The organism is Caldovatus sediminis, from assembly GCF_014644455.1.
In the GTDB taxonomy this organism is placed as follows: Bacteria; Pseudomonadota; Alphaproteobacteria; order Acetobacterales; family Acetobacteraceae; genus Caldovatus; species Caldovatus sediminis.
The window spans coordinates 54,701-279,969 of the sequence record NZ_BMKS01000004.1 but is presented as its reverse complement, the minus strand read 5'-3'; the positions used below and the strand labels follow the sequence as shown (position 1 = coordinate 279,969).

The window sequence follows — 225,269 nt, the reverse complement described above, 5'->3', positions numbered from 1 at the left end:
GCGATCGGCGGCCTCGGCGCCGCGCCGGCCCTGGCGGCCCCCGGCGCGAGGGCCGGCGGGCCGAAGCTCTCCGCTCCGGACGCGGGCGCCGCGAATGCCGAAGCGTCCGCCGCCCTCCCCGAGCCCGACGAGGCCATGGTGCAGCTCGCCAATGTCGAGGGGCGGATGCGCGCCTCCTCGCTCGCCCGGATCGCCGAGCTGGCGGGCAGGCACCCGGACGAGACCCTCACCGTCCTGCGGCGCTGGCTGAGCCCCCAGGAGGACCGCTGAGACGGCCATGCGGCTCACCGGACAGCAGAAGGCCGCGGCGCTGATGCTCGCCCTCGGCGAGGAGAGGGCGGCGGACATCCTCTCGCGGATGCACGAGGACGAGATCCGCGACATCTCGGGCGCGATGGCCAACCTCGGCACCATCCCCGCGGCCGTGGTCGAGGACCTGTGCCGCGAGTTCGCCGAGAGCATCGGCCAGACCGGGGCCCTCACCGGCTCCTGGGAGAGCACGGAGCGCCTGCTGATGCGCTCGCTGCCGCGGGAGCGCGTACTTCAGATCATGGAGGAGATCCGCGGTCCCGCCGGCCGCACCATGTGGGACAAGCTGGGCAACGTGAACGAGGCGGTGCTCGCCACCTACCTGAAGAACGAGTATCCGCAGACGGTCGCGGTGGTGCTCTCCAAGGTGAAGCCGGATCACGCCGCGCGCGTGCTCGCCCTGCTGCCCGAGGCCTTCGCGATGGAGGTGGTGATGCGCATGCTGCGCATGGACACCATCCAGAAGGACGCGCTGGAAGGGCTCGAGCGCACGCTGCGGACCGAATTCATGTCCAACCTCGCGCGCGGGCACCGCCGCGATGCGCACGAGATGCTGGCCGAGATCTTCAACAACCTCGATCGCCAGGCCGAGGCACGCATCCTCGGCGCGCTCGAGGAGCGCAACCGCGAGGCGGCCGAGCGCATCCGGTCCCTGATGTTCACCTTCGAGGACCTCCAGCGCCTCGACGGCCCCGCGCTGCAGGCGCTGCTTCGGGAGGTGGAGAAGGACCAGCTCGTGCTCGCCCTCAAGGGCGCGAGCGAGGCGCTGCGCGACCTGTTCCTGCGGAACATGACGGAGCGCGCCGGGAAGCTGCTCCGCGACGACCTCGCCATGCTCGGCCCCGTCCGCCTGCGCGACGTGGACGAGGCGCAGGCGGCGATCGTCGCCACCGCCAAGGAGCTCGCGGCGCGCGGCGAGATCACGCTGCGCGACGGGCGCGACGAAGTCATGGTGTACTGACCGGTGGCCGCGCCCTTCGAGCCGATCCATGCGCCCCGCGACCGGCAGGCCGGCGCCTTCGCCGCCACGGCCCTGCTCCCGCCCGTCGGGCGGAATTGCGGGCCAGGGCACGGGGATCACGGGCGGCCGGGTGGATGGCTGGCGGCGGCGGCGGCGGAGAGCGCCGCCCTGCGAGAGGCCGAGGCCGCCGCGGCCGAGCGGGCCGCCGCCGCGCACGCGGCGGGGCGGGCGGAGGGCTTCGCGGCGGGCCGTGCCGCCGGCCTGGCCGAGGCGGCGGAGCGTGACGCCGCCCGGCTCGCCGCGGCGGCCGAGGCCACCGCAGCCGCGTTGCGCGACGCCTCGGCTGCCGCCCGCGCCGCGGCGGAGGCGCATGCCGAGGAGGTGGCGGAGGCGCTGGCGCGGCTGCTGCTCGCGGCGCTCGATGCCGCGCTGCCGGGGGCGGCCGCCGACGGTGCCGCGGCGCCGTCCCGCCTCGCGGCCCTGATCGCGGCGCTGCGCCCCGCCCTCGCGGAGGAGCCGCGCGTCCTCGTGCGTGTTGCGCCCGATCTCGCCGCCGCGCTCGCGGCGCATCTCGCCCCGCTCGACGCGCGCTTCGAGGTAATGGCGGACGAGGCGCTCGCCCCCGGCGACGCGCGGCTGGAGTGGCGCGGCGGGTCTGCGGAAGCGGTTCTGGAAAGACGGCGGCGTGCGGTGCGTGCGGCGCTCGCCGCGATGGGCCTGGAGGGTTAGGGGATGACGACGGTCGGCGGGGTCGGTGGACCGGGCGGCGAGTTCGAGGCGGCGGGGACCGCCGTGGCGCCGGACGCGGCGGAGCAGCCGCCGGCCCCGCCACGGGCGGCCGCGGGCGCCACGCCGGCGCGCGAGCTCGGCGCGGTCTACGACATCCCGGTCCAGGTTAGCGCGGTGCTCGGCCGCGCGACCATCCAGGTCTCGCAGCTCCTCAAGCTCGGCCGCGGCGCCGTCGTCGAGCTCGACCGCAAGCTCGGCGAGGCGGTGGACATCTACGTCAACAATCGCCTGGTCGCGCGCGGCGAAGTGGTGCTGGTGGAGGACAACCGCCTCGGCGTCACCATGACCGAGATCGTCAAGGCCGACCGGGGCGGGTGATCCGATGCCGCGGCTGCTGATCGTCGGCTCGCTCGAGGGCGAGCTTGGGCAGGCGGCGCGGATCGCTGCGGCGCGCGGCGCGACGCTCGCCCAGGTGGAAGGCGCGGCGGCCGCGCTCGAGCGGCTGCGCGCGGACGGCGCCGACCTGGTGCTGTGCGACGTGCGGCACGACGTCGCCTGGCTGATCGGCGCCATGGCGGGCGAGCGCATCGCCTGTCCGGTCGTCGCCTGCGGCCGCAACAGCGACGCCGCGGCGGCGGTGCGTGCGATCCAGGCCGGCGCCAAGGAGTTCCTGCCCCTGCCGCCGGAGCCCGACCTGATCGCGGCGATGCTGCAATCCGTCGCCGGCGAGCCGGACCGACCGGTGCACCAGGACCCGGCGAGCGCGGCGCTGCTCGCGCGCGCCGCCCAGATCGCGCGCGCCGAGGCAAGCGTGCTGATCACCGGGGAGAGCGGCACCGGCAAGGAGGTCCTGGCGCGCCACATCCACGCCGCCTCGCGCCGCGCCCGCGGGCCGTTCGTCGCCCTCAACTGCGCGGCGCTGCCCGAGAGCCTGCTCGAAAGCGAGCTGTTCGGCCACGAGAAGGGCGCCTTCAGCGGCGCCGTCGCGGCGCGCAAGGGCAAGTTCGAGCAGGCGCAGGGCGGCACCCTGCTGCTCGACGAGATCGGCGAGATGGACCCGCGGCTGCAGGCCAAGCTCCTGCGCGCGATCCAGGAGCGCGAGATAGACCGCCTCGGCGGCACGCAGCCGGTGAAGGTGGACGTGCGCATCCTCGCCGCCACCAACCGCGACCTGGCGCAGGAGGTGGCGCGCGGCCGCTTCCGCGAGGACCTCTACTTCCGCCTCAACGTGGTGCGGCTGCGCATCCCGCCGCTGCGCGAGCGCCCCGCCGACATCCTGCCGCTCGCCGAGCACTTCGCGCGCCGCTACGCCGACGCCAACGGGCTGCCGCGGCGCGGCTTCTCGCCGGCGGCGCGCGCGGCGCTGCTCGCCCACCCCTGGCCCGGCAACGTGCGGGAGCTGGAGAACGCGGTGCACCGCGCGGTGCTGCTCGCCGAGGGCGAGGAGATCGGCGCGGCGGCGATCGAGCTCGGCGAGGGCGCGGCCCCGGCCGCGCCGGCCGCAGCCATTCCCGTCGCCGCCGCACCCACCGCCCCCGCCACGCCTGTCGCCGCCCTGGTCGGGCACCGCGTCGAGGAGGTCGAGCGCGCGCTGATCCTCGAGACCCTGTCGCACTGTCTCGGCAACCGCACCCGCGCGGCGGAGATGCTGGGCATCTCGATCCGCACCCTGCGCAACAAGCTCAACGAGTACCGCGGCCTCGGCCTCGCCGTGCCGCCGGCGCCGGGCCATCTCGTGCCGCCGGCGCCGGGCCATCTCGTGCCGCCGGCGGCGCCGGCGGGGGTGGCGAGCGGGCACGGGACGGGCTGACCGGCGATGCCCGCGCTCGCCTTCCCCGCCTGGCTCTCGGCCGCGCGCCCGGGAACGGATGTCGGGCTCGCCCTCGGCGTCGCGGCGCTGCTCGCGGTGCTGGTGGTGCCGCTGCCGCCCCTGCTGCTCGACGCGGGGCTGGCGCTGTCGATCACGCTCGCCGTGCTGGTGCTGATGACGGCGCTGTTCCTGCACCGCCCCCTCGACTTCACCTCCTTCCCCCAGCTCCTGCTGCTGACGACGCTGCTGCGCCTCGCGCTCAACGTCGCCACCACCCGGGCCATCCTGACCCAGGGGCACGAGGGGCCGGCGGGGGTGGGCCATGTCGTCTCGGCCTTCGGCCGCTTCCTCATGGGCGGCGACCTGGTGGTGGGGATGATCGTCTTCGCCATCCTGCTGGTGGTGAACTTCATGGTCGTCACCAAGGGCTCCGGCCGCATCGCCGAGGTGGCGGCGCGGTTCAGCCTGGACGCCCTGCCCGGCAAGCAGATGGCGATCGATTCCGACCTCTCCGCCGGCCTCGTGGACGAGGCGGAGGCGAAGCGCCGCCGCAAGGAGCTGGAAGAGGAGACGGGCTTCTACGGCGCGATGGACGGCGCCGCGAAATTCGTGCGCGGCGACGCGATCGCGGGCCTCGTCATTACCTTAATCAACCTGATCGGCGGCCTCGCGATCGGGGTGATGCGCCACGGCATGGCCCTTGCCGACGCCGCGGGAACCTTCGCCCTGCTCACCGTCGGCGACGGTCTGGTCACCCAGATCCCGGCGCTGCTGGTCTCGGTCGCAGCCGGCATCGTCGTCACCAAGGGCGGCGTCGAGGGCAGCGCGGACAAGGCGCTGGTCGGCCAGCTCGGCGGCGGTTCGAAGCCGCTCGCCATCGCCGCCGGCGCGGCCGGGGTGATGGCGCTGCTGCCGGGGATGCCGCTGCTGCCCTTCCTCGCCCTCTCCGGCGCCGCCGGCACCGCCGCCTGGTTCCGGCGCGAGGCCGAGCGCCGCGCCGCCGCGCAGCCCGACCCCGCGCCGCTTCCCGCCACGGCGCAGGAACTGCCGATCGGCGAGACGCTGCGGATCGACCTGCTGCGGCTCGAGCTCGGCTACGGCCTCCTCTCGCTCGCCGCCGGCGAGGCGCCGCGCCTGACCGAGCAGATCCGCGGCCTGCGCCGCTCCATCGCGCAGGAGATGGGGTTCGTCCTGCCCGCCGTGCGCATCCAGGACAACCTCCAGCTCGACCCCGACACCTACGTCATCCGCATCAAGGAGATCGAGGCCGGGCGCGGCCGGCTGCGTCCGCCGCTCCACCTCGCCATCGATCCCGCGGGCGGCGTGCCGCCGCTCCCCGGCGAGCGGGTGAACGAGCCGACCTTCGGCCTGCCCGCGCTCTGGATCGAGGAGTCGCGGCGCGACGAGGCGCTGGCGCGCGGCTGCACCGTGGTGGACGCCGCCGGCGTGCTCGCCACCCACCTGACCGAGGTGGTGCGCGAGAACATGGCCGAGCTCCTCTCCTACGCCGAGACGCAGAAGCTGCTCGACGAGCTCCCGCGCGAGCAGCAGAAGCTGGTCGCCGACCTGATCCCGGCGCAGATCACCGTCGGCGGCGTGCAGCGCGTGCTGCAGGCGCTGCTCGCCGAGCGGGTCTCGATCCGCGACCTGCCGACCATCCTCGAGGGCATCCAGGAGGCCACCACCGCCGGGCTGCGCGCCCTGCCCGCGATCCTCGCCGTGGTGCGCCAGCGCCTGGCGCGCCAGATCTCGGAGGCGGCGCGCGGCCCGCAGGGCTACATCGCGATGGTCACCCTCTCGCCCGAATGGGAGCAGGCCTTCGCCGAGGCGCTGATCGGCCCGCCGGAGGAGCGCCAGCTCGCCATGGCGCCCTCGCAGCTCTCCGCCTTCATGCAGCGCCTGCGCGAGGTCTTCGACGCCGCCACCGCCGCCGGCGAGGCGCCGGTGCTGGTCTGCTCCGGCGGCCTGCGCGCGCACCTCCGCGCGATCGCCGAGCGCTTCCGCCCCGCGACCCAGGTCCTGGCCCAGGGCGAGATCCACCCCCGCGCGCGCATCCGCACCGTGGGGAGCATCTGACCCGACGGCCGGATGGTCAGTGGAGGATGTCGCCGCCGTTCGGCGAGAGGCAGGCGCCGACGTAGAACGCGCCGCCCGGCCCGGCGAGCAGCAATGCGGTCTCCGCGATCTCCTCCGGGCGGCCGAGCCGGCCGGCGGGCAGCGCCGCCTCGATCGCGCGCCGCCATTCCGCGCCGCGCGCGCGCGTGAGGTCGGTGTCCACGGGGCCGGGCGCGATGGCGTTCACGCGGATGCCCTTCGGCGCCGCCTCCAGCGCCAGCGCGCGGGTGAAGCCGAGGACCGCCGCCTTCGCCGTGACATAGGGCGCGACCCCGGCCCCGCCCTTCAGCGCGAGCTGCGAGGAGAGGGTGATGATCCGCCCCCGCCCGCGCGCCGCCATGCCCGGATAGACCGCCCGGCAGGCGGCGATCGTGCCCTTGAGGTGCACGGCGAGCAGGCGGTCGAACACGGAATCGTCCAGCGTCTCGAAGGCGCCGCGGATGTTGATCCCGGCGTTGCAGACGAGGATGTCGGTCGGGCCGAGCGTCGCCTCCGCCTCGGCGATCGTGGCGCGCAGCGCGGCGGCGTCGGCCACGTCGCAGGCGCGCGCGAAGCCGCGGCGGCCGGCGGCGGCGATGGCGCGCGCCGTCTCCGCCGCGCCCTCCGCGTCGTCGAGGTGGCAGAAGCCGACGTCGGCGCCGGCGCGGGCGAAGGCGCGCGCGATCGCGCCGCCGATGCCGCGGCTGCCGCCGGTGATGAACGCGACCTGTCCCTGCAGCGTGTTGCTCATGCCCACAGCCTCCGCATCGCCCGGGCGAACGCCTCGCCGATCTCGAGCCGCGCGACGTGCCGCCCCGCCTCCACCACCGCGCGTCCGCCGCAGACCACGGTGCGCACGGGATTCCCCTGGCCGGCGAACACCCAGGCGTCGAGCAGCGCATCGCCCTCCCGCCCGACCAGCGCCGGGTGCTCGGGATCGAGCTCCACCAGGTCGCAGCGCAGCCCCGGCGCGATGGCGCCGAGCCCGCGCCCGCTCGCCTGCGCCCCGCCCGCCAGCGCCGCCTCCAGCAGCGCGCGGCCGGGATGCGGCCGCGCCGCGTCGGCGGCGACGGCGCGCGCCTGCAGGGCGAGGCGCTGGCTCGTCTCCAGCTGCCGCAGCTCGTCGCGCGGCGCGACGCCGACATGGCTGTCGGTGCCGACGCCGAACCGCCCGCCGGCGGCGCGCCAGGCCGGCAGCGGGAAGATCCCGTCGCCGAGATTGGCCTCGGTCGTCGGGCAGAGCCCCGCCACGGCGCCGGTGGCGGCGAGATCGCGCGTCTCCGCCGCGTCCATGTGCGTGGCGTGGACCACGCACCAGCGCGCGTCCACCGGCGCGTGGTCGAGCAGCCAGCGCACCGGCCGCGCGCCGGTCGCGGCGAGGCACTCCTCCACCTCGCGCGCCTGTTCGGCCGCGTGGATGTGGATCGGCCCCTCGGCGCCGGCGACGGCGCCGAGCATCTCCGGCGTCACCGCGCGCAGCGAATGCGGCGCGAGGCCCGCGGCGGCCTGCGGATCGCCGGCCACCGCCGCGCGCACCCCCTCGACGATGCGCGCGAAGCCGTCGAGGTCGTTGAGGAAGCGCCGCTGCCCCGGCGCCGGCTCGCGGCCGAAGATCCCGCCGTGGCGGTAGAGGCTCGGCAGCAGCGTGATGCCGATCCCGGCGGCGCGCGCCGCGGCGAGGTGCCGCTTCGCCATCTCCGCCGGATCGTCGTAGGGCGTGCCGTCCGGCCGGTGGTGCAGGTAGTGGAACTCGCAGACGGCGGTGAAGCCCCCCTCCAGCAGCTCGGCATAGAGCTGCGCCGCCACCGCCTCCGCGTCCTCCGGCGTCAGGCGCGCGACGAAGCGGTACATCGTCTCGCGCCAGGTCCAGAAGCTGTCGCGCCCCTCGGGCGAGCGCCGCTCCGCGCCGCCCGCCATGGCGCGCTGGAAGGCGTGCGAGTGCAGGTTCGGCACGCCCGGGATCACGGCCCCGCGCAGCCGCCGCGCCCCGCCGGGCGGGGCGCCGGGGAGGACCGCCGTGATCCAGCCCGCCGCGTCGGCCTCGATCCGCACGTCGGCCGCCCAGCCGGCGGGCAGCAGGGCGGCCCGGGCGAAGAACGCCGTCGTCATGCGACTGTGCTTTGCCCTCCCGCCGGCCGTGGCTAGGCTGCCACGCATGGCCGATCCCGCGCGCTTCCGCAACGCCCCCGCCATCCGCGCCCCGCGCGGCCCGGAGATCACCTGCCGCTCCTGGCAGACCGAGGCCGCGCTGCGCATGCTGATGAACAACCTGGACGACGAGGTGGCGGAACGCCCCGGCGAGCTGGTCGTCTATGGCGGCATCGGCCGCGCCGCGCGCGACTGGCGGAGCTACGAGACGATCGTCTCGGTCCTGCGCCGGCTGCGCGAGGACCAGACGCTGCTCGTCCAGTCCGGCAAGCCGGTCGGCGTGTTCGGGACGCACCCGGACGCGCCGCGGGTGCTGATCGCCAACTCCAACCTGGTGCCGCGCTGGGCCACCTGGGAGCACTTCCACGAGCTCGACCGCAAGGGCCTGATGATGTACGGGCAGATGACGGCCGGCTCGTGGATCTACATCGGCAGCCAGGGGATCATCCAGGGCACCTACGAGACCTTCGCCGAGGCCGGGCGCCGGCACTACGGCGGCGACCTCTCCGGCCGCTGGATCCTGACCGCGGGGCTCGGCGGCATGGGCGGGGCGCAGCCGCTCGCCGGCGTGTTCGCCGGCGCCTCCGTCCTCGCCGTGGAGTGCCAGCCGAGCCGCATCGAGCGGCGGCTGGAGACGGGATACCTCGACCACCGCGCCGACGCCCTCGACACGGCGCTGGCGATGATCCGCCGGGCCTGCGCGGAGAGGCGCGCGATCGGCGTCGGCCTGCTCGGCAACGCGGCCGAGGTCCTGCCGGAGCTGGTGCGCCGCGGCGTCAGGCCCGACATCGTCACCGACCAGACCAGCGCCCACGATCCGGCGAACGGCTACCTCCCCGCCGGCTGGACGCTGGCGCAGTGGGAGGAGATGCGCGCGCGCGATCCCGCCGCCGTCGCCGCCGCGGCGCGGAAATCCATGGTGCGGCACGTGCGGGCGATGCTCGACTTCCAGCGCATGGGCGCGGCGGTGTTCGACTACGGCAACAACATCCGCCAGATGGCGAAGGACGAGGGGCTCGCCGACGCCTTCGCCTTCCCGGGCTTCGTCCCCGCCTACATCCGCCCGCTGTTCTGCCGCGGCGTCGGCCCCTTCCGCTGGGTCGCCCTCTCCGGCGATCCCGAGGACATCCGCCGCACCGACGAGGCGGTGCGCGAGCTGATCCCCGACGATCCGCACCTGCACCGCTGGCTCGACATGGCCCGCGCGCGCATCGCCTTCCAGGGCCTGCCCGCGCGCATCTGCTGGGTCGGCCTCGGCCAGCGCGACCGGCTCGGCCTCGCCTTCAACGAGATGGTCGCGCGCGGCGCGCTGAAGGCGCCCATCGTGATCGGCCGCGACCACCTCGATTCCGGCTCCGTCGCCTCGCCGAACCGCGAGACGGAGGGGATGCTGGACGGCTCCGACGCGGTCTCCGACTGGCCGTTCCTCAACGCGCTGCTCAACACCGCCTCCGGCGCCACCTGGGTGAGCATCCACCACGGCGGCGGCGTCGGCCTCGGCTATTCGCAGCACGCCGGCATGGTGATCGTCTGCGACGGCACCGAGGCGGCGGCGCGGCGCCTCCGGCGCGTGCTGTGGAACGACCCGGCCAGCGGCGTGATGCGCCACGCCGACGCCGGCTACGAGGCCGCCATCGCCTGCGCCCGCGCGCACGGGCTCGACCTGCCGATGCTCGGCGCATGATCGCCCCCGGCGCCGCCACCCTCGCGCAGTTGCGCACGGTGATGGAGGGGGCGCGGCTCGACCTCGCCCCCGGCTGGCGCGCGGCGACCGAGGCCGGCGCCGCCGCCGTCGCCGCGCACCTGACCACCGGCGAGACGCTCTACGGGATCAACACCGGCTTCGGGAAGCTCGCCTCCACGCGCATCCCGCCGGATCACCTGGCGCAGCTCCAGCTCAACCTGCTGCGCAGCCACGCCGCCGGCACCGGGGCGCTGCTGCCGCCGCCCGTGGTGCGCCTCGTCCTCGCGCTGAAGGCGCTCTCGCTCGCCCGCGGCGCCTCCGGCGTGCGGCCGGAGGTCGTGGAGGCGCTGCTCGCCCTGCTGAACAACGACGTGCTGCCGGCGATCCCCTCCAAGGGTTCGGTCGGCGCCTCCGGCGACCTCGCCCCGCTCGCGCATCTCGCCCTCGTGCTCGTCGGCGAGGGCGAGGCCTTCGCCGACGATTCCGTGCTCGGCGGCGCCGAGGCGATGGCGCGCGCGGGCGTCGCCCCGCTCACGCTCGGCCCGAAGGAGGGGCTCGCGCTGCTCAACGGCACGCAGGTCTCGACCGCGCTCGCGCTCGCCGCGCTGTTCGCGGCGGAGACCCTGCTGCGCACCGCCCTCGTCGCCGGCGCGATGAGCCTCGAGGGCGCGAGGGGCAGCGACACCCCCTTCGATCCGCGCATCCACGCGCTGCGCGGCCATCCGGGCCAGGTCCGCGCCGCCGCCGCGCTGCGCGCGCTGCTCGCCGGCAGCGCCATCCGCGAGAGCCACCGGGCCGGCGATGCGCGCGTGCAGGACCCCTATTCGCTGCGCTGCCAGCCCCAGGTCGCCGGCGCCTGCGCCGACCTCCTCGCCCACGCCGCGCAGGTGCTGGAGCGCGAGGCGAACGCCGTCACCGACAACCCGCTGGTCGTCGAGGGCGGCGCGATCCTCGCGGGCGGCAATTTCCACGCCGAGCCCGTGGCCTTCGCCGCCGACGCGATCGCCCTCGCCCTCGCCGAGCTCGGCGCGATCAGCGAACGGCGCACCGCCCTGCTCATGGACCCCGCGCTCTCCGGCCTGCCCGCCTTCCTGGTGCGGGAGGGCGGACTCAATTCCGGCTTCATGCTCGCGCAGATCACCGCGGCCGCGCTGGTCGCCGAGAACCGCGCCCTCGCCGTGCCGCGCAGCACCGACAGCCTGCCCACCAGCGCCAACCAGGAGGACCACGTCAGCATGGCGACCGGCGCCGCGCTGCGCCTCGCCGAGATGGCCGACAACCTCGCCGGCATCCTCGCCATCGAGCTGCTCGCCGCGGCGCAGGCGATCGAGTTCCATCGCCCGCTGCGCTCCTCCGCCCCCCTCGAGTCGGCGCACGCGCTGGTCCGCGGCGCCGCCCTGCCCTGGGTCGAGGACCGCGTGCTCGCCCCCGACATCGCCGCGGTGAAGGCGCTGGTCGAGCGCGGCGAATTCGCCGCCCTCGCGGAGTGGCCCTGACCGTGCCCGGCGCGCGCTTCGACCGCGTCTGGCTGAACGCCCGCCTCGCCACGATGGACGGGCCGCCCGGCGACCCGCTCGGCGCGATCGAGGACGGCGCCCTCGCCGCCAGGGACGGCCGCATCGCCTGGCTCGGCCGCCGCGCCGACCTGCCCGGCCCGGCCGCGCAGACGACGGATTGCCGCGGCGCCTGGATCCTGCCCGGCCTGATAGACTGCCACACCCACCTCGTCTTCGCCGGCGACCGCGCGGCGGAGTTCGAGCGGCGCCTCGCGGGCGCGAGCTACGAGGAGATCGCCAAAGCCGGCGGCGGCATCCTCGCCACGGTGCGCGCGACGCGCGAGGCGGAGGAGGACCGGCTGCTGCGCGCCGCGGAACCCCGCCTGCGCGCCCTGATGGCCGAGGGCGTCACCACCGTCGAGATCAAGTCCGGCTACGGCCTCGACCTCGCCACCGAGCTGCGCCAGCTCCGCGTCGCCCGCCGGCTCGCGGCGGAGGAGCCGGTCTCGGTCGCCACCACGCTGCTCGCCGCCCACGCGACGCCGCCCGAATACGCCGGCCGCCGCGCCGACTACGCCGCGCACGTCGCGCGCGAGATCGTCCCCGCCGCCGCCGCCTCCGGCCTCGCCGACGCCGTGGACGCCTTCCTCGACTCCGCGATCGCCTTCACCGCGGAGGAGACGGCGCAGGTGCTCGACGCCGCCCGCGCGCACGGGCTGCCGGTGAAGCTGCACGCCGACCAGCTCCGCGACGACGGCGGCGCGGCGCTCGCCGCGCGCCACGGGGCCCTCTCCGCCGATCACCTCGAATACGCGAGCCCCGAGGGCCTCGCCGCGATGGCCCGCGCCGGCACGGTCGGCGTGCTGCTGCCCGGCGCCTTCCACTTCCTCGGCGAACGGCGCCGCCCCGACATCGCGGCGATGCGCGCCGCCGGCTTGCGCCTCGCGGTCGCGACCGACATGAATCCCGGCTCCTCCCCGGCATTGTCGCTGCTGCTGATGCTCAACCTCGCCTGCACCCTGTTCCGCCTCACCGTCGCCGAGGCCCTGCTCGGCGTCACGCGCCATGCCGCGGCGGCGCTCGGCCTCGACGACCGCGGCCGGCTCGCGCCCGGGCTGCGCTGCGACCTGGCGCTCTACCGGATCGGCCGTCCGGCCGAACTCTGCTACTGGATCGGCGGCAATCCCTGCGTCGGCCGCGTGGTCGGCGGGCGATGAGCGGTCCCGACGCCGCCGAGATCCGGCGCATCCTCCACGCCGGCGTCCCGTTGGCCGAGGCCTGGGGCGTCGAGGTGCTGGAGGCGGCGGAGGGACGCGCCCTGCTGCGCCTGCCCCCCTCCCCCGTGCTGCTGCGCCCGGGCGGCACCGTCTCCGGCCCGGCGATGATGGGGCTCGCGGACATGGCCGTGTGGTGCGCCCTGCTTTCCCTCACCGGCGGGCGGGACGAGAGCCTGACCGCGAACCTCGCGATCAACTTCCTCCGCCGCCCCGGCGCGGCGGCGCTGCTCGCCGAGGCGCGCGTGCTGCGCCGCGGCCGCCTGCCCTTCGCCGAGGCCTGGCTGCGCGCCGAGGACGCGGCGGAGCCCTGCGCCCACGTTACCACCACCTGGGCGGCGGTGACGCGGCCACCGCGCTGAGGCCGTCCGGACGCGGACGGTCCGGCGCGGCCCTCCCCGCGGCGGTCGCGGTTGCGCCGGGTCAAGGCGGCCCGCTATCACGCCCGCCAAGACGACGCTACGCCACCCAGCCGGAGGACGCCGCCCATGCGCGCCCGCGACCTGATGACCACCTCGCTCGTCACCATCCCGCCGGACGCGCCCGTCGAGGCCGTGGCGCGCGTGCTCTCGGACCGCGGCATCTCCGGCGCGCCGGTGGTGGACTCCTCGGGCAGGCTGCTCGGCATGGTCACGGAGGGCGACCTCATACGCCGGCTCGCCGCGGTGGAGGACCGGCCGAAGAGCTGGTTCGTCGGCCTGTTCCAGTCCGCCGAGGCGCAGGCCGCGCGCTACGCCCGCACCCGTGGCCGAAAGGCGCGCGACGTGATGACGACCGACCTCGTCACCGTCACCGAGGACACGCCGGTCGAGCACATCGCCCATCTCATCGAGGAGAAGAACATCCGCCGCGTTCCGGTGGTGCGCGACGGCAAGCTCGTGGGCGTGGTCTCGCGCGCCGACCTGCTGCGCGCCCTCGTCGCCCCGCCCCAGTCGATCTCCGCCGAGGCGCCGGACTCGCGCATCCGCGTCCAGCTCGTGCAGGCGATGCGCGAGCAGCCATGGGTGGACACCTACTTCATCTTCCCCGAGGTCAAGGACGGCATCGTCACCTTCTACGGCTTCTGCCGCTCGGAGACGGTCAAGCAGGGCCTGCGCGTGCTCGCCGAGGGCGTGCCGGGCGTGAAGGAGGTGCGGTTCGAGACGGAGGCGGCGCCCGCCTACATCGTCGGCGCGCCCTGACCGGCCGCCGCGGCGGCGGCACCTCCGCCCCCACCCCACGCGACGAAGGGGCCGTTGCGGAACCCCGCGGCGTGCTTGCCGTAGAGGAATGCCGCCCCGTCCGGCGTCGCGACCCGCCCCCCGGCGGCGACGAGCACGGCGTGGCCGGCGGCGGTGTCCCACTCCATGGTCGGGCCGAAGCGCGGATAGACGTCGGCCTCGCCTTCGGCGACGAGGCAGAACTTCAGCGACGAGCCGATCGAGCGGCAGCTGGCGATCGGCAGCCGCGCGAGGAAGGCGTCGGTTTCGGCGTCGCGGTGGGAACGGCTGGCGACCGCGACGAGGCCCTCGGCCGGAACCGGGCGGACGCGGATCGGCGTGCCCCGCGCGGCGCCGGCCTCGCGCCGCTCCGCCTGCCCGGCGACGACGTCGCCGAGCCAAAGCCGCCCCTGCAGCGCCGGCGCGAGCACCACGCCCAGCACGGGCCGGGCGTCCTCGATGAGCGCGATGTTGACCGTGAACTCGTCGGTCCGGCCGAGGAATTCGCGCGTGCCGTCCAAGGGATCCACCAGGATGAAGCGACGGCCCGGCGGCGGCGCGCCAGCGCCGGCGCCCTCCTCCGAGAGCACCGGGATGTCCGGGCAGAGCGCCGCCAGCCCGGCGGTGATCGCCTCCTCGGCCGCGAGGTCCGCCTCGGTCAGCGGGGTGCCGTCGGCCTTGGCGGCGGCCCCGACCGGCGCGGCGCCGGAATAGATCGCCATGATCCGATCGCCTGCGCGGCGCGCGATCCGCGCGAAGCCTTCCAGGAGCCGGGAACGGTCCGGCGCGTTCGCTCCTCTCATCCGGCCTGGACCCTTTCCTTGTTTCCTTGGCGAGACTTGCGGTCGTGCCGCGGGCGTGAGATACGCGCCCTGCGCTAGTTGAACAATGCCCTGCACTATTCAGCGTCGAGGATCGCCCGGCGACACGGTCGCCGGCCCGGGGGGACCGGATGACCGTCAACGCAGACACCACCGAGACCGCTCCCGCGCGCGCCGCCGGCGCGCCGCGCCGCCTCACGCCCCATCTCGCGCGGCTCGAGGCCGAGTCCATCCACATCATCCGCGAGGTCGCGGCCAGCTTCCGCCGGCCGGTGATGCTCTACTCCATCGGCAAGGACTCGAGCGTGATGCTGCACCTCGCGCTCAAGGCCTTCCATCCCGGCAAGCCGCCCTTCCCGCTGCTGCACGTGGACACGACCTGGAAGTTCCGCGAGATGATCGCGTTCCGCGACGCCACCGCGCGGCGCCTCGGCCTGGAGCTGATCGTCCACGTCAACGAGGAGGGGCTCGCGCGCGGCATCAGCCCCGTCGCCTCCGGCTCCGCGCTGCACACCCAGGTGATGAAGACCGAGGCGCTGAAGCAGGCGCTGACGCGGCACGGCTTCGACGCCGCCTTCGGCGGCGCCCGGCGCGACGAGGAGAAGAGCCGCGCCAAGGAGCGCATCTTCTCCTTCCGCGACGCCGCCCACGGCTGGGACCCGCGCAACCAGCGGCCGGAGCTGTGGACCCTCTTCAACACCCGCATCCGCGAGGGCGAGTCGATCCGCGTCTTCCCGCTCTCGAACTGGACCGAGTTCGACGTGTGGGACTACATCCTCGCCGAGGACATCCCCGTCGTGCCGCTCTACTTCGCCAGGCCGCGCCCGGTGGTGCGGCGCAGCGGCACCTGGATCATGGTGGACGACGAGCGCCTGCCGCTCGGGCCCGGCGAGACGCCGGAGATGCGGATGGTGCGCTTCCGCACCCTCGGCTGCTACCCGCTGACCGGCGCCATCGAGTCCGAGGCCGACACGCTGGAGAAGATCATCGCCGAGATGCGCGCCGCGCGCACCTCCGAGCGCCAGGGCCGGCTGATCGACACCGACGAGGAAGCCTCGATGGAGCGCAAGAAGCGCGAGGGCTACTTCTGATGACGCATCACCGCCCCGCCTCCGCCGGCCAGCGCGAGCTGCTGCGCTTCCTCACCTGCGGCTCGGTGGACGACGGCAAGTCCACGCTGATCGGCCGCCTGCTCCACGACACCCGGCTGATCCTCGACGACCAGCTCGCGGCGCTGGCCAGGGATTCGCGCAGGCACGGCACGACCGGGGAGGAGATCGACCTCGCCCTGCTGGTGGACGGGCTGGAGGCCGAGCGCCAGCAGGGCATCACCATCGACGTCGCCTGGCGCTACTTCTCGACGCCGCGGCGCGGCTTCATCGTCGCCGACACGCCGGGGCACGAGCAGTACACGCGCAACATGGCGACCGGCGCGTCGCATTCCTCGCTCGCCGTCCTGCTCGTGGACGCGCGCAAGGGCGTGCTCACGCAGACGCGGCGGCACTCCATCATCTGCGCCCTGCTCGGCATCCGCGACATCGTGCTCGCGGTCAACAAGATGGACCTCGCGGGGTTCGACCAGGACCACTTCGACCGCATCGTCGGCGACTACGTCACCTTCGCCTCGACGCTCGGCTTCCGCTCGATCGTGCCGATCCCGCTCAGCGCGCGCCACGGCGACAACGTGACCCGGCGCTCCGGCAACACGCCCTGGTACCACGGGCCGACCCTGCTCGAGCACCTGGAGACGGTGGAGGTCGAGCAGGACCTCGCCGACAAGCCCTTCCGCTTCCCGGTCCAGTGGGTGAACCGGCCGAGCCAGGAGTTCCGCGGCTTTTCCGGCACCGTCGCCTCGGGCCGCGTCGCGGTGGGCGACCAGGTGGTGGTCGCCGCCTCCGGCCGGTCGTCGCGCATCGCGCGCATCGTCACCGCCGACGGCGACCTGCCGAGCGCGGAGGCCGGCCAGGCGGTGACGCTCACCCTCGCCGACGAGATCGACATCGCGCGCGGCGACCTCCTCGTCCCCGCCGCGGCGCGGCCGGAGATGGCCGACCAGTTCGCCGCCCACCTCCTCTGGATGGACGAGGAGCCGCTGCTCCCCGGGCGCACCTACCTGATGCGCATCGGCACCCTCTGGACCCAGGCCTCGGTCACCGCGGTCAAGCACCGGCTCGACGTCAACACGCGGGAGGAGCACGCGGCGCGGACGCTCTCGCTGAACGAGATCGGCTTCTGCAACCTCGCCGCCGCGCAGCGCGTGCCCTGCGACGCCTACGCGGAGAACCGCGCGACCGGCGCCTTCATCCTGGTGGACCGCTACACCAACCGCACCGCCGGCGCCGGCATGATCGCCTTCCCGCTGCGCCGCGCCTCCAACATCCACCACGCGGACTTCGTGGTGGACAAGCTGGCGCGCGCCGCGCTCGACCACCAGAAGCCGGCGGTGCTGTGGTTCACCGGGCTCTCCGGCTCGGGCAAGTCCACCGTCGCCAACCTGGTCGAGCTGGCGCTGCACCAGGCCGGCCGCCACACCTACACGCTGGACGGCGACAACCTCCGCCACGGGCTGAACAAGGACCTCGGCTTCACCGCCGCCGACCGGGTGGAGAACATCCGCCGCGTCGGCGAGGTGGCGAAGCTGTTCGTGGACGCCGGCCTCATCGTGCTCTGCAGCTTCATCTCGCCCTTCCGCGCCGAGCGCCGGATGGTGCGCGACCTGCTGGAGGAGGGCGAGTTCGTCGAGATCTTCGTGGACACGCCGCTCGAGGAGTGCATGCGGCGCGACCCGAAGGGCCTCTACGCCAAGGCCAGGGCCGGCGCGATCCGCAACTTCACCGGCCTCGACAGCCCCTACGAGCCGCCGGAGGCGCCGGAGCTGCACCTGCGCACCCTCGGCCGCACGCCGCAGGACTGCGCGGAGGAGGTGCTGGCGCGGCTGCGTGCGCTCGGGCTGATGGCGTAGGCGCGCGCCTACCCGACGGCCCGCGCCGCCGCGCCGGCCGCCCCGAAGATCGAGCCGGCCGGCACCCGCGACATCACCGCCGGCAGGTCGGACTCCGCCGCCAGCGCGGCGAGGCTGCGGGTCGCGGCCGCGCGCGCCCGATGCAGCGCCACCTGCCAGGCGGCGAGCCGCGGCACATCTCCGCCCGGCACATCTCCGACTGCCCCGACGCCGCGCGGCGCGCCGAGCCAGCGCCGGAACGGCCCGATCAGGTCGCGGAGCAGGGCGGCCAGCGCCACCCGGTCGAACGCGCTCGCCAGCCCGTCCAGACCATCGAGCGCCAGGCCGTCGTCGCCCGGTGCCGCCACCACCACGCCCGCGACCGGAAGCGCAAGGCCCGGATTGTCCGCCGCGCGCCAGTCCGCGACCAGGCCGGCCTCGCCGTCGCCGCCGAGGCGGAGCCGCCACGCCAGCCGCGGCAGCGACAGCGCCGCGAGACGCAGCGCGGTGGCGGTCACCTCCAGCGCCTCGCCGTCCTCCGCCGGGGTGAAGGCGAAGCCTGAGGCCTCCACGGCGAGGTGCCGCGCCATCCACCGCCGGCCGATCAGCAGCGGCAGCGCGTCCTCGGCGTCGGTCGCGCCCTCCGGCACGCGGCCCTCCGCCGCGCCCGGCTCCAGCACCACGCAGGAGACGGCGACGCCGAGCCGGCGCCCCCCGGGCGCGTCCGGGCTCGGCATCCCCTCCGCCCGGGTTTCCGGCACCGCGATCCAGAGCTCCGCCACGTCCTGCCCTGCCATCGCGGCCGCCGGCCAGGCGAAGCCGAGCACCTCCATCGCCCCCTCGGACCGCGGCTCGATCGTCATGGGATGACCGTTGAGGAACACCTCCACCCCCCCCGGCACCGGCTCGACCAGGTGGATCTCCCCCCTTCCCGCCCCCCCGCAGCGGAACGGGATGCGGAGCGAGGCGAGCCGCCCCGGGCCGGACCAGCGGAAGCCGATGCCGTCGCGCAGCTCCGGCGGATACCAGCCGAAGCCGTCGATGCGGAACATCAGGTCGTGCACCTGGCGCGGCCGCCAGAGCAGGGCGTCTCCGGTCATGCGGCGAGCCCTTCCGCCGGCGCGTCCTGCCCTGCCGCGACGAGGCGGTGCGCGTGCCGCTCCACCAGGCGCACGATGGCGAGGCCGAGCAGCGTCCCGACGCCGTGGTTGATCTGCGCGCCCATGTAGCCCGCGCGGGCGTCGAACCGGATCGCGCCGACCAGCGTGTCCATCACGGTCGCCGTCAGCATGTCCGCCCCGTCCTCGCGCAACAGGCGCGCGCGCTCCGCCTCCAGCCGCGCGCGTGCGGCGCCGATCCGGCGCACCACCAGGCCGATGGCGCGCTCCCAGTTGCGCGTGCTCCAGGCCTGCGCGTGCGCGAGGTGGCGCGCGGAGGGGTTCTGCACCAGCACCACCGGTACCCCCCTGAGCAGCGCGTCCAGCGCCATCCAGTAGTCCCACCACGGCACGCCGAGGGCGAAGCCGCGCATGTCGAGCCGGCGCATCACCGCGCGCGGCATGACGAACAGGTCGTACCCGTAGCGGTAAAGCGGCCCGATCCGCTGGCCGGGGTGGCGAAGCTCGGTCCGGTTGTAGATCACCAGCGCGCCGTCGCGCGCGCGGGCGGCGACGGCCGCCCGCTCCGCCGGCGACATGGCGAGCTCGATGTCGGAGTTCACCAGGCCGACCAGCTCCCCCTCCGCCTCGCGCTCCAGCGCGGCGAACAGGTCGTCGATCCAGACGAAGGGGCGGCCGTACTCGGCCTCGGCCGAGCGGCCCACGGCGCGGATCTCGAGCCCGGGATGCGCGGCCGCGAGGGCCGCGGCCTCCGCCTCCGGGTTGACCGAGATCGCCCGCCAGCCCGTGCCGCCCCAGCTCGCCACGCAGCGCCGTTGCCAGAGCGCCCCGAGGTCGCCTGCGGGCGCCACCTCGCGCTTCAGCGCGGGCGGCACGGAGGTGGCGAGGCAGACGGCGGGAGGGACCAGAGGGCGCATGGCGGACAGGCTCGGATCACGCGCTTCTAAATCGCCCGAGGGTTGAGGTCCATCGCGCGGGACCGCGGCGCCCCGTCTCGCGTCCGGCGCCGCGCTCTGGCACGCTCGCATCGCGGCGGTCCCGTACCAATCGCCGCCGCTCGCCCTGCGGCACCCCACCACCGGAGGCCCGTCCTTGCCGAAGCCCCCCGCTGCCGCCGATGCGCCGCCACCTCCCGAGGGAGGCGGCAAGACCTACGTCCTGCTCCACGGCGCCTGGCATGGCGGCTGGTGCTGGGCCAGGGTCGCCGACGCCCTGCGCGCTGCCGGCCACCGGGTGTCGACGCCGACCCAGACCGGGCTGGGGGAGCGTCGGCACCTGATGTCGGGCGCCATCACCCTCGAGACCTTCGTCCTCGACCTCGTCAACCACCTCGAGGCGGAGGAGCTGCGCGACGTCATCCTGGTCGGCCACAGCTTCGGCGGATCCGCCATCTCCGGCGCGGCCGACCGCATGCCGGAGCGCGTCCGCCATCTCGTCTACCTCGATGCCGTGATCCTCGAGGACGGGCAGACGCCGTTCGACATGCTGCCCGCCGACCTCGTCGCCGCGCGCCGCCGCCTCGCGCAGGAACAGGGCGGGGGCATCGCCATCCCGGCCCCGCCACCTCCGGCCTTCGGCGTCCCGGCGGACCACCCCGAGGCCGCCTGGGTCGCCCGCCGCCTGACGCCGCACCCGCTCGGCACCTACGAGACGCCGCTGCGGCTCCGGAATCCGGTCGGCAACGGCCGGCCGCGCACCTACGTCGCCTGCACCGATCCGCTCTACGGCCCGCTCGAGGGGGCGCGCCGCTGGGTGCGCCGGCGGCGGGGCTGGAACTGGCGCGAGATCGCGACGGGCCATGACGCGATGGTGACGGCGCCGGCCGCGCTGGCGCGGATGCTGGCCGAGATCGAATAGGCCGGCGCGGCGCACGGACTGCGCCGCCGGCGCGCCCTGCGGTTGCGCCGGCGGCGCGCTCGCCTATGGTTGCCGCGAGGGAGATCCGCCGACCATGCCCGCCCCCGCCGCGACGCCGCGCGTCGTCGAGTGCTTCTACACCCTGTCCTCGCCCTGGATGTATCTCGGCGGGCCGCAGCTCACGCGGATCGTGCGGCGCCATCGCGTCCGCCTGGTGCTGCGGCCCTACGATTTCGCGGCCGTGGTGCCGGGCAACGGCGGCATCCCGCTGCGCAGCCGCCCGGAGGCGCGGCAGCGCTACCATGCGCTCGAGCTCGACCGCTGGCGGCGGCATCTCGGCCTGCCGCTCAACCTCCGCCCGCGCCACTACCCGCCGCGCGACCAGCGCCCCGCCGGCCGCATGGTGATGGCGGCGCAGGCGCACGGATTCGACGCGATGCTGCTGTCGCACGCGCTGCTGCGCGCCCTCTGGGCCGAGGAGCGCGACATCGCCGACCCCGCCGAGCGGGCGCGCATCGCCGACGAGGCCGGCCTGCCCGGCCGCGACCTGGTCGCCGAGGAGGAGAGCCCCGCGATCCTCGCCGAATGGGCGCGCAACAACGAGGACGCCGCGGCGCGCGGCGTGTTCGGCTCGCCGACCATCTTCTTCGGCGATCTCTGGCTCTGGGGCCAGGACCGGCTCTTCTTCCTCGAACGCGCGCTCGCCGGCGAGGCCGTGCACGACGACTTCCCGGACGGCGCGCCCTGAGATGGGTCCGCCCCGCCACGTCGTCGTCATCGGCGCCGGCATCGTCGGCGCCGCCTCCGCGATCGAGCTGCTGCGCGACGGCCATCGCGTCACCATCCTCGAGCCCGGCGAGCCGGGCGGCGAGCAGAGCGCGAGCTACGGCAACGGCTGCTGGCTCTCGCCGATGTCGGTGATCCCGCCCGCCGTGCCGGGGCTGTGGCGCAAGGTGCCGGGCTTCGTCGCCGATCCCCTCGGCCCGCTCGCCATCCGCTGGACCTACCTGCCGCGCGCGCTGCCCTGGCTCGCCCGCTACCTGCTCTCCGGCTGGACCGAGGCGCGGGTGGAGCGCGCCGCGCACGCGCTGCGCCCGCTGCTCGTGGATGCCCCGGCGCTGCACAAGGCGCTCGCCGAGGAGGCCGGCGTCGGCCACCTGATCGAGCGCCGTGGGCTGCTCTACGTCTTCCCCTCGCGCGCCGAGTTCGAGGCCGATGCCATGGCCTGGCGCATCCGCGCCAGGACCGGCGTGCGCTGGATCGAGCTCGACGAGGACGAGCTGCGCCAGCGCGAGCCGGCGCTCGACCGCCGCTACCGCTTCGCCCTGCTGGCGGAGGAGGGCGGCCACTGCCGCGATCCCGGGGCCTACGTCGCCGCGCTCGTCTCGCACGCGCGCGAGCGCGGGGCGGACCTGCGCCGCGCGCGGGCACGCGGCTTCCGGATCGAGGCCGGCCGCCTGCGCGCGGTCACCACCGAGGGCGGCGAGGAGATCGCCTGCGACGGCGCGGTCATCGCCGCCGGCGCGCGCTCGAAGGCGCTCGCCGCGGCTGCCGGCGACCGCGTGCCGCTCGAGACCGAACGCGGCTACCACGCGGTGATCGCCGACGCGGAGGCCGGCCCGCGCACGCCGCTGATGCCCTCGGACGGCAGGATGTCCGTCGCCTGGACCGACCGCGGCTTGCGGGTCGCCGGCCAGGTGGAGATCGCCGGCCTCGACGCGGCGCCGAACTGGAAGCGGGCGGAGATCCTGCGCGACCATCTGCTGCGCCTGTTCCCGGCCCTGCCGCGCGACCTGCCGCCGGAGCGGGTGCGCTTCTGGATGGGCCACCGCCCGAGCATGCCGGACGGCCTTCCCTGCCTCGGCCCGGCGAGCGCCACGACGGACGTCGTGCACGCCTTCGGGCACGGCCATGTGGGGCTGGTGGCGGGGGCGCGCACGGGCCGGATCGTGGCGCAGCTCCTCGGGGCCAGGCCGCCCGAGATCCCGGTCGCGCCCTACGATCCGCGGCGCTTCCGCCGAGCGTTTTTTCCCCCTCGCTTTCCGCAGGCCGGGGTGCCATGCTTGGGATAGCGGCCCCGCACCCCGTCGGGCCGCAAAAACAATTGCGGATCCATTAAGACGTGTCTCCCGAGAACGAAGAAAACCAGAACGGCGCCACCAACGGCGGCGATGCCGCGCCGTTCGAGGCCGAAGTGAAGTGGTACAATGCCCGGAAGGGCTTCGGCTTCGTGCTGGGGCCGGACGGCAACGACGTGTTCTTCCACGCCTCAGCCCTGACCGAGGCCGGAATTGAACCGCCGGCGACCGGCGACAAGCTCGTCGTCGAGATCGGCACCGACCGACAGGGTCGGCGCCTCGTCACGCGCATCCTGGAGCACAAGCCGGGCGAGGGCGGTGCCGGTGCCACCGGCGGGGGCGCGGGCTTCGGCGGTCCGCGGCGCTCCTTCGGCGGACCGGGCGGCGGCTGGGGCGACCGCCCGCCGCGGCGCGAATTCGGCGACCGGCCCCCGCGGCGGGATTTCGGTGCCGGCGGAGGCGGGGGCTTCGGCGCCGGCGCGGGCGGCTGGAGCGACCGGCCCCCGCGGCGGGATTTCGGTGCCGGCGGAGGCGGAGGCTTCGGCACTGGCGGCGGCCGCTTCGGCGGCGGCAGCGGCCCCGGCGGCGGCCGCTTCGGCAGCGGCTGGGGCGAGCGGCCGCCGCCGCGGCGCGACTTCGCGCGCGACGAGGGCGGTCCCACCTACAGCCTCAGCGGCACGGTGAAGTGGTTCGACCAGGTGCGGGGCTTCGGCTTCGTCACCCCGGACGACGGCGGGCAGGACGTGTTCCTGCACTCCTCGGTGCTGCACCGCGCTGGCAAGCACGACATCCAGCAGGGCCAGAAGGTCTCGCTCGAGGTCCGCGACGGCCAGCGCGGCCGCCAGGCGGTGACGATCAAGGAGTAGGCGGGGCGCGACGCCGCCCGGCGCGCGGGGGAGGCGGCGCTCGCCCGTCCCTCCCCCGTCGGCGCCCTGGCCGAGGCGCCTCAGCGCGGGAAGCGCCGCGGCCGCAGTCCGATGTGGAACCAGCGGATCATCGAGTGGATGTCGTACACCGGCAGGCCCAGCGCCTCGCGCAGGACCGCGGCGTAGGGCGGCATGTTGGTGCACTCCAGCACCAGCGCGCCGACCTCCGGATGCCGCGCGAGCAGCGTCCGCGCCGCGTCGAGGATGTCCTGCTCGGCCGCGGCGACGTCCAGATCCTCCTTCTCGGCCTTGATCAGCACGCGGAAGAATTCGCGCCCGTCCTCGGTGCCCGCGACCGGCGTGTCCGGCGGCGCGCCGGCCGCGGCGAGGTGGGCCGGCGTCAGCGTCGCCGCGCAGACCGTGAGGACGCCGACGCGCCGGCCCGGCGGCAGCGTCGCCTGCACCCAGGGTACCTGCATCAGCGCGGAGGTCGCGACCGGCACCTTCGCGCGCTCCGCCAGCTCGCGCTGGAACAGCGACAGGAAGCCGCAGTTGGTGGTGATAGCCTCGGCGCCGAGCGCGACCAGCTCCTCCGCCGCCTCCAGGAAATCCGGCAGCAGGCCGTTCGCGCCCCCCAGCACCACGCGCTCCGGCGTCGCGCCCCGGACCACGCGGTAGAGCACCGGAAAGGGCCAGGTCTCCGCATTGCCCATGTCGCCCGGGATGCGCGGGAAGCGCGCCTCCAGCATCAGGATGCCGAGCGGCGCGCCGTAGATCGCCTTGCCGCCGCGGGCGATGCCGGGCCGGACCAGGGGGGCAGGCGGCGAAGGGGCCGTGTTCATGCGACAAGCCTAGCGCACTACACTGTCGCCCCGAACGCCGAAGGAGAGACCCGATGCGCCACGCTCGCCTCCGCCGCCGCGCCTTGGCCGGGGCCCTCGCGGCCTTGCCCCTGCTGCCCGCCGTCGCACGCGCCCAGGGGGGCAACGAGTCCTGGCCCAGCCGCCCGATCGTCATCATGGGCGGGTTCCCGAACGGCTCGGGCGTGGACATCTACGCCCGCCGCCTGGCCGACCGCCTCTCCCGCACGCTCGGCGCGCCGGTCGTGGTGGACAACCGCTCCGGCGCCGGCGGCAACATCGCCTCCGACCTGGTCGCGAAGGCGCGGCCCGACGGCTACCTGTTCCTGCTCGGCACCGCCGGCACCCATGCGATCAACGCCTCGCTCTACCGCTCCCTGCCCTTCGACCCGCTGCGCGACGTCACCCACATCGCGCTGCTCGGCGACGTGCCGAACGTGCTGCTGGTCAATCCGGAGAAGCGGCCCCAGTTCCGCACCTGCCAGGACGTGATCGCGGCGGCGAGGGCGCAGCCGGGGGCGCTGAACTACTCCTCCACCGGCAACGGCGCCTCGACGCACCTGGCGGGGGCGCAATTCTCCACCGCCGCCGGGGTCGAGCTCACGCACGTGCCCTATCGCGGCCAGCCGGGAGCGATGCAGGCGCTGCTGCGCGGCGACGCGGACTTGTTCTTCAACCAGACCGGACCCTCGATCGGGCCGATCCGCCAGGGCCAGCTCCGCGGCCTGGCGGTGACGACGCGGACCCGCGTCGCCGCGCTGCCCGACATCCCGACCGTCGAGGAGGCCTGCGGCCTGAGGGGCTTCGAGAGCACCACCTGGTACGGCCTGTTCGCCCCGCCGGGCCTGCCGGAGCCGATCCAGCGGCGGATGAACGCCGAGGTCGTGGGCATCATCAACGCGCCGGAATTCCAGCGCTGGCTGATCGAGGAGCAGGGCATCACCCCGCCCACCGAGAACACGCCGGAGCATTTCCGCGCCGTCCACGAGCGCGACATCGCGCGGTGGCGCGAGGTGGTCCGCCGCTCCGGCGCGACGCTGGACTAGCGCCGGAACGGCGCGCACGCGGCGGCAGCGGCCGCCCGACCGATCCGGCGGCGCCACGGTCCGGAGCCAGGGCCGGGTCGGCCCGGGCGCCGGCCGACCTACGCCGACTGGCCGTGCGCCGTCGCCTGCCCGGACCTGGGCGCCCCGGCGTCCATCATCCAGGCCGGCGGCACCGCCCCCCGCTCGATCGCGGCGATGCGGTCGCGCACCGCGAGCTTCTCGCGCTTGATTCGCCTGACCGTCGCCTCATCCGGCCGAGGACGTTCCATCTCCTCCGCGAGCGCGCGCTCGAGTTCGGCGTGGCGCTCGGTGAGGCGATCCAGCAGCCAGGAACGGGCCGGAGAATCCAGGCTCATGCGCAGTCCTCCATCATGCGCGGGGCCCACGGGGGCGCCGCGTCGCCGTGCTGGTCGTCGAAGGATGGGAAGGCAGGGCCGGTGACTGCCCCGGCGCCGCCCGGGGCAGGGCGGCGCCGGAGGAGGTCCGTCGGGACGCAGGCTCCGTCCTCGGGAACATCCGAGCCCATGCGTGGACCTTGGGCGCGCCGGGGGCCCGGTTCAAGTCCGCGATGCCGAGTCGGCCGGCGGACGTGCGGTGCAGCACACCCCCGGCCCGCCCCGTCAGGCCGCCGCGAGCGGCGCCAGACCGGCCCAGTCGAGTGCCACCCCGTGGCCGGGTCGCTCCGGCGCCACCGCGCGGCCTTCCTCGAGCCGGAGCGGGTGCTCCAGGAAGCGGTCCAGCCCGAAGCCGTGCACCTCCAGGTAGGAGGCGTTCGGGCAGGCGGCGAGCAGGTGCACCGTCACGTCGTGCGCGCCGTGCGAGGTGACGGGCAGGTGGTGCGCCTCGGCGAGCCGCGCGATCTTCATGAAGGCGGTGACGCCGCCGCAATTGGTCGCGTCCGGCTCCGGATAGCTGACGCCCCCCGCCGCGATCAGCGCCTGGAATTCCCAGAGCGAGCGCAGGTTCTCCCCCGCCGCGACCGGCAGCCCGCCCTCGCGGACCACGCGCGCATGGCCGGCGACGTCCTCCGGCGCCACCGGCTCCTCCAGCCAGAGCGGGGCGTAGGGCGCGAAGGCGCGCGCCGCGCGGATCGCCACATCCGCCGTCCAGGCCATGTTGGCGTCCACCATCAGCGGGAAGTCCGCGCCGAGATGCGCGCGCATGGCGGCGAGCCTCTCGACGTCCTCGCCGAGCCGGGCACGCCCGACCTTCATCTTGATGGCGCGGAAGCCGCGCGCGAGGGTGCGCCCGGCCTGCGCGACCAGCTCCGCCGCGGAGAGGTGCAGGTCTATCCCGCCCGCGTAGCAGGCGACGCGCGGCTCGTGCCCGCCGAGCAGCAGCCAGAGCGGCAGCCCGGCCCGCTTCGCCTTCAGGTCCCACAGCGCGATGTCGAAGGCCGAGAGCGCGAGCACGCTCGGCCCGCCGCGCCCGCCGTAGTGCAGCGCCCACCACAGGCGCTGCCACAGCGCCTCGATGCGCTCCGCCTCCGCGCCCGTTGCGAGCTCGGCGATCTCGCGTGCGGCGACGGCGTGGATCGCGGCGCCGTTGCGGCCCGTGGTGTAGGTGTAGCCCAGGCCCTCCGCGCCGTCGGCGTCGCGCACGCGCAGCGTCACCAGCTCGAAGGCCGCGATCGTGCCGTGGGTAGAATCCGACAGCGCCTCCGGCAGGGGAATGCGGTAATACCCTGCCTCCACCCGTTCGATCCGTGCCATCGCCCCGCTCCTCGCCGACCGGGCGAAGCGTAGGGCGAAAGCCCCGCCGGATCACCCGTCGGGGCCGCGACCGGGGCCGACGGCACGCGCGGCGGCGATGGGGCGCATCCGAGGCAAAGAAAAGGGCCGGCCGGAGCGATCCGGCCGGCCCAGCGGCGTGCCCAAGGGGCCGCCAGTCGTGCGGCGGCCTGCCGGGAAAAGAGCCGCCGCCGAACTCCGCCGCCCCCGGACGTCCGGGGCACGGCACGGCGAAGAGTGCGCAAAACCGGCTGACCGCGGCGTGGTGCCGGGCTTAACTCTGTGCAATCCATGTGGAGCGAGGCGAGGGGAGGACGATCGGGATGCCCGCAGCAGCCACGCACGGCCCGGCTGGCCGCCGGCGCAATCGCCTGGCGCGCGCGTTTGCCCTCGTCCTTGCCGCGCTGGTCCTGTCCGTTCCCGCGGCCGTGGCCTGGGCCCAGCAGGGGCGGGTCGCGCTCGTCCTCGGCAACGGCGCCTACCGCAGCGTGCCGCGCCTCGCCAATCCCGGCCAGGACGCGCAGGGCATGGCGCAGACGCTGCGCGGCATCGGCTTCCAGGTGGAGCTGGTCCGCGACGCCACGCGCGCGCAGATCGAGGAGGCGCTGCGCCGCTTCGGCCGCGCCGCGGACGGCGCCGAGATCGCCCTGTTCTTCTACGCCGGCCACGGCATGCAGGTCGGTGGCGAGAACTACCTGATGCCGGTGGACGCCCGCGTCGCCGACGCGCGCGACATCGACTACGAGCTGATCGCGCTGCCCCTCGTCACGCGGGCGATGGAGCGCGCGCGGGTGCGCATCCTCATCCTCGACGCCTGCCGCGACAATCCCCTGGCGGCGCAGATCCGAGGGCTCTCGGGCACGCGCTCGGTCGGGCGCGGGCTGGCCCGGATCGAGCAGGTGGACCTTGGCACCCTGGTCGCCTTCGCGACCAGCCCGGGCGCCGTCGCTCTCGACGGCGCCGGGCGCAACAGCCCCTTCACCGCCGCCCTGCTGCAGCACCTGCCGACGCCGGGGCTCGAGATCCGGCAGGTGATGACCCGGGTGCGGGCGAGCGTGGTGCAGGAGACCGGCGGCCAGCAGATCCCGTGGGACAATTCCTCGCTGATCACGGAGGTCGTGCTGCGCCCGGGCGCCGGCGGGGCGGTCGCCGCCGCACCGCCGCCCGCGCCCCGACCCGCGCCGGAACCCGCCCAGCCCCAGCGCCTGGCCGCGCCGGGCGGCCAGCCGGCCCCGCCGCCGGCCGCCACGCCGGCGGCGCCCGCCGCCCTGCCCTCCGCCGCCGCGGGCTTCGCCGGCGCCCGCGCCGTCGCGGCGGAACGGCAGATCCCGCTGCCTGCCGCGCTGCCCGCGCCGACCCAGCCGCGCTCGACCTCCGGCCTCGGCCGGTTCCTCGGCGCCTGGGGTGGCCGGACGATGTGGAACCAGCTCGGCCGCGAGGTGCTGCTGATCGTGCTCGCCGTGGACGAGAACGCGGGCACCGCGGAGGTCCTGCTCGCCGGCAACCTCGGCAATCCGGGCACCTTCAGCGACGGGCTGAGCCCGGGCTTCGAGCGCGCCAGGGCGCGCTACCAGTTCGGCAAGCTCGTCTGGACCGACAGCGCCGGCGAGCGCTACGAGGTCTCACCCCTGCTCGCCGGGGACGGGCTGGAACTGGTGCAGACGCGGTCCCTCGCCAGCCCCCGGCAGAGCGGCGCCCAGGCGCGAACCCACCTCCCGCGGATCGAGTAGCGGGCGCGCGCCGGTTCCGTTCCGGCACCGCCTCAGATCAGGCAGAGCTCCGCCAGCTCGCGCCGCAGCCGCGGCGGCAGGCGTTCCAGGCCGCGCGCGGGCGGCGCTTCCGCGCGCCGCGCCGCGACGTCCGGCGGCGCATCCTCCGGCGCGAGGTAGCGCCAGCCCTGGAAGGCCTTCACCGGCCGCGCCTCCACCGGCACCAGCGCCGGATCGAGCACGATCGCCGCGCAGGCGCTGCCGTCCTTCATCCGGTCCTCCCGGATGTCGATGACGCGCTGGCGCACGCGGACGAAGCCGGCCACCACCCAGTAGATCGAGCCGCCGCCGACGATCTCCGCCGCCCGGCGCGGGAACATGCGGGTCCGGTGGCGCAGCGGCGGGTCGGCGCGCCGCCGCTCCGCCTGGAGGGCGCGCAGTTCGGCCACGTCGCGCGGCCCGACCGAGAGCTTGATGAGGTGCAGCACGGCCGAATCGGTGGACCGGCGGGCCGAGTCCGCGCAAGCCCCGGGCAGGCCCGAGCGCGGCGGCCGCGAGCGGTCCCGCGCCGTCGAGCGCGAGCCGCCGCGTCACCCCGGCCTTGCCGGCGGCGTGGCGCTGGCGGGCCCCGGCCGCGGCAGCGGCCGGCTTGCGCACGCGCTCGGCGGCTCGATGCGCCCCGGCTCCTGCCCGGGATCGGCGCGGTGCGGGCCATGCTCGACCGCAGCCGTCTCGCGCGAGCGCTGAGCCGCGGGACGCGCCACGGGCGCCACGGCGGCCGGCGCGTCACCGCGCCGCGCCGTGGCGCAGCGCGCCGCGCCGCATCAGCCACTTCTCCGCCTCGATCGCGACCAACACGAGGGCGGACACCGCCACGCAGAACGCCAGCTCGCCGGCCGTCAGCGGCTGCGTCCGCATCGCCTCGTTCAGCCACGGCACGTAGATCACGGCGAGCTGCAGCGCCGCCCCGCCCAGCACCGCGCCCAGCATCGCCCGGTTGGAGCCCGGTCCCGCCCGGAACAGCGACTCCCGCTCGGTGCGGATCGCCATCGCCTGGAACAGCTGGCAGAACACCAGGGCGGTGAACACCATCGTCTGCCAGCGCGGCGAGTCGCTCGCCAGCCCGCAGGCCTGGACGGCGAGCGACAGGGCGCCGATCAGCAGGCCGATCCAGACGATCCGCGCCGCCAGCCCGCGGGCGAAGACGCTCTCGGCCGGCGGGCGCGGCGGACGGCGCATCACGTCCCGCTCCTCCGGCTCGGCGGCGAGCGCGAGGCCCGGCAGGCCGTCGGTGACGAGGTTCACCCAGAGGATGTGGACCGGCAGCAGCGGGATCGGCAGGCCGAGGAAGGGCGCGACGAGCAGCACCAGGAACTCGCCGAGGTTCCCGGCCAGCACGAACTGCACGAACTTGCGGATGTTGTCGAAGATCCGCCGCCCCTCCCGCACCGCCGCGACGATCGAGGCGAAGTTGTCGTCGAGCAGCACCATGTCGGCCGCCTCGCGCGCGACATCGGTGCCGATCCGCCCCATCGCCACGCCGATGTCGGCGCGCTTCAGCGCCGGGGCGTCGTTCACCCCGTCGCCGGTCATCGCCACCACCTCGCCGCGGCGCTGCAGCGCCTCGACGATGGCGATCTTCTGCGCCGGGTCCACACGGGCATAGACGCGTAGATGCGCCGCCCGCTCGGCCAGCGCCTCCGGCCCGATGGCGGCCAGTTCCTGCCCGGTGAGCACGCGGTGCCGCCGCTCGCCGTCCGCCGGCGCGTCGAGGATCCCGAGGCGCCCGGCGATGGCGAGCGCCGTCAGCGGATGGTCGCCCGTCACCATCACCGGCGTGATCCCCGCCGCGCGGCACTCGGCGACCGCCTGCGCCGCCTCCGGCCGCGGCGGATCCATCAGTCCGACCAGGCCGAGCAGGACGAGATCCCGCTCCGCCGTCTCGGGCGCGAGGGGCTCCGGCGGCGCCGGCCAGTCGCGCCGCGCGAAGGCGAGCACGCGCAATCCCTCCGCGGCCATGCGCTCCGCCTGCGCGAGCAGGCGCGGCGTGTCGAGCGGCGCCGGGCCCGCCTCCGCCAGCCGGGCGGAGCAGAGCGCGATCACCGACTCCGGCGCACCCTTGGTGAAGGCGACCACCCGGCCCCCGCCCTCGGGCGCGCGGTGCAGCGTGGTCATCCTCTTGCGCTCCGCGTCGAAGGGCAGCTCGGCGAGGCGGGGCGCGTCGCGCTCGAGGACCGACCGGCCGAATCCGGCCTCGCGCGCCGCCACGGCGAGCGCGACCTCGGTCGGGTCGCCGACCAGGCGGCCGTCCGCCTCCGCGCTCGCGTCGTTGCAGAGCGCCATCGCCCGGAGCAGGGACCGCCACGGCTCCCGCTGCGCCGCCCCCGGCGGCACGACCGGGCCGTGCCGCGCACCGCTTTCCTCCAGCACGAAGGCCTCGGCGCGCATGCGGTTCTGGGTCAGCGTGCCGGTCTTGTCGGAGCAGATGACCGTCACCGAGCCCAGCGTCTCCACCGCCGGCAGGCGGCGGATCAGCGCGTTGCGCCGGACCATGCGCTGCGCGCCGAGCGCGAGCCCGACCGTGACCACCGCCGGCAGCGCCTCCGGCACCGCGGCGACGGCGAGGCTCACCGCGGTGAGGAACATCAGCGCCGGCGGCTCGCCGCGCAGCATGCCAAGCGCGAACACCACCATGCAGGCAACGATCGCGGCGAGGGCGAGCTGCCTGCCGAGCCGCGCGAGCCGCCGCTGCAGCGGCGTGCGCGTGTCCCCGGTGGCGGACAGGAGGTCCGCGATGCGGCCGAACTCGGTCGCCATGCCGGTGGCGACGACCACGCCGCGGCCGCGACCTCGCGTCACCATCGTGCCGCCATAGGCCATGTTGACGCGGTCGCCGAGCGCCAGGCCGGGCGTGGCCAGCGCTTCGGTCCCCTTCTCCAACGCCTGGGATTCGCCCGTGAGCGCCGCCTCCTGCACGTGGAGCCGCACCGCCTCGACCAGGCGTAGGTCGGCCGGCACGACGGCGCCGGCCTCGAGCAGCACCACATCCCCCGGCACCAGATCCGCCGCCGGCAAGGGGACGACGCGGCCGTCGCGCACCGCCGTCGCGCGCGGCGCGGCCATGGACCTCAGCGCCAGCAGGGCCCGCTCGGCGCGGTACTCCTGGACGAAACCGACCACGGCGTTGAGCGCGACGATCGCGAGGATCGCCGCCGCGTCCACGGCCTCGCCGATCGCGCCGGCGACGACGGCGGCGGCGACCAGCAGCCCGACCATCACGTCCGCGAACTGGCGCGCCAGGATCGCGAGCGGCCCGCGCGGGGGCTGCGTGCGCAGCCGGTTCGGTCCGTGCTCGGCGAGGCGGCGCCTCGCCTCCGCGGCGGTCAGGCCGGTCCGGAGGCAGGTGCCGAACCGCGCCGCCACCGCCTCCGGCTCAAGCGTGTGCCAGGGCGGCGCCGCCTCGCCCGGGATCGCGGCGGCCGCGGCGGGCCGGTCCCCGCCGGTCAAGCCGCCGAAGCCCCGAGGGCGAGCACGCCGCGCGCGGACGCCGGCAGCAGGGCGGCCGACGGGTCGGCGGCCGAGACCCGCGTCCCCTCGCCCGCGAAGGGCACCGGAACGGCCGGTAACGCCATGTCCTCGATCCTGCACTCGGCTCGCTTCGCCATGTCCCCACCGCCGCCGATCGCGTCGCCGCCCCCGCTCCGTCCGCGGCCGAGCACGCACCATCGCGGTGCGCCGCGGAGGGGGAGCGCCGGCGCCGCCCCCGCGGCTCTACAGCCCGCAAGGGCATGGCGCCGGGCGCCCGGCCCGCCCCCGGCAAGGCGGCCCGCATCGCGCGACGCCGCGCGCGGCGCTGCCGGCCGCCCCGAACGAGGATGGAACGCACCCAGGCACTGCCGCGCGGGAGGGCCCCGCGCGTCGCCCCGCGCCCATGCCGCCGCCCGCCACCGCGCCACGGCCGGCCGGCGACGGCGTGCGGCCGGCAGCGGCTCGGGACCGTCGCCGGGCAGCCCGCGCATCCTGCGGCGGCGGCCGGCGCGAGCGCAATCTCCGGAGCGTCCCGGATCGTCCCGGGCGCCGCACCATCCCTTTCGGCCACCATCGGAACACGACATCCGGGGCGGTGATCGCGCGCATCGCGGCGCCCGGCGAGGGGCCCGATGCGCGGCCCGCCGCATCGGTCGCGCTTTTCGGCCGAAGTCCCGCCGCAGCGGCGAGCCCCCCTGCGTGCCGGCCCCGGCGCGGCTGCGCGCCATGGCCGCGGCCCGGCGCGGCCACAGCGACGGCATCGGCGATGCCGGCCGGGGGGACGCCCAGCCATCGGACGGTGGTCGCCGCAGCGGGCGGGCCGCGGGCGCTTCATCAGCGGTTAAGCGCGACCGGTTCTCCTCCCCGCCGATCGAGCGTCGTCCGAGGGAGTTCCCCCGTCATGCGTTTCTTCCGCGACCTGTCCGTCGGCCGGAAGCTGGCCGCTTCCGCCCTGTTCGCCCTGCTGCTGATCCTCGGTCTGGTGACGCTGGTGCGGCTGCAGGCGGCGACGGTGGCGGAGCAGCAGGCCGCCCAGGGCCGCGCGATCGAGGCCCGCCTGAGACTGGCGGAGGCGCTCGCCAACCGCGCCGCCGGCCGCGCCGCGGTGAGCGCCGCGGCCGGCGCGCAGACCGGCGCCGAGCTGGACCGCCTGGCGGCGGAGGCCGGAGAGCTCGCGGCCACCCTTCGCCGGCTGGTCGAGTCCGCCGCCGCGGTCGCCGCCAGCCCGGCGACGCGCGAGGCGGTTCTCGCGGCCCTGCCGCCGGTCGAGGAGTGGCACCGCGCCTTCGGCACGCTGGTCGGCCACCGCCGCACCCTGATCGAGCGGCGCGACAGCCGCTTCTTCCCGCTCTCGCGGGACTACGATTCGGCGCTGGAGGCGGTGCAGGGCGCCCTCGAGTACGACATTCCGCCGGAGGCACGGACCGACGCCCGGGATCGCTTCCAGACCTTCCACGCCGCCGTCTCCGAGATGCGCATCGCGTTGCAGGCGTTCCTCGCCACGGACAGTGCGGACCAGGCGCAGCGCGCACGGCGCGGCCTGACCCTGACGCGCGTGCACCTGCGCGGCGTCCAGTCTGCGGTCGGCGACGGACCGGCGGCCGCGCCCTTCCGCCGGCTCGGCGAGACCGCGCTCGGCCTCGCCAGCGCGGCCGAGGAGATGCTCGCCGCCGCGCAGGCGGTGCTCGCGGCGCAGTCCGAGGGAACGCGGCCCGCCGGCGAGCGCCTCGAGCGCGCGCTCGGGGAGGCAAGCGCGGCGCTGCAGGCGGAAGGCGAGGCGAGCCGCGCCGCCGTCTCCGCCGCCGTGTCGCACATGGACCTCGCGGTGCTGCTCGGCGGCGCCGCGGTGGCGCTGGTGCTGGCGCTCTCCGGCGCGCTGACGGCGCGGGCGATCGGCGCGCCGCTGCGCCGCGTCGCCGAGGTCATCGCCCGCATCGCCAAGGGCGAGACCGCGCTCGAGGTGCCTGGCCGCGGCCGGCGCGACGAGATCGGGCGGATCGCCGAGGCGCTCGAGACGCTGCGCGGCGAGGTGGGGCGCGCCTTCGCCCGCGGCCAGATGCTGGAGCAGATGCCGATCGGCGTCATGATGGCCGACCCGCGCGACGCCTGCCGCATCACCTACGTGAACACGCGCACGGTCGAGATCCTGCGCCGGGTCGAGGATGCGCTGCCCGTGAAGGCAGACGCCCTGGAGGGCCAGAGCGCCGACATCTTCCACCGCGACCCCGCCCGGGTGCGCGCGATCCTCACCGACCCGACGAAGCTCCCCTACAAGACGCGCATCCGCCTCGGCGCGGAGACGCTGGAGCTGAACGTGAACGCCATCCGCGACGCCGCGGGCGGCTATGTCGGCCCGATGCTCACCTGGTCGGTGGTGACGGAGCAGGCGCGCCTCGCCGACAGCTTCGAGGCCCAGGTGGGCGCGGTGGTCGAGGCGGTGGCGGCCTCCGCCGCGCAGGTGCAGTCCGCGGCGCAGGCGCTGGCCGGCTCCGCCGAGACCTCCGGCAAGGAGGCGGCGACGGTGGCCGAGGCCGGCAACCGCGCCAGCGCCGAGGTGCAGGCGGTGGCCTCCGCCGCCGAGGAGATGGCCGCCTCGGTCGAGGAGATCACCCGCCGCGTCGCCGAGGCCGCCGAGGTCGCGAGCCGCGCCGTGACCGAGACGCGCGCGACCGACGCCACGGTGCAGGGCCTCTCCGAGGCGGCGGCGCGCATCGGCGACGTCGTGCGCCTGATCGGCGACATCGCCGGCCAGACCAACCTGCTCGCGCTCAACGCCACCATCGAGGCGGCGCGCGCGGGCGAGGCCGGCAAGGGCTTCGCCGTGGTGGCGAGCGAGGTGAAGGGCCTCGCCGGCCAGACCGCCAAGGCGACCGAGGAGATCGCCCGGCAGATCACCGGGATGCAGCAGGCGACCACCCAGGCGGTGGAGGCCATCCGCGGCATCGGCGCCACGGTCGAGCGCACCTCCGAGATCGCCACCGCCATCGCCGCCGCGGTCGAGCAGCAGGGCGCGACGACGCGCGAGATCGCCCGCAGCGCCGCGCAGGTCGCCGAGAGCGCCGGCACGGTCGCGAGCCGCATCGAGGCGGTGCGCCGCGCCGCCGGGGAGACAGGCGAGGCGGCGGACGCGCTGCTCGGCGCGGCCGGCGGCCTCGCCGAGCAGTCCACCGCCCTGCGCGGCCGCGCCGCGGAGTTCCTCGCCGCCGTGCGGCGGGCATAGGGCGGATCGCGGACGGCGGGAAACCGCCCGGCGCGCGAACCGGCGCGACGCACAAGGGGCGGGAGCCGCCGCGGCGGGCGCTGCCGGGCGGGGACGGCCCCGCGCGCGGGCGGGCCGATCAGCGCGGGGGCGGCGCGGCGCGGCCCATCTCGCGGTAGGTGAAGCCCTCCTCCGCCCCCGCCGCCTCCCGCACCGCGAGGTCGAGCAGCGCGTGGTGCGGCGAGAGTTCGCAGGCCGGATCGGTCGCCGCGGCGTCGCCGGTGAGCGCGAAGGCCTGGCAGCGGCAGCCGCCGAAATCCACCGCGCGCCGGTCGCAGGAGCGGCAGGGCTCCGGCATCCAGGCGGTGCCGCGGAAGCGGTTGAAGGCCTCCGAGCGGTGCCAGATCTCGGCGAGCGGCACCTCCCGCACGTCGGGGAAGGCGAGGCCGGGCAGGCTCTCCGCGGCGTGGCAGGGCAGCGCCTTGCCGGCGGGCGTCACCGCCAGCACCCGCCGGCCCCAGCCGCCCATGCAGGCCTTCGGGCGCCTGGCGTGGTAGTCGGGGATCACGTAGTCGATCACCAGCCGTCCCCTGTGCGCCGCGCGCGCGGCCCCGACCGTCGCCGTCGCGGCGTCGAGCTGCGCGCGCGTCGGCAGCAGCGCGGCGCGGTTGGCGAGCGCCCAGCCGTAGTACTGCACATGCGCCACCTCCAGCCGCCCGGCACCGAGCGCGAGGGCGAGCGCGATCAGATCCGGCAGGCGGTCGAGGTTCTGCCGGTGCACGACGGCGTTCAGCGTCAGCGGCAGCCCGGCGGCGCGGACCAGCCGCGCCGCCTCCAGCTTGCGCGCATGCCCGCCCGCGAGGCCGCCGATGCGGTCGGCGGAGGCCGGCGCGGCGTCCTGGACGGAAAGCTGCACGTGGTCGAGCCCCGCCGCCGCCAGCGCCTCGACCTTCGCCGCGTCGAGCAGCACGCCGGCGGTGATCAGGTTGGTGTAGAGCCCGGCCTCGGACGCCGCGCGCACCAGCTCCGGCAGGTCGCGCCGCGCCGTCGGCTCGCCGCCCGAGAGATGCACCTGCAGCACGCCGAGCGCGGCGGCCTCGCGGAACACCCGCGCCCAGGCGGCGGTGTCCATCTCCTCGCCGGGGCGGGCCAGCGCCACCGGGTTGGAGCAGTAGGGACAGCGCAGCGGGCAGCGATGCGTGAGTTCCGCGAGCAGGCCGAGCGGGGGCTCGATCTCGCCGGCGGCGCTCACGTCGCGATCACCCCCTTGGCGGCGAGGTCCTGCAGCATCTCCGTCACGTCCGCCGCGATCTCCGCGCGCGGCGCCGCGAAGCGGGCGGCGAGCGCGTCCACGATCGCGTCCACGCTGCGCGCGCCGTCCACTAGGCGCAGCACCTCGAGCGCGATCTCGTCGGGGACGAACATGCGCTCCGGCGCCATCACCACCCAGCGGCCGCCGCGCGCCGCGTCCTCGCGCAGCCGCACGCCGCGCGCGAGGCGCGGGACGGTGGCGCCGGCGATCGCGGCGGCCGTCACATGCCCTCCGGCCGGAAGGCGCCGGGCGGCGGCAGCCGCGGCTCCACATAGGCGAAGTGCAGCGCGTCGAGCTGCGCCCAGAGCAGGTCGCACTTGAAGCGCAGCGCGCCGAGCACGAGCTCCTGCTCCGCCCGCGTGCGCGCCTCGCGCTTGACGTAGGCGAGCGCGAAGGCGGAGTCCTGCGGCGCCTGCGTCAGCCGCGGCGTGAAGTAGGCGAGCGTGTCGGGCGAGACGAAGTCGTAGCTGCGCAGCATCCCCTCGACGCGCTCGCTGATGATGGCGGGCGAGAACAGCTCCGTCAGCGAGGAGGCCACCGCCTCCAGCACGCTGCGCTCCTGCACGAAGGCGACGTAGGCGTCCACCGCGAAGCGTGTGGCCGGCAGCAGGCCGGCGAGCGAGGTGACGTAGCCGCGATCGAGGCCGAGCCCGTCGGTCAGCTTCAGCCAGCGCTCGACGCCGCCGGGCGTCACCCCGTCGCCGTCGTGGTCCACGAGGCGCCGGCGCCATTCGCGGCGCAGCTCCGGCGTCGGCAGGCGGGCCAGCAGGCTGGCGTCCTTCCTCGGGATGGAGGCCTGGTAGTAGTAGCGGTTCAGCGCCCAGGCCTGCACCTGGCCCTTGGTGAGCTTCCCGCCGTGCAGCAGCCGGTGGAAGGGGTGCAGGCTGTGGTAGCGCTCCGCGCCGATGGCGCGCAGGCGGCGCTCCAGCTCCTCGGGCGAGAGCGGGGCGCCCTCCTCGTCGTCCTGCCTCACAGCGTGATCTCCATGCCGTCCTCGGCGACCTCCCAGCCGGCCGCCTCGACGGCGGCGCGCTCCGGGCTGTCGGCGAGCAGGACGGGGTTGGTGTTGTTGATGTGGATCAGGATCTTGCGCCGCACCGGCAGATCGCGGAAGGCGGCGAGCGTGCCGTCGGGCCCGTCGAGGCTCATGTGGCCCATGCGCGCGCCGGTCTTGGGGCCGGCGCCGGCGCGGATCATCTCGTCGTCGCGCCAGAGGGTGCCGTCGAACAGCACCGTGTCGGCGCCGGCGATGCGCGCGCGCAGCGCCGGGGTGAGGGCGGCGCAGCCGGGGATGAAGAGCAGCGTCGGGCCGCCGGCGGCGGCGCGCAGCGCGAGGCCCACCGTCTCCCCCGCCTCCGCCCGGCCCGGATCGGCGCCGTCGGGCGGTTCCTGGAACAGCGGCACCTTGCCCGGCACGGCGAAGGCCTCGACGCGGAGGCCGAGCGGCTCCCCCGCCGCGTCCGCCAGCAGGACCGGCGCGCCGGGCGGCAGCGCCCGCCGCGGCACGATGGCCGGGTTGACGGCGTTGAAGATCGGGTTGTCGCGCAGCACCGCGAGCACCGGCGCGCCGGCGTAGAGGGCGAAGGCGTGGCGCTCGCGCAGGGTGAGCAGGCCGGCGATGCCGTCCACCTCGCCGCCGGTCAGCACCACCGCGGCGATCGGCGAATGCCGCACCGCGCCGGGCGCGGGCCGGGGGTGCAGCGGCGGGTTGGCCTCGATCTGCGCCCGCAGGTCGGGCGCCGCGTTGAGCAGCGCCCAGCGCTCGCCGTCCGCGGTGACGGCGAGCGAGGTCTGGGTCCGGGGCCTGGCCGCCGGGTCGCCGGCACGGGCGCGGCGGCATCCGGACCCGGCCGAGTTCCACTGCGGGAACCCGCCACCTGCCGCGGAGCCGAGGACCAGCGCCCGGAGCACGGCCATCCCTCACTCCCGGGACCGGAACGGCCCGCGGCGAAGCCCGTCAGGAGCGCGGCGGGCGGCCTCGGCCCGGGCCGGCCCTCGCCGCGAGGCCCGGATCAGGCCTCGGCGCAGGCGTAGCAGTTGATCTCCATGGCGAGGGAGACCTCGGTCACGCGGGGCTTCTTCCAGGCCATCGGTATGTCCTCCGCTCCTTCCGCCGGGCAGGATGATCCCGCCGCGCCCATAGGAGCGGGCGCCGGCGGCGGAGGTCAAGGCCCATCCCTTCGCGGGGCTCAGGGGTGTCCCGCGCGCCCCGCGCTTGAAGCGCCGGCCCGCAGACCGTAGAGGGTCCCCGCGGCCCCGAGGGACAGGGCCGGAATCACGGGAGCCATCGGGTCATGGGCTATCGGGTCGCGGTCGTCGGCGCCACCGGAGCGGTGGGGCGCGAGATGCTGAAGACCCTCGCGGAGCGGGATTTCCCGGCGGACGAGGTGATCGCCCTCGCCTCCGGCCGGTCGGCCGGGCAGGAGGTCTCGTTCGGCGAGAAGGCCGTGCTCAAGGTCCAGAACCTGGAGAAATTCGACTTCGCGGGGGTGGACATCGGCCTGTTCTCGCCCGGCGCCTCGGTCTCCGCCGTGCACGCGCCGCGCGCCGCCGCCGCCGGCTGCGTCGTGATCGACAACACCAGCCACTTCCGGATGGAGCCGGACATCCCGCTGGTGGTGCCGGAGGTGAACCGGCACGCGCTGCGCGGCTTCCGCAAGCGCAACATCATCGCCAACCCGAACTGCTCGACCATCCAGATGGTGGTGGCGCTGAAGCCGCTGCACGACATCGCCCGGGTGAGGCGGGTCGTGGTCGCCACCTACCAGTCGGTCTCCGGCGCCGGGAAGGAGGCGATGGACGAGCTGTGGTCGCAGACCCGGGGCGTGTTCGTGAACGATTCGCCGAGGCCGGAGCAGTTCACCAAGCAGATCGCCTTCAACGTCATCCCCCACATCGACCGGTTCCTGGAGGACGGCTCGACCAAGGAGGAGTGGAAGATGGCGGTCGAGACGCGGAAGATCCTCGACCCCGACATCGCGGTGATGGCGACCTGCGTCCGCGTGCCGGTGTTCATCGGCCACGCCGAGGCGGTGCACGTCGAGTTCGAGCGCCCGATCACCGAGCAGCAGGCCTGGGAGGCGCTGCGCGCCGCGCCGGGCGTGACGGTGCTCGACCGGCGCGACGACGGCGGCTACGCGACGCCGGTCGAGATCGCGGGCGAGGACCCGGTCTACGTCTCGCGCCTGCGGAAGGACCCGACCGTGCCGCACGGCCTCGCCTTCTGGTGCGTCGCCGACAACCTGCGCAAGGGCGCGGCGCTGAACGCCGTGCAGATCGCCGAGGAGCTGGTGCGCCAGGGGGCGTTCGAGCGGCAGGCGGCGTAGCGCGGCGGCGGGAAGGGCGGCGCGTCGCGGCGCTGATGGGGCCCTTGGGGGCGATCGGCGTGCGGCGCCTCGGTGGCGCCGCCCGGCTGTCCCGCGAGGCCGGATGGCACGCCCGATGGGGCGAGGCGGGCCTGAAGAGCGGCCCGACCCGGCCGGAAGGAGCTCGGCCTCCTTCGCCCGCCACCGCCTGGCGGCCAGTGCTCGCGATCGCCGGCGCGGCCCGCGCCGCGGTGCCGCGCTGATCCCGTGGCCGTGCCGCCGCCTCGCCCGGATCGGCGCCGCATGACGCCCTTCGCACCGGAATGGCTCTGGCTCTCGGTCGCCGGCCTGTCCGAGGTCGTCTGGACCGTGACCCTGAAATACACCGACGGCTTCACCCGCCTGAGCTGGAGCCTCGCCACCCTCGCCGCCATGGCGGTCAGCTTCTACTGCATGTCGCGAGCCCTGCAGGTGCTGCCGATCGGCACGGTGTACGCGGTCTGGACCGGCATCGGCGCGGCCGGCGCGGCGCTCTGGGGCATGGCCGTGGAAGGAGACCCGGCAACGCCGCTGCGCATCCTCTGCCTGGTGCTGATCCTCGCCGGCGTCGCGGGGCTGAAGCTCGCGCACGGGTAGGTGGCGGTCGCACACCGCGCCATGGCGCGCGGCGAGAGCCGTTTTCGCTCGGCTGTGCTCGCGGCAACGGCTCCTGCCGTCGTGTGCCGGGCCGGTTCACGCTCCCGGCGGTTTCCAGCCGTCCGCGATCGGCTCTAGCTCCGCGCGCGCCGGCATGGTTCCGGTTGCCACGGCACCGCCTCTCGCCAGGCGCCCCGAGGCCGGCATCCGTCCGGCACACACCTGGAGGGGGGTCAGCGGGGCGTCGCCGGACGCACGCAGCGAGGGAGGCCGCCGCCAGGGGGCGCGCTCCGCAGGCGGAGCTTCGGGAAGGCTACTCGGCCGCCATCGTGCGCGCGGCGGCCGGCGCCGGGCGTGCCGCCGCTGCGGCCTTCCGGACCGCCCGCGCGGCGCCCTCCGCCCCGCCCATGCAGAGCAGCGACAGGCCGAGCAGTCCCGCCACCGCCGGCAGCACCAGCTCCGGATGGCCGAGGTCGATCAGCACCCCCATCGGCACCGGCATGATCGCCGAGCCCAGCGGCAGGCCGGAGGAGACGAAGCCGAACACCTTGCCGATCTGCCCCGGCGGCGAGGCGTCCTTCAGCATCACGTCGCGCGGCGTGCGCGACGAGCCGAGCGCGAGGCCCGCCGCCGTCGCCACCACCGGCATCAGCACCTCCGGCATCGGCACCAGGCCGAGCGCGAGCAGCAGCGCCATCGCCACCAGCGTCAGCAGGACGACGAAGCCGACCAGGCTGCGCCGCGTCCGGTCCGCCACCCAGCCGCCGACCAGCGTGCCCAGGGTCGCGCCCACCATGTAGCCGGTGAGCACCATCGAGCCGACCGCGACCGGCGTGCCCCAGATCTGGCCGAGCACGGCGATGACGAAGCTCTGCACGCCGGACCCGGCCATCGCGGTGAGCAGGAAGAAGCCGAAGAACAGCAGCATCGGCCTGGACAGCAGCAGCGCCCGCCCGCTCGGCGCCGTCTCCGCGCCCGCCTCGCCGGCCGGCTTCGGCGCCGGCTTCGCCTGGTCGCGCAGGATGCGGCTCTGCCACAGGATCGCCGCGACGACGGGCACGCCGAGCAGGCCGACGAGCAGCAGGGCGGCGCGCCAGCCCATCACGGTCATCAGCAGGGCGATGACCGGCGGCGCCAGGGCGAAGCCGAGATTGCCGCTGAAGGTGTGCAGCGCGAAGGCGCGTCCCATGAACGACTTGTTCACGCTGCCGGCGAGGATGGCGTAGTCCGCCGGGTGGATCACCGAGTTCCCCACCCCCGAGAGCAGCGCCAGCGCCACGATCATCCAGAAGGCCGGCGCGAACGCCATCGCCGAGACCGACAGCGCCATCAGCAGCGTGCCGCCGACCAGGAAGGGCCGCGCGCCGTGGCGGTCGATCCAGAAGCCCATCGGCGTCTGCAGCGCCGCGGTGGTCGCGCTCATCACCGCGGTGGCGAGGCCGAGGGTCGCGTAGGAGACCTCGAACTCCGCCCGCCAGGCGAGGAACAGCGGCGGCAGGCAGAGCATGTAGAAATGGCTGAGGAAGTGCCCGCAGCCGATCAGGGCGCAGATGCGGACGTCCTGGCGGCGCGACAGCGGCGCCTCGGGGCCGGCAGGGGCGGCACCGGGTGTGGTCATCGGCGGGCCTGTCCGTACGGTTCCGCGCGAGACTGCGCCGCCGCCCGGAACGGGTCAATGCGGCCGGCCGGCGCGAATCGGCGCGCCAGCCATGCCGAAACGGGGATGCCGGCGGGCCGCGCCTGCGCCGATGCGCGGAGCGGATGCGACGGCCCCGCCCTCCTGGCTTGACGGGGCGATGGCGCACGTCCTTTGCTGCCCGACCGCGGCATCGGCGCTCCGTCGAGAGGGCGCGGCGACCGCCGGCCGGGAACAGGCCCGGGAGGAACGGAACCGATGCCCAACGCCAGCGCAACCACCCGGCGCGGGCTGCTGCAGGCGGGCGCCGCCGGCGCCCTCGCCGCCACCGTGCCGGCCACCGCCCGCGCGCAGCAGAGCGGGCCGGCGCGCGGCGAGCCGCTGCGCGTCGGCGTGATGACCGACCTCTCCGGCCCCTTCGCCGGCGCCGGCAGCCAGCCCCTCTTCTGGGGCGCCGAGGTCGCGATCGAGCTGTTCAACGAGCGCGGCGGCGTGGACGGCCGCCCGGTCCAGGCCGTCACCGCCGACAGCCAGTCCCGCACCGAGACCGCGATCAACGAGGCCGAGCGCCTGCTCGGCCAGGAGCGGCTGGAGGTCATCACCGGGATCTACTCCTCCGCCCACGCCGTGCCGCTGGCCCAGCGCTTCGAGCAGGCGCGGAAGGTCATGTGGATCACCAGCGCGATCTCGGTCGCGGTGCTGAAGGTCCGCAACCTGCGCTACGTCTTCCGCCCCACGGTGCATTCCGACCAGTACGGCGAGGCCTCCGTCTCCTTCGTGCACGAGCACGCGCAGGCGCGGCTCGGCATGCCGCCCGAGCGCGTGCGGCTGGCCGCGATCTACGAGGACGGCCCCTACGGCACCGGGGTCGCCGCGGCGATCGAGGCGCAGGCGCGCAGCAGGAACATGCCACTGGTGCTCAAGGAGGGCTACAGCGCCAGCGCGCCCGACCTCTCGACCCTGGTGACGAAGCTGCGGCGCGAGCGGCCCGACGTCGTCCTGCACACCGGCTACAACCCCGACATCACCCTGTTCCTACGCCAGGCCAAGGCGGGGGGCCTGCGCTTCCGCGCGCTGATCGGCCACGGCGCGGGGCATGCGCAGATCGACCGCCTGACCGAGACCTTCGGCAACGACGTGAACCACATCTACAACGTCGACCCGGTCGGCACGCAGATGCTCGACTGGTCGAAGCTCCGCCCTGGCGTCGGTGACCTCGCCCGCGTCTTCGTCGAGCGCTATCAGGCCAAGCACCGGGTGCGCGACCTGCCGGCGCACGCCTCGATGGGCTTCAACAACACCTGGGTGTTCCTCGAGCACGTGCTCAAGCCGAGCGTGCGCAGGACCGGCGGCCTTTCGGCCGACGCGCTGCGCGAGGCGGCGCTCGAGGTGGACATCCCGGTCGGCGGCACCATCCAGGGCTACGGCGTGAAGTTCGTCCCACCCGGCAACCCGATGTCGGGCCAGAACGAGCGCAGCTTCCCGGTGGTGATGCAGTTCGAGGGCGGCAGGGGTCGCGTCGTGTGGCCGACCGCGATCGCCGGCGGCCCGCCGGTGCTGCCGCTGCCGCCCTCCAGCCCCTTCGCCCTGCGTTCGTGAGCGGCGCCGCCCCGCTCCTCCGGGTCGCGGGTCTGACGAAGCGCTTCGGCGGCTTCACCGCCGTAGACCAGGTCTCCTTCTCCGTCGCGGAGGGGGAGATCCTGGGGCTCCTCGGACCCAACGGCTCGGGCAAGAGCACGACCTTCAACTGCATCGCCGGCGCGCTGCGGCCGATGGCGGGCCGCGTCCTGTTCGACGGGCAGGAGATCGCCGGCCGCCCGGCCGACGAGGTCTGCCGCCGCGGGATCGGCCGCACCTTCCAGATTCCCCGCCCCTTCCGCCGCCTCACGCTGCTCGAGAACGCGGTGCTCGCCGCGCATTACGGCGCCGGCGGCGCGATCCCGCGGGCGGAGGCGGAGGCGCGGGCGCGCGACGCGCTCCGCCTCGCGCAGCTTCCGGACGATCTGCACGCGACCGCCGCGGGGCTGGGCGCGGCCGGGCTCAAGAAGCTGGAGCTCGCCCGCGCGCTCGCCACGGGGCCGCGGCTGCTGCTGGCCGACGAATCGCTCGGCGGGCTGGACGCGGCGGAGATGCGCACCGCTGCCGACATGCTCAGGCGCATCCGCGACGAGCGCGGCATCACCATCGTCTGGGTCGAGCACATCATGGGCGTGCTGCTCTCGGTCGTGGACCGCGTGGTGGTGCTCGACCACGGCGCGGTGATCTTCGAGGGCACGCCGCAGGCGGCGCAGGAGGATCCGAAGGTGGCGGAGGTCTATCTCGGTCCGCCCGAGGCGCGCGCCGCATGAGCGCGGCGACGCACCGCGCCCCGGATACGGGCGATGCGGCGGCGGCACGGCTCGAACTCTCCGGAGTCCGGGCCGGCTATGGCGACTTCCAGGCGCTGTTCGGCGTGGACCTGCACGTCGCGCCCGGCGAGGCGGTGGGCGTCGTCGGCCCGAACGGCGCGGGCAAGACGACGCTGCTCCGCGTGATCTCCGGCCTGCTGCGCCCGACGGCGGGGACGCTGCGCTACGGCGGGCAGGACCTGACGGCGGTCCCAGCGCACGCGCTGCCCTCGCTCGGCATCGCCCATGTGCCGGAGAACCGGCGCCTGTTTCCGCACCTGACGGTGGAGGAGAACCTCAAGGTCGGTGCCTTCGCGCCGAGCGCGCGGGCGAGATTCGCCGAACGCCGCGAGCACGTCTTCGCCCTCTTCCCTCGCCTCGCGGAGCGGCGCCGCCAGCCCGCCGGCACGCTCTCGGGCGGCGAACAGCAGATGTGCGCGATCGGCCGCGCGCTGATGTCGGGGCCGCGCATCCTGCTGCTCGACGAGCCCTCCGCCGGCCTCGCGCCGATCGTGGTGCAGCAGGTCTTCGCCCTGGTCCGCCGCATCCGCGAGGAGGGGCTCACGGTGCTGATCGTCGAGCAGAACGTGGCGCAGGTGCTGCGCGTCGTGGACCGCGCCTACGTGCTGGAGACCGGCCGCGTCGTCGCCGCGGGCCGCGCCGCCGACCTCGCCGCCGATCCGGCCATCCGCCGCAGCTATCTCGGGATGCACTGATGGATCCCTTCCTCCTCGAGGCGCTGGTGAACGGGGTGCTGCTCGGCGGGGTGTTCGCCCTGCCGGTGCTCGGCCTCAACCTGGTCTTCGGCGTCGTGGACGTGATCTGGCTCTGCTACGCGGAGCTGGTGATGGTCGGCATGTACGCGGTGTGGTTCCTCCACACCCAGGCGGGCTGGCCGCTCGCCCTGGCCTTCGCCGCCTGCCTGCCGGTCGTCGCCGCGCTCGGCGTCGCGCTGCACCTGCTCGTGGTGCGCCCGCTGCTCGGGGCGCCGCCGATCAACCAGGTGCTGGCGACGGGCGGCGTGCTGTTCGTGCTGCAGGGCGGCGCGACCCTGGTCTTCTCGACCGACTTCCGCAGCCTCGGCGTCGAGATGCCGCCGATGGAGGTGGGCGAGGTCTTCGTCTCCGGGACCAAGCTCGCCGCCTTCGTCGCGGCGCTTTTCGGCGCGGCGGCGCTCTGGGCCTTCCTCAAGTTCACCTATGTCGGCACCGCGATCCGCGCCATCGCCCGCGACCGGGAGGTGATGCCGCTGATGGGGGTGGACCCGCGGCGGAGCTACCTCGTCACCTCCGCGATCGGCGGCACGCTCGCCGGCTTCGCCGCATGCCTGCTCGTCGTGCAGCTCGACGTGCACCCCTTCGTCGGCCTCTCCTTCGGGCCGATCACCTTCATCATCTGCGTCATGGGCGGCCTCGGCAACATGCTGGGTGGCTTCCTCGCGGCCTTCCTGATGGGGATTCTGGTCTCGGTCGGCGGCTTCTGGTGGAACACGGAGATGTCCTACGTCGTCGCCTTCGCGTTCTTCATCGTCGTGATGTTCCTCCGCCCGCGGGGACTGTTCGCCCGATGACGCGCGACCTCGCCCTGCCGCTCCTCGTCCTCGCCGCCCTCGCCTGCGTGCCGCTGCTCGGGCCGCCCGAGTACTTCATGCACCTCGCGATCACCGCCCTTCTCGTCGCGCTCGCCTGCACCGCATGGGCGCTGATGGGGCGGTTCGGGCTCGTCTCCTTCGGGCACGGCGCGTTCCTCGGCATCGCCGCCTACACCATGGCGCTGCTGTGGAACTTCCAGGGGATCACGCCCTGGATCGGCCTGCCGGTCGGCGTGGCGCTCGCCGCGCTCGCCGGCGCGCTGCTCGGCTGGCCCGCCTTCCGGCTGCGCGTCGTCGGGCACTACTTCGCCCTCGTCACCCTCGCCGCCGGGGAAATCGTGCGCATCCTGGTCACCGCGACGCGCTCGGTCACCGGGGGCTCGCTCGGCATGACGCCGGACCAGGCGCCGCCGGGCGAGGCGCTGGCGGCGATGCAGCTCGGCAAGGCCGGGTTCTGGTGGCTGGGGCTGCTCGCCTGGGCCTGCGGGCTGCTCGCCTGGCGGCTGCTCGACCGCTCGATGACCTCGAAGGCGCTCGCCGCGGTGGCGGAGGACGAAGACGCCGCGGCCTCGATCGGCATCCGCGTGGCGCGGGAGAAGCTCAAGGTGACGCTGATCTCGACCGCGCTCGCCGGCCTCGCAGGCGGGCTGACCGCGCAGTACCGGATGTACCTCAACCCGGAGTCGCTCGCCGGCCTCGGCATCTCGCTGCAGATCGTGTTCGGCGCGATCGCCGGCGGCATGTACAGCCCGCTCGGCCCGACCATGGGGGCGCTGTTCACCATCGGGCTCGACGAGACGCTGCGCGTGACCTTCGGCACGCAGTTCATCGGCGCGGCGCCGCTGGTCTACGGCCTGCTCCTGGTGCTCTTCATGCTGTTCCTGCCGCGCGGCATCGCCGGGCTGCTGGAGGTCCGCGGCCGGACCGCCACGGCGCCCGCGGCGCGCGGCGCGGCGACGGTGCCGGCGGCGCAGCCGCCGCGCGCATGATCGGGAAGGGAGGACCCACGCCATGGCGGACTGGCTTCGTCTCCAGGGCCTCGCCTGCGTCGTCACCGGCGGCGCCGGCGGCATCGGCCGCGCGATCGGCGCGGGCTTCGCCGCGGCCGGCGCGCGCGTCGCCCTGCTCGACCGCGACGGCGCCGGCGCCGAGGAGGCCGCCGCGGCGCTGCGCGGCGCGGGCGGCGCGGAGGCCATCGGCCTCGCCTGCGACACCACCGACCCCGCGGCGGTCGAGGCCGCCGCGGCGGAGGTCGCGAAGCGGCTCGGCGGGGCCGACGTGCTGGTCAACAACGCCGGCATCCTGCGCCCCGGGCCGCTGGACGCGCTCCCGCTCGCCGACTGGAACCAGGTGCTCGCGGTCAACCTGACCGGCTACCTGCTCTGCGCCCAGGCCTTCGGGCGGCAGATGCGCGAGCGCGGGCGGGGCAGCATGGTGCACGTCGCCTCGATCGCCGCGCTCGAGCCGCAGACCAACAGCGGCGCCTACAGCGCGAGCAAGTCGGCCGTCGCCATGCTCTCGCGCCAGATCGCCGCCGAGTGGGGCCCCTGGGGCATCCGCAGCAACGCCGTCTGCCCGGGCCTGGTGCGCACGCCGATGTCGCGGGCCTTCTACGCCGTGCCGGGGGTCGAGGAGCGCCGCAAGGCGATGGTCCCGCTCCGGCGCATCGCCGAGCCGGCGGACATCGCCGACGCCGTGCTGTTCCTCGCGAGCGAGCGCGCCGCCTACGTGAACGGCGCCGAGCTGCTGGTGGACGGCGGGCTCGCCTGCATGCTGATGGACCTCATCCCGCGTCCCGGCTTCGACCGGGCGCAACCGCCGCCGCGGGCGTGACGCCGCCGGCGGGGTCGCCGTCGCCCGGCCTGCCCCGCCTTTTCCACCGCCCCGGGCGGCGCCTATCCTGCGCGCCTCGCGAGAGGACCCGCCCGCATGACCGCCCAGACCGACACGCCTCCCGCGCGCAAGCCGCGCGGCCGCCTGTTCTTCGCCAATCCGGGCCCGACCAACATCCCGGACTCGGTGCTTCTCGCCTGCGCGCACAACAGCGTGGACTTCAACGACGACGACTTCTTCGCCCTCTACGCGGACTGCGTGGCCGGCCTGAAGCGCGTGCTCAAGACGCGCCAGGAGGTGTTCCTCTACACCGCCTCCGGCCACGGCGCCTGGGAGGCGAGCCTGGTCAACCTGTTCTCGCCCGGCGACCGCCTGCTGATGCTCGAGACCGGCTACTTCTCGGAAGGCTGGGCGCAGATGGCGCGCGACCTCGGACTCGCGGTGCAGACGGTGGCGGCCGACTGGCGGCGCGGCGTCGAGATGGCGGCGGTGCGCGCGGCGCTCGCCGCGGACCGCGCCCACGCCATCAAGGGCGTCTGCGCCGTGCACAACGAGACCTCGACCGGCCTGATGCTGCCGGTCGAGGAGGTGCGCGCGGCGCTCGACGAGACCGGCCATCCGGCGCTGCTGCTCGCCGACACCATCTCCTCGCTCGCCTCCTTCGACTTCCGGATGGACGAGTGGCGCGTGGACGTCGCGGTCGGCGGCAGCCAGAAGGGGCTGATGCTGCCGACCGGCTTCAGCTTCACCGCGGTCTCCGAGAAGGCCATGGCGGCACACCGCGAGGCGCGCCTGCCCCGGCACTACTTCAACTGGACGAACATGCTCGGCCGCAGGCACCGCAGCTTCGTCGGCACGGTGCCGATCGCGCTGTTCTACGGGCTCAAGGAGTCGCTCCGCCTCATCGAGGAGGAGGGTCTCGACCAGGTGTTCGCGCGCCACGCGCGCCTCGCGCGCGCCGTGCGCGCCTGCGTCCAGCGCTGGTCCGGCAACGACGGGCCGCGGCTGTTCTGCACCAACCCCGCGCGCTGCTCGGACTCCGTCACCACCGTCCTCATGCCGCCGGGCCACGACGCCGAGGCGGTGCGGCGCACCGCGCTGCAGCGGTTCAACGTCTCCACCGGCGGCGGACTCGGGCGGCTCGGCGGCCAGGTGTTCCGCATCGGCCATCTCGGCGACCTGAACGAGCCGATGGTGATCGGCACGCTCGGCGCGGTCGAGATGGCGCTGCGGCTGAACGGCGTGCCGCACGCGCCGGGCGGGGTCGAGGCGGCGCTCGGGTCGCTTACCGACTCGGCGCGCGGCTGAACCGGCCGGCAGGCGCGGCGCGCCTGGGGCGCCAGCGCCCGGCTCGCGACCGCACCATGCGGCGACGCGGCCGCCTGCCTTCCCCACCGGGACGCGAGAGCGCGCCGGTGGATCGCCCCTGGCACGCCACGCGCAGCGGCGGTGACCGCCGATGGCGGCCTGCGACGGGCGCGCTTCCCTGTCGTGCCCCCCGCGCGACGGCTGCACCGCCGCCCGCGGACGCACGTCACACCGCCGTGCGCCGGGCAGGGCATCGTTCAGGCATGGCCAGCCTGCCCGCGTTCCGCAGGGGTTCTCCGGGCACTGATCAACAATGCGTGAAATTTGGTGTTGTAGCGTCAATCCCGACTCGCGCGAAGCCGCTACGGTGTCGTTTCTTTCTCGAAATCCGCGCAGGATCGGGGCCGGACCGCGCGTAAGGTTGCCCAGCCTGCGCGGCACCACAACCGCCGGCGCGGTGCCTCGGAAACCCGCTGCAAACACCCCCGAAGGAGCGAGTCATGACCTACCTGCACAAGCCGACGATCCTCACCAGCGAGCCGGCCCGGACCTCGAGCGGCGCCGAGGTCGGGCCGCGGCTCGGCGTGCCGGGCGCCGGCTCCTTCGCGCCGGCGCATCTCGAGGTCGCGGCGCTGCGCTACGACAACCTCGAGGTCGCGCTCGACACCGAGCACCGCTGCTTCTGGGCCTGGCAGCGCCCCACCGGACGGCCGAGCTACACGATGGCACTGATGCAGGACATCAGCGCCATGCAGTCCGACATCCAGCGCCTGTTCGCCGCGCGCGCGCAGGGCGGCGAGCGGCCCTTCGACTGGTTCGTCATGGGCTCGCGCGTGCCGGGGATCTTCAACCTCGGCGGCGACCTCGGCCTGTTCGGCGAGCTGATCCGCAAGGGCGACCTCGCGGCGCTGCGGCACTACGGCCACGTCGCGGTCGAGGCGATCCACCGCAACCACGTCGCCTTCGACGTTCCGGTCGTGACCATGGCGCTCGTGCAGGGCGACGCGCTCGGCGGCGGCTTCGAGTGCGCGCTCTCCTACGACCTGATCGTGGCGGAGAAGAGCGCGAAGCTGGGCCTGCCCGAGATCCTGTTCAACATGTTCCCCGGCATGGGCGCGGTGAGCTTCCTCGCGCGCCGCCTCGACCGCGCGCGGGCGGAGAAGATGATCCTCAGCGGCCGCGTGTACACCGCGGAGGAGCTGCACGAGATGGGCGTGGTCGACATCCTCGCCGAGGACGGTATGGGCGAGGCGGCCGTCGAGGAGTACATCGAGCGCAACACGCGCAAGCACAACGCGCTCTACTTCGCGCAGAAGGCGCGCCGCCGGGTGAATCCGATCACGATCGAGGAGCTGCGCGACATCGTCGATCTCTGGGCCGAGGCGGCGATCAACCTGGGCGAGTCCGACCTGCGCAAGATGGCTCGGCTGACCGCGGCGCAGGACCGGCGGATGAACGGCCTCACCCCGGCCGCGCCGGCGCTCGCCGCCGAGTAGAGCCGGTCGCGGACGGTGGAAACCGCCGGGAGCGTGGATCGGCTCGGCAAACAGCGCGCGGGAGCCGTTGCCGCGAGCTCAGCCGCGCGAAAACGGCTCTAGCGGCCGCTGCCCGGCACGCCGCGGGAGAGGGGGCCCGCCGGTCGCCCGGCGGGCGGGGGGGATGCATGGCGCGGCCGCCTATCCCGGCTGGCCGCTGCCGCCGGCCTCGCCCGGCACCGCGCCGCTGCGATAGGGCGCGAGCGCGCGACCGACGCGCTCCAGCTCGATCTGCAGGCGCTGGATGTGGCTCGGGCCGCGCGCGGCGATCTCGGCCGCGCGCATCTGCTGGCCCGCGCGGCACAGCTCGCCCAGGCCGCGCGCGCCGATGTTCGAGGCGCCGCTACCGAGCGCGTGCGACTGCTGGCGGAACCGCGCCGTGTCGCCCTCGGCCACGGCGTTCGCCAGGTCGCGCACCAACCCCTCCGCCTCGGCGAGGAAGTCGTCGATCAGCCCGGCGAGGAAGTCCGCGCCGCCGAGCGCCTCCAGGTCCGCGAGCGTGTTCTCGTCCACCGCCAGCGGCGAGCCGGCGGGCCGGAACCGGGGATGCGAGGCGATCTCCGTCACCGCCGGCGCAGCCGCATCCCATCGCGCGGCCTCCTGCGCCGCCGGGGTTCCGTCGGCCGCGGAAGCGCCGGGCGGCGCCTCGGCCCCGGCGGCGTCCGCCCGCGACCCGCTCACCGACTCGATCACCTCGAGCAGGCGCTGGGGCTCGACCGGCTTGATCACGCAGGCGTCCATGCCCGCCTCGAGGCAGCGGGCCGTCGCCTCCGGCGTGGCGTCGGCGGTCAGCCCGATCACCGGCACATGCCGCTGGCCGAGCGCCATCATGCGGTAGAGCTTGACCGCCTCGATGCCATCCATCACCGGCATGTTGAGGTCCATCACCACCAGGTCGAACGCCCCGGACTCCAGCGCGTCGAGCGCCTCCTCGCCGTTCGAGACGAGCTGGCAGGAGTGGCCCGCGCTCTGCAGGATGCGCTCGACCACCCGCCGGTTGACGCGGTTGTCGTCGGCCACCAGGACGTGCAGCGGCCGCGCAGGGCCGCGCAGCGGCTCGGCAGCGCGGGCCGCCTCCGCGGCCGCCGTCGCCGCGCCGCGGGCGATCCGCAGCGCGCGACGCAGCGTGTCGGCCTCCGGCGCGGGCGGCACCACGGTGACGAAGTCGCGCCGCACCGCGAGCGCCCGTGGCAGCTCCGCGCCGGGCTGTGCCGCCGCCTCGTCCACCAGGACGATGCGCAGCCCGCTGGCTGCGCCGGAGGCCGACGCGCCGCCCGCGGCGAGCCCGTGCAGCGTGGTCGCGAGCGCCTGGGGCTCGGCGCCGAGGCCCCGAGGGTCGAGCAGCAGGATCCGCTGCTCCTCGGCGGCGTCCGCGGCCGGCCGCGCGGCGCCGCGCAGCAGCGCCACCGCCTCCGCCACGCTACCCAGCCTGCGACAGCCGACGCCGAGCGCGGCGAGGCGATCCTCGAGCTCCGTCCCGCGCTCGCCGGCGAGGAGCAGGACGCGAAGGCCCCCGGGCAGGGGCGGCCCCGCCTCGGTCGCCTCGGCGGCCTCGAGGGCAAAGGTGAAAAAGAAGGTGCTGCCGATCCCGGGCTGGCTCTCCACGCCGATGCGGCCGCCGTGCAACTCGACCAGCCGTCGGCAGATGGCGAGGCCGAGGCCGGTGCCGCCGAAGCGGTTGAGGATCGAGGCGTCCGCCTGGGTGAAGCTCTCGAACACCCGCTCGGTGGCCTCCGGCGCGATGCCGATGCCGGTGTCGCTCACCTCGAAGCGCAGCATCAGCCGCCCGCCGGCCTCCGGGGCCGCGAGGTCGGCGGCGAGCACGACGCTGCCGGCGGCGGTGAACTTCACCGCGTTGCCGGCGAGGTTCGTCAGGATCTCCTGCAGGTGCCGGCGGTCGCCCCGCAGGCGGAGCGGGGTGCGCGGCGTGACGTGCAGCGCCAGCACCAGACCCTTCTCCGCCGCCGCCACCGCGACCAGGCGCCGCACCTCGTCGAGCAGGTCGAGCAGTTCGAACTCCACCGTCTCGACCCGCACGTCGCCGGCCTCGATGCGCGAGAAGTCGAGGATGCCGTCGATCAGGCCGAGCAGCGACTTGGCCGCGCTCCCGATCGTGCGCGTCATCTCCTGCTGCGCCGGCTCGAGGCGCGTCTCGGCGAGCAGCCCGCCCATGCCGATGATGGCGGTGAGCGGGGTGCGCAGCTCGTGGCTGACGCTCGCCAGGAACAGCGTCTTCGCCTCGTTCGCCTGCTCCGCCTGCCGGCGCGCCTGCTCCAACTTGCGGATCAGGGTGCCGGCGTAGCCCGGCACGATCAGCATGCCGAGCCAGAGGCCGATCGAGAGGTGGATCTGGTTCCACCAGAACTCGGTGGACAGGACGACGGCGCCGAAGGCCAGCAGCCCCGCCGCCATGCTCGCGCGCAGCCAGGGGATGCCGAAGCGGAAGCCGTTGCCGAGGATCACCCAGAGATAGATGAAGTAGAACAGCGCGAGCGTCTCGCCGCCGAGGTGCAGGACGGCCGAGAGGAAGGCCATGTCGAGCGCGAGCGCCACCGCACGCCGCGGCTGGGAGATCCCCGGCCGCGCCAGCAGATGGGCGACGACGCCGAAGGCGAGGCAGAAATAGACGCCGAGCACGGCGAGGATCGGGCCGGCGGCCGCATCGGCGAGGACCACGGTGTAGACCGCGATGAGCAGGGCGAAGACGAGCCGGTTGCGGCTCATCTCGTGCTCGGTGTCCGGCCGGTTGCTCAGGCGCGCGGCGAGCCGCGCCCGCAGCCCCCGGGATGGCGGCAGCGGCGCGGTGCCGACGCTGCCCGACTCGGATGCGGCAGTCGTCGCGTTCATAGGCCATGTCTAGCAGATTGATCCGCGGAAGGCCCCAGGCTTCGCACGTCCCGGCTGCAGCGGAGCGGGGGCTGCGCCGCCCCGCCGACGGACGGAAGCCCTCCCTGCTCCCTTCCGCCGTCTGCCGGGACGGGGCCGCGCCGCGCGCCGCCGTCCGCAGCGCGCGACGGCATCGCCCGGGGAGCAACCTCCGGCTGCGCGCCCGGCGGCGAGGCCGCCCGCAGCCGCTCTCCGCCGCGGCTGCCCGGCATCGCGCCGGTCAGGCGGGGCGCGGCGGCGGCGCGGGCGGAACGGCGTTCATCCGCCGCACCAGCGCCTGCAGCTCGCGGGTCCCGATCGGCTGGCTGTAGTAGTGGCCCTGGATCTCGTCGCAGCCCTCCGCGATGAGCTGCGTCACCTGCTCCACCGTCTCCACCCCCTCGGCGATGACGCCGAGCCCCAGGCTGTGCCCGAGGTTGATGATCGCCCGGACGATCGCCGTGTCGGATGGATCGGTGCGCAGGTTGCGGATGAAGGACTGGTCGATCTTCAGCCGGTCCACGGGGAAGTTCTTGATGTAGTTGAGCGAGGAGTATCCGGTTCCGAAATCGTCGATCGAGAACCGCACGCCGAGCCGGCGCAGGTCGCGCAGCACCGCCGCCACCCGCTCGTCGTTCTCGAGCAGGATGCCCTCGGTCAGCTCGAGGTCGAGCAGCAGCGGATCGAGGCCGCTCGCCTCCACCGCCGAGACGACGATCCGCCGCACGTCGTGCTTGCGGAACTGCACCGGCGAGAGGTTGACCGAGACGCGGAGCGGCGGCAGGCCCTCGCGCTGCCAGGCGACCGCCTCGGCGCAGGCGGTGCGCAGCACCCACTCGTTGATCGGCCCGATCAGCCCCGTCTCCTCGGCCAGGGCGAGGAAGTCCGCGGGCCGCGCCAGGGTGCCGCCGGGGCGCTGCCAGCGCAGCAGCGCCTCGGCGCCGACGATCTGGCCGGTGCGCAGGTTGACCTGCGGCTGGTAGTGCACGACGAACTGGCCGCGCGCCAGGGCGGCGCGCAGCTCCGCCTCCAGCGCCACCGCCTCCCGCGCGCGGCGGTCCATGTCGGCCGCGAAGAAGCGGAACACGTCGCGCCCCTCCTCCTTCGCCTGGTACATGGCGAGGTCGGCGTTGCGCAGCAGCTCGTCCGCGTCGGCGCCGTCCCGGGGGTGCAGCGTGATGCCGATGCTGGCGCTGAGGCGGAACTCCTGCGCGTCGGAGAGGAACGGCTCGGCCAGCGCGGCGATGGTCCGGCGCGCCAGCGCGGCGGCGTCCTCCGGATTGTCCACGCCGGCCTGGAGGATGGCGAATTCGTCTCCGCCGAGCCGCGCCACCGTGTCTCCGGCCCGCGCCAGGGATCGCACCCGGTCCGCCACCTGGCACAGCAGCCGGTCGCCGAGGTGGTGGCCGAGCGCGTCGTTGACCGCCTTGAACCGGTCGAGGTCGAGGAAGTGCAGCGCGAAGCCCCGCCCGCCGCGCCGGCTGCGCGCCAGCTCGCGCTGCAGCCGCTCGCGCAGCAGCACGCGGTTGGGCAGGTCGGTGAGCCCGTCGTGGTGGGCGAGGTGGCGCAGCCGGCTCTCCGCGAGCTTGCGGTCGGTGATGTCGAGCGCGGTGGTCAGCACGCTCACCACCGTGCCGTCGGCGTCGCGCAGCGGCGCCTTGGTGGTGAGGAACACCCGGCGCACGCCGTTGGCGTCGAGGATCTCCTCCTCGTAGCTCGGCAGGGGCTCGGCCGACTGGAACACCAGCCGGTCGAGGGCGCGGCTGCGCTCGGCGTGCGCGCGCCCGAACGGCTCGCCGGGGTCCTGGCCGACCAGGTCGGTCGTCGTCGAGCCGGCGAGCGCCGCGTGGTAGGCGTTGACGAAGACGCAGCGCCCGTCGCGGTCGGCGGCGCTGATCATCGCCGGAACGGTGTCGATCACCTGCGCCAGCGACTCGCGGCTGTTGCGCAGCAGCGCCTCGCGCGAGCGCTCGCTGCGCTCGAGCTCGCGCTCCAGCGTGTTGGCGCGCTGCTTGACGATCTGCTGCTGGCGGCGCAGCTCGAGCAGGTTGCGCACGCGCGTCGTGAACTCGTAGCGGTCCGCCGGGCTGAGCAGGAAGTCGGTCGCCCCCGCCTCCAGCGCGCTGAGGCGGTAGCTGCGGTCGTTGTAGGCGGTGATGACGACGATCGGAACGTCGGCGCAGGGCGGCTTGGCGCGCACGCGGCGGACGAATTCCGATCCGTCCATGCGCGGCATCTTGTAGTCGGTGATGATCAGGTCCACCGGGTTGCGCTCGATCCAGTCGAGCGCCTCCTCGGCGTCGCCGAACGCCTCCACCGTCACGCCGTCGCCGACCGATTCGGCGAGGCGCGAGTAGATGTTCCGGTTGGTGACCCGGTCGTCGAGGATCAGGACTACGGGCATGCCGCGGCTGCGCCCCCTTGGCCGGCGCGACGACCGGCGGTCGGGCGCACATATCGCACTTCGGGCGACGGCAAGAAAGCGGGCAATACGGCCGCGTCTTCCCCCCGGTTCCGGAGGCGCCGCGATGCGCCGGCCTGTCGGGTCGATGCCCGCGATGCGGGGCCGGAACCCGTGCGGCGCGCCGCCCGGGGCCGGTCGGGCCCGCCCTGGCACCTCCGGCGGGGGCGACCGAGCGCGACGTTGCGGGGCGATGGCGGAGGAGGCGCGGCGCGGCCGCGTTCTTGACCCAGGCAAACACCCAGGGCAGGGCCCTCGCCCCGAGGCGGAGGCCGAGCGGCGGGCGGCGCCCTGCCGAGCGGCCCGGCGGCCCGGGACCTCGAATCGCGCATCGCGGCCCTGCGCGCGTTGGGGCGCTTCTACACCCCGCGCCTCGGCGGAACGCGGCCCGGATTGCTCGGCGGCGGCCTGCCGCTCGCCGAGGCGCGCCTGATCCACGAGCCCACGCAGGCGCCGGCGCTGCACGGCGGCCGAGCTGGCGCCGCGGCCCGGCCTGGATCAGGGGCACCTGCCGTGGATCTTGCGCCGGCTCGAGGGCGCGGCCTGCTGCGTCGCCATCGACTCCGCCGACGGACGGCGCGCGTGGATCTCGCTCACCCGCATCGGCCGCGCCGCCTTGGCCGGTCGCGACCGGACGCGCGGGATCAGGTCGAATCCCGGCCCGCCCCCGTCCCGAGGCCGCGCAATGCCGGCTCGTCGCGGCCGTCGAGGAGACGCAGCGCCTGCTCGGCGCGGCCGGTGCGGACCCGGCGCCGGTCGCGCTGCGCACCCACCGGCCCGGCGCATCGGCTGGATCGGCGACCGCCACGGCGCCCTCTACGCCGAGGAGCAGGCTGGGACCAGGGCTTCGAGGCCCTTGTCGCCGAGATCGGCACCGCCTTCTTGCGCGGCCGCGTCCCCGTCGCGCGCCGCGGCGGCGGCGCGGCCTACTCGACGCGGGCGCCGGAGCGCCGCACCGCCTCGCTCCAGCGGCGCCGCTCGGCCTCGAGGAAGGCGGGCAGCCCGTCGCGCGGGATCGGCATCGGATCGAAGGCCCGCTCGGCGAAGAGGCGCCGCACCTCCGGCGTCTCCAGCGCCTTGCGCGTCTCCGCCTCGAGCCGGTCCAGCACCGGCGCCGGCGTGCCGCGCAGGCCGAACAGGCCGGTCCAGTTGGTCGAGAGGAAGCCCGGCAGCGTCTCCGCCACCGGTCTCACCTCCGGCAGCGCCGGGTGCGGCGCCTCCGCGGCGACGGCGATGGCGCGCAGCGTCCCCGCGCGCAGATGCGGCAGGGCGCTGCCCAGCCCGTCGAACATCATCGGCACCTGCCCGGCGATCAGGTCGGCCACCGCCGGGCCGGCGCCGCGATAGGGCACGTGCACGATGTCGATCCCGGCCTCGGCGGCGAGCATCGCGCCGGTGAGGTGGAGCTGGGTGCCGGTGCCGGCCGAGGCGTAATTCAGCTGCCCCGGCCGCGCCTTCGCCTGCGCGATGAGGTCCTGCAACGTGTGCACCTGGGGCAGCACGCGCGGATTGACCACGAGCACGTTCGGCTGCTGGGCGAGCAGCGCGATCGGCACGAATTCCGCGTCCGGATCGAAGGGCAGGTTCGGCCGCAGCGCCTTGTTGATCGCGACCAGCGAGGCGGTGGCGACGAGCAGGGTGTGGCCGTCCGGCTCGGAGCGCGCGAAGGTCTCGCCGGCGACCACGCCGCCGGCGCCGCCGCGATTCTCCACCACCACCGGCTGGCCGAGCTGCGCGGCGAGTCGTTCCGCCAGGGCGCGGGCCACGATGTCGGTGGTGCCGCCCGCCGCGAAGGGAACGATGATGCGGATCGGCCGGGTCGGATAGGCGCCCGCTCCGCCTCCCTGCGCCCGGGCCGCCGCGGAATGGGCCGCCGCCGCGCCCGCGGCGACGGCCAGCGCCGCCGCACCGCGCCGCCCGATCATGCCGACGTCGCTTGCCATGTTCGCCTCCGCGGCTGCCTTGCGCGCAGCCTAGGCCGCCCGGCGCCCTGCCGCAAAGCGCGCCCCACGTCACGTCCGTCCGGTTGGGGGGATCGGTGGCGGGCGTGAGGCGTGGCGCTGCCCCCGGCGGTCTGGGGTTGCCCCGGATGGGTGGACGGCGATGATGCCCTTCGCGTGCGGTGTCCTCCGGCGCCCGAGGCCCGCCCCCGCCCGCGCCGGAGTTCCGGATGCCGGCCTCGCGGGCGGCGTGTCCCCATCTGCCGCGCTCGGCGCGCACCGGCGCGGTGACGCGCGCCCGGCCGCCAGGCAGCGGCTCGGCGTCGAGCGCAAGCCGCCGCGCGCCGTCGGGGCCTCAACCGAGCACGGCGAGGTCGCGCGGCAGAGCGGAGAGCCGCTCGCAGCCGGTCTCGGTCACGATGACGTTGTCGATGATCCGCGCGCCGACGCGCTCCTCGTGGATGAACACCGGCGGCTCGACGGTCACCACCATGCCGGCGCGAAGCACCGCGGCGCTGCCGCCGAACAGGTTGATCGTCGGATCGCCCCAGGAGGGCGGGAATCCCGGCACCAGCCCGTAGCCCGAGGTGTGCAGCCGGTAGCGGTCGAGCCCCGCCCGCGCGATCACGCGTTTCGCCGCCTCGTGCGGCTCCGCCGCCGGCACGCCGTCGCGGATCGCGGCCATCATGGCCTCGCCCGCCTCCTCGACGACGGCGAAGATCTCGCGGACCCGCGCGGCAGGCTCGCCGAGGCTGAACTGCCGGCCGAGCGTGGCGGTGTAGCGCTTGTACGCCGCGCCGATCTCGACCGTCCCGGCATCGCCGCGCCGGAGGCGCCGCCGGGTCGGCCCGCCGATCGGGTAGCAGAGGCGCTCGCCGGTCACGAGGTTCATCTGGCTGGCAGGCAGGGTGCAGCCGGAGGCGAGCAGCGCACGATGCGCCTCCGCCGCCAGCTCGAGTTCCATCCGCCCCTCGGCGACGGCGGCGAACAGCGCCCGCATGGCGGCGTCGGCGCGCGCCGCGGCCTCGCGCACCAGCGCGAGCTCGGCCGGCGACTTCACCGCCTTCAGCGCATGGATGAGGTTGGAGGGCTCGGCCACCAGCGCCGCGCCCAGCAGGTCCCTGATGCGCACGTAGTGGTGCGGATGCAGGTAGAAGCCCGGCACCTCGATGCCGACGCGGGCGCCGAGAAGCCCCTTGTCGCGGGCGAGGCGGGCGAAGGCGTCGACCGGGTCCTCCGGCTCCGGCCCGCCCCAGCCGTGCACCTCGTCCGCCAGCGAGTCGTCCCGCCATTCCGCGACGTCCGCGCCGTTGGTCAGCAGGGTGAGCGGACGCTCGTCGGCGGCCAGCAGCAGGCACTGGAAGGCGCGGTAGGACTTCGCCTCGCCGCCGGTGAGCCACAGGATCGAGACCGGATGGAACAGCACCATCCAGTCGAGGCCGGCCGCGGCGACCGCGCGGCGCGCGCGGGCCAGGCGATCGGCGAACTCGGCGGCGGTGAAGTCGTGCTTGGACATCGGCGTGGCCCCTCCGTGCCGCGATGCTAGGGCGGCGGTCGGCGCCCCGAAAGGGCATGGACGGCCGCTCCGGGCGTCTCTAGCCTGGGCGCGGGACTCGAGGCGGGGAACGCATGAAATTCGGCCTGATGACGCAGATCCAGCTGCCCAAGCCCTGGACCGCGACCTCGGAGCGCGAGGCGTTCTGGAACAGCATCGAGCAGGCCGTCGCGGGCGAGCAGGCCGGCTTCGAGTACTTCTGGATCACCGAGCAGCACTTCTTCATCGAGATCGGCCATTGCCCGACGCCGGAGATGGTGCTCGCCGCGATCAGCCAGCGCACCACGCGGATGCGGCTCGGCTTCGGCGTGATCCTGGTGCCGCTGCACAATCCGTTCTTCGTCGCCGAGCGCGTCGCCACGCTCGACGTGCTGAGCAACGGCCGCTGCGAGTTCGGCGCCGGGCGCGGCACCTCGCCCTACGTCGTGGAGGGCCTCGGCTTCGACCCCGCGAAGGGCCGCGACATGGGGCGCGAGGCGATGGAGGCGATCCTGCGCATGCTGGAGAGCGACCTGTTCCCCGGCTACGAGGGCGAGCACTACCGACTGCCGCCGCGCCACGTCGTCCCGCGCCCGATCCAGCGTCCGCATCCGCCGCTCTGGGTTGCCGCCTCCGCGCTCGATTCATGGCGCTACGCCGGCCTCCAGGGCTTCGGCTGCATCGGCGTGACGCGCAACACGCCCGACGAGACCGCGCCCTTCGTGCGCGCCTTCCGCGAGGGCCTGCGCAACGCCGACGCCTCCTCCCTCGTCGCGCGGGTGAAGAACGACCAGGCCGGCGTCTTCGCCATCTCCTGCGTGGACGAGGACGACCGCAGGGGCCGCGCGCTCGCCTGCGCGGCCGCGCGCTGGTACTACGGCGACAACGACGCCGAGGTGAACCGTGTGCGCTTCGCGACCGACGGCGGCGTGAACAGGGTCAACGACAAGATCGCCAGCCGCAGCGACGACCAGCTCATCGAGGACGCGATGGCGATCGGCGGCAACCCCGACACGGTCTGCCGCCAGGTCGAGCGGTGGGCCGAGATCGGCATCGACCAGTTCATCTTCTTCCTGCAGGCGGGCCGCACCACCCACGAGCAGGTGATGCGCTCGATCGAGCTGATCGGCAGGCACGTGATCCCGCGCTTCGCGGGTTGAGGGAGGAGAGGCAGGGATGGGCATCACGCGACGTGGCATCGCGCTCGGCGCACTGGCCGCGCCGGCTCTCCTGCGCGGCGCGGCCGCGCAGTCCGCCCCGAAGGTGCGCATCTGGGGTGCCTCGGCGACGGTCGAGGCCTATCACGGCTTCCTCTTCCTCGGCATCCCGCTCGGCTTCTACCGCGAGCAGGGCGTGGAGGCGGAGTTCGGCACGGCGGCCGGCTCCGCCGCCACGCTGCAGCTCGTCGCCACCAACCAGGCGCAGCTCGGCTACGTCGGCATGGAGACGCTGATCCTGGCGAAGTCGCGCAACCCCACCCTGCCGGTGGTCGCCGCCTACCTCCAGGACCGCGGGAACATCTACGAGGTCGTGGTGCCGGAGGAGAGCCCGGTCCGCAGCCTCTCCGACCTGCGCGGCAGGAACATCGGCGTGGCGAACCTGGCGAGCGGCGCGATCCCGTCGCTCCGCGCCATGCTCGCCGAGGCCGGCGTCGACCCGGAGCGCGGCGTCTCGCTGCTGCCCGTCGGCAACGGCGCGGCAGCGGCGACGGCGCTGCGCACCGATCGCGTGCAGGCGCTGGCGCTGTTCCGCGCACAGCACGCGATCATCGAGACGCTCGGCTTCAAGCTCCGCTACTTCACGCGCGACCAGCCGAGTTCCGTGCTGGCGGTCAACGCCAATTTCCTGCGCCAGAACCGGGACGCCGTGGAGCGCACGCTGCGCGGCGTGATCGCCGGGTCGGTGTTCTGCCAGGTCGCGCCGCAGGCCGCGGTGCGCGAGCACTGGAAGATGTTCGGCCGTCCGACCGGCGTCTCCGAGGAAGAGGCGCTGAACCGCGCCGCCTACGTCGTGCAGCGCGCCTCGGAGCTGTGGAAGCGCTGGGACGATCCCACGGTGAAGTGGGGCGAGATGACGCAGGCGCAGTGGGACGCCATGCAGCGCTTCATGGTCGAGCAGAAGCTCATGGAGCGGCCGATCGACAGCGCCGGGCTCTTCACCACCGAGCTGATCGAGCCGATCAACCGCCTGGACGTCGCGCCCATCGTCCAGCGGGCGCGCGCCGCGACCTGAGCCGTGCCGGAGGGACTGCCGGCCGGCCTCGCCGCGCTTTCGATCCGCGGCCTCGGCATGGTGTTCGAGCGCGGCGCGGCCTCGGTCGAGGCCCTCGCCGCCGTGGACCTCGAGGTCGCGGACCGGGAGTTCGTCGCGATCGTCGGCCCGTCCGGCTGCGGCAAGAGCACGCTGCTCAAGCTGGTCGCCGGCCTGCGCCGCCCGACGCGCGGCGAGATCGCGCTCTACGGCCGGCCCGTGCGGGGGCCGCGCAGCGACGTCGGCATCGTCTTCCAGAGCCCGGTGCTGCTGCCCTGGCGGACGGTGCTCGACAACGTCCTGCTGCCCGCCGATGTCCTGCGCCTGCCGCGCGCCGAGTACCGCGACCGGGCGGCGGCGCTGCTCGAGTTGGTCGGCCTCGCCGGCTTCGAGCGCCATTACCCCCAGGAGCTCTCCGGCGGCATGCAGCAGCGCGCCGCCATCGCCCGCGCCCTGGTGCACGACGCCCCGCTCCTCCTGATGGACGAGCCGTTCGGCGCGCTGGACGCGATGACACGCGAGCAGATGAACCTCGAGCTGCAGCGCATCTGGGCGGCGCAGCGCAAGACCGTGATGTTCATCACGCACTCCATCCCGGAGGCGGTGTTCCTCGCGGACCGCGTCGTGGTGATGTCGGCGCGGCCGGGGCGGGTGCTGGAGGTGATCGATAACCCGATGCCGCGGCTGCGCACCCTGGACGACACGCTGAAGCCCGAATTCGGGGAGCTGGTGCGCCGCGTCCGCCTGCTGCTCGGCGGCCACGGGGTCGCGCTGTGACGGCCGCGGCGCGGCGCGCGGCGCTGCCGCTCGTCGTCCTCGCCCTGGTCCTCGCCGGCTGGGAGGCGGTCGTCCGCGGGTTCGAGATCCCCGGCTACCTGGTCCCGGCGCCGAGCGCCGTTCTCGCCGCCTTCTTCCGCGGCTTCGCCGAGGCGAACTACCTCGGCCACGCCGCGATCACCGCCTTCCAGGCGGTCGCCGGCTTCCTCGCGGGCAGCGCGCTCGGCATCGCGATCGGCGTCTGGGTGGTGGTGTTCCCGACCGCGGAGCGCATCGTCTATCCCTATGTCGTCGCGCTCCAGACCGTGCCGAAGGTGGCAGTGGCGCCGCTCATCATCGTCTGGTTCGGCTTCGGGATCGAGTCCAAGATCGTGATCGTCGCGCTGGTCTCGCTGTTTCCCGTGCTGGTGAACGTCATCGCCGGCCTCAAGTCCGTGGACCAGGACCGGCTCGACCTGATGAGCGCGCTTTCCGCCAGCCGCTGGCAGGTGCTGCGCTACCTGCGCCTGCCCAACGCCCTCCCCTTCGTCTTCGCGGGGCTCAACACGGCCATCGTGTTCAGCGTGATCGGCGCCATCGTCGGCGAGTTCGTGGGTGCCAACCGGGGCGTCGGGTTCCTGATCATGCAGGCCCACTACGCGCTCGACATCGCCGGGGCCTTCGCGCTGTTCGTCGTGCTCTCGATCATGGGCGTCGCGCTGCACTGGTCGCTGCAATGGGTCGAGCGGCGGGTCGTGTTCTGGGCCAAGGCGGAAGAGCACTTCCGGGGTTAGGGCCGCCGCAGCGGGATCCCGGGCCGGTGGCGCGGCGCGCCCCGGCTACTGGAGAAAGCCGATCCAGCGCCCTGCGACCACCGCCCCCACCCAGACGAGCAGCGAGACCAGCGCCGCCGCCCGCACCGAGCCGTGCACGCGGCCGTCGGCGCCATCCACGGCCCGGCGCCAGTGCGGGTTGCAGCGGAGTCCGAGCACGTTGATCAGCCCCAGCCCGACCAGCCCGAGCTTGGCCAGGAACGCCGGGTTCTCCGCGTAGGCGACCGGCCGGGTGCTGAACAGGAGTGCACCCGTCGCCACCGCGAGCAGCAGCCCGGCCGCCGCGACGCGCTGCAGCGGCGGCCCGAGCTCCGCGATCGGGTGGGCCCGGAAAGCGCCGAGCAGCCGCAGGTCCAGCGTCGCGATCGCGCCGATGAGGAGCCCGATCGCCAGGATGTGCGCCGCGTTCAGCAGCGGGTAGCCGACGCCGGACCGGCGCAGGGCCGCCGCGAGCGGCCACTCGGACAGGGCCTGCAGCGCGGCCTCCACGGCGGGGCGCTCAGCCGCCCCGGATCCGTTCCGGGTAGAGATCGTAGGTCCGGTCGCCGACCCGGACGCGCACCGCCTTCATGCGCCGCTCCCCGCGGGCGGCGGAGCGGTGGCCATAGGCGACCACCGGGTCGCCGGCCCGGGCGGAGGCGGCGGAGAAGCCGGCGCGCGCCGTCTGCCGGGGATTGGCGAGCTCGACGATCCAGATCCCGTCGTCCGGGGTCTCGACGCGCAGCGTGGGATGGGGCTGGCCGATGTAGACCTCGCGGACCGTGCCGCGCAGCTCGATCTGCTCGTCCTCGGCCCACGACCAGCCGTGATGCGCGCCGCCGCCGCCGGGCGCGCCCAGCACGACCGCGGCGGCGAGGATCGCCGCCGGCCGCCTCCCGCTCCGCCGCTGGCACGTCATGCCCTCCTCCCCTCGATCGCCTGGTGCGGGCAGAGTTGGGGCGGACGCCCGGGCTTGTCGAGCGCCGACCGGCGGCCTGTCGCGGCGCCGCGGCGCCCGCCGAGGGTTCCGGCACCGCGCGCCGCGCGGCATCCCGGCTGGCCAGGGGACGTTCTGGCCCCCTACCCTCGCGGACGGGATCGCAGTGGAGGGCTGGCCCATGGACAACAAGGTGCGGCGCATCGGCATCCTCGCCCCGCCCGGCAACGTCGCGATGGAACGGGAGCTGCCCCTCTTCCTGCCGCCCGGCGTGGTGATGAACCACAACCGCCTCTCCCGCCCGGGCAACGCCATCAGCCGCGAATCCCTGCTGGCGATGGCGGAATCCCTCGACCGCGCGGCGTACGACCTGGCCCAGGCCCACCCCGAGATCATCGTCTACGGGTGCACCAGCGGCAGCTTCCTCGAGGGCGTCGGCAAGGAGGCGCGCCTTGCCGAGCGCATCACGCGGCTTACCGGCATCCCCGCCGTGACGACCTCGACCGCGGTGGTCGAGGCGCTGCGCGCCCACGGCGCGCGCCGCATCTTCCTGGTCACGCCCTATCCGGACGCGGTGAACGAGCACGAGATCGCCTTCTGCCGCCACCACGGCTTCGAGGTCGTGGCGCTCGAGAGCTTCCGGTGCCCGGTCAGCGAGGACATCCGCGCGATCTCCTCCGACCAGGTCGCCGAACTGGCGCTCGGGAACGCGGAGGCGATCGGCAATTGCGACGCGATCTTCATCAGCTGCACGAACCTGCTGACCATGGACCGGATCGAGACGATCGAGGCGCGCAGCGGGCGGCCGGTCGTCACCTCGAACCAGGCCTCGCTCTGGGCCGCGCTCGCGCGCATGGGCGCGCCCATGCGGGACGTCCGCGCGGGCAGCCTGTTCCAACGCGCCGCCGCCAGGGCGGCGTGAGACGGCGCCGGCGCGCCGGCGCCCGCGGCGGGCGGCCCGCGCCCGCGGCGCGCGTCACTCCACGCGGATGTTGCCGCGCGTGATGACCTCGCGCCAGGTCTCGGCCTCGCGCCGCAGGAAGGCGGTGAACGCCGAGCGGGCGAGCGGCGCCGCGTCGAACCCGATGCCCTCCAGCCGGCTCCGCAGCTCGGGCCGCGCCAGCGCCTCGGCGACCATCTGGGCCAGCCGGTCCGCGATGCCGTCCGGCAGTCCCGGCGGGCCCGCCATGCCGTACCAGTTCATCGCGACCAGGCCGGGGACGGCCTCCTGCATCGCCGGCGTGTCGGGGCTGCGCGGCCAGCGCTCCGCGGAGGTGACGGCGATCAGGCGCACCTGGCCCTGCTCCACCGCCGCCCAGGCGGAACTGTCGCTGAAGAACAGGTCCGCGTTGCCGGCGACGACGTCGGTCAGGGCAGGCGCCGTGCCGCGGTAGGACGGGTGCAGGAAGCGCCCGGCGCCCAGCCGCTGGTTGAAGAGCTCGGCCGCGAGGTGGGTGACGGTGCCGACGCCCGCATTGGCGACCCGCAGCGTCGCCGGGTTCGCGCGCGCCCGGGCGATCAGCGCCGCCAGGTCGCGCTCTGGCAGGTCGCGGCGGGCGACCAGGAGCAGCGGGCTGGTGCAGATGCGCGAGACGTGCACCAGCGCGAACGGATCGTAGGGCGAGGGCCTGAGCTGCGGGCCGATGGTGACCGTGCTCGGACTCGTCATCGCCAGCGCATGACCGTCGGGCGCCGCCTGGGCCACGGCCTGCACGCCGATGGCGCCGCCGGCGCCGGAGCGGTTCTCCACCACGACGGGCTGGCCGAGGCCCGGGGCGATCGCCTCCGCGAGCATGCGCGCCGTCAGGTCCACGCCGCCGCCCGCCGGGAAGGGAACCACGATGCGCACCGGACGGTCCGGCCATGCGGCACGGGCCGGGCGGGCGACGGCGACGATGCCGGCGCCGAGGAGAAGGCGGCGGCCCAACGGCCGCGGGGCGGGATGGTGGCGCATGACCGATCCTCGCCGGACTGGCCGCGCGACCGCAAGCGTCATTGCGGCGCAGCCGAGGTCCCGCCCGTTCCCGACGAACGTCCGCGCCCGCCGGGCACGCGGCCCTTCCGATGCGGGAGCGCATCGGTTACGGTTCCCTCCGCCGCACCGCCGGCGCGGCGCCGAGGGGGGGAAACCACCGTCCATGCGATGGCCTGAAGCCGCAGGGCATCGGCTCGCCCTGCTTGCGGTGCTCGTGCTCGGCGCCTGCGCCGGCACCGAGGGGGGAGGCGCCCCCGGCACCCTGGCGGTCCGCGGCCCGGCCGCGGCGACGCTGCTCGCCCACGACATCGCCCAGAGCCTTCGTCTCGCCGATGTCGGCGGCGCGCTCTACCGCGCCGATCCGCGGCCGCGCGACGGCTACGCCTACTGCTCGAACAGCATCGCCCTCGCCGAGCGGGGCGAGTTCCGCGCGGCGGTCGAGGAGGCGGCGAAGGCGCTGTACCTCGGGCAACGCTCCGGCGACCAGTTCCTCATCGCCAGCGCCGCGCGCGACCTCGCCTACGCCTTCGTCCTCGCCGGCGCCGCCGACACCGCCGAGTTCTGGGCGAACGAGGCGCTCGCGGCCGCGGGGCGCTCCATCCGGCCCCCGCAGGCGCTGCGCGAGGTGCTCGGCCCGGCACGCAAGACGCTGGGCGACGTCGCCCTGCGGCGGCAGCGCCCGGCCGAGGCTGCAGCGCTCTACCGGCAGGCCGCCGAGGCGGGCACCGAGGCGTTCCGCCCGCTGGCCGAAGCCGGCCTCGCTCGCGCCCTCGCGGAGGCGGGCGACCTCGGCGGCGCCACGGCGGCACTGGAACGGGCGCGATCCGGGGCGCCGCACCTGGCGGCCTGGCACGACCGCCTGGCCGGCGAGATCGCGCTGCGCGGCGGCGACGCCGCGCAGGCGCGCGAGCTGTTCCGGGCCGCCGCGGAAGGCGCGCGCGCCGACGAGGATTCCGCCTACCACCGGGTCTGGGCGCAGGCCGGGCTCGCGCGGGCGGAGCGCGCGCTGGGCTCCGACCGCGCGGCGCTCGAGGCCTACCGCGCCGCCCTCGCCGGCGCCGAGGCGGTGCGCGCGCGCTTCCGCACCGAGGAGTTCAAGGCGGGCCTCTTCGGGGACCTTCAGCAGGTCTTCGACGAGGCGGTCGCGCTCGCCTGGACCACGGGCGACCGCGACGGCGCCTTCGCGATCGCGGAGCAGGGCCGGTCGCGCGCCTTCCTCGACCTGGTCCGCGGGCGCGGCGGGGCCCGGCACGCGCCGGCGCCCGGCGCGGCCGCGGCGGCGATCCGGGCCGCGCTCCCGCAGAACCTCGCCCTGGCGGTCTATCATCTCGGCGACGGGACCGGCCGCGCCTGGGTGCTGCGGCGCGAGGGCATCACGCCGGTCGCGCTCGACATCGGGGGGACGGAGGCTGCGGCGCTGGTCGTCGCCTGGCGCCGGGCCGCGGGCGGGCGGGGCGACGAGGCGGCCGAGGCGCGCCGCCTCCACGTCCGCCTGATCGCCCCGCTCGGCCTGCGGCCGGGGGAGGACCTGATCGTCGTCCCGCATCGCGCGCTCTTCGCCTTCCCGTTCCAGGCGGCGCTCGGCCCCCGCGGGCGGCTGATCGAGGAGCGCGCGGTCGCCTACCTGCCGGCGGCCTCCCTCGCGGCGGCCGCGAGCCGGGCGCGCGGATCGGCGCCTCTGGTGGCGCTCGCGAATCCCGACCTCGGCGCTCCCGACCTCGATCTGCCCGGCGCGGAGCGGGAGGCGGGCCGCATCGCCGCGCTGGCGGGCGAGGGCAATGCGCGCCTGCTCGTGCGCGGCGCGGCGACCGCCGCCGCACTCATGGCCGAGGCGCCGCGGGCGGGGATGCTCCACCTTGCGGCGCACGCCCGGGTGGACCCGCTGGACGCGCTGTCCTCGCAGATCTTCCTCGCGCCCTCCGGCGGCGACAGCGGCGTGGTGCAGGCGCGCCGCTTCTACGAGCTGGACCTGACGCGGGCGCGGCTGGTGGTCCTGAGCGCCTGCGAGACCGGCCTCGGCGTGGTCGGCCGCGGCGACGAGTTCTACGGGTTCCAGCGCACGATCCTCGCCGCCGGGGCGGGCGGCATCCTGGCCACGCTCTGGGAGATCGCCGACGAGTCCACGGCGCCGCTGATGGAGGGCTTCTACCGCCACCTGGGGGCGGGCGCGACGCCGCGGCAGGCGTTGCAGCGGGCCGCGGTGTCGCTGCTGCGCGACGGCCGGCACGCGCACCCCTACTACTGGGCCGCCTTCAATCTCGTCGGCGCCTTCTGACCGGGACGCCCGCCGCGACGGCCGGCGCGATCCGGACGCCCCGACGGCGCCGTTCCGCGGTTGACGGCCCGGCCCGTCGCGTCGTGCCGTGGGCATCGGCGGCGAACCGGCGGAAGCCGCCGGGTGACCAGACCGCCGGGAGGGCGAGCGCCCATGTCGTCGGCGCACCGCTCACCTTCGTCGTCTGCGCCGCCGAGGTGCTGACGATGCTCGGCTTCTCCGCCTACGCCGTCCTGCTTGCGCCGCTGCGCGACCTGTAGGGGCTGAGCAACGCGGAGGCGGGCCTCGTCGTCGGGGCGTTCTTCGCGGGCTACACGCTCGCGGTGCCGGTGCTCGTGAGCCTGACGGATCGCGTCGAGCCGCGCCGGGTCTGGATCTCCGGCGCCGTTCTGGCGGCGCTCGGCCACGCCGGCTTCGCCCTGCTCGCCGACGGGCTCGGCACGGCCCTGGCGTTCCACGCCCTGGCGGGAGCGGGGCTCACCGGGACCTACATGCCGGGCCTGCGGCTGCTCGCCGACCGCCTGGAGGGGCGGGCGCAATCGCGCGCCGTCGCCTTCTACACGGCGGGCTTCGGCATCGGCACCGCCTCCTCCTACCTCCTCGCCGACTGGCTCGCGCGCACGGCGGACTGGCGCCTCGCCTTCGGCGTGCCGGCGATCGCGGCCCTGCTCGCGGTCGGGCTGGTCCTGCTGGGCGTGCGCGGCGGCGCCGTCCCGTGCCCCGCCGGCCACGCGCCTGCTCGACTTCCGCCCGGCGCTGCGGAACCGGCATGCCTTCGCCTACTCCCTGGCCTACCTGGCGCACAGCCCGGAGCTCTATGCGGCGCGCTCCTGGCTCATCGCCTTCCTCGGCTTCGTGGCAGCCGGCGATGCGGCGGCGCCCGCCTCCGGCGCCTGGTGGCCGACCGCGGCGCAGGTCGCGTTCGCCGCGGCGACGCTCGGCATCTTCTCGATCCTCATCGGCAACGAGCTCTCGATCCGTTGCGGGCGGAAACGCGCCGTGGCGCTCCTGATGTCGTTGTCGGCCGCGACCGGCGCGGCGCTCGGGGCATTCGGGCACAGCTATGCGCTTGCGGTGCTGCTCGCGCTGCTGCACGGACCGCTGATGACGCGCGAGAGCGCGTCGGTGACCGCCGGCGCTCTCGGCAACGCCGATCCGTCGCAGCGGGGCGCCACGATGGCGCTGCACTCGATGCTCGGCTTCGCCGGCGGGGTGTTCGGCCCCTTCGCCTTCGGGGCCGTGCTGGACGCGGCCGGAGGGAGCGGAGCGGCGGGGGCCTGGAGCGCGGCCTTCGCGATGCTCGCGGCCGTGGCGCTGCTCGGCCCGGTGGCGCTCATGATGCCTCGGCCGGACGACCTGCCCGGCGATGCGGCCCATCGCGCCGGCCGGCGCGGCGCTTCGCCCGCCCATCGTGGGCACCAACGCGCCGGCGGCGGCGCGGGAGACGGGCGCTGACCGCCGGCGGCCGGCGCCCGGCGCGCGCGGGCGTTGCCTGCGGCCGCATGCCAGGCGCCGCGGCACCGGCGCGCAATCCGCGGTCCCGCGCGCCCGCTGCCGCACCGCGCCCCTGCCCGCGCCCCGGCAGGGGCCGGCGCCGCGCCGCCGCTACAGGAAACCCGCGGGGGCGCGGCCGAGCAGAACCTGTCCCGCCGCGGCGAAGTGCGCGCTGCGCGACTGGATCTGCTGCGAGAGGGTGTGCATGTCGCGGAAGCGACGCTCGAACGGGCCGCCGGGGAAGATCGCGTCCACCCCCGCCGCCCGGTACATGGCCTGCGACACGGCGATGGCCGCCTGGATCGCATTCGCGCTGCCGAGCCGGACCCGGGCGCGCGCCTCCACCCCGATCGGCGCATCGGGCGGGGCCGCGGCGTGGATCTCCTCCAGCATCTCGCGAAGCCAGGCGCGGGCCGAGCTGATCCCCGCCTCGGCCCGCGCCACCTCGGCCTGCACCAGCGGGTCCTCGGCCAGGGGGGCGAGGCCGCGCGGGGTCTTGCCGCCCCCGGCCAGCGCCACGAAGGCATCGAGCATCGCCCGCGCGATGCCGAGCGCCACTCCCGCCACGCCGACCGCGTAGAGCCCCTGCATGGTGAAGGCGTAGAGCGGACCTGGCTCGCGCCGCAGGGTCGGGTCCTCGCGGGTGGTGGCGAACGCCTCGGGCACGAAGAGGTCGGCGACGGCGTAGGAGTCGGAGGCGGTGCCGCGCAGCCCGATGGTGTCCCAGGTATCGAGCAGCTCGGCCCGGTCGGCCGGGAACAGCAGCGTGCGGACCGCCGGGCGGCCGAGGTGGTTCGTCCGGAAGGAGCCGTCCGGCTCGCGCACGCGGCAGTGCACGCCCATCCAGCTCGCCATGCGGCAGCCGCTGGCGAAGTCGAAGCGGCCCGTCACGCGGTAGCCGCCGGGGACGGCCTCGGCGACGGTCGCATTGGGCGGTCCCCAGGCGACGACGGCGCGCGGGTCGGCGAAGATCGCCGCCGCCTCGGCGGGGCCGAGATAGGCGGCGATCAGCGCGGCGCTGTTGGCGACGAAGACGTTCCAGGCGATGGAGGCGTCATGGCGGGCGAGTTCCTCGAGGGCGAGGAGATAGGCCGCGGGGTGGACCTCCTCGCCGCCGACCGAGCGCGGCAGCAGCAGGCGCAGCAGCCGCGAGGCGTGCAGCGCCTCGACCAGCGGGCCGGGGATGCGGCGCGTGGCCTCGATCTCCGCCGCGGCGGCGGCGATCGCCTCGGCCAGCCCGCGGGCGCGCGCGAGCGGGTCGGCGCTGGTCGGCGGGTCCATCGCGGCGGTTCCCGTCCCCTGGCCGGCTGCTCCGCGGCCCATTGCGGCCGAGGCGGGGGGCGGCGTCAAGCGGCCGCCCCGGTCGTCGCCCGGCGCGCCGGCCAAGGGCGGACGACGGTCCAGGGGGACGGGGACGAACCAGGAGCCGCGCGGCTCCTGGCGGTCGCCCCGCGCGGCGGGCGTCACCGCTTCGCCGCCCGCATGCCGGCGTTCGGGTGCCAGCGGAACGGGCCCGCCGGCCGCGTCCGCCCGCGACGGCTGGAGGCGCGGCTTGCCCGCCTTCCGGGCGGAAGATATATCGCCATTCGACGATGACCGAAGAGGGAACGCGAGCCCTGAGCCGACGCACCATTCCCCGCCCCGACGCCGCCGACGCGGAGCTCGCCCGGCTGGCGAGGGCGCTCGCGCACCCCGCCCGGGTGCGGGTCCTGCGGCTGCTCGCCCGCCGCGACGGCTGCATCGGGTGCGACATCGTGGCCGACCTCGCGCTCGCCCAGTCCACCGTCTCCGAGCACCTGCGCATCCTCAAGGCGGCAGGGCTGATCGAGGGCGAGGTGGACGGGCCGCGCGTCTGCTACCGCCTCCGCCGCGAGGGCCTTGCCCGCCTCAAGGCGCTCGCCGCCGCGCTCTAGCCACAGGAACCCGCCCATGACCGCCGAAGCGGCGGCGCCGCGCCGCCTGTCCTTCCTCGACCGCCACCTGACGCTCTGGATCTTCGCCGCGATGGCGTTCGGCGTCGCGCTCGGGAACCTTGTCCCCGGGCTGCCTGCCCTGCTCGACGCCGCCTCGGTCAACGGCACCAACCTGCCGATCGCCGTCGGCCTGATCCTGATGATGTACCCGCCGCTAGCCCGCGTGCGCTACGAGGCGCTGCCGCAGGTCTTCGCGGACACGCGCGTGCTGCTGCTCTCGCTGGTGCAGAACTGGGTGATCGGCCCGCTGCTGATGTTCGCGCTCGCCGTGCTGTTCCTCTCGGACCACCCCGAGTACATGACCGGGGTGATCCTGATCGGCCTGGCGCGCTGCATCGCCATGGTGATCGTCTGGAACCAGCTCGCGCGCGGCGACAACCAGTACGTGGCCGGACTGGTCGCCTTCAACAGCGTCTTCCAGCTGCTGTTCTTCGGGCTCTACGCCTGGTTCTTCCTCTCCGTGCTGCCGCCGCTCGTCGGGCTGGAGGGGCGCGTGGTGGAGGTCTCCTTCGCCACCGTCGCCGGCGCCGTGCTGCTCTACCTCGGCCTGCCCTTCGCCGCCGGGTTCCTGACGCGGCGGATCCTCGTCGCGCGGCGCGGGGAGGCGTGGTACGCGCGCGCCTTCCTGCCGCGCATCGCGCCGATCACGCTGGCGGCGCTGCTCTTCACCATCGTCGCGATGTTCGCGCTGAAGGGCGGCGAGGTGGTGCGGCTGCCGCTCGACGCGCTGCGCATCGCCGCGCCGCTGGCGATCTACTTCCTGGCGATGTTCCTGGTCAGCTTCTGGATGGGCCGGCTGATCGAGGCCGACTACCCGCGCACCACCGCCGTCGCCTTTACCGCCGCCTCCAACAATTTCGAGCTCGCGATCGCGGTGGCGATCGCCGCCTACGGCCTCGCCTCCCCGGTCGCCTTCGCCACCGTCATCGGGCCGCTGGTCGAGGTGCCGGTGCTGATCCTGCTGGTCAACGTGGCGCTGCGGCTGGGGCGGGCGTGGTTCCCGCGCGACGCCGCAGCGGTCCGGTGAGCGCGTCGCGCCCGCGCGTCGGCTCAGCCGCCCAGGGCGAAGCCCTCGTAGCCCCGCGCGGCCACCTCGTCGCAGATGGCGCGGTAGCGCGCCATGCCGCCGGCGTAGGGCATGAACACGCGCGGCTTCCCGGGAACGTTGGCACCGAGGTACCAGGAGTGCGGCACCGTCGGCAGCAGCGTGGCGTTCGCCGCCTCGTTCACGTGCTCCACCCATCGGTCCACGGCCTCGGGCGTGGCCTCGATGCGCGCGATCCCACGCGCGCGCAGGTGGGCGATGCAGTCGGTGACCCACTCCGCGTGCTGCTCGATCGGCACGGGCATGTTGCACAGCACCGAGGGACTGCCGGGGCCGGTCAGGATGAACAGGTTCGGGAATCCCGCGACCTGCAGGCCGAGGTAGGTGCGCGGCCCCTCCCGCCACGCCTCGCGCAGCGACAGCCCGTCGCGGCCGCGGATGTCCATCCGCAGGAGCTGGCCGGTCATGGCGTCGAAGCCGGTGGCGAAGACGATGATGTCGAGCGCGTGCTCTGCGCCGTCCCGCGTGCGGATGCCCCGCGGCGTGATGCACTCGATGGGCGTGGCGCGGAGGTTCACCAGCGAGACGTTGTCGCGGTTGAAGGTCTCGAAGTACTCGGTGTCGATGGGCGGGCGCTTGGCCGCAAAGGGGTGGTCGATGTCGGCAAGCACCGCCGCCTTGGCCGGGTCCTTCACGACCTCGCGGATCTTCGCGCGGATGAACTCCGCCGCGGTGTCGTTCGCCGCCTTGTCCACCAGCAGGTCGCGGAAGGTGGCGCGGAACTGCAGGCCGCCCTTCTCCCACGCCGCCTCGTAGATGGCCTCGCGCTCCTCCGGCGTGACGTCGAAGACCGAGCGGTCCGCGATGGGGAAGGGATGGCCGTTGGGGGTGGCGTGCATGATGCGCCGGAGCTCGGCGTAGTTCTCCTTGAGCCAGCGCTTGAATTCCGGGGTCAGGGGCGCGTTGCGGGCCGGGATGCTGTAGTTCGCGGTGCGCTGGAAGACGGTGAGGTGCGCCGCCGCCTTCGCGATCACCGGCGCCGCCTGGATGCCGGTGGAGCCGGTGCCGATCATCCCGACGCGCTTGCCGGTGAAGTCCACCCCCTCGTGCGGCCACTGGCCGGTGTGGTACCAGCGGCCCGCGAACTCCCCGAGGCCCGGAATGTCCGGGATGTTCGCCGACGACAGGCAGCCGACCGCCGTGACCAGGAAGGGCGCAGCGAACCGCTCCCCGGCCTCGGTCGCGACGTGCCAGCGCCTCTCGGCCTCGTCCCAGCGCGCCGCGGCGACGCGGGCGCCGAAGCTGATGTCGCGCCGGAGGTCGAACCGGTCGGCGACGTGGTTGAGGTAGCGGAGGATCTCGGGCTGCCCGGGGTAGCGTTCCGACCACTCCCACTCCTCCAGCAGTTCCCTGGAGAAGGTGTAGCAGTAGGAATGGCTCTCGGAATCGCAGCGCGCACCGGGGTAGCGGTTCCAGTACCAGGTGCCGCCGACGCCCTCCGCGGCCTCCAGCACCCGCACCGACAGGCCGAGCCGGTCGCGCAGGCAGAGGAGCTGATAGAGGCCCGAGAAGCCGGCGCCGACGATCAGCGCGTCGAACCCTTGGACCACGCCCGGTCCGCCCGCTTGGTGCCGCGTCGTGGTGGTGTCGAGCATCGCGTTCGGAGTCTCCCCTCGTTGGTTTCGATCCGCTGCCGGACGGGACGCCTCCCCAGGACCCATGCCGCCGGCGGGACTGTAGCAACCGCCCCGGCCGCCGGGCGAATCGGAGCCGGCCTGCGGGGCCGGTCGGACGTGCCGGGCATCGCGGGCGAGCGCCGTCGCCGCCTGTCGGCGCCAAGGCGCGGCGGGAGCATGCCGGCGCGCTGCCCGCCCGCCTCCGGTCGGCCGCTGGTCGAGATGTCGGGTGGGGCAGCGCGAACTCGCGGAACCGGAGGTCGTTCCCCGGCACGTGGCGGACGGTCCCGCCGCGGCAGGCGATGCCCGGGCCCGCGCGGACCGGCGCGCAGATGTCCGCCATGGCGCTGGTGCGGGCGAAGCGCGGGGCGGCGTGGATCGCCGCCGCCCCGCGCTTCGCCCGCATGACGAGGCCGACGGCGACGGCGCGGTTCTCCGCCCGCCGGCCCCCATCACCGGGTCGCAGTCCGGCTTGGCGAGGCCCGCTGCGGCATGGTCGCCGCGACCCTCGGGCAGAGCGTGCCCTGGTTCACCGGACCGCGCAGGTCGCCCTCCACCGCGATGGGCCTGCCGTCCTGGCGCAGATGAGCCGCGCGCGGACGGCCGGCGAGCTGGCGCGGCGCCGGCCGGTCGCGCGGGAATCCGATGGCTTGATCCGCCATGACGTGGCGCGGCCGGTCATGCCGCGGCGACGGGCCGGCGGCGTCCGCTGCCGCCCGGCATGGGCTCATCCCTTCGCGGCCGCGCGCCGGGCGGACGACGCCGCGCGGCGTGCGGCCGACCGGATGTGGTAGCCTCCGCCCCGCCGAGGGTGCCCCGGCCCGTCGCATCCGGAACCGGCGCGGAGCGGCCGGCGCTTGACCAGGGCACCCCATCCCGCAAGCAGAGAGGCAAGGCGATGGCGATCACCTTGAAGGAGGAGCGCAGGCTCCTGACGGCCGCCGAATTCGAAGCCGTGGAGCCGACCCACTACCCCCGGATCTGCGGACTCTCGCGCGACGAGCTCGTCGCCGCGGAGCGGCGGCTGCGGGAGTTCCGCGACAAGGCGCGCGACATCGCGCGCCAGCAGCGCCGCGAGATGCGCGGCAAGTCGGCGCCGCGCGGCGCCGCGCCGGCGCGCGACAACACGGGCACCACCAGGAAGAAGCAGATCTTCGTGCAGGGGCTCAAGCGGGTGCGCCGCGAGCTGCGCCGCTTCGAGCAGGCCGAGGCGAGGCCACCGAGCCAGGCGGAGATCGCGCGGCGCGCCCTGGAGATGAAGCGCGCCAGCCGCATGCGCCATCATCCCGACGCGGGCGCCACCGCGCATGGCGGCATGCGCGCCACGCCGAACCCCGGCGACACGGTGCGCGTAGACCCGCGCGAGATCGGTCGCGTCTCGCAGTTCGTGAAGGCGGCGCAGGCGCGGCGGGACGCGGGCTGAGGGGACGCGGCGCGGCCCCGGCCGCGCCGCTTCCCGCCGCCGCGGCCCGGCACAGGGGGCCCGCGCGGTCGCCGGTACGGCCCGATCCGCGTAGGATCCGGACGCCGACGCCGGCAAGAGAGGGAGAGGGACCATGCTGCGCGCGCGCCGGATTCCGCCGCCCCACATCTTCCCGCCCGACCCCTGGGCGCTGGAGGCGACGCGGTTCGGCCCGGAACTCGCGGGCGAGTTCGTCGGCCAGGCGGAGACCATGTTCGCGCTCTCCAACGGCCGGCTCGGCATCCGCGGCATGCTCGACGAGGGCGCGCCGGTGGAGGAGCCCGGCGTCTACCTCAACGGCTTCCACGAGCTGCGTCCGATCACCTACGGCGAGCGCGCCTACGGCTTCCCCCGCGTCGGGCAGAGCATGCTCGGCCTCCCCGACGGGACGCCGATGCGGCTCTACGTGGAGGGCGAACCCTTCCAGCTCGACCGCGCCGAGGTGCGCTCCTTCCGTCGCCGCCTGGACATGCGCTCGGGCGTGCTCGAGCGGCACGTGGCCTGGCGCGCCCCGGCGGGCCAGTGCCTGACGCTGCGCACGCGGCGGCTGGTCTCGTTCGACGACCGCCACCTCGCCGCCATCGGCTGGGAGCTGTCGGTCGAGGACGGCGCGGCGGAGATCACCCTCTGCTCGGAGCTGGTGCTCCGCCCGCCCCTGCCCGCCGACCCCGAGGATCCGCGCCTCGCCGAGCCCTTCGCCGGCAGGCGCGTGCTGTGCCCGACGGGCCAGGAGGCGACGGGCCTGCGCGCCATCCTCGGCTTCAGGACCGAGGGCTCGGGCCTGGTCCTCGCCTGCGCGATGGACCACGCGGTCGAGGATCCGGAGCGCCTCGCCGCCCGGCTCGAGTGCAAGGAGGACTGCGCCGTGGTGCGGTTCCGCGGCGAGGTCGCGCCCGGCCGGCCGATCCGACTGTGGAAGGCCCTCGCCTACTACTACGACGGCGGCGGCGTCGCGCCCGAGGAGGTGCGCGCGCGCGCCGCCCTCACCCTCGACCGCGCCCTGGAGCGGGGCTTCGACGGCGTGCTGGAACGGCAGCGGATGCACGTCGCGCGCTTCTGGGAGCGCGCCGACGTCGAGCTGGAGGATGCCGACCCGCACCGCCAGCAGGTGGTCCGCTGGAACCTGTTCCAGCTCCTGCAGGCCTCGGAGCGCGCGGAGGGCCACGGCATCGGCGCCCGCGGCCTGACGGGCCGCACCTACGAGGGCCACTACTTCTGGGACACCGAGATCTACGTCCTGCCGTTCCTGATCTACACCAACCCCCGGATGGCGCGCAGCCTGCTGATGTTCCGCCACGGCATGCTCGACAAGGCGCGCGAGCGCGCGCGCGAGCTCAACCACCGCGGCGCCACCTTCCCCTGGCGCACGATCGACGGGCGCGAGGCGTCCGCCTACTACGCGGCGGGCACGGCGCAGTACCACATCAACGCCGACATCGCCTACGCGCTGCGCAAGTACGTCGAGGTGGCCGGCGACGAGGAGTTCCTGCTCGACTACGGCGCCGAGATCCTGGTCGAGACCGCGCGGCTCTGGCACGACCTCGGCTTCTTCTCGCCGCGACGCGGCGGGCGGTTCTGCATCAACGCCGTGACCGGGCCCGACGAGTACAACACGGTGGTGAACAACAACCTCTTCACCAACCTGATGGCGCGCGAGAACCTGCGCTACGCCGCCGACACCGCGGAGGCGATGCGGCGGGACCATCCCGACGCCTTCGCCGAGCTGGTGCGCCGCACCGGCCTCAAGGACAGCGAGCCGGTCGAGTGGCGCGAGGCGGCGGAGCGCATGTACCTGCCCTGGGACGAGCTCCTGCGCATCCATCCGCAGGACGACGAGTTCCTGTACAAGGAGCGCTGGGACTTCGCGAACACGCCGGCGGATCACTACCCGCTCATGCTCCACTACCACCCTCTCAACCTCTACCGCGCGCAGGTGATCAAGCAGGCGGACACGGTGCTGGCGATGTTCCTCCTCAACGGCCAGTTCACGCCGGAGGAGAAGAAACGCAACTTCGACTACTACGACCCGATCACCACGCACGACAGCTCGCTCTCGGTCTGCATCCAGGCGATCGTCGCGGCCGAGATCGGCTACGCCACGAAGGCGATGGAGTACTTCCGCTTCGCCGCCGAGATGGACCTCTCCGACGTCGGGGGCAACATGCGGCACGGGGCTCATATCGCCTCGATCGGCGGCACCTGGATGGCGCTGACCTACGGCTTCGCCGGCCTGCGCGACGGCGAGGGGCGCATCTCCTTCTCTCCGCGCCTGCCGTCCGAGTGGCGCGCGCTGCGCTTCCCGCTGACCATCCGCGGGTGCCGGCTGCGCGTGGAGGTGCGCCACGACGTGACCACCTATCGCCTGGAGGCGGGCGACGAGCTCACCGTCTTTCATTGCGGCGAGGCCGTGACGCTGAGCGCCGCGGCGCCCGTCGCCACCCGCCCGACCCCGCCGCCGCCGCCGGAGCCGGTGCCAGAATTCCCGCAGCAGGAGCCGCCGGCCCCGCGGCGCGGCTGAGACGGCTCACGCCTCGGCCGCGACCTCCGTCAGGTCGCGCACGACGACGTCGGCGCCCCGCCGGCGCAGCGCCTCCGCCTGGCCGCCCCGATCCACGCCGACCACGAGGCCGAAGCCGCCCCGCCTGCCCGCCTCCACGCCGGCAAGCGCGTCCTCGAACACCACCGCGCGGGCCGGTGGCACGCCGAGGCGCCGCGCCGCCTCGAGGAAGGTGTCGGGGGCGGGCTTGCCGGCGAGGCCGAGCGCCGCCGCCATCTGCCCGTCCACGCGCAGGTCCACGAGCCCGTCGAGTCCGGCCGCGGCGAGCACGGCCGCGCAGTTCCGGCTGGCGGAGACCACGGCGAGCGGCATGCCGAGCCGCCGCAGCGCCCGCATCAGCGCCACGGCGCCGGGAGCCGGCTCCACCCCTTCGCGTTCCAACGCCGCCGTGAACAGGCCCTGCTTGCGCCGCGCCAGGGCGGCGACGGTCAGCGCCTCCTCCGGATCGGCCTCCGAACCCTCGGGCAGCACGATGCCGCGCGAGGCGAGGAAGGCCCGTACCCCGTCCTCGCGCCGCTTGCCGTCCACGAACGCCAGGTAGTCGGCCCGCAGGTCGAAGGGCCGGAACGGCTCCCCCATCTCCGCCGCGCGGCGGCGCAGCACCTCGTCGAACAGCGCCTTCCAGGCGGCGGCGTGGACCCGCGCCGTGTCGGCGAGCACCCCGTCGAGGTCGAACAGGACCGCGTCCCAGTCGCGGCGGGACAGCCTGACCCGGATCGTGGCGTGTTCACCCATGCGTGATTCTCCGGCCTGCGTCCGGCGGCGGCCCCAGCCGGCATCTGGGTGTCGGCCCGGCGGAGGGCCGTGGCTCTCCCCATGGCCGCGGCGCGCGGCGACCGGCCGCTCCCGGCGGCGCCGGGGGAGCGGATGCGGCCGAGCGGGAAACATGATAGCAGGACGGCGACGACGGCGCCGCCGGGGGCGCCGCCTGCTGGCGCGCGACGGCGCGGCGTCCGCCCTCTTCGCGGCGGCGCCTGCCAACGGAGCGGAGCCGCGTGCGTTGCCCCCGCAGCCGGACCGGACCGGAGCCGCCGCCCCGTCGCAGGCGGAGCCCTCGGGTCCGATCGCACGGGAGGGGGTCAGGTGCAGGACGACGCAGCGCAGGGCGAGGCGCCGGTTGCGACGCGGGATGGACCCGCGCAGGACGTGGGGACGCCCCCCTGGCACGCGCTGCCCGCCGAGGAGGCGCTGCGACGCCTCGGCGCGGACCCGGCCGGGCTCGACGCCGCGGAGGCGGCGCGGCGCCTCGCCGAGCACGGTCCGAACCGGCTGCCGAGCGCGAAGCCCCGCGGCCCGCTGCGCCGCTTCCTCGCGCAGTTCGACAACCTGCTGATCTACGTCCTGCTGGCGGCGGCGGCGGTGACCGCGCTGCTCGGCCATCCGCTGGACACGGCGGTCATCCTTGGTGTCGTGGTCGTGAACGCGGTGATCGGCTTCATCCAGGAGGGCCGCGCCGAGGAAGCGCTCCGCGCGATCCGCGACATGCTGACGCCGCACGCCTCGGTCCTGCGCAACGGTCGGCGCCTGACGATAGACGCCGCGGAGCTCGTCCCCGGCGACATCGTGCTGCTCGAGGCCGGGGACAAGGTGCCGGCCGACCTGCGCCTGGTGCGCGCGCGGGGGCTGCGCATCGAGGAGGCCGCGCTGACCGGAGAGTCCGTGCCGGTCGAGAAGTCCCCGGCGCCCGTCGCGCCGGATGCGCCGCTCGGCGACCGCGGCTCCATGGCCTACTCCGGCACGCTGGTCGCGGCCGGACAGGGCACGGGGGTCGTCGTTGCGACCGGCGCGCGGACCGAGCTCGGCCGGATCAGCACCATGATCAGCGAGGTCGAGCAGCTCACGACGCCGCTGCTGCGCCAGATGGACGAGTTCGCGCGGCGGCTCACCGTCATCATCCTCGGCCTTGCCGCCCTGGTCTTCGTCTTCGCCTGGATCGGCCGCGCCTACGACGCCGAGGAGGCGTTCATGGCGGTGGTCGCGATCGCCGTCGCGGCGATTCCCGAGGGGCTGCCGGCGGTGCTGACCATCACGCTGGCGATCGGCGTGCGCCGCATGGCGGCGCGCAACGCCATCGTGCGCCGCCTGCCTGCGGTCGAGACCCTGGGATCCGTCTCGGTCATCTGTTCCGACAAGACCGGCACGCTGACGCGCGGCGAGATGTCGGTGGCCACGGCGCTGACCGCGGTCGGGACCTTCAGGGTCGCCGGCTCCGGCTACGCGCCCGCCGGCGAGGTCGCCGCGGAGGGCAACGCCGAACCCGGGGCCGAGGCCGTGCTTGCCGAGCTCGCGCGCGCCGCGGCGCTGTGCAACGACGCGGCGTTGCGCGAGGATGCGGAGGCCGGCTGGATGGTGGACGGCGACCCGATGGAGGGCGCCCTCCTCGCCTTCGCCGCCCGCGCGGGCCAGCCGCCGGACGCGGTGCGCCGCCGCTTCGCGCGCCGCGACGAGATCCCCTTCGACTCCCGCCACCGCTACATGGCCACGCTGCACCGCGACGAGGATTGCGGCGACACCTTCGCCGTGGTGAAGGGCGCGCCGGAGCGGCTGCTCGCGATGTGCGACCGCGAGCGGCGCGTCGCCGAGCCGGAGGCGGAGGACGCGCCGCTCGACCGCGACCTCTGGCGGCAGCGGGTGGACGCGCTGGCGGCGCAGGGACAGCGGGTGATCGCCGTCGCCACCTGCCGCACGCCGCCCGACACGCACCACCTCGCGCCCGAGCAGGTTGAGGCGGGAGGGCTGACGCTGCTCGGCCTGCTGGGCCTGATCGACCCGCCGCGCGAGGAGGCGATCGCCGCCGTGGCCGAGTGCCAGGAGGCCGGCATCCGGGTGAAGATGATCACCGGCGACCACGCCGCGACCGCGGCCGCCATCGCGCGCCAGGTCGGGCTGCGGGGGGCGGGGGAGGTCGTCACCGGCCAGGACCTCGAGGCGATGGACGAGGCGGCGCTGCGCGCGCGGGCGCGAGAGGCCGACGTGTTCGCCCGCACCAGCCCCGAGCACAAGCTGCGGCTGGTCGAGGCGCTGCAGGCCGAGGGCGCCGTCGTCGCGATGACCGGCGACGGGGTGAACGACGCCCCGGCGCTCAAGCGGGCCGATGTCGGCGTGGCGATGGGCCGCAAGGGCACCGAGGCGGCAAAGGAGGCGGCCGAGATCGTCCTCGCCGACGACAACTTCGCCTCGATCGCCGCGGCGGTGCGCGAAGGGCGCACGGTCCACGACAACCTCACCAAGGCCGTCGTGTTCCTGCTGCCGATCAATGGCGGCGAGTCGCTCAGCATCGTCGCCGCCATCCTCCTCGGGGCCGAGCTGCCGGTCACGCCGCTGCAGATCCTGTGGGTGAACATGGTGAGTTCGGTCGCGCTCGCCCTGACGCTCGCCTTCGAGCCGACCGAGCCCGACGCCATGCGGCGGCCTCCGCGGCCGGCGGGCGAGCCGCTCCTCTCGGGCTTCCTCGTCTGGCGGATCGTGCTGGTGTCGGTGCTGTTCCTGGCCGGCGTCTTCGGCATGTTCGAGTGGGCGCTGCAGCGCGGCATGACGCTGGAGGAAGCCCGCACCGCCGTGGTCAACACCATCGTGGTGCTGGAGATCGCCTACCTGTTCAGCGTCCGCTACCAGCGGACGACCTCCTTCACCTGGCGCGGCGCGCTCGGGACGCCGGCGGTGCTGGCCGGGGTGGGGATGGTCACGCTGTTCCAGCTCACCTTCACCTACGCGCCGCCCATGCAGGTGCTGTTCGCCACCCGCCCGCTCGATCCGATCGCGGACGGCCTGCCGATCATCGGCGCCGGCCTCGCGCTGATGGCGGTCCTGGAGGCGGAGAAGCAGATCCGCAGGCGCATCGCCGGCCGCCTCCGCTGAGCCGGCACGGATCGGGAGGACCTCGCATGCAGGTCGCGGTCTTCAGCGCCAAACCCTATGATCGGCAGTTCCTCGACGCGGCCAACGCAGCGGCGGGCGGGCGGCACCGCCTCGCCTACCTGGAGGCGCGGCTCTCGCCGGAGACGGCGGTGCTGGCGCGCGGCGCCGGCGCGGTCTGCGCCTTCGTCAACGACCTGGCCGACGCCGCGTCGCTCGAGGAGTTCGCGCGCGCGGGGGTGCGGCTGCTCGCCCTGCGCTCGGCCGGCTTCAACAACGTGGACCTCGCGGCGGCGCGGCGCCTCGGCATCACGGTCGCGAGGGTGCCGGCCTACTCGCCGGAGGCGGTGGCCGAGCACACGCTGGCGATGATCCTCTCGCTCAACCGCCGCATCCATCGCGCCTACGCGCGGGTGCGGGAGGGCAACTTCGCGCTCGACGGGCTGCTCGGCTTCGACCTGAAGGGGCGCACGGTCGGCGTCGTCGGCACCGGGCGGATCGGCGCCGCGGTGGCGCGGATCATGGTCTGCCTCGGCTGCCGCGTGCTCGCCCACGACCCCCGCCCGGATCCCGCCCTCGAGGCGCTCGGCGTCTCCTACACGACGGTTTCGGAGCTGCTCGCCGCCGCCGACATCGTCACGCTGCACTGCCCGCTGACGCCGCAGACGCGCCACCTGATCGACGCCGGCGCGGTGGCGCGGATGAAGCGCGGCGTGATGCTGATCAACACCAGCCGCGGCGCCATCGTGGACACCCGGGCGGTCATCGACGGCCTCAAGTCGGGCGCGATCGGCCTGCTCGGCCTCGACGTGTACGAGGAGGAGGGGGACCTGTTCTTCGAGGACCTCTCCGAACAGGTGATCCAGGACGATGTCTTCGCCCGCCTGCTCACCTTCCCCAACGTGCTGATCACCGCCCACCAGGCCTTCTTCACCGAGGAGGCGCTGACCGCGATCGCCGAGACCACGATCGCCAACATCACCGCCTTCGAGGAGACGGGCCGCGCGGTGCACGAGGTCTCGACCGAGAAGCTCGCCTGAGCATGGGCGCGGGGAACGGCGCGGCGGCGCTCGCGGCGCTGCTGCCCGTCGGGCTGATCCTGGCGCTGATGGTCGGCCTGCGCTGGGCGGCGGCGCCGGCCGGGCTGGCCGGCCTCGCGGCGGCGCTGCCGGTGGCCCTCCTCGTCTTCGGCTGGCGCGGGCCGGAGGCGGCGGGCGGGATCGGCATCGCGCTCGCCGGCGTGGCCGCGGAGGCGGGCTTCGCCGCGCTCACCATCCTCTGGATCGTCGTTCCAGCGCTCGTGCTGCACGAGCTCCAGCTCGCCACCGGGGCGACCGAGACGCTGCGGCGGGCGCTGGTGCGGCTGTCGGACGATCCGCGCCTCGCGGCACTGCTCGTCGCCTGGTTCTTCGCGCTGTTCTCGGAGGGCGCGGCCGGGTTCGGCGCGCCGGTGGCGCTGACGGCGCCGATCCTGGTCGGGCTCGGCTTCGACCCGGCGCGGGCGGTGGCGCTGGCGCTCGTCGGCCACGCCGTGGGCGTGTCCTTCGGCGCGATCGGAACGCCGGTGGTGCCCCAGGCCGCGGCGAGCGGGCTCGATCCGGGGGCGATCGCGGGTGCGACCGCGCTGCTGCACGCGGCGCTCGGCTGGACCATGGCGCTCCTCGTCCGGCGCATCGCGGGCGAAGGCCGCGCGGGGCCCGGCTGGGGTCTCCTCGCCGCAGCGTTCTTCCTGCTGCCCTCGGCGGCGATCGCGGTCTGGGTGGGGCCGGAGCTGCCGACGCTCGGCGGCGCGCTGCTCGGCGGCGCCGCCTTCGCTCTCGCCGTACGGTGGCGCGGCGGCAGCGCGGGCGGGAAGCGCCCGGCCGCGGCCCGTGCGCTGCTCCGCGCGTCGCTGCCCTACCTGGTGCTGCTCGGGCTGATCCTCGCCACCCGGCTCGTCCCGCCGCTGCGTGAGGGGCTTGCCGGGATCAATTGGCGCTGGACGCTGTTCGGCGAGTTCCAGGGGAGCGTGCAGCCGCTCTACCACCCCGGGACCATGCTGCTGCTCGGCCTGCTGGTCGGCGGCCTTGCGCGCGGCGACGATGCGGCCGCGTTCCGCGCGGCAGCGGCGCGCGCGGCGGCGCGGTTGCCGCCGGTGGTGCTCGCTCTGCTCGCGATGCTCGCCCTCGCGCGGCTGATGGTCCATGCCGGCCTGATCGAATCCCTGGCCGAGGCCGCGGCGGCTCTCGCCGGCACGGCCTGGCCGCTGTTCGCGCCGACGGCGGGGGTGCTCGGCACCTTCGTGACCGGCTCCGCCACCGCCTCGAACATCCTGCTGACCGACTTCCAGCTCGCGACCGCCGCCGCGCTCGGCCTGCCGGCGCTGTGGATGGTCGCGGCGCAGGGCTTCGGCGCGGCGGTCGGCAACATCGTCTGCCCCCACAACATCGTCGCCGGCGGCGCGACCGTCGGTCTCGCCGGGCGGGAGGGCGAGGTGATGCGCCGCACGCTGCCCGCCTGCGCCCTCTATGCCGCGCTCGGCGGGGCGCTGCTCCTCTTCCTGATCGCGGCCGGCGTTGCGCCCGTGGTCACCGCCTAGAGCCGATCGCGGACGGCCAGAAACGGCCGGGAGCGTGGATCGGCGACGCGCGGGAGCCGTTGCCGCGGGCACGGCCGAGCGAAAACGGCTCTGGCGGCCTGTCGGATTCCCGAGCGGCCTGAAACCGGCGATGCATGGGCGGCATGGCGCGGCTCATCCCGTGCGGCCGCGACCGGGCCTTGCTGCTGCCGCTCGTGGTGGTGGCGACGGTGGGGCGGATGCCGGCCGGCGCCGTCGCGGTGCGGCCGATCCCCGGCGGCAGGGCGCAGGACCGCCCGCGGCGGCCGCTGGCGCTGCCGATCTCCCGCCGCGCCAGCGGCATCTTCTCCTCGCGCCGGATCGAGCGGGCGACGCACCGCGACCGCGGCGTGCGCTACGTGGCGGCGAACCTGCATCCCGACCACGACACGCTTGCCGCCTTCTGCCGCACCCGGCCGCGCCGGCCCCACGACTTCCGCCCCGGCCACGCCGAAGACCCCGCCCGCTCCGCCGAACCCTGGCGCCCCGCCATGCCGGCCAGGCTCGGCACCCCCGATGCCAAGGCCCGCTGCGCCCGCCGCAAGCAGACCGCCGAGCCCGCCTTCGGCATCGTCAAGGCCACCCCCGCCTCGCCTGACCTCGGCCACGGCCCCCCATGCACATGCACAGGCCGCAGACGCAAATCCGACAGGCTGCTCGCCGGCTACGCGCCGCCCCAGCCGGTCAGGAAGCGCTCCAGCAGGGTGCCGATCAGGCCGACATTGTAGCCGCCCTCCTGGATGATCGCGGCGGGCAGGCCGATCGCCCGGATCGCCGCGCCCGCCCGGGCGAAGCCCTCCGCGGTGACGCGCAGCGCCGCGAGCGGCTCGTGCTCGGAGGCGTCGAAGCCGAGGGAGACGACCAGGGCATCGGCGCGGAAGGCGCGGATCGCGGCGATCCCCGCCTCGATCGCGGCGAGCCAGCCGGCGTCGCCGGTGCCGATGGGAAGCGGCAGGTTCAGGTTGCAGCCCTCGCCCGCACCGGCGCCGCGCTCCTCCGGGTGGCCGACGAACCAGGGGTAGTAGCGGTTCGGGTCGGCGTGGACCGAGACGGTCAGCACGTCGCCGCGCTGCCAGAAGAGGCCCTGGGTGCCGTTGCCGTGGTGGCTGTCCACGTCGAGCGTCGCCACCCGCGCCGCCCCGGCGCGGCGCAGCGCCTCCACCGCCAGCGCGGCGTTGTTGAGGTAGCAGTGCCCGCCGGCGCGGGCCGCGTAGGCGTGATGGCCCGGCGGGCGGCACAGCGCGTAGGCGCTGCGCCCCTCCGCCGCCTCCGCCGCCGCCGCCAGGGCGCAGCCGGCGGCCGCCCGCGCCGCCTCCCAGGTGCCGGGGCCGATCGGGCAGGCGGCATCGGCCATGTACCAGCCGGCGCGGCCGACGACGCTCTCCGGCGGCCGCCCGCCCTGGGCGAGCACCTCCGGCGTCGGGTGGACGTTCGCCACCACCTCCGGCCCGCGGTCCGGCAGGGCGTCCCACGCCGCGGCGGCGCCCGCGAGGAAGTCCAGGTAATCCGGCGCGTGCACCGTCTCCAGCGCGGCGCGCGGCGCCGGCGCCGGCTCGGCGGGGCCCAGCCCGAGCCGGTGCAGCGCCGAGAGCAGCGCGCCCGCCCGCTCCGGCACCTCGTAGTTCGGCCGCACCGCGCCGCGCACGAGGAAGAAGCGCGGCGTGTGCCGCATCTGGTCGGGATGGGCGAAGGTCCTCATGGCGCGGCACGCTAGGCCCCGCCCGCCGCGCCTGTCCACCGCCGGCGCCGCGGCCGCTGGACAGACCGCGCCGCGCGGGCTGGATTGCCCCACCGCCCTGCCCGCACCCTGCCCGAAGGAGGGACGATGAGCCTCGACCCCGGCGCCCGCCGCGCCATCCTCGACGCCGTGGACGCGCTGCGCGAGGAGAGCGTGGCGACACTCCAGCGCCTGGTCCGCTGCCCCTCGACGCTGGGCCAGGAGGCCCCGGCGCTGGAGGAGATGGCCCGCCTCTACGCGAGCCTCGGCCTCGCCCCGCGCCGCATCCCGACCGACCCGGCCGCCCTCGCCGCCCATCCCGGCTTCTCGCCGCCGCTGATCGGCTACGAGGGCCGCGACAACGTCGTCGCCGTGCATGCGCCGCGCGGGGCGCGCAAGGGCCGCAGCCTCGTCCTCCAGGGCCATGTGGACGTGGTGCCGGAGGGCGCGGCCGACATGTGGGCGACGCCGCCCTTCGAGCCCGCGATCCGCGGCGGCCGCATGTACGGCCGCGGCGCCGGCGACATGAAGGCCGGCCTCGTCTCCGCCTGCATGGCCTTCAAGGCGCTCCGCCTCGCCGGCCTGCAGCCCGCCGCCGAGGTGCAGATGCACGCCGTGGTCGAGGAGGAGTGCACCGGCAACGGCGCCCTCGCCTGCATGCTCGCCCTGCCGAAGGCCGACGCGGTGATCATCCCGGAGCCCGGCCCCGGCGTGGACGGCCTCTACACCGCCGAGGTCGGCGTCGTCTGGGCCTGGATCACGGTCAGCGGCCGCCCGGCCCATGTGCGCGACATGCAGGCCGGCATCAACGCGATCGAGGCCGCCACCTTCATCGCCGCCCGCTTCAAGGACTACGAGGCGGAGATGAACCGCGCCGAGCGCATCCACCCCGCCTTCCGCGGCGTCAACCACCCGGTCAACGTCAACCTCGGCACCATCGAGGGCGGGGAGTGGAACAGCTCCGTCCCGACGCGCGCCCGCATCGGCCTCCGCGTCGGCGTCATGATGGGCTACACCGCGGCGCAGACGCGCGCCGACATCGAGCGCCTCGTCGCCGAGGCATCCCGCGACGAGCGCCTGCGCGGCGCCCGGGTGAAGCTGGAGTTCAAGGGCTTCATGGCCGACCCCTGCCTCTTCGACACCGAGGCGGAGATCGTCCGCCTCGCCCGGCGCAGCTACGCCGAGGCCACCGGCGGCACGCTGCGCGACTACCCCGCGACCGGCCTCACCGACGGACGGCACTTCGTCCTGCACCAGGGCACGCCGGTCGCCTGCTTCGGACCGGACGCGCAGGACATCCACGGCATAGACGAGAACGTCGGCCTGGAGAGCATGCACGGCATCACCCGGACCATCGCCCTGACCCTGGCCGAGTGGTGCGGCGTGGAGGGGAGCGAAGCATGAGCGCCGCGAGCAACCTGCCGCTCTCCGGAGCGCGGCTGTGGGACAGCCTGATGGAGATGGCGCGCATCGGCGCCACCCCGAAGGGCGGCTGCAACCGCCAGGCCCTGACCGACCTCGACGGCGAGGCCCGCCGCCTGCTGCAGCGCTGGGCGGAGGCCTGCGGCCTGACCCTGAGCGTGGACCGCGTCGGCAACATGGTCTTCCGCCGCGAGGGCCGCGACCCGTCGCGCCCGCCCGTCGCCATCGGCAGCCACCTCGACACCCAGCCCACGGGCGGCAGGTTCGACGGCGTGCTCGGCGTGCTCGCCGGCCTCGAGATCATGCGCGCGCTGCACGAGGCGGGCGCGGAGACCGAGGCGCCGCTGCTGCTGATCAACTGGACCAACGAGGAGGGCGCGCGCTTCTCGCCGCCGATGATGGGCAGCGGCGCGGCGATGGGCATCTTCCCCGAGGCCGAGGTCCTCGCCAGGACCGACCCCGCCGGCGCCGTCTTCGGCGAGGAGCTGCGCCGCATCGGCTGGCAGGGCAGCGCCGACCCGGCCGGGCTGCAACGCCTCGGCGCCTATTTCGAGCTGCACATCGAGCAGGGCCCGGTGCTGGAGCGCGAGGGCAGGGAGATCGGCGTCGTCACCCACGCCCTCGCCCAGACCTGGTACGAGGTCACGGTGGAGGGCGAGGAGGCGCACGGCGGCTCCGCCATGGAGCACCGCCGCGACGCGCTGATGGCCGCCGCCCCGCTGATCGCCGCCGTGGAGGAGATCGCCCTCGCCACCGGCGGCGACGGCCGCGGCACGGTCGGCTGCGTCACCGTCCGGCCCGGCAGCCGCAACGTCGTCCCCTCCCGCGTCTGGTTCAGCGTGGACACGCGCCACGGCGACCCCGACCGCCTCGCCTGGATGGGCGAGCGGCTGCGCGAGCGGGCGGCGGAGATCGCGCGCGCCCGCAACGTCGCCATCCATGTGGAGGAGTTCTGGCACGCGCCGCCGACGCCCTTCGATCCCGTCCTCGTCGCGCGCCTGCGCGAGGCGGCGAAGGCGCGCGGCCTGCTCTGGCGGGAGATGGCCGCGGGCATCGGCCACGACGCCGTCTATTGCGCCCGGCGCGTGCCCTCCGCCCTGCTCTTCGTCCCCTGCGAGGGCGGCATCAGCCACAACGAGGCGGAGAGCATCACCCCCGCCTGGGCCGAGGCGGGCCTCAAGGTCCTCGCCGACGCCGTGATCGCCACCGCGAACGGATGAGCCCGCCCATGCGCATCGCCCTCGGCGGCTTCCTGCACGAGAGCCACTCCTTCGCCCCGCTCCCCGCCGGCTGGCGGGAGTTCCAGAAGCCCGGCGGCTTCGCGCCGCTGCAGCGCCCGGCGACGCTGGTCGAGACCCTGCGCCCGACCAGCGTCGGCACCGCCGGCGCGATCGCCGTGGCCGAGGAGGAGCTCTCCGCCGACCTCGCCCCCCTCACCTGGTGCTTCGCCAACCCCTCCGGCCCCGTCACCGCCGAGGCCTTCGAGCGCATCGCGGCGCTGCTCGTCGCCGCCCTCTCCGACGCGCTGGAGGCCGGGCCGCTCGACGGCGTCTATCTCGACCTGCACGGCGCGATGGTCGCCGAGGGCTTCCCGGACGCGGAGGGCGAGGTGCTGCGCCGGGTGCGCGCCGCGGTCGGCCCGCACGTGCCGATCGCGGCGAGCCTCGACCCGCACGCCAACCTGACGGCGCGGATGGTCGCGCTCGCCGACGTGCTGGTGCCCTACCGCACCTACCCGCATGTGGACATGCGCGAGACCGGCGCGCGGGCGATGCGCCTCCTCGGCGCGCGCATCCGGCGCGGCGCGCCCTGGGCCAGGGCGTTCCGCCAGGTGGACTTCCTCATCCCGCTCGGCACGCAATGCACGCTGGTCCCGCCGATGGCCGAGGTGATGGCGGAGCGCGCGCGGCTCGCCGAGGCGCACGGCCTCGCCGAGCTCGCCTTCTGCTTCGGCTTCCCCTACGCGGACTTCCCCGACTGCGGCGCCGCCATCGCCGCCTTCGGGCCGGACCAGGCGGCGGCCGACGCCGCGGCCGAGGCGCTCGCCGCCCACCTGTACCGGCGCGAGCCCGACTTCGCCGGCGCCGTCGCCGACGCGGCGGAGGGCGTGGCGGAGGCGATCCGCCTCGCCGCCACCGCCGCGCGCCCCGTCGTGCTCGCCGACACCCAGGACAATCCCGGCGGCGGCGGCCACGGCGACACCACCGGCCTGCTCGCCGAGCTGATCCGCCAGGGGGCGCAGGGCGCCGTCCTCGGCCTGATCAACGACGCGGAGAGCGCCGCCGCCTGCCACGCGGCGGGCGAGGGCGCCACGCTCGCGCTCCGCCTCGGCGGCAGGAGCGACGGCGCCCCCCTCGACGTCACCGCCACGGTCGAGCGCCTGACCGACGGCCGCTTCACCTGCACCGGCCCGATGGCGCGCGGCAATTCCGCCGATCTCGGGCCCACCGCGCTGATCCGGGTCGCTCCCGGCGTGCGCGTCATCCTCGTCTCGCGCAAGATGCAGGCCTACGACCAGGCGCTGTTCCGCCATGTCGGCGTGGAGCCCGCCGCGCAGAAGATCCTGGCGCTGAAGTCGAGCGTGCATTTCCGCGCCGACTTCCAGCCGATCGCGGAGCGCGTGATCGTCGTCGCCGCGCCCGGGCCCGTGGTGGCCGATCCGGCGGTGCTGCCCTTCCGCAACCTCCGCCCGGGCCTGCGCCTGCGCCCGCAGGCGAACTGACGGCGGCCGGTCCGCCGGCGCCCCGGCCTACCCGCGCGTGTCCTCCTCGCGCCGCAGCGCGCGGAGGCGGCGCAGCAGGTCCTCCGCCTCGGGGCTCGCCAGCAGTTCCTCCGCCTCCTCGACATCGGCGCGCTGGACGGAGCACCAGGCGCGCCCGGCGCGGGAGGCCCCCTCCCGCGCCTCCCGCATGGACGCGGCGTGCTTGAGGCGCGCCCCCTCCGCGGGCGAGAGGGCCAGCAACGCCGCCTCCAGCTCGGCGGCGCGGCGACGCGCCGCCTCGGCGAGGCGGATCCGGCACCCCTCGGCGACCCGCAGCGCCGTCACCAGGCTGACGACGGTGCGGCGGAGGTCGCGCTCGGCCAGGGACTGCGAGCGCGCCTGCGCCGGCCCCGCGGCAGCGGGCAGGGCGGCCCAGCCGAGCACCAGCAGCCCGGCCGCCCAGGGGGTCCAGGCGCGCCGCCGGCTCCGCCCCGTGCCGCCGCGCTCGGGGGACGGGGCCCGCACCGCCCGCCGCCTTGCCGCATCCTCGCCCGACGACGCCATGCCCGGCCTCCATGCTCCCCTCGGCTCCCCTTTGCTTAGACCAGCCGATGCCGGCCGGGAACCGCCGGCCGCCGGCGGCGCCCGCCTGATCGCTCCACTGTGTCGCGCCCGGGCCCGACGGAGCGTCCGGCGATGCGGGCCCCTTCCCGCTCAGCCCGCGCCCAACTCGCCGAGCAGCGCCAGCACCTGCGCGCGCCGGGGAATCGGCGCCACGGCGCCATAGCCGGTGGTGGCGAGCGCCGCCGCCGCGTTGGCGTAGCGCGCCGCGGCCAGCGGCTCCTCGCCGGCCGCGACGTGCCGGGCGAGGAAGGCGCCGGCGAAGGTGTCGCCGGCCCCGGTCGCATCCACCGCCTGCACCCTGTGGGCCGGGATGCGGGTGCGCCCCTCCCGCGTGCACAGCATCGCCCCCGCCTTGCCGAGCTTGAGCAGCACCAGCGGGCAGAGGCGCAGATAGAAGTCCGCCACGGCGTCCGGGTCGGTGAGCCCGGTCAGCGCCTCGGCGTCCTCCAGCGAGGGGAAGGCGATGTCGGCCATGCCGATCGCCGCGTGGATCACCGCCGCCGCCCGCCGCGCCGGCCACAGCCGCAGACGCAGGTTGGTGTCGTAGGAGACCCTCACCCCCGCTGCCCGGGCGATCTCGATGGCGCGGAAGCCGGCGTCGCAGGCGCTGGTCGAGATCGCCTGGCTGATGCCGGAGAGGTGCAGCACCCGCGCCGCGCGGATCGCGTCCTCGGGCAGGTCCTCCGGGCGGTAGCGGCTGGCGGCACTGCCGGTGCGGTAGAAGGTGAAGCGGTGCCCCTCCGGCCCGTGGGTGACGAAATAGACGCCGGTCGGCGCCTCCGGGTCGCGGCGCACATGCGTCGTGTCCACGCCCTCGCGCGCCCAGAGGTCGAGGAAGCTGTCGCCGGCGGCGTCGCGCCCGATCGCGGTGAGGTAGCCGGCCCGCGCCCCGCTGCGCGCCGCGGCGATCGCGGCGTTGGAGGTGTCGCCGCCGTGGCCCTCCAGGTAGAGCGTGCGCGGATCGTCCCCGCGGCGCGGGAGCTGGTTGAACTCCAGCATCGGCTCGCCGAAGCAGAGGATGTCCACCGGCGCCGCCGCGGTCTCGCCCATGGCCGTCACGCCTGCAGGATGCCGAGCGCGGCGCGCGCCACCGCCTGCACCGCCGCCCGGTCGCCCGCGGCGACGAGCCGCTCGTCCACCAGCCTGCCGCCGATGCCGACGAAGGCCGCGCCGGCCTCGAGGTAGTCCTGGACGGCCTCCGCATCCACGCCGCCGGTCGGGCAAAAGACGACATCGGGGAAGACGGCGCGCAGGCTGCGGATGTGCGCCGGGCCGCCGACCGAGCCGGCGGGGAAGATCTTCACCACGTCGGCGCCGGCGGCGAGCGCGGCGCGCACCTCGGTCGGCGTCAGCGCGCCGAGCATGACGCAGGCGCCCGCCTCCCGCGCCGGGGCGACGATGCTCGGCTCCACCCAGGGCGCGACGAGGAACTTCGCCCCGGCGTCGAGGCACGCCTCCGCCGTGCGGGCGTCCGGCACCGTGCCGGCGCCGACCAGCAGCTCCGGATCGGCGGCGAGGGCGCGGATCAGCGCCGGCGCCTCGGGCACGGTCATGGTGATCTCGAAGACGCGCAGCCCCGCCTCCTGCAGCCAGGCGACGGCGGTGGCGGCACGGGCGGCGCTGGAGGCGCGCACCACGGGAACGACCCGCAGCGCGCGCAAGCGGGGGACGAGCGGATGGGTCATGCGGCCTCGGCTCCGGCACTGCGGGCGATGGCAGGACAGCACGCGAGATGGGGCGCCGCCGCCGGTCCTGCGAGCCCGCCCCGGCGGCGGGCGGATCGGTCAGCCCCGGGCGCCACCCTCCGCCAGCGCGCGCATGGCCTCCGCCGTCGCATCGAGGGCCTGCGCGGCGGCGCGGGCGCGGTCGAGATCGGCGGCGGTGGCGGCGAGGCTGGCCTGGTAGCGGAGGGCGCCCTCGTGCAGCCCCGTCACGGCGCCATCCAGGGCCGCGAGCGCCGCGCGCCACTCGGCAAAGGCGTCGCCCTGCGCCGCGAGCGCCGCCTCCAGCCGCCGGAGGGCGAGGCGGAGGCGATCCTCGGGCCGGCTGGGGAAGGCCAGCAGGGCAAGCGCGGACCGGTCGGGAGGGTGCATGGAGTGCCTCGCGGGACGCGCAACGATTAATAAATCGGAAACGCATCCCACGCAACGCGACATCCGGACCGGCCTGCGCCCCGCCGTCCGGCGGGCGGAGGGCGGAAGTGCCGCCCATCCGGTCCGGGCGGCCCGCCCTGTCCACCGGAAGGGGGACAGGGTCACGGCGCCCGTCCCGCCAGGCGCCGCCCCGCCCACGCGGCGCCGCCGGTGAGCGCGCCGCGCCGCCGGGGCGCCGCGCCGGTGCATGCCACCGCAACGCCGGCGCCGCCGCTCGCGAGCGCGACAGCCCCGGGGCTGCCGGCGGGCGCCTTCCGCCGCCGCGCCGGCATCGCGGCGACGAGGCTCACCGTCACCGCGGCGGCGTAGGGCACCGACTGGACCAGCAGGATCACGCTCCACAGCACCGCCTCCCAGGTCGCGGCCTTGTGCACGAGGGTGACGCCGAGCGCCGCGCCCCACAGCAGCAGCAGCAGCGCCAGCTCCTGCCGCGCCATGGCGAGCCCCTGCACCAGCGCCGGCGCGTTCTCCATCTTCGGCGTCCGCAGGAACGGCGCCCGCCTCGTGAACAGCCCGGCGATCACCGCCTTGCCGATGGTGTGGGTCAGCGCGAGGCCCGCCACCGCCGCCCCGATCCGGTCGCGCCAGCCGCAGGGCACGCGCGCCGCGTAGAGCGCGAGGATCTGGAACAGCTTGAAGGCGAACAGCCCGAGGCTCGGCAGCAGGAACAGCAGGATCGGGAACTCGAAGCGCGTCCCGAACCGCACCGGCTCCGCCGTCGGCGAGAGGCCGAGCGCGTGGGCGAGGCTGCCCAGCGCCGCCTCCGCCCAGGGCATGGCGAAGACCAGCCCGGCCGACCAGGCGAGGCCGAGCAGCACGAACATCAGCCCCAGCGCGTCGCCGATCCAGGGCATCCAGCCCATCACGAAGTGCCAGCGCTGGCCCCGGGTGAGCTCGCGCCGGAACGGATCGAGCAGGGCGCCGAGATGCGCCTTGACGATCTGCATCGCGCCGTAGGCCCAGCGGTGCCGCTGCTTGCGGTAGGCGGCGAAGTCGTCCGGCATCAGCCCGAGCCCGAGGCTCTCCGGCACGTAGACCGCCTCCCACCCCTGGCGCATCAGCCGGAGGCCGAGCTCGCTGTCCTCGCAGATGCACCACTCCGCCCAGCCGCCCGCGGCCTCGAGCGCGGCGCGGCGGATCAGCGTCATGGTCCCGTGCTGGACGATGGCGTTGCGCTCGTTGCGCGTGACCATGCCGCAGCGGAAGAAGCCGGCGTACTCCCAGTACATCATCCGCTTGAACGGCGATTCGCCGGCGTCGCGGTAGTCCTGCGGGTTCTGGGTGAAGCCGACCTTCGGGTCGTCGAAGAACGGCACCATCCGGCGCAGCCAGTCCGGCGCGACCACGTAGTCGCTGTCCAGCACGCCGACGATCGCGGCGTCCGGCGCCGTCTCGCGCAGCGCGAAGTTCAGCGCGCCCGCCTTGTAGCCGGGCCACCGGCCGAGGTGGAAGAAGCGGAAGCGCGGCCCGAGGCGCGCGCAGTGCCGCTCGACCGGCTCCCACAGCGCCGGGTCGCGCGTGTTGTTGTCCACCACCAGCACCTCGAAGTCCGGGTAGTCGAGCCCGGCCAGGGCGTCGAGCGTGCGCGCCACCATCGCCGGCGGCTCGTTGCAGATCGGCAGGTGGATCGAGACCTTGGGCAGCCGCGCCCCCGCCGGCGCCGGCAGCGCCGGCCAGCGCCGCTTCCAGCGCCGCCCGAAGACGGTCTCCGCCAGCTCGAAGCTGTCCGAGAGCAGCAGCGCGAGCAGCAGGAGCTGCCCCGCCACCAGCAGCCCCCACACGATGCCCGCGGCGGGCGAGAGGTAGGTCTCGCTCATCGCCAGCAGGGTCAGCGTCGTCCCGGCGACGAAGAGCTGCGCCAGCGCCGCGAGCATCAGCTTGCCCGCGAGGCGGATGTCCGGCCGCCGCGCCAGGAGGAACAGGCCGGCGAGGAAGGCGGACAGCGTCGCCCCGGCGGCCCAGGCGGGCCAGTCCGGCGTCTCCCACACCGGCCCCGCGAGCGGCCACTTCGGCGCGCGGTCGAGGTCGAACATGCCCCAGTGGCCCGCGGCGCGGCCCTCGAAGCTCACCTTCCAGGGCTGGTCGAAGGCCTCCATCACGTAGTAGTCGAGCCCGCGCCGCTCGGCCTCGACGAAGAAGCCGCGCAGGAACGCCGCCTGGTTGATGCGGCTCGCCCGCGCCGCGCGGATGTCCACGCCGTTCGAGGGCCAGCCGACCTCGCCGATCACGATCGGCTTGCCGGGGAAGCGCGCGGCGACGGCCTCGTAGCGGTCGAGCACGTAGCGCAGCGCATCCGCGACCGGCACGCCTTCCCAGTAGGGCAGCAGGTGGATGGTGACGAAGTCCACCGCCGCGCCGAGCTCGGGGTGGTCGAGCCAGACGTGCCAGGGCTCGGCGGTGGAGATCGGCTGGCGCACCCCGGCGCGCCGCACCTCGGCGATGCGGGCGATGAGCTGCGCCGGCGTGAGGTCGCCGCGCAGCACCGCCTCGTTGCCGACCAGCAGGCGATCCACGTTGCGGCTGCGGCGCGCCGTCTCGACCAGCCGGGCGATCTCCGCGCGGTCCCGCGCCGGCCGGCCGTCGAGCCAGGCGCCGAGGGTGACGCGCAGATCGAGCCCCGCCGCCTCCGCGATCGCCGGGATGCGCTCGAGGCCCTGCTGCACCGAGTAGGTGCGGATGCGCCGGGTCAGGGGGGCGACGCGGCGCAGGTCCGATTCGATCTCCTCCGCGCTCGGCGGGGGTCCGCTCTCGGCGCCCTGGCCGCGCTGGTAGGGCGCGAAGGCGAGGCCCGCGACCGTGCCGCGGAAGTCGGGCACCGCCGTCGCCGGACGGTTCCATGCCCACCAGGCGCCGAGATGCAGCGCCGCGACCAGCGCCAGCGCCAGCAGCGTCGCCGGGTGCAGGAGTCCCGACCGCCAGCGGCCCGGGGCGCGCGCGGCGCGCATCGGGCGGGAGAGGCCGTCGGTCGTGCCGCGCGGGGGAAGCCCGGCACGGAAGGAAGCGGTCATCGCGGGGCGGCTCCGGCATGGGCGCGGGAGGCCGCCGCGTCCCGCGGAGCGGCCGCGCCGCCGCGCGCTTCACGGCGGCGGGATGCGGCATTCCGGGGCGGGCGGCGCCGCGCTCCTCGTGCGTCGCGCTGCTTGTGGCGCCGCGCTACGGCATTCGCCGGTCCGGAAGATGGCTCGTTTGCGGCGTCCCTGTCCTTGCTGTGGCGCCTTCGCCGCGGCGCGCCCGCTCGCTGCACCCGCGGTTGACGTCCGCGGCCCGCCGCTTGCGTCCGCGCCCGAACCGGCCGGCGTATTCGCCAAGCGGGGCCGGGCGTCGCTAAAGAAGGCGGCGCTCCGGACCAGGCGTCCGGGCCGTCGTCCCGAGGACCCGCGCATGGCCACCGCGATCGAGATCGGCGTCATCCTGTTCCTGGTGCTGCTGAACGGCGCCTTCGCGATGAGCGAGCTCGCCCTCGTCTCCGCGCGCCGGGCGCGGCTGCTGGCGATGCAGCGGCAGGGCCGCGCCGGCGCCGCCGCGGCGCTCCGCCTGGCGGAGGAGCCGCAGCGCTTCCTGCCCACGGTGCAGGTCGGCATCACCCTGGTCGGCATCCTCGCCGGCGCCTTCGGCGGCGCGCGCCTCGCCGGCACCCTCGCCGACGCGCTCCGCGGGCTCCCGCTCGTCGGCGTCAAGGCCGAGGCGATCGCCCTGGCCCTGGTGGTGCTGGCGATCACCTACCTCAGCCTGATCCTCGGCGAGCTGGTGCCGAAGCAGCTTGCGCTGCGCAACCCCGAGCCGATCGCCGCCCTGGTCGCGCGCCCGCTCGCCACCCTGTCGCGCCTGTCGGCGCCGCTCGTCTGGTTGCTCGGACGCTCCTCCGAGCTGGTGATGCGCGCGCTCGGCGTCTCCCGCCCGATAGACCAGTCGGTGACGGAGGAGGAGGTGAAGGCCGTCGTCGCCGAGGGCGAGGAGGCCGGCGCGCTGGAGACCGAGGAGCGGCACATGATCGAGCGCGTGCTCCGCCTCGCCGACAAGCCGGTGCGCGCGCTGATGACGCCGCGCACCGAGCTCGCCTGGCTCGACCGCGCCGCGCCGGCGGAGGAGATCGCCGCGCGCATCCGCGCCGCCCCGGTCACGCGCTTCATCGTGGCGGAGCGGCGCATCGACAACGTGCTCGGCGTCGTGGCGGCGAAGGACCTGCTCGACCAGCTCCTCGCCGGCGAGCCGCTGTCGCTCGCCAAGGCGCTGCGCCAGCCGATGGTGCTGCCCGACACGCTCTCCGCGCTGGACGCGATGCAGCGCCTGCGCGGCGACGCGCTCGGCCTCGCCCTGGTGATGGACGAGTACGGCAGCTTCGAGGGGGTGGTCACGCCCTCCGACCTGCTGGAGGCGATCATCGGCGAGCTCGGTCCCGCGGCGGCGCCGGTCCCGGGCGACCGGGGGCAGGAGGCGGTGCGCCGGCACGACGGCAGCCTGCTGCTCGACGGCATGATGCCGAGCGACGAGCTGAAGGCGCGGCTCGACCTGCCCCCGCTGCCCGCGGAGGGCACCTACCACACGGTGGCGGGGCTGATGCTCGCGCTGCTGCGCCGGGTGCCGAGGGAGGGCGACCGCATCGTCTGGGCCGGCTGGCGGTTCGAGATCGTGGACATGGACGGCCGGCGCGTGGACAAGGTGCTGGTCACGCGAGAAACTCCGCAAGCATAGCGCGAATCGCTGACGGCTGGAAACAACCGGGAGCGCGAATCGGCTCGGCGAACGACGAGCACAAGCCGTACAGCGATCTCGGCCTAGCGAAAACGGCTCTAGCCGCGCCCGCACTGGCGCCCCGGGCGCCGGCCGCCCCCTCCGCCCAGGACGCCGGGCCGGCGACGGCCGCGCCGCGGGGGACGCGCCTTCGCGACCTCAGCCGGAGAAGACCTGCTCCAGCCTCTCCAGCACCGCCCGCTCGGCCGCCGAGACCCGGCGGCCGAGGCCCAGGAACCCTCCCGCCGCCTCGGCGACCCGGCGCGCGCGGCCCACCACCTCGGCCTTCAACGCCTGCCGGGCCGCGTCGTCGAGGCTGGCCGACACGGCGCGGGCGTAGTCGGTCCAGGCGGCGACCAGTTCGCGCGGCGGCGGCTGCTTGAGCCACCGGTCGAGCAGCTCGCAGTCGACCTCCCGGCCGCCCGTCCCCGCCGTTTCCGCCGCCGCGGCGAGCACGGCCTCCCGCTCCTTCTCCTCGATGCTGCCGTCGGCCCAGGCGACCATCACGAGAGGCACCAGGGACAGTGCGGCCAGCGTGTCGCTGCCGAGGTCGAGGGCGACGAGCCGCTCCAGCACCGCCTCGTCGCTGATGCCCGAGGCCGCGGCGAGCGCCTGCTTGCGTGCCTTCGTCTCGTCCGCCTGGCGCAGCCGCTGCCGCAGCCTTTCGTTCTCCTTCGCGAAGAAGGCCTCTTCCAGCGCACGCTTGCGGTCACCGAGGAACTCGTCGCTCATCTCGCCCTCCGACGGGGAACAGCGCGCCCATCCTTTTCCGGATGCGCGGCGGGAGCAATCGCCCCCGGGAAGGCCGCGCCCTCCGGCAGCAACCGCCGTCCCTAGGCGCCGCTCTCCGGCGCCGCTGCGGCGGGAAGCGATTCGGCCGCCGCATGCGCCAGCGTGTCCACCACCAGCGCGGTGCCGCGCACGCCGACCACGCGCACCACCTCGCCCTCCCGCAGCGCGGCGCCGCCGGCCGGCAGGGCCAGCCACTCGCTGTCGCCGACCCGCACGCGCAGCTCCGGCCCGGCCGCCGACACGACCAGGGCGGTGCGGCCGACCAGGCCGGAATCGGGCGTGTTCACGCGCGGCCGCGGCAGGCGGCCGCCGCGCAGCCTCAGCGCCACCGCGATGCTCGCGGCCAGCAGCACGAGGAATACCACCACCGCGTCGGCCAGCCCGGCCGCCGGCGCCACCATCAGGTAGAGGCCGGTCCCGATCGCCGCCAGGCCGATCCAGAGGAGATACACGCCGGGCGCCAGGATCTCGGCGCCGAGCAGCAGCAGCCCGACCAGGATCCAGGCCAATCCGGGATTGAGCGACAGCCAGTCGCCCATCGCGTTCAGGCCCGGCTCCAGGGCGAGCCCGAAGTCGGCGATGGAAGGGTCACCTGCGCAAGCGCGGGGGGCGGGGGCGGAGGCGCCGATGGCCGCGACCCGGCCCCGCCTCCGCCGCCCCCGCCACCCGGGCGCGGGGCGGACGGCCGCGGGCCGGAGGATGGCGGCGCGGCGCCCCCACCGCCGCCCGGCCCCCGGAAGAGCTCGAGGGCCTGGCTGATGCCGGCGGCCAGCGCGGTGGCCTCCATCGGGACGATCACCAGCTTCTGCGCGTTGTTCTGGGCGAGCTGCTCGAACGCCTTCACGTACTTGTCGCTGATGAAGTAGCGCAGCGCATCGGCGCCGACGCCGCCCGCGACCTCGGCGACCATGCGGGTGGCCGCCGCCTCGGCCTCGGCGAGCCGCTCGCGCGCCTCGGCGTCGCGGAAGGCGGCCTCGCGCCGACCCTCGGCGGCGAGGACGAGGGCCTGCTTCTCGCCCTCGGCCCGCTTGATCTCGGCCTCCCGCTCGCCCTCGGCCCGGGCCACGGTCGCGCGTCGCTCGCGCTCGGCGGTCATCTGCAGGTTCATGGCGCGGACCAGGTTCTCAGGCGGCTCGATCTTGCGGATCTCGACGCGCGAGACCTTCACGCCCCAGGGATCCGTCGCGCCGTCGAGGATCGAGAGCAGCGAGGAGTTGATACGGTCCCGCGAGGACAGGGTCTGGTCGAGGTCCATCTCGCCGATCACCGCACGGATGTTCGTCATGGCCAGGGCCGAGAGCGCCTGGGTCAGATCCTGCACCTGGTACGCCGCCTTGGCCGGGTCCATGACGCGGTAGTACACGATCCCGTCCACGTTGACGGTCGCGTTGTCGCGCGTGATCACCGCCTGCTCTGGGATGTCGAGCACGACCTCCTGGACGTTCATCTTGCGCCCGATCCGGTCGACATAGGGCACGATCCAGTTCAGCCCCGGCTGCAGCAGCCGCGTGAAGGCACCGAAGCGTTCGACCGTCCACACCGAGCCCTGGGGGACCTGCTTGACCCCTTTGAAGATGGTGAGGACGGCGAGCAGGATCAGGACGATCCAGATGAGGTCGGCACCCGAGATCGGCATGGGTCACTCCGCGCTCACAATGACCGCAAGGTAACCTCAATCTCTCGCGACTGCGAGCCCGACTCGCACGGCCCGGCGCCGGCGCGCTACACCGCGGGCGAGGGCGTACACCGAGGGAGGACTCGCATGGTGGAAGGGGCATCCACGCCGCTGCCGGTGGAGCTGGCCGGGCTCCGGGTCGCGATCAGCGCCGGCGCCGGCGGCATCGGGCGGGTGATGGCCGACAGCTTCGCCGCCCGCGGCGCGCGGGTCTTCGTCTGCGACGTGGACGCCGAGGCGCTGGCCGCCTGCCCGCACCCCCATCTGCGCGCCGACATGGCCGAGGTCGCGGAGTGCGAGGGCTTCGTGGACGCCGCGGTGGACCACCTCGGCGGCCTCGACGTGCTGGTCAACAACGCCGGCATCGCCGGCCCGACGGCGCGGGTCGAGGAGGTGGCGCCGGAGGACCTCGAGCGGACCCTCCGCATCGACCTCGCCGCGATGTTCCACTGCGCCCGCCGCGCCGTCCCGGCGCTGCGCGCGGCCGGCGGCGGGGCGATCATCAACCTCTCCTCGGCGGCGGGGAAGTTCGGCTTCCCGCTGAGGAGCCCCTACGCCGCGGCGAAATGGGGCGTGGTGGGCTTCACCAGGTCGCTCGCCGCCGAGCTCGGCCCGGACGGCATCCGGGTGAACGCCATCCTCCCCGGCCTGGTCGCCGGCGAGCGCATCCGCCGCGTCATCGAGGCGAAGTCGCAGGCGCTCGGCGTGCCCTTCCGCGAGCAGGAGGAGAAGCTGCTCGCCGCGGCGTCGCTCCGCTGCTACGTCACGCCGCACGACATCGCCAACATGGCGCTCTATCTCTGCTCGCCCTTCGGGGCGACGATCAGCGGCCAGGCGCTGAGCGTGGACGGCGACCTGCAGTACCTGGGCTGAGGCGCCGGCGCGCTCAGGCCGCCGAGCGCCGCTTCAGCCGGTCGGCGAAGGTCTTGCGGAACTTCGCCACCTTCGGCGCGATCACCGCGCGGCAGTAGCCGCTCCACGGGTTGCGCGCGAAGTAGTCCTGGTGCTCCGGCTCGGCCGGCCAGAACGCGCGCGCCGGCAAGAGTTCCGTCACCAGCGGCGCGCCCCAGACGCCCGCCTGCCCGACCTCGCGCATCACCGCCTCCGCCGTGCGGCGCTGCGCCTCGGAGTGGTAGAGGATGATCGAGCGGTACTGCGGCCCGACATCGGCGCCCTGGCGGTCCCTGGTCGTCGGGTCGTGGATGGCGAAGAACACCCGCAGCAGGTCGGCGTAGGAGACGACCTTCGGGTCGAAGGTGATCTGCACCACCTCCGCATGCCCGGTCCCCTTGCCGCAGACCTGCTCGTAGGTGGGGTTCGGCACGTGCCCGCCGGCGTAGCCGGAGACCACGCGCCTCACGCCCTCGAGGTCGCGATAGACCGCATCGAGGCACCAGAAGCAGCCGCCGCCGAGCGTGGCGACCTCCTCCTCCCGATCCGCTGCCGTCCCCGGTTCCGCACCCTGCTGCGCCGCCATGCGTCCGCCTCCCGCCGCTCCGGCACTGCCCAAGATGGGGAAGCCGGCGGGGCCTGGGAAGGCTCCGCCACGCCCGCCCCGGACCTGCCGCCCCGGATCAGGCGACGAACAGGAAGTCCCCCGCCACCAGGGCCGCCTTCTGGACGTTCTGCAGTATCCCCCGATCCCCTTCGCCGAGATCGATCACCAGGTCGGCCCCGGCCTGCCGCGTGGCGGCGCGCAGCTCCTCGAAGCTCCTGATGCCGGTGCCGCGCAGCTCGATCCGGTCGGTCCCGGGAATGAAGTCGGTGATGGTGTCCACGCCGCCGCCGCGCGCGAGGACGAAGGTGTCGCGGCCGGCTCCGCCGGTCAGGATGTCCCGCCCGGCGCCGCCGAACAGCGTGTCGTCGCCGGCCCCGCCCTGGAGCGTGTCGGCGCCCGTGCCGCCGATCAGGAGGTTGTCGAGCGCATTGCCGATGCCGAGCCGCGCCGGCCCCTCGAGCCGCAGGTTCTCGATGTCGGCGGGCAGCCGATAGCCCTCGCGGAGGCGGACGATGACGGTGTCGGTGCCCTCGCCGGGCAACTCGATCACGAGGTCGTCGGGATGGTCCACGACGAAGGTGTCGTTGCCGGGGCCACCATACATCACGTCCGCGCCAGGGCCGCCGTCGAGCCAGTCGTGGCCATCGCCGCCGGTCAGCGTGTCCGAGGCCGCCCCGGGACCGCCGAGGAGGACGTCGTTGCCCTCCTGCCCGAACAGCCTGTCCCGGCCGAGACCGCCGTCGAGGGTGTCGTCGCCGGCGCCGCCGAGCAGGTAGTCGGGCCCGTCCTCGCCGAAGACCAGGTCGTTGCCGTCCATGCCGTAGATCGTGTCGCGCCCGTCGCCGCCCCGGATTGAATCGTCGCCGCCGAGACCGATCAGCAGGTTGTCCAGCGCGTTCCCGATCAGCGTGTTGTTCTCGTCGTTGCCGACGCCGTAGCTGCGGTTCGGCGCGGTGGCGGCGATCACCAGCGCCTCGACCGAGGGCGGGAGGCGGTACCCGGGACCCTCCACAAGGACGATGTCGAAGCCCTCGCCGGGCAGTTCGACGATCCGGTCCAGCTCGCTGTCCACCACGTAGTAGTCGTTGCCCGGGCCGCCCAGAAGGGTGTCGGTCCCCGAGCCGCCGAACAGGAGATCGTTGCCGTCGCCACCGGCCAGCCGGTCGTCGCCCGGTCCACCGAACAACCGGTCGTCGCCCGGCCCGCCGAACACCTGGTCGTCGCCCGGCCCGCCCAGCAGCGTGTCGTCGCCGCCGCCGCCGCGCAACGTGTCGGCCCCGCTGCGCCCCTCGAGGAGGTTGGCGAAGCCGTTACCGACGAGGAGGTCGCCGCCGGTGCCGCCCCACAGGCCCTCGATTCCGGTCAGCGTGTCGCCGCCCGGCCCGCGACCGGTGGCGAGCGAGACCGTCACGCCGGACGCCGCCCATGAGTAGTCGGCGATGTCGAAGCCTGCGCCGCCCTCGATCAGGTCGGCCCCGGGGCCGCCTGCGAGCACGTCGTCGCCCGCACCGCCGATCAGCCAGTCGTCCCCGACGCCGCCGGTCAGGGTGTCGTCGCCCGCACCGCCGCGCAGCATGTCGGCGAAGGCGCCGCCGATCAGGAGGTTCGCTCCGGACGAGCCGGTCATCCGGAGGGAGCCGGGGCTGACCGCGCCGTCCACCGCCTCGAAGCCGATCGCGATGCCGCCGCCGCCGACCTGGTCGGTGCCGTCCTCGCGCAGGACCACAGCGCCGACGCGCCAGTCCGCCGGCAGCACCAGGAGGTCGTAGCCTTCGCCCCCGTCCACCCAGGGGTCGCGCGGATCATAGACCACCGTGTCGTCGCCGGGACCGGCATCGATGCGGTCCGCACCCGCGCCACCGTCGAGCCGGTCGTTGCCGCTGCCGCCGAACAGGGTGTCGGCGCCCGCGCCGCCCTCGAGCACGTCGTTGCCGTCGCCGCCGTAGGCGAGGTCGTCGCCCGTGCCGCCGCGCAGCGTGTCGGAGCCGCGGCCGCCATACAGGCTGTCGTTGCCGGCCTCGCCGGCCAGGAGGTTGCGGTCCGTCGCCGCGTCGGTCTCGGCGTTGTCGTAGCCCTCGGCGAACAGCGCGTCGCCGCCGTCGCCGCCGCGCAGCGTGTCGGAGCCGGTGCCGCCCCAGAGCAGGTCGTCGCCGTCGTCGCCGAACAGCCTGTCGTTGCCCGGCCCGCCCTGCAGCCGGTCCGGACCGCCGCCCCCGTGAAGGGTATCGTCGCCGCGCAGCCCGAACAGGTGATCGGGGCCGGGTCCGCCGGTCATGCTGTCGTTGGCCAGGCTGCCGGCGCGCCCGAGGAAGGTACCGGCGACGAAATCCTGCTCGCGCAGCCGGTTGGTGCCACGGATGCGCACGACCATGTCCTGCGCGCCGAGCACCGAATCGCGATCGAGGTCCGCCACCAGCCAGCCGCCCACCTCGACGCCGCCCTCGACCAGCGGCAGCCAGAAGACCTGGACGTAGCCGTCGCCGACGTCCTTGCCGGACAGCACGAAGCCGAGCGGCGGCTGATCGCCGCGTCCGGTGACGTCGAGCGGCGGGCCCGAGAAGGGCACGCCGCGCCACAGCAGCGGCATCGGCCCGTCGGGCGTCATCACGAAGCCGTCCGCGGAGTCGAAGCCGATCCGATCGCCCTCGGCCGGGGCGAAGTCCTCGATGAGGTCGGGCGCCGCGCCGCTGGAGGCGGGCGCGCCGGGCAGGTGCAGCTCGACGACGAAGAGGTCGGCGTCGGCGCCGCCGATCAGGGTGTCGCGCCCGGGGCCGCCGACGAGCGTGTCCTTGCCGGGCCCGCCGACGATGCGGTCGTCGCCCGCGCCGCCATGGAGCCAGTCGGCCCCGGCGCCGCCCTGGAGCGTGTCGTTCCCGGCATCGCCGTAGATCAGGTCGCCGTCGGCGCCGCCATCGAGGAGGTCGTCGCCCGCCCCGCCGAACAGGCTGTCGTTCCCGTCCTCGCCGAGCAGGGTGTCGCGACCGTTGCCGCCGATCAGCAGATCGTCGCCCGGGCCGCCGAGCAGCAGGTTGCGGTGCGCCGGGGCGTCGAGGATGAAGGGGTCGCTGTCCTCGGCGTAGAGCGTGTCGGGGCCCTCGCCGCCGCTCAGCGTGTCGCCGCCCGGGCCGCCGCGCAGGATGTCGCCGTGCTCGCCGCCGTCGAGCAGGTCGTCGCCCGGGCCGCCCCAGAGCTGATCGGCGCCCGGGCCGCCCAGGATCGTGTCGTTGCCCCCCTCCCCCCAGGCGCTGTCGTCGAGGGCGCCGCCGACGATCAGGTCGTCGCCGGACCCGCCCCGCCAGCCGGCGATCTCGGCGAGGAAGTCCGCGGCCAGGAGGCGGTCCGGCGATTCGCCCTCCGCCGGGGCGAGGCGCAGAAACAGGTCGTTCGGCCCGATCCGGCCGTCGTCGTCGGCGTCGAGCCAGATCCGGAACGGCGCCGCCGCGTCCTCCGGATCGTAGCGCCAGACCAGGTCGGCGAAGCCGTCGCCGATCATCGGCTCCGGCAATTGCGGCGGCCCGCCGTAGCCGCCGAAGTCGAAGGCGACCGAGGCCAGGCTGAAGGCGATCGGCCGGCCGAGGCGGAGCGCCGGGGGCAGCGCGATCAGGTCGCCGCCCGGCGCGCCGGCGCCCTCGAAGTCGAGGATCCGGTCCGGCGCGGCGGGCGCGCTCTGCCCGGCGCCCGGCTCGGTGTAGAGGAACAGGTCCTCGCCGGGCCCGCCGCGCAGCAGGTCGGCCCCGGCGCCGCCGATGAGGGTGTCGTCGCCGGGCCCGCCCGCGAGGCTGTCGTTGCCCGCGCCGCCTTCGAGCCGGTCGGCCCCGCCGCCGCCGAGCAGCGTGTCGGCGCCCGCCCCGCCCAGCAGCGCCATGGCGGTGCCGAGCACCGCCCGTCCGTCCAGGTGCAGCGCATCCTGGGCCTGGAGTTGCCCGGTCGCGTCCACGGTGAACGTGGCGCCCGGCGCCGGCGTGGCGGTGGCGGCGGTGGCGTCGTCCAGCACCAGCCGCACCGGACCGCCGCCGCCGACGAGGATGCGCTCGATGCCGGTGACGGTGGCCGGCCCGAAGGTGACGTCGAGCGGCCCGGCGAGCAGGAGCGTGTCGGTCCCCGGGCCGCCATCGAGCCGGTCGCCGGCGTCGAGCGCGGTGCCGGCGACCAGCCGGTCGTCGCCCGCCCCCGCGGCCACGACATCCGCCCCGCCCTGGAGGATCGAGAAGTAGTCGCCGCCCGCCCCGCCGAGCAGCGTCTGCGGCCCGACCGCGTCGAATCGCGCCACGCTGCCGTCGGCGAAGACGAAGTTGGCGTCGCCGAGCGCCGTCACCGCGCCGAGATCGGCCAGGCGCACCCAGAGCCCGCCATGGGCGACGAGCAGGTCGCCCCCGGCGACCGAGAGGCTGAGCCCGGCGGCGGCGAAGCCGATGGAAAAGGCGAGCTGGTCGCGCGCCGGGTCGAATGCGATCCGCGTGCCGGCGACGCTGGTGAACGCGAAGACGGTCATGGCCGCGACCGCGGGCCCCCATCCGTGCGCGCGTGCCTCCTGCACGCCGCGGCGCGCCGCTTCCCCCTGCGCGCCCGGCGAGCAGGGCACGGATCGGCTTAACGAAACGTCAACGCGGCGGGCGAGGCGGGCAGGGCCGGACGCGGTTGCGCGATGGCGGCCGGCATCGCATCGTGCGCGCCGATGCGCGGCGATCGGCCGCCGCCCGTCCACGCCGCGATGGGGCGCGTGCAACCGCGGTGGGCCCGGAAGCTCCCGGTCCGGCGCCCGGCGGCGCATCGCCCCGCGCGCGGCGCGACCCGGCGCCGCGATGCGCGTTTCCCTTCCCTCGCGAGGAGCGTTCCGCCATGCCGGGCCTGAAGGCCGCCATCCTCCCCGTCACGCCGTTCCAGCAGAACTGCGCGCTGCTCTGGGACGAGGACGCGAAGCGCGCCACGGTCGTGGATCCGGGCGGCGACGTGGACCGCATCCTCGCCGCCGTGGCGCAGCTCGGCGTGACGGTGGAGCGCATCCTGCTGACGCACGGCCACACCGACCACGCCGGCGGGGCGGCGGAGCTGAAGGAGCGGCTCGGCGGCGCGGTCGAGATCGCCGGGCCGGCGGAGCAGGACCGCTTCCTGCTCGACGCGCTGCCGGAGCAGGGCGCGCGCTTCGGCCTCGACTGCCGCGCGGTGACGCCGGATCGCTGGCTCGCCGAGGGCGACCGGGTGACGATCGCCGGCATCGCGTTCGACGTGTACCACTGCCCGGGCCACACGCCGGGGCATGTGGTGTTCGTCGCGCCTCGGGAGGGCGTGGCGGTGGTGGGCGACGTGCTGTTCCGCGGCTCGATCGGGCGGACCGACTTCCCCTACGGCGACCACGCGGCGCTGGTGCGCAGCATCCGCGGCAAGCTGTTCCCGCTCGGCGACCACATCGCCTTCCTGTGCGGTCACGGGCCGGGCAGCACCTTCGGGGCGGAGCGGCGGACCAACCCCTTCGTCGGGGACGCGGCGGCGTCCGGATGAGTCGCCGCCGCGCCCGCGCCGATCCTCAGACCCGCTCCACCACCATCGCGATCCCCTGCCCCACGCCGATGCACATCGTCGCGAGGCCGTAGCGCGCGCCGCGCCGGTGCAGCTCGTGCACCACGGTCTGCACCAGCCGCGCCCCGCTCATGCCGAGCGGGTGGCCGAGCGCGATGGCGCCGCCGTTCGGGTTCACGTGCTCCGCGTCGTCCGGCAGGCCGAGCTGGCGCGTCACCGCGAGCGCCTGGGCGGCGAAGGCCTCGTTGAGCTCGATCACCGCGATGTCGGAGAGGGCGAGCCCGGCCTTCTCCAGCACCTTGCGCGTCGCCGGCGCGGGGCCGATGCCCATGATGCGCGGCGGCACGCCCGCCGTCGCCACCGCGACGACGCGCGCGCGCGGCGTCAGCCCGTGCTTCACCGCCGCCTTCTCGCTGGCGACGATCAGCGCGCAGGCGCCGTCGTTCACGCCCGAGGCGTTGCCGGCGGTGACCGTGCCGCCCTCCTTGCGGAAGGGCGTCGGCAGCTTCGCGAGCGCCTCGAGCGTCGTGTCGGGCCGCGGGTGCTCGTCCTTGTCCACGACGAGCGGGTCGCCCTTGCGCCGCGGGATGGTGACCGGGACGATCTCCTCCGCGAAGCGCCCGCTCGCCATCGCCTTCCCGGCGCGCTGCTGCGAGCGGAAGGCGAAGGCGTCCTGGTCGGCGCGGCTCACCTGGAACTCCTCGGCGACGTTCTCCGCCGTCTCGGGCATCGAGTCGATGCCGTACTGCGCCTTCATCCTCGGGTTGACGAAGCGCCAGCCGATCGTGGTGTCGTAGATCTCGGCGGTGCGCGAGAAGGCCTCGGTCGCCTTGCCCATGACGAAGGGCGCGCGGGTCATGCTCTCGACGCCGCCGGCGACCATCAGCTCCGCCTCGCCGGCCTTGATCGCGCGCGCGGCGATGCCGACCGCGTCCATGCCGGAGCCGCACAGCCGGTTCACCGTCGCGCCGGGGATGGTCTGCGGCAGGTCTGCGAGCAGCAGCGCCATGCGCGCGACGTTGCGGTTGTCCTCGCCCGCCTGGTTGGCGCAGCCGAGGATGACATCGTCCACCGCCTCCCAGTCCACGCCCGGGTTGCGCTCCCGGAGCGCCTTGAGCGGGATGGCGGCCAGGTCGTCGGCGCGCACGGCGGCGAGCGCGCCGCCGTAGCGGCCGATGGGGGTGCGCGCGGCGTCGCAGATCAGGGCTACGGACATGGGCGGTCCTCCGGTTGGATGAGGGGCCGTACACCGGGGCGAGAATGACGTCCAGCGCGCCGAATTGCCCAAAATGCCGGCACGGAGCGCGCCCACGAGGCAGAGACCTCCGGGCATCATGGCGCATTGCCCATTTTTCGTTCGGCACGGCTCTTGCTCGGGAAGGGGCGGCTACAGGCACGCCCCGGACTGTCCGCTCGCAGGAACCCGCCGATGCGCCGACCCTCCGCCCCCTTCACCCCAGCCTGCCCCTGCGGCCGCGCCCATGCGCCAGGCCTCGCCTGCGGCGAGCCCGTCGCCGCCGACGGCACCGGCGCCTATGGCGCGGCGGTGGAGGACGCCGTGCTGCGTGCCGTCCTGCCGCAGCCCGCAACCCGTCGCCGGCTGCTCGCGCTCTTCGGCGCCGGGACGGTGCTGGCGGCGATCGAGGCGGTGCTGCCGCTCGCCGCGGCGCGCGAGGCGCTGGCCCAGCCCGCCGGGCCGCCGGAGAAGCGCGACCTCAAGATCGGATTCATCCCCATCACCTGCGCCACGCCCATCATCATGGCGCATCCGATGGGCTTCTACGCGCGCCATGGCCTGAACGTGGAGGTCGTGCGCACCGCCGGCTGGGCGGTGATCCGCGACAAGGCGATCGCGCGCGAATACGACGCCGCGCACATGCTCTCGCCGATGCCGCTCGCCATGAGCCTCGGCGTCGGCGTCGCCGCCCCCGTGTCCTGGGCGGTGGCGGCGATTGAGAACACCAATGGACAGGCGATCACCCTCGCCACCAGGCACAAGGAACGGCGCGATCCGGGCACTTGGCGCGGCTTCCGCTTCGCCGTGCCCTTCGACTTCTCGATGCACAACTACCTGCTGCGCCACTACCTGGCCGAGCACGGGCTCGACCCCGACCGCGACGTGCAGATCCGCGCCGTCCCGCCGCCGGAGATGGTGGCCAATCTGCGCGCCGGCAACATAGACGGCTATCTCGGCCCCGACCCCTTCAACCAGCGCGCCGTGTTCGACGGCGTCGGCTTCCTGCACCTGCTCAGCCGTGAGCTGTGGGACGGGCATCCCTGCTGCGCCTTCGCCGTGCCGCGCGGCATGGTGCATGAGGCGCCCAACACCTTCGCGGCCTTGCTCCGCGCCATCGTGCAGGCCACCGCCCACGCGCAGGACCCGGCCAACCGCAAGGAGATCGCCGCCGCGATTAGCGGGCAGAACTACCTGAACCAGCCGCAGACCGTGGTCGAGCAGGTGCTGACCGGCACCTTCGCCGACGGCCTCGGCCGCGTGCAGCGCGTGCCGGAGCGGATCGGCTTCGACCCCTTCCCCTGGCGGTCCATGGCGGTGTGGATCCTGACCCAGATGAAGCGCTGGGGCCAGGTGCGCGGCGACCTCGACTATCGTCAGGTCGCCGAGCAGGTGTTCCTCGCGCTCGATGCCGGCCGCGCCATGCGCGAGCTCGGCATGGCGGTGCCGGAGGACACCTACCGCAGCCATACCATCATGGGCCGCGTCTTCGACCCGGGGCAGCCGGACCCCTGGGTGAACGCCCCGATCCGGCGGAGCTGAGGCGATGAGCCGTTCGACCCTCGCCGCGGCGCCGTTGTCGCTCGCCATGCTCGGCCTCGGCCTCGGCCTGTGGGAGATGGCTGCCGGCGGCGCCGCGCCCGGCGGCACGGCGGTGGATCCCGAATACGCCCGGCTCGTCGGCCAGGCGGCGGCGCAGGGCGGCCAGGCCCCCTTCCCGCGCCCGAGCGAGATCGGCGCGCGGCTGTGGGAGCTGCTCGCCGATCCCTTCTACCTCCGCGGCCCCAACGACCAGGGCATCGGCATCCAGATCGCCTATTCGCTGCTGCGCGTCGGCGCCGGCTTCCTGCTGGCCGCGCTGGTCGCCATCCCGCTCGGCTTCCTCGTCGGCACGAGCCCCCTGCTGCACGGCGCGCTCAACCCCTTCGTGCAGGTGCTGCGGCCGGTCAGCCCGCTCGCCTGGATGCCGCTCGCGCTCTACACCATCAGGGACAGCGCGGTTTCCTCCGTCTTCGTCATCTTCGTCTGCTCGCTCTGGCCGATGCTGCTCAACACCGCCTTCGGCGTGGCGAGCGTGCGGCGCGAATGGCTGAACGTGGCGCGGACGCTGGAAGCGGGGCGGGCCAGGACCGCGCTCCGCGTCATCCTGCCGGCGGCGGCGCCGACCATCCTCACCGGCATGCGCATCTCCATCGGCATCGCCTGGCTGGTGATCGTCGCCGCCGAGATGCTCGTGGGCGGCACCGGCATCGGCTACTGGGTGTGGAACCAGTGGAACAACCTGAGCCTCGCCGACATCGTCATCGCCATCCTGCTGATCGGCGTGGTGGGGCTTCTGCTCGACCGCATGCTCGGCGCGGTGGCGCACGCCGTCTCCTGGCAGGAGTGACGGCTTCATGACGCGCGCCTACGTCTCCGTCGAGGGCGTCTCCCGCACCTTCCCCGGCCACGCCGTGTTCCGCGACCTCTGGTTCGGCGTGGAGCGCGGCGAGTTCGTCTGCCTGGTCGGGCACTCCGGCTGCGGCAAGACGACGGTGCTCAACATCCTCGCCGGGCTGGACAAGCCGGACAGCGGCGGCGTGATCGTGGACGGGCGGGAGATCACCGGCCCGTCGCTCGATCGCGCGGTGATCTTCCAGGGCCATGCACTGATGCCCTGGATGACCGCGGAGGCGAACGTCGCCTTCGCCCTCTCCTGCCGCCACCCCACCTGGCCGCGGGCGAAGCTGCGCGAGGCCGCGCGCGCGGCGCTGGAGAAGGTGGGCCTGGCGGAGGCCGCCGAGCGCAAGCCGTCGCAACTCTCCGGCGGCATGAAGCAGCGCGTCGGCATCGCCCGGGCGCTGGCGCTCGATCCGAAGATCCTGCTGATGGACGAGCCGTTCAGCGCGCTCGACGCCCTGACCCGCGGCGCTCTGCAGGACGAGGTGGCGCGGCTGGTGGCCGAAGCGCGCCAGACCGCCTTCATGATCACGCACGACGTGGACGAGGCGATCCTGCTCGCCGACCGCATCCTTCTCATGACCAACGGGCCCGATGCGCGCTGCGCCGAAGTGGTGGTGAACACGCTGCCGAAGCCGCGCCACCGCGCGACGCTGCACCGGATGCCGGGCTACCACCGGCTCCGCGACCACATCCTCGAGTTCCTTCTGACCCGTTCGCGCACCCTCGCCGGTACGCCGCCGTCCGGTTGGGACCCGCGCGAGGTGCCCGTGGTGCGCCCGGCCGATGTCGCGATCGGCGCCGCCGAGACGGTGACGCCGCAGCGCGCCCTCGCCGCCGAGTGATCCGCCCATCCGACGAGGAGAGCCCCATGAACGACGATAAGGCAGCGCTTGCACGGAAGATCAGCAGGCTCAGGAAGAAGAAGGGCCTGAGCTGGGCGCAGGTGGCCGAGCGCATCGGCCGGAGCCCGGTCTGGACCGTCGCCGCCTGCCTGGGCCAGATGGCGATGGACGCGGAGACGGCGCGCCGGACCGCCGAGCTTTTCGGGCTGGACGCCGAGGAGCAGGCGCTGCTGGGCGAGATCCCCTACCGCGGCGCCCTGCCGCCGGGGCCGCCGACCGATCCCACCGTCTATCGCTTTTACGAGCTGGTGCAGGTCTACGGCGCCGCGTGGAAGGAACTGATCCACGAGGAGTTCGGCGACGGCATCATGAGCGCGATCGACTTCGAGATGACGATGGAGCGCCAGCCCGACCCGAAGGGCGACCGCGTGCGCATCGTCATGAGCGGCAAGTTCCTGCCCTACCGGCAGTATTGATCGCGACCGCACCTCGCCGCGCTACAGTGCGGCGAGGACCTCCCGCACGATCAGTCCGGGCGCCGGCGCCACCGAGACCGCGATCACGTCCGGCTCGCCGGCCGGGTCCTCGAGCGTCGCGAACTGGCTCTCCAGCAGGGCCGCGGGCATGAAGTGGCCCACCCGCGCCGCCAGCCAGTCCGCGATCGCCGCGAGCCACGGCCAACGGTCCGCATCCGTCAGCGGCGTGCCGGCGGCCATCTTCGCCACGTTCGCCGGCGGGTGGAAGGCGTCGCCGTCGGCGAAGGGCACGCCGAGCGCGGCAGCGAGCAGCGGCCCGACCGTGCTCTTGCCCGCGCCGGAGACGCCCATCACCACGATGCGCGGCGGCGTCACCTCGGCTCCTGATGCCCGCCGAAGCCCTTGCGCATGGCGGAGAGCACCTGGTCGGCGAAGCTCCGCTCCCGCCGCGAGCGGAAGCGCGCGTAGAGCGCCGCCGTCAGCGCCGGCGCCGGCACCGCGGTCTCGACGGCCTGCTGCACGGTCCAGCGCCCCTCGCCGGAATCGCCGACATGGCCGGAGAAGCCCTCGAGCGCCGGGTCCTCCGCCAGCGCCGCGGCGGTCAGGTCGAGCAGCCAGGAGGTGACGACGCTGCCGCGCCGCCACACCTCGGCGATGTCGGCGAGGTCGAGCGCAAGCCGCTCCTCCTCCGGCAGCTCGGGCGAGCCGGCGTGGCGCAGCAGGTCGAAGCCCTCGGCGATCGCCTGCATCATCCCGTACTCGATGCCGTTGTGGATCATCTTGACGAAATGGCCGGCGCCGTTGGGGCCGGCGTGCAGGTAGCCGCGCTCGACGCGCGGGTCGCGCCCCTCGCGATGCGGCGTGCGCGGGATGTCGCCGGGGCCCGGCGCCAGCGCGGCGAAGATCGGGTCGAGCCGGCGCACCGCCGCCTCCGGCCCGCCGATCATCAGGCAGTAGCCGCGCGCGAGGCCCCAGACGCCGCCCGAGGTGCCGATGTCGAGATAGTCCACCCCCTTCGCGCGCAGCGCGCGGGCGCGGCGGATGTCGTCCTTCCAGAAGCCGTTGCCGCCGTCGATCGCCACGTCGCCGGGCGCGAGCAGCCCGCCGAGCGCGGCGATCGCCTGCTCGGTCGCCTCGCCCGCCGGCAGCATCACCCACACCGCGCGCGGCGCGGCGAGCCGGCGCACCAGGTCGGCGAGGTCCGCCGCCGGCGCCGCGCCCTCCGCCGCCAGCGCCTGCACCGCCTTCGGGTCGCGGTCGAAGGCGACCACGCGGTGCCCGGCGCGCATCAGCCGCCGCGCGATGTTCGCGCCCATGCGGCCCAGTCCGACCAGCCCGAGTTCCATGCCCTCAGCTCCTCAGCGCCGCGCGCAGGCGGCGCATGAACCCCTCCTGCGCCGCCGGATCGAGCCAGCGCGCCACCACGACGAGCCCCGAGGAGGGCTCGATCCAGGTGAGGTTGCCCCCGGCGCCGACGGCGCAGAAGGCGTCCGGCGCGGCGGCCGGGAAGCGGCCGGCGGCGTTGAGCCACCACAGGAAGCCATAGTTGCGGTTCAGCGGACAGGGCGTGGTCGCGAGGTCGAACCACGCCGCGGGCAGCAATTCCCGCCCCTCCCAGCGGCCGCGATGCAGGGCGAGCAGCCCGATCCGCGCCTGGTCCTCGGCATGGATCGAGACGCCGCCGCCCCAGTGCGTCCCCCCCGGCACCGACTGCACGCGCCGCCCGTCCGCGAGCGTCACCCAGGAGGTCTCGTAGCCCTCCCAGCGCCAGTCGGCGGAGGCGCCGATCGGACCCATGATCCGCTCGGCGAACACCTCCGGCAGCGGCCGGCCGAAGCGGTGCAGCAGCGCGAGGCCGAGCGCGTTCACCCGCACGTCGTTGTATTCCCAGTGCGTGCCCGGGGCCTGCAGCGGCCGGTCGGGGTCCTTCCGCCCCTCCGCGCCGAGGTCGCGGCCGCGGTCTATCCGCTCGGACTTGCCGAACAGCTCGCCCTCCCACTCGGAGGTCAGGGTCAGCAGGTGCCGCCAGGTGACGGCGCCGTTGCGCGGCCCCGCGAAGGCCGGGTCGCGCACCGTGCGCGAGACCGGCTCGTCGAGGTCGCGGATCAGCCCATCGCCCCAGGCGAGGCCGGCGAGCAGGCTGAGATAGCTCTTCGCCACGCTGAAGGTCTGGTCCACCTGGCGCGTGTCGCCCCAGACGGCGACGCGGTGGCCGTGGCGCAGCACCAGCCCGTTGGCGGGCCCGCGCGGATGCACCGGGCCGACCGGCTGGTTGAAGGGGGGCGGGTCGAAGTGGCCGCGCGCCATCAGGGCGCGCAGGTCGCGCGGCCAGGGGGTCTCGTGCGCCGCGGCGAAGGCGACGGCCTCGGCCAGCGCCGAGGGGTCGAAGCCGGCCTGTTCCGGCGGCAGGGTGGTCCAGGCGCGGCCGCCCGAAGTCGCAGGCGGAGGGAAGGTCGGTGCGCTGTCCGGCATGAACGGGTCGTCTCCGCGGCGGTCCGGCGATGGGCAGGCCAACGACGATGCGGGAGGCGTCGCGCCTTCGCCAGGGGCGGACGGTTCCGGAGGCCGCGCGGATGGACGCCATTTCACGAATTTCTGATTCTCACAACTCCGTGAACGTGGTAGATTGCATGCGTTCGGGCATTGCCTTGGACGTCTCCTCCCAGGTTCTTCGGAACCGCCTTGCGGGCCGGGGGCGCAAGCCCCCGGCCCCCTTTTCCCGGGGCCGGCTTCGCCGCGCCGCCCGATGGCCCGGGATCACGCCTCCAGCAGCGCGGCGCGGACCGCCTCCCAGCTCGCACGGTCCGGCGCGCCGATCAGCCCGCCGGTGTGCTCCAGCGGCGTATAGGCGCTGCCGTCGAAACGCGCGGCGTAGCCGCCGGCCTCGCGGTGCAGCAGCCAGCCCGCGGCGTGGTCCCAGGGCATGAGGCGGTGGTAGAGGAAGGCGTGGATGTGCCCGCCCGCGGCCAGGCGGTAGTCATGGGCGGCGCAGCGGTACTGCACCGCCGCCGCCAGCCGCGGCAGGTTCGCCGGGACCCGCGCCCGCAGCGGCGCCGGCAGGTAGGCCCAGGACACGGCGGCCACCATCCGCCCGACCGGCACCGGCTCGGCGACGCGCAGGTCGGCCACCCGCCGACCCTCGGCGTCCTCCACCCAGGCGCCCTCGCCGCGCAGCGCGACGGCGGTGTCGTCGCCTACCGGGTCGTGGATCCAGCCCGCGACCACCTCGCCGCGCAGGATCGCCGCCGCCATGCAGCCGAAGAGGGGCAGGCCGGCGGCGAAGTTCGCCGTGCCGTCCACCGGGTCCACGACGAAGGCGAGCTCCGCGTCGCGCAGCCGGGCGAGCACGCCCGGGTCGGCCGCCGCCGCCTCCTCGCCGACCACGAGGCAGCCCGGGAAGCGCGCGGCGAGCCCGGCCTCGATCGCCCGCTCCGCCGCCTCGTCGGCGTCGGTGACGAGGTCGAGGGGCCCGGTCTTGGCGCGCACCGCCTCCGGCGCGAGGCGGCGGAAGCGCGGCAGGATCTCCGCGCGCGCCGCCGCGCGCAGCAGCGCGGCGATGTCGGAGGCGGCACGCGCGTCGAGGCGCGGATGCGCCGCCGGCCCGCTCACGAGGCGTGCCGCTGCTCGAACCGCGCGCGGTCGGAGGGGCGCAGGCGCACGGTGAGGCGGATGGCGTCGTCGGAATCCTCGCGCCGGACCACCTCGCCGTGCTCGTAGAGCCAGGCGAGGCGCGCCCCGTCGGCGGGCGGGATGGCGTATTCGGCGGTCTCCAGCCCGGCGGCGAGCCGCTCGTCGAGGAGCCTCCGCAGCGCCTCCAGCCCCTCGCCGGTGAGCGCCGAGACGGCGATGGCGGTCGCCGCCTGTCCGGGCACCTGCGCCACGCCGCCGAGCAGGTCGGCCTTGTTCAGCACCTCGATGACCCGCGACGGCCAGTCCGCATCGAGCGCGGCGTCCGGCCCTTCCGCCATGTCCGCCAGCACGCGCAGCACGTCGGCGCGCTGCGCCAGCGTGTCGGGGTGGGAGACGTCGCGCACGTGCAGGATGACGTCGGCCGCCGCCACCTCCTCGAGCGTGGCGCGGAACGCCTCGACGAGCTGCGTCGGCAGCTCCGAGATGAAGCCCACCGTGTCGGAGAGGATCGCGGTGCGCCCCGAGGGCAGCCGGATCGCCCGCATGGTGGGGTCGAGGGTCGCGAAGAGCTGGTCCTGCGCATAGACCCCCGCGCCGGTCAGCGCGTTGAACAGCGTGGACTTGCCGGCGTTGGTGTAGCCGACGAGCGCGATCACCGGATAGGGCACGCGCTCGCGCGCGCGGCGGTGCAGGCCGCGGGTGCGGCGCACCTGCTCCAGCTCCTTCTTCAGCTTGACGATGCGCTCGCCGATCAGGCGGCGGTCGATCTCGATCTGGGACTCGCCCGGCCCGCCGAGGAAGCCGAAGCCGCCGCGCTGGCGCTCGAGGTGGGTCCAGCTCCGCACCAGGCGCGTGCGCTGGTATTCGAGGTGCGCGAGCTCGACCTGCAGCGCGCCCTCCTTCGTGCGCGCGCGCTCGCCGAAGATCTCGAGGATCAGGCCGGTGCGGTCTATGACCTTGCAGCCCCATTCGCGCTCGAGGTTGCGCTGCTGCACCGGTGAGAGCGCGGCGTCCACCACCGCGACCGTCACGCCCTGCTCGGCGACCGCCTGCCTGACCATCGCCACCTGGCCCTCGCCGAGCAGGGTGGAGGGCCGCGGCGCGCGCAGCGGGAAGATCGCGGTGTGGACGACCGTCAGCCCGATCGAGGCGGCGAGGCCCACCGCCTCGGCGAGCCGCGCCTCGGCGGCGCGCTGCGCGCCGCCTTCCATCGCCGCACCGCCGCCGCTCGGCGCGCGCTGCGGGCGTTCGACGGGCAGGACGACCGCGGCGCGGGTCGGGCCGCCGCCCCCGTCGCCCGCGGCCGGCCGGCGCAGGCCGTGCTCAGCCGCCACCGGCGTGGGTCACCTCGCGCTGGCCGCCGAGCCGCATCGTGCCCTCCCGCGCCGGCGCGGCGGCCGCGCCCTCGCGCTGCGCACCGGCCTGCGAGGCGCCCGCCGCGGCGGCCGTCGCGTCGAAGAGCTGGATCGGCGCGCCGGGCATCACGGTGCTGATGGCGTGCTTGTACACGAGCTGGGTGTGTCCGTCCCGCCGCAGCAGGACGGAAAAGTTGTCGAACCAGGTGATGATCCCCTGAAGCTTGACGCCGTTCACCAGGAAGATGGTGACGGGGGTCTTGCTCTTGCGGACGTGGTTCAGGAACACGTCCTGCACGTTCTGGGACTTCTCGGCGGCCACGGCGCGGTCCTTCTTGTTGTTCGTCGGGCTCCCAGAGGTCTGCCGGACGGGCGTCCCCTGCCCTGCCACTCCCCGGTCCCTCCACCAATGGCGATGTCAGCCGCGCTTGGCAAGACGCAGGAGGTGCGCGGCCAGCGCATGCCCGTCCGCGAACGCCGCATCGGGCGCCGCGTTGCCGAGGCCGCCGTCGTGCTCGGCCGCACCGAGCAGCACCGCGACGCAGCCTGCGGCGCGCGCCGCCTGCATGTCGAGCGCCGTGTCGCCGACGTACCAGACGGCGGGGCCGGCGGCGACGCCACAGGCCGCGAGCGCCAGACGCAGCGGCGCCGGATCGGGCTTGTCGGCGGCGGCGTCGCCGGCGCCGACGAGGGCGCGGAACCGGCTTGCCCAGCCGAGATGCGCCGCCTCGGCCCGCAGCAGGGCGCCCTGCTTGTTGCTCACCACCCCCTGCGGCGCGAGCGCGGCGGCGGCGCGGAGCGCCGCCTCGGCGCCCGGCATCGGCGCGAGCACGGCGAGGTGGCGGGCGCGCACCTCGGCATAGAAGATCTCGCGCGCGGCCTCCCAGTCGGGGCCGAAGATCTCCGGGAAGCTCTCGCGCAGCGAGCGGCGCACGCGCGCCCTCACCTCGACGAGGCTCCACTCGGGCAGGCCGAAGGCGCGGAAGGCGGCGTTGAGCCCGGCGGCGATCGCCGCCCAGCCGTCCACCAGCGTGTTGTCCCAGTCCCAGAGGATGGCCTCGGGACGGGGCAGCGCGTCCGGCGTCACCGTCGCCCTCACGCCGCGGCCGCGTTGCGCGGCGGGCCCTTCACGTGGCGCGCGAACAGGTCGAACAGCCGGCGCGCCACCGGCCCGACCGCGCCGTCGCCGACCGGCCGGCCGTCGAGCCGCGTGATCGGCTTCACGAAGGAGGTGGCGGAGGTGATGAACGCCTCGCGCGCCCGGCGCGCCTCCTCGACGGTGAAGGCGCGCTCCTCGCAGGGGATGCCGGCCTCGCGCAGCTCGGCCAGCAGCGCGCCCCGGGTGCAGCCGGGCAGGATCGCGTGGTCAAGATGGCGCGTGCGCAGCACGCCGTGCTCGTCCACGATCCAGAAATTCGTCGCCGCGCCCTCGGTGACGATGCCCGTGGCCTCGTCGTAGAGCACGGCTTCCAGGGCGCCCCGCTCCTTCGCCGCCTGGCGGGCGAGGACGTTCGGCAGCAGGTTGACGCTCTTGATGTCGCGCCGCGCCCAGCGCAGGTCGGGCATCAGGATCGCCGCCGCCGCCCAGGAGTCCACCTCGGTCGGGTAGGGCGGGATGCGCCTGATGGTCACCACCAGCGCCGGCGGCACGGGCTTCGACGGGAAGGCGTGGTCGCGCCGGGCGACGCCGCGCGTCACCTGCATGTAGAGCAGGCCCTCGGCCACGCGGTTGCGCCGCGCCACCTCGCGCAGCACGAGGCGCAGCGCGGCGCGCGGCATCGGCATCGGCAGCCTGATCTCGCGCAGGGACCGCTCCAGCCGGTCGAGGTGGCGGTCCTCGTCTATCAGGCGGCCGTCGTGGACGTGCACCACCTCGTAGATGCCGTCGCCGAACTGGTAGCCGCGGTCCTCGATGTTCACCGCGGCGAAGCGCTGCGGCAGGTAGCGGCCGTTGACGTAGGCGATGCGCGACATGCCCCCTTCCTCGCCCTGCGTCGGGCGCTCAGGCGCCCGGCGTCGCCGCGCCCGACGCCGCCGCGGCGGCCGCCGGCGCGGCGGCCCCGGAGGACGATCCCAGCCGGTCCTCCGCCTGCACGCCGAGGAACTTCAGCTTGCGGTGCAGGGCGCTGCGCTCCATGCCGACGAAGTTCGCGGTGCGGCTGATGTTGCCGCCGAAGCGCAGGAGCTGCGCCTCCAGGTACTGCCGCTCGAACAGCTCGCGCGCCTCGCGCAGCGGCAGCGTCATGATCTCGCTCGACCGGTCGAGCTTGAGCATCGCCGGCGCCGCGGCGCCGACCTGCGGCGGCAGCATGTCGGCCCGGATCGGGTCCCTGGCCTCGCCGGGCGCCATGATCAGCAGCCAGTCGATCAGGTTGCGCAGCTCGCGGACGTTGCCCGGCCAGTCGTAGGCCTGCATCGCGGCGAGCGCGTCCTCGGCCAGCACGCGCGGCGGCAGGCCCGAGGTCTCGCCGGAGCGGGCCATGAAGTGGCGCGCCAGCACCGGCACGTCGTCGCGCCGCTCGCGCAGCGGCGGCACCTTCAGCGGCACGACGGCGAGCCGGTAGTAGAGGTCCTCGCGGAACCGCCCGGCGCCGATCTCGGCCTGGAGGTCGCGGTTGGTGGTCGCCAGCACGCGCACGTCCACCTTGACGCGCGTCGCGCCGCCGACCCGCTCGAAGCCCTGCTCCTGCAGGGCGCGGACGATCTTGCCCTGCGTCTCGAGCGGCATGTCGGCCACCTCGTCGAGCAGCAGGGTGCCGCCATGCGCGCGTTCCAGCACCCCGGCGCGGCGCGGCTGCGCGATCGGGTCGGACCCGGCCTCGACGCCGAACAGCTCCTCCTCGAAGCGCGCCGGGTTGAGGGTGGCGCAGTTGAGGGCGACGAACGGCCCGTCGGCGCGGCGCGAGCGGGCGTGGATCATGCGCGCCGCCACCTCCTTGCCCGATCCGGCCGGGCCGGTGATCAGCACGCGGCTCCCGGTCGGCGCCACCTTCTCGATGGCGCCGCGCAGCTGGACCATGCTGGAGGACACGCCGACCAGCTCGGTCTCCGGCCCGGCGCGCAGGCGCAGCTCGGAGTTCTCGCGCCGCAGGCGCGCCGCCTCCAGCGCGCGGGCGATGACCAGCAGCAGGCGGTCCGACTTGAACGGCTTCTCGATGAAGTCGTAGGCGCCCTGCTGGATCGCCTGCACGGCCATCTCGATCGTGCCGTGGCCGGAGATCATGACGCAGGGGACCTGCGGCTCCTCCCGCTGCATGACGGAGAGCAGCCCGAGCCCGTCCAGGCGCGAGTTCTGCAGCCAGACGTCGAGGATGGCGAGCGAGGGCCGCCGCTGCCGGAACGCCGCCAGCGCCGAATCGCTGTTGTGCGCCTGGCGGCACTCGTAGCCCTCATCCGTCAGGATGCCCTCGATGAGGGCGCGGATGTCGGGCTCGTCGTCCACGATCAGGATCTCATGCGCCATGCGCGAGCCTCATCCCCTCCCCCTCGATCCGCGACTCCGCCACGGACCCCGCCCCGCCGCGTTCCCCCGCCCCGGCCGTGCCGGGCCGCAGCGGCAGGGTCAGCACCGCCCGGGCGCCGGGCCCGTCCTGCCGGTCCTCCAGCACGAGCCCGCCCCCATGGTCCTCCATGATCTTCTTCACGATGGCAAGGCCGAGTCCGGTCCCCTTGGGCTTGTGGGTGACGTAGGGCTCGGCCAGGCGGTCGCGCTCCTCGCCCTGCGGCAGGCCGATCCCGTCGTCCTCCACGGCCAGGCGGGCCGCGTCGCCGCAGGCTTCGAGGATGACCGTGATCCGGCCGGCGGGCCCGGGCTCCGCGGCCGTGCTGTCGCTGACGTGATCGGACCCGGCGCGGTCCGGCCGGGCCGATTCGCGCTCCCGGCGCATGGCGATGGCGTCGGCCGCGTTCTGCAGCAGGTTCGTCAGGGCCTGGCCGAGCAGCCGCCGGTCGCAGGGGACGGCCGGCGCCTGGTCGGGCAGTCGCACCTCGTAGGCGATCTCGGGATGGGCGTCGCGCTGCAGGACCAGCGCCTCGCGCACCACCTGGGCCAGCTCCTCGGGCCGGATCACCGGCTGCGGCATGCGGGCGAAGGCGGAGAACTCGTCCACCATGCGCCCGATGTCGCCGACCTGGCGGACGATCGTGTCCGTGCACGCCCTGAAGGTCTCCGGATCCGACCGGATCTCCTTGAGGTAGCGCCGCTTCAGCCGCTCGGCGGAGAGCTGGATCGGCGTCAGCGGGTTCTTGATCTCGTGCGCGATGCGCCGCGCCACGTCCGCCCAGGCCGCCTTGCGCTGGGCGGCGAGCAGCTCGCTGATGTCGTCGAAGGTCAGCACGTAGCCCGCGACCGCCTCGCCCTGCGTCATGCCGCCGATCCGCGCAAGCAGGGTGCGCCGGTGCGCCGGGGGCCCGATGCGGATCTCCGCCGTGTGCGAGCGCGCAGGGGCGGCGCGCGCCTGCTCGAGCAGGGCCGCGAACTCCGGTACCACCCCGGCCAGCGGCAGGCCGATCGCGGCGTCCATGTCCACCCCGAGCAGGGCCGAGGCGCTGCGGTTGGGCAGGTTGACCCGCCCGTCCGGGTCGAGCCCGACCACGCCGGCCGAGACGCCGGCCAGCACCGTCTCGGTGAAGCGCCGGCGCTCGTCGATCTGGCGGTAGGCCTCCATCAGCTCGGCCCGCTGCGCGGCGAGCTGGCTGGTCATGCGGTTGAAGGCGCGGGAGAGGGAGGCGATCTCGTCGTCGGCGCGCCCCTCCTCGACCCGGGTCGCGAGGTCGCCGGCGCGCACCCGCTCCGCGGCGTGGATCAGGCGGGAGATCGGCCGGGCGAGCTGGTTGGCCAGCACCAGCCCGATCAGCACGGCGGCGAGCAGCACGAGCAGGGCGGCGATAGCGAAGATCACCGCGAAGGTGATCTGCAGCCCCCCCCGGTTGCGGTCGAGCTCCGCGTATTCCTGGTAGGCGAGCGCGGTGGTCCGCATGTGGTCGAGCACGCCGGGGTCGAGCGGGCGGTCCACCAGCAGCAGCAGGCCCGGGCCGACGTTGAGACTGACCAGGGCGCTCACCCGGCTCTCCGACCCGCCCGGCAGCACCACCACCTCGCCCGCCTGCGCCGCCTCCACGGCGTCGGCGGGCAGCAGCGACAGGTCGGGCGCAGCGCCCTCGCCGGCATGGGCGGCGAGGACGCGCGAGCCCGGCTCGAACACGGTGGCCGAGGTCAGGCCGAGCAGGCTGGTCTGGAAGGCCAGCGTGTCGGCGAAGGGGATCGGCCCCGGGCGCAGCACGACGATGCGATTGAGCTCGTTCGCCATCGCCAGCGCGTCGGCGCGGATCGCGTTGCGGTGCTCCTCGAGGTAGGCGCGGCTGGCCTGCAGGCTCGCCTCGAGCGCGGTCTGGACGCGGTCGCTGAACCACGCCTGGATGCCGAGGTTGAAGAACACGGCGGCCCAGCCCGCGACCAGCAGCGCCGGCACCACCGCCACCACGCCGAACAGCAGCACCAGACGCACGTGCAGGCGCGATCCGGCCGAGCCGCGGCGCCGCTCCAGCCACATCCGCACCAGCCGCGCCGCGAGCGAGGCGACGAGCAGCAGCACGAAGGCGGCGTTGACCAGCACCAGGCCGACCACCTGCCCCGGACTGGTCGGGCCGAGCGGACTGCCGCCCGAGAGCACCACGAAGGTCGCGACGCCCATCAGCAGCGCGCCGATGGCAAGGCCGAGCGTCACCGCCCGGCCGAGCAGCAGGTCGCCGAGCCGGCGCAGCAGCGGCGCGGACTCGCCTCCGGGCCCGGAGGCGCCCTGGTCCGCAATGCCGGCGGCGCCGCTCCCCGCCTGGCGCGCACGGCGCAGCGGCGCGGTCACGGAGGGGCGCCGCCGACGCCGCTGCCGCGCACGACCGGCAGGTCGAGGTCGCGCAGCTTCTTGCGCAGCGTGTTGCGGTTCAGGCCGAGCATCGCCGCGGCCTTGATCTGGTTGCCGCGGGTGGCGGCGAGCGCGAGGCGCAGCAGCGGCCGCTCCACCTCCGCCAGCACCCGGTCGTAGAGGTCGCGGATCGGCATGCCGTCGCGATGCGCCGCGACGAAGGCGGCGAGGTGGCGCTCGACCGCCTGCTCCAGCGTCGTCGGCCCGCCGGAAGCGGGGCCGCCGGCGCCGCCGCCGCCCTGCGCCGCGGCGGCGGCGCCGGCCTCCGCCTCCTCCAGCTCGGAGGCGACCACCTCGGCGCCGATCACCTCCTGCGGGTAGAGCGCGGCGAGGCGGCGCATCAGGTTCTCGAGCTCGCGCGCGTTGCCCGGCCAGGAGTGCCGCTTCAGCCGCTCCACCGCCTCCGCGTCGAGCTGCTTGGCCGGCAGCCCCGCCGCCCGCGCCCGCTCGAGGAAGTGGCGGGCGAGCAGGGGGATGTCCTCGCGCCGCTCGCGCAGGGGCGGCAGGCGGATCGGCACCACGTTCAGGCGGTAGAACAGGTCCTCGCGGAACAGCCCCTGGCGGATGAGCTGGCGCAGGTCGCGGTGGGTGGCGGCGACGATGCGGACGTTCGCCTTGATCGGCGCCCGCCCGCCGACGGTGGTGAACTCGCCCTCCTGCAGCACGCGCAGCAGGCGGGTCTGCGCCTCCGGCGGCATGTCGCCGATCTCGTCGAGGAACAGCGTGCCGCCGGCGGCCTGCTCGAAGCGCCCGACGCCGCGCGTCAGCGCGCCGGTGAAGGCGCCGCGCTCGTGGCCGAACAGCTCGCTCTCGATCAGCTCGCGCGGGATCGCCGCCATGTTGATGGCGACGAAGGGCCCGCCGCGGCGGCGCCCGTGCTCGTGCAGCGCGCGCGCGACCAGCTCCTTGCCGGTGCCGCTCTCGCCGGTGATCATCACCGTGAGGTCGGTCGTCGTCAGGCGCGCGACGGTGCGGTAGATCTCCTGCATCGCCGGGCTGCGGCCGATCAGCGGCAGGCGCTGGCCGGCGGCGTCCTCGGCCTCGGCCGGGGCCTCGGCGGCGGCGGGGGCGGCGGGGGCGGCGAGCGCCCGCTCGACGACGGCGAGCAGCTCCTTCAGGTCGAAGGGCTTCGGCAGGTACTCGAAGGCGCCGCGCTGGGCGGCCTTGACCGCGGTCAGGAAGGTGGACTGCGCGCTCATCACCACCACGCGCAGGTCGGGCCGCACGCGCCTGATGCGCGGCACGAGGTCGAGGCCGTTCTCGTCCGGCATCACCACGTCGGTGATGACGAGGTCGCCCTCGCCGTCCTCCACCCAGCGCCACAGCGTCCCGGCCGAGGAGGTGGCGCGCACGTTGTAGCCGCTGCGGCCGAGCGCCTGGCTCAGCACGGTGCGGATCGCGCGGTCGTCGTCGGCGATCAGGATGGTGCGCGGCGCCGCCTCGGCCATGGTCACTGCGCGCCTCCGGTCGCGGCGGCGCCCGGCGGCGCCGCGGGCAGGAAGAGCCGGAACACGGTGCGGCCGGGCCGGCTGTCGCACTCGATCAGCCCGCCCTGGTCGGCGACCAGCTTGGCGACCAGGGCGAGGCCGAGGCCCTGGCCGCCGCGCTTCGTCGTCACGAAGGGCTCGAACAGGGTCGCGCGCACCCGCTCCTCGATGCCCGGCCCGTTGTCGCGCACCGCCACCTGCAGCGGCAGGTGCACGCGCTCGCGCGAGCCCGGCACGGCGATCCGCACCCCGTGATGGTAGGCGGTGGCGAGCACGATCTCGCCGGCGCGCGGATCCACCGCCTCGGCCGCGTTCTTGACCAGGTTGAGCAGGATCTGCACGAGCTGGTCGCGGTTGCCCCAGACGGGCGGCAGGGAGGGGTCGTAGTCCTGCACGATGCGCAGATGGGACGCGAAGCCGCTCTGCGCCACCCGCCGGACGTGGTCGAGCACCTGGTGGATGTTGACCGCCGCCTTCTCCACCGGCCGGTCGGAGAACATCTCCATCCGGTCCACGAGGGTGCGGATGCGGTCGGCCTCGTCCTGGATGAGCTGGCACAGCTCGCGGTCGGCCTCGGAGGCGGACTGCTCGATGAGCTGCGCCGCCCCGCGGATGCCGGAGAGCGGGTTCTTCAGCTCGTGCGCCAGCATCGCCGCCATCGCGCTCGCCCCCCGCGCGGCGCCGCGGAAGTTGAGCTGGCGGTCGAGCATCTGCGCGGTCGAGCCGTCCTGCAGGGTCAGCACCACGCCGCCCGGCAGCTCCGGCAGCGGCGCGCCGTGCGCGGTGACGCCGCGCCGGCGCAGGCGCGGGCTCTCCAGCGTCAGGTCGTGGTCGGAGACCGGCGCCTCGAGGCGGCGCACCTGCGCGAGCAGCGCGAAGAGCCGGTTGTCGGCCGGCAGCAGCTCGGACAGCGGGGTGGCGGCGAGCGAGGCGGCGGAGAGGTCGAAGAACTGCTCCGCCGCGGGGTTGGCGGCGCGGAACCGGTCCTCGGCGTCGAGCACCACGGCGGCGACGGGAAGCGCCGAGAGGATCGCGGCGGCGTCCGGCGGCACGCCCAGCGCGGCGGGCGCGGCGCGCGGCGCGGCCGGGGCGGGGCGCGCGCGGGACGCGCGGATGGCGGCGCTGCCCTCGTTCATGCCGCCAGGCGCTCCGCATCGGCCCCGTCCGTCGCCGCCGCGCCGCGGGCGGCGAAGCCGGCGCGCACCGCGGCCACGCCGCGCTCGATCAGCGGCATGTAGAAGCCGAGGCTCAGCCGCTCCGCGGCCTCCGGCGTCTCCGCCTGGTTGATCGCGACGCGGAACTCCGCCGAGCCCGGGAGACCCCTGGAGTACCAGGCGACGTGCTTGCGCGCGATCCGCACCCCGGCCTGCGCGCCGTGATGCGCGAGCATGGCGCGGAAATGCCCGAGCAGGACGGCGAGCTGCTCGGCGAGCGGCGGCTCCTCCGGCGCGACGCCGGCGCGGAGGTACTCGGCGACCTGGCGCGGGAACCAGGGGCGGCCGTAGCAGCCCCGGCCGATCATCAGGCCGTCGGCGCCCGAGCGGAGCAGCGCCTCCGCCGCGTCCTCCAGCGTGACGATGTCGCCGTTGGCGATCACCGGGATCGAGACCGCCTCCTTCACCCGGCGGATGAAGTCCCAGTCGGCCTTGCCGGAGTAGAACTGCTGGCGCGTGCGGCCGTGCACCGTGACCATGCGGATGCCGCACTGCTCGGCGATGCGGGCGAGGCGCGGCGCGTTCAGCGAGGCATGGTCCCAGCCCATGCGCATCTTGAGCGTCACCGGCCGGTCCGGCACGGCCCTGACCGTCGCCTCCAGGATGCGCGCGGCATGGACCTCGTCGCGCATCAGCGCGCTGCCGGCCTGCTGGCCGATGGCGATCTTCTTCACCGGGCAGCCGAAATTGATGTCCACGATCGCCGCGCCGCGGTCGGCGACCATCCGCGCCGCCTCCGCCATCACCGCCGGCTCGCAACCGGCGAGCTGGACGGAGGAGGGGCGGTCGGGACCCTCGGCGGGCTCCACCTCGGCCATCTTCAGCGTCTGCCGGTTCTCGCGGACCATCGCCTGGGAGGCGATCATCTCCGAGACGACCAGCCCCGCCCCCAGCGCGCGGACGAGCCGGCGGAAGGGCAGGTCGGTGACGCCGGACATGGGCGCGAGGATGACCGGTGTGGCAATCCGGACGCCCTGACCGAGGTCAATCGGCCGCAGGGTAGGCACCGTCTCGTCCGGCCGGGATGGAGTGCTCATCATTTGGGCAAAATAGGCGGCGGCGGCCTGGGCCGCAACGCGGCTCGGAGACGAATCTGTCACGGCCGCCGCTCGCGCCGCCGCGCGGCAGCGGCTAAAGGCGCGCCATGAAGATCGCCGCGCTGCTGATGGCCGCGGGCCGGGGGAGCCGGTTCGGCGGCGGGACGCCCAAGCAGTTCCTGCCCCTCCTCGGCCGGCCCGTGATCCGCTGGGCGGCGGAGTCGCTCCTCGCCGAGGGCCGGATCGGCGCGCTCCTGCCGGTCTGCGCGCCGGAGGAGGCACCGCGCGTCGCCGCCGCGCTCGACGGCCTGCCGGCCGTGCGGCCGCCCGTCGTCGGCGGCGCGGCGCGGCAGGCGAGCGTTCGCGCCGGGCTCGAGGCCCTGGCCGCCGCCGGCACGCCGCCGCGCCTCGTGCTGGTGCACGATGCGGCGCGCCCGATCATCCCGCCCGGCACCGTCGCCCGGCTCCTCGAAGCCCTGGAGCAGGCGCCCGGCGCCATCCCGGCCCAGCCGGTGGCCGACACGCTCAAGCGCGGCGAAGCGGGCCGCGTCGTGCAGACGGTGCCGCGCGAGGGCCTCTACCGCGCCCAGACGCCGCAGGGCTTCCGCTTCGCCGCCCTGCTCGCCGCCCACCGCGCCGCGCGCGCCGAGGCGACGGACGACGCCGCGCTGCTCGAGGCGGCGGGCGAGACGGTGGCGCTGGTCCCGGGCGCCGAGACGAACGTGAAGATCACCTTCCCCGAGGACCTCGCCCGCGTGGAATCCCTGCTGCTCGCCCGCCTGATCCCCCGCACCGGCACCGGCTTCGACGTGCACCGCCTGGCCGAGGGCCGGCCGCTGGTGCTGTGCGGCGTCACCCTCCCCTTCCCGCTCGGCCTGGCCGGGCATTCCGATGCCGATGTCGGCATCCACGCGCTGTGCGACGCGATCTACGGCGCGCTCGCCGAGGGCGACATCGGCCGCCACTTCCCGCCCTCGGAATCGCGCTGGAAGGACGCCGACAGCGCCGCCTTCCTGCGCCACGCCGCCGCGCGCATCGCCGCCCGCGGCGGGGTGCTGGCGAACGCCGACGTGACGCTGATCTGCGAGCGGCCGAGGATCGCGCCGCACGCGGAGGCGATGCGCGCGCGGCTCGCGGCGCTGCTCGAGGCGCCGGCGGAGCGCATCTCGGTCAAGGCCACCACCACCGAGGGGCTGGGCTTCCCCGGCCGCGGCGAGGGCATCGCGGCGCAGGCCGTGGCGACGGTGCTGCTGCCGGCCTGAGCCGGGACGGCGCGATCAGCCCTCCGCCCTCGCCGTCTCCGCCCGCACCCAGGCGAGGAATTCGGCGTCGCCGCGGGCGGCCGGCAGGGCGAGGAGGCAGGGCAGGGTGTAGCTGTGCAGGGCGCGGATGCGCGCGCGCAGCGCCTCGAACCGCGCGGCGGTGGTCTTGGCGACGAACGCCGCCTCGGCGGCCTCCTCGATCCTGCCTTCCCAGCGGTAGATCGCCGTGTGTCCGGGCAGCAGGTTCACGCAGGCCGCCAGCCGCTCCTCGACCAGCGCGCGCCCGATGCGGCGGGCCTCCTCGGCGTCCGCCGCGGTGACGTAGACCCAGAGCACCGGATCCTCGACCGTCGTCATGCCTCTCGCCATCCCTTCGCCGGGGGGCGCGGAGGAGATGGGCCCGACCCGGTCCGCCGGCAACGCGCGGCCATGGGCCCATGCCGCCCTGCGGTCAGCGGCGCGCGGCGTCGTTGTCGGCGAGGCGCGACGGGCCGCCGGCTGCATCGCCAGGCCGGCCGGCACGCTCCGGTTGGACCAGGTGGCGGCGGAGGAACCAGAGCTCGATCGGCGGCTCGTCGGGCCCGGGCAGCGGATGGGTCAGGCGCAGCAGCGCACGGTCGTCCTCGATGCGCACCAGCGCCCACTCGCTCGCCCGGAACGCGGTCAGGCACCGGCCTTCGTCGAAGGCCGCGACGATCGCGCTGCGGTGCTGGGTCGGGCTCAGGCTCGCCGGCCGCGCCGCCTCGCCGACCGCCACGCGCAGCGGGCCGGGAAGGGCGCAGCCGACCGTGCCGTCGGCCCGGACCCGCCAGACGCCGCCATCGTCGCCGTCCACGCCGGACGAGCCGCTCGCGGCCGATGCCGCATCGGCCGCAACCAAGCCGGTGTCGGCCGGAGTGCCCGCTCCCGCCTCGCCCCGCTCGGCGGCGCTGGCGGCGGGCGGCGCGGCGCCGGCCGGTCGCGCCGGCCCCCCGGACGCCGCCCGCGCCCCCCTGGCATCCGGCGCCGCGGGCTGAGGCCGACCGATGGAAGCCCCCGGCGCCTCCGCCAGCGACGCGCAGCCGCCCGGCCCGAGGCCGGCCAGCAGCGGCAGCAACAGGATCGCAGCCTGGACGCGCATGGCAAATCGGCCCGTGCAAGCGCGCACGCTGGCACAACGGTACGCCCGCGTGCCGGGTTCCGCCAATCGGCCGCCATCCGACCGCCCCTCCCGCGCCGGGACGAGGCCGTCGCGGCACGCCGGACGTCCGCTCCCGACCCTCCCGCGGCGGCCTCAGCGCAGCCGCTCGAGGATCGAGACGTAATTTGCCACCGCCGCGCCGCCCATGTTGAACACGCCGCCGAGATCGGCCTTCGGCAGCTGCATCGCCCCGGCGGTGCCGGTGAGCTGCATCGCCGCGAGCGCGTGCATCGAGACCCCGGTGGCGCCGATCGGATGCCCCTTGCTCTTGAGCCCGCCCGAGCGGTTCACCGGCAGGCGCCCGTCGGCCGCGGTCCAGCCCTCGAGCGCGGCGCGCGCGCCCTGGCCCTCGGGCGTCAGCCCCATCGCCTCGTACTCGATCAGCTCGGCGATGGTGAAGCAGTCGTGCGTCTCGGCGAAGGAGAGGTCGGCGAGCGTCACGCCCGCCTGGTCGTAGGCGCGCCTCCAGGCCTCGCGCGCGCCCTCGAAGCGGATGATGTCGCGCGCGGCGATGGGGAGGAAGTCGTTGACCTGCACGGCGGCGCGGAAGCGCACCGCCTTGTTCATGGCGCGCGCCGTCTCCTCGTCGGTCAGCACCAGCGCCGCGGCGCCGTCGGAGACGAGCGAGCAGTCGGTGCGCTTCAGCGGGCGCACGACGTAGGGGTTCTTCTCGCTCTCCTGGCGGCAGAACGCGTAGCCCAGGTCCTTGCGCATCTGCGCCCAGGGGTTGTCGACGCCGTTGCGGTGGTTCTTCGCCGCGATCGCCGCGAGGGCGTCGGACTGGTCGCCGTGGCGCTGGAAATAGGCCTCGGCGATGCGGGCGAAGACGCCGGCGAAGCCGCCCTCGATGTCCTGCTCCGTCCTGCGGTAGCTCGCGGTGAGCAGGATGTCGCCGACCTTCGGCCCGGGCACCGCCGTCATCTTCTCCGCCCCGACGACGAGCGCGAAGCGCCCGCGCCGCGCGGCGAGGAAGTCGAGCGCGCCGTGGATCGCGGCGCTCCCCGTGGCGCAGGCGTTCTCGAACCGCGTGATGGGCTTGAAGCGCAGCTCGGGAACCGACTGCAGCACGAGCGAGGCGGGGAAGCCCTGCGGCGTGAAGCCCTCGCCGAACACGCCGACGAAGCCGGCGTCGATCTCCGAAGGCGCGATGCCGGCGTCCTCGACGGCGGCGCGGGCGACGCCGGCGATCAGCGTCTCGAGGTCCGGCGCGTCCTCGAGCTTCCCGAAGCGGCTGTGGGCCCAGCCGACGATGCAGGCATTGAGCTCGGACATGGCGCGGCGCTCCGCTCGGGTGGTTCGGCACGGCAATGTAGGGTCGGGGAGGTCGTGCGGGAACCGCGCCGGCGCGCGGGCGGGGCGGAGCGGCCTATTCGCCGCCGCCCTCGGCCCGGCTCGCATGGACCCAGCCCCAGGCCCGCCCTTCCTCGCCGATCTGCAGCCAGGCGCCGTGCCGGGCGAGGATCAGCACCCACGCCCCGGCGGGGACGGTGCCGAGGACGGGCGCCGAGGCGTCCGGCGCGGCGCGCAGATTCGCAGGAAACGCGACGGCGATGTGGCTTCCCGCGGGCGCGGACGCCGGCGCCGGCGCGCGCCGGGGCGCAGCCGTCGTCGCGGCGGCCGCCCGCGACGACGGGTCGGCGGGCGGGGCGGACGCGGGCCTCGCCGACCGCATCGGCTCGGCAGGCGGCGCGCCGCGCGGCGCCGGCGCCGCGGGACCTTGCCCGGCAGCGGCCGGCGGCGCCGCGGCGACAGGCGCGGCGGAGGCCGCGTCGCCGGTCGGGGCGGGCACCGGGGCCGGCCCCTCCGCGGCCGCCGGCGCATCGGCCCGCGGCGCGGCGGCGGACGATGCGGCAGCCGCGGCCCGTGCCGACGATGCCGTGCGGCCGGCGCCGTCCTCGCCCGTGTCTCCGGTGGCGATGACCGGAACCGCGCCGGTGCGCGCGGCGCCGTCCGCCCCGGGCCAGGGCGGATCCGCCACGGCGGTCGCCGGCGGTCGCCGGTCGGGGCCGGGGCCAAGCAAGGCGAAGCCGGACAGGCCGGCCGCCAGCAGCACGACCAGCGTCGCGACGGCGAAGCGTCGGCGCCGCGCGTGCACCGCGCGCCGCCGGCGCCGATGCAGCCTGGCGGCATCCGGCGGCACGAGCAGCGGCGGCGGTGGCAGAAGGACGGTCGAGCGCGGCGGCGCCGGTGCCGGCTCGCGCGGTGCGGTCGAGGGGGCCGTTCCGCGCAGCCTCGCCGCCATGGCGGCCGGCTGGGCCGGCGCGGCCAGATCCGACGCCGCCGGATCGCCTCCGTCGGCCGCACCGCCCCGCGGGCCGGGATCGGGAACCGCATCCTCTCCCGCGGCGGGCACCGAGCCCTGTGACCCGGTGGCGACCCCGCTCGCCGGCGGAGGCGCGCCCTCGCCGCGTCCCGGCGCGGCCGCGCCCGCAGCGCCGGCGCCTGCGGCCTCACCCGCCGCGCTGCGCGCCTCCAGCGCATCCAGCTCGGCCTGCATGCGCCTCAGCGCCTGCACGAAGCCGGCCGCCGCCTCGGCGCGGCTCACGACATAGGTCTGGTCGAGACCCTCGGGGCCGCGGAGACGCAAGGTCCCATAGCGCAGGATCGGCAGCCGCCGGTTGTCGGGGTGCCTCAGGTCGGGCGCGCCGTCCTCGCGCAGCCGCGACCAGCCGTGCCCGACCACGGCCTCGGCCGCATCGGGCGGCACCGCGCCCGGCTCGAGCAGGCGCAGCACGGTGGCCTCGGCGCGCAGCTCGCGCAGGTCGAACACCGCGATCCGCGGGCCGCCCTCGCCGCGCGGCCGCGCCGCGCCCTCGTCGTGGAGGAGGCAGAAGCCGGGAAACAGGTCGAGCGCCGTGCCGGCAGCATCGACGAGGCGCAGCCCCTGCGGGTCGCTCGCCACCGGTCCGGAGCGGGCGGTGCCGAAGCTGACCGGACGACGCACGCCGCCCGGCTCCATGCCGGCCTCGCCCCCGGTGGCCGCGCCGCCCGGCGGGCAAAGCTCCCAGATCCGGTCGGTGGCCGCGAGCGCGGCGTGGGCCACGGCGAGAGCGGCGAACGCGTCGCGCGCCGGCGGATCGAGCTCCGCGGTGACGGGGACGCGACAGGCGGCGAGTCGGGCGGCGAGTTCCCGCGCCTCCTCGCCGGCCTCGGCGAAGGCCGCCTCGAGCGCGGCGATGCGGCGTCCGCGCAGGCGGCGGAACGGGTTGCCGAGGGCGCTCTCCAGGGCGCGGTGGGCGGCGTCGCGCCGGGCCAGGGCGGCGGGCAAGGCGGCGGCGAGGCGGGCGCGGCCCCGCGCGGCCTCGCGAAGCACGCGCTCCAGGACACGCAGGCCGGGATGGAAGGAGTCCCCGTGGGGGTCGGCCGCCGCGACGCCGGCGTCCCGGGCCGCGGGGCCTTGCAGCAGCGTCGCCCCCGCCCCCGCGACGGCGTGGCCGGGGCGGTCGGCGGCAGCGGCGGCCGCCAGCGGACGCATCCGCTCGCCCGGCGCGGACCGGCGATCGCGGCCGTCGGCAACCGGGCCCTCCGGGGGACCTGCAGGCGCTCCGGCGGCGTCGGCCGGCACGAGGATGCCGAGCCGGCCGCGGCGGGCACTCAGCCGGAGTTCGGGAAAGGGTGAGGCGGACGGTGCTCGGTGCAGCGGCATGGCTGACGAAGACGGCCCCTTCGGCCGCGCCCCGATCCCAGGGCGCGGGAGTCCGCGCGGCGATCCCCCGCGGCGCCGGGACGACAGCGGCGCGACCCGCACAGGGACACGCGGGCAGGTCGCATAATCGTTCGCGGGGCCACGGGTTCCGGCGGCCGCGGCGATCCCGTCCCGGCCGTGTCGGCCCGAGGGGGTGCGACCGCGCGCGATCCGGAGATCCGAAGGGCAGGGCGGCGGCCGCGCCGTCGCCGCAGGCGCGAATGCGGCCGGCACGAGGGACCTCACCCGATGGTCTCCGGCACACCCTGCCCGGACGGGCGCCAGGCGCAGCGCGCCCACCGCCTCCGATGGGCGGAAAGCGGCGCACGGCCGGGGCGGGGACGACGGCATCCGGACGCGTGGGCGCCCGGGTGGAGGATGGCCGGCCGCACGCCGGTCACGCCGATCGGGCGCCAGGTGCGGCACGCCGCGATCGGAGCGCCCCCGTCTGCCCTGCATTTCACGGTTGATCACGGAAATGTGAGGCAGTATATTGAAGCGCCACATCACGAAGACGTGATGACGGACAGAAGCATGAGGCCCGTCATGGCCGCTTCTTCATCTCCTCCTTCCGAAACGGCTCCCGGCGGCACCCCCGGGCGAGGCACGCACCGGCGGCCCGCATCCGGGCCAGGCGCAGCCCTGCGCGAGACGGAGCGGCGCGCCCGCGCCGCGTTCAACGACCGTAGGCGCAGCCTGGCCGCCGGCCCGCCCCCGGACGACGCCGAGGTGCAGCGCATGGTGGCCGAGTTCCACGCCCGCGGCGGCGAGGTGACGCGGTGCGCCACCGTCCACCTGCTGCCGGTGCACAACGGCGCCGGCCGCGACGCCAGGCGCTGGACGCGATGAGAGGGGCGATGCGGGTCCGTCTGCACCCCCATCCGCCGGCCTGGATGTCCGCGCTTGCCATCCCGCTCCGCCTCGGGCTGGCGTCCGTGGCCGGCTTGCGATGCCGGCTCGCCGGCTGGGTCCGCCGCGCGGGCTACCGCCCGGAGCGCCGCTACATGCGCGGCGGCACCGCGGGGAGCCAGGGCGGCCGAGGCTCGGCCGCCGCCGGACAGGGCTGACGCGCCCCCGCACGGCTCGCCGGGACGCGCCGGCGCCCGCTATCATGGCCCCGAAAGGGCGGCTCGGGACGCGCCGGCCCGTCCCGCCGGGAGAGGACGGCGCATGGGAGGATCCGAAGCATCCCGCATCAGGAAGCGGCTCCGCTTCCTGCTGGTCAACGCTTTCAGCCTGAGCGAGCGGGCGGCCTATCGGCCGCGGCCGCGCTCCGGCCCGAAGGAGGAGCAGCTCTACAACTACGCCGAGGTCGCGCCCGTGCTCGAGGACGTGGACTGGGAGCTGCATCCCGGCGCGCCGGCGACGCATGGCGACTGGCCCGTCGAGCTGCGCGAGGAGTTCGCGATCACCGGCGTCAACCGCCTGCCGATCGTGCGCGAGGCCTGCGCGAGCGGGCGCTACGACGCCGTGGTGCTGCTCGGCGGCGGCGACCCCGGCTTCTGGGAGGCGCGCGAGATCGGCCACCGCCACGGCGTGCCGGTGACGGCCTGCGCGCACGCGCAGATGCACATCGCGGGGATGCTCGGCGCGCGCTTCTCGGTGATCGACATCTCCGAGGTCCACAACATGCGCATGGCGGACCTGGTGCGGCTCTACGGGATGACGGAGCGCTGCGCCTCGATCCGCAACCTCGACCACCCGCTGCCGCGGCCGGCGGCGGCGGGGCGGAACACCCTGCTCGGGGAGCAGGAGAAGGCGGCGCGCGGCGAGGCCTCCTCGATGCTGGAGGCGGCGGTGGCGGAATCGGTCGCCGCGATCGAGGAGGACGGGGCGGAGGTGCTGATCCTCGGCTGCTCCGCCGCCTACTGGCTGCAGGGCCCGCTGCAGCGCCGGCTGGCCGCGCTGGGCTGGGACGTGCCGGTGCTCGAGGGCTACCGCTGCGCGATCGAGATGGCGAAGACGCTGGTCAATCTGCGCCTCGACGTCAGCGGCCTCGCCTTCCCGCACGACCCCCCGAAGCGGTTCCGGCGGCGGAAGCGCGTCTGAGCGGCGCGGCCCCGGCCCCGCCGCCCGCCCCGCGTCAGCAGCCCTGTTCGCGCAGGAACCCGTCGAACGCCCCGGCGATCGCCTCCGGCGTCTGCGCCGCGGAGTAGTGCCCGGTCGGCAGCTCGATCAGCCGCGCCCCCCGGATCGCGCGCGCCACCGGCTCGACCAGCGCGCGCGGGCGCAGCGTGTCGTGCGTGCCGGCGATGACCAGCGTCGGGCAGGCGACGCGGGCGAGGTCCGCCTCCATGTCGAGGTGGACGAGCATGCGGTAGATCGCCGCGAAGCTCGCCGGGTCGGTGCCGAGCCAGCGCGCGCGGAAGCGGGCGAAGCGCGCGGGGTCGGTGCGCAGCACCTCCGGGTAGCCCGCGGCCATCGCCGTCTCGACGACCGCGCGCAGCCCCTCGCGCTCCATCCGGTCGGCGTATTCGAGCAGGCCGGCCCTGCGCTCCGGCGCCACGCCGCAGGCCGGGCTCGCGACGATCAGCGCGCGCGTGCGCTCCGGCCGGCGCGCGGCGAAGCGGATGGCGATGGCCCCGCCCACCGCGTTGCCCGCGATCGCCACCGGCCCGGCGATGCCGAGCGCGTCGAGCAGCGCGGCGATGTCGGCGGTCAGCACGTCGATGTCGAGCCGGCCGCGCACCTTCTCGCTCATGCCCGCGCCGCGCAGGTCGAGGCGCAGCACGCGGCGGTGCCGCGCCAGCGGGGGCACGACGTCGTCCCAGCTGTTCAGCGTCCCGCCCATCTCGTGCACCAGCACCAGGGCGGACGATCCCTCGCCGCTGAGGTCGTAGCGCAGCGCCGTGCCGTTGACCTCGATCCAGTCCATCGCGCGCCTTCTCCTCCGAGCCGCGCCCAAGCCTACCGAGCCCGATGGCGGCGCGGCAACCGGCGGGCGCTGGCGGGGCGGCGGCGGCGGGGCTACGCTCGCCGCACCGCCGCCGCGGAGGAAACGCCCATGCCCACCGTCCCCGCCGACCGCCTGCGCGAGATCGCCCGCGCCCTCCTCGTCGGCGCCGGCGTGCCGGAGGAGGAGGCCGCGACCGTCGCGCGGTTCTGCATCGGCGCGAACCTCGCGGGGCACGACTCGCACGGCATCATCCAGATCCCCGACTACATCCAGCGCGTGAAGCGCGGCCACATCGTCCCCGGCGCGCCGTGGGAGATCGTGCGCGAATCCGCGACCACCACGGTCGTGGACGGCCACTGGGGCTTCGGCTACGTCGTGACCGAGCGGGCGATGCGGCACACGATCGAGAAGGCGCGCACCGCCGACGTCGCCGCCGCGACCGTCTTCCGCCAGGGCCACATCGGCCGCCTCGCGAGCTACCCGCTGATGGCCGCCGAGGCCGGCATGATCGGGCTGATCACCGCCGATTCCGGCCGCTCGCCCAAGGCCGTCGCGCCCTTCGGCGGGCGCGAGGCGCGCCTCGGCACCAACCCGATCGCGATCGCCGTGCCCTCCGACCTCGACGGGCCGCTGTTCATCGACATGGCGACCTCCGCCGTCGCGGTCGGCAAGGTGAAGCTCGCCGAGGCGCGCGGGCAGGAGATCCCGCGCGGCTGGGTGGTGGACAGCGACGGGCAGCTCACCACCGATCCGGCCCGGCTCTCGGGCGGCGCGCTGCTGCCGCTCGGCGGGCCCGGCGAGGGCTACAAGGGCTACGGCCTCGCGGTGATCGTCGAGATCCTCTGCGGCCTGCTCACCGGCCTCGGCTTCGGCGTCGAGCCGACGGGGCGGCACAACGACGGCTGCTTCCTCGCCGTGTTCAAGGTGGACGCCTTCCGCCCGCTCGCGCAGTTCCGCGCCGAGGTGGCGGAGCTCGCGCACTACCTCAAGGCCACGCCGCCCTCGGAGGGCAGCGAGGGCGTGCTCTACCCCGGCGAGATCGAGCACCGGCGCGAGCGCGAGCGCGCCGCGAACGGCATCGCGATCGAGGACGCCACCTGGGACAGGCTGCGCGCGCTCGCCGAGGAGTACGGCCTCGCCGCCCGGCTCGGCTTCGCCGGCTAGAAGGCGCGCCCGGCGGCATCGCCGCGGTGGACGACGCGCGCCGCGTCCTGCTCGCCCGGGCGCTGCGGGGCTTCGCCGACGGCAGCGCGGCGATCCTGCTGCCGGTGCACCTCTCCGCCCTCGGCTTCGAGGCGGTCGCGGTCGGCGCGATCACGGCGGCGACGCTGCTGGGATCGGCGCTGCTGACGCTCGGCCTCGGGCTGATCGCGCACCGCATGCCGCGGCGGCGCGGGCTGCTCGTGGCGAGCCTGCTCATGGCCTGCACCGGCACGGCCTTCGCCCTCCTCGAGGGGTTCTGGCCGCTGCTGCTGGTCGCGCTGTTCGGCACGCTGAACCCGGCGGGCGGCGATGCCGGCCCGTTCCTCCCCTTCGAGCACACGGTGCTGGCCGAGACCGCGAACGGCGGGGCGCGCACGGCGATGTTCGCGCGCTACAGCTTCCTCGGCACGATGGCGGCGGCGGTCGGCGCGCTCGCGACCGGCGCGGTGGACTGGCTCGCGCCGCTGTTCGGGCGCGAGGCGGTGGTGCAGGGGATGTTCCTGCTCTACGGCGCGCTCGGCGTGGCGAACCTGCTGCTCTACCGCCGCCTGTCGCGCGCGGCCGAGGCGCCGGCGGGCGGCGCCCGCCCCGCCCCGCTCGGCCCGTCGCGGCGCCGGGTGTACGGCCTCGCCGCGCTGTTCTCGCTCGACGCCTTCGGCGGCGGGTTCGTCGTGCAGTCGCTGCTCGCGCTCTGGCTGTTCGAGCGCTTCGGGCTCGACGTCGCGACCGCCGGCGCGGTGTTCTTCACGACCCAGCTCTGCGGGGCGCTGTCGCTCTTCGCCGCGGTGCCGATCGCGCGGCGGATCGGGCTCGTCAACACGATGGTGTTCACCCACCTGCCCTCCAACCTGTTCCTGATCGCCGCGGCCTTCGCGCCGGAGGCGTGGTCGGCGGTGGGTCTGCTCGTGCTGCGCAGCCTGCTCTCGCAGATGGACGTGCCGGCGCGCTCGGCCTTCGTGATGGCGATCGTCGAGCCGGCGGAGCGGCCGGCGGCGGCGAGCCTGACCAGCGTGCCGCGCGGCCTCGCCGCCTCCGTCTCGCCCCTGATCGCGGGGTGGATGCTCACCCTCTCCGCCTTCGGCTGGCCGCTGGTGGTCGCGGGCGCGCTGAAGCTGGCCTACGACCTGGCACTGCTGCGCGCCTTCGCCCGCGTGCGGCCGCCGGAGGAGGGCGGCTGAGCGACCGGCGGCGGACTTGACCGTCCGCGCCGCGGCGCCGACCTGCAGCCGGCGGACCAGCGGGCAGGCGGAGGAGGCAGGGCGCGCGATGATGCAGCAGAGGACGCACCGCATCGAGATCGCCACGCCGGGGCGCGGCCTCGTCGCCGTGAGCGCGCCGATCCTCGCCTGGGTCGCCGCGCAGGGGATCGCCACCGGGTTGCTGACGGTCTGGTGCCGCCACACCTCGGCCTCGCTGCTCGTGCAGGAGAACGCCGATCCGGACGTGCGCGACGACCTCGAGACCTTCTTCCGGCGCCTGGTCCCGGAGGGCGGCGGCGGGCGCTACCGGCACGAGACGGAGGGCCCGGACGACATGCCGGCGCACATCCGCGCCGCGCTCACCCAGACGCAGCTCTCCATCCCGGTGGAGCGGGGCCGACCCGTGCTCGGCACCTGGCAGGGGATCTACCTCTACGAGCACCGCACCGCGCCGCACCGGCGCGAGCTGGCGCTGCACCTGATCGGCGAGGCCGCCGAGCCGCAGCGGCGCCGCTGAGGGGCTTCGGCGCGGCCCGCGTCAGTGCGACATCAGCACCGGCACCGTCATCCGCTGCAGGATCGTGCGCGTGACCCCGCCCATGACGAACTCGCGCATGCGCGAGTGGCCGTAGGCGCCCATCACCAGCAGGTCCGCCGCCATGTCCGCGGCCTGGTTGAGCAGCACGTCGCCCTCGCCGACCTCGCCGGAGACGGTCTGCGCCGCCTCCACCTTGATCCCGTGGCGCGCCAGGTGCAGGGCGATGTCGGCGCCCGGCACCTCGCCATGGCCGTCCGGGCCGCGCCGCGGATTGACCGAGAACACCGTCGCCGCCTCCGCCCGGGCGAGCAGCGGCAGCGCGTCGTGCACCGCGCGGGTGGACTCGCGGCTGGCGTTCCAGCCGATCAGCACCCGCCGCCCGAGCGTCTCGAACCGCCCCGCGAAGGGGACGATCAGGACCGGCCGGCCGGAGGAGAACAGCACCCGCTCGATGATGACGCCCGCGGCGGGCTGCTCGCCCTCCGGGTCCTCCTGCCCGACCACCACGAGATCGGCGTAGCGGCCGTGGAGCGCCACGAGCTCGGCCGTGATCCCCTCGGCGGCGCGCCACTCGCCGCTGATCCCCTCGCGCCGCATGGTGTCGCGGAACCGCGCCTCGGCGGTGGCCGCGCCGGCCAGCGCCTCCTCGCGCAGGCGGTCGAGGATCGGGCCGATCCCCGCGCCGCCGTCGCCGAAGCTGCCGCCGAAGCCGACGGGCAGGACGAGGTCCACCACGTAGAGCCCGGTCAGATGCGCCTCGTGGCGCCGCGCGAGGTCCACCGCGAGGCGGAGCCGCACGTCGCTGCGCTCCGAGGCGTCGAGGTGGACCAGGATGTCCTTCAGCTGCATCTCCGCACCCTCCGGCCTGCCCGGCGCCGGGCAGGCAGCTTCTGCGCGCCCGGCGCCCCGGGCCCCGGCCCGCGGAGGCAACGCTGCACCCCGCGGTCCGGTCGCGCCTTGATCGGGATCAAGCAAGGATGGGGGGCGCGACGGCGCCCTCAAGTGGTGTAGGCGGTGAAGTCCGCGGTCTGCGCGCGCGCCTTGCCGTCGGTGACGACGTTCACCAGGGCGACCCTGCCCTCGGCCACGGCGCGCCTGGCGCGCTCGAGCGCGGGGCGGATCGCCTCCGGGTCCTCGACGTACTCGGCGTGGCAGCCGAGCGCCTCGGCCATCCTGTCGTAGCGCGTGTAGCCGAGGTTGCGGCCCGGCTTGTTGCCGGCCGGATCGGCGGTCCAGCCGCCGTTGAGGCTGATCACGACGAGGATCGGCAGCTTGTGGCGCACCGCCGTGTCGAGCTCCATCGCGTTCAGGCCGAAGGAGCCGTCGCCGTGTAGCACGATCACCTGCGCCTCCGGCCTCGCGGCCTTGGCGCCGACGCCGAAGGGCAGGCCGACGCCCATCGTGCCGAAGGGGCCGGAGTTCAGCCGGTGGCCGGGGAGGAAGGTGTTGATGGACTGACGGCCGAAATTGAGGATCTCCTGCCCGTCCACGACGAGGATCGCGTCGCGGTCCATGAAGTCCCGCACCTCCTTGCAGAGGCGGAGCGGGTGGATCGGCGTCTGGCCGGTGGAGAGCTTCTCCTCGTTCGCCGCGATGCGCTCGCGGTCGCCCCGGGCGAGCCGCCCGCGCCAGTCGGCGAAGCGCGCCGGCGTGTTCCTGCCGCGCAGCGCCTCGGTGAGCTGCTCGAGCGCGGTGCGGGCGTCGGCGCAGATGCCGAGCACGATGTTCGCCCCGCCGGCGTTCGCCTCCGCCGGGTCTATGTCGATGCGCACGAAGCGCGCGTTCGGCGAGAAGCGCGGCGGGCGCCCGTGGCCGATGACGTAGTTGAGGCGCGTGCCGACGACGAAGACCAGATCCGCCTCGCGCAGCGCCGTCGAGCGCATGCGGGGGTAGGAATACTCGTGGTCGTCCGGCACGACGCCGCGGCCCTGCGGCGTGGTGTAGAAGGGGACGCCTGCGGCCTCGACGAACTCCTGCAGCGCGCGCGAGGCCTGGCTGTAGAGGATGCCGCTGCCGGTGATGACGATCGGCCGCTCCGCCTCCTGCAGCAGCGCGACGGCGCGCGCGATCGCCGCGGGCGGCGCGGCCGGGCGGGCGACGGCGTCCGGCGCGGCGGGCGCGGGCCAGGCGATGTCGTCCTCCTCCACCTCCATGTGCAGCACGTCGCCCGGCAGGTCGAGGTAGACCGGCCCCGGCTTGCCCGCCATCGCCTGGCGGAAGGCGACGTCGATCAGCTCCGGGATGCGCTTCGGATCGTAGACGCGCTCGGCCCATTTCGTCACCGGGCGCATGATCGCGATCTGGTCGATCTCCTGGAACGCCCCGCGGCCGAGCGAGGCGATCGGGCTGGCGCCGCCGAGCGCCACCACCGGCGCGCAGTCCACCAGCGCGTTGGCGAGGCCGGTCGTCAGGTTGATCGCGCCGGGGCCGGAGGCCGCCATGCACACGCCGGGCCGCGCGCGCAGCCGGGCGTAGGCCTGGGCCATGAAGGCGGCGGCCTGCTCGTGCCGCACGTCGATCATGCGGATGCCCTCGGCGATGCAGGACGCCATGGCGCCGAGCATCGGCCCGCCCATCAGGAAGAAGGCGGTGTCCACGCCCTGCCTCCTGAGCGCGCGGCCGACCAGGTCGTGGGCCTTGATCTTCATCGCGTGGATGTCCTTCGTCCGTCCGTTCAGATGGCCTTCTCGGCGCGCAGCGCCGCGATCTCGTCCGCGCTCAAACCGAGCAGTTCGCCGTAGACCGCCTCGGTGTCCGCCCCCAGCACCGGCGGCGCCACGACCGGCACGTGGGAGGCCGACATCTTCACCGGCCAGCCCGGGATGACGAACCGACCGCGCACCGGATGGTCCACCTCGACGAACACCTCGCGCCGGCGCAGGTGCGGGTCGTTCACCAGCTCGCCGCAGTCGAGCACCGCGCCGGCCGGCACGCCGGCGTCGCCCATCAGCCGCATCACCGTGTGCTTGTCGTGCTTGCGGGTCCACTCGGCGATGATGGCGTCCAGCGCCACGTGGTTGCGGTAGCGCGCGTGCGGGTCGGCGAAGCGCGGGTCGGCCTTGAGGTCCTCGCGCCCGATCACCTTCAGCAGCCGCTCCCACTGGTGCTCGCCGGCGCGGGAGGTATAGATGAAGCAGTAGTCGTTGGGCCCGCCCGGCGCGCAGGGATAGGCCTCGCTCGGCGCATTGGCGCCGATCATGCTCTGGTTGCCGTAGCGTTGGGGCGTGCGGCCGGAGATGAGCTGCGCGGCGAAGGCGATGCGGCAGTAGTTGACCATCGCCTCCTGCATCGCGACGGTGACCCGCTGGCCCTCGCCGGTGCGGCTGCGCTGGATGATCGCGGCGAGGATGCCGAGGGCGAGGTGCAGCCCCGCGCCGGTGTCGCCCAGCGTCACGCCGGGCTTGAGCGGGCGCCCGTCCGGCTCGCCGGTGATGGACATGACGCCGCCGGTGGCCTGCGCGATCATGTCGAAGGCCGGGTAATTGCCGTAGGGGCCGTCCTCGGCGAAGCCCTTCACCTGGGCGTAGATGATGCGGGGGTTGATCCGGCGCACCTCCTCCCAGCCGAAGCCGAGGCGCTCGATGGCACCGGGGGCGAAGTTCTCGATGAAGACGTCGCCCTTCCCGATCAGGCGGCGCAGCAGCTCGCACCCCTTCTCGCTCTTGAGGTTGCAGGTGACGCTGCGCTTGTTCGCGTTCAGCACCATGAAGTAGTAGCTGTCCGCGTCGGGCCGGTCGGCGGAGGCGCGGCGGCCCTGCTCGCCGCGGTTCGGCTCCTCCACCTTGATGACCTCGGCGCCGAGCCAGGCGAGGGCCTGCGTGCAGGAGGTGCCGGCCTCGAACTGCGTCAGGTCAATGACCCGGATGCCGGCGAGGGCGCCGCCCTGCGCGCGCGCCGGTGCGGGTCGCTGCTGCATGCCTCCGGCCGCCTGGCTGTCGTCGTTCGGCACGATGGTCCTCCCGGTCCTTGTCGCGGCGCGCGGCGCGCCGGGTGGCGACGGCGAACGCCCCCGGAGGCGGCTCTCGCCGCCTCGTGCGGTGGCCCGCGGCGCCTGTGGGCCCGCATTACGCTTTGGAAAGCCGCGGTCGTCAATCGAGCGACCAAACCGTCGCGCAAGCCGTCGCGGCGCGCCCCGGCCGCCACCCCGCCCGCGCCGCCCCTCGGGCCGGGGCTCGCGACGGGCAGCGCCCTTCATTGTGGGGGCGCAGCGATCCGGCGCGGGGGGCGTGCCCTCGCGGCGCGGTGCCGCAGGCTGCTAGGCTGGCGTCCTTCCTCCCTCCCAGGGACCGTCCGGCATGCAGCGCAGCGAGCACCGCATCCTCACCACCCACACCGGCAGCCTGCCGCGCCCGCCCGCGCTGACCCGCCTCTACGCGCGCCGCGTCCGCGGCGAGCCGGTGGAGGAGGCGGCGATCGCCGCGGCCGGGCGCGAGGCGCTGCACGCCATCGTGCCGCGCCAGATCGAGTGCGGCCTCGACGTGATCAACAACGGCGAGCAGCAGCGCGAGGCCTTCGCCCTCTACCTGCGCCACCGCCTCAGCGGCATCGGCGGGCGGGGCGAGCGGCGCGGCTGGGCCGACGTGGACGCCTATCCCGAGTTCAAGGCGGCGTTCCAGCAGCAGTCCGCGGCGCGCGAGGCGGTGAGCAACACCGAACACCTGCCCGCCGCGATCGGCCCCGTCGCCTACCTCGACCGCGGCGCGGTGGAGGCCGAGTGCGCCGACTTCCGCGCCGCGCTGGCCGGCTTCGAGGGGCGCTACGCCGAGGCCTTCCTGACCGCGCCCTCGCCCGGCATCGTCGCGACGACGGTGCAGAACCGGCACTACGACACGGAACAGGCCTATCTCGACGCGCTCGGCGAGGCGCTGCGCGTGGAGTACGAGGCGATCGTCGGCGCCGGCTTCCTGCTGCAGCTCGACTGCCCGGACCTCGCGCTGGAGCGCCACTCCGCCTACCGCGACCGTCCGCTCGCCGACTTCCTCGGCTTCTGCGAGCGGGTGGTGGCGACCATCAACCGCGCCCTCGCGAAGGTGCCGCGCGAGCGGGTGCGGCTGCACGTGTGCTGGGGCAACTACGAGGGCCCGCACGACGCCGACGTGCCGCTCGCCGACATCCTGCCGGTACTGCTGACGGCGAAGGTCGGCGGCCTGGTGCTGCCCTTCGCCAATCCGCGCCACGCCCACGAGTACCGCTGCTTCGAGCGCATGCCGCTCGCCGCGGACCAGGTCCTCGTCGCCGGCGTCATCGACACGCTGACGAACTTCGTCGAGCATCCGGAGGTCGTCGCCGACCGCATCGAGCGCGTCGCCCGGGTGGTGGGCGACCCGCGCCGCGTGCTCGCGGGCACCGATTGCGGCTTCGACACCGCCGCCGGGCGCGGCCGCGTCGCGGCGGATGTCGTCTGGGCGAAGCTGCGCGCGCTCTCCGAGGGCGCGCGGATCGCCTCGCGGCGCCTGTTCGGCGGGGGCTGAGGCGATGTGCTGGCTGTGCGGCTTCCGCGGCGCGCCCCTCGCGGACGCGCCGGAGGACGGAACGGAGCAGCCGGAGCGCCGCGGCGGGGCTGCGGAGCCGCCGCGCGACGAGCGCGGCCGCGCCGCGGATGCCGCCGAGGACGCGCCCGCCGCACCCGGCGCGCCGTAGCCCTGGCGCGGCTACCGCCCCGCCGTCGCCCCCGCCACCTCGCGCCGGTGCGTCCGCCAGGCGACCAGGGCGCCGGCCAGCGGCAGCACCGCCAGCACGGCGAAGGCGAGCGCGTAGGAGCCGAGCAGCCCGACCACCAGCGCCAGCAGCGAAGGCCCCGCCACCACGCCGGCGAAGGCCACGGCGAGCACGCCGCCCGCAGCCTCCCCCGCCCGTCCCGGCGCGGCGAGCCGGGCGGCCTCCGCCATCAGCACGCCGTTCCAGCCGGCCGCGCAGAAGCCGAGCGCGCAGAACAGGACGATCACCGCCGCCTCGGGCCAGACGACCGCCGGCGGCAGCGCCAGCATGCCGAGCGCGGTCCCGAGGCCGATCGCGGCGAGCACCGCGAGCCCGCTGCGCCAGTGGTCGGCGGCCGCGCCCCATGCCAGCCGCGCCAGGGCGCCGACCAGCTGCGTCGCCGCCGCGGCGGCGCCGGCGGCAACCGGACCCCAGGCGAATTCCTCGACCAGCATCGTCACCGCATAGGCGCCGAAGGCGAGCTGGATCGAGGAATAGAGCCCGCCCACCGCGGCCAGCGCCGCGAGGCCGGGCCGCTCGCGCAGCGCCGCCACGCCGCCGCCCGAGGTGGCGGCGCGCAGCAGCGGCACGCGCGGGTCGCGCTCCGCGTCCCAGTAGGGGCGGAACACGCCGAGCGCCGCCGTCGCGGCGAGCAGCGCCGCCGCGACGCCGAGCGCCGCGCCGCGCCAGCCGAGCGCGAGGCCGACCGCGGGCAGCACGAAGCCGGCGAGCGCCGCGCCGATCGGCACGCCCATCTGCTTCACCGCGAACACCATGTTGCGCCGCGGCGGCGGCGCCAGCCGGGTCAGCACCTGCGACGCCGCCGGGTTGGTCAGACCGTAGCCGAAGCCGATCAGCGCCGAGCCGAACACCACGCCCGCCACGCCGCCCAGCACCATGGCAAGGCAGGCGCACGCCGCCGCGCCGAGCGCGATCTGCGTGCAGCGCGCCGGCCCGTAGCGGCGCAGCGCCCCGACCGACAGCGCCGAGGCGACGGAGGCCGCCGAATAGACGAGCGCGACCTGGTAGCCGATCCAGTGCGGCGCGATGCCGAGGTCGCGCGTCGCCGCCGGGGCCAGCACCGGCAGCACGAACACGGCGAGGGTCGCGAGCCCCTGCGCGCCCGTGGTGGCCACGAGCGCGGCGGCCAGTCCTCCCGCGGCCCTCATCCCGCGTCGGCGCCGCTGTGCCGCGGCCCCGGTGCGCCGCCCGCCCGCGCCAGGCCGACGGGCGCGCGGCCGGCGCGCGCCTTCCGGGGCGACCGGCCTGCGCGGCCCCATGCGATGCGCGGCGGAACTCGGACGAGAGGGCGGCGGCGTGGCGACGCGGGCACGGCTCTTCCGGCGCAGGGGATGCGCATCCAGCCTAGCCCGCGGGATTGACCCCGACAATGCGAGGCGCGCCGCGCGCCCTCTCGACTCTCCCGCCGCATCGGCTAGCGTCCGGCCCGCAAGGACGCCGCGGGACGGCGTGGCGCAGCCCACGACGAGTCACGCGCAGGAGGAGATCGCCATGACCGAGCCGCCCACCTTCGGCCGCGCGTCGCAGCCGACCGCAGCTGCGGCGTCCGCAGGGCCGCGCCTGCCGCGGCGGGCGCTGCCCGGCCTCGCCGTCGCCGCCCCGGCCGCGGCGCTCGGGCCGGCGCTCGCGCCGCGCGGCGCGTCGGCGGCCGATCCGCCCTGGCCGACGCGGCCGATCACCATGGTCATCGCCTATCCGCCGGGGGCCATCACCGACACGGTCGGGCGCCGGGTCGGCGACCGGCTGGGTGCCGCGCTCGGCGTCCCGGTGGTGATCGACAACCGCGGCGGGGCGGGCGGCAACCTCGCCGCCTCGCTGGTGTCGAGGGCGCAGCCCGACGGGCAGACGCTGCTGTTCACCTCCTACGGCAACCTGCTGATCGCCGCGGCGGCGGATCTCCGGCTCGACTTCCATCCGCAGCGCGACCTGACGCCGATCGCGCTGATCGGGCCGATGACGGTGGTGCTGCTCGTGCGCCCCGACCTGCCCTACCGGACCATCGGGGAATTCGTCGCCTATGCGCGCGCCAATCCCGGCAAGGTGAATTTCGCCTCGGTCGGCGTCGGCAGCTCCTACCACCTGCTGATCGAGCAGATGATGGCGCTCGGGAAGCTCGACATGCTCCACGTGCCCTATCGCGGCGGCGCGGCGGCGATGGCGGACTTCCTGGCCGGGCGGGTGGATGCGATGCTCGCCACGCTGCTGTTCGCGCGGCCCTACATCAACGACAACCGCGCGCGGGCGATCGCCGTGGCGAACGCCGAGCGCTCGCCCGTGCTGAGCGACCTGCCGACGGTGAGCGAGCAGGGGGTGCCCGGCGCGCGGCTGGTGGACGGACTCGGCGTGATGGGACCGGCGAGGCTGCCGGCGCATGTGGTGCGGCGGGTGAACGCCGCGGTGCAGGACATCCTGCGCGAGCCGGAGATGCACGCCTGGCTGACCCGCGAAGGCGTCGTGCCGCGCCCCGCGCCGCCGGAGGCCTTCGTCGACCTGCTGCGGGAGGAGGCCGAGCCGCTGCGGCGGCTGATCCGCGAGAACAACATCCAGCTGCAGTAGGGACCGGCGGGGCGCGCCGGCGGCAACGCCCGGCGCCCCCTTCCGGCGGCTACTCCGCCGCCACCGCCAGCGGCTTCGGCAGCACCGCCTCGAGGCTGGTGCGCACGATCGCCGCGAGCGGACCCGGCGCGCGCAGCGCCTCGGCGAGCCTCGGCAGGTCGGCCTCGGTCTCCACCCGCATCACCGGCACGCGGAACGCCGCGGCCCAGGTGGCGAAATCGGGGTTGGCGAGGTCGGTGCCGCTGACCCGGCCCGGATGCGCGCGCTCCTGGTGGATGCGGATCGAGGCATAGGTGCCGTTGTCGGAGAGCAGCAGCTTGATCCGGGCGCCGCGCGCCACGCCGACCGCGAGCTCGCCGCCCGTCATCAGCGCGCCGCCATCGCCCACGGCGCAGATCACCGTGCGCCCCGGATGGCGCAGCGCCGCCGCGACCGCGGCCGGCACGCCGAAGCCCATGGCGCCGGAGACCGGCGCGAGCAGCCGCTGCGGCGGGCGCCAGGCGACCTTGCGGTAGAACGGCACGCCGAAGGTGCCGGCGTCGAGCGTGACGATGGCATCGGCCGGCGCCAGCTCCCCGACCAGCTTCGCCACCTGCGCGAAGGCGACGCCGTCGGGGAAGCTGCGCGCCGCGACCTGGCTGTCGGCGGTCTGCAGCGCGCGCAGCCGGGCGCACCACGCCTCGCGCCCCGCCGGCGCGCCGGCCTGCTCGCGCCCGAGGGCGGCGATCACCGCGCGCGCGTCGGCGGCGAGCGCGATCTCGGCCGGGAACTGCCAGCCGAGGAAGCGCGGCTCGGCGCAGACATGCACGAGGCGCTGGCCGGCATGCGGCCAGGCGTAGCCCTGCGTCGTCAGGTCGGTCAGGCGCGTGCCGAGGGCGAGCACCAGATCCGCCTCGTCGAACGCCGCCGCCTGCGCCGGCGGCGTGCCGAAGCTGCGGTCGCCGGCGTAGAGCGGATGGTCGTTCGGGAACAGGTCCTGGCGGCGGAAGGAGACCGCGACCGGCAGGCGCCAGCGCTCGGCGAAGCCGAGCAGCGCCTCGCGCCCGCCCGGCGCGTCGAGGGCGTGGCCGGCGAGCACGACCGGGCGTTCCGCCGCGCGCAGCAGGGCGGCGAGGCGCGCCGCGTCCTCCGCGGCGGGCGGCGCCGGGCGGACGAGCGTCGCGGGCGGGATGGGGGTCGCGCAGGGCATCGCCAGCACGTCCTCCGGCAGGCTGAGCACCACCGGGCCGGGCACGCCCTGCATCGCCATGGCGTAGCCGCGCGCGATCAGCTCCGGCACCTGCTCCGGGTCCGTCGCCTCGCCGATCCACTTGGCGACGCCGCGGAACATGCTGGCGTAGTCGATCTCCTGGAAGGCGTTGCGGCGCAGGTCGCGCCTCTCCACCTGCCCGACCAGCAGGATCAGCGGCACCGCGTCCTGCTCCGCCGTGTGCACCGCGATCGCGGCGTTGCACGCGCCGGGGCCGCGCGAGACCAGCACGACGCCGGGCCGGCCGGTGAGCTTCGCGTCGGCCACCGCCATGAAGCCGGCGCCGCCCTCCTGGCGCGCCACGACCAGGTCGATCTGCGGGTGCGCGTGCAGCGCGTCGAGCAGCGCGATGTAGCTCTCGCCCGGCACGCAGAACGCGCGGTCGATGCCCTGGGCGGCGAGGAATTCGATCAGGCGTTCGGCGGCGGTGGCGGTCATGCGCGTCCCCTTCCCGGTCGCGCCTTGCTAGCGCCGGCGCGGCACGCGGCCAAGCCCGCGGCTTCCCCGATCGCGCCGACCGGGCCTAGGATCGCGCGGGCCCCATCGTCATCGCCCGGGAGGAAGCCGCCCCATGACCGAGGCGCTCGCGGAGATCAGCCTCGCCGGCATCGCCGCCGCCCCGCTCGCGGAGAAGCGGGCGGTCGCGGCGCGCATCGACGCCGAGCTGCGCCGCCTTGGCTTCTTCGTCGTCTCCGACCACAGCGTCCCGTCCGCGCTGATCGACGAGACCATCGCCGTCGCCACCGCCTTCTTCGACCTGCCGCTCGCCGAGAAGATGCGCATCCGTAGCGCGGCGCAGGGTTCCCCGCGCGGCTACCTCGACTACGGGCTGGAGACGCTGGCGCACACCACGGGCAGGGCCTCGCCGCCCGACCTCAAGGAGGGCTTCGGCATGGGGCCGCTCGAGGTCAACACGGAACGCGCCGTGATCGAGGGCCTTGCCGCGACCTACACGCCGAACGTCTGGCCGGAGCGGCCGCCGCGGTTCCGCGGCACCGTGACCCGCTACTACCGCGCGATGGAGGGACTGACGCAACGGCTGATGGAACTCTTCGCCATCGGCATGGACCTGCCGCCCGACTACTTCGTAGAGCGCTTCGCCGACCACAACTCGACGCTCCGGCTGATCCACTACCCGCCGCCCGACCGGCCGCCGGAGCCGGGCCAGCTCCGCGCCGGCGCGCACACGGACTACGGCGCGCTGACCATCCTGCTCGGGCAGGACCGGCCCGGCGGGCTGCAGGTCCGCACGCCATCGGGCGAGTGGATCGAGGCGCGCACGCGGCCGCACGCCTTCGTCATCAACATCGGCGACCTGATGATGACCTGGTCGAACGACCGCTGGCTCTCCAACATGCACCGCGTCGCCAACCCGCCGCCCGAGGCGGGCGAGGCCAGCCGGCGCCTCTCCCTCGCCTATTTCTGCAACCCGAACGACGCGCTGCGGATCGAGTGCCTGCCGACCTGCCACGGCCCCGGCAACCCGCCGCGCCACGCGCCGATCCGCGCCGGCGAGCACCGCTTCCGCAAGATCGAGATGTCCAAGGCCGCGCTGCGCGCCGCCGACGCCTGAGGAGGACCGCATGTCCGCGCCCCCGCCCTCCACGGCCGGGGTCGCGCGCCGCCTCGCCGCGGTGCGCGCCGCGCGCGCAGCATCGGCTTGGAGGAGGACGACGCCGCGATGGCCCCGCAGATCGACTACTTCCTGTCCCTGAACTCGCCCTGGACGCATCTCGGCGCGGCGCGGCTGGAGGCGATGGCCGCCAGGCACGGCGCGACGATCCGCATCTTCCCCGTGGACTTCGGCGCGATCTTCAAGGCCACGGGCGGCCTACCGCTGCCCCAGCGCTCGCCGCAGCGCCGCGCCTATCGCATGTGGGAGCTCAGGCGCTGGAGCGACCATCTCGGCATCCCGATCCGCATCGAGCCGCGCTTCTTCCCGATGCGCGAGACGCTCCCCGCCCACTGCGTCATCGCCCTGCGCGAGACGCAGGGCCATGCCCCGGCGATCCGCCTTGCGCATCGCGTGCTGAAGGCGCTGTGGGAGGAGGAGAAGGACCCGGGCGAGGAGGCGACCCTCGCCGCCCTGATCGCCGAGACCGGCCAGGAGGCGGAGGCGCTGCTGCGCCTCGCCGCCGATCCGCGCTGGGCCGCGCAGAGAGCGGCGGACACCGAGGCCGCGATCGCCCGCGGCGTCTTCGGCGCCCCGACCTGCATCGTCGGCGACGAGCCCTTCTGGGGCCAGGATCGGCTCGATTTCCTGGAGCGGCGCCTGGCGCGCGGCGACTGACCCCGCCCCGCGCTTGAGCCGTTTTCGCTCGGCTATGCTCGCTGCAACGGCTCTCGCGCGTTGTTGGGCGAGCAGAGTCGCGCTCCCGGCTGTTCCCAGCCGTCCGCGATCAGACCACTAGCGGCCTGCCGGATTCCCGTCTGGCCTGAAACCGGCGAGTCCGGCGTGCATGACGCGGTTCATCCCGTTCAGCCGCGACCGGGCGTTTCTCCTGCCGCCCGACGCGCAGGGCTGGCTTCCGGCCGATGATGCGGCGCATTGCGTGGTGGCGGCGGTGGAGCGGGTGGCGCTCGGCGCCCTTGCGGTGCGGCCGATCCCCGGCGGCAGGGCGCAGGACCACCCGCGGCTGCTGCTGGCGCTGATCTACGCTTACGCCGACGGCATCTTCTCCTCGCGCCGGATCGAGCCCGTCTTCGGCATCATCAAGTCAGCCCTCGGCTTCGCCCGTTCCCATCTCCGCGGCCTCGCCAACGTCACCGCCGAGTGGACCCTGATCGCCCTCGCCTACAACGGCCGCAGGCTCCACCGCCTGCGGCTCGCCCGACCTCAGACACCACCGCCCCATGCGCAGACCGCAGACGCAAAGCCGACAGGCTGCTAGGCGGCGGCGATCCGGACGCCGAGCCGCCCCGCGAGGTCCTGCACGCACTGCCACGCCACGCGCCCGGAGCGCGCGCCGCGTGTCACCGACCACTCGTTGGCCTCGCGCCGCAGCGCCTCGCCCTCGATCGGCAGGCCGTAGGCGCGCGCGTAGCCCTCGACCATCGCGAAGTAGGTCTCCTGGTCGCAGTTGTGGAAGCCGATCCACAGGCCGAAGCGGTCGCTGAGCGAGACCTTCTCCTCCACCGCCTCGGCGGGGTTGATGGCGGTGCTGCGCTCGTTCTCGATCATGTCGCGCGGCATCAGGTGGCGGCGGTTGGAGGTGGCGTAGAACAGCACGTTCGCCGGCCGCCCCTCGATGCCGCCCTCGAGCACGCTCTTGAGCGCCTTGTAGTCGGTGTCCTCGCGCTCGAAGGAGAGGTCGTCGCAGAACACCAGGCAGCGCCGGCTCTGGCCGCGCAGGATCTCGAGCAGCTCGGGCAGGGTGCGGATGTCCTCGCGGTGGATCTCGATCAGCGCGAGCGAGCCCGGCGTCTCGGCGTTGCACGCCGCGTGCGCGGCCTTGACCAGCGAGGACTTCCCCATCCCTCGCGCACCCCAGAGCATGGCGTTGTTGGCCGGCAGGCCACGCGCGAAGCGCAGCGTGTTCTCCAGCAGCAGCGCCTTCTGCCGGTCCACCCCCTGCAGCAGCCCGATCGGCACCGCGGCGACGCGGCGCACCGGCGCGAGGCGGGGCGCCGGAAGCGGATGCCAGACGAAGGCGTCGGCGGCGGCGAGGTCGGGCGGCGGCGGGGCGGGCGGCGCGAGGCGCTCCAGCGCCGCGGCGATGCGTTCGAGGGCGGGGAGGAGGCCGGGATCGCTGGCCGTCTGGGTGTGGCGGTCGGTCATTCGTTCGTTCTGCGCTGGCGGAGAAGCGGTATTGACGGGGAGGGGCGGATGGCTAGGGTGCGCCGCCTTTTCCCCGCAAACCGCCCGCGCCGGCAAGCCTCAGGCCCCGGCGCGACCGACGAATCGACAGGGACGCCGGATCCGCCATGTGGAACCTCCTCCTCTGGACCCTCGCCTGGTTCCCGCTCGTGATCGCGCCGGCCCACGCGCAGGCGGGCGGCGGCGGCGACATCCTGATCCAGCTCATGCCCCTGGTGCTGATCTTCGCCGTCTTCTATTTCCTGCTGATCCGCCCGCAGCAGCGGAAGATGAGGGAGCATCGCGAGATGCTCCTCTCGCTCAAGCGCAACGACCGGATCGTCACCGGCGGCGGCATCGTCGGGCGGATCACCAATGTCCGCGACAACTCCGACGAGATCGAGGTGGAGATCGCACCGAACGTGCGCGTGACGGTGGTGCGCGGCACGATCAGCAGCGTGATCCGCGCGGAGGGCAGCGGCGCGCCGACCGGCACCGCGCCCGCGAAGGCCGGCTGAGGCGCCGTCGGCCGCCGGGGCGGCCGGCGCTCCCGGACGTCGGGACCGGCCCCCCGGCGCCGCCGAGCGGAAGGCCGCCCGGGGACCCGGGCGGCCCTCTCGTCTCCGCGTCGCGCCCGCGCCGCGGCTCAGGCGCTCTGCCCGCTCTTCATCCCGCCCTGCTGGAGGAAGGTCGCCACCGCCTCCCAGTTCACCAGCCTGTCGAGGAAGTTCTGCAGGTAGTCCGGGCGGCGGTTGCGGAAGTCCAGGTAGTAGGAGTGCTCCCACACGTCGCAGCCGAGGATCGGCGTGCCCTCGCCGGTCGAGATCGGATTCGCGCCGTTCGGCGTCTTCGTCACCTTCAGCCTGCCGTCCGGCGCGACGATCAGCCACGCCCAGCCGGAGCCGAACTGCGTCGCGCCGGCCTGCTTGAACGCCTCCTTGAACTGCGCGAGCCCGCCGAGGTCCTGCTCGATCTTGCTCTTCAGATGCCCGGGCAGCTTGTCGCCGCCGCCATCGGGCGACATCACCTGCCAGAACAGGCAGTGGTTCCAGTGCTGCCCGGCCTGGTTCAGCACCGGCAGCCCGTCCGCGCCCTGCCTGCCGGCCTCGGCGACGATCTGCTCCAGGCTCTTGCCCTGCAGGCCCTTGCTCTCGATCAGGCCGTTCAGCGCGGTGACGTAGGCCTGGTGGTGCTTGCCGTGATGCAGCTCCAGCGTCTCCTGGCACATGCCCCGGGCGGCCAGCGCGTTGTGCGAATAGGGCAAGGACGGCAGGCTGAAGGGCATTGGAGTCTCTCCCGTGTTCTGCTGCGTGCGCGCGCGCCGGAGGACGGACCTCGCGCCCTCCCCCGGCCGCCGCGGCCAGAGCTAGGCGTCGCCCGATGGGGCGTCAAGCAAAGCCGGCACCGGCCGTCCGGGGCGCCGCCGCGCGTCGCGCGCCCGCCGCTGTCGCGCGTGTTCGCGCGGCCGCGGTTCCCGCCCGGCACGCGGGGCGCGCATGCGCCGTGGCCCTCGCCCGCCCGGCGCCGCTCCGGCCGGCCCGTCCGCGCTTGCGCCCGGGCCGCCGCGCCGCCATGAGCCGCTCCGCATGGCCGCTCCCGCCCTCTCCCCGCTCGCCCGCATCGCGCGCGAGCAGGATCCGGACCGCTTCCTCTGCGCCCTCTTCGCGCCGGCGGAGCGGCGCGAGGCGCTGTTCGCGCTGATCGCCTACAACGCCGAGCTCGCCCGCGCCCGCGCCATGGCCTCGCGCCCGATGGCGGCGCTGATCCGCCTGCAGTGGTGGCGCGACACGGTGGCGGAGGCCGCCGCGCGCCCGCCGCCGCGCCACGAGGTGGCCGGGCCGCTGGCGATGGCGATCCGCGCCGGCGCGCTCGATCCCGCCGACCTCGCCGCGATGGCCGATGCGCGCGAGGCGGAGACGGAGGAGCTGCCCTTCCCGACACGCGAGGGCTTCCACGCCTATCTGCGCGGCACCGCCGGCCGCTTCGCCATCGCCGCGGGCCGCCTGCTCGGCGCGCCGGCGGAGGCGCTGCCCGGGCTGGAGGCGCGCGGGGTGGCCTATGGCGCCGCCGGCGTGCTGCGCGCCGCGCCCGCCCTGGCCCGGCAGGGGCGCTGCCTGCTGCCCGCCGACCTGCTCGCCGCGCACGGCCTGTCGGCCGAGGCGGCCGCGCGCGACCCCGGCGCGCCGGCCTGGCGCGCCCTCGCCCGCGATCTGCTCGACGGCGGCGGCCTGGCGGCGCCGCCGGCCGGGCGCCTTCCCGCCGCCTGGATCGCCGCGGCGCTGCCCGCGGTGCTGGCGCGGCGCGACGCGCGGCGCCTGCGGCGCTCCGGCCTCGCCGCCCCCCCGCGGCCGGGCCGCCCCCTGGCCGACCGGCTCGCCGTCACCTGGGCCGCCCTGCGCCGACGCGCCTGACGGCGGCCTGCCCGGCATGGCGCCCCCGACCGGCACCCCGCGCGCGATCGTGACCGCGCCGGGGGGCCGCGCCTCAGGCGGCGCCGACCCGCCGGCGGGCGCGGCGCGGCGCCGCCTCCTCCCCGGTCGCCGCCGCCGGCGGCGCGTCGCGCGCGAGGATCGGCGCCAGGAACCGCCCGGTGTGGCTGCCCGGCGTCGCCGCGACCTGCTCCGGCGTCCCCTCGGCGACGATCCGCCCGCCGCCGTCGCCGCCCTCCGGGCCGAGGTCGAGGATCCAGTCGGCGGTCTTGATGACCTCCAGGTTGTGCTCGATCACCACCACCGTGTTGCCCTGCTCGACCAGCGCGTGCAGCACCTGGAGCAGCCGGCGCACGTCCTCGAAGTGCAGGCCCGTCGTCGGCTCGTCGAGGATGTAGAGCGTGCGCCCGGTGGCGCGGCGGGAGAGCTCCTTCGAGAGCTTGATCCGCTGCGCCTCGCCGCCCGAGAGCGTCGTCGCCTGCTGGCCGAGGTGGATGTAGCCGAGCCCGACCTCGGAGAGCACCTTGAGCTTGTCGCGGATCGCCGGGACGGCGGAGAAGAACTCCAGCGCCTCGTCTACCGTCATGTCGAGCACGTCGGCGATGGACCTGCCGCGGAACCTCACCTCCAGCGTCTCGCGGTTGTAGCGCTTGCCCTTGCAGGCGTCGCAGGTGACGTAGACGTCGGGCAGGAAGTGCATCTCGATCTTCAGCACGCCGTCGCCCTGGCAGGCCTCGCAGCGCCCGCCCCTGACGTTGAAGCTGAAGCGGCCCGGCGCGTAGCCGCGCGCGCGCGCCTCGGGCAGCTCGGCGAACCAGTCGCGGATCGGCGTGAACAGGCCGGTGTAGGTCGCGGGGTTGGAGCGCGGGGTGCGGCCGATCGGCGACTGGTCTATGTCGATGATCTTGTCGAGGTGCTCGAGCCCCTCGATGCGCTCGTGCGGCGCCGGCACCTCGGCCGCGCCCATCAGCCGGCGCGCCGCCGCCTTGTAGAGCGTGTCCACGACGAGCGTGGACTTGCCGCCGCCGGAGACGCCGGTGACGCAGGTGAAGGTGCCGAGCGGGATCGCCGCGGTGAGGTCCCGCAGGTTGTTCCCCTTCGCGCCGACCACGCGCAGCAGGCGCCGGCGGTCCACCTTGCGGCGCCGGGCCGGGACCTCGATGCGCCGCGCGCCGGAGAGGTAGAGCCCCGTCAGGCTGGCGGGATTCGCCGCCACCTCCGCCGGCGTGCCCTGGGCGACGACGCGGCCGCCGTTCTTGCCGGCGAGCGGGCCGATGTCCACCAGGTGGTCGGCGGCGCGGATCGCCTCCTCGTCGTGCTCGACGACGAGCACGGTGTTGCCGAGGTCGCGCAGGCGCCGCAGCGTGCCGAGCAGCCGCTCGTTGTCGCGCTGGTGCAGGCCGATCGAGGGCTCGTCGAGCACGTAGAGCACGCCGGTCAGCCCGCTGCCGATCTGCGAGGCGAGGCGGATGCGCTGCGACTCGCCGCCCGAGAGCGTGGTCGAGGAGCGCGCGAGGGTGAGGTAGTCGAGCCCGACATCCACGAGGAACTGCAGCCGGTCGTTGATCTCGCGCAGGATGCGGCGCGCGATCTCCTGCCGCTGCGGCGTCAGCGTCTCGTACACCCCGGCGAACCACTCGCGCGCCCTGCGGATCGAGAGCTCCGACGCCTCGCCGATGTGGCGGCCGGCGACCTTCACCGCCAGGGCCTGGGGCTTGAGGCGGTAGCCGTGGCACGCCTCGCACGCCTTCTCCGCCTGGTAGCGGGCCAGGTCCTCGCGCACCCAGGGGTTGTCGGTCTCGCGGAAGCGGCGCTCGAGGTTCGGGATCACGCCCTCGAAGGGCTTCCTCACCTCGTAGGCGCGCAGCCCGTCCTTGTAGCGCAGCGTGACGACCTCCTCGCCGGTGCCGTGCAGGATGGCGTGGCGCACGTGCTGCGGCAGCTCGCCCCAGGGGGTGGTGGTCGCCACCCTGAAGTGGCGCGCGAGGCTCTCCAGCGTCTGGTCGTAGTAGGGCGACTGCGCGCCGGTCCAGGGCGCGATCGCGCCGTCCTTGATGCTGCGCGCCTCGTCCGGCACCACCAGCATCGGGTCGAAGAAGGTCTGGGTGCCGAGGCCGTCGCAGGCCGGGCAGGCGCCCTGCGGCGAGTTGAAGCTGAACAGCCGCGGCTCGACCTCCTCGATGGTGAAGCCGGAGACCGGGCAGGCGAAGCGCGAGGAGAAGACGGTGCGCTCGCCGGTGTCCGCGTTCTCCGCGTAGGCCACGCCGTCGGCGAGGCCGAGCGCGGTCTCGAAGGAATCGGCGAGGCGGCCCGCGATGCCCTCGCGCACGACGATGCGGTCCACCACCACCTCGATGTCGTGCTTGAGCTTCTTGTCGAGCCTCGGCGCCTCCGAGAGCAGGTGGAGCGTGCCGTCCACCTTCACCCGCTCGAAGCCGCGGCGGAGGTATTCGGCGAATTCCTTGCGGAACTCGCCCTTCCTGCCGCGCGCCACCGGAGCGAGGATCAGGAGCCGCGTCCCCTCCGGCATGGCGAGCACGCGGTCCACCATCTGCGAGACGGTCTGCGCCTCGATCGGCAGCCCGGTGGCCGGCGAGTAGGGCACCCCGACGCGCGCCCAGAGCAGGCGCATGTAGTCGTGGATCTCGGTGACGGTGCCGACGGTCGAGCGCGGGTTGTGCGAGGTGGTCTTCTGCTCGATCGAGATCGCGGGCGACAGGCCCTCGATCGAGTCCACGTCCGGCTTCTGCATCAGCTGCAGGAACTGCCGGGCGTAGGCCGAGAGCGATTCGACGTAGCGCCGCTGGCCCTCGGCGTAGATGGTGTCGAAGGCGAGCGACGACTTGCCGGAGCCCGACAGCCCGGTGATCACCGTCAGCGTGCCGCGCGGGATGTCGAGGTCGAGGTTCTGGAGGTTGTGCTCGCGCGCGCCGCGGATGCGGATCATTCCGCTCATCGTGGGTCCATCGCAGGGGTTGGCGGCCCGGCCGGATCGTCCAGGTTCGCGTTGTGTTCCGGGCGATTTGGCACCATATTTGTCGCTGCGGGAAGGGGTTCCCGTGACCCGGGCGGACCGGGCCCCGCCGCGTGGTGGCGAGGGGTCCCCCCGTCCAGGCTCAGGCTGGCCGCACGGCCCGCCCCGGGCTAGGGTCGTGGCGCGAGAGCAAGGAACCGTGCGGCATGGCCGGCAGCGTGAACAAGGTCATCCTGGTGGGCAATCTGGGGCGGGACCCGGAGGTGCGGAATACCCAGGGCGGGCAGAAGGTCGTCGAGCTGCGGGTCGCCACCTCGGAGACCTGGAACGACCGCCAGACCAACGAGCGCCAGGAGCGGACCGAATGGCACCGCGTGGTGATCTGGAACGAGCGGCTCGGCGAGGTGGCGGAGCGCTTCCTGCGCAAGGGCCGCAAGGTCTATCTCGAGGGCTCGTTGCAGACCCGCAAGTACACCGACAAGGACGGCCAGGAGCGCTACGTGACCGAGGTCGTGCTGCAGCGCTTCCGGGGCGAGCTGGTGCTGCTCGACAGCCGCACGGAGAGCGGCGGCGAGGCGGGCGAGTACGAGCGCGGCGCCCCGGCCGGCGCCTCGTCGCGCGGCGGCCATGGCGGCGACCGGGGCGGCGGCCGCCAGGGCTGGGACCGGTCGTCCAGGGGCGGCGGCGGGTCCGATCTGGACGACGAAATCCCGTTCTGACATTCACCGGCCCGCCACCGCCGTCGCGCGGCGGGCCGGCTCCTTCTGCTAGGACGATAGCGTGAGCGACACCACTGCGGGCGGCGGCATGCCGCCTCCCGAGCGCCCGGAGGACACCGTCCCGGTCGCGCTCGAGGAGGAGATGCGCCGCTCCTACCTCGACTATGCGATGAGCGTGATCGTCGCGCGCGCCCTCCCGGACGCGCGCGACGGCCTCAAGCCCGTGCACCGGCGCATCCTCTACGCCATGCACGAGGCGGGCTACGCGCACGACAAGCCGCACCGCAAGTCCGCCCGCGTCGTCGGCGACGTGATGGGCAAGTACCACCCGCACGGCGACGCCTCGATCTACGACGCCATGGTGCGCATGGCGCAGCCCTTCTCCATGCGCGTCCCCCTGATCGACGGCCAGGGCAATTTCGGCTCGGTGGACGGCGACCCGCCGGCGCAGATGCGCTACACCGAGGTCCGCCTCGCCCGCGCCGCCACCGCGCTGCTCGAGGGCATCGACGAGGACACCGTCGCGTTCCAGCCGAACTACGACGAGTCGGAGCAGGAGCCGCGCGCCCTCCCCGCCGCCTTCCCGAACCTGCTCGTCAACGGCGCCAACGGCATCGCGGTCGGGATGGCGACCAACATCCCGACCCACAACCCGGGCGAGGTGATCGACGCGACGCTCGCGCTGATCGCCGATCCGGCGACGCCGCTCGAGGCGCTGATGCGGATCATCCCCGGGCCGGACTTCCCGACCGGCGGCGTGATCCTCGGCCGCGCCGGCATCCGCGCCGCCTTCGAGACGGGCCGCGGCTCCATCCCCCTCCGCGCCCGGGCGGAGATCGAGGAGCTGCGCGGCGGGCGCGCCCAGATCGTCGTCACCGAGATCCCCTACCAGGTCAACAAGGCGACGCTGCTCGAGCGCATCGCCGAACTGGTGCGCGGCAAGCAGGTCGAGGGCATCTCCGACATCCGCGACGAGTCCGACCGCGACGGCCTGCGCATCGTCATCGAGCTCAGGCGCGACGCGACGCCGGAGGTGGTGCTGAACCAGCTCTACCGCCTGACCCAGCTCCAGACCTCCTTCGCGGTGAACTTCCTCGCCCTCGACGAGGGGCGGCCGCGGCAGATGGGGCTGCGGGACGCCCTCCTCGCCTTCATCCGCTTCCGCGAGGAGGTGATCCTCCGCCGCAGCCGCTTCCGCCTCGCCAAGGCGCGCGAGCGCGGCCACACGCTGATCGGCCTCGCCATCGCGGTGGCCAACATCGACGAGGTGATCCGCCTGATCCGCGAGAGCCCGGACGCCGCCGCCGCCCGCGCCGCGCTGATGGCGCGCGACTGGCCGGCCGGCGACGTCGGCGCGCTGCTCGACCTGGTGGACGACGCGCGCAACCGCATCGCCCCCGACGGCACGGTGCGCATGACCGAGGACCAGGCGAAGGCGATCCTCGAGCTGCGGCTGCAGCGCCTGACCGGCCTCGAGCGCGAGAAGATCGCTGCCGAGCTGCAGGAGGTCGCGGCGCGCATCCGCGAGCTGCTGGAGATCCTCGCCAGCCGGCCGCGCCGGATGGAGGTGATGCGCGAGGAGCTGCTCGCCGTGCGCGCGCAGCTCGCCACGCCGCGGCTGACGCAGATCCTCGACGCTGACGCCGAGGTGGACGACGAGAGCCTGATCGAGCCGGGCATGATGGTCGTCACGCTGACGCGCGACGGCTACGTCAAGCGCACCCCGCTCGAGACCTTCCGCGCGCAGAACCGCGGCGGCCGCGGCCGCGCCGCCGCGGCGACGCGGGCCGACGACGTCGTCACCCGCACCTTCATCGCCCACACCCACCAGTGGGTGCTGTTCTTCACCTCGCGCGGCATGGCCTTCCGCGAGAAGGTCTGGCAGCTCCCCGAGGCCGGGCCGCAGGGCAAGGGCCGCAGCCTGCGCCAGGTGCTCCAGCTCCAGGCGGAGGAGACGGTGACCGCCGTCCTGCCGCTGCCGCAGGACGAGGCGCTGTGGGAGAACCTCCACCTCGTCTTCGCCACCGCGCAGGGCAACGTCCGGCGCAACCGCCTCTCCGACTTCCGCAACGTCCGCTCCTCCGGGCTGATCGCGATGAAGCTGGAGGAGGGCGACACCCTGATCGGCGTCGCCACCTGCCGCGAGGGCGACGACATCCTGCTCGCCACCCGCAAGGGCCGCGCCCTCCGCTTCGTCGCCGCGGCGGAGCAGCTCCGCGTCTTCGCCGGCCGCGATTCCTCGGGCGTGCGCGGCATCCGGCTCGCCCCGGGCGATGCGGTGATCGCGCTCGCCGTGCTGCGCCACGTCGAGGCGAGGACCGAGGAGCGCGCCGCCTACCTCAGGGCCGCCGCCCAGAAGCGCCGCGCCGCTGGGGCGGAGGATGCCGCCGCGGCGGAGGCGAACGGCAACGGCAATGGCGGCGCGATCGCCGCCGCCGCGGCCGCCGAGGAGGGCGAGGAGGCGGCCGCGGCCGAGATCACCCTCGGCCCCGAGCGCCTCGCCGAGCTGGAGGCCGCCGAGGAGCTGATCCTCACCGTCACCGACGCCGGCTTCGGCAAGCGCAGCTCGGCCTACGACTACCGGGTCACCGGCCGCGGCGGCCAGGGCATCGCCGGCATCGTCCTCACGCCCCGCACCGGGCGCGAGGTGGTGGCCACCTTCCCCGTCCGCCCCGGGGATGATGTGATGCTGGTCACCGACGGCGGGCGCCTGATCCGCCTGCCGGCCGACCAGGTGCGGGTCACCGGCCGCCTGGCCATGGGCGTGATGCTGTTGCGACTGGACGAGGGGGAACGCGTGACGAGCTGCTTCCCGGTCGTGGACGACGACACGGCCGAACACGCCGCCGAGGGCGCGGGGCCGGCGCCGCAGCGCCCGGCGCCGCCGGACCGGAGCGGGCCCGATGCGTGAGCGGGTCGGCCTCTACCCCGGCACCTTCGATCCGGTCACCAACGGCCATCTCGACATCATCGGCCGCGGCGCCCGGCTCTGCTCGCGCCTCGTCGTCGGTGTCGCGATCAACATCGGCAAGGGCCCCCTCTTCCCGCTCGAGGAGCGCGTCGAGCTGGTCCGGGCGGAGACCGAGACGATCGCCGCGCGCACCGGTACCGCGATCGAGGTCATCCCCTTCGAGGGCCTGCTGATCGAGTTCGCGCGCCAGATCGGCGCGCGGATGATCATCCGCGGCCTGCGCGCGGTGAGCGACTTCGACTACGAGTTCCAGATGACCGGCATGAACCGCCGCCTCGATCCCGAGATCGAGACGGTGTTCCTGATGGCGAGCGAGACGAACCAGTTCATCTCCTCGCGTTTCGTCAAGGAGATCGCCCATCTCGGCGGCGACATCTCGAGCTTCGTGCCGAGGCGCACGCTCGAGCGCACCCTCGCCCGGGTCGGCCGGGCGGCGGAGGCGTCGTCCGGCAGGGCCGACGGAGGCTGACATGGCACCCCCGACGATCCGTGGCATCGCCCGCCGCGAGGCCCTGGCGAGGGCCGGCGCGGCCCTCGCCGCGTCCGGCGGTGCCGGCACCGCCGCGGCGCAGACGCCCCCCGCGCCCGCGACCGATCCGGAGAACACGCTCGTCCTCGAGCTCAAGGACGGGCGGGTGACGATCCAGCTCCTTCCCGCGCTGGCGCCGCGCCATGTCGAGCGGATCAAGACCCTCGCCCGCCGCGGCTTCTACGACGGCACGCCGTTCCACCGCGTCATCCCCGGATTCATGGCCCAGGGCGGCGACCCCACCGGCACCGGTCGGGGCGGCTCCGACCTGCCCGACCTGCCGGCGGAGTTCTCGCCGCCCACCCGCGCCCGCTTCCTGCGCGGCACCTGCGGCATGGCCCGCACCGCCGACCCGAACAGCGCCAACAGCCAGTTCTTCATCATGTTCGCCCCGGCCCCGAACCTGGACGGCCAGTACACGATCTGGGGCCGCGTGGTCGCCGGCATGGAGGCGGTGGACCGCATCAAGCCGGGCGATCCCGCCCGCAACGGCCAGGTGACCAACCCGGACCGCATCCGCAGCATGAAGGTCGCGGCCGACCTCCGCGGCTGAGCGGCGGGGCCGCCGGGCGGCCCGCCTCCGGCCGACGACGCCGAGACACAGGAGCGCCCAGCGCCATGACGAGCGAACATCAGGACAGCATCCCGGCCACGCCCGCCCCCGACGCGCCGGCCGGGGAACCGGCGACGGAGCCCGCCACGGCGGCCGGGCCATCGGCGGCGACCGCCCCGCAGCCGGCGGCGGAGGACGAGAACCGGTTGCGCCTGGAGCTCAAGGACGGCACGGTCACGATCGAGCTGCTGCCCGACCTCGCCCCCCGCCATGTCGAGCGGATCAAGACCCTCGCGCGCCGCGGCTTCTACGACGGCACGCCGTTCCACCGCGTGATCGAGGGCTTCATGGCCCAGGGCGGCGATCCCACGGGAACAGGCACCGGGGGTTCCGACCTCCCGAACCTGCCCGCCGAGTTCTCGCCGCCCTCCAAGGCGCGCTTCGTGCGCGGCACCTGCGGCATGGCCCGCACCGCCGACCCCGACAGCGCCAACAGCCAGTTCTTCATCATGTTCGCCCCGGCCCCGTACCTCGACGGCCAGTACACGATCTGGGGGCGCGTGGTGTCGGGGATGGAGGCGGTGGACCGCATCAAGCGCGGCGCCGGCCAGCACGGGCAGGTGCGCGATCCGGACCGCATCCGGCGCGCCACGATCGTCGCCGACGCGCCCGGCTGACCCGCGCGGGCGGAGCGGGTCCGGGCTTGACAGGCCACGGCCCGGGGCGCTCTTGCGGGACTCCGGCGCGGCGGCAGTCCGGCCGACCGCGGGGCGGCAGGCCGCCGGGCATCCGGGCTCCGCGGGCCGGAACTCCGCGGTCCGGGCCGGTAGCTCAGCGGTAGAGCATCCGACTTTTAATCGGATGGTCCTGGGTTCGAGTCCCAGCCGGCCCACCACCGCGAGCCCTCGCCTGCCGCTCCCTCGGCAGCCGCGTCGCGTCCCGGCGCCACGCCCGCCCCGGCGGAGCCCGATTGCGCGGCCGCCGCGCCTCCCTTAAGCGGCGAGGAATGCAACGAACCGCCCTGTTCGACCTCGATGGGACGCTGGTCGACAGCGCCCCGGACCTGCACGCCGCGACCGACCGCCTGATGGCCCGGCTCGGCCTGCCGGGATTCGCGCGGGCCGAGATCGTTGCCATGGTGGGCGACGGCGCGCGGGCCCTGGTCGAGCGCGCGCTGGCCGCGCGCGGCCGGAGCTTCGATGCCGATGCGCTCGCGGATTTCCTCGCCGACTACACGGCGCATTCGGCGGTGCAGACCCGTCCCTTTCCCGGCATCCCCGAAGCGCTCGACGCCCTCGCGGCCGCCGGCTGGCGCCTCGCGGTCTGCACGAACAAGCCGGAAGCGGCGACCCGCGCCCTGCTCGAGGCGCTCGGCCTGCTCGGGCGCTTCGCCGCCATCGGCGCGGGCGACAGCTTCGCGGTGCGCAAGCCCGACCCCGGCCATCTCCTGGCGACACTGCGCCTGGCCGGGGGTGCCCCGGCGGCGGCGGTGATGGTCGGCGACCACCGCAACGACGTCGCCGCCGCCCTCGCGGCCGACCTGCCTTGCGTCTTCGCCACCTGGGGCTACGGCCCGCCCATGATGGCGGAAGGTGCGGCGGCCCTCGCCCGAACGCCGGGCGAGCTGCCCGCGCTGCTGCCGCGCGCGCTCGCGGCGGCGCGGGACCGTCAGCGCGGCGGCGCGCCGGCGACGAGATAGGCCTCGACGGTGCCGAGCCAGGGCGTCGGCAACGAGAGCCGCACCGGCACATGCGGGCCGCCGGGGACGAGCGGCGCCACCCACGCCTCGCCGCGCTGCGGCCGGGCCTGTTCGCCGGCGTCCCGATCGCGGCGGAAGCCCGCGACCTGGCGGCCCTCGAAGCCGCAGCGCAGCGCCTCCCCTGCCCACGCGTCGCGCCAGGGCGGCAGCACGTCGCGCCCGGCGGTGTGCAGCACGTAGTCCATGCGCCGGCGCCCGTCATAGACCGCTGCCGCCGCCTCGCAACGCCCGGTGGCGGCGACGACCCGCGCCAGCCGCACCAGCGCCGAGAGCGCGTCGAGCGTGCCGCGGCGCAGTTCCGCGGGCACCGGCTCGTGCTCGCCCGGCCCGGGCGGATCATGCAGGCGCAGAACCGGCTCGACGCCGTGCCAGTCGAGCGCGAGGCGCCGTGGCCGGCCACGCCAGATCCCCTCGGAGAGGTAGCGCCAGGGCAGCGCCTCGGTGCCGCGCAGCCGGCCCGTCGCCTCGCTGACATGCTCGCCCGGCGCGGCGAGGGCGACAAGGCCGCGCGTGCGCATGCGGGCGCTGAGGCGGTAGGTCTCGGCCCCCAGCTCGACCCGCGCCTCGATGTCGAGGACCGGCATGCCTGCGGCGAACACGCGGTACTGGGCCGGAAAGACCGCCTCGGCGCTCGCCGTCGCGCCCAGGGCGAGCAGCGCGGCCGACGACGCGAGGAGGGCGCGCATCGCGCCGGCGGCGGCAGCGGGGAAAGGGCGGCGCCAGGCCATGCGCGCCCATCGGGCGGGAGCGCGGCGCCGGAGTCAAGCGCAACGCGGCGCGAGCACCGGCGCCGGCAGCCCCTGCGGCTTGACTTGGCCCGTGCGCACACCTATCCGTGCGGTCCCTCGGGCGCGTAGCTCAGCGGGAGAGCATCCGCTTCACACGCGGGGGGTCGCAGGTTCAATCCCTGCCGCGCCCACCATTCCTGTCCCGGCCGCATCGGCGCGTCGCAACCTCGGCCCGGCGCGAGAAGCGTTCCGGGCCCGCCTGCGGCCTGAACGCGCCCGCAGGATCGAGGAACCCTGCCGCGGACCGCGGGGAGGCGACGGCAGCCTCCCGGCGGGACGCCATCCCTCCTCCCGCCACGCTGTCGCCGCCGGCCGACGGCCGCAGCACGAAGGGGGCCGGCTGCGGTCCCGGCCCTGGATGGACGCCCCGGACGCCCTGGCGACAGGCGGCGCCCGCGCGCCGGCCGGCGGCGTCTCGGTGACGGCTGGAGAACGGCCTGGCCCGCCGCGACCTCTGCGAGACGCCTTGCCGATGGCCGGTATCAGTTGTTGCCGACGACGGTGCCCATGACCTCGCCGATCCCGCGGTGGATCACGAGGTCGGCGATGTCGTCGAGCGGCGTCTCCTCGTTGTTCACGATCACCAGCCGCGCGCCGTTCCGCTTGGCCATCTCCGGAAAGCCCGCCGCCGGATAGACGACCAGCGAGGAGCCCAGCACGAGGAACAGGTCGCAGGCCCGCGTCTCGGCCTCCGCCCGGATCATCGCCGCCTCCGGCATCGCCTGCCCGAAGCTGACGGTCGCCGTCTTCACGAGCCCGCCGCAGGCCCCGCAGTCCGGCACGTCGCCGTCGCGCTCGAAGGCCTCGCGCAGCGCGTCGAGTTCGTACCGCTCGCCGCACTCCAGGCAGTGCGCGTAGGTGGAGTTGCCGTGCAGCTCGATCACCTTGTCCGCCGGCACGCCGGAGGCCTGGTGCAGCCCGTCTATGTTCTGGGTGATGACGGCGCTCGCCTTGCCCATGCTCACCAGCCGCGCCACGGCGCGGTGGCCGCGGTTCGGCCGGGCGGCGCGCAGCACCGGGTCGGAGGCGAATTTCCGGCGCCAGGCCTCGCGCCGCATCTCCGGCGAACCGACGAACTCCTGGAAGTAGATCGGCCGCATCTGCGTCCAGATGCCGGTCGGGCTGCGGAAGTCGGGGATGCCGGACTCCGTGCTGATGCCGGCGCCGGTGAACACCACGGCGCGGCGCGCGGCGGCGATCATCTCGCGCAGTGCGGCGATCCCCGGGTCGGCGGTGGGCATCACGCGCCCTTCCTCCTCCTCCATCGTCGGGGGCGGCAGGCCGCGGCGCCTCACTCGGCGCGGATGCCGAGCTGGCGGATCAGCGGGCCGAACGTCTCCCGAAGCTCGCGCAGCATGGCCCGGAAGCCGTCCGGACCGCGCGGTGACACCTCGAAGCCGATGGCGGCGAAGCGCTCCGTCACCTCCGGCGTCGCGAGGCCCTTTTCCACCTCGGCGAGCAGGCGGTCGATGATCGGCTGCGGCGTGCCCGCGGGCACCATCAGCCCGTTCCAGCCGCCGATGTCGTAGCCGGGCAGGTCGGCCGCCTCGGCGAGCGGCGGAATGCCGGGCAGCAGCGCGCTCGGACGCCCGAGGGTCTGGCCGAGCGGGCGCAGCTGCCCCTGGCGCACCAGCGCGCCGGCGCCGGCCGGGGTCTCGATCGCGTAGTCCACCTGCCCGCCAAGGAAGGCGGCCATCGCCGGGCCGCTGCCCTGGAACGGCACGTGCAGCGCATCGAGACCCGCCCGGGCGTTGAACAGCGCGGTCACCATGTGCTGCGCCCCGCCGATGCCGGAGGAGGCGTAGCTGTACTTGCCCGGGTTGGCCTTCACATGCGCCACGAAGGACCGCGCATCCGTCGCCGGGAAGCTCGGGCGCACCAGCAGCATGTAGGGCGCCGCGCCGAAGCTCGCGACCGGGGCGAAGTCGCGCTCGACGTTGTAGGGCGTGCGCTGCACCAGCGGCTGGAAGGTGATCGGCCCGATCGAGGCGGCGAGCAGGGTGTGCCCATCCGGCGCCGCCTTTGCCACCGCGTCCGTGCCGATCTGCCCGCCGGCGCCGGGCCGGTTCTCCGGCACCACGGTCTGGCCGAGGGCGTTCGTCAGGAACTGCGCGACGACCCGCCCGATCAGGTCCGTCGCCTGCCCCGGCGGCCAGGGGATCACCATGCGGAGCGGCCGGCTCGGCCAGGCCGCCGCCTGGGCGCCGGCGGGGCGCGGCGCGGCGAGCCCGCTCGCGGCGAGCGGCGCCAGGGCGGCAGCGAGCGAGAAAGCACGACGTCCGAGCATGGGACGATCCCCTCCCAGGTGAAGTCCGTTCTTCGCGAGAGACTACCGGCGAGGGCCGGATCCCGCCACCCTCGACGGGGCAGGCGGGCGGGCGCGGCGCACGGCCTCCCCCCACCGAGGCGGTGCGTCCCGCGACGTCCCTCCCCGCCTCGCCCGGCGCGTCCGCGGCCGCGCCGCCGGCCACGGGCGGTGCTAGGCTTCCCGGGCCGGGACGCGAAGGCGCCGGCGGCCGAGCCTGAGGAGCACGCGCCGCCTCGGGGCCGGGAATGCCGGGCGCGGCGGAGGGAACGGACGATGTTCGAGGGCTTCGAGCGAACGGAGATCGCGACCGCCGGCGGCGCCGCGCGCATCCATCTGCGCCACGGCGGCAACGGGCCGCCGCTCCTGCTGCTGCACGGCAATCCGCAGACCCACGTCGCCTGGCATCGCATCGCCGGGCGGCTCGCGGAGCGCTTCCACGTCGTCGCGGCCGACCTGCGCGGCTACGGCGACAGCGTCGGCCCCGATCCCAGGGACACGGCGAACTACACCTTCCGCGCCATGGCCCAGGACCAGGTGGAGGTGATGCGCGCCCTCGGCCACGAGCGGTTCATGGTCGCGGGCCACGACCGCGGCGCGCGCACCGCGCACCGCATGGCGCTCGACCATCCGGAGCGGGTGGAGCGGCTCGCCCTGCTCGACATCCTGCCGAACCGGCACATCTGGCGGAACGCCTCCGCGGAGTGGGCGCTCGGCTCCTGGCACTGGCTGTTCATGCCCCAGGGCAACGACCTGCCGGAGCGGATGATGGAGTCGGTGCCGCCCGACTGGTTCATGGAGCGCAAGATCGGCCGGCCCGGCGTGGGCATCTCGATCTTCGCGCCGGAAGCCTTCGCCGAGTACGTGCGCTGCTTCACCCCCAAGACCATCCGCGCCTCCTGCGCCGACTACCGCGCCGCGGCGACGCTCGACCGGGCGATGGACGAGGCGGACTGGGGCCGCCGCGTCGCCTGCCCGACCCTGGTCCTGTGGGGCGCCGAGAGCCACACGGGGCGGGTCTATGGCGACGTTCTCGCCGTCTGGCGCGACTACGCCGAGGACGTCACGGGCGGGCCGCTCGACTGCGGCCACTACGTGCCCGAGCACGCACCCGAGGAGACGCTCGCCCGGTTCCTCGGGTTCTTTGGCGCGGCGCCGGCCGGCCGTTAATGTGGCCGGCGGATCGGCCGGAGCGGAGCGGCCCGGGCCGGCGCCACGGCAGAGACACCGACAAGCGGGAGAAGCGCTCATGACCACCATCCTGTCCCTGGGGCGGCCTGGCCGCCGCGACCTGTTGCGGCTGGGTGCCGCCGGGCTTGCCGCCGCGGGCGCGCTGCCGGGCCGCGCCGCGCAGGCGCAGGACTTCGCCGGGAAGACCATCGAGTTCATCATCCCGCTCGCCGTCGGCGGCGGGTCGGACACCTGGGCGCGCTTCCACCAGCCCTTCCTGAGCAGGCACCTGCCCGGCCAGCCGACCGTCGTCGTCCGCAACATCACCGGCGGCGGCGGCATCAACGGCACCAACCAGTTCGCCGCCCGGGCGCGGCCGGACGGGCTGATGATCCTCGGCACCACCGGCTCGATCCAGTTCCCCTACCTGCTCGGCGATCCGCGCGTGCGCTACGACTACAAGGCCTGGGCGCCGGTGCTGGCGGGCCCGACCGGCGGCGTCTTCTACGTGCGGCCGGAGCTCGGCGTGCGCGGCGTGGCCGACTTCGCGAAGTTCAAGGCGGCGCAGGGGCTGAAGTACGGCAGCCAGGGGCCGACCTCGCTCGACATCGTCCCCGCGCTGGCCTTCGAGATCCTGGGCCTCGACGTGCAGATCGTCTTCGGCATGCAGGGGCGCGGGGCCGGCCGGCTGGCCTTCGAGCGCGGCGAGACGCCGGTCGACTACCAGACCACCTCCGCCTTCAACGCCCAGGTCATGCCGCTGGTGCGCGAGGGCAAGGCCGTTCCGCTGTGGTCCTGGGGCGCGCTGAACGCGCAGGGCGAGCTGGTGCGCGATCCGAACTTCCCGGACCTGCCGCACTTCGCCGAGTTCGCCACCGCCGCGCTCGGCGCCCCGCCCTCCGGTCCGGCCTGGGAGGCCTGGCGGACCCTGTTCGTCGCCGGCTTCGCGGCGCAGAAGTTCGTCGTGCTGCCGAAGGAGACGCCGGCCGCGATCCTCGACGCCTACCGCGGCGCCTTCGCCCGGACGCTCTCCGACCCCGAGTACCTGGAAAAGCGGGTCTCGGTGATCGGCGAGTACAACGAGGTGACCGGCGAGGCCTGCGACCGCGCCTACGCCGCGGCCACGACCATGAGCGACGAGACCCGCGGCTGGGTGCGCGACTGGCTCCTGCGCCGCTTCAACCATCGCCTGTGAGCGCGCACGCGCCGCGCCGGCGCTGTCGGCGCGGCGCGCCTCGTGGCGCGGCCCGATCCTCGGCTCCGCTCGGCCCGCCGCCGCCCCGTCGGCCGCGCGCGGCGACGGCCCCGCGCGCTGCCTGTCGAGCGGATCCGCGCTCCCGGCCGTTTCCGGCGGTCCACGATCCGCTCCGGGACGCCTCCCGCCCGCGCCGCTTCCACCCGCCGTCCGGACCAACCGCAGGCCGGCGCGATCCGGACCGGAACGGGGCCCTGCGCGGCACGCGAAAGACCGCCCTTGACCAAGGCACGTGCGCCCGGCAAGCCGCTCCGGCGGGGAGCGGCCGAATCGGGGCGGACGACGGGAACCGGCAACCGCAGCCCAGGCTTGGCGTGCCGCGCCGCCGGCGGATGCGCGGGCTCTCCCGCCGGGAGGACGGAACCGTGGACGAGACGCGACCGACCGTGTCCGGCAGGCATCGGCCTTCCGGCGCCTGGCGCGACGCGGCGAAAGTCCGTCCGGCGCCGCTGCTCCGCGCGCCCTCCGTCGCCCCGCTCCGAAGGCCCGCCGCGGCATGATCGCCCCCCTTCTCGACGCCCTCCTGAGCCTGCTGACGCCGGGGCATTTCGCCTTCCTCCTCATCGGCGTGGCCCTCGGGCTCCTGATCGGCGTGCTGCCGGGACTCGGCGGCATCGCCGGGCTGTCGCTGCTGCTGCCCTTCATCTACGGCATGGACCAGACATCGGCGCTGGCCATGCTGATCGGGCTGGTCGCGATCATCCCCACCTCGGACACCTTCACCTCGGTGCTGATGGGCATCCCGGGCTCGTCCGCGTCCCAGGCCACGATCCTCGACGGCTTCCCGCTCGCCAAGCAGGGCGAGGCGGCGCGCGCGCTCTCGGCCGCCTTCTTCGCCTCGCTCATCGGCGGGCTGTTCGGCGCTGCGGTGCTCACCGGCTTCGTGCTGATCGCCCGGCCGCTGATCCTCGCCTTCGGCTCGGCCGAGCTGTTCATGCTGACCGTGTTCGGCCTCTCGATGGTCGGCATCCTCTCCGGCGCCAACCTCGCCAAGGGGATCGCCGCGGCGTGCCTCGGCCTCGCCTTCGGCATGATCGGCTCGGCGCCGGCCACGGCCGAGTACCGAATGGATTTCGGCTCGCTCTACCTGATGGACGGCCTGCCGCTCGTCATCGTCGCGCTCGGCATCTTCGCCCTGCCGGAGATCCTGGACCTGCTGCGCGGCGGATCGTCGATCGCGCGGCAGGCGGCGCTCGGCCGCGGCTGGCTGCAGGGGGTGGCCGACACCTGGCGGAACAAGTGGCTCGCGCTGCGCTGCGCGGGGCTAGGCGCGATCGTCGGCGCGATCCCCGGGCTCGGCGGCAGCGTGGTGGACTGGATCGCGTACGGGCATGTCGTCCAGACGACCAGGGACAACGCGCGCTTCGGCAAGGGCGACATCCGCGGCGTCATCGCGCCCGAATCGGCGAACAACGCGAAGGAGGGCGGCGCGCTGCTGCCCACGCTGCTCTTCGGCATCCCGGGCTCCGGCGCCATGGCGATCTTCCTGGCCGGCATGATGCTGCTCGGGCTGCAGCCGGGCCCTTCCATGGCGGAGCGCGACCTCGGCGTGACCTATACGGTCATCTGGTCGCTCGCGCTCGCGAACGTCGTCGGCACCGGGCTCTGCATCGCGCTCGCGCCCGGCATCGCGCGCCTCACCGCGATCCGCTACGCGCTCGTGGCGCCGTTCATGATCATGGTGATCTTCTTCGCCGCCTTCCAGGCGACGCGGAGCCTCAACGACCTCCTCGCCCTGCTGGCCATCGGCCTGATCGGCATCTTCCTCCGGCGGTTCGGCTGGTCGCGTCCCGCCTTCCTGATCGGCTTCGTGCTCGCTCTGCTGGCCGAGCGCTACCTGTACCAGGCGGTGCAGTTCTACGGCTGGTCGTTCCTGACGCGGCCGCTCGTCCTCGTCATCCTGGCGGTCACGCTCCTCTCCGTATGGGCCGGCTTCCGCCGCCGGCCCGGCGGCGGCGGCGTCAACACGGAGGGCGAGGCGGAGACGGCCCGCGCCCGCCGCCTCTGGCCGCAGATCCTGTTCTCACTGTTCGTCCTCGCCCTGTTCGGCGTCACGCTGCAGCAGGGTCTCGCCGTCTCCTACCTGGCCCTCATCATGCCGGTCGGCGTCGCGGCGGTGGGCGCGTTGGCCACGCTGGCGGTGCTCGTCGCCCAGCTCCGCGGGCCGGTGGCGGCGGGAACGGCGAATTTCGACTCCGAGGCGGAGGCGCGGGACTGGGGGCCATGGCCCTTCCTGCTCTGGATCATCGGCTTCGTCGGCCTAGTCGCCCTGATCGGCTTCTTCCTCGCGCTGGTCGCCTTCTTCCTCGGCTTCCTGCGCGTCGTCGCGCGCTGCGGCTGGCTGCAGACGGCGGTGCTGACCGCCGCCGCGGCGGGCTCCATCCTGCTGCTCGCGCATGCGCTGAGCCTGATCTTCCCCGGCGGCCTGTTGCAGGAGCTGTACGACCTTCCCTGGCCGCTGCGCTGAAGGCGGCGCGCGCCCGCCGTCACCCGGCACCCGCCGCCGCGTTGCGCCTGGCGCCCGCGCCCGGTAGGGTCCCGGCCGCCCGCAGGACGCGGCGCCAGAGGCAGCACGGAGGATCGCATGCCGATCGAGGCGAAGGGCGCGACCTGGCTGATCACCGGAGGCGCGAGCCTGATCGGCTCGCACCTCGCCGACGCGCTGCTCGCCGCCGGCGCGCGCGAGGTCCGGCTGCTCGACAACTTCTCGCTCGGCACGCCGGAGACGATCGCGCACCTCGCCGACGAGCCGCGCGCGCGGCTGATCCGCGGCGACCTGCTGCGGCTGAACGAGGCGATCGACGCGGCGCAGGGCGCGGACGGGATCTTCGCCCTCGCCGGCTTCCTGACCCTGCCGATGGCGCAGAACCCGCCGCTCGGCGTCGCCGTCAACACCATGGGCCTGCTGCACACGCTGGAGGCGGCGCGGATCGCGCGGGTCCGGCGCGTGGTCTTCGCCTCCTCCGTCGCCGCCTACGGCAACGCCGAGGCGGAGACGCTGACCGAGGAGGCCGGCACCGTCGTCGCCGGCCTCTCCCCCGTCAGCGCGGTCTATGGCGTGAGCAAGCTGTTCGGCGAGGCGCTCGGCCGGCTCTACGAGCAGAAGTACGGCGTCGAGTTCAACGCGCTGCGCTTCGCCTCGGTCTACGGCGAGCGCCAGCACGCGCGGGCGGTGAACGCCAACTTCATCGCCGAGACCTACGAGCGCGTCCGCCGCGGCGAGCGCCCGGTCATCCCCGGCGACGGGCGCGAGGTGCACGACTACATCCACGTCTCCGACGTCGCCGCGGGCTGCCTCGCCGCGATGACCAGCGCCTCGCACGGCCAGGTGATGAACCTCGCGACCGGGGTGGACACCACGCTCGCGGAGGTGGCGCGGCTGGTGCTCGAGGCCTGCGGCGCGACGCATCTCGAGCCCGAGTACCGGGAGGACAGCCGCGCCGTCCGCTCCGCCGGCGGCACGCATCTCGGCTTCAGCCGCGCCAGGGCGGAGCGGGAGATCGGCTGGGTGCCGCGCGTCCCGCTCGCGGAGGGCATCCGGCGCTACGTCGCCTGGCGGGATTCGCTGCGCGCCTGACCGCGCGCCGGGAGGAACGGGCATGGACGCCATCGCGCAGGGCACGGGAGCGGCGGAGGCCGCGCCGGCGCGCCGCATCGCCGAGTTCGCCGCCGGCCTCGACTACGACGCGATCCCGGAGCCGGTGCGCGCCCGGGCGCGCATCCAGATCCTCGACGGGCTCGGCGTCGGGCTTGCCGCCAACGCCTATCCCTTCGCCGGGCGGGCGGTGGCCGGCCTCGTCGCCCTCGCCGGCACGGAGGGCGGCGACTGCACCGTGATCGGCCGCGCCGAGCGGCTGCCGGTGCGCGACGCCGCGCTCGCCAACGGCATCCTCGTCCACGGCCTCGACTTCGACGACACGCACCTCGCGAGCATCGTGCACGCCACCGCGGCCTGCCTGCCCTGCGCGCTCTCGCTCGGCGAGGCACTGGACGCGCACGGGCGCGACCTGCTCGTCGCCTACGCCGCCGGCATGGAGGTCGCGATCCGCATCGGGGCGGCGGCGAAGGGCGGCTTCCACCACGCGGGCTTCCACGCGACCGGCATCGTCTCGCACTTCAGCAGCGCGGTGGTGGCGGGGAAGCTGCTCGGGCTGACGGCGGAGCGGATCGCCGCGGCGCAGGGCATCGTCTCCTCCACCGCCGGCGGGCTGCAGGTGTTCCTCGAGGACGGCGCCTGGACCAAGCGCTTCCACCCGGGCTGGGGCGCGGTCGCCGGCATCACCGCGGCCCGCCTCGCGCAGCACGGCTTCGTCGGCCCGGCGCGACCCTACGAGGGGCGCTTCGGCCTGTTCGAGACGCACCTCCAGGCCCATGCCGGGGAGGCCGAGGTGGCGCGGCTGACCGAGGGCCTCGGCACGCGCTGGCTGCTCGCGGAGAGCGCGATCAAGCCCTATCCGGTCTGCCACTTCGTCCACGGCGCCGCCGACGCCGCCATCGCGCTGCACGCCGAGATCCCGGACCCGGCGGCGATCGCCGCCGTCCGCGTGCTGATCCCCGGCCCGACCCTGCCGATCGTCGCCGAGCCGGCGGCGGAGAAGGCGCGGCCCGGGACCGACTACGCCGCGAAGTTCAGCGCGCCCTTCGTCATCGCCACCTGCCTGCTGCGCGGACGCTTCGGGCTGCAGGAGCTGGCGCCCGAGGCGCTGCGCGACCCGCGCATCCTCGCCCTCTGCGCCCGCACGCGCTGCGAGGCCGATCCCGACACGGCCTTCCCCGCCTACTTCTCCGGCGGCGTGGAGGTCGAACTTGCGGACGGCCGGCGGCTGCGCCGGCATGTGCGCGTGAACAGCGGCGCCGGCGAGCGGGCGCTGGACGAGGCCGCCGCCTCGGCGAAGTTCCTCGCCGCGGCCGGCATGGCGTTCGACGCGGCGCGGGCGGAGCGCGCCCGGCAGGCGATCCTCGCCATTGACCGCGCGCCGGTGCGCGAGACGGCGCGGGCACTGGCCGCGCGGTAGCCCGGCGGTCGCGGCGCGCCGGCCCGATCCTCCGCAGGACGAAGGCGCGGCCGAGCGCCGGGCGTCGGCACGAGCGGCCTCGGCGTCGCCGCGGCGGCAGGGGTGGTTCCCGGCTCGGCCTCGGCGCGGCTCGCCGCCCGCGCGCGAGGCCGTCGCCGGACAGAGGGGGCGCGGCGTGCGCGTCGCCGCTCGGCTCCGCGTCATCGCGGCGTGCCGTGCGCGCCGCCATGCCGGGGCCGCCCGCGCGCCAAGCCCCATTCGCCAGGGCCTGCGCCGCGGGCTATCCCACGGCAAGGCGCCGCCGCCCAGGCCGCGCCGCCTCGAATCCCGGCGACGCCCGATGCCCGCGCCCAGCGCCTACGCCCTGCTCGACGAGGCCCGACGCCGGGCCGGGCGCGTCCTCGACGCGATCGGGCTCGGCCCGGCCGAGACGCCCTCGCGCGTCGCCGCCGCGATGCCCGGAGCGCGGCTCCGGGCCTACCAGCCCCCCGGACGGGACCCGAAGCGCCCGGTGCTGCTGGTCCTGCCGGCGCCGATCAAGCGCGCCTACCTCTGGGACCTCCTGCCCCCGGTCAGCGTCGTGCGCCGCTGCCTGCGCGGCGGCCTGCGCGTCTATCTGCTCGAATGGCTGGACCCGGGCGCGGCGGAGGATCGCTTCGGCCTCGCGGACTACGCCGAGCGCCTGCCCCTCGCGGCGCTCGACGCGATCGCCGGCGAGACCGGCGAGGGCGCGGCCGTGCTCGTCGGGCACTCGCTCGGCGGCACCTTCGCCGCGATCCTCGCGGCGCTGCGGCCGGAGCGCGCGCGCGCCCTCGTGCTGGTGGACGCGCCGCTCGCCTTCGGGCCGGAGCGGGGCGGGCCGCTCGCGCGCGCCGCCGCGGCCGCGCCGCATGCGCGCCGGCTGCGCCGCCTGGCCGGAAGCCCGGTGCCCGGCGCCTTCGTCGCCCAGCTCGCCACCGCCGCGGCGCCGGAGACCTTCGTGCTCCAGCGCTGGGCCGACCTCGGCGCAAGCCTCGCCGATCCGCTCGCCCTCGCCATCCGCGCCCGCGTCGAGCGCTGGCTGCTGGACGAGCTCGCGATGCCGGGCCGGCTCTTCGAGGAGGTCGTGGAGCGGCTCTACCGCGAGGACCGCCTCGCCGCGGGCACGCTCGAGATCGGCGGCCGGCGCGTCGGGCTGGAGCGGCTGCGCAGCCCGGTGCTCGCCGTCGTCAACCCGCCGGGGCGCGTGGTGCCGCCGGAGTCCATCCTCGCCGGCCTCGCCGCCCTGCCGGCGGCGCTGCCGCGGCGCGTGCTGCGCCACGAGGAGGCCGAGCGCGGCGCCGCCCTGCAGCACCTCGGCCCCCTCGTCGGCCCGGCCGCGCATGCGCGGCTGTGGCCGGAGATCGTCGCCTGGATCCACGCCTGCTGGTCGGGCGAGCCCGAGCCGCGCGCGCAGCGCCCGGCCGCGCGATGAGCCGCGGCATCCGCGCCCGCGGGCGCGGCCGGACCAGCGCGGCCGCCGCCGCGCCGACCGCGGGCACGGTCAGGAACGCGACGGCCCGGGCCGCCCGCCGTCGCCGAGGATTGCCGCCCTCGCGCGCCCCCTCACGCCCCGCCCGCCGCGCCCTGCGGCGGCGGCGCCGCGGGCCTCCCCGCCGTGCCGGCGGCGGCATTCATCGCCAGCAGCCCGGCCGCCAGCCGCGCCAGGCAGCGCGCGGCCCGCAGACGGACCGCCGCCGGACCCTCCACCCCCTCGGGCAGGGTGCAGCCGGCGAGCGTGATCGCCGTGCCGAGAAGGCGCGCCTCCAGCGCGGCGGTGACCGCCTCGGCCGTGGCCTCGCGGCCGAATTCCGCGTCCAGCGCCTCGCCCGCGCGGTCGATCTCGGCCTCGACGCGGGCGTCCTCGGCCGCGATGCCGAGGATCTCCGCCGGCGGGTCCGGCTCCTCGCCGGCGAGGACCGCCATCAGGCCGAGCGCGGCGAGCAGGGCCTGCATCGGCCCGGTCTCGCGGCCGCCCGCCGCGAAGGCGCCGAAGGCGACGGCGAGGGCCGCCTCGCCCAGCGCCTCGCGCTCCTCCTCGTCCATCGCCGCGAGGAAGGCGGGCATGTCGGCGCCGGCGGCGGTGCCGGGCGCCTCGCCGGCCGCCGCGGTGGCGCCGCGCGGCGCGGTCTCCGTCTCCGGCACGGCCGGGAGGCCGCCCTCGGCGAAGGCGCGGACGAGGGTCGCGAGGGCGAGGAACAGTCGCTGTTCGGAGGTGGCGGTCATGGCCCTGATCCTCTGCTGGCATGGGATAGCGCGCCGGGCCGGGGGGCCGTTGCCGCGCGGCCCTCGCCTGGCCGGCCCGGCGGGCGGGTTGCCGTTCGCCCGGCCGCGCCCCTACCCTGCCCGGCCCCATGGACCCGCCCGCATCCCCGCCGGCCGCGTCCCCGGTCCTGCCGGAGCGCGAGCGCCGCTTCATCGAGCGCCAGCGGGTCGGCCGGCTCGCCACCGCCGACCGCGCGGCGGCGCCGCATGTGGTGCCGGTCTGCTTCGCGCTCTCGGGCGATGCGCTCTACGTCACCGTGGACGAGAAGCCGAAGCGGCGGCCCGGCGCGCCGCTGAAGCGGCTGCGCAACATCGCCGAGAACCCGGCCGCCGCCATCGTCTTCGACCGCTACGACGAGGACTGGTCGCGCCTCGGCTGGGTGATGCTCCGCGGCCGGGCGGAGATCCTGGCGGCGGGGCCGGAGCACGACGCGGCGCAGGCCCTGCTGCGCGCCCGCTACCCCCAACTCGCGCCGATGCGCCTCGCCGACCGGCCGGTGATCGCGCTCCGCATCGCGCGGACCGTGAGCTGGGGCGACCTTTCGGCCGAGGGCTGACCCGTCGCCGTTCACGTCACGCCGGCCTCGGCCAGCGCGCGGCGGCGAGCGGCAGGACCCGCTCGACCAGCATCCGGGTCTGCGCCAGCACCTCCGCCTCGTCGGCGCCGACCGGCCGCAGGACGAATTTCGACACGCCCGCGGCCACGTATTCGGCGAGGCGCGCGAGGATCGCCTCCGCGTCGCCGATCGCGAAACGGGCGAGCGGGTCGCGGCCGGTGCGCGCCCGGTAGGCCTCCATCGCGCGCCGCGGCGCCGGGTCGTCGGGGCGGCCGAAATGGAAGGCGAAGCCGGCGCCGTAGTGGTCCTCGGCGATCGTCCGGCCGGCCTCGGCGGCGGCGGCGCGAATGGCGGCGAGGATGCGCGCGGCCTCCGCCGGCGTCTCCGGCCCGCCCAGCCAGCCGGTGCCGAGGCGCGCGGTGCGCCGGATCGCCGCATCGGACCCGCCGCCGATCCACATCGGCAGCTCGGCCTGCACCGGGCGCGGCGCGATCGCGGCGCCGGAGAGGCGGAAGTGGCGGCCCTGGAAGTCCACCCGCTCCTCGCGCCACAGGCGGGCGATGACCTCCAGCGCCTCGTCGGTGCGGGCGCCGCGCGTGCGCGTGTCGAGGTGGAGCGCCCCCCACTCGGGCGCGAGCGGGCTGCCGATGCCGAAGGCCGGCAGCAGCCGGCCCTCGGAGAGCACGTCAATGGTCGCGCACTGCTTCGCCACCAGCACCGGATCGCGGAAGGCGAGCGAGAGCACGTTCATGCCGAACTTCAGCCGCCGCGTGCGGCCGGCGAGCGCCGCCGCGGCGGCCAGGCATTCCAGGACGGGCGTCCGGCCGAGGAGGCGATCGGCCTGCCAGAGCGAGTCCACGCCGCCGCTCGCCTCGCACAGATCCACCCAGCGCCAGTAGCCGGCGGCCGTGGCGAAGGGGAACTCCGCGAGGCCGACGCCGATCGCGACGCGGCGGGCCATGACCGGCGCCCCGCCCTCAGCCGCCCGCGGCGGCGAGCAGCGGCACGTAGCCGTCGAGCAGCCGGAGCACCGCGTCGCGGTCGAGGTCCGGCACGTCCAGTAGGACGCGCGCGATCCCCGCCTCCCGGTAGGCGGCGAGCGCCGCCGGCTCGGTCGGCCCGCGGAAGACCGTGACCGGGAGGCTCGCCGGGTCGCGTCCCGCCGCCTCCGCCGCGCGGCGCAGCCGCGCCATCGCGTCCTGCGGGTCGAAGTCGCCGCGGCCGGCGCGGGGAATCCAGCCGTCGCAGAACGCGACGACGCGGCGCAGCGTGTGGTCGGTCTCGCCGCCCAGGAGGATCGGCGGGTGCGGGCGCTGCGCCGGCTTGGGCCAGCACCAGACCGGGTCGAAGTCCACGAACCGGCCGTGGAACTCCGCCTCCTCCCGCGTCCACAGCGCCTTCATGGCGAGGACGCGCTCGCGCATCACCTGGAAGCGCGTCTCGAAGCGCGTGCCGTGGTTCTCCATCTCCTCGGCGTTCCAGCCGGCGCCGATGCCGAAGAGGAAGCGGCCGCCGGAGAGCAGGTCGAGGCTGGCCACGCTCTTCGCCGTCACGATCGGGTCGTGCTGCGGCACCAGGCAGATTCCGGTGCCGAGCAGCAGGCGCCGCGTCGCGGCGGCGGCGAAGGACAGCGCGACGAAGGGATCGTGGGTGTGGGCGTAGCGCTTCGGCAGCGCGCCGCCGCCCGGGAAGGGGCTGCGGCGGCTGGTCGGGATGTGGGTGTGCTCGCACACGAACAGCGATTCGAAGCCGCGGTCCTCGAGCGCCCGCGCCAGCTCGGCGATCCCGATGCCGTAGTCGGTGGGGAAGTGGAAGACGCCGATGCGCATGGTGCTGTCCTTCCTGCTCCGCCGCCGGTGGCCCCGGCCCTGATCGGCCGGCCGGCCGGCCGCAAAGGCGGCAGCGGCCGGCATCCGCCTTTCCCCGGCGAGGGTGCCGCGCCGAGCCTAACGCCCCGCGCGGCGCGCCGAACACCCCCCTCTCCGAGCCGCGACCCTCACCCGGCAAAGGGCGCCCCCGCCGCACCGGAGGCCTGCCCCGGAAGAATCCAGCCCTTCCCAAGAAATTCCCAAGCCCCTCTCCAAGCTTGGCCGGCCCCGCCTGCGTAGCTTCCGCCGTGTCCTGAGCGGCCACGCCGCGGCGCACCGCCGCAGCCCCCCGACCAGGCCACGCAGCAGCGACCACCGTGCAACCCCGCGCGCGGCCGGACCAAGCCCCGCCCCGCGCCCCAGGCGTCCAGGAGACCAGGCCATGAACATGCGGACCGCCGCCCCGAAGCGCACCCCCGTCCCCCTCAACGGCGTGGACACCCCCGCCCTGTTCGCCACGATCGGCGTCGTCGCCGGCCAGCCGGAGCTCGCCAAGTTCCAGTTCCGCGCCCAGGGCAAATGGATGGGCGGCACGCACACCCAGACCACGATGTCCGGCTTCGCCGGCGCCGGCGGCGAGCACAGCCACAAGATGGCCTTCACCGCGGACGGCGACCATCCGGCCGTGCTCTGCGGCGCCGACAACGGCCCGACGCCGGTCGAGTGGCTCCTGCACGCCCTCGCCACCTGCCTCACCGCCGGCATCGGCAACATCGCCGCGGCGCGCGGCGTGAAGCTGGACGAGGTGACCTGCACCCTCGAGGGCGACATCGACCTCCAGGGCATCCTCGGCCTCTCGGACAAGGTCCGGAACGGCTACCAGGGGATCCGGGCGAAGTTCGACATCAAGGGCGACGCCCCTCCCGAGACGCTCGCCGCGATCGTCCGGCAGTCCCAGGCCCGCTCCGCGGTCTTCGACGTCCTCACCAACGGCGTCCCCGTCTCCATCGCGGTGAACGCCGGCTGAAGGCCGGCGGACGCGAGCCGCCGGCCGGCGGACGCAACCCGCTCCAGGAACGTGACATCATGAAGCGCGTCACCGCGGTCGTCATCGGCGCGGGCCAGGCCGGGCTCGCCATGAGCCACTGCCTCGCCCGTCGCGGCATCGACCATGTCGTGCTCGAGCGCGGCCGTGTCGGGGAGCGCTGGCGCAGCGAGCGGTGGGACTCGCTCCGCCTCCTCACCCCGAACTGGATGAGCCGCCTGCCCGGCGGCTGGTCCTACCAGGGCCCTGACCCCGACGGCTTCATGACGATGCCGGAGGTGGTCGCCTACCTCGAATCCTACGCCCGCTCTTCCGCCGCGCCGGTCGAGGAGGAGACCACGGTGCTCGCCGTGCGGCGCGCGCCCGGCGGCGACTACCAGGTCGAGACGGACCGCGGCACCTGGCGGTCGCGCGCGGTGGTGATCGCCACCGGGTATTGCGACGTGCCGCTGGTGCCGGCGATGGCGCGGAAACTTCCGCCCTCGATCCATCAGCTCACGCCGACGCAGTACCGCAACCCCTCGGCCCTGCCGGAGGGCGGCGTGCTGGTGGTCGGCGCCTCCGCCTCGGGCGCGCAGATCGCCGACGAGCTGCGGCGCGCGGGACGGAGCGTCGCGCTCTCGGTCGGTCGGCACACCCGGCTGCCGCGGCGCTACCGCGGCCGCGACATCCTCTGGTGGATGGACCGCATCGGCGTGCTCGACGAGCGCTGCGGCCAGGTGAGGGACATCGCGCGCGCCCGCGCGCAGCCCTCGATGCAGCTGGTCGGCGATCCGCAGGGTCGCAGCCTCGACCTCGCCGCGCTCCACGCGCAGGGCGTGCGCGTCCTCGGCCGCAGCGTCGGCATCGAGGGCACCGTGCTGCGCCTGCAGGACGACCTGGCGGAGAGCGTCGGCGCCGCGCAGCGCACGCTCGAGCGCCTCGCCGCTCGGATCGACCCGCTGGCCGACGCCCTGGGCGCGCCGCCCGAGCCGGAGGCGCTGCGGCCGATCGAGTTGCCGCCCTCCCCCGCCGCGCTCGACCTCGTGGCCGAGGGCATCGGCACCGTGCTGTGGGCGACCGGCTTCACGCGCGACTACCGCTGGCTGAAGCCGCTGCCCGGCGCGCTCGACCCCGAGACCGGCGAGATCGTCCACGAGGGCGGCGTGACGCCGCTGCCGGGCCTCTACGCGCTCGGCCTCCGGTTCCTGCGGCGCCGCAAGTCGAGCTTCCTCGATGGCGCCGGCCCCGATGCCGAGGAGCTGGCCCAGCACCTGCTCCGCCACCTGTCCACCCCCGGCCGCGCGGCGGCCTAGCGAAAGGAATGCCCGAGATGCGCAGCAGGAGCAGCGCGACGTACGACGCCCTGGTGATCGGCGCGCGCTGCGCCGGCGCCGCCACGGCGATGCTGATGGCGCGGCGCGGGATGCGCGTGCTGGCGGTGGACCGCGGCGCCTACGGCAGCGACACCCTGTCCACCCACGCGCTGATGCGCGGCGGCGTGCTGCAGCTCCACCGCTGGGGCCTGCTGCCGCGCCTCGCCGCGCTGGGCACGCCCGCCGTGCGCAACACCATCTTCCACTACGGCGAGGAGGTGGTGGACATCGACATCCGCCCGAGCGACGGCGTGGACGCGCTCTACGCGCCGCGCCGCACCGTGCTGGACGCCCTGCTCGTGGACGCGGCCTGGAGCGCCGGCGCGGAGGTCCGCCACGGACACTCGCTGATCGAGCTGGTCCGCCGCCCCGACGGACGCATCGCCGGCGCGGTGCTGGCCGACCCGGAGGGGCGGAGGGTCGAGATCGCGGCCGACCTCGTCGTCGGCGCCGACGGCATCGCCTCGACCGTCGCCCGGCAGGTCGAGGCGCCGGTGACGCGCGAGGCGCGGCACACGACGGCGGTGATCTACGGCTACTGGTCGGGCCTCGGCTGGCGCACCGCCTACAACTGGCTGTTCCGGCCAGGGTCGAGCGCCGGGGCGATCGCGACCAACGACGGCGCGCACTGCGTCTTCGCCGCCATACCGCCGGCGCGCTTCCGCGATTCGCTGCGCCAGGACATGGCCGCCGGGTTCCGCGAGGTCGTGGCTGAGGTCTCGCCGGCGCTCGCCGAGGCCGTGGCCGGAGCGCGCCTGGAGGGCCGGCTCTGGGCCTTCGCCGGGCGGCGGGGCTTCCTGCGGCGGCCCTACGGTTCCGGCTGGGCCCTCGTCGGCGACGCCGCCTACTTCAAGGATCCGCTGACCGCGCACGGCATCACCGACGCCTTCCGCGACGCCGAGCTGCTCGCCGCCGCCGCGGCGGAGGGGACGGAGGAGGCGTTCGCAGCCTACGAGCGGACGCGCAACGCCCTCTCGATGCCGCTGTTCGAGGCGACGGAGGCGATCGCGTCCTTCGAGTGGGACATCGAGGCGGTGAAGCGGCACCATCTGGCGCTCAACAAGGCGATGCGGCCGGAGGTCGAGCACCTGGTCGCGCTCGGCCCGGCCCCGCGGGCCGCCGCGTCGCCGCTCACCGGGGAGATCGCCGCATGACGACCACCTCCAATATCCCCGCCGGTCCCTGGGCCGCGACCATCCGCGGCAAGCCGGTCCCCGGCGCCGTCGCCGAGCGGACGCGGCGCACGAGCATGCAGGACGTCGAGATGTTCGCGGCGATGACGGGCGACCGGAACCCGCTCCACTTCGACGCCGACCTCGCCGCCGCCACGCCATTCGGCGGGCTGATCGTGCAGGGCGGCGTCACCTCCGGCCTGCTGAACGCCGTCGTCGCCGAGGACCTGCCCGGCCCCGGCACGGTGTTCCTCGGCGTCGAGTGGCGCTTCGTGAAGGCGGTGCGCGTCGGCGAGGAGATCACCGCGCGCGTCGAGGTGACCTCGGTGCGCGACGACAAGCCGATCTGCACGCTCGAGACCAGCGTGCGCGACGCAAGCGGCGCGCCCTGCCTCACGGGCAAGGCGACGACCTACACGGTGCCGCTCCGCCGGGCGGATCTCCAGGACATCTCCAGGGAATCGCCACCCCGGCCGAAAGACCCCGGGGCGCGCACCGGATAGGGTTTGCCCACGCCGCCGAGAGGGCGGCGCCGAGCACAAAGGAGACGGACGATGAGCACGAGCAAGACCGGCACCGCCACGCAGATCGGCCCCCAGCGCTGGGCCGGCCCCGAATGGACCCGTCACGTCGCCGGCAAGGCGCTGGCCGACCGCGCCGCGCCGCGCCCGCTGGGCCTCGCGGCGGCGATGGTGCCCGAGCTGACCCAGACGGGGTGGTGGAAGCGCGCCGTCGCCGAGACGCCCTTCGTCGCCTGAGGCCGGCCTGCGGCGGGCGGCGCGCTACCGCCCGCGCATCGGCGCCGCTGCCGCCGCGGCACCGGCACCAGAATCGGCGGCCGCCCGAGGCCGGATGCGCGGGACCCCCGCCGCGGCCGGCACCCCGGCCGCCGCGGGCGACGGCCGGGACGGCGCTTCCTCCGGGAGGCCGGCCCGCCTCAGCCCCTCGACGAAGCGCTCCACCAGCGTTTCGTTCGCGCAGAAGAAGAACTCGCCGCGCGCATAGGCGCAGCTGTAGCCCGGCTTGCGGCAAAGCAGTTCGTCCAGCACCGGCGCGGCCTCCTTGGGCCGTCCGAGCTGGCCGAGCGTGGCCGCCAGCGTCGCGAAGGCGCGGTAGCTCGCATTCGGCACACGGACGGCGCGCCGCGCGAAGGCCAGCGCCGCGTCGTATTCGCCGAGCGCGTAGTGCGCCATCGCCCGCAGGTCGTGGAAGGTCGAGAGGTGCGGGTCGCACGGGCTCAGCTCCGTCGCGCGCTCGATCAGCGCAATTCCCTCGTCCTCGCGCTCGCACCAGATCATGGCGTGGCCGAGGGCGAAGTAGCCTTGCGCGAAGCTCGGATTGAGCTGGATCGCCAGCTCCAGCGCCGCGATCCCCTCCTCGTAGTTGCGCCGCATCACATGGACGCGGCCCAGCACGCACTGGTTCATGCAGTCGCGCTCGTCGAGCGCGACCGCCTGGCGGGCGTGCCGCATCGCCTGCTCGAGCAGGGCCGGCCGCTCCTCCGGCTCGCGCAGCACGGCGCTCTGCAGCAGCACGTAGGAAAGCCCGCCATGCGCCCGCGCGAAGTCCGGGTCGAGCTCGATCGCGCGGCGGAACATCGCCTCGCCCTCCGCCAGGCCGGGCGTGGTGAAGCCCCAGAGATGCCAGAGGCCGCGCTGATAGCAGTCCCAGGCGTCGAGGTTGCCGGGTGGCTTGCGCGCCGCCGTCTCGCGCTCGACGCGCCCGAGCTCGGGCTCGATCACCGCCGCGATCTGCTGCGCCATCGCGCTCTGGATGTCGAAGATGTCGGCGAGCCGCAGGTCGTAGCGCTCGGACCAGAGCTGCCGCGCGGTCGCGGCGCAGATCAGGTCGGCGGCGATCCGCACCCGCTCGCCGCGCTTCCAGACGCTGGCCTGCACCAGGTAGCGCACGCCGAGCGTGGCGCCGATCTCGCGCGCGCCCACCTCCCGGCCGCGGAACTGCGCGGCGGAGTGGCGGCTCAGGACGTCTAGCCAGGGGTTGCGCGCGAGCAGGCGGATGATGTCCTCGGTCAGCCCGTAGGCGAAATACTCGGTGTCCGGGTCCTGGCCGAGATTGGCCACCGGCAGGACGACGACCGAAGGCCTGCGGGAGGCCGCGCTGCCGCCTTCCGCGGGCGCGGACCGGGCTTCGGCGCCCTCTGCCGCCACGGCCGACTCCGCCGGCGAGGGCACGGCCGCCGGGGGCGCCACCACGGGGGCGCCGCCGCCGTCCGGCTCCGCCAGCTCTCGCGCCTCGCCGACGAAGCGGAAGCCGCGCCGATGGATGGTGCGGATCAGCTCCTGCCGGTCGCCGTCGTCGCCGACCGCCTTGCGCGCGGCGTTGATCCGGCTGCTCAGCGCCGCCTCGGAGACGATGCGTCCGTTCCAGATCGTCTCGAACAGCTCGTCCTTGCTGACAACCCGGTCCCGGTTGCGCACCAGGTGCACGAGCAGGTCGAACACCTGCGGCTCGACGTGCACGAGCCCGCCGTCCGCGCGGCGCAGTTCCTGCCGGCGCAGGTCCATCTCGTGGCCGGCGAAGACCAGTCGCATCAGCGCCTCCCACGGATCGGGGCCGTCCCGACCCCCTTCTGCACGCTGCGCTTCCGCATGCTGCGCCCGATGCCGGCCAGGACACTGGGCCGGCGCCGTGGCGCGCTTATCCACCCCCTGCCCCCCGTCCTGCAAGGGCAGGCTGAGAGGCGAGCGATCCGCACGATTCCTAGGCCGCACGGACCCCTACCAAGCGGGCGCGGCCGCCCTCCCCGCGCGCTTCGCCGTCGCCGCGGACCGCGCCGCGCCCTCAGCCGGGGCGAGGCGCCCGGGCGGCGCGCCGATTCCACCGGCATGGCCCTCCGCCGGCAAGGAATGGCGCGACCGACCGGCCTTGGCCCCGGCCCTACCCGCCAGGGCTGCCCGCCGGCACCGTCCCGACCGCCGCCCCTTTCGGCGCCGCCGCGAACCGCGCCCGTCCGTCGGCGTTCGTCCCGCCTCACCCCGCCACCGGCTGCCGGCGGGCCCGCGGAAGGCGGAGCCGATCCGGAGAGAGATCCGGAGAGAAGGGAGCGACGCCATGGCCGCCACCGGGCTCGAGGCCTTCGACCGGACCCTGCAGACCACCCACATCTGGCTCGACGAGATCATGGCGGAGCTCGGGCCTGACCGTCAGGCCGCCTAACGCGCGCTCCCGGCGGAGCTGCGAACGCTCCGCGACCGTCTCCCGATCGAGCTTGCCGCCCATCTCAGCGCGCAGCTTCCGCTGCTGGTGCGCGGCGCCTACTACGACCAGTGGCGCCCGGCGGTGCAGCCGGCGCGCTTGCGGGACCTTGACAGGTTCCTCGCGCGGGTGAACGAGAAGCTCGCCGGCGTGCGACCGTTGGACGCGCGCGACGCCACGCACGCTGTGCTGCGGGTGCTCTGCCGCCACCTCGACCGCGGGCAGGTGCTCAAGGTGCTCGACGCCCTGCCGCAGCCGATCCGGGCGTTCTGGCCGCTCGGGGCCGTGCCAGCGGGCACCGGTGCGCGGGGCGCCAAGATGTCGGCGGCCGAGGCTCGCGAGACCGAAGCGTCGCGGGGAAAGGCGGGCGCCTGAACCGCCGACCGCTGCCCGGCAGGGCTGCCAACGGCAGAAGAGGCAGACGATGAGGCGCGCGGTGCGACTCGCGCATCCCGACGATACGATCCGCGACGCCGCCCGCACCGCGACCTCGCCATCCGCGCCATCGCCCGGGGGCAAGGACCCCGACGCGCGAGTGCACGAAGTGATGACCCCCGAAGTGGAGTATCGCTTCGAGGACGAGGACCTCGCGCATGTCGCGCGCAACATGGGCGAGATCCGGGTGCACCGCCTGCCCGCGGTGATGCGCGACAAGCGCCTGGCCGGCATCGTCTCGCCCGGCGACATCGCCATGGCCGCGGGGGCTCGGCCCGCCGGCGAGGCCCTGACCGGGATCTCCCGCCCGGGGCCAGCACGCCCGGACGGGCGGGGCCCGGCCCGCGACCGGCCGCGCCTGAGCGGCAAGGGCGCCGGCCCGCGGAGCGCCCGCCTTGCCCCGGCGGCGGGGGCTCAGCCGATCGCGGGCGCCGCGGCCGCTTCCGCCCGCCTCGGCAGCCGCGCCAGCGCCTCCGGCCGCGGTCCGCCGGCCATCCAGTCGAGCAGCTCCACCGTGTGGACGACGGGCAGCGCGCCGCCGGAGAGCTGCGTCAGGCAGCCGATGTTGCCGGTGGCGATCAGGTCCGCCCGCGTGCGCTCCAGGTGGCCGAGCTTGCGCGCGCGCAGCGTCGCCGCGATCGCCGGCTGCAGCAGGTTGTAGGTCCCGGCCGAGCCGCAGCAGAGATGCGCCTCCGCCGGCTCCTTCACCGCGAAGCCGGCGCGCTTCAGCAGGTCCTTCGGCAGCGCCGTGATCCGCTGCCCGTGCTGGAGGCTGCACGCAGCCTGGTAGGCGACGGTCAGGCCGGGCGGCTCGCGCGTCGGGGCGTAGCCGAAGCGCTCCAGCGCCTCGCTCACGTCCATCGCGATCGCCGCGACCTTCGCCGCGCGCTCGGCCCAGGGCGCGGGCTCCTCGCGGAACAGGAAGCCGTAGTCCTTCACCATGGTGCCGCAGCCGGAGGCGTTGACCACCACGGCGTCGAGTCCCTCCCCGCCCTCGATCTCCGCGCTCCAGGCCGCGATGTTGGCGCGGGCCAGGCGCATCGCCGGCGCGTGGCGGCCCATGTGGTGGTCGAGCGCGCCGCAGCAGCCCTGCCCGCGCGTCACCACGACCTCGACGCCCATGCGGGTGAGCAGGCGGATCGTCGCCTCGTTGATCGAGGGCGCCAGCACCTGCTGCGCGCAGCCGGCGAGCAGCGCCACGCGGCCGCGCCGCTCCCCCTGGGCGCGGTGCACCTGCGGGCGCTGCATCGGGCTCGGCGCCGGCACCGCGCCGGGGGCGAGGCGGAGCATCGCGCGCAGCCGCTCCGCCGTCACCGAGCCGCCGGGCAGCAGCGGCGCCAGCATCCGGCCGAGCCGTGCCGCGCGCAGCGCCGCCCGGAACCGCGCCGGATAGGGCAGCAGCAGGCCCAGCAGGCGCCGCAGCAGGCGTTCGGGCAGCGGGCGGCGAAAGGTCTCCTCGATGGTGCGGCGGGCGTGGTCCACCAGGTGCATGTAGTGCACACCGGAGGGGCAGGTGGTCATGCAGGAGAGGCAGGAGAGGCAGCGGTCTATGTGCCTCACCACCTCCGGCGTCGGCGGGCGGCCGCTCTCCAGCATGTCCTTGATGAGGTAGATGCGCCCGCGCGGCGAATCGAGCTCGTCGCCGAGCAGCACGAAGGTCGGGCAGGTCGCGGTGCAGAAGCCGCAATGCACGCAGGTGCGGAGGATCCGGTTGGATTCCCGCAGGTCCGGGTCGCGGAGCTGCTCGGGCGTGAAGCTGGTCTGCATCCGGTGAACCTCGCACGGGCGGCATGCGCCCTGCCCCACTAGTAGCCGCGCGGCGCGCGCGCGGCCAACCGCGCGGGAGCCGGCCGGGCGCGCGCCGCTCCGCCCCCCGCCAAGATTTCGCCCCGCCTGCCACGCCCCCGCCCCCGGCCGGCCCTTCCGATGCCCCTCCGGACCGATCTCCTGGCGCCGTCCGGAGGGGAGGACAGTCGGATGCTGCAGTCGGGCGAGGAGCGAACGGCGCCCTGCGGCGCGCCGCGCCGGGACCAGGCGGCACGGGTGCCGGGGGAGCGCCGCCGTCCCGGTCGCGGTGGCGCGACGCTCTGGCAGGAGATGGCGCGGCGCTGGACCGCGACCGGCGCCGGGGCGGCGCGCGCGGCTCAGTCGGCGGCGGCGCCGAGCTCCGGCTCGGCCTCTGCCTCGGCGGGCCGGGGCAGGAGCGACAGCCGGGCGTGGATCTGACCGTAGATCGAGGCCTCGAAGAAGCTGCGGTCGATCATGCCGCCGCCCGCCGCCTCGCGGCGCGGCAGGCGCGCCAGGAAGCGCTCGTAGACCTCCAGGTAGCGCCGGGCGTGGCGGGCGAAGCGCGGGTCCATCTCGAGCGTCCAGCCCTCGCGCGGCGCGGCGGGGAGCATGCGCAGGATGCGCAGCGCCAGCTCCTCCGGGCCGGGCAGCGGCACCTCCTCGAGCGTCGGCTCGTCGGGGTCGCCGCCCATGCGGCGCCAGCCGAAGGCGAGGCGGAACATGGCAGTGAGGAGCAGGGTCAGCTCGCGCACCGTGAGGTTCCATTCGGCGGCCAGGCGCAGGGCGCGCGTCTCCTGCGCGTGCTGGCCGATCGCCTCGATCTGGCGGCGGCCGACGCGCACGCCCTCCTGGACGATCTCGCCCTGGGCGCGCAGCACCTCGGTCTGGGCCCGGTATTCGCGGATGGCGACGCCGAGCTGCTGCTGCTGGAGCGTCAGCGCCTCGGCGCTGCGCGCCACGGCGTCGCGCAGCAGGCCGAGCTCGCGCCGCTGCAGCAGATGGGCGGCGGCGAGGAAGGCGAGCGCGGGCGGGGCGAAGAGGCCGGCAAGCAGGGCGCCCAGCTCCCCCGGCCCGGCGTCGAGCAGCGCCCGCGGATCGGGCAACAGGAACCAGAACCCCAGGGCCGCGAGGACCGGGAAGGCGGTGAAGACGAGCGTGAGGCCGACGAGGACGGTCCGCGCCATGACCTCTGAAACCCTGGGTGGAACTATATCAAACGATAGCACGCATCGGACGCCAGGGCAGCATATTCCGCAATCGGTAAACGTAACGAAAAGCCGGGGCGGCGATCACGCCCCGGCGCGCATCCGGCCCGGATTGAGCACGCCTTTCGGATCGAGGGCCGCCTTCACCCGCGCGGCGATGGCGGCGAGCGGCGGCGGCTCGGGCGGGAGGACCTCCACGGCCGCGCGCAGGGGTTCGGGGGCGCGGAACAGGGTCCAGGTGCCGCCGCCGGCGCGGGCCGCGGCCATGACGGCGGCGTGCGCCGCCTCGGTCGCCGGCCCGGCGACCCAGACGAGTCCGCCCCCCCAGTCGAGTAGCAGCCGCGCCGCGAAGGCCGCGCGCAACGCGTCGGCGACCGCCGGGCCGGCGGTCGGGGGGACGGAGACGCGCCAGACCGCCTCGGCGGCCGTGGCGCCGAGCAGGCCGGCTTCCCGCACCATGCGCCACAGCGCGCGGCTCGACTCGGCATCGAGCAGGCGCGGCGCGCCCAGGGGCGCGAGCAGGTCGCGCAGCCGGCCGAGCCGGTAGGCGACCGGCTCGGCGAAGTCCTCGATGCGCAGCACCGCCGTCGGCCCCTCCAGCCCGAACGCGGGGGCGCCCTGCGGCAGCAGCGCCGCGCCGGTCGGGCCGAAGGGGCTGCCGAGGCCGGCCGACAGGGCGCGGACGCCGGCGGCGAGGTCGGCGACGCGCAGCGCCAGGCTGCCCGTGGACTCCGGCGCCGGCAGCACCTTGAGCGTGATCTCGGTGAGCACGCCGAGCGTCCCGTAGCTGCCGGTCAGCAGCTTGCAGAGGTCGAGCCCGGTGACGTTCTTCAGCACCCGCCCGCCGGAGCGGATCACCTCGCCCGCGCCGTTGACGAAGCGCACGCCGAGCACGTGGTCGCGCATCGCCCCCCAGGCGATCCGGCGCGGGCCGGAGAGGTTGGCGGCGACGACGCCGCCGAGGGTCGCCGGCAGCTCGGCGCCGAACAGGGCGCGGGTGTCGGGCGGCTCGGCGATCAGGTGCTGGCCCTTCTCGGCGAGCGCCGCCTCGATCTCCGGCAGCGGCGTGCCGGCGCGGGCCGAGAGGACCAGCTCCTGCGGCCGGTAGAGCGTGATGCCGCGGAGGTTGCGGGTCGAGAGGGTGCGCGCCGCCTGGACCGGGCGCAGCAGGGCGCGCTTCGTGCCGTTGCCCTCGATCGCGAGGGGTTCGCCGGCGGCCGCTGCCGCGGCGACGGCGCGGGCGACCTCCTCCTCCGAGTCCGGCGCGAGCAGCGCGGCGCTCATGCCGCGCGGGCGGCGGGCGCGGGCGCGGCGCCCTCGCCCTCCAGCGGGAAGACCTTCGAGGGGTTCAGCAGCCAGTCCGGGTCGAAGGCGCCCTTGATCCGCCGCTGCTGGGCGAGCTCGTGCGGCAGGAACTGCACGCCCATCAGGTCGCGCTTCTCGACGCCGACGCCGTGCTCGCCGGTGAGGCAGCCGCCGACCTCGACGCAGAGCCTGAGGATGTCCGCGCCGAAGGCCTCGGCCTTGCGCGTGCTCTCGGGGTCGTTGGCGTCGAACAGGATCAGCGGGTGCAGGTTGCCGTCGCCGGCGTGGAAGACGTTGGCGACCTGGAGGCCGTAGGCGCGGCTCATCTCGCCGATGCGGCCGAGCACGCGCGGCAGCTCGGAGGTCGGGATGGTGCCGTCCATGCAGAGGTAGTCGGGCGAGATGCGGCCGACCGCGCCGAAGGCGCCCTTGCGGCCCTTCCAGATCGCCGCGCTCTCCTCGGCGGTCCGCGCGACCCGCAGCGAGATCGGGTCGAAGCGGCCGCAGATCGCCCGGATGCGGCCGAGCAGCATGTCCTGCTCGGCCTCGCTGCCCTCGACCTCGATGATCAGCATCGCCTCGGCGTCCAGCGGGTAGCCGGCGTGGGCGAAGGCCTCGCAGGCGTGGATGCAGGGGCGGTCCATGAACTCGAGCGCGACCGGGATGATGCCGCTGCCGATGATGGCGGCGACCGCGGCGCCGGCGACCTCGATCGAGCGGAAGGCGGCGAGCATCGCCCGCGCCCCCTCCGGGCTGGGCAGGATGCGCACCGTGACCTCGGTGACGATGCCGAGCTGGCCCTCGCTGCCGGTGATCAGGCCGAGCCAGTCGTAGCCCGCGGCGTCGAGGTGGCGGCCGCCGATCTCCACCACCTCGCCCTCGACGGTGACGAATTTCACCCCGAGCAGGTTGTTCGCCGTCACCCCGTACTTCAGGCAGTGCGCGCCGCCCGAGTTCATCATCACGTTGCCGCCGATCATGCAGGCGAGCTGCGAGGACGGGTCGGGGGCGTAGAAGAAGCCCCGCTCCGCGACCGCGGCGGTGATGCCGAGGTTGGTCACCCCCGCCTCCACCACGGCGAGGCGGTTGTCGTAGTCCACCTCGAGGATGCGGTTCATCCGCATCAGGCCGATCACCACCGCGTCCGCGAGCGGCAGCGCGCCGCCGGAGAGCGAGGTGCCGGCCCCGCGCGGCACGACGCGGATGCCGTTCGCATGGCAGTAGCGCATCACGGCGGCGACCTGTCCGGTGCTGGTGGGAAGCACCACCGCGAGCGGCGGCTGCCGGTAGGCCGTGAGGCCGTCGGTCTCGTAGGGCTTGAGCTCGACCGGGGCGCTGATGACGCCCTCGCCGGGAACGATCGCGCGCAGCGCGGCGACGATCGCCTCGCGGCGGGCGAGGACCTCGGGCTTCGGCGGCGGCAGGGCGATCACGGCGACGATCCTCCGGCTTCGCCCGGAAGATGCGCATCGCGCCGCGGCCGGGCAAGCGTGGCCTGGCGGGCGGGGCGTCGCGCCCCGGCATCGGCCGGCGCAGCCTCGGCCCTCCGCTGCGGCGGCCGGCGGGCGCGGCGACGACCGGGAACCATGCGCCCCCTCCTCCCCGCCGCGGCGTCCAGGGCCAGGGCGCGGACGGGCGGCCCCATCAGGGCACGGCGACCGGCATCGGGCTGCCGATCGCCGAAGGGCCCCTGCTGGTCGTGGGCCACCTGATCGGGCCGGAGATCGCCGTCGTCGCCCATGCGGTCCTGCCCGGCCGGCGCCTGCGCGGCACCGGGACGCAAAGCGGCGGCGATGTCGGGTCCGAGACGCTGGCGCCCCCATCCGCCGCGCCCCGGAAGCAGAGGGGGAGGATCGAGCCCCCTCGCGGGGGGCCGATGGCCGGGGCATGCCGCCCCGGCGGCGCCTCAGCCCTGGCGGGCCTTCAGCCGGGGCTTCAGCTTGTTGATGACGTACACCCGCCCCTTGCGGCGCACGAGCTTGCAATTCTTGTCCCGCGTCTTGGCGGTCTTCAGGCTGTTGACGATCTTCATCTCGGGCCACCTCGCAAGGCTGCGGCTTCTAGGGTCGGCGGCAGTCCGGGTCAAGCCGAGCGGTCGGAACCCGGGCACGACCGGGCGGGAGGAACCCGTCGGCCGCATCGGGACGATCCTCGATGCTCCCCCCGAAAGCGCCATGCCGAGGAGGACATCCCGGGTGACCGCTTCCCCCGCCGCCCGCGGCCCGACGACCTTCCCTGCCCTACTCCGCCGCGGCGCGCCCGGCCGCGGCCTCCTCCGCCGCGAGCCGCAGCACGCCCTCGCGCGTCTGCGGCAGCTTGCGGCCGAGGATCAGCTCCGCGACCTGGTTGCGCAGCACCTGCGCGGTGCCGCCGGCGATGGCGAACATGCGCGCGTCGCGGACGTAGCGCTCCATCGGGTTGTCGCGCGAATAGCCGGCCGCGCCCCAGACCTGGAGCGCGGCGTTGGTCACCCGGATCGCCATCTCGGAGGCGAGGACCTTCGCCTGCGCGGCCGCCAGCCGGTCGGGGAAGCCGGCCGGCCCGGCGCTGCGCGCGGCGCGCCAGACCATCGCCCGCGCCGCCTCGATCTCGATCGCCATGTCGGCGAGCATCCAGGAGAGGCCCTGGAACTCCGCGATCGGCCGGCCGAACTGGCGGCGCCGCCTGGCGTAGCCGAGCGCATGCTCGTAGGCCCCGGCGGCGAGGCCGAGCGCCACCGTCGCCGCGCCGACGCGCTGGCCGTTGTAGGCGTCCATCAGCCGCCCGAAGCCGCGCGGGAAGCCGCCGGGCGGGCGCAGCACCATCGCGTCGGGCACCGCGACGCCGCGCAGCGCGATCTCCGCCTCCGGCATGCCGCGCAGGCCCATCGAGGGGATGCGGCGCACGCTCATGCCGGGCGGCGGGGCGTCGCCCTCGCGCACCACGAGGAAGCCGCCGATGCCCTTCTCCTCGCCGTCCTCGACGGCGCGGGCGAAGACCAGGTGCAGGCGGGAGACGCCGCCGCCGGTGATCCAGGTCTTGTCGCCGTCGAGCACCCAGGTGTCGCCGCGGCGCACCGCGCGGGTGCGCATCTCGGTCGCGGCGGAGCCGGCCTCGGGCTCGGTGATGAGGATCGCCGGCTTGTCGCCGGCGAGCACGAGATCGGCGGCGAGGCGCTTCTGCTCCGGCGTGCCGTAGGCCATCACCGCGCCGATCGCGCCCATGTTCGCCTCGACGACGATGCGGCCGCAGACGGCGCAGGCCCTGGAGAACTCCTCGATCGCCAGCACCGCGTCGAAGTAGGAGAGGCCGGCCCCGCCCCATTCGCGCGGGATGGTCATGCCGAGGAAGCCGGCCTCGGCCATGCGGCGGACCATCGGCCAGGGATACTGCTCGGCGCGGTCGGTCTCGGCGGCCTGCGCCGCGGCCTCGCGCGCCAGCTCGCGGGCGCGGTCGCGCAGATGGCGTTGCGCCGCGCTCAGGCCCTCCGCATCGGTCGTCTCGGCAGCGGCCATGTCGCGTCCTCCTCCGGCGGCCCCGTCGTTGCTACTCGGCGGCGATCGCCTCCGCAATGGCCGGCGCCAGGCCGCGGAACTCGGCCGCGCGGGGGCTGCGGGCGCGCCAGGCGAGGCCCAGGGTGCGCCCGACCTCGCGGTCCAGCGGCCGCACCGCGACGGCGGCGCCGGCGAGGACGCCGCCGCGGATCGCGAGGCGCGGCACCAGGGTCACCCCGAGCCCGCTCGCGACCATCTGCACGAGGGTGTAGAGCGAGGTCGCGGCGAAGGCCTCGCCGGCGGCCGCGCCCGGCAGGCCGCAGGCGTCGAGCGCGTGCTCGCGCAGGCAGTGGCCGTCCTCGAGCAGCAGCAGCCGTTCCGCGCCGAGCGCCGCGACCGGGACCCGCTCGCGCGCGGCCAGGCGGTGGTCCTCGGGCAGGGCGGCGAGGAAGGGGTCCATTCCGAGCGGTTCCGTCTCCGCCTCGCCGCAGGCGCAGGGGAGGGCGAGCAGCAGCAGGTCGAGGCGGCCGCCCTCCAGCGCCTCGACCAGGCGCTCGGTCAAATCCTCGCGCAGCCACAGCTTCAGGCGCGGGAAGCGGTCGCGCAGCCGCGGCATCAGCCGCGGCAGGAGGAAGGGCCCGATGGTCGGGATGATGCCGAGGCGCAGCGGCCCGCTGAGCGGCTCGCGCGCCGCGGCGGCGGTCTCCACCACCGCCTCCAGGGCGCCGAGCGCGGTGCGGGCGCGCGCCACGATCTCCAGGCCGAGCGGGGTGAACACCGGGCGCTTGGCGCCGGTGCGCTCGAGCAGCGCGGCGTCGAGCTGCTCCTCGAGGGCGATGATGCCGGCCGAGAGGGTGGACTGCGTGACCGCGCAGGCCGAGGCGGCGCGGCCGAAATGCCCGTGCTCGGCGAGCGCGACGAGGTAGCGGAGCTGGCGTGGTGACGGCAGCGTAGTCATCGGTCCGCTCGATGGAAATTTGCAGTATTATTCATTGGCACGGCAGAGCGCCGATGGCCACCCTTGCCCCGCCGCGGCCGGTCGGGCGGCCCCCGGCGAACCAACGGCCGCTCCGACGCGCCGCGGCTTCGCGAGGGAGGGAAGCCATGTTCCTGAGGATCGACCGGCTGCAGGTTGAGATGCCGATGCCGACCCAGCCGGACCCGAGCGCCGCCGCCGCGGTGCAGGAGCTGATGGGCGGGCGCTTCGGCGAGATGACGACGCTCAACACCTACATGTACCAGAGCTTCAACTTCCGCCAGCGCGACAAGCTGCGGCCGTTCTACGCGCTGATCGCCAACATCGCGACCGAGGAGCTCGGCCACATCGAGCTGGTCGGCGCGACGGTGAACGCCCTGCTCCACGGCGTCGCGCCGAAGGGCGACACCGGCAAGGGCGAGGCGCCCTTCGCCGACCCGTTCAAGACCGCCGCCGGCGCCGGCCCGAACTTCCACATCAACGGCCCGCACGGGATCATGGCGGCGAACGCGCTCGGCCAGCCATGGCGGGGCGACTACATATTCAACTCGGGCAACCTGATCCTCGACCTGCTGCACAACTTCTTCCTGGAGAACGGCGCGCGCACGGTGAAGCTCCGCGTCTACCAGATGACGGACAATCCGGCGGCGCGGCGCATGCTCGGCTACCTGTTCACGCGCGGCGGCGTGCACGCGGAGGCCTATGCCCGGGCGCTGGAGAAGCTCACCGGGGTGGACATGAAGAAGATGCTGCCGATCCCGAACATCCGGGCGGAGGAGATCCCGGAGAGCCGGAAGTTCCTGGAGGAGGGCTCGCACCGCCGCCTCTACCGCTTCAGCACCACCGACTACGACGAGATCCGCGGCATCTGGCAGGGCCAGGCGCTCGACGGCTCCGGCCCGCTGGAGGTGACGGACGGACCGCCGCAGGGCGGCCCGCAGTACCAGCTCGAGGGCGTCGCCCAGGCCTTCATTCCGGACTACCACCCGGAGGAGATCCTGGAGATCGCGCAGAAGCTCTACCAGAAGGCCAGCGGCTGACCGCGCTGCCGCCGCCCGGCCCCCGCAGGGCCGGGCGGCCATGATTGAAATATCCGATCATCGCGAACGAAACTATTCATTTGCTCGCTCTTTTGCGGCGCAGCATATGCGTCGCAGGGCGCCACGACCGGCGTCCCCTTCCCGAAACCAGAGCGAGCGAACGCATGCTGACCGTCGGCGACACGTTCCCTGCCTTCAGGCTAACCGCCGTGAAGGGCGGCAAGGAGGGCCTCGGCGGCCCCGGCAGGTCCTTCACCGAGATCACCGGCGAGTCCGACCCGGGCAAGTGGAAGATCGTCTTCTTCTGGCCGAAGGACTTCACCTTCGTCTGCCCGACCGAGATCGCGGCCTTCGGCAGGCTGGCCGGCGAGTTCGCGGACCGCGACGCGGTGGTCTACGGCGTCAGCACCGACAGCGAGTTCGTGCACCTGAACTGGCGCCTGCACAACGACGACATCCGCGACCTGCCGATCCCGATGCTCGCCGACGTAAAGCGCGAGCTGTCGGAGGCGCTCGGCATCCTCGACCGCGCCGAGGGCGTGCCGCTGCGCGCGACCTTCATCGTGGACCCGCAGGGGACGATCCAGTGGGTTTCGGTCTACGGGCTGAACGTCGGGCGCAACCCGCAGGAGGTGCTGCGCGTGCTCGACGCGCTGCAGACCGACGAGCTCTGCCCGTGCAACTGGGAGAAGGGCAAGGCGACGCTGGACCCGGAGGCGCTGTTCGAGCAGGCGGCGTAGCCGCCGGCCGGCGATCCGGCCGCCGCGCCGGCCTGGCCCCCGCCCGCTGCGCGGGCGGGGTCCGAGGCCGGGGGCTGCCGGGCCATCCCTGCGTCCCTCCCGAACCCCGAAGGAAGCCTCCGTCATGTCGCTCGAAGCGCTGCGCAACCGGCTGCCCGAATACGCCAAGGACCTCAAGCTGAACCTCGGCAGCCTGGCCGCGGAGCCGTCGCTGACGCCGCAGCAGCTCGCCGGGACCTTCGTCGCCTCGGCGCTCGCGGCGCGCAACGCCGAGGTCACCGCGGCCGTCGTCGCCGAGTTCGCCCCGCGCCTCTCGCCGGAGGCGCTGAACGCCGCCAAGGCCGCGGCGGCGATCATGGGCATGAACAACGTCTATTACCGCTTCACCCACCTCGTCGGCGGCGACTACCGCACCATGCCGGCGAAGCTGCGCATGAACGTCATGGCGAAGCCCGGCGTGGAGAAGGCGGATTTCGAGCTCTGGTCGCTCGCCGTCTCCGCCATCAACGGCTGCGGCATGTGCATGGAAGCCCACGACAGGGTGGTGCGCGAGGCCGGCCTCTCGAAGGAGCAGGTGCAGGCCGCCGTGCGCATCGCCGCGACGGTGCATGCCGTGGCCACCGCGCTCGACGGCGAGGCGGCGCTCGGCGGCCTCGCCCCGGACGCCCCCGGCATCGCCCGGGCGGCGTGACAGCGGATCGCGGACGGCTGGAACCGGCGGGGGCGTGATCCGCCCCGGGGACGGCGCGCCGGGCCCGGCGCGCCACGCGCGCAGCGGGCCGCGCGGCGGGGGGCGGGCGCCACCCCCCCGCGCGAGGACGGCGCTCAGCCCGCGTAGCCGGCCTGGCGCGGCAGCCAGAGCGCGATGCCCGGGAAGGCGATCAGCAGCGCCGTGCCGATGGCCAGCATCACCATGTAGGGCAGGACGCTGCGGCTCGCCTCGCCGATCGAGGCGCCGCTGATCGCCTTGATCACCATCAGGTTCAACGCCACCGGGGGCGTGATCAGCGCCATCTCCAGGCTGAGCGTCAGCAGCACCCCGTACCATACCTTGTCGATGCCGAGCTCCGCCATCACCGGCAGGATCGCCGGCATGGTGAGGAGGATGATGGAGAAGCTCTCCAGCACCAGGCCGAGCAGGAACAGCAGCACCATCATCGCCACCAGGAACTCGACCGGCCCGAGACCGAGATCGGCGACCAGCGCCACCAGCTCCTGCGGCACGCGCAGCTTGGTCAGCATGTAGCCGTAGATCGCGGCGCCGGCGATGATCATCAGCAGCATCGCCGAGGTGCGCGTCGCCTCCTGCACGCCGTCGAGCAGGTCGCGCAGGCCGAGCGCCCGGTAGACCAGCGCCGCGACGAGAAGCGCCCAGAGCGTGCCCGTGCCCGCCGCCTCGGTGGCGGTGAAGACGCCGAAGTAGATGCCGCCGAGGACGAAGGCCGGCAGGCTCAGGCTCCAGCCGGCGCGGCGCAGCGCGACGGCGGCGCGCGCCGGCGGCGGGTCGCCGGGCGGCGCCTTGGCGTGGCCCTCGGTGAGGAAGACCCAGGCCGCGAACATCGCCGCCATCATCAGCCCCGGCACCACGCCGGCGAGGAACAGCGCGCCGACCGAGCTCTCCGTCACGTAGGCGTAGAGCACCATCGGCGCCGAGGGCGGGATCAGGATGCCGAGCGTGCCGCCCCCCGCCACCACGCCGAAGGCGCCGCGGCGCGACATGCCGTAGCGCAGCATCTGCGGGATGGCGATCTTGCCCACCGTCAGCGCGGTGGCGACCGAGGAGCCGCTGATCGCGGCGAAGACGGTGCTGGCCGCGACCGTGGCGATGCCGACGCCGCCGCGCACCCGCCGCAGCAGCGCGAAGGCGGCGGCGTAGAGGTCATCCACCACCCGCCCGCGCACCATGATATGCGCCATCAGGAGGAACAGCGGGATGGCGACCAGCAGGTAGCCGTCGAGCTTGCCGACCACCAGCTCGCCGAGCGCCGGCACGCCGCCCTCGGTCCACAGCAGCACCGCGAGCGGCAGCAGGAACAGCGCCGCGAACATCGGCAGGCCGAGATAGAGCAGCGCGATCAGCGCCGCGAGCAGCAGCAGGAAGGTCACGCCCGCGCTACTCCCCGCGCACCAGGGTGTCGCGCGGGATCGCCTCCCCGCGGCGCGGCAGGTGGGGCGGCTCGCGCCCGGTCAGCAGGGCGAGCGCCTGGACCAGCGCGACCAGCAACAGCACCGCCGCGCCGGTCGGCAGCAGGGCGTGGATCCACCACTGCGGCACGCCCTCGACGTCGGTCATCAGGCCGACGAGGCGCCCGAACGCCACCGCCTCGATGCCGGCGTCGAGCAGGACCGCCGCGACCACGGCCACCGCCAGCACGCCGAGCAGGCGCGTGCACCGCGCGAGGCGCGGGCCGGCGCGGTTGACGAGCACGTCCACCCCGATGTGTTCGAAGCGCCGCTGCGCCTCGGGCGCGCCAAGCAGGACCAGGGCCACCACCAGCCAGCCCGCCGTCTTGTCGATCCAGGGCTGCGGCATGCCGAACAGGTAGCGCGCCGCGACCGACCCGCAGATCAGCACCAGGCACAGCCCCGTCGCGACCGCGGCGAGGGCGGCCGCGAGCCGCGCCGCGAAGGCCGCGAGACGCTCCAGCGCCGCCGTCGCCGCCCTCACAGCGCCTGCATCAGCTCGAGCACGCGCCGCCCGTTCTCCGGCGCGAGGCGGAGGAACGCCTCCATCACCGGCGGCTGCATGCGGGCCTTCCACGCCTCGGCCTCCTCCGGCGTCTGCTCGTGGATGGTCATGCCCTTGGCGCGCAGCTCGCCGACCGCGGCGGCGGCGGTCTCCTCGGTGACGCCGATCTGGTCCTGCTCCGCCTGGCGCGCGGCGGCCTCGATCGCCTGGCGCTGCTCCGGCCGCAGGCCGTTCCACCAGCGCGGGTTGACGTAGACATGGCTGATGACGGCGAAGTAGGGCGCGACGGTGCCGTAGCGCTGGATCTCGTAGAAGCGGCGCGAGACGGCGGCGGAGACGTCGGTGAGGCCGGCGTCGAGCACGCCCGACTGCAGCGCCTGTGGCACCTCGGGCCCCGGCATGGCCGAGGGCGCGGCCCCCACCGCGGTCAGCGCATGGTCGGTCAGCGGGTTGAGGCCGCGGATCTTGAGGCCGCGGAAATCCTCGACCGAGACGATCGGCTTGCGGTTGGAGGTGAAGATGCTCATCCGCGTCGTGTAGAGCCACATCAGGTTGCGCACCTGGCGCCGCTCCAGCAGGCCCTCGAGGAACTTCGCCGCCTCCGAGCCGGCGATGAACCTGCGGATGCGCGGGAGGTCGGTGAAGAGGTAGGGGATGGTCGGGGCGTTCATCTCCGGGATGGTGGTGCCCCACTGGAAGTTCACCGCCGCCGCCGCCTCGAAGGCACCGCGCGCGACGCCAGGGAAGTTCTCGCCCGCCTTGGCGAGCTGCTCGGCGGGGAAGACCTGCACCTGCACGCTGCCGCCCGAGCGCCGCGCCACGTCCTCGGCGAAGGCGGCGATGACGCGGGCGTTGTGGTGCGCCGGCGGGAACTGGTGCGAGAGGCGCATGGTCGCCGGCGCGCCCTGCGCCCGCGCGGCGCGGAGCAGCGCCGGCGCGGCGAGGATGGCGGCGCCCGGCAGGGCGGCGAGGAGGAGGCCGCGGCGGCTCGGCATGGCGTCGTTCTCCCGGAGGGTTGCGGCGGCGATGCCGCACAGGGTCCGTTCCGGCGCAGGTTTGGGCGAGGCGGCTTCCGGGGTCAACGGCGGACGCGCCGGCCCGCACGCGCCGTGCCCGCCGTTCGCGCCGCCTCGTTTGCACCGCGCCGGGCGCATACTACCTTGATGGCCCGCGCCGTCGCGGCGCGCAACGAACCGAGGCAGGAGGAACGACCATGCGCGGCAAGGCCGCCGCTCCCTCACCGGCCGGTGACGGGCAGGCGCGCCGCCCCCCGCGGCCCGGCCCGCGCGGGCGCGTGGCGACGCCCGAGGCGCGCGCCGCGGTGGCGGCCCTGCTCGGCGACCTGCCGCTCCGCCCCGATCTGCTGATCGAGCACCTGCACGCCATCCAGGACCGCGAGGGCTGCCTGCGCGCCGGCCGTCTCGTCGCGCTCGCCGCGCTGCTGCGCCTCGCCCCGGTCGAGGTGTTCGAGGTGGCGAGCTTCTACGCGCATTTCGACATCGTCGAGGACGACGCCCCGGCGCCGCCGCCGGTCACGATCCGCGTCTGCGACGGCCTGCCCTGCGCCATGGCCGGGGCGGAGGAACTGCTCGCCGCGCTGCGTGCCGACACGCCCGCCGGGGCGCGCGTGGTCCCCGCGCCCTGCATGGGCGCCTGCCACCGCGCGCCGGCCGTCAGCGTCGAGCACGGCGCCGTGGCCGGCCGGGTCGAGCGCGCCACGCCCGCCTCGGTCGCGGGCGCCGCCGCGCATGGCGTGCCGCGGCCGCCGCGGGCGCCCCTGCCCCCCTATGGCTGGTCGGTGCTGCGCGCGGCGCGCGAGGGGCGGCTGACGCGCGAGGCGATGCTGGCGGCGGTCGAGGCGTCGGGCCTGCGCGGCCTCGGCGGCGCCGGGTTCCCGGCGGCGCGCAAGTGGCGCGCGGTGCTCGCCCATCCGGGGCCGCGGCACGTCGTGGTCAACGCCGACGAGGGCGAGCCGGGCACCTTCAAGGACCGCGACTGCCTGGAACGCGAGCCGCGGCGGGTGCTCGAAGGCATGCTCCTCGCCGCGCACGCGATCGGGGCGGAGGCGTGCTGGATCTACCTGCGCGACGAGTACGCGGAGCTGCGCCTCGACCTCGCGGCCGAGATCGCCGCGCTGCAGGCGGAGGGGATGGCGGCCGGCACGGCCATCCACCTGCGCCGCGGCGCCGGCGCCTACGTCTGCGGCGAGGAGACGGCGCTGCTGGAGAGCCTGGAGGGCAGGCGCGGCTACCCGCGCCACAAGCCCCCCTACCCCGGCGAGCGCGGCCTGTTCGGCCGCCCGACGCTGATCCACAACGTCGAGACGCTGTGGTGGCTGCCGGAGATCCTCGGCACGCCGGACGGCGCCGCCCGCTTCGCCGGCGCGGGCCGGCGCGGGCGCGGCGGCAAGCGGCTGTTCAGCGTCTCCGGCCGCGTGCGCCGCCCCGGCGTGGTGGCGGCGCCGGCCGGGGTCACGGCGCGGGAGCTGATCGAGGAGTTCTGCGGCGGCATGGCGGAGGGCCACCGCTTCGTCGCCTACCTGCCGGGCGGCGCCTCCGGCGGCATCCTGCCGGCGGCGATGGCCGACCTGCCGCTCGACTTCGGCACGCTGGAGCCGCACGGCTGCTTCGTCGGCTCGGGCGCCGTGGTCGTGCTGTCCGACCGCGACGACCTCGCCGCGGCGGTGCGCAACCTGGTGCGCTTCTTCCGCGACGAATCCTGCGGGCAGTGCACCCCTTGCCGCGTCGGCACGGCGAAGGCGGCGCGGCTGCTCGAGGCGCCGCGCTGGGACCGCGCGCTGCTCGAGGAGCTGGCGGCGGCAATGGCGGACGGCTCGATTTGCGGCCTCGGCCAGGCGGCGATGAACCCGGTGCTGTCCGTGCTGCGCTTCTTCCCGGAGGCGGTGCCGTGACCGATGCGATCCGCTTCACCCTCGACGGCCGGGAGGTGGAGGCCGCGCCCGGCGAGACGATCTGGGAGGCGGCGACGCGCCTCGGCGTCGAGATCCCGCATCTCTGCCACCTGCCGCGCCCGGGCTACCGGCCGGACGGCAATTGCCGCGCCTGCCTGGTGGAGATCGAGGGCGAGCGCGTGCTCGCCGCCTCCTGCATCCGCGCCCCGGCGCCGGGGATGGCGGTGCGCACGGCGAGCGGGCGGGCGCGGCACGCGCGGCGGATGGTGTTCGAGCTGCTGCTCGCCGACCAGCCGGACGCGGCGGCGCGCGACGCGACCGGCGGCTTCGCGCGCTGGGCGGCGAGGCTCGGCGTGGCCGCATCGCGCTTCCCGGCGGAGGAGGCGCGCCCCGCGCCCGACCTGTCGCATCCGGCGATGGCGGTGCAGCTCGACGCCTGCATCGCCTGCGGCCTCTGCGCGCGCGCCTGCCGCGAGGTGCAGCACAACGACGTCATCGGCCTGGCGCGCCGCGGCATCGGCGTGACGGTGGCCTTCGACCTGCTCGACCCGATGGGCGCCTCCTCCTGCGTCGCCTGCGGCGAATGCGTGCAGGCCTGCCCGACCGGCGCGCTGCTGCCGAGGAGCGTGCTCGACGGGACGGGCCGCCGCGGCGCGCCGGCGGAGCGCGAGGTGGCGAGCGTCTGCCCCTATTGCGGCGTCGGCTGCCAGGTCGGCTTCCGCGTGCGCGGGAACCGGCTCGTCGAGGTGGTCGGGCGGGACGGGCCGGCCAACCGCAACCGCCTCTGCGTCAAGGGCCGGTTCGGCTTCGACTACGTCGCGCATCCGGATCGCCTGACGCGGCCGCTGGTCCGCATCGAGGGCGCGGCGAAGGACCCGGCCGACTGTCTCGACCCCGCCCGCGCGCGGGCGAAGTTCCGCGAGGCGAGCTGGGAGGAGGCGATGGCGCGCGCCGCCGCCGGCCTCGCGCGCATCCGCGACACCCACGGGCCGCGCGCGCTGGCCGGCTTCGGCTCGGCCAAGGGCTCGAACGAGGAGGCCTACCTGTTCCAGAAGCTGGTGCGCACCGGCTTCGGCACGAACAACGTGGACCACTGCACGCGGCTCTGCCACGCCGCCTCGGTCGCGGCGCTGCTGGAGGGGATCGGCTCCGGCGCCGTCACCGCGCCCTTCACCGCGGCGAAGGACGCCGACCTGATCCTCGTCATCGGCGCCCGGCCGACCGAGAACCATCCGGTCGCCGCGACCTTCCTCAAGGACGCCGCGCGCCGCGGCGCCACCCTGGTGGTGGCCGATCCGCGCGGCAACGGCCTCGACCGCTTCGCCACAGAGGTGCTGCGCTTCGCGCCGGGCAGCGACGTCGCGCTGCTCAACGCCCTGCTGCACGTGGTCGTGACCGAGGGGCTCTACGACCGCCAGTTCGTCGCCGCCCGCGTCGAGGGCTTCGAGGCGCTGCGCGCGCACCTCGCCGCCTACGGCCCGGAGGCGATGGAGCGCGTCTGCGGCGTGCCGGCGGCGCAGCTCCGCCGCGTCGCGCGGCTCTACGCGCGGGCGCGGGCGGCGCTGATCCTCTGGGGCATGGGGATCAGCCAGTCGGTGCACGGCACCGACAACGCGCGCGCGCTGATCGCGCTGGCCCTGCTCTGCGGCCAGGTCGGGCGGCCGGGGACGGGGCTGCATCCGCTGCGCGGCCAGAACAACGTGCAGGGCGCGTCCGACGCCGGCCTCATCCCGATGATGTTCCCGGACTACCGCCGCACGGACGACGCGGCGGCGCGGGCCTTCCTCGAGGATCTGTGGGGCGCGCGGCTCGATCCCGACCCCGGCCTGACCGTGGTCGAGATCCTGCACGCGGCGGAGCGCGGCGAGATCCGCGGCATGTACATCATGGGCGAGAACCCGGCGATGTCCGACCCCGACGCGGCGCATGCGCGCGCCGGGCTCGCCCGCCTCGAGCACCTGGTCGTGCAGGACCTGTTCCTGACCGAGACCGCGGCGCTCGCCGACGTGGTGCTGCCCGCCTCCGCCTGGCCGGAGAAGGACGGCACCGTCACCAACACCAACCGCCAGGTGCAGATGGGCCGCAAGGCGGTGGCGCCGCCCGGCGAGGCGCGGCAGGACCTCGCCATCATCGTGGACATGGCGCGCCGCCTCGGCCTCGACTGGTCCTGCGCGCATCCGCGCGAGGTCTTCGCCGAGATGGCGCGGGCCATGCCCTCCCTCGCCCACATCACCTGGGAGCGGCTGGAGCGGGAGGGCAGCGTCGTCTATCCCTGCCCCGCCCCCGACTCGCCCGGCGAGGAGATCGTCTTCCGCGACCGCTTCCCCACCGCGGACGGCCGCGCGCGCCTGGTGCCCGCCGGCCTCTCCGATCCGGGCGAGATGCCGGACGCGGACTTCCCCTTCGTCCTCAGCACGGGCCGCGAGCTGGAACACTGGCACACCGGCGCCATGACCCGGCGCGCCGCGGTGCTGGACGCGCTGGAGCCGGGGCCGACCGCCTCGCTCGCGCCGGCGGAGCTGCGCCGGCTCGGCCTCGCCCCCGGCGCGCGGCTGCGCGTGACGACGCGGCGCGGCGCGATCGAGTGCGCGGCGCGCGAGGACCCGGGCGTGCCGGAAGGGATGGTGTTCATCCCCTTCGCCTACCGCGAGGCGGCGGCGAACCTGCTGACCGATCCGCGGCTCGATCCCTTCGGCAGGATCCCCGGCTTCAAGTACTGCGCGGCGCGGGTCGAGCCCGCCTGACGGCGCGGCGGGGGGCGGGCCGGCCCGGCCCGACCGGCCGCGACGGCCTCGCCCATTGCCCGAAGGGCCGCTTCCCGCGATGGTAGGGGCGCGCCGGGCCGGCCCCGGCGAAGGAGGAGGTCCCGGTCGTGCCACGGCCCCGCGCGATTGACTGCGACCTGCACCCCGCGGTGACCGGCTTCGCCGCCCTCGCGCCCCATCTCGAGCCCTATTGGCGCGACAGCGTCGAGGACCGCGGGATGGAGGCGCTGGAGAGCGCCTCCTACCCGCCCAACGCGCCGATCACCGCGCGCGCCGACTGGCGCCCCGCGGGCGGGCGCGCCGGCGCCACCCTGGCGCAGCTCCGGACCGAGGCGCTCGACCGCTTCGGCGCCGACATCGGCATCCTCAACTGCCTCTTCCCGGTGCAGCTCCCCTTCAGCGAGGACATGTCCGCCGCCTTCGCGCGCGCGCTGAACGACTGGGTGCGCGCCGAGTGGCTGGACCGCGACCCGCGCCTGCGCGCCTCCATCGTGCTGCCGATGGCGAGCCCGGAGCACGCGGTGGAGGAGATCGAGCGCCTCGCCCCGGACCGGCGCTTCGTGCAGGGGATGATCCTGGCGATGGGCGAGGTCCCGGCGGGCCGCCGGACCTTCTGGCCGGTCTATGCGGCGCTGGAGCGGCACGGCCTGCCGCTCGCGATCCACGCCGGCAGCGCCTACCGCCATCCGGTGACCTCGGTCGGCTGGCCCTCCTGGTACCTGGAGGACTACGCCGCGCACCAGCAGGGCTTCCAGAGCACGCTGGCGAGCCTGGTGACCGAGGGCGTCTTCGCCAAGTTCCCGGGCCTCAGGGTGGTGCTGCTCGAATCCGGCGTGAGCTGGCTGCCGCCCTTCCTCTGGCGCCTGACCAAGACCTGGAAGGGCGTGCGCTTCGAGGTGCCCTGGGTGGACCGGCCGCCGGCCGAGATCGTGCGCGACCACGTGCGCCTGACGGTGCAGCCCTTCGACGCGCCCGACGATCCCGACCTGGTGCGCCGGCTGCTCGACCACCTGCGCTCGGACGAGCTGCTGCTCTGGGCCTCGGACTGGCCGCACTGGCAGTTCGACGGCGACGCCGTCGCGCCGCCCGGCCTGCCGGCCGATCTGCTGCCGAGGATCATGGTGGACAACCCGCTCGCCACCTATGCGCGGCTGCGGGAGGAGGGAGTGCCGTCATGAACGTCGTCCGCCCCATCGCGGCGCCCGGGCGTCCCGCCGTCGCGACGCTCGGCCTGTTCGACTGCGACATCCACCCGCGGCCGCTGAGCCTGGAGGAGTACCGGCCCTGGCTCTCGGCGGAGATGTGGCACCGGCTCTCGACCTACGGCATCCGGCCGCGGCACGGCTTCGCCAAGGGCTATCCCTTCCCCAAGGCGGCGCCGCTCGCGAGCCGGCGCGACGCCTGGCCGCCCGGCAAGGTGCCGGCCTCCGACCTCGACTTCCTGCGCGCCCAGCACCTCGACTTCCACGGCATCGACATCGGCGTGCTCAACCCGCTGCAGCCCTCCGGCCAGGGCGACCAGAACGACGCCTTCAGCGCCGCCATGGCCTACGCGGTGAACGAGTGGCAGCTCGAGCGCTGGCTCAGGGACGAGCCGCGGCTGCGCGCCTCCGTCGTCGTGCCCTACGAGGACGGCGAGGCGTCCGCGCGCGAGATCCGCCGCCGCGCCGGCGACCGCCGCTTCGTCCAGGTGCTGCTGATGAGCCGCACCGCCGAGCCGCTGGGACGCAAGCGCTACTGGCCGATCTACGAGGCCGCCTGCGAGGCCGGGCTGCCGGTCGCCTTCCACGCCTTCGGCTACTCCGGCTGGGCGATGACCAACGGCGGCTGGCCGAGCTTCTACATCGAGGAGGTGAGCGAGCACGCCACCTCCTGCCAGTCCCAGGTCATCAGCCTGATCGTCGAGGGCGTGTTCGAGCGCTTCCCGAGCCTCAGGATCCTGATGATCGAGTGCGGCTTCGCCTGGATCCCCTCGGTCGGCTGGCGGCTCGACCAGCACTGGCGGAAGCTGAAGGACGAGGTGCCGCACCTGCGGCGCGCCCCCTCGGAGTACCTGCGCGAGCACTTCCACGTCTCGACCCAGCCGATGGACGAGCCGGAGCGGCCCGAGCACCTGCTCGACGTGATGGAGTGGATCGGCTGGGACCGCATCCTCTACGCCAGCGACTACCCGCACTGGGACTTCGACGACCCGCGCACCGCCCTCCCCGCCTTCATCCCGCCGGAGCGGCGGCGCGACATCTTCGGCGCCAACGCGCGCGCGCTCTACGGCATGCCGGCGGCCTGATGGCGGCGCGCTACGTGGTGGCGCCGGCGGCGGAGATCCCGCCCGGCGCGCGCAAGGTGGTGGAGGCCGGCCAGGGCCGGCGCATCGTCGTGTTCAACCTCGGCGGCGAGTTCTTCGCCCTGCTCGACCGCTGCCCGCACCAGGGCGGGCGGCTCTCGGAGGGCAAGCTCTGCGGCCTGGTCGAGAGCGACGAGCCGGGCGTGTTCCGCTACGGGCGCAAGGGCGAGATCCTGCGCTGCCCCTGGCACCAGTGGGAGTTCGACATCCGCACCGGCAGGTCCTGGCACGACCCGGACCGCACCCGCGTCCGCGCCTTCCCGGCGCGGGTCGAGCGCGGCGCGGCGCTCCGGGAAGGCCCCTACGTGGTGGAGACCTTCCCGGTGCGGGTCGAGGACGACTACGTGGTGGTGGAGGCGTAGCGCGCCCTCAGACGTCGAGGAAGACGGTCTCGCCCTCGCCCTGCAGCCGGATGTCGAGGCGCCATTCGCCGGGCGCCGCGGTCCGGCGCGCGATCAGCGTGCCGCGGCGCGCCGGCTCGATCGCCTGCAGGACCGGGTCGTTCTCGTTCAGCGCCTCGCCGGCGAAGTAGAGCCGCGTGACGAGCTGCTTCAGCAGCCCGCGCGCGAAGATCGAGAGCACCACGTGCGGCGCCTGCGTCTGGTTGCCGCGGCCCGGCACCGGGCCGGGCTTCAGGGTGACGAAGCGGAACATGCCGTCCGCATCGGTGCCGCAGCGGCCGAAGCCGTGGAAGGCGCCGTCGTAGCGGCCCTCGGGGTCGGCCTGCCAGATCTCGACCATGGCGTCCGCGACGGGCGCGCCCTGGCCGTCCGTGACGCGGCCGGTGAGCACGATGCGCTCGCCGCCGGTGACGCCCGCGTTCGGCCCGTCGGCCCGCAGCAGGTCGGCCCATTCGGGGAAGTCGATCAGGTGCCAGTATGGCCCCGCCGTCTGGCTGGCGGTCGCGGCGGTCATGTCAGTGCGCTCCGTCGTTCTCGAAGGGCGTGGCCTCGCGGCCGCGCAGCACGATGTCGAAGCGATAGCCCAGCGCCCATTCCGGCTCGGTGATGTCGAGGTCGAACCGGGCGATCAGCCGGTTGCGCGCCGCCTCGTCCGCCGTGCTCAGGAAGATCGGGTCGTAGGCGAGCAGCGGGTCGCCCGGGAAGTACATCTGGGTGATCAGCCGCTGCGCGAAGCCCGCGCCGAACAGCGAGTAGTGGATGTGCACCGGCCGCCAGGCGTTGGGATGGTTCCGCCAGGGATAGGCGCCGGGGCGGATGGTGGTGAAGCGGTAGTTCCCCTCCTCGTCGGTGAAGACCCGCCCGCGGCCGAGGAAGTTCGGGTCGAGGGGCGCGTCGTGCTGGTCGCCGGGGTGGTGGTAGCGGCCGGCGGCGTTCGCCTGCCAGACCTCGACCATCGCGCCGCGCACCGGGCGGCCGTCCTCGTCCAGCACGCGGCCGGCGACGATGATGCGCTCGCCGAGCGCCGCCTTGCCGTTCAGCGTCGAGAGGTCGGCATGCGGCGCGTACCAGGCGGGCGAGAAGCGCGGGCCGCTGACCTCGGTGAGGGTGTGCGGCACCCGCACCGGCGCCTGCTTCGGGTGGCGGTGGTGCGTGCTGCCATAGGCCGGCACGTCGTAGGGCGGCTGCGTGGCCGGGTCGGGCCGGCGGTAGCCGATGGGGTCGGTCATGCTCGGGCTCCTTGCGGTAGCGCGGTCACCTGCGGGCGACCTCGGAACGGGGGCGGCGGTCCAAGATGCTTGCGGCCGCGCCGCACGTCTGCCAACGGGGATCGGCGCCCGCGGCGCGGCCCCGATCGCCGCGGGGCCGGCCGGGCCGTGACGCCTCGCCGCCGGGGGCGGGCGGGGAATTCGAGCGGGCAGAGGTCCTCTCATCGGCCCTTCGCGCAAAGGCACCTCGGGCGGACCGGCGGAGATTGCTGCGCCGCCGCGGGGAGCGCACGGGCGTCCGCCCCCGGCTCCAGCCCTTGCCCGGGCGCGCCGGCCCGCACCGCTTCCGCGCGAGTAGCCGGCGCGCGGCCTTCAGGCCTTGCGGTGGATCAAGGCATCCCCGAGCGCGGTGCCTCCCCATGCCGCCCCGACCAGGAGGAGACCGGCCATGCCGCGCACCATGAAAGCCGCCGTGTTCGTCGAGCCCGGCCGCATCCAGCTCCAGGAGAAGCCCATTCCGGAGGTGGGGCCCCTGGACGCCCTGCTGCGCATCACCACGACGACGATCTGCGGCACCGACGTCCACATCCTCAAGGGCGAGTATCCGGTGGCGAAGGGGCTGACCATCGGCCACGAGCCGGTCGGCGTGATCGAGCGTCTCGGCTCCGCCGTGCAGGGCTACCGCGAGGGCCAGCGGGTCATCGCCGGCGCCATCACGCCCTCGGGCCATTCCAACGCCTGCCTCTGCGGCTTCTGCGCGCAGGACGGGGCGGGGACGAAGCACGGCTGGAAGCCGATCGGCGGCTGGAAGTTCGGCAACACCATAGACGGCTGCCAGGCGGAATACGTGCGGGTGCCCGACGCGATGGCGAACCTCGCGCCGGTGCCGGACGGGCTGACGGACGAGCAGGTGCTGATGTGCCCCGACATCATGTCCACCGGCTTCGGCGGCGCGGAGAGCGGCGCGATCCGCATCGGCGATGCGGTGGCGGTCTTCGCCCAGGGCCCGATCGGCCTGTGCGCCACGGTGGGCGCGAGGCTGATGGGCGCCACGACGATCATCGCCGTCGAGCGCGTGCCGGAGCGGATGGCGGTGGCGAAGCGCCTCGGCGCCGATCACGTCGTGGACTTCACGCAGGAGGACCCGGTGGAGGCGATCCGCCGGATCACCGACGGGCGCGGCGTGGACGTCGCGATCGAGGCGCTCGGCACCCAGGCGACCTTCGAGGCGTGCCTGCGCGTGCTGCGCCCGGGCGGCACGCTCTCCTCGCTCGGCGTCTATTCCGGCGACCTGCGCATCCCGCTCGACGCCTTCGCCGCCGGCCTCGGCGACCACCGCATCGTCACCACGCTCTGCCCCGGCGGCAAGGAGCGGATGCGGCGGCTGATGGAGGTGATCGCGAGCGGCCGCGCCGACCTGCGGCCGCTGGTGACGCACCGCTTCAGGCTGGACCAGATCGAGGAGGCCTACGACCTGTTCAGCCACCAGCGCGACGGCGTGCTGAAGGTGGCGATCACGCCCTGACGCCCCCCGCGGCCGGGCGCGTCAGGCGTTCGGCCGCAGGATCTGCCGCAGCACGCTGCCTTCCGCGAGGCGGTCGAAGCCGGCGTTGATCTCCTCGAGCCCGAGGAAGCCGCTGCGCAGCCGCTCCACCGGCAGCTTGCCGCGCTTGTAGAGGCCGAGGAAGCGCGGGATGTCGCGCTCGGCGACGCAGCTTCCCATGTAGCTGCCGCGGAGCGAGCGTTCGTCGGTGACGAGCTCCGCGTGCAGGTAGGAGAAGGTCGCCTTCGCGTCCGGCAGGCCGGCGCTGATGGTGCTGCCGCCGCGCGCGGTGATGGCGGCGGCGAGCTGCATGGCGGGGATGCTGCCCGCGGTCTCGATCACCGTGTCGAGGCCGCCCTCCGTCGCCTCGCGCACCTTCCTCGCGCAGTCGGGGTCGGTGGCGAGGAAGGTGTCGGTCGCGCCCCACTGGCGGGCGAGACCGAGCTTCTCCGGGTTGGTGTCCACCGCGACGATCCGCTCCGCCCCCGCCGCCACCGCGGCGAACAGCGCGTTCATGCCGACGCCGCCGAGCCCGACCACGGCGATGTTCTCGCCCGGCCGCAGCCCGGCGGTGTTGAACACCGCGCCGGCGCCGGTCATCACCGCGCAGCCGAAGATCGCCGCGTCCTCGAGCGGCACGGAGGGGTCTATCTTGACCGCGGAGCGGCGGTGCACCACCGCGTACTGCGCGAACAGCGACAGGCCGCTGCCGTGGTTGACCGGCGTGCCGTCGAGCCGGCGGATGCGCCTGGCGCCGGAGAGCAGCGTGCCGGCGGAGCGCGCCGCGAAGCCGCTCGCGCAGATGTTCGGGCGCCCGCGCACGCAGTAGCGGCACTCGCCGCAGCTCGCGACGAAGACGGTGATGACGTGGTCGCCCGGCCTGAGGCCGGTGACGCCCGCGCCGACCTCGCGCACGATGCCCGCGCCCTCGTGCCCGATGACGATCGGCAGCGGGCGCGGGCGGATGCCCTCGATGGCCGAGAGGTCGGAGTGGCAGAGGCCGGCGGCGGCGACCTCGATCAGGATCTCGCCGGGGCCGGGCCCCTCCAGCTCGACCTCCTCGACGACGAGCGGCCTCGTCTCCGCGTAGGGGCGCGGGCGGCCCTGCTCGAACAGGATGGCGGCCTTCATGCGCATCGGTGTCGTTCCCCCTTTCGCGCGGGCATGGCCGCGCGCTTCCGTGTCCCCGGCCGCGCTACCCGGCGGCCGCCCTGGTGCCGGTGCCGCCCAGCACCTCTTCGGTGTGCTCGCCGAGGCGCGGCGCCACGCGGCGGATGCGCGGGCGCTCGCCGTCGAAGGAGAGCGGCAGGGCGACGAGGGAGAAGTCCTCGCCCGGCACCGGCTGCAGCATCTCCATCGCCGCGGTCTGCGGCTCGGCCAGCACCTCCGGGATGGTGTTGATCGGCGCGCAGGGCACGCCGGCGGCGATCAGCCGCTCCAGCCACTCCCCGCGCGGGCGGGTGCGCAGCACCGCGGCGATCTGCGCCAGCAGCTCCGCCTTGTGGGCGAGGCGTTGGCGGTTGGTGGCGAAGCGCGGGTCCTCCGGCCAGTCCGGGCGCCCGGCGACGGCGGCGAACTTCGCGAACAGCCGGTCGTTGCCGCAGCAGACCAGCATCGGCGCGTCGGCCGCCTCGAAGGCCTGGTAGGGCACGAAGTTCGGATGGCCCGAGGCGTGGCGCTCCGGCAGCTTCCCCTGGTTCACGTAGGCGCTGATCTTCTGCCCGGCCCAGAGCAGTGCGGTCTCGAACAGCGAGGTGTTGACGACGCCGCCGCGCCCGGTGCGGTGGCGCCGCTGCAGCGCGGCGAGGGCGCCGATCACCGTCCACATGCCGGTGCCCTGGTCCACCACCGAGGCGCCCATGCGCACCGGCGGCCCGTCCGGCTCGCCGGTGATGCTGGAGAGGCCGCAGAAGGCCTGGAACAGCGGCTCGTAGCCGGGGCGGAGCCGGAGCGGCCCCTTGTGGCCGAAGGCGCCCATCGCGCAGTAGATCAGCCGCGGGTGGCGGGCGCAGACCTCCTCCGGCCCGAGGCCGAGCGCCTCCGCCGCGCCGGGGCGCAGGTTGTGCAGCAGGATGTCGGCCGTCCCGAGCAGCCGGTGCAGCGCCTCCCGCCCCGCCTCCGCCTTCAGGTCGAGCACGACCGAGCGCTTGCCGCGGTTGAACTCGTGGAAGTTGAGCGCGTCGCCGTGGCGGAAGGCGGGGCCCATCTGGCGCGCGTCGTCGCCGCCCTCGGGCTTCTCGACCTTGATCACGTCGGCGCCGAGATCGGCGAAGATCGCGCCGGCGAAGGGGCCGGAGAGGACCTGGCCGATCTCGACGACGCGCACGCCCGCGAGCACGCCGCCGCCGTCATCCGTCATGCCGCGTCACTCCGCCGCCTTCGCCGGGCGCGCGCGGCGGTAGGCCGCGAGCGAGCCGCTGTGGATCAGGTGGCCCGAGAGCTTGCGGCCGATGATGCGCTCCGCCATGCGCCCGCACTCGATCAGCGCCTCGAGGTCTATCCCGGTCTCGATGCCGAGCTCGTGGCAGAGGAAGACCATGTCCTCGGTGCAGATGTTGCCGGCCGCGGTGGCATCGCCGTGGCTCGCGAAGGGGCAGCCGCCGAGGCCGGCGACCGAGCTGTCGAACAGGTCCACCCCCATCTCGAGCGCGGCGAGGACGTTGGCCGCGCCGAGGCCGCGCGTGTCGTGCAGGTGCAGCCCGATGCGCACCTCGGGCAGCGCCTCGCGCACCATGCCGACCAGGCGGCGGACGGAGTCCGGATTGGCCCAGCCCATGGTGTCGGCGAGGAAGAAGCGCGGCAGCCTCTGCCCGTACTCGCGGCACAGCGCGTCGGTCCAGCGCGCCAGCTCCACGACCCGCGCCGGCGGGATCTCGCCCTCGTAGTTGCAGCCGAAGGCCGCCATCACCAGGGCGTTGTCGATCGGCAGCCCGGCCTCGGCGTAGAGGTCCATCCAGCGGCGCTGCCGTTCCCGCATCTCCTCGGCCGAGCAGCCGTTGTTCTTCCACGCGAAGGCGTCCGAGGCGTAGAGCGACAGCTTCGCCGAGAGGTCCACGTTCGGCGTCCGCCGCGCCCGCTCGAAGCCCTTCTCGTTCAGCCAGAGCCCGGCGTAGTGCACGCCGGGCCTGCGCCGGATCGCGGCGAAGAGCTGCTCCGAATCCGCCATCTGCGGCACGTGCTTCGGGCTGACGAAGGAGGCGACCTGGATGTACTTCAGCCCGGTCTCGGCCAGCGCCTCGACCAGCGCGACGCGGTCGGCGAGCGGATAGACCTTCTTCTCGATCTGGAAGCCCTCGCGCGGGCCCTCCTCGCGGAACTCGACGAACTTCGGACGGTCCGACATCGCTGTTGCCTCTCCTTGCTGCCGCCCCGGGGCCCGGCCGCCCCGACCCCGGCCGCGCGCGCGCCGGGGGCGAGCATAGCGCGCCCCGCCGATCGCGACAGACCCGCGCCCCCGCGCCGCGGCCGGCCGTCGCGGCCCCGTCCCGAAGCCCTCAATCCGCCGTCGCGCCGGAGGAGCGCACGATCGGGATCCACAGGCGGAGCTGCTCGTCCCAGAACGCCTCCAGCTCCGCCGCCGTGCTGCCGCGCGGGTCCACGCCGACCTCGACCAGGCGCCGATGCGTGGCGCCGGTGGTCGCCGCCGCGCGCGCCGCGCGCTCGAGGCGCGGGACCACGCCCTCCGGCACGCCCGCGGGGGCGAAGACGGCGTGCCAGTTGTAGGTCTCGTAGCCGGGCAGCCCGGCCTCCGCCGCGGTCGGCACCTCCGGCAGCGCGGCGCTGCGCTCGCGCGTGGTGACGGCGAGCGCGCGCAGCCTGCCGTCGCGCACGAAGGGGATCACCGTCGGCAGCGTGTCCACCATGAAGTCCACCGTGCCGGCGATCAGGTCGTTCATCGCCGGGCCGGAGCCGCGGTAGGGCACGTGCACCACCTGGGCGCCCACCATCTGCGCCAGCATGTGCGCGGAGAGGTGCACGATCGTCCCCGCGCCGGACGAGGCGTAGGTGTAGCGCCCCGGCTCGCGCTTCAGCAGCGCGACGAACTCCTCCAGGTTCCGCGCCGGCACGCGGGGGTTGACGACGACGATGTTCGGCACCGTGCCGACCAGCGAGACCGGCAGGAAGGAGCGGCGGATGTCGAAGCTGAGGTTGCGGTACAGGCCGGCGTTCAGCACCGCCGAGGACATGGAGTGGAAGGCGATGGTGTAGCCGTCGGCCGGCGCGGCGAGCACCGCCTCGGTCCCGATCACCCCGCCCGATCCGCCGCGGTTCTCGACCACGACGGGCTGGCCCAGCGTCTCGCTCATCCCTTGCGCGATCACGCGGGCCACGAGGTCGGCGGCGCCGCCGGCCGCGAAGGGCACGACCATGCGGATCGGCCGCACCGGATAGGCGCCGCCCGGCTGGGCGCGCGCGGCGACCGTGGTCCCGGCGATCCCGGGAGCGGCGAGGAGCAAGGTTCGGCGCGGGTGCATGGACATCCTCCGGTTTCCCGGCGACAAGCTAGGCCAGCCGGTTGCATTCGGCCAGGAGGGTGGCGATGACGGAAGTGACGGACGCGCTGCGGCGCCAGATCGCGCACGAGCTGCCGGAGGTCGAGGAGATCGCCGATGCCGCCCTGCGCGCCAAGGTGGTCGAGGCCTGGGCGCTCGCCATCGCGCGCAGCAGCTTCCGCTCGATCCGCGACATCCCGCCGGCGGGCAATCCCGGCTCGATGGTGCTCGTCCGCGGCGACCAGACCGACCACATCCGCGGCGTCACGCGCCTCGCCATGCGCATGGCCGAGGAGATGGCCGCGCTGAACCCGGCGATGCGGATCCAGCGCGACATCGTCGTCGCCGGCGGGCTCTGCCACGACGTCGGCAAGCCCTGGGAGTTCGACCCCGAGAACCGCAGGCGCTGGGAAACCGCGCCGCGCGCCGCGGGCCTGCCCTCGATCCGCCACCCCGCCTACGGCGTGCACATCTGCCTCACCGTCGGCCTGCCGGAGGAGGTCGCGCACATCGCCGGCGCGCACTCCGGCGAGGGCGAGCTGGTCGTGCGCAGCCTGGAGGGCACGATCGTGCACCTCGCCGACATCGGCTACTGGACCATGGCGCTCGCCGGCGGGCTGATCCGGCCGGAGACGGTCTCGGCCAAGTACCGCCGGCCGATCACGCTGTAGCCCCGTTTGCCGCCGGGGCCCCGCCGGATACAACTGCGCCCGTCCCAACCTCGCCGGAGCCGAGAATGTCCGCCACCGCCGCCGCGGCCGAGACGATCGCCGACCTGCTCAGCGCCCGCTACGGCGCGGTGGACCCGCCGGCCCCCGGGCCGAGCAACGAGGTGATCCGCACGCTGCTCAACCACCGCTCCGTGCGCTCCTTCCTGCCCGACCGCGCGCTGCCGGCGGGCACGCTGGAGACGCTGGTCGCCGCCGCCTCCTCCGCCTCCACCTCCTCCAACCTGCAGACCTGGAGCGTCGTCGCGGTGCAGGAGCCGGAGCGCAAGGCGCGGCTCTCGGTGCTGGCGGCGAACCAGAAGTTCATCCGCGACGCGCCGCTGCTGCTGGTCTGGATCGCCGACCTGTCGCGGCTGGAGCGCCTCGGCCAGGCGCGCGGGAAGGAGATGGAGGGCGTCCCCTACCTGGAGGCCTTCATCCTCGCCCTGGTGGACGCGGCGCTGGCGGCGCAGAACGCGGTGACGGCGGCGGAATCGCTCGGCCTCGGCTGCGTCTACATCGGCGCGATGCGCAACAGGCCGGCGGAGGTGGCGGCGGAGCTGAAGCTGCCGCCGAACGCGATGGCGGCGTTCGGGCTCTCGGTCGGCTGGCCCGACCCGGCGGTGCGGACGGAGATCAAGCCGCGCCTGCCCCTCAGCCTGGTGCTGCACCGCGAGACCTACGGCGCGCCGGCCGAGGCGGAGGAGCTGGCGCGCTACGACGCCGCCCTCGCCGAGTTCTCGCGCCGCAACGGCATGGGCGACACGGCCTGGACGCCGCGCGTGCTGCAGCGCATCGGCACGCTCGCGGGGCTCACGGGCCGCGACAGGATGCGCGAGGTCCTCACCGCCATGGGCTTCGGGCTGCGCTAGGCCCGGGCCGCGAAGGACGAAGGGAGCATCGCCATGAGCCAGCCCGCCGCCCGCCCGGTGCGCCGCGTCGCCGTGATCGGCGCGGGCACGATCGGCGCCAGTTGGGCCGCGTGCTTCCTGGCGCGCGGCCTCGAGGTGGTGGCCTACGACCCCTCGCCCGCCGCGCCGGACCTGCTGCGCCGCATGGTCGCCCAGGCCTGGCCGGTGCTGGAGCGGCTGGGCGCCGTCGCCCCCGGCGCCGACCCCGCGCGCTGGCGCTTCGCGCCCGACCCCGCCCGCGCCGCGCAGGGCGCCGACTTCGTCCAGGAGAGTGCGCCGGAGCGCTACGAGGCGAAGCGGCCGCTGCTCCAGGCGGTCGCGGCGGCGCTGCCGGCCGAGGTGGTGATCGCCTCCTCCACCTCCGGCCTGCTGGCGAGCCGGCTCTCGGAAGGCTGCGCGCATCCGGAGCGCGTGCTGATCGGCCACCCCTTCAACCCGCCGCACCTGATCCCGCTCGTCGAGGTGGTCGGCCCGCATGCGAGCCCCGCCGCGATCGCTGCCGCCATGGCCTTCTACCGCAGCGTCGGCAAGCGCCCGATCGAGATCCGCAAGGAGGTGCCGGGCCATGTCGCCAACCGCCTGCAGGCGGCGATGTGGCGCGAGGCGGTGCACCTGGTGGCGGAGGGCGTCGCCTCGGTCGCCGACGTGGACGCGGCGGTGTCGGAGGGGCCGGGGCTGCGCTGGGCGCTGATGGGGCCGACCCTGACCTTCCACCTCGCCGGCGGCGAGGGCGGCATGGCGCATTTCCTCCACCACCTGCTGCCGGCGATGCAGGGCTGGTGGGACACGCTCGGCCGGCCGGAGGTCACGCCGGAGCTGCAGCAGCGGCTGGTCGAGGGCGTGGCGGAGGAGGCGGCGGGACGCTCCGTCGCCGACCTCGCCCGCTGGCGCGACGAGGCGCTGGTGCGCCTGATCGCGGCGCGCGAGGCGGCGAAGCCCGACACGGGCGACACCGAGGCGTAACCTTCGCGGCGCGCGCCTCCGAGCGGGGCTCGGCAGGGGGCGTCGAACCAGGCGCCGTGGCCGCGACGGGGCGGCCATCGTCCGTCAACGCTGCCGGGCCATCGGCGTCCATCTGCCTGGCGGCATTCCGTCCGGCGCCCTGCCCTTCGGGGCGCAGGCCCGACCGCCGCTCGCCTCGCCCGCGAAGAGGCGCGATCAGACCAGGCGCCGCCGGGCGCGCGCCACGCGCTCCGCCGCGGCCCGCCTCGCAGCGGGAGCCTCGTGGGGCGCCCAGCGGGCCACCACCCCTTCGGCGATCGCCAGCAATTCGGCCGCCGCCCAGTGGTACCCGGCTTCCCGGCAGACATCGTCGAAGGCGTCCATGAGCCGCGCGACGAGCCGTTCCCGCGCCGCCGAAGCGGCGGCGCGAGGCGCTGGCGGCGCGATCCGCGGGCCTGGCGGGACGCCCGGGCGCCGCCTCGTCGCCGCCATTCCGCGATCGTTCATCGGCCTTCCTCCCCCGGCGCGATGCCGGCGCCTTCCGGCCGAGGGGGTGAGGACGACGTCCTCTCCGAACCGTCGTTCGCGGATGCGGCGCGGCGCAGGATGCCGAGTCGGCCCCCGGATGGCCACACCGGCTTGAACCGTGCCGCGCAGATGCACATAGATGTGATGTTGATCAACCTTCAGTTGATCCACCGACTGCCCGTGCCCAGAGTTTCCTTCCGTCGCGGCCGACGCCGCGCGACGAGCGACCGGAGGCGAGGCGATTCCATGGACGACCAGGGCCGACCGCGCGACCTCCCCCCCGCCGATCGGAACAGCGCCCCCGCGGACGAGGGTGGCAGTACCCCGCAGGCCACGGCGCGGCAAGGACCGCGGCGACGGCGGCTCTCGGACAAGCTTCTCGTGGCCTTCCATCAGGCCTGCGACCATGGGGAGCTGGAGGTCGCGTCGGAACTTCTCCGGATCCTCGAGACCGTGATCGCCCGGCCGGCGCCGCACGTCATGCGCGACCGGCGCCAGGTGGTCGAAAGTCTCGTCGCCGCCCATCACCGGCTGTGGGAGCTCCGCCACCCGGAGCTCCGGCACGCCGCCGACTGAGCGGAAGCGGGGCGGAGCTCCGGGTGGCCCCGACCTCCGTCGGTCGCGCCGCGCCCGTGCCGCCCACGCCGGAGTCGCGACGTCCCGGCGGCACCGCGGCGGTCGCCATGGTCCCGGCCTGCCCGCCCCGCCCCCGGCTCCCGGCCCCTGCCGGCGCGGCGGAAGGAACCGCGGCGCCGGGCGGCCGCCGCGAACCGCATCCGCGTTCAGGAAACCGGCCGCAGGGTCACCGCCTCCGGCCGCGCGTTCCCCATCCCCGGCCGCCACGGCGCGACCTGCGCCGGCCCGACGGCCGGCAGCCACAGGGTGACGACGGTGCCGCGGCCCACCGCGCTGTCGATGTGCATCGCCCCGCCCACCCGCTCGACGAAGCCCCGAACCGAGGACAGGCCGAGCCCGGTGCCGCGGCCGCGCGGCTTGGTGGTGAAGAAGGGCTCGCCCGCCCGCGCCAGCACCTCGGGCGGCATGCCCGTCCCGGCGTCCGTCACCGAGATCCGCGCATAGACGCCGGGCCGCAGCCGGACCGGGTGCGGCACGGCGGGATCGTCGCCTCCGGCCCCCACGCGCCCGGCCGCGAGCCGGACGACCACCTCGCCGCCCTCCGGCATCGCGTCGCGCGCATTGACGGCCAGGTTCATCACCGCCGCCTCGAGCTCGCCGCGGTCGCCCCGCACCAGGGCCGGCAGGCCCTCGGGCTCGACCTCGCAGCGGACCCGGTGCAGGGGCCCGATGGTGCGCGACAGCAGCTGGCACACGCTCGCCACGGCCTCCGCCGGAGCGGCCGCCGGATCGGCGGCGCCGTCGTCGTTCGCCGCGCCGGCGGCCTCGCGCCGGGAGAAGTCGAGCATCCGCCGCGTCAGCGCCGCGCCGCGGCCTGCCGCCTCGTCGAGCATGCGGGCAAGGAGGCGGATGCGCTCGGGATCGGCCGCGCTCTTCTCGATCAGGCGGGCCCCGCCCTGCACGGCCTGGACGATGTTGTTGAAGTCGTGCGCCACGCCGGCCGCGAGCCGGCCGAGCAGCTCCAGCCGCTGGCCCTCCTGCAGGGTCGCCTCGGCCGCCGCGCGGCGCCCCTGCTCCTCCGCGAGGCGGCGCGCCTGGCGCATCGCCGACAGCACCGCGCAGCCGAGCGCGCCGGCGGCGAGGGCGCAGATCCCGCCGAGGACCAGCAGGTGCCGCCGCCACACCGCGCGCACCGAGGCCACCGGGACGGCGTACTCGATGACCACCGGGTAGTTCCCGACGCCGGCATAGGCGGCGATTCGCTCGGCGCCGTCCACCGGGGAGGCCGCGCGGTACACGCCGCCCCGCGGCTCGGTCTTGAGGCGCTGCATCAGGGCGCTGGTCTGCGGCGCGAGGCGCGGCAGGGGCTCGCCCGTCTCGGGGTAGCGCGCCAGCACCTCGCCGTCGCTGCGCACCAGGCTGATCGCCGCGCCGTCCTGGCCGCGCACCGCCTGGGCCCAGAAATCGAGCAGGTAGGAGACCGCGACGCCGACATGCACGGTGCCGTCGAACGTGCCGTCCGGCGTGCTCCGCCGCCGGCTGATGCCGAGGGTCGGATGCCCGCCCGCCGCGCCGGCATAGGGGCGGCTGATGAAGGTGCCGGCGTCGTGCTCGCGCTGCGCCGACCAGAACTCGCGGTGCGCGATGCTCGGCGCATCCTCGGCCGGCGTCTCCGCCCCGGCCCGCGTGGCGGCCATCCACAGCCGGCCCTCGGCGTCGGCGAGGCCGAAACCGGAGAGCTGCGGCCGACTGGCGAGGATCGTGCGCATCTCCTCGGCCAGACCGTCCCGCAGGGCGCGGATCTCCCGCCAGTCCCGACCCTGGATGTGGCGGTCCAGGTGCAGGAGCAGCAGCTCCTTCGTGTCCAGGACCTTCAGCGCGTGCTCGCGCAGCATGGCCGCGGCCCGCGCGGCATCGTCGGCGGCGTCGCGCAGCAGCCGCTCGCGGTCGAACCAGGCGGCGCCGACGAACAGCAGGGCGGGCACGGCGACCGCGGCGATCAGCGCCCACCGCAGGCGGCGCAGCGTGTCGGCCGCCGCGCCGACCCGCGAAGGCGCCTCTTCCCGCTGCGCTCGCCCTTCCCCCATACGGCTGGCTCCGCCCGCCCCGGCTCGCCCCATGGGCGAGGAGAAGACCGCCCTCCGCTTCGCGGCTGGTTCCGCCCGCCCCGGCTCGCCGCTTCTAGCACGGGCGTCCGAACGTCGCGCAACCGGCTAAGCCGCGCCGCGCGCGACCGGCGCGACGAGGGACCTCCGCCGCGCGTCGCCCCGCGAGCCCCGCTTCCCGGGAGGCGAGGCCGCCCGCCGCGGAACCGGACCGACACCGCCGCGGAAGGGGCGCCGCAACGCCCTTGCGTCCCCTTCCGTCCGGTCCATATCGACGGGCCCCTGGCCGCGTCGGGTCGCGGAGCGACACGACGAGGTGCGGATGCGGCGGGCGTCGCGTGCCGCCGCGACCGCCGCGAGGCGGGCGGGCTGTGCCCGGGACGGGCACAGGCTCAAGAAGCCGTTCGCAGCCGTTCCGGCGGCGGCCCGCGGCTTGCCCGCCCCCCGGATGGCGCGATGAGATCACATCCGCGTCGTCTGGCCGGAGGCAAGGAGCGTTGACGGCTTGGACATAGGGCCGATCGGAACGGACGGCGTCGTGACGCCCGCGCGGGCAAAGGGCGGGCCACGAAACCTGCCTGCGACCGCAGGCGCCGCTCCACGCCCACGCGGGAACCCCCGCAGACTGCCCGGTCTGTGGGCGCACCTCGCCGGGCTGGTCCTTGCCGTCCTGATCCCGTCCCTCGCCCTCGGCGCCGTCACGGCGTGGTGGCTGGCCGAGAACTACCGGGTCGCCTTCGAGGAACGCCTCTCCGGCACCGCACGCGCACTGGCCGCCGCCGCCGATGCCGAGATCGGCGCCGTGATCACCGCGGCCGCGACGCTGGCCGCCTCGCCGCTCCTCGACACCGAGCAGGGGCTGAGCGCCTTCGACGTCCAGGCACGCCCGGTCGGCGCGGCATTCGGGACCTGGGTGGTCGTCGTCCGCACCGCGGACATGCGCCAGATCGTCAACACGCGCCTCCCGCCCGGCGCACCCCTGCCCGACGCCTTCTCGCCGGCGGCGGTGGCGGAGACCATGGGCGGCCACGACGCCGTCGTCCGCGACCTGGCCACCGTGCCCTTCCGGACCGAGCCGGTCGTCGCGGTGCTCGCCCCGGTCCTGCGCGGGGCGGAGGCGCCGGCGAAGGTCGTCGCCATCCCGCTCGACCCGGCGCGCCTGGAGCGGCTGCTGAAGCGCCAGGAGCTCGACGGCGGCGCCTTCGCGGCGCTGGTGGACGGCCGGGGGGTGATCGTGGCGCGTTCCCTGGACCACGCGCGCTTCGTTGGCCGACCCGCCCCGGACTGGTATCCGAGGGCCGTCGAGGGCCGCGCGCGTGGCCTGCTCCGCGGCCCCACGCACGACGGCGCCGAGATCATCCTCGCCTTCGAGCGGCTGCGCGCGGCGCCGCAATGGACGGTCGTGGTCGCCGGGCCGGTCGGCTCCTACTATGCGGCGTGGCTCGACCCGCTGCTCGGCCTCGCGGCGGGGGGCGCGGCCGCGATCGCGCTCGGGATCGCGCTCGCCGGAGGCCTCTCGCATCGCATCCTGCGCCCCGTCGCCGCCCTGGTCCGGCGCGCCGACGCCGCCGCGACCGACGCGGGACCGCCGCCGCCCGGCGCCGCTCCCGCCTTCTCCCCCCGGTTCGGCGTGGCCGAGTTCGAGGCGCTGCGCGACGCCACCGAACGGGCCGAGACGGCGCTGCGGGAGGCCAACCGCCGCACCGCCGAGGTGCTCGGCAGCCTCGGCGAGGTGCTCTACGCGCTCGATGCCGATCGGCGCTTCGGCTTCGCGAGCGCCCGCGCGCTCGCCACCTGGGGCAGGCGGCCGGAGGAGGTGCTGGGGCGGCGATTCGAGGACGCCTTCCCCGAGACGGTCGGCTCGCTCGCCTGGGAGGTGCACCGGCAGGCGATGGCGTCGCGCGAGGAGGTCCACCTCTGCCTGCCGTCCGCGGTCCTCGGCCGGTGGATCGAGATGGACGTCTATCCGCGCGGCGACGGCGGGATCACCGTCGCCTTCCGCGACATCGAGGACCGCCGGCGTGCGCACGTCGAGCGGGTGCGGGCGGAGAAGGCGCTGCGCACCTCCGAGGAGCGGCTGCGGCTGGCGCTCGACGCGGCGGCGCTCGGCGTCTGGGAGGTGGACCTCGAGACGCGCATCGTGCGGCGCTCGCCGCGCACCGTCGAGATCTTCGGCTTCTCGCGGGGGGCGGAGGTCGGCATCTATCCCTCCTGGCGGGACCGCATGCATCCCGAGGACCGGGCCGCCGTGGCGGCGGCCTTCGAGGCGGTCTGCGCCGGCCGGACCAAGATCTACCGGGCGCAGTTCCGGTCGCTGCGCCCGGACGGCCGCTGGGTCTGGATCGAGAGCCACGGCCGCGTCATCGAGCGCGACCCGGCGAGCGGCGCGCCGCGGCGCCTCGTCGGGATCTCGCAGGACATCACCGAGCGCAAGACGGCCGAGGCCGCGCTGGCCGCGAGCGAGGCGCGCCTGCGGCTCGCGGTGGACGCCGGGCGCATGGCGGTCTGGGAAGCAGACCTCGTCAGCGGCAGCGTGGCCGGCTCGGCGGAACTCAACCGGCTGCTCGGCTTCCCCGAGGACGCGACGCCGACGCTCGCCGACATGCGCGCGCGCTACTACCCGGGCGAGCTGGAGCGCCTTCGCGCCATCGGGCAGTTCGCCCTGGCGCGTGGCGAGCGGTTCATCGAGGCCGAGTTCCGCTACCTCTGGCCGGACGGCTCGGTCCGCTGGCTCCTGCTGCGCGCGGAGATCCACATCGAGGCCGGAAGCGGGCGCCCGTTCAAGGCGGTCGGCGTCGTCATGGACGTCACCGACCGCAAGACGGCGGAGGAGCGCCAGGCGCTGCTGATGCGCGAGCTGGACCACCGGGCGAAGAACGCGCTGGCGGTGGTGCAGGCGGCGCTGCGGCTGACGCCCAGGGACGACCCGGAGGCCTATGCGCGGGCGGTGGAGGGGCGGGTGGCGGCGCTGGCGCGGGCGCACACCGTGCTCGCGCGCGGCCGCTGGGAGGGGGCGGCGCTGCGCAGCCTGGTCGAGGGCGAGCTCGCCGCCTTCCTGCCGGCCGCCG

At 75.2% G+C, this 225,269-nt stretch carries 188 protein-coding genes, 2 tRNA genes and 6 pseudogenes (2 of these 196 running past the window's edge); 106 read left to right on the top strand and 90 right to left on the bottom strand.

Translation table 11 applies throughout. The features are described 5' to 3' along the window. The 6 genes in view from fliF to flhA are tightly spaced (at most 7 nt apart) and all read left to right on the top strand, a layout consistent with a single transcriptional unit that may run on beyond the window. Nucleotides 1–270, top strand: partial view of a flagellar basal-body MS-ring/collar protein FliF gene (gene fliF / locus IEX99_RS08600; protein WP_188899608.1) — the final stretch only. 1,422 nt of this gene lie to the left of the window's left edge; the window shows 270 of its 1,692 coding nt (coding positions 1,423–1,692); its start codon lies beyond the left edge, outside the window; it ends in the stop codon at nt 268–270. A gap of 7 nt (nt 271–277) precedes the next feature. After that, complete coding sequence (gene fliG, locus IEX99_RS08595) at nt 278–1,270, top strand: flagellar motor switch protein FliG (protein ID WP_188899607.1); 993 nt, start codon at nt 278–280, stop codon at nt 1,268–1,270. Nucleotides 1,271–1,273: 3 nt separating this feature from the next. Further along, entirely contained in the window at nt 1,274–1,999 is a 726-nt protein-coding gene (locus IEX99_RS08590; RefSeq protein WP_188899606.1) for a FliH/SctL family protein, read from the top strand. A 3-nt stretch (nt 2,000–2,002) separates the two neighbouring features. After that, a complete protein-coding gene (gene fliN, locus IEX99_RS08585) occupies nt 2,003–2,377 on the top strand; it encodes a flagellar motor switch protein FliN (RefSeq protein WP_229677885.1) in 375 nt (124 codons plus the stop codon). Between the two features lie 4 nt (nt 2,378–2,381). Beyond that, nucleotides 2,382–3,809 (top strand): sigma-54 interaction domain-containing protein, encoded by a 1,428-nt coding sequence (locus tag IEX99_RS08580; RefSeq protein ID WP_188899605.1) that lies wholly within the window; start codon nt 2,382–2,384, stop codon nt 3,807–3,809. Between the two features lie 6 nt (nt 3,810–3,815). Next, on the top strand, nt 3,816–5,885 hold the full coding sequence (gene flhA, locus IEX99_RS08575; protein WP_188899604.1) for a flagellar biosynthesis protein FlhA: 2,070 nt from the start codon (nt 3,816–3,818) through the stop codon (nt 5,883–5,885). Between the two features lie 16 nt (nt 5,886–5,901). Here the strand turns inward: flhA and IEX99_RS08570 are convergent, their stop codons facing one another. Both IEX99_RS08570 and IEX99_RS08565 read right to left on the bottom strand, forming a co-directional pair. Next, a complete protein-coding gene (locus tag IEX99_RS08570; RefSeq protein ID WP_188899603.1) occupies nt 5,902–6,654 on the bottom strand; it encodes an SDR family NAD(P)-dependent oxidoreductase in 753 nt (250 codons plus the stop codon). Beyond that, nucleotides 6,651–8,012 (bottom strand): formimidoylglutamate deiminase, encoded by a 1,362-nt coding sequence (locus IEX99_RS08565; RefSeq protein WP_188899602.1) that lies wholly within the window; start codon nt 8,010–8,012, stop codon nt 6,651–6,653. Before IEX99_RS08565 ends, IEX99_RS08570 begins: the two co-directional genes overlap by 4 nt. Nucleotides 8,013–8,058: 46 nt before the next feature. Here IEX99_RS08565 and hutU point away from each other — a divergent pair, with 46 nt between their 5' ends. From hutU to IEX99_RS08540, 5 genes are all read left to right on the top strand, one after another. Beyond that, the gene (gene hutU, locus IEX99_RS08560) at nt 8,059–9,735 is read left to right on the top strand and encodes a urocanate hydratase (RefSeq protein WP_188899601.1); all 1,677 of its coding nucleotides are present in this window, start codon (nt 8,059–8,061) and stop codon (nt 9,733–9,735) included. Next, a complete protein-coding gene (gene hutH, locus IEX99_RS08555) occupies nt 9,732–11,231 on the top strand; it encodes a histidine ammonia-lyase (RefSeq protein ID WP_188899600.1) in 1,500 nt (499 codons plus the stop codon). The genes hutU and hutH overlap by 4 nt, the downstream gene beginning before the upstream one ends. Before the next feature lie 2 nt (nt 11,232–11,233). After that, nucleotides 11,234–12,448 carry an imidazolonepropionase gene (gene hutI / locus IEX99_RS08550; protein ID WP_188899599.1) on the top strand — a complete coding sequence of 405 codons (1,215 nt, stop codon included), beginning with the start codon at nt 11,234–11,236 and terminating at the stop codon, nt 12,446–12,448. After that, entirely contained in the window at nt 12,445–12,867 is a 423-nt protein-coding gene (locus IEX99_RS08545; protein WP_188899598.1) for a PaaI family thioesterase, read from the top strand. The genes hutI and IEX99_RS08545 overlap by 4 nt, the downstream gene beginning before the upstream one ends. A 126-nt stretch (nt 12,868–12,993) precedes the next feature. After that, complete coding sequence (locus tag IEX99_RS08540; protein ID WP_229677884.1) at nt 12,994–13,686, top strand: CBS domain-containing protein; 693 nt, start codon at nt 12,994–12,996, stop codon at nt 13,684–13,686. Here the strand turns inward: IEX99_RS08540 and cysQ are convergent. Continuing rightward, nucleotides 13,665–14,507, bottom strand: a complete 843-nt coding sequence (gene cysQ / locus IEX99_RS08535; RefSeq protein WP_188899597.1) for a 3'(2'),5'-bisphosphate nucleotidase CysQ — start codon at nt 14,505–14,507, stop codon at nt 13,665–13,667. The two genes, IEX99_RS08540 and cysQ, sit on opposite strands and share 22 nt — an antisense overlap. A 149-nt stretch (nt 14,508–14,656) precedes the next feature. On the opposite strand from cysQ, the gene cysD reads away from it, so the two are divergent. Both cysD and cysN read left to right on the top strand, forming a co-directional pair. Continuing rightward, complete coding sequence (gene cysD / locus IEX99_RS08530) at nt 14,657–15,616, top strand: sulfate adenylyltransferase subunit CysD (protein ID WP_188899596.1); 960 nt, start codon at nt 14,657–14,659, stop codon at nt 15,614–15,616. Continuing rightward, nucleotides 15,616–17,487: a sulfate adenylyltransferase subunit CysN gene (gene cysN / locus IEX99_RS08525; protein WP_188899595.1), complete on the top strand. Its 1,872-nt coding sequence runs from the start codon at nt 15,616–15,618 to the stop codon at nt 17,485–17,487. The genes cysD and cysN overlap by 1 nt, the downstream gene beginning before the upstream one ends. A gap of 8 nt (nt 17,488–17,495) precedes the next feature. Here the strand turns inward: cysN and IEX99_RS08520 are convergent, their stop codons facing one another. Beyond that, a complete protein-coding gene (locus IEX99_RS08520; RefSeq protein WP_188899594.1) occupies nt 17,496–18,566 on the bottom strand; it encodes a hypothetical protein in 1,071 nt (356 codons plus the stop codon). Then, a complete protein-coding gene (locus IEX99_RS08515; RefSeq protein ID WP_188899593.1) occupies nt 18,563–19,501 on the bottom strand; it encodes a hypothetical protein in 939 nt (312 codons plus the stop codon). The genes IEX99_RS08520 and IEX99_RS08515 overlap by 4 nt, the downstream gene beginning before the upstream one ends. A 175-nt stretch (nt 19,502–19,676) precedes the next feature. Here IEX99_RS08515 and IEX99_RS08510 point away from each other — a divergent pair, with 175 nt between their 5' ends. From IEX99_RS08510 to IEX99_RS22660, 4 genes are all read left to right on the top strand, one after another. Next, entirely contained in the window at nt 19,677–20,441 is a 765-nt protein-coding gene (locus IEX99_RS08510; protein ID WP_188899592.1) for an alpha/beta fold hydrolase, read from the top strand. Between the two features lie 94 nt (nt 20,442–20,535). Continuing rightward, the gene (locus IEX99_RS08505) at nt 20,536–21,189 is read left to right on the top strand and encodes a 2-hydroxychromene-2-carboxylate isomerase (protein WP_188899591.1); all 654 of its coding nucleotides are present in this window, start codon (nt 20,536–20,538) and stop codon (nt 21,187–21,189) included. A gap of 1 nt (nt 21,190) precedes the next feature. Continuing rightward, nucleotides 21,191–22,513, top strand: a complete 1,323-nt coding sequence (locus IEX99_RS08500) for an NAD(P)/FAD-dependent oxidoreductase (protein ID WP_188899590.1) — start codon at nt 21,191–21,193, stop codon at nt 22,511–22,513. 50 nt (nt 22,514–22,563) lie between these two features. Then, nucleotides 22,564–23,385 carry a cold-shock protein gene (locus IEX99_RS22660; protein WP_188899589.1) on the top strand — a complete coding sequence of 274 codons (822 nt, stop codon included), beginning with the start codon at nt 22,564–22,566 and terminating at the stop codon, nt 23,383–23,385. A gap of 80 nt (nt 23,386–23,465) precedes the next feature. Here IEX99_RS22660 and IEX99_RS08490 read toward each other — a convergent pair whose 3' ends face one another. Beyond that, nucleotides 23,466–24,227 (bottom strand): aspartate/glutamate racemase family protein, encoded by a 762-nt coding sequence (locus IEX99_RS08490; protein ID WP_188899588.1) that lies wholly within the window; start codon nt 24,225–24,227, stop codon nt 23,466–23,468. 53 nt (nt 24,228–24,280) lie between these two features. On the opposite strand from IEX99_RS08490, the gene IEX99_RS08485 reads away from it, so the two are divergent. Next, nucleotides 24,281–25,291, top strand: coding sequence for a Bug family tripartite tricarboxylate transporter substrate binding protein (locus tag IEX99_RS08485; protein WP_188899587.1), 1,011 nt, complete (start codon nt 24,281–24,283; stop codon nt 25,289–25,291). Between the two features lie 98 nt (nt 25,292–25,389). Here the strand turns inward: IEX99_RS08485 and IEX99_RS08480 are convergent, their stop codons facing one another. Further along, a complete protein-coding gene (locus IEX99_RS08480) occupies nt 25,390–25,647 on the bottom strand; it encodes a YdcH family protein (RefSeq protein ID WP_188899586.1) in 258 nt (85 codons plus the stop codon). Nucleotides 25,648–25,911: 264 nt separating this feature from the next. Further along, nucleotides 25,912–27,003 (bottom strand): mandelate racemase/muconate lactonizing enzyme family protein, encoded by a 1,092-nt coding sequence (locus IEX99_RS08475; protein WP_188899585.1) that lies wholly within the window; start codon nt 27,001–27,003, stop codon nt 25,912–25,914. 341 nt (nt 27,004–27,344) lie between these two features. On the opposite strand from IEX99_RS08475, the gene IEX99_RS08470 reads away from it, so the two are divergent. Beyond that, nucleotides 27,345–28,751: a caspase family protein gene (locus IEX99_RS08470; RefSeq protein WP_188899584.1), complete on the top strand. Its 1,407-nt coding sequence runs from the start codon at nt 27,345–27,347 to the stop codon at nt 28,749–28,751. A 32-nt stretch (nt 28,752–28,783) separates the two neighbouring features. On the opposite strand, the gene IEX99_RS08465 is transcribed toward IEX99_RS08470, so the two are convergent. Next, complete coding sequence (locus IEX99_RS08465; protein WP_188899583.1) at nt 28,784–29,218, bottom strand: DUF1489 family protein; 435 nt, start codon at nt 29,216–29,218, stop codon at nt 28,784–28,786. A gap of 298 nt (nt 29,219–29,516) precedes the next feature. Then, nucleotides 29,517–32,237 carry a cation-translocating P-type ATPase gene (locus IEX99_RS08460; RefSeq protein WP_229677882.1) on the bottom strand — a complete coding sequence of 907 codons (2,721 nt, stop codon included), beginning with the start codon at nt 32,235–32,237 and terminating at the stop codon, nt 29,517–29,519. Between the two features lie 922 nt (nt 32,238–33,159). On the opposite strand from IEX99_RS08460, the gene IEX99_RS08455 reads away from it, so the two are divergent. After that, nucleotides 33,160–35,478 (top strand): HAMP domain-containing methyl-accepting chemotaxis protein, encoded by a 2,319-nt coding sequence (locus tag IEX99_RS08455; RefSeq protein WP_188899581.1) that lies wholly within the window; start codon nt 33,160–33,162, stop codon nt 35,476–35,478. 118 nt (nt 35,479–35,596) lie between these two features. On the opposite strand, the gene pqqE is transcribed toward IEX99_RS08455, so the two are convergent. From pqqE to pqqA, 5 genes are all read right to left on the bottom strand, one after another. After that, nucleotides 35,597–36,709, bottom strand: a complete 1,113-nt coding sequence (gene pqqE, locus IEX99_RS08450) for a pyrroloquinoline quinone biosynthesis protein PqqE (protein ID WP_188899580.1) — start codon at nt 36,707–36,709, stop codon at nt 35,597–35,599. Further along, entirely contained in the window at nt 36,706–36,993 is a 288-nt protein-coding gene (gene pqqD / locus IEX99_RS08445; protein WP_188899579.1) for a pyrroloquinoline quinone biosynthesis peptide chaperone PqqD, read from the bottom strand. The genes pqqE and pqqD overlap by 4 nt, the downstream gene beginning before the upstream one ends. Further along, entirely contained in the window at nt 36,990–37,742 is a 753-nt protein-coding gene (pqqC, locus tag IEX99_RS08440; RefSeq protein WP_188899578.1) for a pyrroloquinoline-quinone synthase PqqC, read from the bottom strand. Before pqqC ends, pqqD begins: the two co-directional genes overlap by 4 nt. Continuing rightward, a complete protein-coding gene (pqqB, locus tag IEX99_RS08435; protein WP_188899776.1) occupies nt 37,739–38,680 on the bottom strand; it encodes a pyrroloquinoline quinone biosynthesis protein PqqB in 942 nt (313 codons plus the stop codon). Before pqqB ends, pqqC begins: the two co-directional genes overlap by 4 nt. A gap of 101 nt (nt 38,681–38,781) precedes the next feature. Next, the gene (pqqA, locus tag IEX99_RS22420) at nt 38,782–38,910 is read right to left on the bottom strand and encodes a pyrroloquinoline quinone precursor peptide PqqA (RefSeq protein ID WP_229677881.1); all 129 of its coding nucleotides are present in this window, start codon (nt 38,908–38,910) and stop codon (nt 38,782–38,784) included. A 153-nt stretch (nt 38,911–39,063) separates the two neighbouring features. Between pqqA and IEX99_RS08425 the strand changes: the two genes are divergently transcribed. After that, nucleotides 39,064–40,095: an aspartate-semialdehyde dehydrogenase gene (locus IEX99_RS08425; protein ID WP_188899577.1), complete on the top strand. Its 1,032-nt coding sequence runs from the start codon at nt 39,064–39,066 to the stop codon at nt 40,093–40,095. 282 nt (nt 40,096–40,377) lie between these two features. Next, the gene (locus tag IEX99_RS08420) at nt 40,378–40,710 is read left to right on the top strand and encodes a DMT family transporter (RefSeq protein ID WP_188899576.1); all 333 of its coding nucleotides are present in this window, start codon (nt 40,378–40,380) and stop codon (nt 40,708–40,710) included. 313 nt (nt 40,711–41,023) lie between these two features. Here the strand turns inward: IEX99_RS08420 and IEX99_RS08415 are convergent, their stop codons facing one another. Beyond that, a complete protein-coding gene (locus IEX99_RS08415) occupies nt 41,024–42,328 on the bottom strand; it encodes an MFS transporter (protein WP_188899575.1) in 1,305 nt (434 codons plus the stop codon). Nucleotides 42,329–42,604: 276 nt separating this feature from the next. On the opposite strand from IEX99_RS08415, the gene IEX99_RS08410 reads away from it, so the two are divergent. The 8 genes and pseudogenes from IEX99_RS08410 (at nt 42,605) to IEX99_RS08375 (ending at nt 50,961) form a co-directional block, all read left to right on the top strand. Next, nucleotides 42,605–43,945 carry an ABC transporter substrate-binding protein gene (locus tag IEX99_RS08410; RefSeq protein WP_188899574.1) on the top strand — a complete coding sequence of 447 codons (1,341 nt, stop codon included), beginning with the start codon at nt 42,605–42,607 and terminating at the stop codon, nt 43,943–43,945. Next, entirely contained in the window at nt 43,942–44,694 is a 753-nt protein-coding gene (locus IEX99_RS08405) for an ABC transporter ATP-binding protein (protein WP_188899573.1), read from the top strand. Before IEX99_RS08410 ends, IEX99_RS08405 begins: the two co-directional genes overlap by 4 nt. A gap of 110 nt (nt 44,695–44,804) precedes the next feature. Then, nucleotides 44,805–45,449: pseudogene (locus IEX99_RS08400) on the top strand (ABC transporter ATP-binding protein); the annotation flags it as partial. After that, entirely contained in the window at nt 45,449–46,303 is an 855-nt protein-coding gene (locus IEX99_RS08395; protein ID WP_188899571.1) for a branched-chain amino acid ABC transporter permease, read from the top strand. The pseudogene IEX99_RS08400 and the gene IEX99_RS08395, both read left to right, overlap by 1 nt. Continuing rightward, nucleotides 46,300–47,313, top strand: coding sequence for a branched-chain amino acid ABC transporter permease (locus tag IEX99_RS08390; protein ID WP_188899570.1), 1,014 nt, complete (start codon nt 46,300–46,302; stop codon nt 47,311–47,313). The genes IEX99_RS08395 and IEX99_RS08390 overlap by 4 nt, the downstream gene beginning before the upstream one ends. A gap of 22 nt (nt 47,314–47,335) precedes the next feature. Next, nucleotides 47,336–48,157 (top strand): SDR family NAD(P)-dependent oxidoreductase, encoded by an 822-nt coding sequence (locus tag IEX99_RS08385; RefSeq protein WP_188899569.1) that lies wholly within the window; start codon nt 47,336–47,338, stop codon nt 48,155–48,157. Between the two features lie 96 nt (nt 48,158–48,253). After that, entirely contained in the window at nt 48,254–49,465 is a 1,212-nt protein-coding gene (locus IEX99_RS08380; RefSeq protein ID WP_188899568.1) for a pyridoxal-phosphate-dependent aminotransferase family protein, read from the top strand. 500 nt (nt 49,466–49,965) lie between these two features. Then, complete coding sequence (locus tag IEX99_RS08375; RefSeq protein ID WP_188899567.1) at nt 49,966–50,961, top strand: crotonase/enoyl-CoA hydratase family protein; 996 nt, start codon at nt 49,966–49,968, stop codon at nt 50,959–50,961. Nucleotides 50,962–51,141: 180 nt separating this feature from the next. Here IEX99_RS08375 and IEX99_RS08370 read toward each other — a convergent pair whose 3' ends face one another. The 4 genes from IEX99_RS08370 to IEX99_RS08355 form a co-directional block, all read right to left on the bottom strand. Next, nucleotides 51,142–53,847 carry a hybrid sensor histidine kinase/response regulator gene (locus IEX99_RS08370; protein WP_188899566.1) on the bottom strand — a complete coding sequence of 902 codons (2,706 nt, stop codon included), beginning with the start codon at nt 53,845–53,847 and terminating at the stop codon, nt 51,142–51,144. Between the two features lie 259 nt (nt 53,848–54,106). After that, nucleotides 54,107–56,269 carry a putative bifunctional diguanylate cyclase/phosphodiesterase gene (locus tag IEX99_RS08365; RefSeq protein ID WP_188899565.1) on the bottom strand — a complete coding sequence of 721 codons (2,163 nt, stop codon included), beginning with the start codon at nt 56,267–56,269 and terminating at the stop codon, nt 54,107–54,109. 983 nt (nt 56,270–57,252) lie between these two features. After that, entirely contained in the window at nt 57,253–58,269 is a 1,017-nt protein-coding gene (locus IEX99_RS08360) for a Bug family tripartite tricarboxylate transporter substrate binding protein (protein WP_188899564.1), read from the bottom strand. Nucleotides 58,270–58,621: 352 nt separating this feature from the next. Further along, entirely contained in the window at nt 58,622–59,782 is a 1,161-nt protein-coding gene (locus IEX99_RS08355) for a M24 family metallopeptidase (protein WP_188899563.1), read from the bottom strand. 113 nt (nt 59,783–59,895) lie between these two features. Between IEX99_RS08355 and IEX99_RS08350 the strand changes: the two genes are divergently transcribed. The 4 genes from IEX99_RS08350 to IEX99_RS08335 are packed head-to-tail and all read left to right on the top strand — an operon-like array spanning nt 59,896 to nt 63,600. After that, nucleotides 59,896–60,960 carry an LLM class flavin-dependent oxidoreductase gene (locus IEX99_RS08350; RefSeq protein ID WP_188899562.1) on the top strand — a complete coding sequence of 355 codons (1,065 nt, stop codon included), beginning with the start codon at nt 59,896–59,898 and terminating at the stop codon, nt 60,958–60,960. A 16-nt stretch (nt 60,961–60,976) separates the two neighbouring features. Continuing rightward, nucleotides 60,977–62,032, top strand: a complete 1,056-nt coding sequence (locus tag IEX99_RS08345; protein WP_188899561.1) for an ABC transporter substrate-binding protein — start codon at nt 60,977–60,979, stop codon at nt 62,030–62,032. A gap of 3 nt (nt 62,033–62,035) precedes the next feature. Further along, the gene (locus IEX99_RS08340) at nt 62,036–62,827 is read left to right on the top strand and encodes an ABC transporter ATP-binding protein (RefSeq protein ID WP_229677880.1); all 792 of its coding nucleotides are present in this window, start codon (nt 62,036–62,038) and stop codon (nt 62,825–62,827) included. After that, a complete protein-coding gene (locus IEX99_RS08335) occupies nt 62,824–63,600 on the top strand; it encodes an ABC transporter permease (RefSeq protein WP_188899560.1) in 777 nt (258 codons plus the stop codon). The genes IEX99_RS08340 and IEX99_RS08335 overlap by 4 nt, the downstream gene beginning before the upstream one ends. 45 nt (nt 63,601–63,645) lie before the next feature. Here IEX99_RS08335 and IEX99_RS08330 read toward each other — a convergent pair whose 3' ends face one another. Both IEX99_RS08330 and IEX99_RS08325 read right to left on the bottom strand, forming a co-directional pair. Further along, the gene (locus IEX99_RS08330; RefSeq protein ID WP_188899559.1) at nt 63,646–64,128 is read right to left on the bottom strand and encodes a DUF6644 family protein; all 483 of its coding nucleotides are present in this window, start codon (nt 64,126–64,128) and stop codon (nt 63,646–63,648) included. A 10-nt stretch (nt 64,129–64,138) separates the two neighbouring features. Beyond that, nucleotides 64,139–64,537 (bottom strand): DUF6152 family protein, encoded by a 399-nt coding sequence (locus tag IEX99_RS08325; RefSeq protein ID WP_188899558.1) that lies wholly within the window; start codon nt 64,535–64,537, stop codon nt 64,139–64,141. A gap of 199 nt (nt 64,538–64,736) precedes the next feature. Between IEX99_RS08325 and IEX99_RS08320 the strand changes: the two genes are divergently transcribed. Next, entirely contained in the window at nt 64,737–65,477 is a 741-nt protein-coding gene (locus tag IEX99_RS08320; RefSeq protein ID WP_188899557.1) for a maleate cis-trans isomerase family protein, read from the top strand. Between the two features lie 54 nt (nt 65,478–65,531). Here IEX99_RS08320 and IEX99_RS08315 read toward each other — a convergent pair whose 3' ends face one another. Continuing rightward, nucleotides 65,532–66,509 (bottom strand): tripartite tricarboxylate transporter substrate binding protein, encoded by a 978-nt coding sequence (locus IEX99_RS08315; protein ID WP_188899556.1) that lies wholly within the window; start codon nt 66,507–66,509, stop codon nt 65,532–65,534. 184 nt (nt 66,510–66,693) lie between these two features. On the opposite strand from IEX99_RS08315, the gene IEX99_RS08310 reads away from it, so the two are divergent. The 3 genes and pseudogenes from IEX99_RS08310 to IEX99_RS22825 all read left to right on the top strand — a co-directional run. Beyond that, a complete protein-coding gene (locus IEX99_RS08310) occupies nt 66,694–68,805 on the top strand; it encodes a CHAT domain-containing protein (RefSeq protein WP_188899555.1) in 2,112 nt (703 codons plus the stop codon). A gap of 83 nt (nt 68,806–68,888) precedes the next feature. Next, complete coding sequence (locus tag IEX99_RS08305) at nt 68,889–69,065, top strand: hypothetical protein (protein ID WP_188899554.1); 177 nt, start codon at nt 68,889–68,891, stop codon at nt 69,063–69,065. A 3-nt stretch (nt 69,066–69,068) separates the two neighbouring features. Further along, nucleotides 69,069–69,503, top strand: a pseudogene (locus tag IEX99_RS22825) (MFS transporter); the annotation flags it as partial. A 117-nt stretch (nt 69,504–69,620) separates the two neighbouring features. Here the strand turns inward: IEX99_RS22825 and IEX99_RS08295 are convergent. Then, on the bottom strand, nt 69,621–69,764 hold the full coding sequence (locus IEX99_RS08295; protein WP_188899553.1) for a hypothetical protein: 144 nt from the start codon (nt 69,762–69,764) through the stop codon (nt 69,621–69,623). On the opposite strand from IEX99_RS08295, the gene IEX99_RS08290 reads away from it, so the two are divergent. Continuing rightward, entirely contained in the window at nt 69,748–70,260 is a 513-nt protein-coding gene (locus tag IEX99_RS08290) for an MFS transporter (protein WP_373285176.1), read from the top strand. The two genes, IEX99_RS08295 and IEX99_RS08290, sit on opposite strands and share 17 nt — an antisense overlap. Nucleotides 70,261–70,410: 150 nt before the next feature. Here IEX99_RS08290 and IEX99_RS08285 read toward each other — a convergent pair whose 3' ends face one another. Beyond that, entirely contained in the window at nt 70,411–71,580 is a 1,170-nt protein-coding gene (locus tag IEX99_RS08285; protein ID WP_188899551.1) for an acyl-CoA dehydrogenase family protein, read from the bottom strand. A 311-nt stretch (nt 71,581–71,891) separates the two neighbouring features. On the opposite strand from IEX99_RS08285, the gene IEX99_RS08280 reads away from it, so the two are divergent. Together IEX99_RS08280 and arsB are read left to right on the top strand one after the other, a co-directional pair. Continuing rightward, nucleotides 71,892–72,212: an ArsR/SmtB family transcription factor gene (locus tag IEX99_RS08280; protein ID WP_188899550.1), complete on the top strand. Its 321-nt coding sequence runs from the start codon at nt 71,892–71,894 to the stop codon at nt 72,210–72,212. A gap of 16 nt (nt 72,213–72,228) precedes the next feature. Continuing rightward, nucleotides 72,229–73,299, top strand: coding sequence for an ACR3 family arsenite efflux transporter (gene arsB, locus IEX99_RS08275; protein ID WP_188899549.1), 1,071 nt, complete (start codon nt 72,229–72,231; stop codon nt 73,297–73,299). Between the two features lie 23 nt (nt 73,300–73,322). Here arsB and IEX99_RS08270 read toward each other — a convergent pair whose 3' ends face one another. Next, a complete protein-coding gene (locus IEX99_RS08270; protein WP_188899548.1) occupies nt 73,323–74,972 on the bottom strand; it encodes a flavin-containing monooxygenase in 1,650 nt (549 codons plus the stop codon). A 919-nt stretch (nt 74,973–75,891) separates the two neighbouring features. Here IEX99_RS08270 and IEX99_RS08265 point away from each other — a divergent pair. Continuing rightward, nucleotides 75,892–76,416, top strand: coding sequence for a hypothetical protein (locus IEX99_RS08265; protein WP_188899547.1), 525 nt, complete (start codon nt 75,892–75,894; stop codon nt 76,414–76,416). A gap of 133 nt (nt 76,417–76,549) precedes the next feature. After that, complete coding sequence (locus tag IEX99_RS08260; protein ID WP_188899546.1) at nt 76,550–78,973, top strand: glycoside hydrolase family 65 protein; 2,424 nt, start codon at nt 76,550–76,552, stop codon at nt 78,971–78,973. 6 nt (nt 78,974–78,979) lie between these two features. Here the strand turns inward: IEX99_RS08260 and IEX99_RS08255 are convergent, their stop codons facing one another. Beyond that, complete coding sequence (locus tag IEX99_RS08255) at nt 78,980–79,747, bottom strand: HAD family hydrolase (protein WP_188899545.1); 768 nt, start codon at nt 79,745–79,747, stop codon at nt 78,980–78,982. 411 nt (nt 79,748–80,158) lie between these two features. Between IEX99_RS08255 and IEX99_RS08250 the strand changes: the two genes are divergently transcribed. The 4 genes from IEX99_RS08250 to IEX99_RS22820 all read left to right on the top strand — a co-directional run bounded on the left by IEX99_RS08250 (nt 80,159) and on the right by IEX99_RS22820 (nt 86,191). Continuing rightward, on the top strand, nt 80,159–82,870 hold the full coding sequence (locus IEX99_RS08250; protein WP_229677879.1) for an HAD-IC family P-type ATPase: 2,712 nt from the start codon (nt 80,159–80,161) through the stop codon (nt 82,868–82,870). Nucleotides 82,871–82,896: 26 nt separating this feature from the next. Beyond that, the gene (locus IEX99_RS08245; protein ID WP_188899544.1) at nt 82,897–83,907 is read left to right on the top strand and encodes a 2-hydroxyacid dehydrogenase; all 1,011 of its coding nucleotides are present in this window, start codon (nt 82,897–82,899) and stop codon (nt 83,905–83,907) included. Nucleotides 83,908–83,909: 2 nt separating this feature from the next. Continuing rightward, nucleotides 83,910–85,445 carry an L-lactate permease gene (locus IEX99_RS08240; protein ID WP_188899543.1) on the top strand — a complete coding sequence of 512 codons (1,536 nt, stop codon included), beginning with the start codon at nt 83,910–83,912 and terminating at the stop codon, nt 85,443–85,445. A 143-nt stretch (nt 85,446–85,588) separates the two neighbouring features. Further along, nucleotides 85,589–86,191: a hypothetical protein gene (locus IEX99_RS22820; RefSeq protein WP_188899542.1), complete on the top strand. Its 603-nt coding sequence runs from the start codon at nt 85,589–85,591 to the stop codon at nt 86,189–86,191. Here IEX99_RS22820 and IEX99_RS08230 read toward each other — a convergent pair. After that, entirely contained in the window at nt 86,128–87,162 is a 1,035-nt protein-coding gene (locus IEX99_RS08230) for a histone deacetylase family protein (protein ID WP_188899541.1), read from the bottom strand. The genes IEX99_RS22820 and IEX99_RS08230 overlap by 64 nt on opposite strands. A 126-nt stretch (nt 87,163–87,288) precedes the next feature. Here IEX99_RS08230 and IEX99_RS08225 point away from each other — a divergent pair, with 126 nt between their 5' ends. Genes IEX99_RS08225 through IEX99_RS08215 form a run of 3 tightly spaced genes read left to right on the top strand, consistent with a single transcriptional unit; the run spans nt 87,289 to nt 91,324 of the window. Then, nucleotides 87,289–88,584 (top strand): ArgE/DapE family deacylase, encoded by a 1,296-nt coding sequence (locus IEX99_RS08225; RefSeq protein WP_188899540.1) that lies wholly within the window; start codon nt 87,289–87,291, stop codon nt 88,582–88,584. After that, nucleotides 88,581–89,822 (top strand): Zn-dependent hydrolase, encoded by a 1,242-nt coding sequence (locus IEX99_RS08220; RefSeq protein ID WP_188899539.1) that lies wholly within the window; start codon nt 88,581–88,583, stop codon nt 89,820–89,822. Before IEX99_RS08225 ends, IEX99_RS08220 begins: the two co-directional genes overlap by 4 nt. An 8-nt stretch (nt 89,823–89,830) precedes the next feature. Then, nucleotides 89,831–91,324, top strand: coding sequence for a M81 family metallopeptidase (locus IEX99_RS08215; protein WP_188899538.1), 1,494 nt, complete (start codon nt 89,831–89,833; stop codon nt 91,322–91,324). Between the two features lie 27 nt (nt 91,325–91,351). Here the strand turns inward: IEX99_RS08215 and IEX99_RS08210 are convergent, their stop codons facing one another. The 5 genes from IEX99_RS08210 to IEX99_RS08190 form a co-directional block, all read right to left on the bottom strand. Then, the gene (locus tag IEX99_RS08210; RefSeq protein WP_188899537.1) at nt 91,352–91,828 is read right to left on the bottom strand and encodes a hypothetical protein; all 477 of its coding nucleotides are present in this window, start codon (nt 91,826–91,828) and stop codon (nt 91,352–91,354) included. A gap of 189 nt (nt 91,829–92,017) precedes the next feature. Next, nucleotides 92,018–92,977 carry a sugar kinase gene (locus IEX99_RS08205; RefSeq protein WP_188899536.1) on the bottom strand — a complete coding sequence of 320 codons (960 nt, stop codon included), beginning with the start codon at nt 92,975–92,977 and terminating at the stop codon, nt 92,018–92,020. A gap of 5 nt (nt 92,978–92,982) precedes the next feature. Continuing rightward, complete coding sequence (locus tag IEX99_RS08200; protein WP_188899535.1) at nt 92,983–93,612, bottom strand: bifunctional 4-hydroxy-2-oxoglutarate aldolase/2-dehydro-3-deoxy-phosphogluconate aldolase; 630 nt, start codon at nt 93,610–93,612, stop codon at nt 92,983–92,985. Nucleotides 93,613–93,711: 99 nt separating this feature from the next. Beyond that, nucleotides 93,712–94,020, bottom strand: coding sequence for a hypothetical protein (locus IEX99_RS08195; protein WP_188899534.1), 309 nt, complete (start codon nt 94,018–94,020; stop codon nt 93,712–93,714). Nucleotides 94,021–94,181: 161 nt separating this feature from the next. Then, the gene (locus IEX99_RS08190; protein WP_308421477.1) at nt 94,182–97,088 is read right to left on the bottom strand and encodes a glycosyltransferase; all 2,907 of its coding nucleotides are present in this window, start codon (nt 97,086–97,088) and stop codon (nt 94,182–94,184) included. Between the two features lie 373 nt (nt 97,089–97,461). On the opposite strand from IEX99_RS08190, the gene IEX99_RS08185 reads away from it, so the two are divergent. After that, nucleotides 97,462–98,772, top strand: coding sequence for a hemolysin family protein (locus tag IEX99_RS08185; protein ID WP_188899533.1), 1,311 nt, complete (start codon nt 97,462–97,464; stop codon nt 98,770–98,772). Between the two features lie 198 nt (nt 98,773–98,970). Here IEX99_RS08185 and IEX99_RS08180 read toward each other — a convergent pair whose 3' ends face one another. The 3 genes from IEX99_RS08180 to IEX99_RS08170 form a co-directional block, all read right to left on the bottom strand. Continuing rightward, nucleotides 98,971–99,543 (bottom strand): hypothetical protein, encoded by a 573-nt coding sequence (locus IEX99_RS08180; RefSeq protein WP_188899532.1) that lies wholly within the window; start codon nt 99,541–99,543, stop codon nt 98,971–98,973. Between the two features lie 101 nt (nt 99,544–99,644). Next, complete coding sequence (locus IEX99_RS08175) at nt 99,645–100,142, bottom strand: NfeD family protein (RefSeq protein ID WP_188899531.1); 498 nt, start codon at nt 100,140–100,142, stop codon at nt 99,645–99,647. Between the two features lie 5 nt (nt 100,143–100,147). Further along, nucleotides 100,148–101,239, bottom strand: coding sequence for an SPFH domain-containing protein (locus tag IEX99_RS08170; protein WP_188899530.1), 1,092 nt, complete (start codon nt 101,237–101,239; stop codon nt 100,148–100,150). 126 nt (nt 101,240–101,365) lie between these two features. Between IEX99_RS08170 and IEX99_RS08165 the strand changes: the two genes are divergently transcribed. Beyond that, nucleotides 101,366–102,151, top strand: coding sequence for an SDR family oxidoreductase (locus IEX99_RS08165; protein WP_229677878.1), 786 nt, complete (start codon nt 101,366–101,368; stop codon nt 102,149–102,151). Between the two features lie 13 nt (nt 102,152–102,164). Here the strand turns inward: IEX99_RS08165 and msrA are convergent, their stop codons facing one another. Both msrA and IEX99_RS08155 read right to left on the bottom strand, forming a co-directional pair. Beyond that, entirely contained in the window at nt 102,165–102,755 is a 591-nt protein-coding gene (gene msrA, locus IEX99_RS08160) for a peptide-methionine (S)-S-oxide reductase MsrA (protein ID WP_188899529.1), read from the bottom strand. A gap of 97 nt (nt 102,756–102,852) precedes the next feature. Continuing rightward, nucleotides 102,853–107,268, bottom strand: a complete 4,416-nt coding sequence (locus tag IEX99_RS08155; RefSeq protein WP_188899528.1) for a calcium-binding protein — start codon at nt 107,266–107,268, stop codon at nt 102,853–102,855. A gap of 347 nt (nt 107,269–107,615) precedes the next feature. Between IEX99_RS08155 and IEX99_RS08150 the strand changes: the two genes are divergently transcribed. Then, complete coding sequence (locus IEX99_RS08150) at nt 107,616–108,275, top strand: MBL fold metallo-hydrolase (RefSeq protein WP_308421476.1); 660 nt, start codon at nt 107,616–107,618, stop codon at nt 108,273–108,275. Between the two features lie 25 nt (nt 108,276–108,300). Here the strand turns inward: IEX99_RS08150 and pcaF are convergent, their stop codons facing one another. Further along, nucleotides 108,301–109,509, bottom strand: coding sequence for a 3-oxoadipyl-CoA thiolase (gene pcaF, locus IEX99_RS08145; protein WP_188899527.1), 1,209 nt, complete (start codon nt 109,507–109,509; stop codon nt 108,301–108,303). A gap of 213 nt (nt 109,510–109,722) precedes the next feature. Between pcaF and IEX99_RS08140 the strand changes: the two genes are divergently transcribed. The 4 genes from IEX99_RS08140 to cynS are packed head-to-tail and all read left to right on the top strand — an operon-like array spanning nt 109,723 to nt 113,287. Then, nucleotides 109,723–111,069, top strand: coding sequence for a CmpA/NrtA family ABC transporter substrate-binding protein (locus tag IEX99_RS08140; RefSeq protein ID WP_188899526.1), 1,347 nt, complete (start codon nt 109,723–109,725; stop codon nt 111,067–111,069). Between the two features lie 4 nt (nt 111,070–111,073). After that, nucleotides 111,074–111,916 (top strand): nitrate ABC transporter permease, encoded by an 843-nt coding sequence (ntrB, locus tag IEX99_RS08135; protein WP_188899525.1) that lies wholly within the window; start codon nt 111,074–111,076, stop codon nt 111,914–111,916. Between the two features lie 7 nt (nt 111,917–111,923). Beyond that, entirely contained in the window at nt 111,924–112,811 is an 888-nt protein-coding gene (locus IEX99_RS08130) for an ABC transporter ATP-binding protein (RefSeq protein WP_188899524.1), read from the top strand. A 26-nt stretch (nt 112,812–112,837) separates the two neighbouring features. Next, nucleotides 112,838–113,287 (top strand): cyanase, encoded by a 450-nt coding sequence (cynS, locus tag IEX99_RS08125; protein WP_188899523.1) that lies wholly within the window; start codon nt 112,838–112,840, stop codon nt 113,285–113,287. A gap of 21 nt (nt 113,288–113,308) precedes the next feature. Here cynS and IEX99_RS08120 read toward each other — a convergent pair whose 3' ends face one another. The 13 genes from IEX99_RS08120 to dusB form a co-directional block, all read right to left on the bottom strand. Continuing rightward, on the bottom strand, nt 113,309–113,662 hold the full coding sequence (locus IEX99_RS08120; protein WP_308421475.1) for a gluconokinase: 354 nt from the start codon (nt 113,660–113,662) through the stop codon (nt 113,309–113,311). Next, the gene (gene gnd, locus IEX99_RS08115; RefSeq protein WP_188899522.1) at nt 113,659–114,633 is read right to left on the bottom strand and encodes a phosphogluconate dehydrogenase (NAD(+)-dependent, decarboxylating); all 975 of its coding nucleotides are present in this window, start codon (nt 114,631–114,633) and stop codon (nt 113,659–113,661) included. The genes IEX99_RS08120 and gnd overlap by 4 nt, the downstream gene beginning before the upstream one ends. Before the next feature lie 4 nt (nt 114,634–114,637). Then, nucleotides 114,638–115,759, bottom strand: coding sequence for a serine hydrolase domain-containing protein (locus IEX99_RS08110; protein ID WP_188899521.1), 1,122 nt, complete (start codon nt 115,757–115,759; stop codon nt 114,638–114,640). Nucleotides 115,760–116,044: 285 nt separating this feature from the next. Next, nucleotides 116,045–116,896 (bottom strand): inositol monophosphatase family protein, encoded by an 852-nt coding sequence (locus tag IEX99_RS08105; RefSeq protein ID WP_188899520.1) that lies wholly within the window; start codon nt 116,894–116,896, stop codon nt 116,045–116,047. Continuing rightward, nucleotides 116,893–118,251, bottom strand: a complete 1,359-nt coding sequence (gene hflX, locus IEX99_RS08100) for a GTPase HflX (protein WP_373285168.1) — start codon at nt 118,249–118,251, stop codon at nt 116,893–116,895. The genes IEX99_RS08105 and hflX overlap by 4 nt, the downstream gene beginning before the upstream one ends. Continuing rightward, nucleotides 118,241–118,594: an RNA chaperone Hfq gene (gene hfq / locus IEX99_RS08095; protein WP_188899519.1), complete on the bottom strand. Its 354-nt coding sequence runs from the start codon at nt 118,592–118,594 to the stop codon at nt 118,241–118,243. Before hfq ends, hflX begins: the two co-directional genes overlap by 11 nt. A 96-nt stretch (nt 118,595–118,690) precedes the next feature. Then, on the bottom strand, nt 118,691–119,371 hold the full coding sequence (locus IEX99_RS08090) for an HAD family hydrolase (RefSeq protein ID WP_229677877.1): 681 nt from the start codon (nt 119,369–119,371) through the stop codon (nt 118,691–118,693). Continuing rightward, nucleotides 119,368–120,246 (bottom strand): D-amino-acid transaminase, encoded by an 879-nt coding sequence (locus IEX99_RS08085; protein ID WP_188899518.1) that lies wholly within the window; start codon nt 120,244–120,246, stop codon nt 119,368–119,370. The genes IEX99_RS08090 and IEX99_RS08085 overlap by 4 nt, the downstream gene beginning before the upstream one ends. A gap of 28 nt (nt 120,247–120,274) precedes the next feature. Continuing rightward, the gene (gene ntrX, locus IEX99_RS08080; protein ID WP_188899517.1) at nt 120,275–121,735 is read right to left on the bottom strand and encodes a nitrogen assimilation response regulator NtrX; all 1,461 of its coding nucleotides are present in this window, start codon (nt 121,733–121,735) and stop codon (nt 120,275–120,277) included. Beyond that, nucleotides 121,725–124,082, bottom strand: a complete 2,358-nt coding sequence (locus tag IEX99_RS08075) for a sensor histidine kinase NtrY-like (protein ID WP_373285175.1) — start codon at nt 124,080–124,082, stop codon at nt 121,725–121,727. Before IEX99_RS08075 ends, ntrX begins: the two co-directional genes overlap by 11 nt. A 47-nt stretch (nt 124,083–124,129) precedes the next feature. Further along, nucleotides 124,130–125,641, bottom strand: a complete 1,512-nt coding sequence (gene ntrC, locus IEX99_RS08070; RefSeq protein ID WP_188899765.1) for a nitrogen regulation protein NR(I) — start codon at nt 125,639–125,641, stop codon at nt 124,130–124,132. 2 nt (nt 125,642–125,643) lie between these two features. Then, on the bottom strand, nt 125,644–126,816 hold the full coding sequence (locus tag IEX99_RS08065) for a two-component system sensor histidine kinase NtrB (protein WP_188899516.1): 1,173 nt from the start codon (nt 126,814–126,816) through the stop codon (nt 125,644–125,646). After that, nucleotides 126,813–127,934, bottom strand: a complete 1,122-nt coding sequence (dusB, locus tag IEX99_RS08060) for a tRNA dihydrouridine synthase DusB (protein ID WP_229677876.1) — start codon at nt 127,932–127,934, stop codon at nt 126,813–126,815. Before dusB ends, IEX99_RS08065 begins: the two co-directional genes overlap by 4 nt. Nucleotides 127,935–128,038: 104 nt before the next feature. Here dusB and IEX99_RS08055 point away from each other — a divergent pair, with 104 nt between their 5' ends. Then, nucleotides 128,039–129,193, top strand: a complete 1,155-nt coding sequence (locus tag IEX99_RS08055; RefSeq protein WP_188899514.1) for a bifunctional 2-C-methyl-D-erythritol 4-phosphate cytidylyltransferase/2-C-methyl-D-erythritol 2,4-cyclodiphosphate synthase — start codon at nt 128,039–128,041, stop codon at nt 129,191–129,193. A 15-nt stretch (nt 129,194–129,208) separates the two neighbouring features. Here IEX99_RS08055 and cutA read toward each other — a convergent pair whose 3' ends face one another. From cutA to IEX99_RS08035, 4 genes are all read right to left on the bottom strand, one after another. Further along, nucleotides 129,209–129,550, bottom strand: a complete 342-nt coding sequence (gene cutA / locus IEX99_RS08050) for a divalent-cation tolerance protein CutA (protein ID WP_188899513.1) — start codon at nt 129,548–129,550, stop codon at nt 129,209–129,211. 94 nt (nt 129,551–129,644) lie between these two features. Further along, entirely contained in the window at nt 129,645–130,379 is a 735-nt protein-coding gene (locus IEX99_RS22405) for a hypothetical protein (RefSeq protein WP_229677875.1), read from the bottom strand. 87 nt (nt 130,380–130,466) lie between these two features. Beyond that, the gene (locus IEX99_RS08040) at nt 130,467–131,645 is read right to left on the bottom strand and encodes an acetyl-CoA acetyltransferase (protein WP_188899511.1); all 1,179 of its coding nucleotides are present in this window, start codon (nt 131,643–131,645) and stop codon (nt 130,467–130,469) included. A gap of 94 nt (nt 131,646–131,739) precedes the next feature. Next, nucleotides 131,740–133,848: an SH3 domain-containing protein gene (locus IEX99_RS08035; protein WP_188899510.1), complete on the bottom strand. Its 2,109-nt coding sequence runs from the start codon at nt 133,846–133,848 to the stop codon at nt 131,740–131,742. A 1,380-nt stretch (nt 133,849–135,228) separates the two neighbouring features. Here IEX99_RS08035 and IEX99_RS08030 point away from each other — a divergent pair. Then, a complete protein-coding gene (locus IEX99_RS08030) occupies nt 135,229–136,107 on the top strand; it encodes an aspartate/glutamate racemase family protein (protein WP_188899509.1) in 879 nt (292 codons plus the stop codon). Between the two features lie 34 nt (nt 136,108–136,141). On the opposite strand, the gene IEX99_RS08025 is transcribed toward IEX99_RS08030, so the two are convergent. Continuing rightward, on the bottom strand, nt 136,142–136,933 hold the full coding sequence (locus IEX99_RS08025; RefSeq protein WP_188899508.1) for an alpha/beta fold hydrolase: 792 nt from the start codon (nt 136,931–136,933) through the stop codon (nt 136,142–136,144). Between the two features lie 129 nt (nt 136,934–137,062). On the opposite strand from IEX99_RS08025, the gene IEX99_RS08020 reads away from it, so the two are divergent. From IEX99_RS08020 to IEX99_RS08010, 3 genes are all read left to right on the top strand, one after another. Continuing rightward, a complete protein-coding gene (locus tag IEX99_RS08020; RefSeq protein WP_188899507.1) occupies nt 137,063–138,118 on the top strand; it encodes an Ldh family oxidoreductase in 1,056 nt (351 codons plus the stop codon). 26 nt (nt 138,119–138,144) lie between these two features. Beyond that, on the top strand, nt 138,145–139,335 hold the full coding sequence (locus IEX99_RS08015; protein WP_229677874.1) for an MFS transporter: 1,191 nt from the start codon (nt 138,145–138,147) through the stop codon (nt 139,333–139,335). A 91-nt stretch (nt 139,336–139,426) separates the two neighbouring features. Beyond that, nucleotides 139,427–139,873 carry a secondary thiamine-phosphate synthase enzyme YjbQ gene (locus IEX99_RS08010; RefSeq protein WP_188899763.1) on the top strand — a complete coding sequence of 149 codons (447 nt, stop codon included), beginning with the start codon at nt 139,427–139,429 and terminating at the stop codon, nt 139,871–139,873. A gap of 21 nt (nt 139,874–139,894) precedes the next feature. Here IEX99_RS08010 and IEX99_RS08005 read toward each other — a convergent pair whose 3' ends face one another. The 3 genes from IEX99_RS08005 to IEX99_RS07995 form a co-directional block, all read right to left on the bottom strand. After that, entirely contained in the window at nt 139,895–140,743 is an 849-nt protein-coding gene (locus IEX99_RS08005; RefSeq protein WP_188899506.1) for a universal stress protein, read from the bottom strand. A 149-nt stretch (nt 140,744–140,892) separates the two neighbouring features. After that, complete coding sequence (locus tag IEX99_RS08000; protein WP_188899505.1) at nt 140,893–142,542, bottom strand: thiamine pyrophosphate-binding protein; 1,650 nt, start codon at nt 142,540–142,542, stop codon at nt 140,893–140,895. Between the two features lie 26 nt (nt 142,543–142,568). Continuing rightward, nucleotides 142,569–143,843: a CaiB/BaiF CoA transferase family protein gene (locus IEX99_RS07995; protein ID WP_188899504.1), complete on the bottom strand. Its 1,275-nt coding sequence runs from the start codon at nt 143,841–143,843 to the stop codon at nt 142,569–142,571. Between the two features lie 346 nt (nt 143,844–144,189). Between IEX99_RS07995 and IEX99_RS07990 the strand changes: the two genes are divergently transcribed. Then, nucleotides 144,190–145,365 (top strand): uroporphyrinogen decarboxylase/cobalamine-independent methonine synthase family protein, encoded by a 1,176-nt coding sequence (locus tag IEX99_RS07990; RefSeq protein WP_188899503.1) that lies wholly within the window; start codon nt 144,190–144,192, stop codon nt 145,363–145,365. Nucleotides 145,366–145,545: 180 nt separating this feature from the next. Here IEX99_RS07990 and IEX99_RS07985 read toward each other — a convergent pair whose 3' ends face one another. Then, nucleotides 145,546–146,760, bottom strand: coding sequence for an MFS transporter (locus tag IEX99_RS07985; RefSeq protein ID WP_188899502.1), 1,215 nt, complete (start codon nt 146,758–146,760; stop codon nt 145,546–145,548). A 343-nt stretch (nt 146,761–147,103) separates the two neighbouring features. On the opposite strand from IEX99_RS07985, the gene IEX99_RS07980 reads away from it, so the two are divergent. Then, nucleotides 147,104–148,168 carry a Bug family tripartite tricarboxylate transporter substrate binding protein gene (locus IEX99_RS07980; RefSeq protein WP_188899501.1) on the top strand — a complete coding sequence of 355 codons (1,065 nt, stop codon included), beginning with the start codon at nt 147,104–147,106 and terminating at the stop codon, nt 148,166–148,168. Between the two features lie 49 nt (nt 148,169–148,217). On the opposite strand, the gene IEX99_RS07975 is transcribed toward IEX99_RS07980, so the two are convergent. Further along, complete coding sequence (locus tag IEX99_RS07975; RefSeq protein WP_188899500.1) at nt 148,218–149,855, bottom strand: thiamine pyrophosphate-binding protein; 1,638 nt, start codon at nt 149,853–149,855, stop codon at nt 148,218–148,220. 133 nt (nt 149,856–149,988) lie between these two features. Between IEX99_RS07975 and IEX99_RS07970 the strand changes: the two genes are divergently transcribed. The 4 genes and pseudogenes from IEX99_RS07970 to IEX99_RS22395 form a co-directional block, all read left to right on the top strand. Beyond that, nucleotides 149,989–150,990 carry an isopenicillin N synthase family dioxygenase gene (locus IEX99_RS07970; RefSeq protein ID WP_188899499.1) on the top strand — a complete coding sequence of 334 codons (1,002 nt, stop codon included), beginning with the start codon at nt 149,989–149,991 and terminating at the stop codon, nt 150,988–150,990. Between the two features lie 108 nt (nt 150,991–151,098). Next, on the top strand, nt 151,099–151,707 hold the full coding sequence (locus tag IEX99_RS07965) for a 2-hydroxychromene-2-carboxylate isomerase (RefSeq protein WP_188899498.1): 609 nt from the start codon (nt 151,099–151,101) through the stop codon (nt 151,705–151,707). A 169-nt stretch (nt 151,708–151,876) separates the two neighbouring features. Then, a pseudogene (locus IEX99_RS22400) lies at nt 151,877–152,113 on the top strand (IS5/IS1182 family transposase); the annotation flags it as partial. Beyond that, nucleotides 152,108–152,308 (top strand): annotated as a pseudogene (locus tag IEX99_RS22395) (transposase); the annotation flags it as partial. The pseudogenes IEX99_RS22400 and IEX99_RS22395, both read left to right, overlap by 6 nt. Here IEX99_RS22395 and IEX99_RS07955 read toward each other — a convergent pair. Next, nucleotides 152,305–153,195: an ATP-binding protein gene (locus IEX99_RS07955; RefSeq protein ID WP_188899496.1), complete on the bottom strand. Its 891-nt coding sequence runs from the start codon at nt 153,193–153,195 to the stop codon at nt 152,305–152,307. The pseudogene IEX99_RS22395 and the gene IEX99_RS07955 overlap by 4 nt on opposite strands. Before the next feature lie 146 nt (nt 153,196–153,341). Between IEX99_RS07955 and yajC the strand changes: the two genes are divergently transcribed. After that, nucleotides 153,342–153,731: a preprotein translocase subunit YajC gene (yajC, locus tag IEX99_RS07950; RefSeq protein ID WP_229677873.1), complete on the top strand. Its 390-nt coding sequence runs from the start codon at nt 153,342–153,344 to the stop codon at nt 153,729–153,731. A 128-nt stretch (nt 153,732–153,859) separates the two neighbouring features. Here yajC and IEX99_RS07945 read toward each other — a convergent pair whose 3' ends face one another. Further along, a complete protein-coding gene (locus IEX99_RS07945) occupies nt 153,860–154,498 on the bottom strand; it encodes a superoxide dismutase (RefSeq protein WP_188899495.1) in 639 nt (212 codons plus the stop codon). A gap of 301 nt (nt 154,499–154,799) precedes the next feature. Here IEX99_RS07945 and IEX99_RS07940 point away from each other — a divergent pair, with 301 nt between their 5' ends. Then, on the top strand, nt 154,800–155,624 hold the full coding sequence (locus IEX99_RS07940; protein ID WP_188899494.1) for a phytoene/squalene synthase family protein: 825 nt from the start codon (nt 154,800–154,802) through the stop codon (nt 155,622–155,624). Between the two features lie 73 nt (nt 155,625–155,697). Here IEX99_RS07940 and uvrA read toward each other — a convergent pair whose 3' ends face one another. After that, complete coding sequence (gene uvrA, locus IEX99_RS07935; protein ID WP_188899493.1) at nt 155,698–158,598, bottom strand: excinuclease ABC subunit UvrA; 2,901 nt, start codon at nt 158,596–158,598, stop codon at nt 155,698–155,700. Between the two features lie 224 nt (nt 158,599–158,822). On the opposite strand from uvrA, the gene ssb reads away from it, so the two are divergent. The 7 genes from ssb (at nt 158,823) to gph (ending at nt 165,087) form a co-directional block, all read left to right on the top strand. Further along, nucleotides 158,823–159,335 (top strand): single-stranded DNA-binding protein, encoded by a 513-nt coding sequence (gene ssb, locus IEX99_RS07930; protein ID WP_188899492.1) that lies wholly within the window; start codon nt 158,823–158,825, stop codon nt 159,333–159,335. Between the two features lie 88 nt (nt 159,336–159,423). Next, on the top strand, nt 159,424–162,246 hold the full coding sequence (gene gyrA, locus IEX99_RS07925) for a DNA gyrase subunit A (RefSeq protein WP_188899761.1): 2,823 nt from the start codon (nt 159,424–159,426) through the stop codon (nt 162,244–162,246). Next, nucleotides 162,239–162,775 (top strand): pantetheine-phosphate adenylyltransferase, encoded by a 537-nt coding sequence (gene coaD / locus IEX99_RS07920; protein ID WP_188899491.1) that lies wholly within the window; start codon nt 162,239–162,241, stop codon nt 162,773–162,775. The genes gyrA and coaD overlap by 8 nt, the downstream gene beginning before the upstream one ends. Nucleotide 162,776: 1 nt before the next feature. Next, nucleotides 162,777–163,388, top strand: coding sequence for a peptidylprolyl isomerase (locus IEX99_RS07915; protein ID WP_188899490.1), 612 nt, complete (start codon nt 162,777–162,779; stop codon nt 163,386–163,388). A 65-nt stretch (nt 163,389–163,453) separates the two neighbouring features. Further along, nucleotides 163,454–164,065 carry a peptidylprolyl isomerase gene (locus IEX99_RS07910; protein ID WP_188899489.1) on the top strand — a complete coding sequence of 204 codons (612 nt, stop codon included), beginning with the start codon at nt 163,454–163,456 and terminating at the stop codon, nt 164,063–164,065. A gap of 143 nt (nt 164,066–164,208) precedes the next feature. Beyond that, nucleotides 164,209–164,283 (top strand) — tRNA-Lys (locus tag IEX99_RS07905). Between the two features lie 111 nt (nt 164,284–164,394). Next, nucleotides 164,395–165,087 (top strand): phosphoglycolate phosphatase, encoded by a 693-nt coding sequence (gene gph, locus IEX99_RS07900; protein WP_188899488.1) that lies wholly within the window; start codon nt 164,395–164,397, stop codon nt 165,085–165,087. Here gph and IEX99_RS07895 read toward each other — a convergent pair. After that, nucleotides 165,057–165,875, bottom strand: coding sequence for a DUF3108 domain-containing protein (locus tag IEX99_RS07895; protein ID WP_188899487.1), 819 nt, complete (start codon nt 165,873–165,875; stop codon nt 165,057–165,059). The genes gph and IEX99_RS07895 overlap by 31 nt on opposite strands. Before the next feature lie 119 nt (nt 165,876–165,994). Between IEX99_RS07895 and IEX99_RS07890 the strand changes: the two genes are divergently transcribed. Further along, nucleotides 165,995–166,069: transfer RNA gene (locus IEX99_RS07890), tRNA-Val, on the top strand. Between the two features lie 348 nt (nt 166,070–166,417). Here the strand turns inward: IEX99_RS07890 and IEX99_RS07885 are convergent. After that, nucleotides 166,418–167,176, bottom strand: a complete 759-nt coding sequence (locus IEX99_RS07885; RefSeq protein WP_188899486.1) for an SIR2 family NAD-dependent protein deacylase — start codon at nt 167,174–167,176, stop codon at nt 166,418–166,420. Nucleotides 167,177–167,226: 50 nt separating this feature from the next. Continuing rightward, nucleotides 167,227–168,222 carry a Bug family tripartite tricarboxylate transporter substrate binding protein gene (locus IEX99_RS07880; RefSeq protein WP_188899485.1) on the bottom strand — a complete coding sequence of 332 codons (996 nt, stop codon included), beginning with the start codon at nt 168,220–168,222 and terminating at the stop codon, nt 167,227–167,229. Between the two features lie 294 nt (nt 168,223–168,516). On the opposite strand from IEX99_RS07880, the gene IEX99_RS07875 reads away from it, so the two are divergent. From IEX99_RS07875 to IEX99_RS07850, 6 genes are all read left to right on the top strand, one after another. Continuing rightward, nucleotides 168,517–169,410 (top strand): alpha/beta fold hydrolase, encoded by an 894-nt coding sequence (locus tag IEX99_RS07875; protein WP_188899484.1) that lies wholly within the window; start codon nt 168,517–168,519, stop codon nt 169,408–169,410. Nucleotides 169,411–169,489: 79 nt separating this feature from the next. Further along, nucleotides 169,490–170,605: a Bug family tripartite tricarboxylate transporter substrate binding protein gene (locus IEX99_RS07870; RefSeq protein WP_188899483.1), complete on the top strand. Its 1,116-nt coding sequence runs from the start codon at nt 169,490–169,492 to the stop codon at nt 170,603–170,605. A gap of 556 nt (nt 170,606–171,161) precedes the next feature. Beyond that, complete coding sequence (locus IEX99_RS07865) at nt 171,162–173,132, top strand: tripartite tricarboxylate transporter permease (RefSeq protein ID WP_188899482.1); 1,971 nt, start codon at nt 171,162–171,164, stop codon at nt 173,130–173,132. A 117-nt stretch (nt 173,133–173,249) separates the two neighbouring features. Then, nucleotides 173,250–174,242, top strand: coding sequence for an NAD-dependent epimerase/dehydratase family protein (locus IEX99_RS07860; protein ID WP_188899481.1), 993 nt, complete (start codon nt 173,250–173,252; stop codon nt 174,240–174,242). A gap of 22 nt (nt 174,243–174,264) precedes the next feature. After that, nucleotides 174,265–175,680 (top strand): MmgE/PrpD family protein, encoded by a 1,416-nt coding sequence (locus IEX99_RS07855; RefSeq protein WP_188899480.1) that lies wholly within the window; start codon nt 174,265–174,267, stop codon nt 175,678–175,680. A gap of 340 nt (nt 175,681–176,020) precedes the next feature. Continuing rightward, nucleotides 176,021–177,133 carry an alpha/beta fold hydrolase gene (locus IEX99_RS07850; protein ID WP_188899479.1) on the top strand — a complete coding sequence of 371 codons (1,113 nt, stop codon included), beginning with the start codon at nt 176,021–176,023 and terminating at the stop codon, nt 177,131–177,133. Between the two features lie 131 nt (nt 177,134–177,264). Here the strand turns inward: IEX99_RS07850 and IEX99_RS07845 are convergent, their stop codons facing one another. Further along, the gene (locus IEX99_RS07845; protein WP_188899478.1) at nt 177,265–177,924 is read right to left on the bottom strand and encodes a hypothetical protein; all 660 of its coding nucleotides are present in this window, start codon (nt 177,922–177,924) and stop codon (nt 177,265–177,267) included. Nucleotides 177,925–178,052: 128 nt separating this feature from the next. Here IEX99_RS07845 and IEX99_RS07840 point away from each other — a divergent pair, with 128 nt between their 5' ends. After that, on the top strand, nt 178,053–178,520 hold the full coding sequence (locus IEX99_RS07840) for a TIGR03668 family PPOX class F420-dependent oxidoreductase (RefSeq protein WP_188899477.1): 468 nt from the start codon (nt 178,053–178,055) through the stop codon (nt 178,518–178,520). 16 nt (nt 178,521–178,536) lie between these two features. On the opposite strand, the gene IEX99_RS07835 is transcribed toward IEX99_RS07840, so the two are convergent. Together IEX99_RS07835 and IEX99_RS07830 are read right to left on the bottom strand one after the other, a co-directional pair. Continuing rightward, entirely contained in the window at nt 178,537–179,481 is a 945-nt protein-coding gene (locus IEX99_RS07835) for an LLM class flavin-dependent oxidoreductase (protein ID WP_188899476.1), read from the bottom strand. Nucleotides 179,482–179,497: 16 nt separating this feature from the next. Continuing rightward, nucleotides 179,498–180,349, bottom strand: coding sequence for an LLM class F420-dependent oxidoreductase (locus IEX99_RS07830; RefSeq protein WP_188899475.1), 852 nt, complete (start codon nt 180,347–180,349; stop codon nt 179,498–179,500). A 421-nt stretch (nt 180,350–180,770) separates the two neighbouring features. Between IEX99_RS07830 and IEX99_RS07825 the strand changes: the two genes are divergently transcribed. From IEX99_RS07825 to IEX99_RS07805, 5 genes are read left to right on the top strand one after another with little or no spacing between them, the layout of a single operon-like run. Further along, nucleotides 180,771–181,355, top strand: a complete 585-nt coding sequence (locus tag IEX99_RS07825) for an OsmC family protein (protein WP_188899474.1) — start codon at nt 180,771–180,773, stop codon at nt 181,353–181,355. Nucleotides 181,356–181,414: 59 nt separating this feature from the next. After that, entirely contained in the window at nt 181,415–182,668 is a 1,254-nt protein-coding gene (locus IEX99_RS07820) for an NAD(P)-binding domain-containing protein (RefSeq protein ID WP_188899473.1), read from the top strand. A gap of 17 nt (nt 182,669–182,685) precedes the next feature. After that, entirely contained in the window at nt 182,686–183,882 is a 1,197-nt protein-coding gene (locus IEX99_RS07815) for an NAD(P)/FAD-dependent oxidoreductase (protein WP_188899472.1), read from the top strand. Continuing rightward, a complete protein-coding gene (locus IEX99_RS07810) occupies nt 183,879–184,403 on the top strand; it encodes a MaoC family dehydratase (RefSeq protein WP_188899471.1) in 525 nt (174 codons plus the stop codon). The genes IEX99_RS07815 and IEX99_RS07810 overlap by 4 nt, the downstream gene beginning before the upstream one ends. Before the next feature lie 51 nt (nt 184,404–184,454). Beyond that, nucleotides 184,455–184,658, top strand: coding sequence for a hypothetical protein (locus IEX99_RS07805; RefSeq protein WP_188899470.1), 204 nt, complete (start codon nt 184,455–184,457; stop codon nt 184,656–184,658). Between the two features lie 24 nt (nt 184,659–184,682). Here IEX99_RS07805 and IEX99_RS07800 read toward each other — a convergent pair whose 3' ends face one another. Then, entirely contained in the window at nt 184,683–186,452 is a 1,770-nt protein-coding gene (locus IEX99_RS07800) for a winged helix-turn-helix domain-containing tetratricopeptide repeat protein (protein ID WP_188899469.1), read from the bottom strand. Between the two features lie 637 nt (nt 186,453–187,089). Here IEX99_RS07800 and IEX99_RS07795 point away from each other — a divergent pair. Both IEX99_RS07795 and IEX99_RS22815 read left to right on the top strand, forming a co-directional pair. Then, nucleotides 187,090–187,491 (top strand): annotated as a pseudogene (locus tag IEX99_RS07795) (DUF2267 domain-containing protein); the annotation flags it as partial. Nucleotides 187,492–187,540: 49 nt separating this feature from the next. After that, nucleotides 187,541–187,801 (top strand): annotated as a pseudogene (locus IEX99_RS22815) (CBS domain-containing protein); the annotation flags it as partial. Between the two features lie 164 nt (nt 187,802–187,965). Here the strand turns inward: IEX99_RS22815 and glcF are convergent. The 7 genes from glcF to IEX99_RS07755 all read right to left on the bottom strand — a co-directional run bounded on the left by glcF (nt 187,966) and on the right by IEX99_RS07755 (nt 196,280). Then, nucleotides 187,966–189,318: a glycolate oxidase subunit GlcF gene (gene glcF, locus IEX99_RS07785; protein ID WP_188899468.1), complete on the bottom strand. Its 1,353-nt coding sequence runs from the start codon at nt 189,316–189,318 to the stop codon at nt 187,966–187,968. A 377-nt stretch (nt 189,319–189,695) separates the two neighbouring features. Further along, a complete protein-coding gene (locus IEX99_RS07780) occupies nt 189,696–190,523 on the bottom strand; it encodes a hypothetical protein (protein WP_188899467.1) in 828 nt (275 codons plus the stop codon). 105 nt (nt 190,524–190,628) lie between these two features. Then, a complete protein-coding gene (glcE, locus tag IEX99_RS07775) occupies nt 190,629–191,828 on the bottom strand; it encodes a glycolate oxidase subunit GlcE (protein WP_188899466.1) in 1,200 nt (399 codons plus the stop codon). Further along, nucleotides 191,825–193,282, bottom strand: a complete 1,458-nt coding sequence (locus tag IEX99_RS07770; RefSeq protein WP_188899465.1) for an FAD-linked oxidase C-terminal domain-containing protein — start codon at nt 193,280–193,282, stop codon at nt 191,825–191,827. The genes glcE and IEX99_RS07770 overlap by 4 nt, the downstream gene beginning before the upstream one ends. Nucleotides 193,283–193,755: 473 nt before the next feature. Then, complete coding sequence (gene ykgO / locus IEX99_RS07765; protein ID WP_188899464.1) at nt 193,756–193,881, bottom strand: type B 50S ribosomal protein L36; 126 nt, start codon at nt 193,879–193,881, stop codon at nt 193,756–193,758. Between the two features lie 208 nt (nt 193,882–194,089). Next, the gene (acdA, locus tag IEX99_RS07760; RefSeq protein WP_188899463.1) at nt 194,090–195,343 is read right to left on the bottom strand and encodes a 3-sulfinopropanoyl-CoA desulfinase; all 1,254 of its coding nucleotides are present in this window, start codon (nt 195,341–195,343) and stop codon (nt 194,090–194,092) included. A 31-nt stretch (nt 195,344–195,374) separates the two neighbouring features. Beyond that, nucleotides 195,375–196,280, bottom strand: coding sequence for a hydrogen peroxide-inducible genes activator (locus tag IEX99_RS07755; protein WP_188899462.1), 906 nt, complete (start codon nt 196,278–196,280; stop codon nt 195,375–195,377). Nucleotides 196,281–196,426: 146 nt separating this feature from the next. Here IEX99_RS07755 and IEX99_RS07750 point away from each other — a divergent pair, with 146 nt between their 5' ends. The 3 genes from IEX99_RS07750 (at nt 196,427) to IEX99_RS07740 (ending at nt 198,769) form a co-directional block, all read left to right on the top strand. Beyond that, nucleotides 196,427–197,338, top strand: coding sequence for a manganese catalase family protein (locus IEX99_RS07750; RefSeq protein ID WP_188899461.1), 912 nt, complete (start codon nt 196,427–196,429; stop codon nt 197,336–197,338). 164 nt (nt 197,339–197,502) lie between these two features. Next, nucleotides 197,503–198,078: a peroxiredoxin gene (locus IEX99_RS07745; RefSeq protein ID WP_188899460.1), complete on the top strand. Its 576-nt coding sequence runs from the start codon at nt 197,503–197,505 to the stop codon at nt 198,076–198,078. A 124-nt stretch (nt 198,079–198,202) separates the two neighbouring features. Then, a complete protein-coding gene (locus IEX99_RS07740) occupies nt 198,203–198,769 on the top strand; it encodes a carboxymuconolactone decarboxylase family protein (protein WP_188899459.1) in 567 nt (188 codons plus the stop codon). A gap of 134 nt (nt 198,770–198,903) precedes the next feature. On the opposite strand, the gene IEX99_RS07735 is transcribed toward IEX99_RS07740, so the two are convergent. From IEX99_RS07735 to dctP, 3 genes are read right to left on the bottom strand one after another with little or no spacing between them, the layout of a single operon-like run. Then, nucleotides 198,904–200,184: a TRAP transporter large permease gene (locus tag IEX99_RS07735; RefSeq protein ID WP_188899458.1), complete on the bottom strand. Its 1,281-nt coding sequence runs from the start codon at nt 200,182–200,184 to the stop codon at nt 198,904–198,906. A 7-nt stretch (nt 200,185–200,191) separates the two neighbouring features. Beyond that, entirely contained in the window at nt 200,192–200,746 is a 555-nt protein-coding gene (locus IEX99_RS07730) for a TRAP transporter small permease (protein ID WP_188899457.1), read from the bottom strand. Further along, nucleotides 200,743–201,762, bottom strand: coding sequence for a TRAP transporter substrate-binding protein DctP (dctP, locus tag IEX99_RS07725; RefSeq protein ID WP_188899456.1), 1,020 nt, complete (start codon nt 201,760–201,762; stop codon nt 200,743–200,745). Before dctP ends, IEX99_RS07730 begins: the two co-directional genes overlap by 4 nt. A 299-nt stretch (nt 201,763–202,061) precedes the next feature. Here dctP and IEX99_RS07720 point away from each other — a divergent pair, with 299 nt between their 5' ends. The 5 genes from IEX99_RS07720 (at nt 202,062) to IEX99_RS07700 (ending at nt 209,149) form a co-directional block, all read left to right on the top strand. Further along, the gene (locus IEX99_RS07720) at nt 202,062–203,678 is read left to right on the top strand and encodes an NADH-ubiquinone oxidoreductase-F iron-sulfur binding region domain-containing protein (protein ID WP_229677872.1); all 1,617 of its coding nucleotides are present in this window, start codon (nt 202,062–202,064) and stop codon (nt 203,676–203,678) included. After that, complete coding sequence (gene fdhF / locus IEX99_RS07715; RefSeq protein WP_188899454.1) at nt 203,675–206,422, top strand: formate dehydrogenase subunit alpha; 2,748 nt, start codon at nt 203,675–203,677, stop codon at nt 206,420–206,422. Before IEX99_RS07720 ends, fdhF begins: the two co-directional genes overlap by 4 nt. A 128-nt stretch (nt 206,423–206,550) precedes the next feature. Then, nucleotides 206,551–207,621 (top strand): amidohydrolase family protein, encoded by a 1,071-nt coding sequence (locus tag IEX99_RS07710; protein ID WP_188899453.1) that lies wholly within the window; start codon nt 206,551–206,553, stop codon nt 207,619–207,621. Beyond that, entirely contained in the window at nt 207,618–208,730 is a 1,113-nt protein-coding gene (locus tag IEX99_RS07705) for an amidohydrolase family protein (protein WP_188899452.1), read from the top strand. Before IEX99_RS07710 ends, IEX99_RS07705 begins: the two co-directional genes overlap by 4 nt. Continuing rightward, nucleotides 208,730–209,149 carry a Rieske (2Fe-2S) protein gene (locus IEX99_RS07700; protein WP_188899451.1) on the top strand — a complete coding sequence of 140 codons (420 nt, stop codon included), beginning with the start codon at nt 208,730–208,732 and terminating at the stop codon, nt 209,147–209,149. Before IEX99_RS07705 ends, IEX99_RS07700 begins: the two co-directional genes overlap by 1 nt. Nucleotides 209,150–209,156: 7 nt before the next feature. Here IEX99_RS07700 and pcaG read toward each other — a convergent pair whose 3' ends face one another. Further along, nucleotides 209,157–209,702: a protocatechuate 3,4-dioxygenase subunit alpha gene (pcaG, locus tag IEX99_RS07695; protein WP_188899450.1), complete on the bottom strand. Its 546-nt coding sequence runs from the start codon at nt 209,700–209,702 to the stop codon at nt 209,157–209,159. 1 nt (nt 209,703) lies between these two features. Further along, nucleotides 209,704–210,417 carry a protocatechuate 3,4-dioxygenase subunit beta gene (gene pcaH / locus IEX99_RS07690; protein ID WP_188899449.1) on the bottom strand — a complete coding sequence of 238 codons (714 nt, stop codon included), beginning with the start codon at nt 210,415–210,417 and terminating at the stop codon, nt 209,704–209,706. Between the two features lie 427 nt (nt 210,418–210,844). On the opposite strand from pcaH, the gene IEX99_RS07685 reads away from it, so the two are divergent. Further along, nucleotides 210,845–211,921, top strand: a complete 1,077-nt coding sequence (locus IEX99_RS07685) for an NAD(P)-dependent alcohol dehydrogenase (RefSeq protein ID WP_188899448.1) — start codon at nt 210,845–210,847, stop codon at nt 211,919–211,921. A 21-nt stretch (nt 211,922–211,942) separates the two neighbouring features. Here the strand turns inward: IEX99_RS07685 and IEX99_RS07680 are convergent, their stop codons facing one another. The 4 genes from IEX99_RS07680 to IEX99_RS07665 all read right to left on the bottom strand — a co-directional run bounded on the left by IEX99_RS07680 (nt 211,943) and on the right by IEX99_RS07665 (nt 216,414). Next, nucleotides 211,943–213,070, bottom strand: a complete 1,128-nt coding sequence (locus tag IEX99_RS07680) for a zinc-dependent alcohol dehydrogenase family protein (RefSeq protein WP_229677871.1) — start codon at nt 213,068–213,070, stop codon at nt 211,943–211,945. Nucleotides 213,071–213,134: 64 nt separating this feature from the next. Continuing rightward, on the bottom strand, nt 213,135–214,298 hold the full coding sequence (locus tag IEX99_RS07675; RefSeq protein ID WP_188899446.1) for a CaiB/BaiF CoA transferase family protein: 1,164 nt from the start codon (nt 214,296–214,298) through the stop codon (nt 213,135–213,137). Between the two features lie 6 nt (nt 214,299–214,304). Then, on the bottom strand, nt 214,305–215,282 hold the full coding sequence (locus tag IEX99_RS07670; protein WP_188899445.1) for a hydroxymethylglutaryl-CoA lyase: 978 nt from the start codon (nt 215,280–215,282) through the stop codon (nt 214,305–214,307). A gap of 151 nt (nt 215,283–215,433) precedes the next feature. After that, on the bottom strand, nt 215,434–216,414 hold the full coding sequence (locus IEX99_RS07665; protein ID WP_188899444.1) for a Bug family tripartite tricarboxylate transporter substrate binding protein: 981 nt from the start codon (nt 216,412–216,414) through the stop codon (nt 215,434–215,436). Nucleotides 216,415–216,479: 65 nt separating this feature from the next. Between IEX99_RS07665 and IEX99_RS07660 the strand changes: the two genes are divergently transcribed. From IEX99_RS07660 to IEX99_RS07650, 3 genes are all read left to right on the top strand, one after another. Beyond that, nucleotides 216,480–217,103: an HD domain-containing protein gene (locus IEX99_RS07660; RefSeq protein WP_188899443.1), complete on the top strand. Its 624-nt coding sequence runs from the start codon at nt 216,480–216,482 to the stop codon at nt 217,101–217,103. 65 nt (nt 217,104–217,168) lie between these two features. Further along, nucleotides 217,169–218,011 carry a nitroreductase family protein gene (locus IEX99_RS07655; protein ID WP_188899442.1) on the top strand — a complete coding sequence of 281 codons (843 nt, stop codon included), beginning with the start codon at nt 217,169–217,171 and terminating at the stop codon, nt 218,009–218,011. Nucleotides 218,012–218,044: 33 nt separating this feature from the next. Next, nucleotides 218,045–219,013, top strand: coding sequence for a 3-hydroxyacyl-CoA dehydrogenase NAD-binding domain-containing protein (locus IEX99_RS07650; protein ID WP_188899441.1), 969 nt, complete (start codon nt 218,045–218,047; stop codon nt 219,011–219,013). Between the two features lie 195 nt (nt 219,014–219,208). Here the strand turns inward: IEX99_RS07650 and IEX99_RS07645 are convergent, their stop codons facing one another. Further along, nucleotides 219,209–219,691 (bottom strand): hypothetical protein, encoded by a 483-nt coding sequence (locus IEX99_RS07645; RefSeq protein WP_188899440.1) that lies wholly within the window; start codon nt 219,689–219,691, stop codon nt 219,209–219,211. 210 nt (nt 219,692–219,901) lie between these two features. Here IEX99_RS07645 and IEX99_RS07640 point away from each other — a divergent pair, with 210 nt between their 5' ends. Next, the gene (locus IEX99_RS07640) at nt 219,902–220,096 is read left to right on the top strand and encodes a hypothetical protein (protein ID WP_188899439.1); all 195 of its coding nucleotides are present in this window, start codon (nt 219,902–219,904) and stop codon (nt 220,094–220,096) included. A gap of 206 nt (nt 220,097–220,302) precedes the next feature. On the opposite strand, the gene IEX99_RS07635 is transcribed toward IEX99_RS07640, so the two are convergent. Then, nucleotides 220,303–222,183 carry a hybrid sensor histidine kinase/response regulator gene (locus IEX99_RS07635; RefSeq protein WP_188899438.1) on the bottom strand — a complete coding sequence of 627 codons (1,881 nt, stop codon included), beginning with the start codon at nt 222,181–222,183 and terminating at the stop codon, nt 220,303–220,305. A gap of 523 nt (nt 222,184–222,706) precedes the next feature. Here IEX99_RS07635 and IEX99_RS07630 point away from each other — a divergent pair. Next, nucleotides 222,707–225,269: the 5' portion of a PAS domain S-box protein gene (locus IEX99_RS07630; RefSeq protein WP_188899437.1), read on the top strand. The gene runs 476 nt beyond the window's last position; the window shows 2,563 of its 3,039 coding nt (coding positions 1–2,563); it begins with the start codon at nt 222,707–222,709; its stop codon lies off the right edge, out of view.

Excerpts from the sequence above, each read along its gene's own strand:
- fliG (WP_188899607.1), top strand. The coding sequence starts at position 278 with ATGCGGCTCACCGGACAGCAGAAGGCCGCGGCGCTGATGCTCGCCCTC.
- fliN (WP_229677885.1), top strand. The coding sequence starts at position 2,003 with ATGACGACGGTCGGCGGGGTCGGTGGACCGGGCGGCGAGTTCGAGGCG.
- IEX99_RS08580 (WP_188899605.1), top strand. The coding sequence starts at position 2,382 with ATGCCGCGGCTGCTGATCGTCGGCTCGCTCGAGGGCGAGCTTGGGCAG.
- flhA (WP_188899604.1), top strand. The coding sequence starts at position 3,816 with ATGCCCGCGCTCGCCTTCCCCGCCTGGCTCTCGGCCGCGCGCCCGGGA.
- IEX99_RS08570 (WP_188899603.1), bottom strand. The coding sequence starts at position 6,654 with ATGAGCAACACGCTGCAGGGACAGGTCGCGTTCATCACCGGCGGCAGC.
- IEX99_RS08565 (WP_188899602.1), bottom strand. The coding sequence starts at position 8,012 with ATGACGACGGCGTTCTTCGCCCGGGCCGCCCTGCTGCCCGCCGGCTGG.
- hutU (WP_188899601.1), top strand. The coding sequence starts at position 8,059 with ATGGCCGATCCCGCGCGCTTCCGCAACGCCCCCGCCATCCGCGCCCCG.
- hutH (WP_188899600.1), top strand. The coding sequence starts at position 9,732 with ATGATCGCCCCCGGCGCCGCCACCCTCGCGCAGTTGCGCACGGTGATG.
- IEX99_RS08545 (WP_188899598.1), top strand. The coding sequence starts at position 12,445 with ATGAGCGGTCCCGACGCCGCCGAGATCCGGCGCATCCTCCACGCCGGC.
- IEX99_RS08540 (WP_229677884.1), top strand. The coding sequence starts at position 12,994 with ATGCGCGCCCGCGACCTGATGACCACCTCGCTCGTCACCATCCCGCCG.
- cysQ (WP_188899597.1), bottom strand. The coding sequence starts at position 14,507 with ATGAGAGGAGCGAACGCGCCGGACCGTTCCCGGCTCCTGGAAGGCTTC.
- cysD (WP_188899596.1), top strand. The coding sequence starts at position 14,657 with ATGACCGTCAACGCAGACACCACCGAGACCGCTCCCGCGCGCGCCGCC.
- cysN (WP_188899595.1), top strand. The coding sequence starts at position 15,616 with ATGACGCATCACCGCCCCGCCTCCGCCGGCCAGCGCGAGCTGCTGCGC.
- IEX99_RS08520 (WP_188899594.1), bottom strand. The coding sequence starts at position 18,566 with ATGACCGGAGACGCCCTGCTCTGGCGGCCGCGCCAGGTGCACGACCTG.
- IEX99_RS08515 (WP_188899593.1), bottom strand. The coding sequence starts at position 19,501 with ATGCGCCCTCTGGTCCCTCCCGCCGTCTGCCTCGCCACCTCCGTGCCG.
- IEX99_RS08505 (WP_188899591.1), top strand. The coding sequence starts at position 20,536 with ATGCCCGCCCCCGCCGCGACGCCGCGCGTCGTCGAGTGCTTCTACACC.
- IEX99_RS08500 (WP_188899590.1), top strand. The coding sequence starts at position 21,191 with ATGGGTCCGCCCCGCCACGTCGTCGTCATCGGCGCCGGCATCGTCGGC.
- IEX99_RS08490 (WP_188899588.1), bottom strand. The coding sequence starts at position 24,227 with ATGAACACGGCCCCTTCGCCGCCTGCCCCCCTGGTCCGGCCCGGCATC.
- IEX99_RS08485 (WP_188899587.1), top strand. The coding sequence starts at position 24,281 with ATGCGCCACGCTCGCCTCCGCCGCCGCGCCTTGGCCGGGGCCCTCGCG.
- IEX99_RS08480 (WP_188899586.1), bottom strand. The coding sequence starts at position 25,647 with ATGAGCCTGGATTCTCCGGCCCGTTCCTGGCTGCTGGATCGCCTCACC.
- IEX99_RS08475 (WP_188899585.1), bottom strand. The coding sequence starts at position 27,003 with ATGGCACGGATCGAACGGGTGGAGGCAGGGTATTACCGCATTCCCCTG.
- IEX99_RS08470 (WP_188899584.1), top strand. The coding sequence starts at position 27,345 with ATGCCCGCAGCAGCCACGCACGGCCCGGCTGGCCGCCGGCGCAATCGC.
- IEX99_RS08455 (WP_188899581.1), top strand. The coding sequence starts at position 33,160 with ATGCGTTTCTTCCGCGACCTGTCCGTCGGCCGGAAGCTGGCCGCTTCC.
- pqqA (WP_229677881.1), bottom strand. The coding sequence starts at position 38,910 with ATGGGCGCGGCGGGATCATCCTGCCCGGCGGAAGGAGCGGAGGACATA.
- IEX99_RS08425 (WP_188899577.1), top strand. The coding sequence starts at position 39,064 with ATGGGCTATCGGGTCGCGGTCGTCGGCGCCACCGGAGCGGTGGGGCGC.
- IEX99_RS08420 (WP_188899576.1), top strand. The coding sequence starts at position 40,378 with ATGACGCCCTTCGCACCGGAATGGCTCTGGCTCTCGGTCGCCGGCCTG.
- IEX99_RS08415 (WP_188899575.1), bottom strand. The coding sequence starts at position 42,328 with ATGACCACACCCGGTGCCGCCCCTGCCGGCCCCGAGGCGCCGCTGTCG.
- IEX99_RS08410 (WP_188899574.1), top strand. The coding sequence starts at position 42,605 with ATGCCCAACGCCAGCGCAACCACCCGGCGCGGGCTGCTGCAGGCGGGC.
- IEX99_RS08395 (WP_188899571.1), top strand. The coding sequence starts at position 45,449 with ATGGATCCCTTCCTCCTCGAGGCGCTGGTGAACGGGGTGCTGCTCGGC.
- IEX99_RS08390 (WP_188899570.1), top strand. The coding sequence starts at position 46,300 with ATGACGCGCGACCTCGCCCTGCCGCTCCTCGTCCTCGCCGCCCTCGCC.
- IEX99_RS08385 (WP_188899569.1), top strand. The coding sequence starts at position 47,336 with ATGGCGGACTGGCTTCGTCTCCAGGGCCTCGCCTGCGTCGTCACCGGC.
- IEX99_RS08380 (WP_188899568.1), top strand. The coding sequence starts at position 48,254 with ATGACCGCCCAGACCGACACGCCTCCCGCGCGCAAGCCGCGCGGCCGC.
- IEX99_RS08375 (WP_188899567.1), top strand. The coding sequence starts at position 49,966 with ATGACCTACCTGCACAAGCCGACGATCCTCACCAGCGAGCCGGCCCGG.
- IEX99_RS08370 (WP_188899566.1), bottom strand. The coding sequence starts at position 53,847 with ATGAACGCGACGACTGCCGCATCCGAGTCGGGCAGCGTCGGCACCGCG.
- IEX99_RS08365 (WP_188899565.1), bottom strand. The coding sequence starts at position 56,269 with ATGCCCGTAGTCCTGATCCTCGACGACCGGGTCACCAACCGGAACATC.
- IEX99_RS08360 (WP_188899564.1), bottom strand. The coding sequence starts at position 58,269 with ATGGCAAGCGACGTCGGCATGATCGGGCGGCGCGGTGCGGCGGCGCTG.
- IEX99_RS08355 (WP_188899563.1), bottom strand. The coding sequence starts at position 59,782 with ATGTCCAAGCACGACTTCACCGCCGCCGAGTTCGCCGATCGCCTGGCC.
- IEX99_RS08350 (WP_188899562.1), top strand. The coding sequence starts at position 59,896 with ATGAAATTCGGCCTGATGACGCAGATCCAGCTGCCCAAGCCCTGGACC.
- IEX99_RS08345 (WP_188899561.1), top strand. The coding sequence starts at position 60,977 with ATGGGCATCACGCGACGTGGCATCGCGCTCGGCGCACTGGCCGCGCCG.
- IEX99_RS08325 (WP_188899558.1), bottom strand. The coding sequence starts at position 64,537 with ATGACGTGCCAGCGGCGGAGCGGGAGGCGGCCGGCGGCGATCCTCGCC.
- IEX99_RS08320 (WP_188899557.1), top strand. The coding sequence starts at position 64,737 with ATGGACAACAAGGTGCGGCGCATCGGCATCCTCGCCCCGCCCGGCAAC.
- IEX99_RS08315 (WP_188899556.1), bottom strand. The coding sequence starts at position 66,509 with ATGCGCCACCATCCCGCCCCGCGGCCGTTGGGCCGCCGCCTTCTCCTC.
- IEX99_RS08310 (WP_188899555.1), top strand. The coding sequence starts at position 66,694 with ATGCGATGGCCTGAAGCCGCAGGGCATCGGCTCGCCCTGCTTGCGGTG.
- IEX99_RS08295 (WP_188899553.1), bottom strand. The coding sequence starts at position 69,764 with ATGAGGATCGAGAAGATGCCGAGCGTCGCCGCGGCGAACGCGACCTGC.
- IEX99_RS08285 (WP_188899551.1), bottom strand. The coding sequence starts at position 71,580 with ATGGACCCGCCGACCAGCGCCGACCCGCTCGCGCGCGCCCGCGGGCTG.
- IEX99_RS08280 (WP_188899550.1), top strand. The coding sequence starts at position 71,892 with ATGACCGAAGAGGGAACGCGAGCCCTGAGCCGACGCACCATTCCCCGC.
- arsB (WP_188899549.1), top strand. The coding sequence starts at position 72,229 with ATGACCGCCGAAGCGGCGGCGCCGCGCCGCCTGTCCTTCCTCGACCGC.
- IEX99_RS08270 (WP_188899548.1), bottom strand. The coding sequence starts at position 74,972 with ATGCTCGACACCACCACGACGCGGCACCAAGCGGGCGGACCGGGCGTG.
- IEX99_RS08265 (WP_188899547.1), top strand. The coding sequence starts at position 75,892 with ATGGCGATCACCTTGAAGGAGGAGCGCAGGCTCCTGACGGCCGCCGAA.
- IEX99_RS08260 (WP_188899546.1), top strand. The coding sequence starts at position 76,550 with ATGCTGCGCGCGCGCCGGATTCCGCCGCCCCACATCTTCCCGCCCGAC.
- IEX99_RS08255 (WP_188899545.1), bottom strand. The coding sequence starts at position 79,747 with ATGGGTGAACACGCCACGATCCGGGTCAGGCTGTCCCGCCGCGACTGG.
- IEX99_RS08245 (WP_188899544.1), top strand. The coding sequence starts at position 82,897 with ATGCAGGTCGCGGTCTTCAGCGCCAAACCCTATGATCGGCAGTTCCTC.
- IEX99_RS08240 (WP_188899543.1), top strand. The coding sequence starts at position 83,910 with ATGGGCGCGGGGAACGGCGCGGCGGCGCTCGCGGCGCTGCTGCCCGTC.
- IEX99_RS22820 (WP_188899542.1), top strand. The coding sequence starts at position 85,589 with ATGGCGCGGCTCATCCCGTGCGGCCGCGACCGGGCCTTGCTGCTGCCG.
- IEX99_RS08230 (WP_188899541.1), bottom strand. The coding sequence starts at position 87,162 with ATGAGGACCTTCGCCCATCCCGACCAGATGCGGCACACGCCGCGCTTC.
- IEX99_RS08225 (WP_188899540.1), top strand. The coding sequence starts at position 87,289 with ATGAGCCTCGACCCCGGCGCCCGCCGCGCCATCCTCGACGCCGTGGAC.
- IEX99_RS08220 (WP_188899539.1), top strand. The coding sequence starts at position 88,581 with ATGAGCGCCGCGAGCAACCTGCCGCTCTCCGGAGCGCGGCTGTGGGAC.
- IEX99_RS08215 (WP_188899538.1), top strand. The coding sequence starts at position 89,831 with ATGCGCATCGCCCTCGGCGGCTTCCTGCACGAGAGCCACTCCTTCGCC.
- IEX99_RS08205 (WP_188899536.1), bottom strand. The coding sequence starts at position 92,977 with ATGGGCGAGACCGCGGCGGCGCCGGTGGACATCCTCTGCTTCGGCGAG.
- IEX99_RS08200 (WP_188899535.1), bottom strand. The coding sequence starts at position 93,612 with ATGACCCATCCGCTCGTCCCCCGCTTGCGCGCGCTGCGGGTCGTTCCC.
- IEX99_RS08195 (WP_188899534.1), bottom strand. The coding sequence starts at position 94,020 with ATGCACCCTCCCGACCGGTCCGCGCTTGCCCTGCTGGCCTTCCCCAGC.
- IEX99_RS08190 (WP_308421477.1), bottom strand. The coding sequence starts at position 97,088 with ATGACCGCTTCCTTCCGTGCCGGGCTTCCCCCGCGCGGCACGACCGAC.
- IEX99_RS08185 (WP_188899533.1), top strand. The coding sequence starts at position 97,462 with ATGGCCACCGCGATCGAGATCGGCGTCATCCTGTTCCTGGTGCTGCTG.
- IEX99_RS08180 (WP_188899532.1), bottom strand. The coding sequence starts at position 99,543 with ATGAGCGACGAGTTCCTCGGTGACCGCAAGCGTGCGCTGGAAGAGGCC.
- IEX99_RS08175 (WP_188899531.1), bottom strand. The coding sequence starts at position 100,142 with ATGGGCGACTGGCTGTCGCTCAATCCCGGATTGGCCTGGATCCTGGTC.
- IEX99_RS08170 (WP_188899530.1), bottom strand. The coding sequence starts at position 101,239 with ATGCCGATCTCGGGTGCCGACCTCATCTGGATCGTCCTGATCCTGCTC.
- IEX99_RS08165 (WP_229677878.1), top strand. The coding sequence starts at position 101,366 with ATGGTGGAAGGGGCATCCACGCCGCTGCCGGTGGAGCTGGCCGGGCTC.
- msrA (WP_188899529.1), bottom strand. The coding sequence starts at position 102,755 with ATGGCGGCGCAGCAGGGTGCGGAACCGGGGACGGCAGCGGATCGGGAG.
- IEX99_RS08155 (WP_188899528.1), bottom strand. The coding sequence starts at position 107,268 with ATGACCGTCTTCGCGTTCACCAGCGTCGCCGGCACGCGGATCGCATTC.
- IEX99_RS08150 (WP_308421476.1), top strand. The coding sequence starts at position 107,616 with ATGCCGGGCCTGAAGGCCGCCATCCTCCCCGTCACGCCGTTCCAGCAG.
- pcaF (WP_188899527.1), bottom strand. The coding sequence starts at position 109,509 with ATGTCCGTAGCCCTGATCTGCGACGCCGCGCGCACCCCCATCGGCCGC.
- IEX99_RS08140 (WP_188899526.1), top strand. The coding sequence starts at position 109,723 with ATGCGCCGACCCTCCGCCCCCTTCACCCCAGCCTGCCCCTGCGGCCGC.
- ntrB (WP_188899525.1), top strand. The coding sequence starts at position 111,074 with ATGAGCCGTTCGACCCTCGCCGCGGCGCCGTTGTCGCTCGCCATGCTC.
- IEX99_RS08130 (WP_188899524.1), top strand. The coding sequence starts at position 111,924 with ATGACGCGCGCCTACGTCTCCGTCGAGGGCGTCTCCCGCACCTTCCCC.
- cynS (WP_188899523.1), top strand. The coding sequence starts at position 112,838 with ATGAACGACGATAAGGCAGCGCTTGCACGGAAGATCAGCAGGCTCAGG.
- gnd (WP_188899522.1), bottom strand. The coding sequence starts at position 114,633 with ATGGAACTCGGGCTGGTCGGACTGGGCCGCATGGGCGCGAACATCGCG.
- IEX99_RS08110 (WP_188899521.1), bottom strand. The coding sequence starts at position 115,759 with ATGCCGGACAGCGCACCGACCTTCCCTCCGCCTGCGACTTCGGGCGGC.
- IEX99_RS08085 (WP_188899518.1), bottom strand. The coding sequence starts at position 120,246 with ATGTCGCGCATCGCCTACGTCAACGGCCGCTACCTGCCGCAGCGCTTC.
- ntrX (WP_188899517.1), bottom strand. The coding sequence starts at position 121,735 with ATGGCGCATGAGATCCTGATCGTGGACGACGAGCCCGACATCCGCGCC.
- ntrC (WP_188899765.1), bottom strand. The coding sequence starts at position 125,641 with ATGGCCGAGGCGGCGCCGCGCACCATCCTGATCGCCGACGACGACCGC.
- IEX99_RS08065 (WP_188899516.1), bottom strand. The coding sequence starts at position 126,816 with ATGAACGAGGGCAGCGCCGCCATCCGCGCGTCCCGCGCGCGCCCCGCC.
- dusB (WP_229677876.1), bottom strand. The coding sequence starts at position 127,934 with ATGATGAGCACTCCATCCCGGCCGGACGAGACGGTGCCTACCCTGCGG.
- IEX99_RS08055 (WP_188899514.1), top strand. The coding sequence starts at position 128,039 with ATGAAGATCGCCGCGCTGCTGATGGCCGCGGGCCGGGGGAGCCGGTTC.
- cutA (WP_188899513.1), bottom strand. The coding sequence starts at position 129,550 with ATGACGACGGTCGAGGATCCGGTGCTCTGGGTCTACGTCACCGCGGCG.
- IEX99_RS08040 (WP_188899511.1), bottom strand. The coding sequence starts at position 131,645 with ATGTCCGAGCTCAATGCCTGCATCGTCGGCTGGGCCCACAGCCGCTTC.
- IEX99_RS08035 (WP_188899510.1), bottom strand. The coding sequence starts at position 133,848 with ATGCGTCCGCTGGCGGCCGCCGCTGCCGCCGACCGCCCCGGCCACGCC.
- IEX99_RS08030 (WP_188899509.1), top strand. The coding sequence starts at position 135,229 with ATGGGAGGATCCGAAGCATCCCGCATCAGGAAGCGGCTCCGCTTCCTG.
- IEX99_RS08025 (WP_188899508.1), bottom strand. The coding sequence starts at position 136,933 with ATGGACTGGATCGAGGTCAACGGCACGGCGCTGCGCTACGACCTCAGC.
- IEX99_RS08020 (WP_188899507.1), top strand. The coding sequence starts at position 137,063 with ATGCCCACCGTCCCCGCCGACCGCCTGCGCGAGATCGCCCGCGCCCTC.
- IEX99_RS08010 (WP_188899763.1), top strand. The coding sequence starts at position 139,427 with ATGCAGCAGAGGACGCACCGCATCGAGATCGCCACGCCGGGGCGCGGC.
- IEX99_RS08005 (WP_188899506.1), bottom strand. The coding sequence starts at position 140,743 with ATGCAGCTGAAGGACATCCTGGTCCACCTCGACGCCTCGGAGCGCAGC.
- IEX99_RS08000 (WP_188899505.1), bottom strand. The coding sequence starts at position 142,542 with ATGAAGATCAAGGCCCACGACCTGGTCGGCCGCGCGCTCAGGAGGCAG.
- IEX99_RS07990 (WP_188899503.1), top strand. The coding sequence starts at position 144,190 with ATGCAGCGCAGCGAGCACCGCATCCTCACCACCCACACCGGCAGCCTG.
- IEX99_RS07985 (WP_188899502.1), bottom strand. The coding sequence starts at position 146,760 with ATGAGGGCCGCGGGAGGACTGGCCGCCGCGCTCGTGGCCACCACGGGC.
- IEX99_RS07980 (WP_188899501.1), top strand. The coding sequence starts at position 147,104 with ATGACCGAGCCGCCCACCTTCGGCCGCGCGTCGCAGCCGACCGCAGCT.
- IEX99_RS07975 (WP_188899500.1), bottom strand. The coding sequence starts at position 149,855 with ATGACCGCCACCGCCGCCGAACGCCTGATCGAATTCCTCGCCGCCCAG.
- IEX99_RS07970 (WP_188899499.1), top strand. The coding sequence starts at position 149,989 with ATGACCGAGGCGCTCGCGGAGATCAGCCTCGCCGGCATCGCCGCCGCC.
- IEX99_RS07965 (WP_188899498.1), top strand. The coding sequence starts at position 151,099 with ATGGCCCCGCAGATCGACTACTTCCTGTCCCTGAACTCGCCCTGGACG.
- IEX99_RS07955 (WP_188899496.1), bottom strand. The coding sequence starts at position 153,195 with ATGACCGACCGCCACACCCAGACGGCCAGCGATCCCGGCCTCCTCCCC.
- yajC (WP_229677873.1), top strand. The coding sequence starts at position 153,342 with ATGTGGAACCTCCTCCTCTGGACCCTCGCCTGGTTCCCGCTCGTGATC.
- IEX99_RS07945 (WP_188899495.1), bottom strand. The coding sequence starts at position 154,498 with ATGCCCTTCAGCCTGCCGTCCTTGCCCTATTCGCACAACGCGCTGGCC.
- IEX99_RS07940 (WP_188899494.1), top strand. The coding sequence starts at position 154,800 with ATGGCCGCTCCCGCCCTCTCCCCGCTCGCCCGCATCGCGCGCGAGCAG.
- uvrA (WP_188899493.1), bottom strand. The coding sequence starts at position 158,598 with ATGAGCGGAATGATCCGCATCCGCGGCGCGCGCGAGCACAACCTCCAG.
- ssb (WP_188899492.1), top strand. The coding sequence starts at position 158,823 with ATGGCCGGCAGCGTGAACAAGGTCATCCTGGTGGGCAATCTGGGGCGG.
- gyrA (WP_188899761.1), top strand. The coding sequence starts at position 159,424 with ATGCCGCCTCCCGAGCGCCCGGAGGACACCGTCCCGGTCGCGCTCGAG.
- coaD (WP_188899491.1), top strand. The coding sequence starts at position 162,239 with ATGCGTGAGCGGGTCGGCCTCTACCCCGGCACCTTCGATCCGGTCACC.
- IEX99_RS07915 (WP_188899490.1), top strand. The coding sequence starts at position 162,777 with ATGGCACCCCCGACGATCCGTGGCATCGCCCGCCGCGAGGCCCTGGCG.
- IEX99_RS07910 (WP_188899489.1), top strand. The coding sequence starts at position 163,454 with ATGACGAGCGAACATCAGGACAGCATCCCGGCCACGCCCGCCCCCGAC.
- gph (WP_188899488.1), top strand. The coding sequence starts at position 164,395 with ATGCAACGAACCGCCCTGTTCGACCTCGATGGGACGCTGGTCGACAGC.
- IEX99_RS07895 (WP_188899487.1), bottom strand. The coding sequence starts at position 165,875 with ATGGCCTGGCGCCGCCCTTTCCCCGCTGCCGCCGCCGGCGCGATGCGC.
- IEX99_RS07885 (WP_188899486.1), bottom strand. The coding sequence starts at position 167,176 with ATGCCCACCGCCGACCCGGGGATCGCCGCACTGCGCGAGATGATCGCC.
- IEX99_RS07880 (WP_188899485.1), bottom strand. The coding sequence starts at position 168,222 with ATGCTCGGACGTCGTGCTTTCTCGCTCGCTGCCGCCCTGGCGCCGCTC.
- IEX99_RS07875 (WP_188899484.1), top strand. The coding sequence starts at position 168,517 with ATGTTCGAGGGCTTCGAGCGAACGGAGATCGCGACCGCCGGCGGCGCC.
- IEX99_RS07870 (WP_188899483.1), top strand. The coding sequence starts at position 169,490 with ATGACCACCATCCTGTCCCTGGGGCGGCCTGGCCGCCGCGACCTGTTG.
- IEX99_RS07865 (WP_188899482.1), top strand. The coding sequence starts at position 171,162 with ATGATCGCCCCCCTTCTCGACGCCCTCCTGAGCCTGCTGACGCCGGGG.
- IEX99_RS07860 (WP_188899481.1), top strand. The coding sequence starts at position 173,250 with ATGCCGATCGAGGCGAAGGGCGCGACCTGGCTGATCACCGGAGGCGCG.
- IEX99_RS07855 (WP_188899480.1), top strand. The coding sequence starts at position 174,265 with ATGGACGCCATCGCGCAGGGCACGGGAGCGGCGGAGGCCGCGCCGGCG.
- IEX99_RS07850 (WP_188899479.1), top strand. The coding sequence starts at position 176,021 with ATGCCCGCGCCCAGCGCCTACGCCCTGCTCGACGAGGCCCGACGCCGG.
- IEX99_RS07845 (WP_188899478.1), bottom strand. The coding sequence starts at position 177,924 with ATGACCGCCACCTCCGAACAGCGACTGTTCCTCGCCCTCGCGACCCTC.
- IEX99_RS07840 (WP_188899477.1), top strand. The coding sequence starts at position 178,053 with ATGGACCCGCCCGCATCCCCGCCGGCCGCGTCCCCGGTCCTGCCGGAG.
- IEX99_RS07835 (WP_188899476.1), bottom strand. The coding sequence starts at position 179,481 with ATGGCCCGCCGCGTCGCGATCGGCGTCGGCCTCGCGGAGTTCCCCTTC.
- IEX99_RS07830 (WP_188899475.1), bottom strand. The coding sequence starts at position 180,349 with ATGCGCATCGGCGTCTTCCACTTCCCCACCGACTACGGCATCGGGATC.
- IEX99_RS07825 (WP_188899474.1), top strand. The coding sequence starts at position 180,771 with ATGAACATGCGGACCGCCGCCCCGAAGCGCACCCCCGTCCCCCTCAAC.
- IEX99_RS07820 (WP_188899473.1), top strand. The coding sequence starts at position 181,415 with ATGAAGCGCGTCACCGCGGTCGTCATCGGCGCGGGCCAGGCCGGGCTC.
- IEX99_RS07815 (WP_188899472.1), top strand. The coding sequence starts at position 182,686 with ATGCGCAGCAGGAGCAGCGCGACGTACGACGCCCTGGTGATCGGCGCG.
- IEX99_RS07810 (WP_188899471.1), top strand. The coding sequence starts at position 183,879 with ATGACGACCACCTCCAATATCCCCGCCGGTCCCTGGGCCGCGACCATC.
- IEX99_RS07805 (WP_188899470.1), top strand. The coding sequence starts at position 184,455 with ATGAGCACGAGCAAGACCGGCACCGCCACGCAGATCGGCCCCCAGCGC.
- IEX99_RS07800 (WP_188899469.1), bottom strand. The coding sequence starts at position 186,452 with ATGCGACTGGTCTTCGCCGGCCACGAGATGGACCTGCGCCGGCAGGAA.
- glcF (WP_188899468.1), bottom strand. The coding sequence starts at position 189,318 with ATGCAGACCAGCTTCACGCCCGAGCAGCTCCGCGACCCGGACCTGCGG.
- IEX99_RS07780 (WP_188899467.1), bottom strand. The coding sequence starts at position 190,523 with ATGGCGCGGACCGTCCTCGTCGGCCTCACGCTCGTCTTCACCGCCTTC.
- glcE (WP_188899466.1), bottom strand. The coding sequence starts at position 191,828 with ATGAGCGCCGCGCTGCTCGCGCCGGACTCGGAGGAGGAGGTCGCCCGC.
- ykgO (WP_188899464.1), bottom strand. The coding sequence starts at position 193,881 with ATGAAGATCGTCAACAGCCTGAAGACCGCCAAGACGCGGGACAAGAAT.
- acdA (WP_188899463.1), bottom strand. The coding sequence starts at position 195,343 with ATGGCCGCTGCCGAGACGACCGATGCGGAGGGCCTGAGCGCGGCGCAA.
- IEX99_RS07755 (WP_188899462.1), bottom strand. The coding sequence starts at position 196,280 with ATGACTACGCTGCCGTCACCACGCCAGCTCCGCTACCTCGTCGCGCTC.
- IEX99_RS07750 (WP_188899461.1), top strand. The coding sequence starts at position 196,427 with ATGTTCCTGAGGATCGACCGGCTGCAGGTTGAGATGCCGATGCCGACC.
- IEX99_RS07745 (WP_188899460.1), top strand. The coding sequence starts at position 197,503 with ATGCTGACCGTCGGCGACACGTTCCCTGCCTTCAGGCTAACCGCCGTG.
- IEX99_RS07740 (WP_188899459.1), top strand. The coding sequence starts at position 198,203 with ATGTCGCTCGAAGCGCTGCGCAACCGGCTGCCCGAATACGCCAAGGAC.
- dctP (WP_188899456.1), bottom strand. The coding sequence starts at position 201,762 with ATGCCGAGCCGCCGCGGCCTCCTCCTCGCCGCCCTGCCGGGCGCCGCC.
- IEX99_RS07705 (WP_188899452.1), top strand. The coding sequence starts at position 207,618 with ATGAACGTCGTCCGCCCCATCGCGGCGCCCGGGCGTCCCGCCGTCGCG.
- IEX99_RS07700 (WP_188899451.1), top strand. The coding sequence starts at position 208,730 with ATGGCGGCGCGCTACGTGGTGGCGCCGGCGGCGGAGATCCCGCCCGGC.
- pcaG (WP_188899450.1), bottom strand. The coding sequence starts at position 209,702 with ATGACCGCCGCGACCGCCAGCCAGACGGCGGGGCCATACTGGCACCTG.
- pcaH (WP_188899449.1), bottom strand. The coding sequence starts at position 210,417 with ATGACCGACCCCATCGGCTACCGCCGGCCCGACCCGGCCACGCAGCCG.
- IEX99_RS07685 (WP_188899448.1), top strand. The coding sequence starts at position 210,845 with ATGCCGCGCACCATGAAAGCCGCCGTGTTCGTCGAGCCCGGCCGCATC.
- IEX99_RS07680 (WP_229677871.1), bottom strand. The coding sequence starts at position 213,070 with ATGAAGGCCGCCATCCTGTTCGAGCAGGGCCGCCCGCGCCCCTACGCG.
- IEX99_RS07675 (WP_188899446.1), bottom strand. The coding sequence starts at position 214,298 with ATGACGGATGACGGCGGCGGCGTGCTCGCGGGCGTGCGCGTCGTCGAG.
- IEX99_RS07670 (WP_188899445.1), bottom strand. The coding sequence starts at position 215,282 with ATGTCGGACCGTCCGAAGTTCGTCGAGTTCCGCGAGGAGGGCCCGCGC.
- IEX99_RS07665 (WP_188899444.1), bottom strand. The coding sequence starts at position 216,414 with ATGCACCCGCGCCGAACCTTGCTCCTCGCCGCTCCCGGGATCGCCGGG.
- IEX99_RS07660 (WP_188899443.1), top strand. The coding sequence starts at position 216,480 with ATGACGGAAGTGACGGACGCGCTGCGGCGCCAGATCGCGCACGAGCTG.
- IEX99_RS07655 (WP_188899442.1), top strand. The coding sequence starts at position 217,169 with ATGTCCGCCACCGCCGCCGCGGCCGAGACGATCGCCGACCTGCTCAGC.
- IEX99_RS07650 (WP_188899441.1), top strand. The coding sequence starts at position 218,045 with ATGAGCCAGCCCGCCGCCCGCCCGGTGCGCCGCGTCGCCGTGATCGGC.
- IEX99_RS07635 (WP_188899438.1), bottom strand. The coding sequence starts at position 222,183 with ATGGGGGAAGGGCGAGCGCAGCGGGAAGAGGCGCCTTCGCGGGTCGGC.